The 227435-nt window shown below is 70.7% G+C and carries 201 protein-coding genes, 1 tRNA gene and 2 pseudogenes (1 of these 204 running past the window's edge); 112 read left to right on the forward strand and 92 right to left on the reverse strand.

Translation table 11 applies throughout. The annotated features are described in order from the left end of the window. Positions 1-232 precede the first annotated feature (232 nt). Positions 233-805 carry a dihydrofolate reductase family protein gene (locus ACFWXQ_RS28840; RefSeq protein WP_383957239.1) on the forward strand — a complete coding sequence of 191 codons (573 nt, stop codon included), beginning with the start codon at positions 233-235 and terminating at the stop codon, positions 803-805. A gap of 19 nt (positions 806-824) precedes the next feature. Here ACFWXQ_RS28840 and ACFWXQ_RS28845 read toward each other — a convergent pair whose 3' ends face one another. Both ACFWXQ_RS28845 and ACFWXQ_RS28850 read right to left on the reverse strand, forming a co-directional pair. Further along, on the reverse strand, positions 825-1229 hold the full coding sequence (locus tag ACFWXQ_RS28845; protein WP_383957242.1) for a hypothetical protein: 405 nt from the start codon (positions 1227-1229) through the stop codon (positions 825-827). A 77-nt stretch (positions 1230-1306) separates the two neighbouring features. After that, a complete protein-coding gene (locus ACFWXQ_RS28850) occupies positions 1307-1756 on the reverse strand; it encodes a helix-turn-helix domain-containing protein (protein WP_383957245.1) in 450 nt (149 codons plus the stop codon). Between the two features lie 367 nt (positions 1757-2123). Here ACFWXQ_RS28850 and ACFWXQ_RS28855 point away from each other — a divergent pair, with 367 nt between their 5' ends. The 6 genes from ACFWXQ_RS28855 to ACFWXQ_RS28880 all read left to right on the forward strand — a co-directional run bounded on the left by ACFWXQ_RS28855 (position 2124) and on the right by ACFWXQ_RS28880 (position 5170). Then, positions 2124-2636 (forward strand): hypothetical protein, encoded by a 513-nt coding sequence (locus ACFWXQ_RS28855; protein WP_383957246.1) that lies wholly within the window; start codon positions 2124-2126, stop codon positions 2634-2636. Next, a complete protein-coding gene (locus tag ACFWXQ_RS28860) occupies positions 2633-2854 on the forward strand; it encodes a helix-turn-helix domain-containing protein (protein WP_383957248.1) in 222 nt (73 codons plus the stop codon). The genes ACFWXQ_RS28855 and ACFWXQ_RS28860 overlap by 4 nt, the downstream gene beginning before the upstream one ends. Positions 2855-3117: 263 nt before the next feature. Continuing rightward, the gene (locus tag ACFWXQ_RS28865) at positions 3118-3519 is read left to right on the forward strand and encodes a hypothetical protein (protein ID WP_055618397.1); all 402 of its coding nucleotides are present in this window, start codon (positions 3118-3120) and stop codon (positions 3517-3519) included. A 70-nt stretch (positions 3520-3589) separates the two neighbouring features. Beyond that, the gene (locus ACFWXQ_RS28870) at positions 3590-4186 is read left to right on the forward strand and encodes a phage tail protein (protein ID WP_383957473.1); all 597 of its coding nucleotides are present in this window, start codon (positions 3590-3592) and stop codon (positions 4184-4186) included. A 292-nt stretch (positions 4187-4478) separates the two neighbouring features. Beyond that, entirely contained in the window at positions 4479-4769 is a 291-nt protein-coding gene (locus ACFWXQ_RS28875) for a hypothetical protein (RefSeq protein ID WP_266762190.1), read from the forward strand. A 116-nt stretch (positions 4770-4885) separates the two neighbouring features. After that, positions 4886-5170 (forward strand): hypothetical protein, encoded by a 285-nt coding sequence (locus tag ACFWXQ_RS28880; protein WP_383935461.1) that lies wholly within the window; start codon positions 4886-4888, stop codon positions 5168-5170. 26 nt (positions 5171-5196) lie between these two features. Here the strand turns inward: ACFWXQ_RS28880 and ACFWXQ_RS28885 are convergent, their stop codons facing one another. Both ACFWXQ_RS28885 and ACFWXQ_RS28890 read right to left on the reverse strand, forming a co-directional pair. Then, positions 5197-5424, reverse strand: a complete 228-nt coding sequence (locus tag ACFWXQ_RS28885; protein ID WP_383935459.1) for a hypothetical protein — start codon at positions 5422-5424, stop codon at positions 5197-5199. 76 nt (positions 5425-5500) lie between these two features. Beyond that, a complete protein-coding gene (locus ACFWXQ_RS28890) occupies positions 5501-5923 on the reverse strand; it encodes a hypothetical protein (protein ID WP_383935457.1) in 423 nt (140 codons plus the stop codon). Between the two features lie 40 nt (positions 5924-5963). On the opposite strand from ACFWXQ_RS28890, the gene ACFWXQ_RS28895 reads away from it, so the two are divergent. The 7 genes from ACFWXQ_RS28895 to ACFWXQ_RS28925 all read left to right on the forward strand — a co-directional run bounded on the left by ACFWXQ_RS28895 (position 5964) and on the right by ACFWXQ_RS28925 (position 12932). Beyond that, entirely contained in the window at positions 5964-6614 is a 651-nt protein-coding gene (locus tag ACFWXQ_RS28895) for a hypothetical protein (protein WP_383935455.1), read from the forward strand. 108 nt (positions 6615-6722) lie between these two features. After that, positions 6723-7616, forward strand: a complete 894-nt coding sequence (locus ACFWXQ_RS28900; RefSeq protein ID WP_383935453.1) for a hypothetical protein — start codon at positions 6723-6725, stop codon at positions 7614-7616. A gap of 9 nt (positions 7617-7625) precedes the next feature. After that, positions 7626-8453, forward strand: a complete 828-nt coding sequence (locus ACFWXQ_RS28905; RefSeq protein ID WP_383935451.1) for a hypothetical protein — start codon at positions 7626-7628, stop codon at positions 8451-8453. A gap of 3 nt (positions 8454-8456) precedes the next feature. Further along, entirely contained in the window at positions 8457-10997 is a 2541-nt protein-coding gene (locus tag ACFWXQ_RS28910; RefSeq protein WP_383935449.1) for a hypothetical protein, read from the forward strand. Positions 10998-11062: 65 nt separating this feature from the next. Then, complete coding sequence (locus ACFWXQ_RS28915; RefSeq protein WP_383935447.1) at positions 11063-11704, forward strand: hypothetical protein; 642 nt, start codon at positions 11063-11065, stop codon at positions 11702-11704. A gap of 7 nt (positions 11705-11711) precedes the next feature. Then, positions 11712-12569 carry a peptidoglycan-binding protein gene (locus ACFWXQ_RS28920; RefSeq protein WP_383935445.1) on the forward strand — a complete coding sequence of 286 codons (858 nt, stop codon included), beginning with the start codon at positions 11712-11714 and terminating at the stop codon, positions 12567-12569. A gap of 108 nt (positions 12570-12677) precedes the next feature. Then, positions 12678-12932, forward strand: coding sequence for a hypothetical protein (locus ACFWXQ_RS28925; RefSeq protein ID WP_055618386.1), 255 nt, complete (start codon positions 12678-12680; stop codon positions 12930-12932). Positions 12933-12937: 5 nt separating this feature from the next. On the opposite strand, the gene ACFWXQ_RS28930 is transcribed toward ACFWXQ_RS28925, so the two are convergent. Together ACFWXQ_RS28930 and ACFWXQ_RS28935 are read right to left on the reverse strand one after the other, a co-directional pair. Further along, positions 12938-13603: a Uma2 family endonuclease gene (locus ACFWXQ_RS28930; RefSeq protein WP_383935442.1), complete on the reverse strand. Its 666-nt coding sequence runs from the start codon at positions 13601-13603 to the stop codon at positions 12938-12940. A gap of 130 nt (positions 13604-13733) precedes the next feature. Then, complete coding sequence (locus ACFWXQ_RS28935) at positions 13734-14165, reverse strand: ATP-binding protein (RefSeq protein ID WP_383935440.1); 432 nt, start codon at positions 14163-14165, stop codon at positions 13734-13736. Between the two features lie 251 nt (positions 14166-14416). On the opposite strand from ACFWXQ_RS28935, the pseudogene ACFWXQ_RS28940 reads away from it, so the two are divergent. The 7 genes and pseudogenes from ACFWXQ_RS28940 to ACFWXQ_RS28970 all read left to right on the forward strand — a co-directional run. Further along, positions 14417-14563 (forward strand): annotated as a pseudogene (locus ACFWXQ_RS28940) (helix-turn-helix domain-containing protein); the annotation flags it as partial. A 69-nt stretch (positions 14564-14632) separates the two neighbouring features. Next, on the forward strand, positions 14633-15298 hold the full coding sequence (locus tag ACFWXQ_RS28945) for a DUF5753 domain-containing protein (protein WP_383935487.1): 666 nt from the start codon (positions 14633-14635) through the stop codon (positions 15296-15298). A gap of 9 nt (positions 15299-15307) precedes the next feature. After that, the gene (locus tag ACFWXQ_RS28950; protein WP_360772574.1) at positions 15308-15499 is read left to right on the forward strand and encodes a DUF397 domain-containing protein; all 192 of its coding nucleotides are present in this window, start codon (positions 15308-15310) and stop codon (positions 15497-15499) included. Beyond that, positions 15499-16239 carry a class I SAM-dependent methyltransferase gene (locus ACFWXQ_RS28955; protein WP_383935438.1) on the forward strand — a complete coding sequence of 247 codons (741 nt, stop codon included), beginning with the start codon at positions 15499-15501 and terminating at the stop codon, positions 16237-16239. Before ACFWXQ_RS28950 ends, ACFWXQ_RS28955 begins: the two co-directional genes overlap by 1 nt. 180 nt (positions 16240-16419) lie before the next feature. After that, positions 16420-17406: a helix-turn-helix transcriptional regulator gene (locus tag ACFWXQ_RS28960; protein WP_383935436.1), complete on the forward strand. Its 987-nt coding sequence runs from the start codon at positions 16420-16422 to the stop codon at positions 17404-17406. Positions 17407-17477: 71 nt separating this feature from the next. Further along, entirely contained in the window at positions 17478-17945 is a 468-nt protein-coding gene (locus ACFWXQ_RS28965; RefSeq protein ID WP_383935434.1) for a hypothetical protein, read from the forward strand. Continuing rightward, positions 17942-18268, forward strand: coding sequence for a transcriptional regulator (locus ACFWXQ_RS28970; protein WP_383935432.1), 327 nt, complete (start codon positions 17942-17944; stop codon positions 18266-18268). Before ACFWXQ_RS28965 ends, ACFWXQ_RS28970 begins: the two co-directional genes overlap by 4 nt. A gap of 144 nt (positions 18269-18412) precedes the next feature. Here the strand turns inward: ACFWXQ_RS28970 and ACFWXQ_RS28975 are convergent, their stop codons facing one another. From ACFWXQ_RS28975 to dnaK, 17 genes are all read right to left on the reverse strand, one after another. Further along, complete coding sequence (locus ACFWXQ_RS28975) at positions 18413-21028, reverse strand: M16 family metallopeptidase (protein ID WP_383935430.1); 2616 nt, start codon at positions 21026-21028, stop codon at positions 18413-18415. Positions 21029-21045: 17 nt separating this feature from the next. Continuing rightward, positions 21046-21933 carry a hypothetical protein gene (locus tag ACFWXQ_RS28980; RefSeq protein WP_383935428.1) on the reverse strand — a complete coding sequence of 296 codons (888 nt, stop codon included), beginning with the start codon at positions 21931-21933 and terminating at the stop codon, positions 21046-21048. Continuing rightward, positions 21930-22613, reverse strand: coding sequence for a flavoprotein (locus ACFWXQ_RS28985; protein WP_383935426.1), 684 nt, complete (start codon positions 22611-22613; stop codon positions 21930-21932). Before ACFWXQ_RS28985 ends, ACFWXQ_RS28980 begins: the two co-directional genes overlap by 4 nt. Continuing rightward, positions 22610-23551, reverse strand: coding sequence for an LLM class flavin-dependent oxidoreductase (locus ACFWXQ_RS28990; protein ID WP_383935423.1), 942 nt, complete (start codon positions 23549-23551; stop codon positions 22610-22612). Before ACFWXQ_RS28990 ends, ACFWXQ_RS28985 begins: the two co-directional genes overlap by 4 nt. Before the next feature lie 95 nt (positions 23552-23646). Next, positions 23647-25491 carry an ABC transporter ATP-binding protein gene (locus tag ACFWXQ_RS28995; protein WP_383935421.1) on the reverse strand — a complete coding sequence of 615 codons (1845 nt, stop codon included), beginning with the start codon at positions 25489-25491 and terminating at the stop codon, positions 23647-23649. A gap of 27 nt (positions 25492-25518) precedes the next feature. Further along, complete coding sequence (locus ACFWXQ_RS29000) at positions 25519-26751, reverse strand: ABC transporter permease (RefSeq protein WP_383935419.1); 1233 nt, start codon at positions 26749-26751, stop codon at positions 25519-25521. After that, a complete protein-coding gene (locus ACFWXQ_RS29005) occupies positions 26748-27638 on the reverse strand; it encodes an ABC transporter ATP-binding protein (protein WP_383935417.1) in 891 nt (296 codons plus the stop codon). The genes ACFWXQ_RS29000 and ACFWXQ_RS29005 overlap by 4 nt, the downstream gene beginning before the upstream one ends. Continuing rightward, entirely contained in the window at positions 27632-28645 is a 1014-nt protein-coding gene (locus tag ACFWXQ_RS29010) for a methyltransferase (protein ID WP_383935415.1), read from the reverse strand. Before ACFWXQ_RS29010 ends, ACFWXQ_RS29005 begins: the two co-directional genes overlap by 7 nt. A gap of 136 nt (positions 28646-28781) precedes the next feature. Continuing rightward, positions 28782-28964 (reverse strand): LxmA leader domain family RiPP, encoded by a 183-nt coding sequence (locus ACFWXQ_RS29015; RefSeq protein ID WP_383935413.1) that lies wholly within the window; start codon positions 28962-28964, stop codon positions 28782-28784. Between the two features lie 72 nt (positions 28965-29036). After that, complete coding sequence (locus ACFWXQ_RS29020; RefSeq protein WP_383935411.1) at positions 29037-29231, reverse strand: LxmA leader domain family RiPP; 195 nt, start codon at positions 29229-29231, stop codon at positions 29037-29039. A gap of 47 nt (positions 29232-29278) precedes the next feature. Next, complete coding sequence (locus ACFWXQ_RS29025; RefSeq protein ID WP_383935409.1) at positions 29279-30304, reverse strand: T3SS effector HopA1 family protein; 1026 nt, start codon at positions 30302-30304, stop codon at positions 29279-29281. Next, entirely contained in the window at positions 30301-31419 is a 1119-nt protein-coding gene (lxmK, locus tag ACFWXQ_RS29030) for a class V lanthionine synthetase subunit LxmK (RefSeq protein ID WP_383935408.1), read from the reverse strand. Before lxmK ends, ACFWXQ_RS29025 begins: the two co-directional genes overlap by 4 nt. Before the next feature lie 116 nt (positions 31420-31535). Then, positions 31536-31787, reverse strand: coding sequence for a hypothetical protein (locus ACFWXQ_RS29035; protein ID WP_383935407.1), 252 nt, complete (start codon positions 31785-31787; stop codon positions 31536-31538). Between the two features lie 209 nt (positions 31788-31996). Beyond that, positions 31997-32464: a heat shock protein transcriptional repressor HspR gene (locus ACFWXQ_RS29040; RefSeq protein ID WP_055615521.1), complete on the reverse strand. Its 468-nt coding sequence runs from the start codon at positions 32462-32464 to the stop codon at positions 31997-31999. Positions 32465-32471: 7 nt separating this feature from the next. Beyond that, positions 32472-33668: a molecular chaperone DnaJ gene (dnaJ, locus tag ACFWXQ_RS29045; protein WP_055615522.1), complete on the reverse strand. Its 1197-nt coding sequence runs from the start codon at positions 33666-33668 to the stop codon at positions 32472-32474. Positions 33669-33755: 87 nt separating this feature from the next. Continuing rightward, positions 33756-34424, reverse strand: coding sequence for a nucleotide exchange factor GrpE (gene grpE / locus ACFWXQ_RS29050; protein ID WP_383935406.1), 669 nt, complete (start codon positions 34422-34424; stop codon positions 33756-33758). After that, positions 34421-36286, reverse strand: coding sequence for a molecular chaperone DnaK (dnaK, locus tag ACFWXQ_RS29055; protein ID WP_383935405.1), 1866 nt, complete (start codon positions 36284-36286; stop codon positions 34421-34423). Before dnaK ends, grpE begins: the two co-directional genes overlap by 4 nt. Positions 36287-36656: 370 nt before the next feature. Between dnaK and ACFWXQ_RS29060 the strand changes: the two genes are divergently transcribed. Continuing rightward, positions 36657-38948: a heterodisulfide reductase-related iron-sulfur binding cluster gene (locus ACFWXQ_RS29060; protein WP_383935403.1), complete on the forward strand. Its 2292-nt coding sequence runs from the start codon at positions 36657-36659 to the stop codon at positions 38946-38948. Between the two features lie 109 nt (positions 38949-39057). On the opposite strand, the gene ACFWXQ_RS29065 is transcribed toward ACFWXQ_RS29060, so the two are convergent. Beyond that, positions 39058-39492 carry an SgcJ/EcaC family oxidoreductase gene (locus tag ACFWXQ_RS29065; RefSeq protein WP_383935401.1) on the reverse strand — a complete coding sequence of 145 codons (435 nt, stop codon included), beginning with the start codon at positions 39490-39492 and terminating at the stop codon, positions 39058-39060. Between the two features lie 175 nt (positions 39493-39667). Between ACFWXQ_RS29065 and ACFWXQ_RS29070 the strand changes: the two genes are divergently transcribed. The 4 genes from ACFWXQ_RS29070 to ACFWXQ_RS29085 all read left to right on the forward strand — a co-directional run bounded on the left by ACFWXQ_RS29070 (position 39668) and on the right by ACFWXQ_RS29085 (position 45530). Continuing rightward, positions 39668-40081 (forward strand): GntR family transcriptional regulator, encoded by a 414-nt coding sequence (locus ACFWXQ_RS29070; protein ID WP_383935399.1) that lies wholly within the window; start codon positions 39668-39670, stop codon positions 40079-40081. Further along, on the forward strand, positions 40081-41055 hold the full coding sequence (locus tag ACFWXQ_RS29075) for an ABC transporter ATP-binding protein (protein WP_383935397.1): 975 nt from the start codon (positions 40081-40083) through the stop codon (positions 41053-41055). The genes ACFWXQ_RS29070 and ACFWXQ_RS29075 overlap by 1 nt, the downstream gene beginning before the upstream one ends. Continuing rightward, on the forward strand, positions 41052-42074 hold the full coding sequence (locus tag ACFWXQ_RS29080) for an ABC transporter (RefSeq protein ID WP_383935395.1): 1023 nt from the start codon (positions 41052-41054) through the stop codon (positions 42072-42074). Before ACFWXQ_RS29075 ends, ACFWXQ_RS29080 begins: the two co-directional genes overlap by 4 nt. A 162-nt stretch (positions 42075-42236) precedes the next feature. Next, entirely contained in the window at positions 42237-45530 is a 3294-nt protein-coding gene (locus ACFWXQ_RS29085) for a S8 family serine peptidase (protein ID WP_383935393.1), read from the forward strand. Positions 45531-45546: 16 nt separating this feature from the next. Here ACFWXQ_RS29085 and ACFWXQ_RS29090 read toward each other — a convergent pair whose 3' ends face one another. Continuing rightward, complete coding sequence (locus tag ACFWXQ_RS29090; RefSeq protein WP_383935391.1) at positions 45547-48549, reverse strand: AAA family ATPase; 3003 nt, start codon at positions 48547-48549, stop codon at positions 45547-45549. Between the two features lie 264 nt (positions 48550-48813). Here ACFWXQ_RS29090 and ACFWXQ_RS29095 point away from each other — a divergent pair, with 264 nt between their 5' ends. The 3 genes from ACFWXQ_RS29095 to ACFWXQ_RS29105 all read left to right on the forward strand — a co-directional run bounded on the left by ACFWXQ_RS29095 (position 48814) and on the right by ACFWXQ_RS29105 (position 52442). Then, a complete protein-coding gene (locus tag ACFWXQ_RS29095) occupies positions 48814-49482 on the forward strand; it encodes a LuxR C-terminal-related transcriptional regulator (RefSeq protein ID WP_383935389.1) in 669 nt (222 codons plus the stop codon). Between the two features lie 186 nt (positions 49483-49668). Further along, positions 49669-50337 carry a DUF4255 domain-containing protein gene (locus ACFWXQ_RS29100; protein WP_383935387.1) on the forward strand — a complete coding sequence of 223 codons (669 nt, stop codon included), beginning with the start codon at positions 49669-49671 and terminating at the stop codon, positions 50335-50337. Further along, positions 50334-52442 (forward strand): ATP-binding protein, encoded by a 2109-nt coding sequence (locus ACFWXQ_RS29105; RefSeq protein WP_383935385.1) that lies wholly within the window; start codon positions 50334-50336, stop codon positions 52440-52442. Before ACFWXQ_RS29100 ends, ACFWXQ_RS29105 begins: the two co-directional genes overlap by 4 nt. Positions 52443-52571: 129 nt before the next feature. On the opposite strand, the gene ACFWXQ_RS29110 is transcribed toward ACFWXQ_RS29105, so the two are convergent. From ACFWXQ_RS29110 to ACFWXQ_RS29120, 3 genes are all read right to left on the reverse strand, one after another. After that, a complete protein-coding gene (locus ACFWXQ_RS29110) occupies positions 52572-54002 on the reverse strand; it encodes a hydrolase (RefSeq protein WP_383935383.1) in 1431 nt (476 codons plus the stop codon). A gap of 2 nt (positions 54003-54004) precedes the next feature. Beyond that, positions 54005-55414, reverse strand: coding sequence for an RICIN domain-containing protein (locus ACFWXQ_RS29115; protein WP_383935381.1), 1410 nt, complete (start codon positions 55412-55414; stop codon positions 54005-54007). A gap of 94 nt (positions 55415-55508) precedes the next feature. Next, positions 55509-56855: a DUF4157 domain-containing protein gene (locus ACFWXQ_RS29120; RefSeq protein ID WP_383935379.1), complete on the reverse strand. Its 1347-nt coding sequence runs from the start codon at positions 56853-56855 to the stop codon at positions 55509-55511. A gap of 235 nt (positions 56856-57090) precedes the next feature. On the opposite strand from ACFWXQ_RS29120, the gene ACFWXQ_RS29125 reads away from it, so the two are divergent. The 4 genes from ACFWXQ_RS29125 (at position 57091) to ACFWXQ_RS29140 (ending at position 59882) form a co-directional block, all read left to right on the forward strand. After that, complete coding sequence (locus ACFWXQ_RS29125) at positions 57091-58668, forward strand: phage tail sheath subtilisin-like domain-containing protein (RefSeq protein WP_383935378.1); 1578 nt, start codon at positions 57091-57093, stop codon at positions 58666-58668. Between the two features lie 106 nt (positions 58669-58774). Then, positions 58775-59218 (forward strand): phage tail protein, encoded by a 444-nt coding sequence (locus tag ACFWXQ_RS29130; protein WP_143640089.1) that lies wholly within the window; start codon positions 58775-58777, stop codon positions 59216-59218. After that, on the forward strand, positions 59218-59727 hold the full coding sequence (locus tag ACFWXQ_RS29135) for a hypothetical protein (RefSeq protein WP_383935376.1): 510 nt from the start codon (positions 59218-59220) through the stop codon (positions 59725-59727). The genes ACFWXQ_RS29130 and ACFWXQ_RS29135 overlap by 1 nt, the downstream gene beginning before the upstream one ends. Beyond that, positions 59724-59882 (forward strand): DUF6760 family protein, encoded by a 159-nt coding sequence (locus ACFWXQ_RS29140; protein WP_186001281.1) that lies wholly within the window; start codon positions 59724-59726, stop codon positions 59880-59882. Before ACFWXQ_RS29135 ends, ACFWXQ_RS29140 begins: the two co-directional genes overlap by 4 nt. 1313 nt (positions 59883-61195) lie before the next feature. On the opposite strand, the gene ACFWXQ_RS29145 is transcribed toward ACFWXQ_RS29140, so the two are convergent. Continuing rightward, the gene (locus tag ACFWXQ_RS29145; protein WP_383935372.1) at positions 61196-62212 is read right to left on the reverse strand and encodes a hypothetical protein; all 1017 of its coding nucleotides are present in this window, start codon (positions 62210-62212) and stop codon (positions 61196-61198) included. A gap of 766 nt (positions 62213-62978) precedes the next feature. On the opposite strand from ACFWXQ_RS29145, the gene ACFWXQ_RS29150 reads away from it, so the two are divergent. The 8 genes from ACFWXQ_RS29150 to ACFWXQ_RS29185 all read left to right on the forward strand — a co-directional run bounded on the left by ACFWXQ_RS29150 (position 62979) and on the right by ACFWXQ_RS29185 (position 71884). After that, a complete protein-coding gene (locus ACFWXQ_RS29150; protein ID WP_383935370.1) occupies positions 62979-63683 on the forward strand; it encodes an extensin in 705 nt (234 codons plus the stop codon). Between the two features lie 117 nt (positions 63684-63800). Further along, positions 63801-64226, forward strand: coding sequence for a phage tail protein (locus ACFWXQ_RS29155; protein ID WP_383935368.1), 426 nt, complete (start codon positions 63801-63803; stop codon positions 64224-64226). 14 nt (positions 64227-64240) lie between these two features. Continuing rightward, a complete protein-coding gene (locus ACFWXQ_RS29160; protein ID WP_383935366.1) occupies positions 64241-64963 on the forward strand; it encodes a LysM peptidoglycan-binding domain-containing protein in 723 nt (240 codons plus the stop codon). Next, positions 64963-66840, forward strand: a complete 1878-nt coding sequence (locus tag ACFWXQ_RS29165) for a VgrG-related protein (protein ID WP_383935365.1) — start codon at positions 64963-64965, stop codon at positions 66838-66840. The genes ACFWXQ_RS29160 and ACFWXQ_RS29165 overlap by 1 nt, the downstream gene beginning before the upstream one ends. Before the next feature lie 79 nt (positions 66841-66919). After that, a complete protein-coding gene (locus ACFWXQ_RS29170) occupies positions 66920-67351 on the forward strand; it encodes a GPW/gp25 family protein (RefSeq protein WP_200397270.1) in 432 nt (143 codons plus the stop codon). Further along, on the forward strand, positions 67351-69309 hold the full coding sequence (locus ACFWXQ_RS29175) for a putative baseplate assembly protein (RefSeq protein WP_383935362.1): 1959 nt from the start codon (positions 67351-67353) through the stop codon (positions 69307-69309). Before ACFWXQ_RS29170 ends, ACFWXQ_RS29175 begins: the two co-directional genes overlap by 1 nt. After that, positions 69306-69863, forward strand: coding sequence for a phage tail protein (locus ACFWXQ_RS29180; RefSeq protein ID WP_055618562.1), 558 nt, complete (start codon positions 69306-69308; stop codon positions 69861-69863). Before ACFWXQ_RS29175 ends, ACFWXQ_RS29180 begins: the two co-directional genes overlap by 4 nt. Continuing rightward, complete coding sequence (locus ACFWXQ_RS29185; protein WP_383935360.1) at positions 69860-71884, forward strand: NADase-type glycan-binding domain-containing protein; 2025 nt, start codon at positions 69860-69862, stop codon at positions 71882-71884. Before ACFWXQ_RS29180 ends, ACFWXQ_RS29185 begins: the two co-directional genes overlap by 4 nt. Before the next feature lie 116 nt (positions 71885-72000). Here ACFWXQ_RS29185 and ACFWXQ_RS29190 read toward each other — a convergent pair whose 3' ends face one another. Then, positions 72001-72321, reverse strand: a complete 321-nt coding sequence (locus ACFWXQ_RS29190; RefSeq protein WP_383935358.1) for a hypothetical protein — start codon at positions 72319-72321, stop codon at positions 72001-72003. Positions 72322-72490: 169 nt separating this feature from the next. Between ACFWXQ_RS29190 and ACFWXQ_RS29195 the strand changes: the two genes are divergently transcribed. From ACFWXQ_RS29195 to ACFWXQ_RS29205, 3 genes are all read left to right on the forward strand, one after another. Beyond that, positions 72491-73795: an FG-GAP repeat domain-containing protein gene (locus ACFWXQ_RS29195; RefSeq protein WP_383935485.1), complete on the forward strand. Its 1305-nt coding sequence runs from the start codon at positions 72491-72493 to the stop codon at positions 73793-73795. Then, positions 73795-75273, forward strand: coding sequence for an FG-GAP and VCBS repeat-containing protein (locus tag ACFWXQ_RS29200; protein ID WP_383935356.1), 1479 nt, complete (start codon positions 73795-73797; stop codon positions 75271-75273). Before ACFWXQ_RS29195 ends, ACFWXQ_RS29200 begins: the two co-directional genes overlap by 1 nt. 289 nt (positions 75274-75562) lie before the next feature. Continuing rightward, the gene (locus ACFWXQ_RS29205) at positions 75563-77023 is read left to right on the forward strand and encodes an FG-GAP repeat protein (RefSeq protein WP_383935355.1); all 1461 of its coding nucleotides are present in this window, start codon (positions 75563-75565) and stop codon (positions 77021-77023) included. A gap of 256 nt (positions 77024-77279) precedes the next feature. On the opposite strand, the gene ACFWXQ_RS29210 is transcribed toward ACFWXQ_RS29205, so the two are convergent. Together ACFWXQ_RS29210 and ACFWXQ_RS29215 are read right to left on the reverse strand one after the other, a co-directional pair. Then, positions 77280-77717 carry a hypothetical protein gene (locus ACFWXQ_RS29210; RefSeq protein ID WP_383935353.1) on the reverse strand — a complete coding sequence of 146 codons (438 nt, stop codon included), beginning with the start codon at positions 77715-77717 and terminating at the stop codon, positions 77280-77282. Positions 77718-77741: 24 nt separating this feature from the next. After that, positions 77742-78683, reverse strand: a complete 942-nt coding sequence (locus ACFWXQ_RS29215; RefSeq protein ID WP_383935351.1) for a hypothetical protein — start codon at positions 78681-78683, stop codon at positions 77742-77744. Between the two features lie 891 nt (positions 78684-79574). Between ACFWXQ_RS29215 and ACFWXQ_RS29220 the strand changes: the two genes are divergently transcribed. The 4 genes from ACFWXQ_RS29220 to ACFWXQ_RS29235 all read left to right on the forward strand — a co-directional run bounded on the left by ACFWXQ_RS29220 (position 79575) and on the right by ACFWXQ_RS29235 (position 81979). After that, entirely contained in the window at positions 79575-79943 is a 369-nt protein-coding gene (locus ACFWXQ_RS29220) for a hypothetical protein (protein WP_383935349.1), read from the forward strand. Then, positions 79940-80233 carry an FG-GAP repeat protein gene (locus ACFWXQ_RS29225; protein WP_383935347.1) on the forward strand — a complete coding sequence of 98 codons (294 nt, stop codon included), beginning with the start codon at positions 79940-79942 and terminating at the stop codon, positions 80231-80233. The genes ACFWXQ_RS29220 and ACFWXQ_RS29225 overlap by 4 nt, the downstream gene beginning before the upstream one ends. Before the next feature lie 277 nt (positions 80234-80510). Beyond that, the gene (locus ACFWXQ_RS29230; RefSeq protein ID WP_383935346.1) at positions 80511-80924 is read left to right on the forward strand and encodes a DUF6281 family protein; all 414 of its coding nucleotides are present in this window, start codon (positions 80511-80513) and stop codon (positions 80922-80924) included. Positions 80925-81226: 302 nt separating this feature from the next. Next, positions 81227-81979 (forward strand): VOC family protein, encoded by a 753-nt coding sequence (locus ACFWXQ_RS29235; protein WP_383935344.1) that lies wholly within the window; start codon positions 81227-81229, stop codon positions 81977-81979. Here ACFWXQ_RS29235 and ACFWXQ_RS29240 read toward each other — a convergent pair. Further along, the gene (locus ACFWXQ_RS29240; RefSeq protein ID WP_383935343.1) at positions 81957-82142 is read right to left on the reverse strand and encodes a DUF397 domain-containing protein; all 186 of its coding nucleotides are present in this window, start codon (positions 82140-82142) and stop codon (positions 81957-81959) included. The genes ACFWXQ_RS29235 and ACFWXQ_RS29240 overlap by 23 nt on opposite strands. Before the next feature lie 11 nt (positions 82143-82153). Then, on the reverse strand, positions 82154-82996 hold the full coding sequence (locus tag ACFWXQ_RS29245; RefSeq protein WP_383935342.1) for a helix-turn-helix domain-containing protein: 843 nt from the start codon (positions 82994-82996) through the stop codon (positions 82154-82156). 206 nt (positions 82997-83202) lie between these two features. On the opposite strand from ACFWXQ_RS29245, the gene ACFWXQ_RS29250 reads away from it, so the two are divergent. The 4 genes from ACFWXQ_RS29250 (at position 83203) to ACFWXQ_RS29265 (ending at position 86655) form a co-directional block, all read left to right on the forward strand. Next, positions 83203-83595 carry an ATP-binding protein gene (locus tag ACFWXQ_RS29250; protein WP_383935483.1) on the forward strand — a complete coding sequence of 131 codons (393 nt, stop codon included), beginning with the start codon at positions 83203-83205 and terminating at the stop codon, positions 83593-83595. Between the two features lie 59 nt (positions 83596-83654). Continuing rightward, positions 83655-84050 (forward strand): nuclear transport factor 2 family protein, encoded by a 396-nt coding sequence (locus tag ACFWXQ_RS29255; RefSeq protein WP_383935340.1) that lies wholly within the window; start codon positions 83655-83657, stop codon positions 84048-84050. Between the two features lie 124 nt (positions 84051-84174). Beyond that, positions 84175-85629: an integrin-like protein gene (locus ACFWXQ_RS29260; RefSeq protein WP_383935338.1), complete on the forward strand. Its 1455-nt coding sequence runs from the start codon at positions 84175-84177 to the stop codon at positions 85627-85629. A 15-nt stretch (positions 85630-85644) separates the two neighbouring features. Then, positions 85645-86655, forward strand: a complete 1011-nt coding sequence (locus ACFWXQ_RS29265; RefSeq protein ID WP_383935336.1) for a Yip1 family protein — start codon at positions 85645-85647, stop codon at positions 86653-86655. A 71-nt stretch (positions 86656-86726) separates the two neighbouring features. Here ACFWXQ_RS29265 and ACFWXQ_RS29270 read toward each other — a convergent pair whose 3' ends face one another. Then, positions 86727-88124, reverse strand: coding sequence for an FAD-binding oxidoreductase (locus ACFWXQ_RS29270; protein ID WP_383935481.1), 1398 nt, complete (start codon positions 88122-88124; stop codon positions 86727-86729). A 223-nt stretch (positions 88125-88347) separates the two neighbouring features. Between ACFWXQ_RS29270 and ACFWXQ_RS29275 the strand changes: the two genes are divergently transcribed. Next, positions 88348-89649: a sulfite oxidase gene (locus tag ACFWXQ_RS29275; protein ID WP_383935334.1), complete on the forward strand. Its 1302-nt coding sequence runs from the start codon at positions 88348-88350 to the stop codon at positions 89647-89649. Here ACFWXQ_RS29275 and ACFWXQ_RS29280 read toward each other — a convergent pair. The 4 genes from ACFWXQ_RS29280 to dcd all read right to left on the reverse strand — a co-directional run bounded on the left by ACFWXQ_RS29280 (position 89540) and on the right by dcd (position 92638). Beyond that, complete coding sequence (locus ACFWXQ_RS29280) at positions 89540-90337, reverse strand: hypothetical protein (protein WP_383935332.1); 798 nt, start codon at positions 90335-90337, stop codon at positions 89540-89542. The genes ACFWXQ_RS29275 and ACFWXQ_RS29280 overlap by 110 nt on opposite strands. A 23-nt stretch (positions 90338-90360) precedes the next feature. Next, complete coding sequence (locus ACFWXQ_RS29285) at positions 90361-91362, reverse strand: hypothetical protein (RefSeq protein ID WP_383935330.1); 1002 nt, start codon at positions 91360-91362, stop codon at positions 90361-90363. 179 nt (positions 91363-91541) lie between these two features. After that, positions 91542-92039 (reverse strand): phosphoribosyltransferase, encoded by a 498-nt coding sequence (locus ACFWXQ_RS29290; protein WP_383935479.1) that lies wholly within the window; start codon positions 92037-92039, stop codon positions 91542-91544. Between the two features lie 23 nt (positions 92040-92062). After that, positions 92063-92638, reverse strand: coding sequence for a dCTP deaminase (gene dcd / locus ACFWXQ_RS29295; RefSeq protein ID WP_143640041.1), 576 nt, complete (start codon positions 92636-92638; stop codon positions 92063-92065). A gap of 571 nt (positions 92639-93209) precedes the next feature. Here dcd and ACFWXQ_RS29300 point away from each other — a divergent pair. Further along, positions 93210-93283, forward strand: a tRNA-Gly gene (locus ACFWXQ_RS29300). A 102-nt stretch (positions 93284-93385) separates the two neighbouring features. Here the strand turns inward: ACFWXQ_RS29300 and ACFWXQ_RS29305 are convergent. The 5 genes and pseudogenes from ACFWXQ_RS29305 to ACFWXQ_RS29325 all read right to left on the reverse strand — a co-directional run bounded on the left by ACFWXQ_RS29305 (position 93386) and on the right by ACFWXQ_RS29325 (position 97492). After that, positions 93386-94108: a DUF5677 domain-containing protein gene (locus ACFWXQ_RS29305; RefSeq protein WP_383935329.1), complete on the reverse strand. Its 723-nt coding sequence runs from the start codon at positions 94106-94108 to the stop codon at positions 93386-93388. A gap of 55 nt (positions 94109-94163) precedes the next feature. Next, positions 94164-95033, reverse strand: a pseudogene (locus tag ACFWXQ_RS29310) (tyrosine-type recombinase/integrase); the annotation flags it as partial. Positions 95034-95217: 184 nt separating this feature from the next. Continuing rightward, positions 95218-95946 (reverse strand): GntR family transcriptional regulator, encoded by a 729-nt coding sequence (locus ACFWXQ_RS29315; protein ID WP_383935327.1) that lies wholly within the window; start codon positions 95944-95946, stop codon positions 95218-95220. Positions 95947-96008: 62 nt separating this feature from the next. Next, positions 96009-96473 carry an ATP-binding protein gene (locus tag ACFWXQ_RS29320; protein ID WP_383935325.1) on the reverse strand — a complete coding sequence of 155 codons (465 nt, stop codon included), beginning with the start codon at positions 96471-96473 and terminating at the stop codon, positions 96009-96011. Between the two features lie 278 nt (positions 96474-96751). Beyond that, positions 96752-97492 (reverse strand): GntR family transcriptional regulator, encoded by a 741-nt coding sequence (locus tag ACFWXQ_RS29325; RefSeq protein WP_383935323.1) that lies wholly within the window; start codon positions 97490-97492, stop codon positions 96752-96754. A gap of 80 nt (positions 97493-97572) precedes the next feature. Here ACFWXQ_RS29325 and ACFWXQ_RS29330 point away from each other — a divergent pair, with 80 nt between their 5' ends. Continuing rightward, on the forward strand, positions 97573-98658 hold the full coding sequence (locus ACFWXQ_RS29330; protein WP_383935321.1) for a DUF1152 domain-containing protein: 1086 nt from the start codon (positions 97573-97575) through the stop codon (positions 98656-98658). A gap of 658 nt (positions 98659-99316) precedes the next feature. Here the strand turns inward: ACFWXQ_RS29330 and ACFWXQ_RS29335 are convergent. Both ACFWXQ_RS29335 and ACFWXQ_RS29340 read right to left on the reverse strand, forming a co-directional pair. Continuing rightward, positions 99317-101281 (reverse strand): ATP-dependent endonuclease, encoded by a 1965-nt coding sequence (locus tag ACFWXQ_RS29335; protein WP_383935319.1) that lies wholly within the window; start codon positions 101279-101281, stop codon positions 99317-99319. 560 nt (positions 101282-101841) lie between these two features. After that, entirely contained in the window at positions 101842-102696 is an 855-nt protein-coding gene (locus ACFWXQ_RS29340; protein WP_383935317.1) for a hypothetical protein, read from the reverse strand. A 503-nt stretch (positions 102697-103199) separates the two neighbouring features. Here ACFWXQ_RS29340 and ACFWXQ_RS29345 point away from each other — a divergent pair. After that, the gene (locus tag ACFWXQ_RS29345; protein WP_383935315.1) at positions 103200-103460 is read left to right on the forward strand and encodes a hypothetical protein; all 261 of its coding nucleotides are present in this window, start codon (positions 103200-103202) and stop codon (positions 103458-103460) included. A 323-nt stretch (positions 103461-103783) separates the two neighbouring features. On the opposite strand, the gene ACFWXQ_RS29350 is transcribed toward ACFWXQ_RS29345, so the two are convergent. Together ACFWXQ_RS29350 and ACFWXQ_RS29355 are read right to left on the reverse strand one after the other, a co-directional pair. Next, on the reverse strand, positions 103784-104182 hold the full coding sequence (locus ACFWXQ_RS29350; RefSeq protein ID WP_383935313.1) for a PIN domain-containing protein: 399 nt from the start codon (positions 104180-104182) through the stop codon (positions 103784-103786). Further along, entirely contained in the window at positions 104179-104457 is a 279-nt protein-coding gene (locus tag ACFWXQ_RS29355; protein ID WP_383935311.1) for a hypothetical protein, read from the reverse strand. Before ACFWXQ_RS29355 ends, ACFWXQ_RS29350 begins: the two co-directional genes overlap by 4 nt. A 386-nt stretch (positions 104458-104843) precedes the next feature. On the opposite strand from ACFWXQ_RS29355, the gene ACFWXQ_RS29360 reads away from it, so the two are divergent. Continuing rightward, positions 104844-107027, forward strand: a complete 2184-nt coding sequence (locus ACFWXQ_RS29360; protein WP_383935309.1) for a protein kinase — start codon at positions 104844-104846, stop codon at positions 107025-107027. A gap of 758 nt (positions 107028-107785) precedes the next feature. Further along, positions 107786-108619, forward strand: coding sequence for a PIG-L family deacetylase (locus ACFWXQ_RS29365; RefSeq protein ID WP_383935307.1), 834 nt, complete (start codon positions 107786-107788; stop codon positions 108617-108619). Positions 108620-109063: 444 nt separating this feature from the next. Here ACFWXQ_RS29365 and ACFWXQ_RS29370 read toward each other — a convergent pair whose 3' ends face one another. From ACFWXQ_RS29370 to ACFWXQ_RS29380, 3 genes are all read right to left on the reverse strand, one after another. Beyond that, entirely contained in the window at positions 109064-111598 is a 2535-nt protein-coding gene (locus tag ACFWXQ_RS29370) for a hypothetical protein (RefSeq protein WP_383935305.1), read from the reverse strand. A gap of 252 nt (positions 111599-111850) precedes the next feature. Beyond that, on the reverse strand, positions 111851-112249 hold the full coding sequence (locus ACFWXQ_RS29375) for a hypothetical protein (RefSeq protein ID WP_383935303.1): 399 nt from the start codon (positions 112247-112249) through the stop codon (positions 111851-111853). Between the two features lie 50 nt (positions 112250-112299). Continuing rightward, positions 112300-112566, reverse strand: a complete 267-nt coding sequence (locus tag ACFWXQ_RS29380; RefSeq protein WP_386269517.1) for a helix-turn-helix domain-containing protein — start codon at positions 112564-112566, stop codon at positions 112300-112302. Positions 112567-112998: 432 nt separating this feature from the next. Between ACFWXQ_RS29380 and ACFWXQ_RS29385 the strand changes: the two genes are divergently transcribed. Next, positions 112999-114543 (forward strand): fused MFS/spermidine synthase, encoded by a 1545-nt coding sequence (locus ACFWXQ_RS29385; RefSeq protein WP_383935301.1) that lies wholly within the window; start codon positions 112999-113001, stop codon positions 114541-114543. A gap of 30 nt (positions 114544-114573) precedes the next feature. On the opposite strand, the gene ACFWXQ_RS29390 is transcribed toward ACFWXQ_RS29385, so the two are convergent. Then, a complete protein-coding gene (locus ACFWXQ_RS29390; RefSeq protein WP_383935299.1) occupies positions 114574-115281 on the reverse strand; it encodes an SDR family NAD(P)-dependent oxidoreductase in 708 nt (235 codons plus the stop codon). Positions 115282-115447: 166 nt separating this feature from the next. Here ACFWXQ_RS29390 and ACFWXQ_RS29395 point away from each other — a divergent pair, with 166 nt between their 5' ends. Further along, the gene (locus ACFWXQ_RS29395) at positions 115448-116146 is read left to right on the forward strand and encodes a TetR/AcrR family transcriptional regulator (RefSeq protein ID WP_383935297.1); all 699 of its coding nucleotides are present in this window, start codon (positions 115448-115450) and stop codon (positions 116144-116146) included. Between the two features lie 236 nt (positions 116147-116382). On the opposite strand, the gene ACFWXQ_RS29400 is transcribed toward ACFWXQ_RS29395, so the two are convergent. Both ACFWXQ_RS29400 and ACFWXQ_RS29405 read right to left on the reverse strand, forming a co-directional pair. Next, on the reverse strand, positions 116383-117537 hold the full coding sequence (locus ACFWXQ_RS29400; protein ID WP_383935295.1) for an aromatic acid exporter family protein: 1155 nt from the start codon (positions 117535-117537) through the stop codon (positions 116383-116385). 121 nt (positions 117538-117658) lie between these two features. Then, positions 117659-118420: a DeoR/GlpR family DNA-binding transcription regulator gene (locus ACFWXQ_RS29405; protein WP_383935293.1), complete on the reverse strand. Its 762-nt coding sequence runs from the start codon at positions 118418-118420 to the stop codon at positions 117659-117661. Between the two features lie 89 nt (positions 118421-118509). On the opposite strand from ACFWXQ_RS29405, the gene ACFWXQ_RS29410 reads away from it, so the two are divergent. Together ACFWXQ_RS29410 and ACFWXQ_RS29415 are read left to right on the forward strand one after the other, a co-directional pair. Beyond that, complete coding sequence (locus ACFWXQ_RS29410) at positions 118510-119736, forward strand: MFS transporter (RefSeq protein WP_383935291.1); 1227 nt, start codon at positions 118510-118512, stop codon at positions 119734-119736. Positions 119737-119830: 94 nt separating this feature from the next. After that, positions 119831-120499, forward strand: a complete 669-nt coding sequence (locus ACFWXQ_RS29415; RefSeq protein WP_383935475.1) for an HAD-IA family hydrolase — start codon at positions 119831-119833, stop codon at positions 120497-120499. 30 nt (positions 120500-120529) lie between these two features. On the opposite strand, the gene ACFWXQ_RS29420 is transcribed toward ACFWXQ_RS29415, so the two are convergent. Then, positions 120530-121387 (reverse strand): FHA domain-containing protein, encoded by an 858-nt coding sequence (locus ACFWXQ_RS29420; protein WP_383935289.1) that lies wholly within the window; start codon positions 121385-121387, stop codon positions 120530-120532. Between the two features lies 1 nt (position 121388). After that, the gene (locus ACFWXQ_RS29425) at positions 121389-123365 is read right to left on the reverse strand and encodes a serine/threonine-protein kinase (RefSeq protein ID WP_383935287.1); all 1977 of its coding nucleotides are present in this window, start codon (positions 123363-123365) and stop codon (positions 121389-121391) included. Between the two features lie 308 nt (positions 123366-123673). Between ACFWXQ_RS29425 and ACFWXQ_RS29430 the strand changes: the two genes are divergently transcribed. Both ACFWXQ_RS29430 and ACFWXQ_RS29435 read left to right on the forward strand, forming a co-directional pair. Continuing rightward, positions 123674-124504, forward strand: a complete 831-nt coding sequence (locus tag ACFWXQ_RS29430) for a hypothetical protein (RefSeq protein ID WP_383935473.1) — start codon at positions 123674-123676, stop codon at positions 124502-124504. A 149-nt stretch (positions 124505-124653) separates the two neighbouring features. Then, a complete protein-coding gene (locus tag ACFWXQ_RS29435) occupies positions 124654-124914 on the forward strand; it encodes a hypothetical protein (protein WP_383935285.1) in 261 nt (86 codons plus the stop codon). 17 nt (positions 124915-124931) lie between these two features. On the opposite strand, the gene ACFWXQ_RS29440 is transcribed toward ACFWXQ_RS29435, so the two are convergent. Genes ACFWXQ_RS29440 through ACFWXQ_RS29460 form a run of 5 tightly spaced genes read right to left on the reverse strand, consistent with a single transcriptional unit; the run spans position 124932 to position 130644 of the window. Then, the gene (locus ACFWXQ_RS29440) at positions 124932-125561 is read right to left on the reverse strand and encodes a hypothetical protein (protein ID WP_383935283.1); all 630 of its coding nucleotides are present in this window, start codon (positions 125559-125561) and stop codon (positions 124932-124934) included. Between the two features lie 23 nt (positions 125562-125584). Continuing rightward, positions 125585-127072: an ATP-binding protein gene (locus tag ACFWXQ_RS29445; protein ID WP_383935281.1), complete on the reverse strand. Its 1488-nt coding sequence runs from the start codon at positions 127070-127072 to the stop codon at positions 125585-125587. Continuing rightward, a complete protein-coding gene (locus ACFWXQ_RS29450) occupies positions 127069-127752 on the reverse strand; it encodes a response regulator (protein ID WP_383935279.1) in 684 nt (227 codons plus the stop codon). The genes ACFWXQ_RS29445 and ACFWXQ_RS29450 overlap by 4 nt, the downstream gene beginning before the upstream one ends. Before the next feature lie 55 nt (positions 127753-127807). After that, entirely contained in the window at positions 127808-129436 is a 1629-nt protein-coding gene (murJ, locus tag ACFWXQ_RS29455; protein ID WP_383935277.1) for a murein biosynthesis integral membrane protein MurJ, read from the reverse strand. Beyond that, positions 129433-130644, reverse strand: coding sequence for a lipid II:glycine glycyltransferase FemX (locus ACFWXQ_RS29460; RefSeq protein ID WP_383935275.1), 1212 nt, complete (start codon positions 130642-130644; stop codon positions 129433-129435). Before ACFWXQ_RS29460 ends, murJ begins: the two co-directional genes overlap by 4 nt. 255 nt (positions 130645-130899) lie before the next feature. Here ACFWXQ_RS29460 and ACFWXQ_RS29465 point away from each other — a divergent pair, with 255 nt between their 5' ends. Next, positions 130900-132135, forward strand: a complete 1236-nt coding sequence (locus ACFWXQ_RS29465; protein WP_386269524.1) for an Ig-like domain-containing protein — start codon at positions 130900-130902, stop codon at positions 132133-132135. On the opposite strand, the gene ACFWXQ_RS29470 is transcribed toward ACFWXQ_RS29465, so the two are convergent. Together ACFWXQ_RS29470 and ACFWXQ_RS29475 are read right to left on the reverse strand one after the other, a co-directional pair. After that, complete coding sequence (locus tag ACFWXQ_RS29470) at positions 132125-132682, reverse strand: hypothetical protein (RefSeq protein ID WP_383935271.1); 558 nt, start codon at positions 132680-132682, stop codon at positions 132125-132127. The two genes, ACFWXQ_RS29465 and ACFWXQ_RS29470, sit on opposite strands and share 11 nt — an antisense overlap. Before the next feature lie 35 nt (positions 132683-132717). After that, positions 132718-133173, reverse strand: a complete 456-nt coding sequence (locus ACFWXQ_RS29475; protein ID WP_383935270.1) for a hypothetical protein — start codon at positions 133171-133173, stop codon at positions 132718-132720. Positions 133174-133453: 280 nt separating this feature from the next. Between ACFWXQ_RS29475 and ACFWXQ_RS29480 the strand changes: the two genes are divergently transcribed. Further along, positions 133454-134227 (forward strand): polysaccharide deacetylase family protein, encoded by a 774-nt coding sequence (locus tag ACFWXQ_RS29480; protein ID WP_383935268.1) that lies wholly within the window; start codon positions 133454-133456, stop codon positions 134225-134227. Positions 134228-134324: 97 nt separating this feature from the next. Here the strand turns inward: ACFWXQ_RS29480 and ACFWXQ_RS29485 are convergent, their stop codons facing one another. Next, positions 134325-135095, reverse strand: coding sequence for an SDR family NAD(P)-dependent oxidoreductase (locus tag ACFWXQ_RS29485; RefSeq protein WP_383935266.1), 771 nt, complete (start codon positions 135093-135095; stop codon positions 134325-134327). Positions 135096-135222: 127 nt separating this feature from the next. Here ACFWXQ_RS29485 and ACFWXQ_RS29490 point away from each other — a divergent pair, with 127 nt between their 5' ends. The 9 genes from ACFWXQ_RS29490 (at position 135223) to ACFWXQ_RS29530 (ending at position 149259) form a co-directional block, all read left to right on the forward strand. Continuing rightward, positions 135223-135822 (forward strand): TetR/AcrR family transcriptional regulator, encoded by a 600-nt coding sequence (locus ACFWXQ_RS29490; protein ID WP_383935264.1) that lies wholly within the window; start codon positions 135223-135225, stop codon positions 135820-135822. A gap of 248 nt (positions 135823-136070) precedes the next feature. Then, positions 136071-141617 carry a glutamate synthase-related protein gene (locus tag ACFWXQ_RS29495; protein WP_383935262.1) on the forward strand — a complete coding sequence of 1849 codons (5547 nt, stop codon included), beginning with the start codon at positions 136071-136073 and terminating at the stop codon, positions 141615-141617. 5 nt (positions 141618-141622) lie between these two features. After that, the gene (locus ACFWXQ_RS29500; protein ID WP_383935471.1) at positions 141623-143350 is read left to right on the forward strand and encodes a sulfite reductase flavoprotein subunit alpha; all 1728 of its coding nucleotides are present in this window, start codon (positions 141623-141625) and stop codon (positions 143348-143350) included. Between the two features lie 2 nt (positions 143351-143352). After that, entirely contained in the window at positions 143353-144261 is a 909-nt protein-coding gene (locus ACFWXQ_RS29505) for a hypothetical protein (protein ID WP_383935260.1), read from the forward strand. 148 nt (positions 144262-144409) lie between these two features. Further along, on the forward strand, positions 144410-145330 hold the full coding sequence (locus ACFWXQ_RS29510; RefSeq protein ID WP_383935258.1) for a helix-turn-helix domain-containing protein: 921 nt from the start codon (positions 144410-144412) through the stop codon (positions 145328-145330). Between the two features lie 134 nt (positions 145331-145464). Then, positions 145465-145929: a hypothetical protein gene (locus ACFWXQ_RS29515; protein WP_383935256.1), complete on the forward strand. Its 465-nt coding sequence runs from the start codon at positions 145465-145467 to the stop codon at positions 145927-145929. Positions 145930-147271: 1342 nt separating this feature from the next. Then, positions 147272-147664, forward strand: a complete 393-nt coding sequence (locus tag ACFWXQ_RS29520; protein WP_383935254.1) for a DUF3883 domain-containing protein — start codon at positions 147272-147274, stop codon at positions 147662-147664. 223 nt (positions 147665-147887) lie between these two features. Further along, entirely contained in the window at positions 147888-148154 is a 267-nt protein-coding gene (locus tag ACFWXQ_RS29525; RefSeq protein ID WP_383935252.1) for a hypothetical protein, read from the forward strand. A gap of 124 nt (positions 148155-148278) precedes the next feature. After that, a complete protein-coding gene (locus ACFWXQ_RS29530) occupies positions 148279-149259 on the forward strand; it encodes a helix-turn-helix transcriptional regulator (protein ID WP_383935250.1) in 981 nt (326 codons plus the stop codon). A gap of 22 nt (positions 149260-149281) precedes the next feature. Here ACFWXQ_RS29530 and ACFWXQ_RS29535 read toward each other — a convergent pair whose 3' ends face one another. Next, positions 149282-150316: a zinc-dependent alcohol dehydrogenase family protein gene (locus tag ACFWXQ_RS29535; RefSeq protein WP_383935248.1), complete on the reverse strand. Its 1035-nt coding sequence runs from the start codon at positions 150314-150316 to the stop codon at positions 149282-149284. A 279-nt stretch (positions 150317-150595) separates the two neighbouring features. On the opposite strand from ACFWXQ_RS29535, the gene ACFWXQ_RS29540 reads away from it, so the two are divergent. The 3 genes from ACFWXQ_RS29540 to ACFWXQ_RS29550 are packed head-to-tail and all read left to right on the forward strand — an operon-like array spanning position 150596 to position 153106. Beyond that, positions 150596-151264 carry a SigE family RNA polymerase sigma factor gene (locus ACFWXQ_RS29540; RefSeq protein ID WP_383935246.1) on the forward strand — a complete coding sequence of 223 codons (669 nt, stop codon included), beginning with the start codon at positions 150596-150598 and terminating at the stop codon, positions 151262-151264. A gap of 2 nt (positions 151265-151266) precedes the next feature. Next, on the forward strand, positions 151267-152106 hold the full coding sequence (locus ACFWXQ_RS29545) for a hypothetical protein (RefSeq protein WP_383935244.1): 840 nt from the start codon (positions 151267-151269) through the stop codon (positions 152104-152106). Positions 152107-152155: 49 nt separating this feature from the next. Next, entirely contained in the window at positions 152156-153106 is a 951-nt protein-coding gene (locus tag ACFWXQ_RS29550) for a hypothetical protein (RefSeq protein ID WP_383935243.1), read from the forward strand. 29 nt (positions 153107-153135) lie between these two features. Here the strand turns inward: ACFWXQ_RS29550 and ACFWXQ_RS29555 are convergent, their stop codons facing one another. Genes ACFWXQ_RS29555 through ACFWXQ_RS29565 form a run of 3 tightly spaced genes read right to left on the reverse strand, consistent with a single transcriptional unit; the run spans position 153136 to position 156403 of the window. Continuing rightward, positions 153136-154128 (reverse strand): TAXI family TRAP transporter solute-binding subunit, encoded by a 993-nt coding sequence (locus ACFWXQ_RS29555; RefSeq protein ID WP_383935242.1) that lies wholly within the window; start codon positions 154126-154128, stop codon positions 153136-153138. After that, entirely contained in the window at positions 154125-155654 is a 1530-nt protein-coding gene (locus tag ACFWXQ_RS29560; RefSeq protein WP_383935240.1) for a sensor histidine kinase, read from the reverse strand. Before ACFWXQ_RS29560 ends, ACFWXQ_RS29555 begins: the two co-directional genes overlap by 4 nt. A gap of 11 nt (positions 155655-155665) precedes the next feature. Continuing rightward, the gene (locus ACFWXQ_RS29565) at positions 155666-156403 is read right to left on the reverse strand and encodes a response regulator transcription factor (protein WP_383935238.1); all 738 of its coding nucleotides are present in this window, start codon (positions 156401-156403) and stop codon (positions 155666-155668) included. Positions 156404-156585: 182 nt separating this feature from the next. Between ACFWXQ_RS29565 and ACFWXQ_RS29570 the strand changes: the two genes are divergently transcribed. The 3 genes from ACFWXQ_RS29570 to ACFWXQ_RS29580 are packed head-to-tail and all read left to right on the forward strand — an operon-like array spanning position 156586 to position 160005. After that, positions 156586-157611 (forward strand): amidohydrolase family protein, encoded by a 1026-nt coding sequence (locus ACFWXQ_RS29570; protein WP_383935236.1) that lies wholly within the window; start codon positions 156586-156588, stop codon positions 157609-157611. A 5-nt stretch (positions 157612-157616) separates the two neighbouring features. Then, complete coding sequence (locus ACFWXQ_RS29575; protein ID WP_383935234.1) at positions 157617-158609, forward strand: amidohydrolase family protein; 993 nt, start codon at positions 157617-157619, stop codon at positions 158607-158609. 1 nt (position 158610) lies between these two features. Further along, a complete protein-coding gene (locus ACFWXQ_RS29580; RefSeq protein ID WP_383935232.1) occupies positions 158611-160005 on the forward strand; it encodes an MFS transporter in 1395 nt (464 codons plus the stop codon). 10 nt (positions 160006-160015) lie between these two features. On the opposite strand, the gene ACFWXQ_RS29585 is transcribed toward ACFWXQ_RS29580, so the two are convergent. The 3 genes from ACFWXQ_RS29585 to ACFWXQ_RS29595 form a co-directional block, all read right to left on the reverse strand. Beyond that, entirely contained in the window at positions 160016-161968 is a 1953-nt protein-coding gene (locus tag ACFWXQ_RS29585; RefSeq protein WP_383935469.1) for a glycoside hydrolase family 5 protein, read from the reverse strand. A 103-nt stretch (positions 161969-162071) separates the two neighbouring features. Further along, positions 162072-164621: a SpoIIE family protein phosphatase gene (locus ACFWXQ_RS29590; RefSeq protein ID WP_383935230.1), complete on the reverse strand. Its 2550-nt coding sequence runs from the start codon at positions 164619-164621 to the stop codon at positions 162072-162074. Positions 164622-164845: 224 nt separating this feature from the next. Then, positions 164846-168250, reverse strand: coding sequence for a S8 family serine peptidase (locus ACFWXQ_RS29595; RefSeq protein ID WP_383935228.1), 3405 nt, complete (start codon positions 168248-168250; stop codon positions 164846-164848). A 278-nt stretch (positions 168251-168528) separates the two neighbouring features. Here ACFWXQ_RS29595 and ACFWXQ_RS29600 point away from each other — a divergent pair, with 278 nt between their 5' ends. Further along, positions 168529-168858, forward strand: coding sequence for an antibiotic biosynthesis monooxygenase family protein (locus ACFWXQ_RS29600; RefSeq protein ID WP_383935226.1), 330 nt, complete (start codon positions 168529-168531; stop codon positions 168856-168858). 171 nt (positions 168859-169029) lie between these two features. On the opposite strand, the gene ACFWXQ_RS29605 is transcribed toward ACFWXQ_RS29600, so the two are convergent. Then, complete coding sequence (locus ACFWXQ_RS29605) at positions 169030-169641, reverse strand: phosphoribosylanthranilate isomerase (RefSeq protein WP_383935224.1); 612 nt, start codon at positions 169639-169641, stop codon at positions 169030-169032. A gap of 332 nt (positions 169642-169973) precedes the next feature. Between ACFWXQ_RS29605 and ACFWXQ_RS29610 the strand changes: the two genes are divergently transcribed. The 4 genes from ACFWXQ_RS29610 (at position 169974) to ACFWXQ_RS29625 (ending at position 174525) form a co-directional block, all read left to right on the forward strand. After that, on the forward strand, positions 169974-171584 hold the full coding sequence (locus ACFWXQ_RS29610; protein WP_383935467.1) for an alpha/beta hydrolase: 1611 nt from the start codon (positions 169974-169976) through the stop codon (positions 171582-171584). A 337-nt stretch (positions 171585-171921) separates the two neighbouring features. Further along, the gene (locus ACFWXQ_RS29615; RefSeq protein WP_055611897.1) at positions 171922-172125 is read left to right on the forward strand and encodes a cold-shock protein; all 204 of its coding nucleotides are present in this window, start codon (positions 171922-171924) and stop codon (positions 172123-172125) included. 319 nt (positions 172126-172444) lie between these two features. After that, positions 172445-173962 (forward strand): DEAD/DEAH box helicase, encoded by a 1518-nt coding sequence (locus tag ACFWXQ_RS29620; RefSeq protein WP_383935222.1) that lies wholly within the window; start codon positions 172445-172447, stop codon positions 173960-173962. Positions 173963-174177: 215 nt separating this feature from the next. Further along, positions 174178-174525 (forward strand): SCO5918 family protein, encoded by a 348-nt coding sequence (locus tag ACFWXQ_RS29625; RefSeq protein ID WP_383935220.1) that lies wholly within the window; start codon positions 174178-174180, stop codon positions 174523-174525. A 135-nt stretch (positions 174526-174660) separates the two neighbouring features. Here ACFWXQ_RS29625 and ACFWXQ_RS29630 read toward each other — a convergent pair whose 3' ends face one another. Further along, positions 174661-175065 (reverse strand): hypothetical protein, encoded by a 405-nt coding sequence (locus ACFWXQ_RS29630; RefSeq protein ID WP_383935218.1) that lies wholly within the window; start codon positions 175063-175065, stop codon positions 174661-174663. Positions 175066-175514: 449 nt separating this feature from the next. On the opposite strand from ACFWXQ_RS29630, the gene ACFWXQ_RS29635 reads away from it, so the two are divergent. After that, the gene (locus ACFWXQ_RS29635; RefSeq protein WP_269647773.1) at positions 175515-175853 is read left to right on the forward strand and encodes a MerR family transcriptional regulator; all 339 of its coding nucleotides are present in this window, start codon (positions 175515-175517) and stop codon (positions 175851-175853) included. Here ACFWXQ_RS29635 and ACFWXQ_RS29640 read toward each other — a convergent pair. Together ACFWXQ_RS29640 and ACFWXQ_RS29645 are read right to left on the reverse strand one after the other, a co-directional pair. Further along, the gene (locus ACFWXQ_RS29640; protein WP_383935216.1) at positions 175801-177426 is read right to left on the reverse strand and encodes a PH domain-containing protein; all 1626 of its coding nucleotides are present in this window, start codon (positions 177424-177426) and stop codon (positions 175801-175803) included. The genes ACFWXQ_RS29635 and ACFWXQ_RS29640 overlap by 53 nt on opposite strands. Positions 177427-177558: 132 nt before the next feature. Then, positions 177559-178956: an MFS transporter gene (locus ACFWXQ_RS29645; protein ID WP_383935214.1), complete on the reverse strand. Its 1398-nt coding sequence runs from the start codon at positions 178954-178956 to the stop codon at positions 177559-177561. Positions 178957-179482: 526 nt separating this feature from the next. Here ACFWXQ_RS29645 and ACFWXQ_RS29650 point away from each other — a divergent pair. From ACFWXQ_RS29650 to fabG, 14 genes are all read left to right on the forward strand, one after another. Next, positions 179483-180304 (forward strand): 2-amino-3,7-dideoxy-D-threo-hept-6-ulosonate synthase, encoded by an 822-nt coding sequence (locus ACFWXQ_RS29650; protein ID WP_383935212.1) that lies wholly within the window; start codon positions 179483-179485, stop codon positions 180302-180304. Further along, the gene (locus ACFWXQ_RS29655) at positions 180301-181584 is read left to right on the forward strand and encodes a 3-dehydroquinate synthase II family protein (protein ID WP_383935210.1); all 1284 of its coding nucleotides are present in this window, start codon (positions 180301-180303) and stop codon (positions 181582-181584) included. Before ACFWXQ_RS29650 ends, ACFWXQ_RS29655 begins: the two co-directional genes overlap by 4 nt. A 104-nt stretch (positions 181585-181688) precedes the next feature. After that, positions 181689-183074: a class I adenylate-forming enzyme family protein gene (locus tag ACFWXQ_RS29660; protein WP_383935208.1), complete on the forward strand. Its 1386-nt coding sequence runs from the start codon at positions 181689-181691 to the stop codon at positions 183072-183074. Between the two features lie 114 nt (positions 183075-183188). After that, on the forward strand, positions 183189-183464 hold the full coding sequence (locus tag ACFWXQ_RS29665) for an acyl carrier protein (protein ID WP_383935207.1): 276 nt from the start codon (positions 183189-183191) through the stop codon (positions 183462-183464). Next, positions 183461-183781 carry an acyl carrier protein gene (locus ACFWXQ_RS29670; RefSeq protein WP_383935205.1) on the forward strand — a complete coding sequence of 107 codons (321 nt, stop codon included), beginning with the start codon at positions 183461-183463 and terminating at the stop codon, positions 183779-183781. The genes ACFWXQ_RS29665 and ACFWXQ_RS29670 overlap by 4 nt, the downstream gene beginning before the upstream one ends. Further along, positions 183771-185123, forward strand: a complete 1353-nt coding sequence (locus ACFWXQ_RS29675; protein ID WP_383935203.1) for a beta-ketoacyl-[acyl-carrier-protein] synthase family protein — start codon at positions 183771-183773, stop codon at positions 185121-185123. The genes ACFWXQ_RS29670 and ACFWXQ_RS29675 overlap by 11 nt, the downstream gene beginning before the upstream one ends. Further along, a complete protein-coding gene (locus ACFWXQ_RS29680; protein WP_383935201.1) occupies positions 185120-186058 on the forward strand; it encodes a hypothetical protein in 939 nt (312 codons plus the stop codon). Before ACFWXQ_RS29675 ends, ACFWXQ_RS29680 begins: the two co-directional genes overlap by 4 nt. Then, entirely contained in the window at positions 186045-187784 is a 1740-nt protein-coding gene (locus tag ACFWXQ_RS29685; RefSeq protein WP_383935199.1) for a class I adenylate-forming enzyme family protein, read from the forward strand. Before ACFWXQ_RS29680 ends, ACFWXQ_RS29685 begins: the two co-directional genes overlap by 14 nt. Next, complete coding sequence (locus tag ACFWXQ_RS29690) at positions 187781-188356, forward strand: hypothetical protein (protein WP_383935197.1); 576 nt, start codon at positions 187781-187783, stop codon at positions 188354-188356. Before ACFWXQ_RS29685 ends, ACFWXQ_RS29690 begins: the two co-directional genes overlap by 4 nt. Positions 188357-188359: 3 nt before the next feature. After that, positions 188360-189286: an NAD-dependent epimerase/dehydratase family protein gene (locus tag ACFWXQ_RS29695; RefSeq protein WP_383935196.1), complete on the forward strand. Its 927-nt coding sequence runs from the start codon at positions 188360-188362 to the stop codon at positions 189284-189286. Further along, positions 189283-191178, forward strand: a complete 1896-nt coding sequence (locus ACFWXQ_RS29700) for an FAD/NAD(P)-binding protein (RefSeq protein WP_383935194.1) — start codon at positions 189283-189285, stop codon at positions 191176-191178. Before ACFWXQ_RS29695 ends, ACFWXQ_RS29700 begins: the two co-directional genes overlap by 4 nt. 5 nt (positions 191179-191183) lie before the next feature. Then, entirely contained in the window at positions 191184-192635 is a 1452-nt protein-coding gene (locus ACFWXQ_RS29705; protein ID WP_383935193.1) for an adenylosuccinate lyase family protein, read from the forward strand. Next, on the forward strand, positions 192632-194347 hold the full coding sequence (locus ACFWXQ_RS29710; RefSeq protein WP_383935191.1) for an MFS transporter: 1716 nt from the start codon (positions 192632-192634) through the stop codon (positions 194345-194347). Before ACFWXQ_RS29705 ends, ACFWXQ_RS29710 begins: the two co-directional genes overlap by 4 nt. Further along, complete coding sequence (fabG, locus tag ACFWXQ_RS29715) at positions 194229-194948, forward strand: 3-oxoacyl-ACP reductase FabG (protein WP_383935189.1); 720 nt, start codon at positions 194229-194231, stop codon at positions 194946-194948. Before ACFWXQ_RS29710 ends, fabG begins: the two co-directional genes overlap by 119 nt. Positions 194949-195046: 98 nt before the next feature. On the opposite strand, the gene ACFWXQ_RS29720 is transcribed toward fabG, so the two are convergent. From ACFWXQ_RS29720 to ACFWXQ_RS29730, 3 genes are all read right to left on the reverse strand, one after another. After that, a complete protein-coding gene (locus ACFWXQ_RS29720; protein WP_383935188.1) occupies positions 195047-196738 on the reverse strand; it encodes a lysyl oxidase family protein in 1692 nt (563 codons plus the stop codon). Between the two features lie 370 nt (positions 196739-197108). Continuing rightward, complete coding sequence (locus tag ACFWXQ_RS29725) at positions 197109-197894, reverse strand: polysaccharide deacetylase family protein (protein ID WP_383935186.1); 786 nt, start codon at positions 197892-197894, stop codon at positions 197109-197111. Further along, positions 197891-198142 (reverse strand): hypothetical protein, encoded by a 252-nt coding sequence (locus ACFWXQ_RS29730; RefSeq protein ID WP_383935185.1) that lies wholly within the window; start codon positions 198140-198142, stop codon positions 197891-197893. The genes ACFWXQ_RS29725 and ACFWXQ_RS29730 overlap by 4 nt, the downstream gene beginning before the upstream one ends. Positions 198143-198312: 170 nt before the next feature. On the opposite strand from ACFWXQ_RS29730, the gene ACFWXQ_RS29735 reads away from it, so the two are divergent. The 3 genes from ACFWXQ_RS29735 (at position 198313) to ACFWXQ_RS29745 (ending at position 202240) form a co-directional block, all read left to right on the forward strand. Then, on the forward strand, positions 198313-199779 hold the full coding sequence (locus ACFWXQ_RS29735) for a histidine kinase (RefSeq protein ID WP_383935183.1): 1467 nt from the start codon (positions 198313-198315) through the stop codon (positions 199777-199779). Positions 199780-200114: 335 nt separating this feature from the next. After that, positions 200115-200726 (forward strand): response regulator, encoded by a 612-nt coding sequence (locus ACFWXQ_RS29740; protein WP_383935465.1) that lies wholly within the window; start codon positions 200115-200117, stop codon positions 200724-200726. 113 nt (positions 200727-200839) lie between these two features. Next, positions 200840-202240, forward strand: coding sequence for a PP2C family protein-serine/threonine phosphatase (locus ACFWXQ_RS29745; RefSeq protein ID WP_383935181.1), 1401 nt, complete (start codon positions 200840-200842; stop codon positions 202238-202240). A gap of 15 nt (positions 202241-202255) precedes the next feature. On the opposite strand, the gene ACFWXQ_RS29750 is transcribed toward ACFWXQ_RS29745, so the two are convergent. After that, entirely contained in the window at positions 202256-202696 is a 441-nt protein-coding gene (locus tag ACFWXQ_RS29750) for a VOC family protein (protein WP_383935179.1), read from the reverse strand. A gap of 119 nt (positions 202697-202815) precedes the next feature. On the opposite strand from ACFWXQ_RS29750, the gene ACFWXQ_RS29755 reads away from it, so the two are divergent. Both ACFWXQ_RS29755 and ACFWXQ_RS29760 read left to right on the forward strand, forming a co-directional pair. Further along, positions 202816-203385: a GNAT family N-acetyltransferase gene (locus ACFWXQ_RS29755; protein WP_383935177.1), complete on the forward strand. Its 570-nt coding sequence runs from the start codon at positions 202816-202818 to the stop codon at positions 203383-203385. A 652-nt stretch (positions 203386-204037) separates the two neighbouring features. Beyond that, a complete protein-coding gene (locus tag ACFWXQ_RS29760; RefSeq protein WP_383935175.1) occupies positions 204038-204622 on the forward strand; it encodes a hypothetical protein in 585 nt (194 codons plus the stop codon). 76 nt (positions 204623-204698) lie between these two features. On the opposite strand, the gene ACFWXQ_RS29765 is transcribed toward ACFWXQ_RS29760, so the two are convergent. The 4 genes from ACFWXQ_RS29765 to ACFWXQ_RS29780 all read right to left on the reverse strand — a co-directional run bounded on the left by ACFWXQ_RS29765 (position 204699) and on the right by ACFWXQ_RS29780 (position 209804). Then, entirely contained in the window at positions 204699-205109 is a 411-nt protein-coding gene (locus tag ACFWXQ_RS29765) for a DUF5994 family protein (protein ID WP_383935174.1), read from the reverse strand. Between the two features lie 406 nt (positions 205110-205515). Then, positions 205516-207186, reverse strand: a complete 1671-nt coding sequence (locus ACFWXQ_RS29770) for a protein kinase (RefSeq protein WP_383935172.1) — start codon at positions 207184-207186, stop codon at positions 205516-205518. A gap of 192 nt (positions 207187-207378) precedes the next feature. After that, positions 207379-208401, reverse strand: a complete 1023-nt coding sequence (locus tag ACFWXQ_RS29775; protein ID WP_383935463.1) for a hemolysin family protein — start codon at positions 208399-208401, stop codon at positions 207379-207381. 5 nt (positions 208402-208406) lie between these two features. Further along, positions 208407-209804, reverse strand: a complete 1398-nt coding sequence (locus ACFWXQ_RS29780; protein ID WP_383935170.1) for a hemolysin family protein — start codon at positions 209802-209804, stop codon at positions 208407-208409. A 278-nt stretch (positions 209805-210082) separates the two neighbouring features. Between ACFWXQ_RS29780 and ACFWXQ_RS29785 the strand changes: the two genes are divergently transcribed. After that, entirely contained in the window at positions 210083-210475 is a 393-nt protein-coding gene (locus ACFWXQ_RS29785) for a hypothetical protein (protein ID WP_386269541.1), read from the forward strand. A gap of 83 nt (positions 210476-210558) precedes the next feature. Here ACFWXQ_RS29785 and ACFWXQ_RS29790 read toward each other — a convergent pair whose 3' ends face one another. Together ACFWXQ_RS29790 and ACFWXQ_RS29795 are read right to left on the reverse strand one after the other, a co-directional pair. After that, positions 210559-211977 (reverse strand): flotillin family protein, encoded by a 1419-nt coding sequence (locus ACFWXQ_RS29790; protein ID WP_383941651.1) that lies wholly within the window; start codon positions 211975-211977, stop codon positions 210559-210561. Between the two features lie 127 nt (positions 211978-212104). Next, a complete protein-coding gene (locus tag ACFWXQ_RS29795) occupies positions 212105-212620 on the reverse strand; it encodes a hypothetical protein (protein ID WP_383941654.1) in 516 nt (171 codons plus the stop codon). Positions 212621-213131: 511 nt separating this feature from the next. Between ACFWXQ_RS29795 and ACFWXQ_RS29800 the strand changes: the two genes are divergently transcribed. Continuing rightward, positions 213132-214193 (forward strand): PucR family transcriptional regulator, encoded by a 1062-nt coding sequence (locus tag ACFWXQ_RS29800; protein ID WP_383941657.1) that lies wholly within the window; start codon positions 213132-213134, stop codon positions 214191-214193. Here ACFWXQ_RS29800 and ACFWXQ_RS29805 read toward each other — a convergent pair. From ACFWXQ_RS29805 to ACFWXQ_RS29815, 3 genes are all read right to left on the reverse strand, one after another. After that, on the reverse strand, positions 214190-215701 hold the full coding sequence (locus ACFWXQ_RS29805; RefSeq protein WP_383941730.1) for a protein kinase: 1512 nt from the start codon (positions 215699-215701) through the stop codon (positions 214190-214192). The two genes, ACFWXQ_RS29800 and ACFWXQ_RS29805, sit on opposite strands and share 4 nt — an antisense overlap. 291 nt (positions 215702-215992) lie before the next feature. After that, a complete protein-coding gene (locus tag ACFWXQ_RS29810) occupies positions 215993-216988 on the reverse strand; it encodes an FkbM family methyltransferase (RefSeq protein WP_383941660.1) in 996 nt (331 codons plus the stop codon). A 41-nt stretch (positions 216989-217029) separates the two neighbouring features. Further along, entirely contained in the window at positions 217030-218865 is a 1836-nt protein-coding gene (locus ACFWXQ_RS29815) for a glycoside hydrolase family 15 protein (RefSeq protein ID WP_383941662.1), read from the reverse strand. Between the two features lie 151 nt (positions 218866-219016). On the opposite strand from ACFWXQ_RS29815, the gene ACFWXQ_RS29820 reads away from it, so the two are divergent. After that, positions 219017-219880 carry a hypothetical protein gene (locus ACFWXQ_RS29820; RefSeq protein ID WP_383941665.1) on the forward strand — a complete coding sequence of 288 codons (864 nt, stop codon included), beginning with the start codon at positions 219017-219019 and terminating at the stop codon, positions 219878-219880. Between the two features lie 28 nt (positions 219881-219908). Here ACFWXQ_RS29820 and ACFWXQ_RS29825 read toward each other — a convergent pair whose 3' ends face one another. Next, complete coding sequence (locus ACFWXQ_RS29825) at positions 219909-221978, reverse strand: BTAD domain-containing putative transcriptional regulator (RefSeq protein WP_383941668.1); 2070 nt, start codon at positions 221976-221978, stop codon at positions 219909-219911. Positions 221979-222325: 347 nt separating this feature from the next. On the opposite strand from ACFWXQ_RS29825, the gene ACFWXQ_RS29830 reads away from it, so the two are divergent. After that, positions 222326-223213, forward strand: a complete 888-nt coding sequence (locus tag ACFWXQ_RS29830; RefSeq protein WP_383941669.1) for an alpha/beta fold hydrolase — start codon at positions 222326-222328, stop codon at positions 223211-223213. Between the two features lie 118 nt (positions 223214-223331). After that, positions 223332-224165 carry a class I SAM-dependent methyltransferase gene (locus ACFWXQ_RS29835; RefSeq protein WP_383941672.1) on the forward strand — a complete coding sequence of 278 codons (834 nt, stop codon included), beginning with the start codon at positions 223332-223334 and terminating at the stop codon, positions 224163-224165. 6 nt (positions 224166-224171) lie between these two features. Here ACFWXQ_RS29835 and ACFWXQ_RS29840 read toward each other — a convergent pair whose 3' ends face one another. Next, on the reverse strand, positions 224172-225401 hold the full coding sequence (locus ACFWXQ_RS29840) for a PP2C family protein-serine/threonine phosphatase (protein WP_383941675.1): 1230 nt from the start codon (positions 225399-225401) through the stop codon (positions 224172-224174). A 157-nt stretch (positions 225402-225558) separates the two neighbouring features. Further along, the gene (locus ACFWXQ_RS29845) at positions 225559-225963 is read right to left on the reverse strand and encodes an SgcJ/EcaC family oxidoreductase (protein ID WP_326760156.1); all 405 of its coding nucleotides are present in this window, start codon (positions 225961-225963) and stop codon (positions 225559-225561) included. 246 nt (positions 225964-226209) lie between these two features. On the opposite strand from ACFWXQ_RS29845, the gene ACFWXQ_RS29850 reads away from it, so the two are divergent. Further along, positions 226210-226635: a luciferase family protein gene (locus ACFWXQ_RS29850; protein ID WP_383941677.1), complete on the forward strand. Its 426-nt coding sequence runs from the start codon at positions 226210-226212 to the stop codon at positions 226633-226635. Positions 226636-226680: 45 nt separating this feature from the next. On the opposite strand, the gene ACFWXQ_RS29855 is transcribed toward ACFWXQ_RS29850, so the two are convergent. After that, positions 226681-227435, reverse strand: the 3' portion of a protein-coding gene (locus tag ACFWXQ_RS29855) for a HoxN/HupN/NixA family nickel/cobalt transporter (protein ID WP_383941680.1). Its footprint extends 358 nt past the window's final position; the window shows 755 of its 1113 coding nt (coding positions 359-1113); the start codon falls outside the window, past its right edge; the stop codon is at positions 226681-226683.

The raw sequence follows: 227435 nt of genomic DNA on the forward strand, positions 1-227435 counted from the left end.
TTTTTTTTTATAACAAACACCCATATATGTCCGCGATGTCCCCCGCGCCCCTTTAAGGGGCGCGGGGAACTGCGCGACAAGCCCCCACCCACCCGCACCCGACAACGAACCCCACGGGGTCTGGGGCGGAGAAATCAGCCCCCATGTACCTGCAGACGCCACCCCCGTCTGACACCATCCGACAGACAAGCAACAAGGCAGACACGACCACCCCATCCCCGCGAGGTCCGTGATGCGAAAGATCGTTCTGAGTATTGGCATTTCCCTCGACGGGTTCTTCGAGGGACCCAACCGCGAGATCGACTGGCACGTGGTCGACGACGAAATGCTCCGGCACTTCAACGAATTCGTCGGCGAGCTGGGCGGCCTCCTGACCGGCCGAGTCACGCACGAGTTGATGGCGGCCTACTGGCCCACCGCCGACCAGGACCCCGAATGCTCCGAGACCAACCGCGAGTTCGCCGCCATCTGGCGGGACATCCCGAAAATCGTCTACTCACGGACGCTGGAGAAGGCCGACTGGAACGCGACCGTCGTACGGGAGGTCGCCCCCGACGTGATCAGGGCGCTCAAGGAACAGCCGGGCGGGGACCTCGTGGTCGGCGGGGCGGACCTCGCGGCGGAGTTCCGGCGGCACGACCTGATCGACGAGTACCGGATCTACGTCCACCCGGTGCTCATCGGCCACGGCAACCCCCTCTTCCGCGACACCGACGCCCTCGCCCGGCTGCGCCTCATCGAGACCCACGTCTTCGGCAACGGCGTGGTCCTGCTGCGCTACGAGCGCACAGAGACCACCTCCTGAGCCCCGCCGCACGCCCTGGTCAGCCCCGGCCCCCGTCTCCGCCCCCGCCCTCGTCCGGCGGACGTTCCGGGAAACGGAGGAGCCGGGCGGAGGGCGGGACCGGGAAGTCCTCGGTGTCGGGATGTCCGGAGACGTCAGAGGCATCGGAGACGTCGGGATGCCCTGAGACATTGGAACCGGGCCCGGCCCGCCCCTCACCATGTTCCTGCCCCTCTCGCCCCTCCCGGCCCGTCGCCCGCGCATGTTCGTTCCAGCCCGCGCGGAACCAGTTCAGCTGATGCCGTTGGAGTTCTTCCTCGGTGAGGACGCGGACGGAATCCGGTCCCGCCGCCCGGACCTTCTCGCCGAGCCCGATGAGCAGTTCGCCCACCAGGCGGGAGACGTGTTCCGCCTCGTCGTCCGGGCCGCCTTCTGGATTTCCCATGCCGCGCTCCCTCAAGGCCCCCGCAGGCCAGTGGCCCGGGTACTCCGGCCCTCCGCCGGCCCCCGGCCCCTTCGTCGTCAGCCGCCCTCCGGCAGGAACTGCTGGGCCACCTTGGCGAACAGCTCCCGCAGCTCGGGCGGGACACCCATGCGCAGAGCGGCCTCCTCGACGCTCAGCCACGGGCGGTCCTCACCACCCGCGGGGCGCTCGCCGTCCGACACCGGCAGATCGTCCTCGGTGAGCCGGCCCGAGCGGATGAGCATCTCCCGCAGCGGCACGCCGAGCACGGCCGCGATACGCCGCATCGTCTCCAGGTCGGGCATGGACTGCCGCTGGAGCAGCCGGCTCACGGCGGCCCGGTGCACCCCGGCGTCGTCGGCGAGCTTCGAACGGCCGCCGCCGCGCGGGCTGTCGATGTCGTAGCCCCGGACGCGCAGCAGTCCCTCGATCCAGCCGGCGAAGTCGTCGAGGCCTGCCGCCCGGAAGTTGTGGTCGGCGCGGGCACCGACCCGTGAGCTCGAAGCCATGAGTCCGCTCTCCCCTCGTCGCCGAGGCAGCGTACCGATCGCACACGCACCAATGTGTGTGCGCGCCCGCGCGTAACTGTGGAGATTCGGCAACTTCCCGCAGCTCAGGAGGGGTTGAGGACCCGCCGTCACATCGACCTCCACGGAACGTAATCACTTGCGTACGCGCTCGCAACATGCAACTCTGTCCGCTCGTTCGAAACTGTCGAACATATGTTCCCATAGATGGGGAGGGGTTGCACGTGCCCGACCAGCCGCCCGGAGCCGCCGCCACCACGATCACAGCCTTCGCCCGGCGTTCTGCTGCCGCACCGGTATCGCGCGGCTGCGACCGGCGCCCGGCCCATACGCAGCGCGAGGCCGGCCGATGAGCGAGGACCACGGTGGAGCCGTCTGGATCGCCTCGCTCGTCCGCCGTTTCCCGGACCTCGTCGACGAGTTGTCCCCCGCGGTCCACGGAGGCCTGCGTGAGCGCCGCGACAACGGGCCCGTCGGTGGCACGACCGCCCCGGTCCGCCTCTACGTCTCCGACGCCGTACGGGACATCACCGACGGAGTCGTCGAACTGGAGGAGGCCGTACGTGAACGGCTCGGGCTGCGGCCGGTACCCCCGGCCTCCGTGCCGGTGCGGCTGCGCCGTATCGCCGGACTGCTGGACCGCATCGCCGCCGACCCGTTGCTCGCCCCGCACGTCGAGGACGAGACCCGGCGGATGGCCGCACGCTGCGCCCGCGCGCTCGGCGACCCGGAGCAGCTCGTACGGCTGCCCGGCCGCTGCCCCGCCTGCGACTGCGTCTCCCTGCGGGCGTTACCCGAGCGGGCCGAGATCAGATGCGTCAATCCCGTGTGCGGGCGGTTACTGGAGGACGAGCACTCATGACCAGAACCACGAACACCGGCAAGGCTGTCAACATCCCCCTGATCACCGCCGAGTTGGCCGCCGACGAGGCGGGCGTCACGACCGCGACCATCCGCAAGTGGGTGCAGCGCGGCCGTCTGCGGCCCGCGGGCACACAGGGCCGGCGGCGCCTCTTCCGCCTGGAGGACGTCTTCGCGGCCGAACGGACGACACACCTCGCCCGGCACCACGACCACTGATCCACCCGGCACCACGACCACCGATCCCGCCGTACGCGCGAGGGGTCCCGCCGCACCACGCGGCGGGACCCCTCATGCGTACGCCCGAATAACCGCCAGGCATAAGCCACTTGCAAGTTTCCACGACCGGTGTCACAGTGGATGCAGCGGCAGAGCTGCGCCCGGAGGACGGGCGGCGGACCTGCCGCTTTGTGTTGCCCGGAAACTCCCGGGCCAGGCCGCCCGGAGACCCCGGAAACCCGTCTCCCGAAGGGAGCGTCCATGTGGCCATCCTGACCTTCCCCGACGCCGAGCAACTGGTCGTCGACTTCCTCAAGAACCGGGCCGAGCTGACCGGTGTCACCGTCGACAGCCGCCCGCCGGCCGGGTTCGACGGCACCCAGAAGGTGGTCCTCGTCTCCCACATGGGCGGCGCCTGGGTCGACGACCAGCATCTCGACCAGCCGCTGCTCGACCTGGAGGCGTACGGCCCGGACAAGCCCACGGCGCACACCGTGGCGCTGTCCGCCCGTGCCTGCGTCCTGGAACTGGCCGACACGGTGTACGGCTCCGCGGTCGTCGTCGATGTCTCCGAGGCCGACGGACCGCGCTGGCTCCCCGACTACACGCGGTCGGCGGCGAACCGCTACCGCTCCACGATCCGGCTGCTGCTGCGGCTCGGCTGAGCCCCGCGCCGCACCGCACCGCCCTTCACCGCAGGACCGCTCAAGTCCCTTGACTGAAAGAGGCGTTCGCATGGCAACGAACAACGGCAAGGAAATCCGTGTCGCCGGTACCGGCCGGGTCCTGGTGGCCCCCGCCGGAAACGCCGCGCCGGCCAAGTCCGACGACGTCTGGCCGGTCGGCTGGGTCGAGCTGGGATACACCTCCGTCGACGGCATCAAGCTCAACAAGAAGGACAAGATCGACCCGGTCGACACCTGGCAGTCGGCGAGCCCGGGCCGGTTCATCTACTCCGACCGCGACCTGACGGTGAAGTTCCAGCTGCTCCAGATGAACAAGAGCACGCTCTCGTTCTTCATGGGCATCCCGGCCACCGACATCACCCAGACCTCGGTGGGCGGTACCGCGGTGGCGGACACGTACGAGTTCCTGATCCCGAGTACGCCCGCCAAGGACGAGCGGGCCCTCGGCATCGAGTTCACGGACGGCACGGACGCCGTGTACCGCTTCATCCTGCCGCGCGGGCAGGTCACCGAGACCGAGGAGATGGGCTTCACGCGGACCGGTTCCGTGAAGCTCGGGGTCACCTTCACCGCGCTGGAGGCGGAGACCGCCAAGCGCGAACTGGCCAAGTGGATCATGAAGGACAAGGCGTACGCCGCCCTGTGACGGACCTTGTGATCCACCTTCGGTGACAGCCCCTCTCCGGGCTCGTCACCCGGGGCGGCGGGCTCCCCCACCCGCCGCCCCGGCCCCCACCCACAGACCCCGGTCGCATGTCGGCTGCGGGCCGGTGGGGGTTGCTCGCGCAGTTCCCCGCGCCCCTGAAAAGCGGGGCTGCGCCCCTAGCTTTTCGCCTTTAGGGGCGCGGGGAACTGCGCGCTCAGCCACAACGCACCCGCACCAGACACACAACGGCACCCCCATCCCTCATCACCCCGCTACCCACAAGGGAGTTCACATGGCCGGATTCAACGTCAACGCGGCCCGCGCACAGCGCCTGGAGGCGCTCGGCCGGGCCTGGACCTTCGAACTCGACGACGACAGCTTCGAGCTGCCGACCGAGCTGACCCGCACCACGGCCCGCACACTCCGCGACCTCGACGACAACGACGTCGACGGGCTGCTCCAACTCCTGCTGGGCGAGAAGCAGTTCGCCCGCTTCGAGCGGCACGACGTCACCATGCAGGACATCGCCGCCATCCTGGAGGCCTACGGCAAGGAGACGGGGCTGGGCCTGGGGGAAGACTGAGCCTCGGCGAGCTCGTCGAAGAGCACGCCGAGGCCCTGGAGGCGGATCTGCTCCGCCACTACGGGGTCGACCTGCTGGACTGGCACCGGGGGCAGCTGTCGTCGCGGCGGCTCTCGGTGCTGGTCCAGCACCTTCCCCGGGACAGCGCCACGGCCCGCGAACTGCACGGCGAGGCGGCTGACTGGTCGGTCACCGACCACCTGCTCGCCACGGTCGTCGACCAACTCGCAGAGGCGAACTGGATGTTCGCGACGGTCAACCGGGACGAGGACAGCGAACCGCTGGAATTCCCCGAGGCCGTACCCCGACCGGGCGACGAGCCGGACGCCGGGCCGGCACAACGGACTGCGGCGCGGACGGGGGCGCCGACGGCGGAGGAACTCACCCGCTTCTTCCTCTGATCGTCCCCCGAGACCTCTTCGCGCTCTCAGTCGCCGAAGAAAAGCACGAAGACCGCAAGAGCGAGCACCAGACCGGAAAGGACGGCCGCCGGCAGGGAAACCCTCCCGCTCATCACATTGTCCGGGGTCTCGGCATTGGACAGGTCCTCGGGGTCATAGACCACATCAATGATTCCCCCTACGAGGGCAGGCGGATTCCTGAAGGGCCCCACCCGCACCCGCAGCTTCCTGCCGTCCTCCGCCGTGAACTGCATCGTGAGAGTGCTGATGCCTTTAGTGTCTCTTTCTCTGTTCACGCATTTCGCAGCAATACGAACCTGCCTCTCGGTATCACATGAGAGCCACGACACCGAGGCCCACGGTGGCGGCCCCGGCCATGGAGGCGAGAAGGGTGATCGGCCACAGCCGGATCACGGGATACTCGCCTGCAGGGTAGAAGAATGCAGGGTATCCAGGATCGTAATCGATGGATACGGCCTCCCCCATGGAAAATTTACGGTCCCCAAATTTCCGCGGCGTGCTTGCGATCCAGTCCGTTTCCGTTACGGACCGGTCGAGCCGCGTATCGCCATTCACCGGCGAAAAGCGATAGGAGAGGCCTGTCGAGAGTTTGAGGGTATCGAGTATCTCAACCTCAATGGTGATCTTTCTTCGATACTCCCGCAGGCAGCTCAGGGTCAGAAGAACCCCCCACAGCAGGACACCGAAACCGACACTTATCACGATGCATGCACCCAGAGTCCCTAAATTCACGGGCATATTCTATCAAGATCCCACTTGATAAGAGGGAGCAATGACGGACAAGACACCAGCGCAACTGGACAAGGAGATCCGCGACCTCAGATCGGATCTGGACAAAAAGGTTGATCCTGGCACACTGGCCGGACTGGCCAGAATCGCCGACGTCAAGAAAGCGGCACTCAAGAGCAGCGGCGAGGAAATCGCCACTCAGACATGGGTCCAAAACGAGACAAAGAACAAGATATGGGAGGAGATCAAAAGTCCGGAAATTCTGGGTCTGGTCGCAGCGCTGACGATCGTCAAATTTGAACTCACTCCTTTCCTGAGCCTGGAGCCGGTCGTCGAGGAGATCTTCAAGAAGAAGGGACTTGAGCGCAACAAATTCGGCGTCATGTGGAAAGTGCAAGCAGAAGAGCTGCAGAGACGTGCGCGAGAGATCGCGGCCGTCGAATCCCGACTTGCCAAAATGGAGAAAGGTATAGGGAAACTCCAGGACTTGGCGGTCGGCGCACACAGCAAAATCCGTAACTCCAACACACGCATCCAGTCGCTGGAGCGAAAGGTTTCCCGCATCGACCGGGCGGCGAACACAGCCAGGCAGCAGGTCCGGCACATGGATTCCTCCGCTGCGCTGTCCGGCACGACCAACCAGGTCACGCTCCTCGAACGACGTGTCGGCCTGCTTGCTTCCGCGCTGTCCTGACCTCACACCTCCAGAGGGATTCCTCTCATGAATCTGAAACAAGCCCTCACAAATGCCACGGCAGGAATGGAGCGGTTTCGCAGCCGCACGTCGGTTTCCAGCTCGGCCATGTCCCAGCTCAAAGGATCCGTCAACTCCGGGGCGAGCGCTGTGGGAAGGCTGCGCGGCGGACTGACCAACGCCGAGACCACCCTGGGCAAATCCAAAGGCACCACCGACAAGTTCAGGACCTCCCTCGACAAGCTCAAGTCCTCCGCCGACAAGGCCAAGAACGCCCTCAAGGACGTAAAACAGCAGTCCGACGCCGTGGAGAAGTCCGTCGGGAAGGCCGGCAAGAACGCCGACAAGGGCGGGAAGTCCATGGGGAGCCTCGGGAAGGGGCTCAAGGGCGCGTCCACCGCGCAGAAGGGGCTCAACCTCGCCATGGCGTCCAACCCGTTCGGGCTGATCATGACCCTGGTGGCCCCGCTCATCGCCCAGTTCGTGAACATGGACAAGGTCGCCGCCCTGGTCCGCAAGGGGCTCACCGCCGCGTGGAGTCACATCAAGAGCTCCTCGCAGTCGGCCGCGAAGATCATCGGGCCGCTCTTCAAGGGCGTCGTGAACGGGTTCCTGACACCCACCAAGATGCTCGTCCGCGGGCTCAACGTCCTCATCAGCGCCCTCAACCGCGTCAAGTTCAAGGTCCCGGACTGGGTGCCCGGCATCGGCGGCCGGGGCTTCGCCTTCAACCTGTCGCCCATCCCGGTGCCGCAGCTCGCGAAGGGCGGCGTCGTACGGGCCCGGGCCGGCGGCACGCTCGCGCTCGTCGGCGAGGGCGGTGAGCACGAGGCCGTCATCCCGCTGTCCAGGCTGGAGCGGATGCTCGGCTCCGGCGGTGGCATGCGCCGGCTCGCGGCGGCCGTGGAGGCACTCGCCGAGCGGCCCGTCCAGATCGACGTGGACTCCCAGACCATCGCGCGCGCCGTCCAGCTGGGGCAGCGCAAGCTCGCCCGGAGGTGAGGCAAGGACATGGCCAGGAATCTCTGGATCGGCAAGCCCGGTCTGCTGCGGGAAATCGACCAGGCCGCCAAGAGCTGGGACCGCACTGCCGAGTTGAACGTCACCGAGTTCAAGTCCCTCGAAGGGCGGATCACCACCATCGCGCCGCCGCGTACGGTCCGTCGGCTCAAGTTCTCCTGGGACTGGCTCGAACCAGGTGACGCCCAGCACCTGACCCGGCTCGCGCGCCGGGTCAACGGGCCCGGTCTGCAAGGCAGTCCGGCGCCCTCGTACGGACCGCTCGCCGTCGTCGACCCGGCCTCCGTCAACCTGCTCGGGCCGTACCAGGCGGCGGCCCAGAGCGGTGAACCCGGCGGCACCGACCACTGGTTCACCGTGAGCGGCTCCCTGGGCGTGCTCCCGTACACCGGTGACACCGTCATCGGCGACTTCGGGGAGAACACCCGGGTCGGCTGGAGGCACGGTCTGTGGGCCGGCTGGCCGGTGGCTCCCGGTATGCGGGTGTCCTGGCGGGTGCCGCCCGACTGGAACCCGGCACTCGCCACGGCCCAGCTGGACTGGAAGCGCGCCGACGGCACGTATCTGGGCACCACGGCCGCGACCGGCGCCGCCGTCACCGGCACCGCTCCCGCCGAGGCCGCCTTCGTCACTCCGGTCGGCGGCCCCGGGGAGGCCGTACTCGCCGGACTGGCCGGCGCCTGTCTGACGATCGACGCGGACCCCGTCGCGTACGCGCTCGGCGACGGCTGCCCGGCGATGACCGTGACCGCGTACAGCGACGTCCCGGCGGCCCGGCTGCCGTACCGGAACATCAGCATCGACCTGGTGGAGGTGTAACAGGTGCAGGAATCGGACGAGTTGCTCGGCGCCGCCCTCGCCGCCCCGGACCGGACCCCGGCCCACGCCACCCGGCTCGGCGGCCGTGAGCTGGGCGCGCAGATCCAGTCCTGGAAGGTGGAACGGGCCTACAGCACCGATCTCCCCGAGGCCTTGCGCGCCTTCTCCGGAAGCGCGTCGGCCCAGCTGGAACTGCTCCTCGGCGGCAACGGCGTGCCCGCGCCGCTGCTGTACTCGGCCTGGGCGGGCCGCGGCACCGGAGACGTCGTACGCCCCGGCCAGTCCGTCGTCCACAGGGCGGGCGCGAACGGCCGTACGGTGCCCGCGTTCCGGGGCACAGTGCGGTCCCGTACGGCCGCGTTTGGCAGCGACACCGTCACCGTGCAGGCGCTGGACGGCGCGGAGCGGCTGCGCGGACCCGCGCAGCTCCCGCGGCCCTATCACGGTCTGCGCCACGGGCGTCCCGTGGCGAGCGCGACCTGGTGCGTGGACGAACTCCTGCGCCAGGGCGGCATCCACAGCTGTCCGCCGCCCCGGGGACCGGCCGTGGCCGAGGACCCCGCCAAGCCGTTCACCGTGCTCTACGCCTCACTGCACGGCGGCTTCAACGCCTCGTACGGGCAGCCCGAGACGCTGCCGGCCCCGGCGTCGTACTCCTGGATCCGGGACGGAGCCCCGTTCGACACGGCGCTGATGCCGAAGGCGGCCGGGCTCGAAGTGTCCTGGATGCCACGGTCCCGCTTCGTCGTGGCCGGGAAGGTGTTCCAGGCCGAGCTGCATGTCAACACCGCTCTCTCGGTGGGCAGCGAACTGGAACTCAAGCTGGTCTTCGACCGCAGCGCGGGAGCGTTCGGGAACTACGCGCTGAACGTCTACTTCGCGACCGGCGTCGTGAAGATCACCTCGGGCACGGTCGACGGCGGCGGCACGGTCGCGAGCTGGACCATTCCCAAGCTCGCCTCCCTCAAGGGCGTGTGGCATCTCGGGTTCACGGTGGACACCCGGGCGGGAACCACCGGCGCGAGCACCCCGGCGACCGTGTACCCACGGCTCACCGCACCCGACGGGGAGTACGTCGTCCCGCCGACCGCGCCCTACACGTTCACCGAGGCATCCGCCCTCCAACCGCCCTCCGAGCTGTTCCAGGTCAATCTGAAGACGGACGTGGCCGTCGAGTGCCTCCAGGTCACCGACCGTTCCTGGCCCGACCTGACGTCGTACACGGCCGACGAGTGGGAGCAGAGGGGCCGTTGGGCCAGGGGCGCGGTGCTCGACGACGCGACGGTGCCGCTGTTCGACCTGCCCAAGGTCTCCGGCTCCCAGTGGGACGCCATCACCGAGATCGCCCGCGCCACCCTGTCCACCGCCGAGTTCGACGAGCAGGGTGTCTTCCGCTGGCGCGGGCCGAGCCGCTTCCAGTCGGTGCCTGCCCGGCCCGATCTCACGGTGACCACCCGGCGGGACATCGCCGCGCTCACCGTCTCCGAGGAGATCGACGCCTGCCGCAACTACTGCGAACAGCCCTACCAGGACTGGACGGGCATCAGCCACACCTTCAGCGACACGGTCACCGACACCGTCGTACGGGAGATCCGGCCGGGCACCCCGGTGGAGGTCGCCTATGCGATCGCCGAGGACGAACTCGACGTCGGGCCGCTCCAGATCGAGGACGACGTGGCTCCGATCGGGGGCCACCGGGTCCGCTTCGGCAGCGCGGCGACGGGCGGCACCTCGGTCAAGGGCCGGGTGACGGTCGGCTCGCGGCGCGACGGCCCCAACTACATCGTCCGCTTCACCAACCACGGTACGGCGAGCGTCTGGACGGTCACCAAGGACGGCAAACCGTCCGTGCAGATCATCCCGCAGAAGCGCACGGGCGATCCCAGGCAGCGCTCGTACGCCTGGTACAACACCAACAGCCAGCTCCACTACGGCAAGCAGGTCTACCAGGCGCCCGCGACCGAGTGGGTGCAGCAGCGGCAGGCCGCCTCGGACCTGTCGTTCGCCATGCTCGACGCCGGCCGCTATCCGGTGCCGGTGCTCGGCGAGGTGGAGGTGCTGCACGACCCCCGCATCCAACTCGGCGATGTCGTACGGGTGGTGGACACCAGCGGCGCCACGCTCGACACGCTCGCCTGGGTCGTCGGCATCCGCACCACCTGCGCGTCCGGCGCCGCCCCGCAGCAGACCCTGACCCTGCGCGGCACCTCGTACAACGGCGCCCCGGCCGACGCCGGGCTCACCCCGGACCCGCCGGTCGATCCGGGGTACGGCACGCAGCGCACGTACTCCCTGATCGAGGCGCAGAACGCCACGCTCGACACCCTGACCAGCAGCAAGGTCTCCTACGGCGAGCTGCTCGGGGGGACCGGGAGGTGCGGCATGAGCGACCCGGTGACCGAACTGCCCGTGGAGGAGCCTCCGTTGGAGCCCTCCGGCCACGACGGCAGCGTGGCCCATCCCGTCCCGATCGACAGCCCGACGACACGCGACGGCGACGGCGGCATGCCTGCGGATTCGCTGCCACCGGTCCTGGGCGCCTGACGGCGCGCCCGGGTCTCCCCCATCCCCTCATTCCCCGTCCCCACGAGTTCCAGGAGGAGGCCGTCATGGCCCTGCTCACTCCGCTCGGCAGTCTTCCGTACCCGCAGCCAGCCGACGCCGCGAACATTCCCGTGCACATCCAGTCACTCGCCGAGGCCGTGGACGGCCGGACCGTGCTGCGGTTCGCCGACGGCGCCGCGCGGGACACCAAGGTGACCGCCCCGGTGGCGGGCATGCTCTGCTGGCTCAGCACGCCGAAGCAGTACTGGTACTACACCGGCAGCGTCTGGGCCCAACTGGCGCCCGCCCCGGTCCACAAGGCGAACGCGACGGTCGGCACCACCGCCTCGACGGCGTTCGTGGAGACGCTCACCGGTTCCACCGGCGACCCGACGGCCGCCGCCTTCACAGCTCCTGCCTCCGGCTCCGTGCTGGTGTCGGTGGGCGCGCGTATCAGCAACAGCACCACCGGTACGTGCTTCATGTCGGCGAACGTCCGGGCCGGCTCGGGCTCGACGGTCGTACTGGCCGCCGGCGACGGCCGCTCGGCCCTCTCCACCGGCACGGGCCAGGTCTCGGCGAGCACCCAGTACCTGGTCGGCGGGCTCACCCCGAACAGCGCGTACACGGCGACCGCCGCCTACCGGTGCACCGCGGGAACGGCCACGTTCGCCTTCCGGTTCCTGACCGTCACCCCCGTGAACTGAGGACGCCATGGCCACACCCCTGACCGCCGACGCCCTCGCCCGCGCGCTGCGCGGCGAGGGCGTCGCCCTGACCGAACACTCCAACTGGCGTACGCACAACCGCAATCACAAAGGTCCCTGGGGTCCGGTGCACGGCGTGATGCTGCACCACACCGCGGGCACCGACAGTCTCCGCCTGTGCCGCGAAGGCACCGCGGCACTGCCGGGCCCGCTGTGCGTCGGGCTGATCACCAAGGAGGGCACACTGCACCTGCTCGGGTACGGCCGCACCAACCACGCCGGTTCGGGTTCGACCGCGGTCCTGGAGGCCGTACGGGCCGAGAGGTCCACGCTCCCCGCCCCCGGGCCGGACGCCGTGGACGGCAACGCCCGCTTCTACGGCTTCGAGATCGAGAACCTGGGCAATGGCCGCGATCCGTATCCGGCGGCCCAACTCGCCGCCGTGGAGCGGCTGTCGGCGGCCGTCTGCCGTGCCCACGGCTGGTCGGCGGCAAGCGTGATCGCCCACAAGGAGTGGACTCGGCGGAAGATCGACCCGTCGTTCCCGATGGCGGTGATGCGCGCGCGGATCGACGCGCTGCTGGGCGACAGGCCCACTCCGCGCCCCACACCTGTGGCGCACGCACCCTTCCCCGGCGCCGCGTTCTTCGTGCCTGGCCGCCGCAGCGAACTGGTCACCGCCGTCGGCAGACGGCTGGTGGCCGAGGACTGCGGCCGGTACGCGAACGGCCCCGGCCCCGTCTGGACCCGCGCCGACGTCCTCTCGTACGCCGCCTGGCAGCGCAAGCTCGGCTACGTGGGCGCGGCGGCGGACGGCATCCCGGGCCGCACCAGCTGGGCCAGACTGCGCGTGCCGAGCCCCTGACGCGCGAGGCGCGCCGGGAAGCGCAGCCAACACCGAAAAGAACGAGGAGCAGCACGATGACCGATACCGATGCCGATGCCGATGCGGACGATCGCCGGGAGGTGTGCGATGACGGCGACTGAGACGGAGGAGGTCGTGCTGGAGCTGGAGCGGCTGCGTCGCTCGGTCGACGTCGGTTTCGCGACCACCCGCGGCGACCTCGCCCTTCTCCTCCAGCGCGCCGACCAGACCGACAAGACCCTCGACGAACACGAGACCCGCATCGAGGCCCTGGAACGCACCCGCTGGCCCCTGCCGTCCCTGGCGGCGGCCACATCGTGCCTGGCACTGGCGCTTACGGTCTGGCAGACGCTGGGCCGCTAGGCGCTCTACTTCTCGGCCCGCGCCGGCCCTGTGATCGCCTCCGTGACGACGAACCCCTTGGCGGGGCCTTCGGGGATGGTGACCTCGGTGCCGTAGGGGACCCGGTGGATGTCCTCCCAGTCGGCCCTGTCGGGGCGGGGTCCGGTGAAGAGGGTGACGGCGCCCTCACCGTCGTAGTCATCGATGATCACGTACACCGGGATACCCGCACGGGCGTACTCGCGGCGTTTGCGGACGCGGTCACGGTCCTGGTTGCGCTTGCCGGGTGAGACGACTTCGACGATGAGCTGGACGGAGTCGGCCCTGACTCCCATGTCGTCCTCGTCGCCGCACGGCTCCGTGTCCTCCGGGGCGACAAAGGCGTCCGGGATCCATGCCTTGCAGCTGTGGATCACGTTCACGTCCTGATGGCAGGCGTACTCGCCTCCGTCCAGGAACTTGTCCAGCGCCCTTCGCACGCGGTTGGTGATCAGGCCGTGCGACCGGCGAGCGGTGGGCGACACCTCGATGGCTCCCTCAATGATCTCAGCGTGGTAGCCCTCGGGAAGTTCCATGGCTTTCCATGCCTGCCACAGGACCTCGTCGAGGCCGGGCCCGTTCTCGGGCAGGCAGTGAGGCTCGGTCCTGATCTCGGTCATGGTCTCGGGCCTCTCGTGTGCAAGAGCGGTCATCGTGGCGTCACCTCCTCAAGTGTGGGCCGGGCGTGCTTGTGGCACAAGCAACGCCATCACGATAGGCAGCCACATGGGCTCACCTGCGGAAACGTTCGCTGTTCACTCGAACAGATGAAGCAGAAACGACTCACCTCGCCGGCCTCAGCTCGAACCACACACCCTTCGCATACCGCCCCGCCCTCTCGACGGCGACGCCCCATGTGTCCGCCACCTCCTCGACCAGGGCAAGCCCTCGCCCCCAGCAGGCGGCGACCCCCGCCGCCGGGTGCGTCACGACCGGTGAGTCGGGGCTCTCGTCGAAGACGCTCACATGGAGACGGGCCGGATTCAGTCGGACCCGGAGCATGGCGGCGCCCTTGGTGTGCAGATGGACGTTCGTGACGAGCTCCGAGGTGCACAGGGCGGCGGGCATGACGAGGGTTTCGCGGTCGTGCGTGAACAGGACGGCCCGCACGAAGTCCCAGCAGACGCGGGGCGCGGTCGCGTCCGCCGGGGCGAACAGGCTGTATTCGTAGGCGAGTTGCGCGGGGCGGTGGGCGGCGCGGCGGGCGGGGTGCATGCGTGGCGGCTCCAGTCGGGGTGGGGGGTGACAGGGCCCGCGCCCGGCGATGGCTTTGCCCGAGCGCTCCTGGATGGAGGGGCGGGTGCTCTGTCGGCTTGTGGGCAGGGGGAGTTGAACGGTTTCAGTGCGTGACTGAATCTACACTCCCCGTATCCGGCCAGGGATAGACATCTCAACCTATCCACCGAACCCGTTGGACCGTCCTCCCCGCACAGTGCAGACTCCGAGGGAGCCTCCAAGGAGTGACCGTGGGACTACGCACCACCATCAGTGAACGCCAGCATCGTCTGGGCTTCGAACTCAAACAACTGCGCGAACAGGCGGGGTTAAACGCAGCTGAAGCCGCTCAACGCATCGGCATGAGCCGAGCGCAGCTCAGTCATATCGAGCTGGGTCGGACATCGATCCTGACTGAGCGGCTCCTGGAGCTGTGCCACACATGCGGGTGCACAGACAAGCCCTACATGGACGCGCTGGTGTCCTTGTCCGAGGCAACCGGCAAGGGATGGTGGAGCGCGCACAAGAAGCATCTGGGGTCTGGTGCACTCAACCTCGCTGAACTGGAGGCCCAGGCCGCATCACTGCGGGTACACGAGTCGCTGTTCGTTCCGGGGCTCTTCCAGACCGCCGACTACGCGCGGGCCATCTTCAACAGCCCCGAGCTGGGCTTCGAGAACATCAACGAGGCCCTGAAGTTCCGTATGGAACGGCAGCACATCCTCACCGGCAAGAACCCGCCTTCCGTCCATGCCGTGATCCACGAAGCCGCTCTGCACATGCGGTTCGGCAGCGCCCAAGTCGTACGCGAGCAGCTGGTACGGCTCATCGAGCTGGCCCGACTGCCGAACGTGACGATCCAGGTCTATCCGTTCAGCGCACAGGCGTACGCGGCCCTCAGCGGGAACTTCGTCCATGTCATCCCCCACACCCCACGGCTGGGCACCGTGGTCCTCGACCGCGCGACGGCCACCGACTACCTGCGCGAGCCGGCACAACTCGATCAGTACGGCACGTTGTTCGACCGGCTCGCCGAGAACGCCCTCGGCCCTGTCGACGTATCGTTGGCCCCCGATGCACACTCGGTGAAGAACTCGCTGTCCCTCATCCAGCACCTGCTCTACACCCTCTAGGAGGCCCTGATGTCCGAACTGCACTGGCAGAAGTCTTCGTTCAGCGGAGCCCCCGACCAGAACTGCCTCTACATAGCCACCGCCCCCGACGGAACCCTCCGCCTCCGCGAGAGCGACACCCCCGGTGTCATCCTCGCCACCGCCCCCCAGGGGCTCGCGGGACTTCTGCACCACCTCCGTACCCGTACTCACAACTCCTGATGGCGGGCGAAGCCTTCAGGCATCCGCGGCTCGCCGCTCTCTACGACCCGCTCGATCCTGATCGGAGCGACCTCGACGCGTACGTGCGCATCGCGGAGGAGTTCGGGGCGCGGCAGGTCCTCGACATCGGCTGCGGGACAGGTGTGTTCGCGCTGCTGCTCGCCGATCGCGGGATCGAGGTCGTCGGTGTCGACCCGGCGCAGGCGTCTCTCGACGTGGCCCGGGCAAAGCCGGGCAGCGAGCGGATCCGCTGGGTCCAAGGGGACGGCACCACCCTCCCGCCGCTCCAGGTCGACCTCGCGACCATGACGGCGAACGCCGCCCAGGAGTTGGCCGATCCGGAGATGTGGCGGAAGACCCTGCGGGGTGCTTACGAAGCCCTGCGGCCCGGTGGGCGTTTCGTCTTCGAGACGCGGGATCCGGCCCGGCGCGCCTGGGAGAAGTGGAACCGCGAGGCCTCGTACGGGGTTACGGAGCTCCCGGGTGTCGGCGCGATCGAGGGCTGGGACGACCTGGTCGAGGTCGAAGGGCAGTTGGTCACGTTCCGCCACACCTTTGTGTTCGCCGCGGACGGAGAGGTACTCACCTCGGAATCGACCCTCCGTTTCCGCGAACGGGACGAGATCGAGGCCGACTTGGCCGCGCAGGGGTACGTCGTGGAGGACGTGCGCGACGCCCCCGACCGTCCGGGCCGCGAGTTCGTCTTCGTCGCGCTACGGCCGGGAGCCGGCCACACCTGAGGCCCTGCCGCTCATGAAGCCCGACCGACCCCGGTCCGGTCCGCCTCCGGTGGAGTATTGCATTCCCTTTGCACGATCCATTCCATAGGATCACAAGGTCCATTGTGGCGGCCACCGTCCTCTGACCAAGGACGGCCAAAGAGCACAGGGCTGCCGAGAAGTGAGGCACGGGGGTGCTGAATGACTGCTGGCGCAGTGTCCGTACTTGGGCTTTCAGAACTGGAAGAGCGGCTCTACCGACACTTTCTGAGAAACCCGGAAACGACGGCGGACAACGTGCATCTACTGCTGGACGCCCCGTTCCACGAGGTCGAGAAGGCTCTGGAACGGCTCACCTCCCTCGCCGTCGTGCTGGAGGGAGCGGAGGGCGGGTACCTGCCCGGGACACCCGAACTGGTCGTGGACAGCCTGACCGACATGCGACTGAAGCAACTGCACGAGGAGATGCGGGCGGTGACCCAGGCGCGGCATCTGGTCGCGTCGCTCCGCGCCGAACAGGAACTCGCACCAACCGCGGCACCGGTCGTGGAGAAGATCGAGAACCTCGACACGATCCGCGGCAGAATCGATTCCCTCGCCTTCTTCGCCCGCGAGGAGATCCTGTCCGCCGAGCCGTACGCGGCGTTGACCCACGAGAACATCCAGCATGCCCGGCCTCTGGACCTGCGATGCATCAAGAGGGGCGTACGGATCAGGAATATCGTCCTGAGCGAGGCGGTGGAGGATGCGGTCACGTTCGGATACCTGCGTGAACTGGCCTCGCTGGGTGCGGAGATACGCGTGGTGGACGAGATCCCCGCGCGCATTCTCATCTACGACCGCCACACGGCGCTGACGCCGGTGGATCCGTCCGACAGTTCACGCGGGGCGCTGGTCGCACACGAGACAGGCCTGGTCTCCAACATGGTGGCCCTCTTCGAGCAGATCTGGTCGGGCGCCAAGGAGTTGGCGTCCTTCTACGGCGACACCGGGGAGGACCGGCTGCCCGACGTGGAGCAGAGGGTCCTGGAGGCCATGTGCCGCGGCACCAAGGACGAGATCGGAGCGCGGGACCTGGGCGTCTCGGTACGCACCTACCGCCGCTACGTCGCCAGCATCCTGCAGATCCTCGATGCCGCCAGCCGCCCTCAGGCGGTGCTTCTCGCCCGTGAACGGGGGTGGATCTGAAGAGGCGGGGGCGCTGGTCCGAGAGGGAGCGACTACTTGCCATGTTGGAAAGTCGAGGTAGACTTTCCAACATGGAAAACATCGTTCCCGAAGATCCTGCCCGTGCTCGCGCGGCTCTCGACAGCGTGGACACGGCCCGTGCCTCCATCGCGGACCTGGCCGCCGCCCCCTGGTGGTACCACGCCGGTCTCGGCCTCGGCGTGGGCCTCGTCTTCGCCTCGATCGACGTCGGCGGAAGCATGGTGCCCTCGGGCGTCATCGTCGGCGGAATCCTCGTCCCGACCGCGCTCACCGTGGGCGTCGCCCGCTCCAGGGGCGTCTCCGTCAACCGCTCACTGGCCGGCCCGGGCACCCGTCAGCTCAACGGTCTGTACCTGATCGCACTCATCGCCCTCGGCGGACTCGGGCTGGTCCTGAAGCTGGCCGCGGACCTGCCGGGTGCCATGTCGGTGGCCGGTCTCCTGGCGCTGGCCCTCACCGTCTACGTCAGCAGGCGCAACGACGAGGCCCTGCGCCGCGACCTCCGCCGCCGGGCATGACCACGACCGGCCTCGACGAGGTGATCCATCCCGCACACCGGCTACAGATCTGCGCCATGCTCGCGGCGGTGGAGTCCATGGAGTTCTCCGTGGTCCGCGACGCCCTCGGGGTGAGCGACTCCGTCCTGAGCAAGCAGATGAAGGTGCTGCAGACGGCCGGCTATGCGACCGTCAAGAAGGCACCCGTGAACTCCCGCACCCACACCTGGCTCGCTCTCACCGACGCGGGCCGCAAGGCTCTGGCCGGACATCTGACGGAGCTCCGCCGCATCGCCGCACTGGCCGACCCCGCGAGACCTCTGCCCGACCCCGCGAAGCCGTAGCCACCCCTCGGGCCGGCGACGCCGCAAGTCGAACTCCCCGGTGTCGTAACCTGATTCGGCCGTACGGCCCCGCGTAATCCTCGGCGGTACGCCGGGGCCGTACGGTGAAGCGCTCGGGACGTGACATGCCTGCTCAACAGCGCATCACGCAGGTCGTGCCGAAGCCGCGGCGAGCTCAGCGGCCCGGTCCGGGGTGATGGCGCCGAGCAGCACGGTGTCCATCGGGACGGAAGCGAAGAGTTCACGGCCGGCCCGGGCCACTTCGTGGGCGGGTACCTCACGGAGCAGTCGCGGAAGACGCGGCAGCCGGGCGGCATCCCACCCCGCGGCGGTCAGCTGGCGGAGCAGGTCGGCCTGGGTGGCCGGCGAGTCGAAGGCGCCGAGTGCCTGCGCCGCGCAGAACTCACGGGCGGCCTCCACCTCCACGCTGCCGAACGGCTCCTCGCCCGCCCGACGCAGTTCCTCTCGGATGCCGGTGAGCGTCTCCTCGGCGAGGTGCGGTGCCACCCGTGCCCGTACGAACACCCTGCGGGCGTCCAGCACGACGTCCCGTCCGGAGTACGCCTCGTAGCCCTCGGCCGTCACTTTGCGCAGGCGTGCGGCCAACCGGGAGCCGAAGTAGCCGCCGAAAACGGCCGTGGCCAGATAGCGGGCCGCCTCGGCCGTCCCGGCCGGCTCCCCCGACGTCGCCGGCTCCGGTGCACAGAGGGTCAGATGCAGTTCGGGCTCCGTCTCGGAGCACAGCACCAGCAGGCGGCCGCCCGCGTTCCGCCGGTCGTCGCGCTCCCCGTGAGGTGGGCCGACGGGCGCCCATCCGGAGAGCGCCGTCTCCGCTGCCACGGCGGCACGTTCCGGATCGATGTCTCCGAGCAGCACGAGGGTGCCGCCCCGCGGGTCCCAGGCCGTCGTCCGGCTCTCGCGAGGCCCGGGGCCACCGGTGTCCGTCGCCGACCAGTGACGGCGTACCGCGTCGTCCATGAGGCGCTGTGCCGTCGGGCGGACGGTCCGGCGTCCGGCCCGGTGCCCGGTGAACGCCCCGTGCGGGAAGACGAGTTCGTCCAGCAGGGCAAGCCAGGCCGGCAGTTCCTCCGACGGCAGGTACCCCGTGACGTCCAGCCACTGTCCGTCCACGGATGCCTCCATGGCGCCGCCCATCGCCATCGCACGGTCCACCGCCCGGGTGTGGGCCAGGCTGCGACGCAGCACGGCTTCGGCCTCGTCGGGCTCCCGCCCGCCGAACGGCCTCAGAGGCAGCCGCAGCCTCGCCTCCAGGGACGGGGCTCGCCGATCGGCGAGTGCGACGACGCGCAGGCCATTGCGCAGCGCCGTTTCGTGGAAAGGCGCCGGGCCCGACGTGAAGGGCGGTCCGTACGGCGGGATCGGACGGGGCGCCGGCCGCGTCCGGGCAACAGGAACACCGCCGCTCGGCGCCGTCGCCGGACCGGTGACTGCCGGGGCCGACGGCCGGCCCTCGGACAGGAACGGGAGGCGAGGACGGGTACGGGCGGTGCCCGGGCGCATCACCAGTACTGTCGCCGGAACCTGGGCCAACGTGCCGGCGGCGTGGGCGACTTCGTCGGGGCCCACGGCCGCGAGGAGGTCCGGTACGCGGTCGAGGAGGTCGGCCCTGCCGAAGAGGATCTCCAGTCGGCCCAGGGCACGGCACCGGGTCTCCAGGTCGCCGTGGCGCCGGTGGTGCTCACTCCGCATCAGCCGTACGGTCCGCCGGACCGCCTCAACCGGAGGACTGTCCGCCCACTCGGCCCACCGCCGGGCGACCGCGACCACCACTTCCTTCGGTTCGGTGTCCGTCGGCAGCAACGCCGTGACCACCAGGGCGTCGGGGTCCCTCGCGTCCAGCGGGCCGAAGAAGCCGCAGCTCGTACTGAGCGCGGGCAGTCCCGCCGCGGGTGGACCCTGCTCGCTGGTGAGTCTGGCCAGTACGGCGTGCGCCAGGTAGCCCCGCACGTCCGCCCGCGGGTCGGGCAGCCGGTGCCCGGTCGCCAGCGCCGTCGCCGTGATCCCCGGTTCGGCGCACTCCACCCAGCGTTCCTCGCGGGGGCAGGGTTCGGTGAGTTCGGGAGCGGGCGTGACGGGACGGGACGGTATGCCGCCGAAATGCCGTTCCACCAACGCGCGCGTGCCCTCGGGGTCGGCCGCTCCGACGACGGTCAGCACCGCGTTGCCGGGCGCGTAATGAGCCTCGAAGAACTCCTCGCAGTCCGCCACCGTGACGGTGCGCAGCCGGTCGGCCTCGCCGTACCCGTCGTGCGCGTTGGCGAAGGTCTCGAAGAGCACCGTCGGCATCAGGGGCCAGGGAAAACCGCCGTACGGTCTGCCGTGCACCGCCTGGTGGATCTCCGACTCCACCCCGCGCAGTTGCTCTGCCAGCGCGGCCTCCGTGAACAGCGGGGCCCGCATCCGGTCCGCCTCGGCGAACAGGGCCCGCTCCAGCGCCTGGGCCGGCACCACCTGGTAGTAGTCGGTGTAGTCCTGGTGCGTGGTCCCGTTGGCCCGGCTGCCGAAGCGGTGCACATGGTCGTAGAAGCGCCCGTCGGGAAGGCTCACGCTGCCGCGGAACATCAGATGCTCGAAGAGGTGCGCGAACCCCTCGCGGCCCGGCGGTTCGGACCGGAACCCGGTGCCGTAGTGCACGGCGACCGCCACGCGCGGCTGCGGGAACCGGCTGTCCAGCACCACACGCAGCCCGTTCGGCAGGGTGAATCCGTGCAGCCCGGGGTGCGGATTGTCGGTGCTCATGACGTGCATCTCCCGCTTCACAGATCGATCAGGAACATCAGGAACGTCGCGTAGTGGTCGAACCCTGCCGTGTGCCAGCCGACGTACGCGGCGATGTCGTGGACGTGCAGCAGAATGCGCAGCGCCGCCGCGCGGTTCCACTGCGTGCCGACGGCCCGCCCGTACCCCTCGAAGAGCGCCTCCAGGAGCAGCTGCCAGCCCTGCTGGTCGCCGCCCAGCTGCCATTTCAGCTCGACCAGTTCGCCCAGCACCCAGCCCAGGTCGAAGTACCAGGGAGCCGCGGCGAGGTCCTCACCCGTCAGCAGGGCGGCAGGGCCGTCGCCCCCGGCAACCAGCGAACCGAGCCCCGGCGCGCCGTGCACCAGAGTCACGTCGGTGTCCTCGGCGACCCGCCGGCACCAGGTGGTGACACGGAACCAGCGCTCGGCCCCCAGGCGGTGCTGCAGTTCGGCACCCACGTACGCGGCGCGGGCGACCGGCGCACGTCCCGTCAGCCAGGTGTCGAGCCGGACCAGGCCCCGGGGCGGACCCAACCCCTCCCCGGCGGACGGCGGACCTTCCGCGTGCAGCTGACGCAGCGCGAGACCGAGCCCTCGCAGGGGCTCCCGCAACTGCGGCAGTGGGCCGCCGGACAGCAGCCGGTTCGCCACCGATTCCCCGCCCGCGACCGTGTAGACCCGGCCCTGGCCCTCGGCCCGGCCGAACGCCAGACGGGCGGCCCCGTCCCGGCCGGCCGCCACCGGCCGGTGGGTGGGACCGGCACCGGTGACGGGCTGAAAGGGCGCGGGCGCCAACGGGCCGGTGGTCCTCGTCCATTCATGGCCGCCGGATACGGCGCGAACCGAGGTATGCAGCAGATCGGTGCCGTACGCCGTCATCTCCGGAGCAGCCTCACGCCCGCTCACGGGCGAGCCAGGTCTGCGGCGAACTCGGCCGGGACGGTGGGTGGTTCCCTGTGCGGAGGGTCGGCCTCCAACTCGGCACGGCGCCGTTCCAGCATGTCGATGACCTCCGGCAACAGGGGTGGCACCCATGCGTCGGCGCGACCGGTGGTCAGGCTGACGCCGGGGTGCGGCGGGGCGAGAACGATGTTGGGACGGGCTGCCAGCGTGGCCCAGTGCGTCTGGAAGGCCGCGCTTTCCAGTCCGCCCGGTGGCAGGGCGGGGGCCACCGCCACAGGGGCCCGGGTGCAGTGGCAGGCGAGCAACGCGGGCGAGTCGGCCAGACCCAGCGCCAGCCGGGCGACGAAGTGGAACGTCGCGGGATAGACCACGACCGCCTGGGCCCACTCGGCCAGCTCGACGTGCCGGGCCGTTCCCTCGTGCTCGGGCCACTCGTCGAGCAGCACCTCGCCACCCCGGTGCAGGCGCCCGGCCAGCGCCTGGCGCGTGACGAAGCGCTGGGCGCTGCGGGTGAGCACCATCTTGACGGCCAGCTCCGGATAGGACAGCCGCAGCCAGTCGATCCAGTACGGCATCCCGGTCGCGAAGGCGGAACCGGCGGTCACCACGAGCAGCCGCTCGACGTTCAGATCGGGCACCTGGGCATCCGGCGCCCTGGTCCCCGGGAGGCGGGAGTCCGTCACGACGTCACCTCCGCGAGGATCGTCTCCAGCTCGCGCAACGCGACCTGGCCGCCGTACGTACCGTTCACCCCGGTCACGTTCAGCACGATCTCGTCGACCCCCGCCTCCTGGAACGCCGCGAACTCCTCGGCGAGGATCTTCGGCTCCCCGTACAGGAAGGCCCGCCCCTCCACGAGTGCGGCGGCACCCGCGGCCGGGTCGGAGCTGTCGGTGTCGATGCCCGAGCGGCGCAGCATGTCGACGTAGTGCGGCAGCCGGAGATGACCGATGTTGCTCGCCAGCGCCAGGGTGGCCGGGTCACGGTCCGGGCCGGCCAGGGCGACGGGGACGATGGACACCAGCCGCGGGACAGGACGCCCCGCGGCCTCGGCGCCCTCACGCAGGGCCGGAACGATGGTGTCGCGCAGATAGGCGGCCGGTGTGAGCCAGGTGATGGCCGTGTCGGCCACCTCGCCCGCCAGCCGGGCCATCCCCGGCCGCAGCACCCCGAGTCCCACCTCGATGGAGGGCCGTGGCACCGGAAGCAGTTTGCCGTGGCAGGTGAAGTACTCGCCGTCCTGCTCGACCAACTCGCCGTCGAGCAGGCCGCGTACGGCCGTGAGGTACTCGCGCGACGCGGTCAGAGGGCTGCGGTAGGGGGCACCGCACATGCTGCGCTGCAGCACCGCCGCGCCCGGTCCGAAGCCCGCCACCACGGTATGCCCGGTCGCCACCGCCACCGACTGGGCCTGGAGCGCGGCCTCGTAGGGGTGGGTGAACGGCATGAGCGTCACGCCGAGTCCGACCGGGACCCGGAAGCCCGCGGCGGCGGCATAGGTGAAGGCCTGGTGCGGCTGATTGAGCATGGCCTGGCCCTGCCACAGCCGGTGCGCTCCACTCCACTGCGTGAGTGCGGCATACGGCAGGATCTGCTCGGGCCGTGGCGGGGCGAACGGCATGAGAACGGAGTACCTGGTCATGGATCGGTGGCGCGTGGATCGGTCATTCACGGGGCGGCTCCCGGCCGGTGTCGTGGGGCGGTTTCCGGCCGGTGTCATGCTCGGCTCCCGACGGGCCGGGCCGGCTCGCGGGACGAGGTGCTGAGTACCTGCCCGCTCACCAGGTCGGCGTAGTCGGGGCAGCGGTCGAGGAGCCCGAGGTGGGTGCCCTGATCCACCACCCGGCCGGCGTCGAGCACTATCACGTGGTCGGCGTGCTGAACGGTGGAGATGCGGTGGGCGACGACCAGGACGGCACGGTCGGCAGCCATGTCGTCCACCACGTCCCGCAGTTTCTGTTCGTTGACGGAGTCCAGGTGCGAGGACGGCTCGTCGAGGAGCACCAGCCGGGCGTCGGCCAGCACCGCCCGGGCCAGCGCCAGACGCTGACGCTGCCCGCCGGACAGGTTGACCGCACCGCCCAGGACCGTGTCCAGGCCCTGCGGCAGCTGTCGGATCTCCTCCGCCAGGCCGACCCGGTCGAGGGCGGCCAGCAGCACGGGGTCGGACGGTGCGTCCTCGCGCCCCAGCAGCAGGTTCTCCCGGACGGTGTCCTGCAGCAGGGTGCAGGACTGGTCCACGTACGCGATCCGGGAGCGCAACTCGGCCAGCGGCCAGTGGGACAGGGCGCGCCCCAGCACCTCGATCCGGCCGGAGTCCGGCTCCATGAAGCCCTCGATCAGGCCCAGTGTCGTCGTCTTGCCCGATCCCGAGAGTCCGACCATCGCGGTCAGACCGCGCGCGGGGACAGTCAGTGCGGCCTCCCGCAGCACCGGGCGGTCGCCGTATCCGCAGACGACGTTCTCGAAACGTACGGCCACGGAGGCACGGTCGGCCTTGAGGTCCGCCCCGTGGTCCGGCCCCGTGTGCCCGGAGACCGGCAGGGCGGCACGGGCCGACGTCTCCGTCGGCAGCGCGAACAACTCGTCGAACCGCTTGCTGGCGACCAGGCCCATCTGCAGGCCGCTCACGCCCGACGCCGCCATGATCAGGGGAGCGGTGAGCTGGAGCAGATACAGCAGGAAGGCGACGAAGTCGGCCAGGGTGAGGTGGCCGTCGAGCATCCGGCTGCCGCCGCCGATCACCACACTGACCAGCGCGATCTGCTGGCCGAGGTTGATGATCGGAACCATCAGGGACTCCATGAGGGCCGCCCCGGTCGACAGTTGGGCCACCTTCGAGGCACGGTCCGCCAGCCGGTCGCCGACGATCTTCTCGGCCCGGTAGGCCTTGATGATGGTCAGTGAGTCGAGCGCGGCGACGAAGCCTTGGGCCAGTTCCGCGACCTCTCCCTGGACGGCCGTGTACTTACGGCGCAGGCCCTTGACGACCAGGGTGATGAGCCCCACGGCGACGAGGAAGGCCGCCACCGTGATGAGCAGCAGGACCCAGTCGAGCAGCCCCATGATCACCAGCGTGCCCAGCACCGTGACTCCGGCCATCGGCAACTGGATCGGGCCGATGTCGATGAGGTTCTTGACCATGGCCGCGTCGGCGGTCAGCCGGGCCACGAGATTGCCGGGGCCCTCGCTCTGTGCGTCGCCCAGCCGCAGGTCGAGGGAGTGCCTCATGGTGCGGACGCGCAGCTCGCGGATCAACTGCTGGCCCATCCGGCCCAGCAGATATGCGGCCAGCGCCCCGGCGGCGGCCGAACCGAAGCCGGCTCCGACCATCGCCAGCACCCACAGGGTGGGACTCTCGCCACGCTGGATGACGGCGAGCAGCCTGCCCACCACCATCGGCAGCGCCAGCGTCGCCCCGGTGGAGACCAGCGCCAGCAGGCCGATGACGACGACCTGGACGCTTTTGCCGTGGGCCAGTTCCCGCAGGACTCGCAACGGCGGCGGTCCCTCGGCGTCCATGGCCATGTCGGCGTCCTGTACGTCTTTCGCTTTCCTCATGCCCAACTCCCCCTCCTGGCCCCGCCGTCAGTGCGCCGCACCGTGCAGGGCCTCCCTGACCTTGACGATTCCGCCGTACCTGAGCAGGCCCCCGCGGTAGACACGGCCGCCGACGCGGACCAGGACGGCGATCGCCAGGAGCATCAGCGCGAACGCCACGGCCACCTGCCACCACGGCACCTGGGTGACCGCCATCCGCATCGGCATCGCGGCCCACGACAGTCCCGGCACCATCGACACGATCGTCAGCAGCGAGTCGTCCGGACCGCCGCGCACCGCCAGGGCCGGACCGGCCAGGCTCAGCATCTGGAGCATGTTCACCGGCCCGATGACGTGGTTGACGTCCTCCTGGCGGGAGACCAGCGCGCCGGCCACCGCGTAGAGGGTCACGAACAGGGCGTAGCCGGGGACGAACCACAGCAGAAGGTTGGCTGCGGTACCGACGGCGCCCAGCGGTGCCCTGAGCACGCCGAAGCCGATCGCCGCGATCAGGGTCGCGGTCGTCATCAGCAGGATCTGCACCAGGGCGGCCGCACCGAGGCCCACGATCTTGCCCGCCAGCAGATGCCAGGCCCGGACCTTCGCGAGCAGCACCTCGACTATGCGGCTGGACTTCTCCTCCGCGACTCCCTGGGCGACACCCAGACCGGAGATCAGCATCAGGACGAACAGCAGGAACACACCGATGCCCGCGGTCATCGTCCGCTCCTGGGTCTCGGCCGCGTCCGCGTCGAGGGCGCTGACGCGCAACAGCGGTGGCGCGAGCGCGCGCTCGGCCTCGCCCGGCGCCGCGCCGAGGGCGTTCAACCGCTCGACATGGCGGGCCGTCTGCTCGGCCTGCTGGATCACGCGTCCCAGGTCGTCCGGCAGGTTCCGCAGCACGAGTACCTCGCCGCCGGGCAGCACCGCGGCATCGAGCGTCTTGTCCCGTACGGCCGTCCGGGCACCGGCCGCGTTCGCGTACTCCTTGACCGTGGCCTGGTGCCGGAGCGCCGCGGCGACGGTGCTCCGCTCCCCGACGACGCCCACCGCCGGGGGACCTTCGGCGTCGCCCTTGATGACGCCGGTCAGCGAGAACGACAGGCACATCATCGCGACGGTCACGATCACCGACGCCCAGAAGGCCTTGTTGCGCAGTTGCCCGGTGACCTCGCGGGCGGCGACGATCCTGATCAGCTCCAGGTCCGTGCGCCTGCCCCCGGTGCGCTCCGGCAGGGCCCGCGGGTCCGTACGTCCCTGCGTGTGCGCGTCCCTGCTCATGCGGCCACCGCCTCGCGGAAGATGTCGGCCAGCGCGGCCTCGTGCCGGCCGAAGTACTCCACTCGCCCCACGGCCTGTGCCACGGCGAGGGCTTCCCGTGCCGCCCGGTCGGAGTCCAGCTCCAGCGTGGTGACGCCGTCCTCCTCGGCCAGCACCCGCGCCCCGGAGAGACCCTGCGCCCACGCCGGCGGTACGTCCGTCACCGACAGACGCAGCCTCCCGGGACCGGCGTCGCGGCGCAGCTCGCTCACGGTTCCCTCGGCCACCAGGCGGCCGCCGCGCAGGATCCCGACTCGGTCGCACAGCCGCTCCACCAGCTCCAGTTGGTGGCTGGAGAAGACGACCGGCGCTCCTTCACGGGCACGCTGGAGGAGTACCTCGGCCATCGCGTCCACCGCCACCGGGTCGAGCCCCGAGAACGGCTCGTCGAGAACCAGGACGGCCGGATCGTGGATGAGCGCGGCGATCAGCTGGACCTTCTGCTGGTTGCCGAGGGACAGCTTCTCCAGGGCGTCCTTGGGGCCTGCCACCACACCCAGGCGCTCGATCCACTCCGCGGCACGCCGCCGGGCCTCTCGTGGCCGGACGCCGCTCAGCCGCCCGAAGTAGACCAGTTGGTCGAGGGGCGTCATCCTGGCGTAGAGGCCTCGCTCCTCCGGCATGTATCCGAAGCATCGGCGGGAGTGCGCGTTCACCTCGGCGCCGTTCCAGCTCACCGTGCCCGAGTCCGCCTCGGCCACGCCGAGGGCGATCCGCATCGCGGTGGTCTTGCCCGCGCCGTTGGCCCCGCAGAACCCGAAGAGTTCGCCGGGTCGTACGGCGAACGTCAGCCCGTCCAGGACACGGCGGTCACCGAAGCTCTTGCTGACGGTGTCGAAGCTCAGCACGGCGAGAACTCCAGAATCGACCGTACGGGAGTCGCCGGGCCCTCCCACGTCACACGCAGGCCCGCGGCCGCGGCCAGGGTCTTCAACTGGTCGACGGTGCGCACGGGGGCGGGCATCGTGGCCCGCAGCCACAGCTCCAGGGCCGCCGACTCCGGCTCCTCCCGCGGTACCTGGAGGTTCACCTCGGCGAGCAGGACCTTCCCCGAGGAACCCGCGGCCTCGGCGCAGCGGCGCAGGATCGCCGTGGCCCGCTCGTCGGACCAGTCGGCGAGGATCGCGGACAGCAGGTAGACGTCACCGCCCGCGGGCAAGGGATCGAAGAAGCTGCTCACCATGACCTCGGCCCGGTCACCGAGACCGGCGGCGGCGAATCTGCGGCGGGCGACGTCGGCCACGTTCCGCAGGTCGACCAATGTGCCGCGCAGGTGGGGTTGTTGACGCAGCAGCTCCCTGAGGATGGCGCCGGTGTGGCCTCCCACGTCAACGACTCGTTCGGACCGGGTCCAGTCGTAACTCTCGAGGATCAGTTCGGCGCCCCAGCCGAGTTGCGGGCCGCTGTCGCCCTGTTCCAGCGCCTCGACGAAGGCGGGGTCCTCGTTGACGCTCTCCCAGTAGCCGCGCCCGAAGACGGTGGCATGCGCGGGCTCACCCGTGCGCACCGTGTGCAGGATGTTCACGAGGGCCAGGTGGGACCGACCGTGGAGGCCGTCCATCGTCAAGTGGCTTCGCAGGCTTGCCGGATGGTCCGCGCGCAGCCGCTCACCGGACTCGGTGACGGCGTACACGCCGCCGTCGTCCCGCCGCAGCACTCCCCTCGCCACGAGGTGGCGCAGGAGCAGGTCCAGCAGGTCCGGGCGGGTTCCGGTGAGTTCTGCCAGCTTCACCACATCGGTGCCCCCGGCACCGAGATGGTCCGCTATGCGGAGGGTGGCCGCGGCACGGATCGCGGCGGGCGTCAGGAGGTCCGCCATCTCCAGCAGATCTCCGCGGTCCGGTTGGTGCGCCATCGGTCGGTTCCCATCTGGTGTGCGGATGAACGAGGTTGATCGGGCGGAAGGTGAAGAGGGGGAGAGGGGAAGACCGCCGGGCGGCCGACCGCGGGTACGGGGGATGGTCCGCGGCCGGCCGACCGGCGAGCCACGATCAGCAGCCGCCGCTGATCGTCCTGGCCGAGAACTGGCTGGCGACGAAGCTGGCGGTGGCGCTGGCGATGCAGGCGGGCGAAGTGGCGGGCGCCTCGGCGACGGCCGTCACATTCAGCTCACGGACATCGCTGTAGGCCTCATAACCGGCCATCAGCTCCATGATCGCGGTGGTCTTCTCCATGAGATCTCCCTCTCTTCGTGCGCTCCTCGCGGAGCACCACCGGCACTCACCGGCAGACTTGAGAGCCGACGATCAGCAGGTCAGCTCGTACGTGGCACCACTGACCGCACTCGCCGACGCGGCACACCAGGTGGAACTGGCAACACTGGCCGCACAGACCGGAGTCGTCGCCGGAGCATCGGCCGCCGCCGAAATGTTCAACTCGTCGACATCCGCGTAGGCGTCGTAATGCGAGACGAGCTCCATAATGGCCATGGACTTGTCCATCGATTTCTCCTTTTCTCGATATTCGATTCCCGTGCCGTGCCGTCGACTCAGGCAGACGCGAGGTTTGATTCCGGCGAGCCCTCGGGCGCCGCCGGAAGTTCAGGGGAGGCGCTGTTCCGCGCCGGATCGGCGGGATCGATTCCCGCCTCGGCGAACCGGGCTCCGACCGTCTGCTCCACGGGCGTTCCGTCCGCCGCGCTGTCGAGCAGGGCACGGGCCAGGGCAGTGGCCCGGTGCTGTCCGAAGCTCAGGCCGGACATGCCGGGGCGGTCGTCCTCGGGTTCCCGGGCCACGGCGATACCGCGGGCCACCGGCTCGGCGAAGACCGAGGTCTCCCGCCCGATGCCGGGCACCCCTCGCAGTGCTTCGGCCAGCTCGGGCACCCGCTGCCACGACTCCTGCCCCAGGTAGACCACCAGGGCGTCCCGCCGGGGATACAGAGCCTTGGCCGAGAGGATCTTCGAGCGATACGCGATCCCACGCTCCTCAAGATGACCGAGGGTCCTCGCCCAGACCGGAGCGGCGTCCTCCCAGCGCGCTATGTGGACGTAGACGCGCAGAAGTTCACGGTGCGGGTTGCGCGGCAGCGAGCCGTCCACCACGAAGAACCCGGGTGACAGAGCGGGCCGACGCGCGGGCACGTCGAGTGTCACCACCTGGCCCGCGGTGAGCGGGCCGTCTTCCCCGATGCTCTCTGCCGGCACCCACACCCGCACCCCGTCCCACTCGACCAGGGCGCGCGCCGCCGTGCCCCCGCTCTCGGCCGGAGGAACATGCACCCGCGCACGGGCGGTGCTCCGCTCGTGCGGCACCGCCGCGCCGAGGACACGTTCGAACGCCTCGTCGCGCAGGCGGAAGGACAGCGCCCCCTTCGCCACGAACTGGCCCGCGTGCAGGATGTCGTACAACGCCTCGGCCAGCAGCCGGCGCATCTCCCGTGGGCTGTCCGCCTCGATCTCCCGGTCGTCGACCCACGCGCGGGAGCGGTCGGGGGCGACACTCACCCGGCCGAGGGCGTCCCGCAGCCTTGGCGGCAGTGGGCCGGGCGCGGCTTCGACGAGACCCTCACTCATGCGGCTTCCTCACGTTCCTCGAATCCGAGCGTGGTCACGAACCTCTCTGGGCTGACCAGTGCCGCCCTGCCGATGCCGGCGGCTGCCCGCTCGATGCCGGAGAGCCTGGACGTCCTCGACGCGCCGGCCATCAAACGGTCCAGCAGATGCCAGCCGGCGTAGGCGGTGGCCCGGGTGGCAAGCGCGGCGTCCATCCCCGGCCGCACCTGCCGGTAGCCGTGCCAGAAGCCGCGCACGAGCGGCAGCAGGCGCTGCATCTTCTGCACGCCGCGGCTGAGCACCGCCTCGTGTGTCAACTCAACGTCCAGGAACACCGAGTCGCCCCGCGTGGTGACGATGTCGAGAACCGAACGGTGCAACCACTCCCCGGCGAACGCGCCGACGTCACGGGCTGGGTCCGCCAGTCGGAACTCCTCCCAGTCCGTCACCAGGAAGTCGTCGCCCGTGACCAGGAACTGGTCGACGCGCACATCGCAGTGGGACGGCACCCGGGGTGCTTCCCGCTCCCGGGCCCGCAGCTCCCCGATGGCCTTGACCAGCACCTCGTCGGTCTGCATCAGCCGCCACCCCTGCAGTTCCGCGAAGCTCAGGGACTCGAACACCGGTAGCGGAAGCCCCTGCAGAAAGCTCAGCGGAGGATGCGGCGGCGGGGACTGGTCGAGTTCCTCGAAGTCGGGGACCGGCGCCTCGTGCAGCAGCCCGATCGCCCTGCCGACGTTCTCGGCGAGTTCCGGGCCGAAGCTCTCGTCGATCATCAACTCCGCGCCGCTGCGCGCGCCTTCGACATAGTCGTACGCCACCAGCCCCGCCGACTCGTCACCGCCGAGGAACGCCGGACCGCGCAGCGCGGCCGTCGGCAGCCCTTCGGCGAAGCGTTCGAAGGAGAGCAACCGGCGCATCCGGGCCCTGACGTCCGCTTCGGGCCCGATCAGGTGCTTGACGAAGACCTTCCGCCCACCGGTGGTGGCGCCGGCCCAGGAGTCGTTACGGCCGACCGGCGCCGTCAGGGAGTCCCTGACGAAGGCCCCGGTCCCCAGCTCGACGAGGAGCGCGTCCACCGACGGGACCTCGTCCAGATCTCGCGGCTTGAACGTCGCCGCACTGCTCTTCCCCACAAGCCCTCACAGAATTCGGAGAGTTGACTCGACAGACCACTGGCTCGAAAGAGCTACTGGCATCAAATAGCGAGTCGCTGCCGGCAAATGGCATCCCGCTGCCGATGAATGGATTTCTACTGCCAGCCATTGACCTGCACGGGGAGCAGCGGAAGAACGTTCTCCTGGATCGCGGAGAGCAGATGTGCGACTGCGTCGGAAGGACGCTCACCAACAGCTGCGGCGGAATGGACGCCAGGCGTGTTCCGCTCTTCCGCAAAGGCACTTCCGGACATCATCGGCGAACCGGCGATCAACAGCGCTGCTCCGGCTGCGAATACAACGCGGACACCGGTCTTGGAAACGACTGAATGGAAATTCCTGTTCACTGCTCCCCCTAAAATTCCCTCTGCCCAAGACTTTGTCAGCGTCCAGGCACGCACTCCACAGAAAACGCTGTCATTTTCATGCAGGCGGTGGTCAGCTTGATGCAGCCGCCCGGTCGGTGGGAGCCGGAAAACGTGGAGGGGCCCGGAGGTTCGGGTGAACCTCCGGGCCCCTTCTACGGGCTGCGCGTGCGGGCGTCAGTCGGGCGGTGTCAGTCCGACTGCTGTCGCTTCGGGCGCCACACCACCAGCGCGCTCGTCTGCTGGACCTCCTGGTACGGGACCAGGTCGCGGCGGTACGAGGCGTGGACGGCGGCCTCGCGCTGCTGCATCGCGGCCGCCGCGCCGTCCAGGGCCGCTTCCATCTCCGCGACGCGGGACTGGAGCGCGGCGACCTGGTTCTCCAGTTCGATGATGCGCTTGATGCCGGCGAGGTTGATGCCCTCGTCCTGCGACAACTGCTGGACGGTGCGCAGCAGTTCGATGTCACGGGCCGAGTAGCGGCGGCCGCGCCCGGCCGTGCGGTCGGGGGAGACCAGGCCGAGGCGGTCGTACTGGCGCAGGGTCTGCGGGTGCAGGCCGGAGAGCTGGGCGGCCACCGAGATGACGTACACCGGTGTTTCTTCCGTCAGCTCATATGCGGAATAAGAACTCTGTCGACGGCGTCCGGTTGCGTCCATGGTGTCCTCATGCTCCCTTCGCGGCCTGGAACAGCTCCGCCCGCGGGTCCTCGTCCGCGGTGGCCTCGCGATACGCCTCAAGCGCGTCACGAGCCTTCCCCGTCACGTCCGTGGGGACACTCACCTCGACGGTGACCAACAGGTCCCCGCGGGTGCCGTCCTTGCGGACCGCGCCCTTGCCACGGGCGCGCATCGTACGGCCGTTGGGTGTGCCCGGGGGCAGCTTCAGGGTGACCGGGGGTCCCCCGAGCGTGGGCACGCGGACCTCGCCGCCGAGCGCCGCCTCCGTGAAGGTGACGGGGACGGTGACGGTGAGGTTGTCGCCCTTGCGGCCGAAGACCGGATGGGCGTCCACATGCACGGTGACGTACAGATCGCCCGCCGGCCCGCCCCGCTCGCCCGGTGCGCCCTTGCCGCGGAGCCGGATGCGCTGGCTGTCCGACACCCCGGCCGGGATACGGACCTGCATGGTGCGGGACGACTTGGCGCGCCCCGAGCCGTTGCAGACCAGGCACGCGTGCTCCGCGATCAGGCCGCGGCCCTTGCAGTCGGGGCACGGGTCGGTCAGCGAGAAGCCGCCGCCCGAGCCCCGCGCGACCTGGCCGGTGCCGACGCAGGTCGGGCACACGCGCGGTGTGCCGTTCTTGTCGCCGGTGCCCGAACAGGCCTTGCAGGGGGACTGCGAGGTCATGCGGAGGGGAACGGTCGCCCCGTCCACGGCCTCGGTGAAGCTGAGCGTGACCTCGGTGTCGATGTCCTGGCCGCGCCGCGGCTGCGTACGCGTGCCGGTGGTGGCGCCACCGCGGTTGAACAGCCCGCCGAACACGTCACCGATACCGCCGCCGAAGCCGCCGGCGCCGCCCTGGCCGCCCGCTCCGCCCTGACCGGGGCCGCCTCCGAAGAGGTCGCCCAGGTCGAAGTTGAAGTTGCCGCCTCCGGCGCCGGGCCCCGGCCTGAACCCGCCGTTGCCGAAGAGGGCGCGGGCCTCGTCGTACTCCTTGCGCTTCTTGGGGTCCCCGAGGATGTCGTTCGCCTCGGAGATCTCCTTGAAGCGGTCCTCGGCCTTCGCGTTCCCCTTGTTGGCGTCCGGGTGGTACTCGCGGGCGAGTTTCCGGTACGCCTTCTTGATCTCGGCCTCGGTGGCGTCCTTGGGGACGCCGAGGACCTTGTAGTAGTCCTTCTCGATGAAGTCCTTGGTGCTCATCCTCGACGCCCCTCCTTCCGCACGCCACTGTCACGTACGCGCCTGGTGTTCGTGCTGCATACGGGCGCGCGTACGCCCTGTTTCACGTCAGCCCTCGTCCGGGCCACCGCTCTCCTTGTCGTCGGCCGCCTGGGTCGCGTCCGTCTCGTCGCCCTTGACCGTCTGCGCGCCCGGCTGCGGCTCGGCGACGGCCACCCGCGCGGGGCGGATGGTGCGCTCGCCGAAGCGATACCCCGGCTGCAGAATCGCCACGCACGTCGTCTCGGTGACGTCCGGTGCGTAACTGTGCATCAGGGCCTCGTGGATCGTCGGGTCGAAGGGCTCGCCCTCCTTGCCGAACTGCTGCAGACCCATCTTCGCCGCGACGGTCTCCAGCGACTCGGCCACCGACTTGAAGCCGCCGACCAGTTCGCTGTGGTCCCGCGCGCGGCCGATGTCGTCGAGCACGGGCAGGAGCTCGGTCAGGAGGTTCGCGATGGCGATCTCCTTGACCGCGATCCGGTCGCGCTCGACCCGGCGGCGGTAGTTCTGGTACTCGGCCTGGAGCCGCTGGACGTCCGCCGTGCGCTCGCCGAGCGCCGTACGCACCTGGTCCAGCTGGGCGGTGAGGCCCGCGATCTGTGCTGCTGCTGCCGCGTCCCCGGCCTGGGCCGCCCCCTCCTCCACGGAGGGGGCCGGCTTCGGCTCGGCGTCTTCAGGGGTGGCGCCGGAGGGGACGTCGGGCTGCTCGTCGAAGCCCGGGGTCTCCTCTGTCACGCGGCACCGTCCTTGCGGTCACGGTCCTCGTCGACGATCTCGGCGTCCACGACGTCGTCGTCGGCGGCCTTGGCACCGGCGCCGGCGTCGGCACCCGGGGCCTCGGCGCCCGCGGCACCCTGCGACGCCTGCGCGTCCGCGTACATCGCCTGGCCGAGCTTCTGGGAGACGGCGGCGACCTTCTCGGTGGCCGTACGGATCTCGGTGGTGTCCTCGCCCTTGAGAGCGGTCTTCAGCTCCTCGATGCTCGACTCGACCTCGGTCTTGACGTCACCGGGGACCTTGTCCTCGTTGTCCTTGAGGAACTTCTCCGTCTGGTAGACGAGCTGCTCGCCCTGGTTGCGGGACTCGGCGGCCTCGCGGCGACGGTGGTCCTCGTCCGCGTACTGCTCGGCCTCCTGGCGCATCCGGTCGACCTCGTCCTTCGGCAGCGAGGAGCCGCCGGTGACGGTCATCTTCTGCTCCTTGCCCGTGCCGAGGTCCTTCGCGGTCACGTGCATGATGCCGTTGGCGTCGATGTCGAAGGCGACCTCGATCTGCGGGACCCCGCGCGGGGCCGGCGGCAGACCGGTCAGCTCGAACATCCCGAGCTTCTTGTTGTACGCCGCGATCTCGCGCTCGCCCTGGTAGACCTGGATCTGCACGGACGGCTGGTTGTCCTCGGCCGTCGTGAAGATCTCGGACCGCTTGGTCGGGATCGTGGTGTTGCGCTCGATGAGCTTGGTCATGATCCCTCCCTTGGTCTCGATGCCGAGGGACAGCGGGGTCACGTCGAGGAGCAGGACGTCCTTGACCTCGCCCTTGAGGACACCGGCCTGGAGGGCGGCGCCGATGGCGACGACCTCGTCCGGGTTCACACCCTTGTTGGCGTCCTGGCCGCCGGTCAGCTCCTTGACGAGCTCGGCGACGGCGGGCATACGGGTGGAGCCGCCGACGAGAACGACGTGGTCGATCTCGCTGAGCTGGATGCCCGCGTCCTTGATGACGTTGTGGAACGGCGTCTTGCAGCGCTCCAGGAGGTCGGCCGTCAGCTGCTGGAACTGGGCGCGCGTGAGCTTCTCGTCCAGGTGCAGCGGGCCCTCGGCGGACGCCGTGATGTAGGGCAGGTTGATCGAGGTCTCGGTGGAGCTGGACAGCTCGATCTTGGCCTTCTCGGCGGCCTCGCGGAGGCGCTGGAGGGCCATCTTGTCCTTGCCCAGGTCCACGCCGTGGCCCGCGGAGAACTGCTTGACCAGGTAGTCCATGACGCGCTGGTCCCAGTCGTCACCACCGAGGTGGTTGTCGCCGTTCGTGGCCTTCACCTCGACGACGCCGTCACCGATCTCCAGGAGGGACACGTCGAACGTGCCGCCACCGAGGTCGAAGACGAGGATCGTCTGGTCGTCCTTGTCGAGGCCGTACGCGAGAGCCGCCGCGGTGGGCTCGTTCACGATGCGCAGGACGTTCAGGCCCGCGATCTCACCGGCCTCCTTCGTCGCCTGACGCTCGGAGTCGTTGAAGTACGCCGGGACGGTGATGACCGCGTCCGCGACCTTCTCGCCCAGGTACGCCTCGGCGTCGCGCTTCAGCTTCTGCAGGATGAACGCGCTCATCTGCTGCGGGTTGAAGTTCTTACCGTCGAGCTCGATGGACCAGTCCGTGCCCATGTGACGCTTCACCGAGCGGATGGTCCGGTCCACGTTCGTGACCGCCTGGCGCTTGGCGACCTCTCCGACGAGCACCTCACCGTTCTTGGCGAAGGCGACGACGGACGGCGTGGTCCTGGCGCCCTCGGCGTTGGTGATGACGGTGGGCTCACCGCCCTCCAGAACGCTGACGACGGAGTTAGTCGTGCCCAGGTCGATGCCGACCGCACGTGCCATTTCAATTCCTCCAGCAATGACTTGAGTGGAACAGGCTCAAGTGTGCACGACGCTCACCGCTGGGTCAACAGAGGTGAGTCGTGGGGGCTCAACTCTTATCTCATCCTTACGCGCAATTAGGCCCTGACCTGCGGGGTCGGATGTCGGCTGCGGGCCGGTGGGGGCTGGTCGCGCAGTTCCCCGCGCCCCTAAAGGGGCACGACTCACTCAGGCAAGCCTCAGCGACGCAGATCACCGCACCCCTGACTACAGTGCGGACACAGGAGTGGGTAGTCTCAGAGGACTGCATAAGTTACCGCTTAGTAATCAATCTTCGGGGAACCGGGAGACCCACCCCGAAGAGAACCTCGCAGGCCCGAGGAGTCCCGAAATGCAACTCGCCGCGATCATCGTGTCGCTGGTCCTGACCGTGGTCGGCGTTGCGCTCATCGCCCGAGCCGTCGCGCAGATCTACCGGTTCGTGAAGCTGGGCCAGCCGGTGCCGGCGGGCAGCCGCACCGACAACCCCAAGGCTCGCACGATCACCCTGGTGAAGGAATTCCTGGGTCACACCCGGATGAACCGCTGGGGCATCGTCGGCTTCGCCCACTGGTTCGTCGCGATCGGCTTCCTGACGCTGCCGCCGACCCTCGCACAGGCGTACGGCCAGCTCTTCGAGGCGGACTGGACGCTGCCCGTCATCGGCGGCTTCCTGCCGTTCGAGATGTACATCGAGTTCATCGGCGTGATGACGATCCTCGGCATCGCCGTGCTCATCGCGATCCGGCTGCTGAACCTGCCCTCCCGGGCCGGCCGCAAGTCCCGTTTCGCGGGCTCCAAGGCCTGGCAGGCGTACTTCGTCGAGTACGTCATCCTCACCATCGGCCTCGCGATCTACGCCCTGCGCGGTCTTGAGGGCGCGATCCACCACGTCGAGCACTACGAGGCCGCGTACTTCGCCTCGTACCCCCTGGTCCTCGCCTTCAAGGGGCTCTCCCTCGGCGTGCTCCAGAACCTCGTCTACCTCGTTGCGATGATCAAGATCGGCACCTCGCTGATCTGGATGATCACCGTGGCGCTGAACACCAACATGGGTGTCGCCTGGCACCGCTTCCTCGGCTTCCCGAACATCTGGCTCAAGCGGAACGCCGAGGGCGGCACCGCGCTGGGCGCCCTGCTGCCGATGACCTCGGGCGGCGAGCCGATCGACTTCACCGACCCGGGCGACGACGACGTCTTCGGCGTCTCCCAGGTCGAGCAGTTCTCCTGGAAGGGCATCCTCGACTTCTCCACGTGCACCGAGTGCGGGCGCTGTCAGTCGCAGTGCCCCGCCTGGAACACCGGGAAGCCGCTCTCCCCGAAGCTGCTGATCATGTCGCTGCGGGACCACGCCCACGCCAAGGCCCCCTACCTGCTCGCCGGTGGCGGCAAGGACATGGAGGGCAACGAGAAGGCGACCGCGGAGCAGCTCAAGGACGTGCCCGCCGCCGCCCTCGCCGAGGCCGAGCGGCCCCTCATCGGGACGCTCGAAGAGAACGGCGTCATCAACCCCGACGTGCTGTGGTCCTGCACCACCTGCGGCGCCTGTGTCGAGCAGTGCCCCGTGGACATCGAGCACGTCGACCACATCGTCGACATGCGCCGCTACCAGGTGATGATCGAGAGCGCGTTCCCCTCCGAGGCCGGGACGATGCTCAAGAACCTGGAGAAGAAGGGCAACCCCTGGGGGCTGGCGAAGAAGCAGCGCCTGGAGTGGACCAAGGAGGTCGACTTCGAGATCCCGGTCGTCGGCCGCGACATCGAGGATCTCTCCGAGGTCGACTACCTCTACTGGGTCGGCTGCGCCGGTGCGCTCGAAGACCGCGCCAAGAAGACCACCAAGGCCTTCGCCGAGCTGCTGCACATCGCGGGCGTCAAGTTCGCGATCATGGGCGGCGACGAGAAGTGCACCGGTGACTCCGCCCGCCGCCTGGGCAACGAGCCCCTCTTCCAGGAGCTCGGCATGGAGAACGTCTCCGCGCTGAACATGGCGTTCGGCGAGGAGATGGACGACGAGGGCAACTTCACCGCCGAGTCGAAGAAGCCCAAGTCCGCGAAGAAGATCGTCGCGACCTGCCCGCACTGCCTCAACACCCTCGGCAACGAGTACCCGCAGCTCGGCGGCGACTACGAGGTCATCCACCACACCCAGCTGCTCCAGCACCTGATCGACGAGGGCAAGCTGATCCCGGTGACCCCGGTCGAGGGCCTCATCACCTACCACGACCCCTGCTACCTGGGCCGTCACAACAAGATCTACACGCCTCCGCGCGAGATCATGTCGGCCGTCCCGGGCCTGCGCCAGCAGGAGATGCACCGCCACAAGGAGCGCGGCTTCTGCTGCGGTGCCGGTGGTGCGCGGATGTGGATGGAGGAGCGGATCGGCAAGCGCATCAACAACGAGCGCGTCGACGAGGCCCTCAGCCTCAACCCGGACATCGTCTCCACCGCCTGCCCGTTCTGCCTCGTCATGCTGACCGACTCGGTCAACGGCAAGAAGAACGACGGCAAGGCGAAGGAGTCCATCACGGTCGTCGACGTGGCCCAGCTGCTGCTCGACTCCGTGAAGACCCCGCTCGACGACGAGCCCCCGGCGGGCGAGGCCGAGTCGGAGAACGCACCGGAGCCGCAGCCCGTGAAGTGACCGGAGCACCGGCCGGTGAACCGGCCGGTGGCCGGAGAGCCTCACCCCCGTAACGAAGCACCCCATGTCCTGGTTCAGCCCCGGGACATGGGGTGTTGTCGTGCCGGGCTCAGGCGATCGGGGTCGTCTGGGCCAGGGCTATGTGCCAGGCGGCGTCCTCGTCGCGGGTCAGGACGTAGGTCATCGCGCCGCGCGCGGGGAAGTCGGACGGGCCCTGCGCGTCCGGCCGTTCGTCGTGGACCGTCTTGGTCAGGCTCACGATGGCCACGTCGGGCCGTACGAACCGGATGTCGTCGACCTCCAGCGTGGTCCTGACGTCCCTGAGCGGGGAGGCGAGCGCCGCGGTCATGGCCGCCGCGAAGTCCTCCCGTCCGAAGACACGCCGGCCCGCGAGGTTGATGAGCACCAGGTCGGAGGTGTGCAGGGCCGGCAGCACGTCCGGATCGGTCTGGGCCTCCTGGCTGCGCGCGACGAGTTCGCGGATCCGTCGCTCCTCGGTGTCCTGGGCGGAGAGGGCGGGGTTCGTGGCGTTCGTGGTGTCCATACGGAGAACGTAGAACCTCAACTTTGGTTCAGGTCAAGGCATTCAAGTCAAGGCGCTCAGGCCGGAGCGCCCCCGGCGTGGCGTCGACCTGGGGTCTTTGACAGGTACGCGATCCGTGCTCCATCATCGCCATCATCAATCCACTAGTTCATTAGCTAAAGGGTGGTGATGGAGGTTGGAGTTCCGGATCGACAGGCGGAGCGGGGTGGCCGCCTATCAGCAGATCGTCCAGCAGACCAAGCAGGCCCTGCGCCTCGGCGTACTCGTGCCCGGGGACCAGTTGCCGACGGCCAAGGACGTCGCGGCGACCTCCGCGGTCAACCCGAACACCACGCTCAAGGCCTACCGCGAGCTGGACCGGGAGGGCCTGGTGGAACTGCGGCCGGGTCTGGGCACCTTCGTCCGCCAGTCGCTGGCCCGTCCCCAGGCGGGGGCGGACTCGCCGCTGCGGGGTGAGTTGGAGGCGTGGATGGACCGGGCCCACGAAGCGGGTCTGGAACAGGAGGACGTGACCGCGCTGGTCACGTCCGTGATGGAGGAGCGGTACGCCGAGACCAGGGCGGCCGCCGGGAACGGGGGACACGGATGATGAGCAACGGGACGGGCCATGAGGGCTACTCGGGCTATGGGGGCGGCTACGGGGGCCTCGCGGACGACTCCGCGATAGAGGCCCACGCGGTCGGCAGGAGGTACCGCCGGGGCTGGGCCCTGCGCGACTGCTCCTTCCGGCTGCCGGCCGGGCGGATCTGCGGTCTGGTGGGCCCCAACGGCGCCGGCAAGACCACGCTGATGTCCATCGCCGCCAACCTGCTGGAGCCGACCTCCGGCACCCTGCGGGTGTTCGGCGCGGCCCCGCAGTCCGCGGAGGCCGGCCGGCGTACGGCGTTCCTCGCCCAGGAGAAGCCGCTGTTCAAGCGCTTCACCGTCGCCGAGACCCTGCGGCTCGGCCGCGAGCTGAACCCCGGCTGGGACCAGCGGGCGGCCGAGAACATCGTCCGCGCGGGCAACGTGCCCTTCGAGGCGAGGATCGGCACCCTCTCCGGCGGCCAGCGCACCCGGGTGGCCTTCGCCGTCGCCTTCGGCAAGCGCCCGGACCTGCTGCTCCTCGACGAGCCGATGTCCGACCTCGACCCGCTGGTGCGCCACGAGTTGATGAGCACCCTGCTGGCCGAGGCCGCCGAGCGCGGCACCACCGTGCTGATGTCCACCCACATGATCGCCGAGCTGGAGAACACCTGCGACTACCTGCTGGTCATCGCCGAAGGGGGGCTGCGGCTCGCCGGTGAGGTCGACGAACTCCGCACCGCCCACGCCGTGTTGACAGGGGTCCACTCGGACGGGCGGACACCCCCGGAGGTGGCGTACCACACCGTCGTCGAAACCCGTACCAGCGGACGGCAGTTCACCGCGCTGGTCCGCCCCGACGGGCCGGTCAGCGGCGGCCCCTGGCAGGCGAGCACCCCGAACCTGGAGGAACTCCTGCTCGCCTATCTGCGCTCCCCCGAGGCACCGCCCCTGATCAGCCCCAGCTCCTACGTCGCCCCGCAGGCGGTGGCGGCATGAGCACGATGACCAGCACGGGCAGCACCGGCAGCCCCGCCCCCGCCGAATCCGCCCACACCCAGGCAGGCCGTGGCCGTGGCCCCCGGCTCAGCGGCATGAACTGGCTCGTCTGGCGTCAGCACCGGGCCGCGTACTGGACCCTGCTGGCCGCCGCCGCGATCACCGTCGCGGTGATGCTCTACGGGCGCCAGCAGATGATGATGTACCTCGACGAATACGGCTCCATCGACGGCCTGAAGTCCGGCTGGGAGGAGAAGTTCGACCAGGGGCCGCTCCGAATGGCCGGCCAGCTGCTCGGCTACGCGCCCGTCCTGATCGGTGTCTTCCTGGGCGCGCCGCTGCTCGCCGGGGACATGGAGAGCGGCACCGCCAAGCTGGTCAACGCGCAGTCCGCCGGCCGGGTCCGCTGGCTCGCCACCAAGCTCGGGGTGACCGCGGTCGTGGTCGCGGTGTCCACCGCGGCGGCCTCCGCCGTGTTCACCTGGTGGTGGTCACCGGTCAAGTCGTCGTCGTACGTGCTGGACTGGTCCGACGGACTCGCCTTCGACAGCAGTGGGCCCGTGCCCGTGGCGCTCACCCTGCTCACCGTCGTCGGCGGCATCGCGATCGGCGTGCTGCTGCGCCGGACCCTGCTGTCCATGGTCGTCACCCTCGGCTTCGCAGTCGCCGTGCAGATGGTGTGGTCGCACTTCCGGATGGCCCTCGGGGACGTCGTCACCGTCACGACCAACGGTGTCGGGGGAGACAACTTCCCGAAGTTGCCCGACGGCACCCATGTCGTGGACCAGTCCTACCTCACCGCGTCCGGTGACCTCATCGGCTACGGCAGCTGCAACGAGCCGACGGAGAAGGCCGCCAACGCCTGCCTGGAGAAGGCACAGGTCGTCGGCTGGAACATCGAGTACATCCCGATCTCCCAGATGTCCTCCATGCAGTGGCTCGGCGCCTCGATCCTGCTGGCCCTGACCGCCGGCATCGCCGCGTTCGTCATTCTCTGGGGTCGTAAGCGCCTCGTCTGAGCCGGCGTCTTCGTCCCACCCGATCTCCCTCTCCTTACACGGCCGAGCGGCCGCACCGCCGCTCCGCCGTGCCCTGATGCTGCCCCGAACCGGCGATCACATCGCCATGAACCATGTGAAAGGCCCGAGTTGAAGTCGCACAAGCACAGAAGACGAGCGGTCGTGACGGTCCCGTCGGCTGCCGCTCTCGCGGCGGCGCTCGGCGCCGGACTGCTGGTGAGCACGTCCGGCGGCGCCCAGGCCGCCCTCGCCGATGCCCCCCTCCCCGCCTCCGCCAGGACGGTCACGCTCGTGACCGGCGACAAGGTGGCCCTGGACGCCAAGGGCCAGGTCACCGGTGTGCTGGCCGCCGAGGGCCGCAAGGGGATCGGCTTCCGCATCCAGCAGGCCGCCGGCCGCGCGTATGTCGTGCCGCGCGACGCCGAGCCGCTGATCGCGAACGGCACGGTGGACCGGCGGCTGTTCGACGTGAAGCGGCTGGTCGGCGGGCGCTACGACGACGCCCGCCGCTCCGACCTACCGCTGATCGTCACGTACGACAAGGGCACGTCCGTGTCGGCGGGTACGTTCCGGAGTTCGGGCGCCACGGTCCGCCGGGACCTGCCGAGCATCAACGGCGACGCCGTACGGGCCCGTAAGTCCGAGGGATCCGCCCTGTGGGAGACCCTCACCAGCGGCACCGGCGCCTCGAAGGTCAGGAAGATCTGGCTGGACGGCAAGGTGAAGGCGAGCCTGGACAGGAGCGTGCCGCAGATCGGCGCGCCCGCGGCCCACACGGCGGGGTACGACGGCAAGGGTGTCAAGGTCGCCGTCCTCGACAGCGGCGTCGACGCCACGCACCCGGACCTGAAGGACCGTATCGACGCGGAGAAGAACTTCTCCGCCGCCGCGGACACCGTCGACCGCGCGGGCCACGGCACGCACGTGGCCTCGACGATCGCGGGCTCGGGGGCCGCGTCCCCCGCGGGCACCAAGTACGCGGGCGTCGCGCCCGGTGCCCGGCTCCTGGTCGGCAAGGTGCTCGACGACGAGGGCTCGGGCGAAGAATCCGGTGTCATCGCCGGTATGCAGTGGGCCGTCGCGCAGGGCGCCAAGGTGGTCAACATGAGCCTGGGCGGCACCGACGCCCCCGGCATCGACCCCGTCGAGCAGGCCGTGGGCGACCTGTCGGCTTCCGGCGCCCTGTTCGTGATAGCCGCCGGCAACGAGGGCCCGGACGAAGGCACCGTCGGCACCCCCGGCAGCGCCGCCGCCGCACTCACCGTCGGCGCGGTCGACCGGCAGGACGCCATCGCCGAGTTCTCCAGCCGCGGTCCCACGGCCGACGGAGCCCTCAAGCCCGACCTCACCGCGCCGGGCGTGGACATCGTCGCCGCCAAGGCCGCCGAAGGGAACATGGGCGACCCCGCCGCCGACGGCTATGTCTCCATGAGCGGTACGTCGATGGCGACCCCGCATGTGGCGGGCGCCGCCGCGATCCTGGCCCAGCGGCACCCGGACTGGACCGGCCCGCGGATCAAGGCCGCCCTCACCGCCTCCGCGAAGCCGGCCGGCGCGACCTCCGCGTACACACAGGGCACCGGCCGGGTGGATGTCGGAAGGGCGATCAGCCAGCAACTCACCAGCAGCCCGACCTCGCTGGGCTTCGGGACACAGAAGTACCCCCACACCGACGACCAGCCGGTCACCAAGGACGTCACCTACCGCAACGCGGGCACCGAGCCGGTCACCCTCGACCTGGCCATCGAGGCCTACGGCAACGACAGAAAGCCCGCGGACCAGGGCCTGTTCACCGTCTCGCCGCAACGGCTCACCGTCCCGGCGGGCGGCGAGGCGACCGCCACCGTGACCAGCGACACCCGGGGAGGAACGGCCGACGGCAGCTTCGGCGGCTCGCTGACCGCCACCGGCGCCGACGGCGCCACCACCGCGCGCACCTCCCTCGGCGTGGTCCGCGAGATCGAGTCGTACGACCTGACCATCAAGCACCTCGACCTCAAGGGCAAGGCCGCTGCCGACGCCGCGACGAACATCTACGGACTGGACAACGACGTCTGGACGGATACCGTCGCCGAACGGGACGGCGTGGTCACCATCCGTCTGCCGAAGGGCCGTTACGCCCTGCAAGGGATGTTCTTCACCAGCGGCGACGGCCGGTCCGTGCTGCTGAACCCGAAGTTCGCGCTGACCAAGGACACGACCCTGGTCATGGACGCCCGGAAGACGAAACCCGTCAGGATCACCGTGCCGGACGGCGCGGCCAAGCCCGCGGGCGCGATGTTCTTCCTCCGTGTCAACGTCAACAACGAGCCTTACACCACCGTGTACGACACCCGGTCCCTCGGCAACATCCGCGTCGGCCAGTTCGGTGCCCCGGTGCCCGCCGCCGAGGCGACCGCGATGTACCACGGCATCTGGAACCACAAGTCCGTCAACTACCGGCTGGCCTGGAACCGTACGGGCGACCTGTCCGGTTTCACCAGGACCGTGAAGCGTGCCGAGCTGACCAGGATCAAGGTCGTCGTCGGGGCGCCCGCCCAGGGCAGGACCGCGTCCATCGTCGCCTCGCCGCTGCTGCCCGACGGCTTCTTCAACTTCTACAACACCCAGGGCCGTCTGCCGCTGACCGGCACCGACTACGTACTGCCCAACGGCATCAGGTGGTTCTACCAGGCCAGCCAGCAGGGCGCCCCCGACTCCGAGGGCGAGCCGACCTGGGAGGGCTCACAGGTCAGCGCCCCCAGGGCGTACGCAGCGGGCAAGGAGTACACCCAGCGCTTCAACATCGGCGTCTTCGGCCCGTCCCTCCCGCAGGGCGCCCTCCCGCCCGGCGAGAAGCGACCCGGAGCGGTCCGCGTCGGCGACACGTTCACGGCGTCCGTACCCTTGTTCTCCGACGGCGTCGGCAACATGGGCTTCTCCATCCACACCAAGGCCAGGAGCTCGCTCCACGCCGACGGAAAGAAGATCTTCGCCGTGAACACCCCGCTGGACGGCGAGTCGTACACGCTTCCCGCGGGCAAGCACACCTACAAGCTCGACGTGGACGCCTCCCGCGCTCCGGCGCAGTCCCCGGTCGGCAGCCGTACGACCGCCACCTGGACCTTCACCTCGGCCCATGTCCCCGGTGACAGTCCCGAGCGGCTCCCGCTGACCGTCGTCCGCTACACGCCCCGTCTGTCGACGGCCAGTACCGCCAAGGCCGGTACGACCCTCAGCGTGCCCTTCGCCCTCCAGGGCGCGGCCACCAAGGTCGGCACCCTGCGCAAGCTGGCCTTCGCCGTCTCCTACGACGACGGCAGGACCTGGAAGAGCACCACCGCCGTGAACGGCAAGCTGCTCAAGCTGCGCAGCCCCGCCAGGCCCGGCACGGTCTCCCTGCGGGCCACCCTCACCGACGCCGACGGCAACACCCTGAAGCAGACCGTCTACGGCGCCTACCGCACGACCAAGTAGGGCCCGCACGCACGCCCTACGGCTGAGCGCCTCGCTGGTTCCGGCTCCGGTCCCGATCGGGGCCGGAGCCCGAGCGGGACCCGGCGTCCGTGAGCGCGGCGCCGAGTTCCGCTCTGCGGCGGATGCCCAACTTGCGGTAGGCACTGGTCAGATGGGTCTCGACGGTACGCCGGGCCAGGTGCAGCAGCTCCGCTATCTCCATGTTCGTACGGCTCTGCGCGGCGAGTTCCGCGATCCGGCGCTCGCTGGCGGTGAGCGACCCGGACCCCGTCCGTGCCGTCGCCGCGCGGCGGGCGCCGCCCTCGCGCAGGGCCGCTTCCGCCGCCGCCCGCATCCGGACCGCGCCCAGCCGTTCGGCGCGTTCGGCCGCCTCACGGAGCGCCTCGCGGGCCCGCGCCCGCTCCCCGGCTGCGGTGAGCCCGCGCCCCTGGGCGATCAGCGCCGGAATCAGCTCCGTGTCGACCGGCTCTCCGCCCGGGGCCACGGTCCCGTCACCGTCGGACGCCGCCTCGGCGGTCCCGCGCGGCGCCCCGTCGGATCCCTGCCGCAGGAGCCGTACCGCTCGGTCCGTCAGTTCGAGGCCGCGGCGGCCGCCCGTCGCCGTGCCGAGGACGCGCAGGGCCCGGCCCAGCACACGGGGCGTGTTCCACACCGTGGCGAGGCGGAGTTCCTCCTCGGCCAGGGCCAGCGCCTGGCGGGGCCGGCCGAGCGCCAGGTGGCACTCCGCCGACGCGGTCCGCCAGGGGGTGACGACCGGGCTCACCACGTCCCGTGCCGACTGGTGGCGCCCGCACTCCAGGAAGTCGCCGAGCGCGCCCGCCGGATCGCCGGTGGCCGCGCGCAGCACACCGCGCGCGTACAGGAAGCGGTTCAACTCCCAGGAGTCGTACGGGTTCTGGAGGTCGAAGCCGTCCGCGAGAGCCGCGGCCTCCTCCGTACGGTCCGTCTCGACGAGCGCAATCAGCGCGTGGGCCTGCGCGTTGACCGGGTCCGGCCGGCCCGCGACGGGGCTCAACGCCCCTGGATCCGCGAGCAGTTCGGCGTACGCTCCGCGAGCCGCGGCGATGTCGACCCGTACGTTCAGCAGCGCCAGATGCATCGGGTGCAGCAGGGACGGGCGCTGCCCGGCCAGGCCGCGCCGTACGAGCCGTTCGGCCTCGTCGAGCTGATCGGCCCACTGGGCGACCGCGGCGGCCGTGCCCAGCAGGAAGCCCTCCGCGAGCGGGTCGGCCGGCCGCGCGAGCAGGGCGCGGATCCGGCGCATCGCCGATGCCGCCGAGGTCAGACCGGCCGTCGCTTCGTAGCGCACCAGCAGCGCCTGTCCTGCCGTGCCGACCAGCCCCGGCGAGCGCTCGGCGGTCTCGCGCAGCCAGCGGTACACCTCCCGCCGGGTCCCCGGGTCGTGGTCGGACAGCAGCGCCGAGGCGGTCTGCACCGTGCGGACCAGGTCCGGATGGCCCGTCAGATGCTGGTCCTCCAGGCCGCGCAGCACGTCGATCGCGGTGCGCGCCTCGCCCTGCCGGGCCAGGGCCGTGCCCAGCGCCACCGCCGCGCGCACCCGGTCGCGCGGCAGCCCCGGCAGTCGCATCGCCTCGGCGAGCCGCGGTATCCCGGCCGTCGACCGTACGGTGGCGTACTCCAGCGAGCCCAGTTCGGTGAGGACCACGCTCCGGCGGGCGTCCGGCATCGGCTCGTCGAGGGCGCGGCGCAGGAACGCCACGGCGTCGTCGCTGCGGTCGTCCCGGACGGCCAGGTCCGCGGCGTCCAGCAGGACACCCGTCGCCCACTCCTGGCCGACCGGGGCCGACCGCAGCAACTGCCCGGCCACCGCCTGTGCGCGGTCACCGCGGCGCAGCATCGCCTCGGCCGCCCGGTGGTGTGCCGCCTGCCGCAGGGCACCCGACCAGCTGCTCAGCACCGCGTCCCGCAGCAGCGGATGGGCATAGCGGGGCCGTCCACCGGGGCCGGGGCGCAGCAGACCCAGGCCGGTCATCGCGGTGAGCCAGCCCGGTACGCGGGCGGGGTCGGCGCCCGCCATCCTGGCGAGCAGCTCGGCGTCGGCCCCCATGGGACCGCCCCGGCCGCCCTCGCCGTTCCCGTTCCCTTTCCTGTCCCCGTTCCTGTCCCCGTTCCCGTCTCCTTTCGGGTACTTCTCGTTCTCGTCGTCCTCCTCGTCGTCGTCCAGAGCGGCGAGCGCGCGGGCGACCTCGGTGGTCGTGGGCCCGGCGCTGTCCAGCCACCAGGACACGGCGGCCGCGTACGAACCGGGGTAGAGCGCCGCGCAGTTGTCGGGCAGGGCCGCCGGGGCGTCCTCCGGGGCACTGCCCCCGAGGTCGTCCAGCAGGGCACGCAACAGCAGCGGACTGCCCGCGCCCGCCCGTACACAGTCGTCCACCCACTCGGCCGGGACGGGACGGCCGAGGGCCGAACGGACCAGCTCCGCCGCCGAGCCCGCGCTCAGCGGGGCCAGCGTGCGGGTACGTACGAGGGCGGGGGAGAGCGTGTGCACCAGCCCGTCGGCCGGCGGATCGATGTCGTACTGGCTGCGCTCGGTCACCACCAGCAGCACGGGTAATCGGTCGATCCGCCGCACCGCCTCGACGAACCAGCGGCGCGAGGACTCGTCGGCAAGGTGCACGTCGTCCACGGCCACGAGGAGCGGCGCCTCGTCCGCGTAACCGCGCAGCAGACGCCACAGCCGCGCGGGCCTGCCCCGGTGGGGCGGGGTGCCGGGCGGGTCGGGGTCCTCCCCCGCGGCCGAGTCGAACCCGGGTCCGTGTGCGAGGAGTTGGAAGACCGCACCGAACGGTACGGAGGTCTGGTCCGGCGAGCAGCGGGCCCGCAGGACGCGCATGCCGGCCGCCTCCGCCTGCTCGGCGGCGGCCTCCAGGAGTGCGGTACGGCCGGTGCCGGTGGCGCCGCGCAGCAGGACGAGACGGCCGGACCCGGCACGGGCCCGCTCGGCCTCGGCGGCCACCAGCTCCAGTTCCTCCCGGCGTTCGCGTAGCGCTACGGACATCCCTGCCTCCCTCGTGGCCGTGGTGGTGCGTTCCGCTGTGTGGGACGGCGTGGAGCGGGGGCCTCGTTGCGTGACAAGACCCACGGCCGCAGACGCCGCGCCGCGCTCGACACGGCCCACGGGTGCGGACCGTGCCGCCGATCTCGTGGTGTGTCTCGTGGTGATCCACGATTGCGCCGACCACACGCGTCACAGAAGGGTGGTGAGTGCACGCCTGTCACGGACCCCACGGAGGTGATGGGTACGTGAACATTGGGGATACGGTTGCGCAATTCATTCGGAACCACAGCTTCCGGCACTGACGGGCCCGAGTCCCGCATACCGGTGGCGGTGCACGCATGGGACCCGATCTCCCGCGAGGGAGTGCTCGGCCAGCTGCGGCAGCACCCGGTGATCGACCTCCGTGAGGAGACCGAGACCGGGCCGGACACCGTCGCGCTGCTGGTCAACGACACCTTGGACGAGGCCACGCTCGCCCGGCTGCGCAGACTCGTGCGCAGCGAGGGTGCCCGTGCCGTCCTCGTGGTGAGTGCGATCCGGGAGAGCGAACTCCTCGATGCCATCGAGTCCGGCGCCGGGGCCATCGTGTGGCGCCACGAGGCCACCGCGCACCGGCTGGTGCAGGCCGTCCTCGCGGCCTCGCGCGGCGACGGCGACCTGCCCGCCGATCTGCTCGGCCGGCTGATAGGCCAGGTCAGGTCGCTGCACCGCACCGCGACCGGCCATCCCGGCGCTCCCCCCTCGGGACTCGCACCTCGTGAGGTGGACGTGCTGAGGCTGGTCGCCGAGGGGCTCGACACCGGGGAGATCGCCAGCAAGCTGTCCTACTCCGAACGGACCGTCAAGAACGTGATGCATGGGCTCACCACCCGGCTGCATCTGCGCAACCGGGCGCACGCCGTGGCCCATGCCCTTCGGGAAGGCTACATCTGACCGAACGGGCAATCGAACACGGACTGTTGGGCAAGCCGGTCTGCCCGGCGGCCGTCCCCGGCGTGCCTGCGGAGCCGGTGGCCCGCGGGAGACGATCGGTCAGGACAGCGGCACCGGTGCCGGCAAGGGGCCGGCCGGGCTTCCGGCGGCGACACGGCACAGGCACAGCAGGGCAGGAGCACGACGGTGATCCACGAGGTGGACGAGGTCCTCAAGCGGCTGCTCGGGGGTGGCGCGCTCGCCGGTTCCGGCATCGAGATCTCCTTCGATGCCCCGACCCGCGACTGGGCGGCCCGGCGCAACGCGCCCGCCGTCAACGCCTACTTGTACGACATCCGGGAGGACGTCTCCCGGCGCCAGCGCGGCCAGGTCTCCGTCCGCGACGAACGCGACGTGATCGTGCGCCGCCGCCAGCCGCCCCGCTGGTTCCGGCTGTCGTACCTGGTCACCGCCTGGACCAAACAGCCCCAGGACGAACACCGACTGCTCTCCGCGGTACTGACCACGATGCTGCCGCACGAACTCCTGGCCGCCGACGAACTCCCGGGCGCGCTCGGCGCGCTGGGCCTGTCCGTCCCGCTCACGGTGGCGGGGCTGCACACCGAGTCCCGTTCCCTGGCGGAGATCTGGTCGGCCCTCGGCGGCGAACTCAAGCCGTCCCTCGACCTCGTGGTCACCGCGCCCTTCCCGGCCTTCCCCGAGTACGACGTCGGTCCCCCGGTCACGGAGGGCGTGGTCCGCGTACGCGGCATGGACGGCACGCTGGACGGCTCGCAGGAGCGCAGCCACCGGCAACGGCAGCCGGCGCCCGAGCAGGACACCCCCGCGCAGGACACCGGAGAACGGCAGCAGTGACCACGTACGCCTCCCCCGCCTCTCCGACGGCCGACGCGCTCCTCGTCCGGCTCGCCCGACTGCGCGACCGGGTCGCCGAGTTGGTCGCGAGCCGTGGCGCCGTCGACCCCACGGCGGACGATCCGCTGCGGGGGCTGTACCTCTCCGACGAGGCCGTACGGCATCTGCTGGGGCCCACGGCGGTGCCGTACGCCGATGTGTTCGAGAACGCGGCCGGATTCGAGGACACGGCCGGCTCAGGGCAGGCGGCCGGCTCCGAGGGCACGTATGGGTCCGAAGGGACCGAGCCCGCCCCGGCCACCCGGCTGGAGCGGCTCGCGGTGCGGCTCGGGCTGACCGAGCTGGACACCCGGATCCTGCTCATCGCCCTCGCGCCGGACCTGGACCGCTCCTTCGAGCCGCTGTACGGGTACCTCAACGACGACGTCAGCAGGCGCCGGGCCACCGCCGGGCTGGCGCTCGACCTGTGCGGGCTCCCCGCGCACCTCGCCGAGGCGCGGGCCCGGTTCCATCCGTCGGCGCCGCTGGCCGCGCTCGGGCTGCTGACCGTCGAGGAACCCGAACGCCCCTTCCTCAGCCGTTCGTTGCGCGTACCGGACCGGCTCGTCGCCCATCTGCTCGGCGACGACACCCCGGACGCCGCGCTCGCCGGCAGCCTCCACCCGCTCGACTCGCCCTCCCGCCTGCCCCTTCCCCTCCCCTCGGCCTCGCACGACGAGTTCACCGCCAGGCTGGCCGCCCGGCTGGCCGCCGGCCCCCGTACCGTCTATCTCCGGGAGCACCGCGAGGGCGACGGGCTGGTGTGCGCCGCGGCCGCACTGCGCGCGGCGGGTGTCGGGGCCCTGCACTTCACGCCCGCGGCAGCCGGGGAGCCCGTCCCCGAACTCCTCTCCGACCTCCTCCCCGGTGTGCTCCGCGAGGCCCGGCTGCGCGACCGTGCCATTGTCGTGTCACCGCTGCCGGAGAAGCCGGGCCCGCTGCTGCGGGCCCTGACGGAGGCCGGTGTGACCGTGGTGCTCGTCGGGGCCAGGCCGTACGACCCCCAGTGGTGCGACCGGGACCCGCTGGTCCTCGACGCGCCCCGGCCTCACGCGGGTGCCGTGGACGCCTGGTCGGCCGCGCTCGGCGCCGGGGCGGACGGTCCGGGTTTCGACCTGGCCGCCACCGTCGCCCCGTACCGGCTGGGCGGGGACCGTATCGAGCGGGCGGCCCGCGCTGCCCGGGACCTCGCGATGTTCGACGGCACCGCGGTGACCGCCGCCCATCTGCGGCTGGCCGCGCGGCAGCAGTCCGCGTCCGGTCTTGAGCGGCATGCCCGCCGGATCCGGCCGGACGTCGGCTGGGACGACCTCGTCCTGCCGGACAGGCCCCTGGCCCAGCTGCACGAACTCGCCCTGCGCGCCCGCCACCGCGACCAGGTCCTCGGCGACTGGCGGCTCAGCGCCGGAGGCGGCCGGGGCCACGGTGTCCTCGGGCTCTTCGCGGGCGAGTCCGGCACCGGCAAGACGCTGTCCGCCGAGGTCGTCGCCGCCGAACTCGGCCTGGACCTCTATGTCGTCCAGCTCTCCTCGATCGTCGACAAGTACGTGGGCGAGACCGAGAAGAACCTCGAACGGATCTTCACCGAGGCCGACCGCACGGACGCCGTGCTGCTCTTCGACGAGGCGGACGCCGTGTTCGGCAAGCGCTCGGAGGTCAGGGACTCCCACGACAAGCACGCCAACATGGAGAGCGCCTACCTGCTCCAGCGCCTGGAGTCCTTCGACGGCATCGCCCTGCTCACCACCAACCTGCGGGCCAACATCGACGAGGCGTTCACCCGGCGCCTCGACCTGGTGGTCGACTTCCCGTTCCCGGACGCCGAACAGCGCCGGGCCCTGTGGCGGCACAGCCTCGCCCATGTCCCGTGCGCCGAGGACATCGAACCGGCGGCGGTCGCCCGCGCCTTCGAGATGGCCGGAGGATCGATCCGCAGCGCGGTCGTCACGGCGGCCTACGCGGCCGCGGGGCGCGGTGCGCCCGTCACCACCGCCGACCTGCGGGAGGGTGCCGCGCGGGAGTACCGCAAGGCGGGGCGGCTGGTGCCCGGAGAGGGCAACTGGTAGCTGCCGTCCCATCACGGTCCGGCTCCGCCGGGTGGGTTCGTCGGGTGCGGGCCGGTGGGGGCCGGTCGCGCAGTTCCCCGCGCCCCTGAGGGGCGCGGGTCCGTGTCATCCCGCGCCCCTTGCTTGGGCTCACACCGTGAACTTGACCGCTTCGAGCCACAGATCGTTGCTGAGGGTGCCGCCGAAGATGAAGCCCTCGCCTTCGCCGGGCTTGTCGCAGCCCATGCCGTGCCAACCCTCGTTGTGGACGTGGGTGGTCTGGCAGACGGCGCCGCCGCCGTTGTCGACGTTGACGGTGAAGCCCAGCATGTCCGGGGCGTCCTGCTTGGTGCTCCCGAAGTAGTTGTCGATGCCGTCGGGCGCGAACGACCACGGCTTCCCGTTGTAGTGGCCCTTGCCGTCGGTCGACCCCGGGTTGTGGACGAAGGCGGCACTGCCCGTGCCCTTGGTGCCGGACACCGCGACGTTGAGGGCCTTGATCGCCTTGTTCTCGCCCACCACGCCGGCCGTCTCGCCGTCGCACACCGCGTCCGTCCAGCCCTTGCCCGTCACGAAGACCCGGTAGCAGATGTGCCGCCCGCCCGGGTCGTCCGCCGCGAGCGCCTGGACGGCGGTGGCCGCGGTCTTCTCCGGAGCCTTCTTCTCCTCCTCGGAACCGCCTCCGGCCCCGGCACCGCCGCCCCCGGCGGCCGGCGACTGCGCCGCGGGCGGGGGTGTCGTGGCCGGAGCGGTGGGAGTGGGCGGCGGAGGCGGCGTCGCCGAGGCGCTGGGCGCCAGCGTGCTGACGCCGGCCTCGTCGAGCCTCTCCTTGGCCTCGCTGCGGACCTGGGGCTTGTAGGCGATCCACAGCATCACGAAGGTGATCGCCAACGCCATGAAGACACCCAGAAAGGTGGCCAGCCAACGCGGCAGGAACCCGCGCTGCACATAGGTCCCCTCGACATCCAGCGGCGCAACTCCCGACCGCTGCACGGCGAACTTGTACGGCCGCTCCTCCTTCGACCCGAACCAGATGACCTGCCGCGGCTTCAACGTCGCCTTCACGAACGCCGCACGACCCGGCTCGATCTGCACATTGCTCGGGTGGATGTCGTACGACAACTGATCACCGTTGTCGCTCCCACTGACCGACGCCGTGAGCTTCGTGTTCCCGAGATTGTCGACGGCCAGCTTCGGCCGCCCCCGGAACCGGCCCTTGACGGTGGGCGGAACGAGTTCCGCCCGCACCTCCGTAAAGGGGGTGATGGTGAGGTTGCCCTCGGGGACGGTGACCGCCTCCGGGTGCTCGGTCGGGGTGATCCGTACCGCGTACGGATTCGGCCCCGCCGTCGCGTCCGGCGTACGCGGCGGCGCGAACGTCAGCTCCACCGTGCCCGTCGTCCCCGGATACAGCCGAAGCGTCTGCGGCTCCACCCTCGTCCAGGGGGCGATGTCACCGACGGGCTCGAAGCGGTACTCGTCGACCACGTCACCGGTGTTGCGCAGGCGCAGCCGCACGGTCGTACTGCCACCCGGGTCCACGGTCGTGGAGGCGGGCTCCAGGGAGGTCCAAAGGCTCACGTTCAGTCCTCGTCGGGTTGGATGATCTGCCACTCCTGGTCGTCGGTGACGGTGCAGTTGAAGATCATCAGGGTTACTTCGTCGCGCACGTCGTCGCTGCCCGCGACTTCGAGGCACTTGTTGTCGCTCTTGACGTTGCGGATCCAGTAGGCGCCGCTCTCCTGCTTCGCAAGCCACCACAACTGGTTGTCGCTGGTCGTGCCGTCACAGGTGAACTCCGTGACCTTCGTGTGGATGGGAGCCGCCCCGTAGTTCGGCAGGTCCATGCACAACTTGTCCTTGACGTTGCGGATCTGGAAGAGGTCCGTGCCGCCGGGGCCGCCCTTCTGGACCTTCACCTCCAGGTCCCAGAGCTGGTTGTCGGCGGCGGTCGGATCGCAGGAGTACTGCTGGACCCGGCCGTCCCTCTTGCCCACGCCCTCGCCGGGGACGTCGGCACACAGCTTGGTGGACAGGTTCTTCAGGACGATGTTCTTCGCGGGCAGCAGGCTCTTGGGCTTCTCCTTGGTCGGCGCCGGTGCGGGCTCGTCGTCGCCGCCCCCGCCGTCGGCCGCCGGGGCGGACGCGACCGGTGCGGAGGCCGACGGCGGCGCCGAGGGGGCGACCGGTTCCGGCGAGGCCGAGGGCGCCAGCGTGCTGACGCCGGCTTCCTGGAGTTCCTTGGCCTCGCTGCGGACCTGGGGCTTGTAGGCGATCCAGAGCATCACGAAGGTGATCGCCAGCGCCATGAAGACACCCAGGAAGGTGGCCAGCCAGCGCGGCAGGAACCCGCGCTGCACATACGTCCCCTCGACATCCAGCGGCGCAACCCCCGACCGCTGCACGGCGAACTTGTACGGCCGCTCCTCCTTCGACCCGAACCAGATGACCTGCCGCGGCTTCAACGTCGCCTTCACAAAGGCGGCACGACCCGGCTCGATCTGCACATTGCTCGGGTGGATGTCGTACGACAACTGATCACCGTTGTCGCTCCCACTGACCGACGCCGTGAGCTTCGTGTTCCCGAGATTGTCGACGGCCAGCTTCGGCCGCCCCCGGAACCGGCCCTTGACCGTCGGCGGCACCAACTCCGCCCGCACCTCCGTGAAGGGCGTGATCGTCAGGTTCCCCTCGGGGACCGTGACCGCCTCCGGATGCTCGGTCGGCGTGATCCGCACACCGTACGGATTCGGTCCCGCCGTCGCGTCCGGCGTACGCGGCGGCGCGAACGTCAGCTCCACCGTCCCGGTCGTCCCGGGATACAGCCGCAACGTCTGCGGCTCCACGACGGTCCAGGGCGCGACATCGCCGACCGGCTCAAAACGGTACTCGTCGACCACGTCACCGGTATTGCGCAGACGCAGACGCACGCGGGTGCTGCCACCCGGGTCCACGGTCGCGGACGCGGGTTCCAGGGAAGTCCACAGGCTCACGCCACCACGCTAGGAGTACGTCAGGCGGGGGTCATGAGGCGCAGGGGCACACCTCGTGACCGGCAGGGCGCCGGACGGTGCCCCACCGGCCCGGTCACGGCTCGTTGTCGATGAGGTCGGAGTTGTTGGCCCGGGCCACGAACGCCGTGATGTTGCTCATCAGGCCGAGCACGTAGTCCCACGTCGCGTCGTTGCCGTCGTGCGGGTCACGGGCGTTGTAGTACGCCATCACGTCGCTCTCCTTGTACACGCTGGCATTGCAGTGGATGTACGCGGAGATGCAGTTGCCCGGGTACTTGGTGTCCCACACGTGGTCGGGCCCGGAGACACTGATCCGCACCGAGATCCCGTAACGCAGCCGGTCGATGGGCACATAGAGGCCGGCCAGGCTCTCGTAGATCTGATGGAGATAGCCGACGGCACTCTTGATGGGGTCGTCGAAGCCCTGCATACGGTTGTTGGCACTGGGCGTCAGGATGGTCAGGTTCTGCGCGATACGGCCGTTGCCGCCGAAGTCGGCGTTCAGCAGGTGGCCCGCCTTGAAGCCGATGTTGTACGTACTCCTGGCGTCGTCGATCGCGCGGGGCAGCCTCGCGTCGGCGTCGGTGCCCATGCCGAAGTAGCTTCTCGGCCCCAGGATCGCCTTCGCCCGCTTTCCGCCCGCCTTGGACGGGGACGCAGAGGAGTACTCCGGTTCGGAGATGTACAGCGGCAGGTTCTTGACCTTCTGCGCCTTCTGCCGCACCGGCCTGTCGACGGCGGCCGACCCGCCGTGGTGCACGCGCTGGACGGGGTCGAGGCGGCCCCCGGCGGCGCGCTGAACGGGGTGGGCCAGGTCGGGGGCGCCACCACTGGCCAGCTTCTTGCCGTTGGCGGCGGACCGGCGCTCGAACGGGTCGTCGGGATGGGAGACCTTCGCGCCCGAGCCGTTGTCGGTTCCCGCCACGGGCCCCATGCTCTGCTGGTGGACGTGGTCGATCTCGTGGAACAACATCTCGTCGGTCGCGCCCTGCGGTCCCACGACGATGTCCGAGCCGGTCGTGTAGGCGAGGGCGCCGAGTGCCGCCGCCGACCGCTGCGCCACCGCGTCGGTGTGCACCCGCACATGGCCGAAGTCCATGCCGTACGCCTGCTCCGCCTTCTCGCGGATGCGTGAGTCGAGCGAACTGCCGGGGGAATTGAGGGCATCGGAGACGGACGCCTCCCGCTGGACGGTCTCCGAGGCGTCGCGCTGGACGGACTGCTGCCCGGCGGCGGGCCGTTCATGGGCGCAGCCGGGGCCGTGCTCGTGCCGCTCCTCCTCGACGGCCCGCGACACGGCCGCGTTGCCCGCCAGGCGCTGGAGTGTCAGAAGCCGGTTCGCGGACGCGCTCGGCCCGGCCGGCCGGCGGGCGTCCTTCCGGTCGTCTGCCTTGTCGGCCCGTGCTGCGTGTGCGCGCACCCTGATCCCTTCGACGGTTGGCACTCCAGCGATACCCGACCGTGCCGGACCCCGGAAGGACCTCAGGGGCAGCCCTGCGGGCAGAGCGGACGGATGTGCGGGCGCGAAGGGTCGGTGGACTGCCCCTGGGGGCAAGAAGGTTGCCCCCGGTCGGGCCCCGCAGGACGTTTCGGGGGACGCGCTTCGCGCGTGAGGGTAAGAGGCGTCCTGTCTCGTACCCCGAGGAGAGCAGAGCATGCCGTCCTACCTGTCGCCCGGCGTATACGTCGAGGAGGTGGCCAGCGGCTCGCGTCCCATCGAGGGAGTGGGCACATCGGTCGCGGCCTTCGTCGGACTCGCGCCGACCGGGCCGCTGAACGAGCCGACCCTGGTGACCAACTGGTCCCAGTACGTCGCGGCCTTTGGTGACTTCACCGACGGTTACTACCTCGCGCACTCGGTGTACGGGTTCTTCAACAACGGCGGCAGCGCCGCGTACGTCGTCCGCGTCGGCGGCACCGCCGAGGGCGCGGCGGGAAGCGGCGCCCCGGCCTCCGTCGCCGGCTCCGCCGCCCCGGCAGCGCTCCCCGCGGGCGAGCCGAAGCAACTCGGCACCTTCAGCGTGACCGCCGTCGCGGGCGGCTCGCTCAGCGTCGAGGTCGCGGACGCCGAGGGCGAGGGCCCCGCCGAGCGCTTCAGGCTGATCGTCAAGGAGGGCGACAAGCCCGTCGAGACGTTCGACGTGACCGCCAAGAAGGGCGGCCGCAACTACGTCGTCACGCAGGTGAAGGAGCGCTCCAAGCTCATCACCGTGCAGGAGTCGGCGCCCGCCGCGCAGCTCGCGCGCCCCGACAACCAGACCGTGGCCCTGGCGGCCCCCGCCGCCCCCGCGCCCGTCACCCCCGCCAAGGCGAGCGACTCCCACCCCGGCCCGGCGCACTACCTCGGCGACTCCGCCGACCGCACCGGCTTCGGCGGTCTGGAGGCCGTGGACGAGATCTCCATGGTCGCCGTCCCCGACCTGATGGCCGCCTACCAGCGCGGCGCGATCGACCTGGAGGCCGTGAAGGCCGTCCAGCTCGGCCTCATCGCGCACTGCGAGCTGATGGGCGACCGGGTCGCCGTCATCGACCCGCCGCCGGGCCTGAACGCCCGTCAGATCCGGGTCTGGCGCCAGGAGACCGCCGGCTACGACTCCAAGTACGCGGCCCTGTACTACCCCTGGGTCAAGGTCTTCGACCCGGCGACCGGCCAGTCCAGGGTGATCCCGCCGAGCGGCCATGTCTCCGGCATCTGGGCCCGCAACGACTTCGAGCGCGGTGTGCACAAGGCGCCCGCCAACGAGGTCGTACGGGGAGCGGTGGACCTGGAGCTCCAGATCACCCGCGGCGAGCAGGACCTGCTCAACCCCATCGGCGTCAACTGCATCCGCGCCTTCCCGGGCCGCGGCATCCGCGTCTGGGGCGCCCGCACCATGTCCTCCGACCCGGCCTGGCGCTACCTCAACATCCGCCGGTACTTCAACTACCTGGAGGAGTCGATCCTCCTCGGCACCCAGTGGGTGGTGTTCGAGCCGAACGACCACAACCTGTGGGCGCGGATCCGGCGCAACGTCTCGGCGTTCCTCGTCAACGAGTGGCGCAGCGGCGCCCTCTTCGGCCAGCGGCCGGAGGAGGCGTTCTACGTCAAGTGCGACGAGGAGACCAACCCGCCGGAGTCGGTCGACGTCGGCCGCGTGATCTGCGAGATCGGCATCGCGCCCGTCAAGCCCGCCGAGTTCGTGATCTTCCGGCTGGCCCAGTTCTCCAGCGGCAGCGGTGAGTTGGAGGAGTAGGCCCACCCGCCTGCGCCCGTAACCCTCGCAAGTCTCCTCGTACACCGGCCCGTACGTCTTCTCCTCGTACGCCATTGCCAAGAACCCCCAGAAGGACAGAGAACAGATGAGTCTCAGCCCGGGTGACGCCCTTACCTCACATAATTTCGGTCTGCAGATCGACGGCGTGATGGTCGAGTACCTCGCGGAGGTCAACGGCCTCAGCATCGAGCAGGACGTCATCAAACACCTGTCGAACTCGGCGCAGGGCAGGCCCGAGGTCAGTCTGATGCCGGGTGTGCAGAAGGACGGGCAGTGCACCGTGGTGCGCGGAATGACCCAGTCCCCGGCGTTCACGACGTGGATCAACGACTCGATCGCCGGCCAGATGAGCACGGCCCGCAAGAACGCGTCGATCATCATGATGGATTACCAGAACAATCCGGTGAAGCGGTACAACATGCGCAACGCCTGGTGTTCCAAGATCGACGCCAGTGCGCTCAAGGCCGGCGAGGCCTCCGCGCTCACCGAGACCGTGACCATCGTCTTCGAAGAACTGGTCATCGAGTAATGCGGCGTACTGCTGCCAGGGCGGGCGCGGGCCCGGGCCCGGTCGTGGACCCACCGGTGGCGGGGCCGGAGCAGACCGCTGCGTCGGCTCCGGCGCCCGCGCCTGTTCCCGCTCCCGCCCCCGTATCGGTGCCGCAGCAGCTGCGCACGGAGTTCCCCTTCGAGCTGCCGCGCGGCTACGTCGACGCGTCGGGCACCGTCCACCGCGACGGCGTGATGCGCCTCGCCACGGCCCGCGACGAGCTGATCCCGCTGCGGGACGTGCGTGTCCAGGAGAACCCGGCGTATCTGTCGGTGGTCCTGCTGGGCCGGGTCATCACCAGCCTCGGCACGCTGCCGTCGGTGCACGACGGGGTGGTGGAGAACATGTTCGCCTCCGACCTGGCGTTCCTCCAGGACTTCTACCGCCAGGTCAACGCCGAGGGCCACACCCGCGCCGCCGTGGAGTGCCCCCACTGCTCGGAACCCTTCGAGGTCGAACTCGGCGGGAGCCGCCTGGGGGAATCGTGACGTACGCGACCGACCGGCTGCACGAGGAGATCGCGTACGTCGCCTACCACTTCCACTGGAGCCTGGAGGAGATCCTGGATCTCGAACACCAGGACCGCCGGCGCTTTACGGAACAGATCGCGTCCCTGGTGACGCGGGGCGGGGCGGAGGGCTGAGGGGTGGGGTTCTTCGACCGGCTGAGGGGCGGTTCGGCGACGACGCCTGCGGCGAACTCGGGTTCCGGGGAGGGTGGTTCCTCTCCTACGGATGTGGGTGCGGGTGCGTCTCGTACGGCTGCGGGTGCGTCGCCTACTGGTGTGGGTGCGGGTACGGCCATGGAGGCCAGGTCCGCTTCTGTAGCAGGCTGGGTGGGGTTGCCGCCTATCCAGCGGGCCGCTGTCACGCGGACCGGTGTCGCGGACTCCGGGTTCGGCGGGCGGCTGAGCACCTGGCAGAACCCCTCCTTCACCGGGGCCTTGTCCCACGCCGTACTCGACGGAGCACCGGGCGGGCTGGTCAGGAACGCGCTCACCACGTCGGCGAGGCCCGTCCCCGGACTCGAACCGCCGTCGCACACCCTGCTGCCGGTGCGGTCCGACGAGCCCGAGGGCCCGGCCGACGTGCGCGAGAACGCGGCACCAGTACCGGTACAGCGCGCGCCGCGTCCGGTCACGGCGTCCCGTCCGGTGGGCCCCCGGGTGACACCCGTACCGCCCCGCGCACACCGGCCGAACCCGCTGACCAGGGCACCCGCCACGCCTGCCGTGCAGCGACGGGCGCTGCCGGTTGCCCGAGGGGAGGCCGGGGGCGCCCCCTCTGCGGGGGCGGCGGCCTATGGCGAACGGCCCTCGGCGGTCGGCCCGGCCGCCTCCGGCAACCTGGCTCCGAGCAGTCCGGGCAGCGGCCCGGCGTCCGGTGGCGGTCCGGCGGACGGCTCCAGCAGCCGGTCCGCCGGAGCCGGCGGTACGGCGAGCGGTCACGGCGGCCCGACGACCCACTCCGGCGGCGGGGCGCTCAACGTCCAACGGGCGGCGGCCGGTTCAGGCAGTAAGGCGGTCACGCCGCCCGCCGGCGTGGCGGTCAATGTCCAACGGGCGGCAACCAGTTCCAGCGGCACGGTCGCTTCCGGCTCCGCCGGTACGACGCCTCGCCCGGGTGGACCGATGGCCAACCCGGCCACCACCGGCTCGGCCGGTCCCGGCAACGCGGCGCCCGGGCCAGTCGGTCCGACGGCCGCCCGCGGCGACCAGGCGACTCGCCCAGGTAGGCCGGCGGCCAACCCAGCTGGCGGGGCGGCCGGTTCCACCGGTGCGGCACCCCACACCGGCACCCGCCCGACCGGCGTCGGCGGTGAGGCGGCGGCTTCCTCCGCCGGTACGGCGAGCAGCGCGGCGGCTGTAGTTCCTGACGCCACGCCCAGCGCCGGGCCCGGCAAGGCGGCGGTCGACGTCCAACGAGCGGCGGCGGCTCCCCTTGGCGCGGCCCCGGATCAGGCCGGAACAACGACCGGTCCGAGCCGGGCAACCACCGGTCCTGGCTCCGCATCCGCCAGGCCCGGTAACGCCGTGGTCAACGTCCAGCGAGCGACGCCCGGCCCCGGCGGCACGCCGTCCGAGCCCGCCGCGACGACCGCCGGTCCTGCCACGACGGCCGCCGGTGCCGACAGCGCGGCGGTCCGTGTACAGAGGGCGGCGACCGACCCCAGCAGCTTGCCGACCCGCCCCGCCGGGACGGCCACCGGCTCCAGCGGGACCGGGGAAGGCCCCAGCCACACAGCAACCGGCCCCAGCGGCACGGCGAACGGCCCGCGCGGCACGGCGCCCCGGCCGAGCAGCGCGGCGACACGACACGGCGACGCGGCGACCGGCGTCCAGCGGGCGCCCAGCGACTCCAGCGGCACGCCAACTTCCGCTGCCGGAACGGCAACCGGCCCCAGGGACGCGGTGTCCGACCCCAGCGGCGCGGCTGTCAACGTCCAACGGGCGGCCAACAGTTCCAGCGGTGCGCCGACCCCCTCCGCCGGAACACCAACCGGCCCCAGGAACGCGGTGTCCGACCCCAGCGGCGCGGCTGTCAACGTCCAACGGGTAGCCAACACTTCCAGCAGCACGCCAACCCCCTCCGCCGGAGCGGCAACCGGCCCCAGAAACGCAGTCACCGAACCCGGAGGCACAGCAGCCCCCTCCAGCAGCGCAGCCGCCAACACCCAGCGGGCGACGACCGGTTCCAGCGGCACACCTGCCAATGCCCAGCGGGCGACGGCCGGTTCCAGCAGCGCCGCCGCCAACACCCAACAGGCGACGACCGATTCCAGCGGCACACCCGCCAACACCCAACGGGCGACGGCCAGTTCCAGCGGCGCACCCGCCAACACCCAACGGGCGACGGCCAGTTCCAGTAGCACGCCGACCAACGCCCAGCGGGCAACGGCCAGTTCCAGTAGCACGCCGACCAACGCCCAGCGGGCAACGGCCAGTTCCAGTGGCACAGCCACCACACCCGCCACAACCGGCTCCCCCGGTACTGCCCCCCGCCCCGGCACCCCTGCTCACGGTCCCGTCCGTCCGGGGGTCGACCGCGACCACGGCGGCCCGGCAGCTCACCCGGCCGGTCCGGCAGCCGGGAACCCTGCCGACAGGGCGGCCGCCTCCGCCGCGAGCCGAACACCCGGCCCAGGCAACCCGGTCGCCCCCGCCGCGAACTCGTCTACCTCCGGCCCGAGTCGGGGTGGCCCCGCCGAGCCGGTTTCTGCCGGCACGCCGTCCGGCGCGGGCCCGCGCCCGGTGCAGCGGAGTGCCTCCGGCCCGGCCCGCCGCCTGGGACTCGGTGCGCCGACCTCGGGGAACGTGTACACCACCGGTCCGGCGACCGGACTCCCGGGGCCGACGACCCGGACTGCCGTCGCCTCGGCCACCCCTCCCTCCTCGAACCCTTCGGCTCCGCCGGCCGGCCCGGCCACGGGCACCCCGGCCGTGCAACGGGCCACCCCCGCACCCAACCCCCGCCAGCGCCCCCTGCTCGGTGCCCCCCTCTCCGCCCCGCCCCCGAACACGGAACCCCTCTCCGGGCGTACCTCTCCCGGCAGTTCGGGTGTCGTCGGCGGGCCGCCCTCCGTCCAGGGTGCGGCGACAGCGAGGCAGGGAACGGCACCGGACCGTACGCCCGGAGCACCAGCCACCCAGATCCTCGGCTCTCCAACTCCCGTACAGGCGCCACCACTCCACCACCCTCCGGCCGTACCCCTGCGGACCCCGGCCGCCAACGCCCCCGCCGTGCAACGCGCCACGGCGATCCCCTCCGGCGCAGGCAGCCCGGCACCCGCCCCGACGACCCAGCACGCGCCCGCGCCCTTGCTCGCCGCAGGCGCACCCGTCCGGAGCCTGACCCCCGCTCGTGCCCTCGCCCCCGTCCCGACACCCGCGGCACCCGCCGCAGGCCCGCGCCGGGCGACCCCCGTAGCCGTGCCGCTGCGCCGGACCTCGTCCCCGGGCAGCGGGCCGGCGGTACAGCGGGCCGTGGCCCCCAGCACTCCCGTCGGCCGTGCCGTGCCGCTCCTCTCGGCCGCCAACGCCAAGCCCGGTTCCGGGGCCGCCTTGCCAGTTGTCCAGCGCCATGCCTCCACCGCGACCCACGCGCCTGCCCCCGCCCCCATCCCCGTACAACGGGACGCAGGCGGTCCGCCCCAGCCGGCGGCCGCCAGAACCACCACGGCCGTCTCGGCGGTCTCGGCGCACGGGACCTCGTCGCGCGGGTCGTCCGGGTCCGGGTCCGCCAGTGACCCGCCGGCGGCGCACGACGACGAACTCCCGCCCGAGTACACCCCGGTCGCCAAGGGCCAGTTCGACCCCCGTTCCCTCACCGACTTCCAGCTCGACGAGCTGACGCACAGGCTGATCGGCCGGATCACCCGGCTGGTCCGCACCGAACTGCGGCTCGACCGGGAGCGGATCGGCAAGCTCCGCGACCCCCGCCACTGACCGGCGGCCACCCGGCAGCCGACACCCACGAGCACGACCCGTACCGCCCCGCACGCCCGCGCAGCACCCCGCACCCCGCACCCCGCACCACCGACGTCCGCAGAAAGGCCGCCCCCGATGTCCCGCGATCTCGACCCGGGCTCCACCATCTTCTTCACCCTGACCATCGACGGCGAGAGCCTCGGTTTCTTCAACGGGTGCGAAGGGCTCTCGTCCGCGGTGGAGATCGAGCAGCACCAGGAGGGCGGCAACAACGGGTTCGTGTGGCAGCTTCCGTCGCGTGTCACCTTCTCCAACATCCGGCTGACCCGCCCGCTGACCCCGGACACCACCAAGGTCGCGGCCTGGATCTCCTCCGTGACGACCGGGGTCAAGCGGCCGACCGCGCAGATCGCCGCGTTGCGGGCGGACGGTTCGGAGGTGGCCCGCTGGGGGCTGATCGACGTACTGCCGGTCAGCTGGCAGGGCCCCTCCCTGGACCCGGCCAACCCGGCCGTCGCCACGGAGGTCCTGGAAATCACCCACCACGGGTTCACGGACTGAGGGGGCGGCACCACATGGCAAAGGGAAGCAAGGGTGCGGGCAAGAGCCTCGTACGCGCCACGCTGGCCATCCACGAGCCGCCGGTCGGCACCAGCACCACCCCGGGCGCTCTGATCAAGACGTTCAAGCTCGACTTCAATCCGGCGCAGCTGACGCTGAGCCGCCGCGCCCAGTGGAAGACGACGCCCACCGCGGCCGTACGGGACGGCAACGTCCCGGAGTTCATGGGTCCCGAGCCCCGCGAGATGACGGTCGAGGTCTTCCTGGACTCGTCACTCGATCCGAACAGCAACTCGGTGCTGAAGAAGGTGGAGTCGCTGATGGCCTGCTGCGAGACGACGACGAAGAGCATCGCCGCCAAGCAGCCCTCGCCGCCCTGGGTGGTGTTCCAGTGGGGCTCGTTCTCCACGGCCCGCTTCACGGCGTACGTGAGTTCCGTGGAGGCGAACTACTCGCTGTTCGGCACGACCGGTGTACCGATCCGGGCCACCTGCCAGGTGACGCTGCACGAGATCCCCAGCAAGGCCAAGGGGCAGAACCCGACCTCGGGCGCGCTCACCGCGCAGCGCGTGCACCGCGTCGTCGCGGGCGACTCGCTGCAGTCGCTGGCCTGGCGCGAGTACGGCGACGCCGCCGCGTGGCGTGCCATCGCGGAGGTCAACGGCATCGACAACCCGGCCGATCTGCGGTCGGGCACGGAACTCCTGATGCCCTCGGCCGAGGAGGTGCGTTCCTGATGGTGCAGCCCGCGTACTCCACGCTCATCCAGGTGACCATCGACGGCAAACCGCTGCCGCCCGACTACGCCCCGATGCTCGTCGACGGCTGGGTCGACCAGGGCGCCGGGGTGCCGGCCGCGTTCCGGCTCACCTTCCGGGACCCGGACCGGGAGATCCTCACCAAGCTGGGCATCAGGTTCGGGTCCAAGGTCGTGCTCACCCCGATCGCCGACGGCAAGGGTGCCTCCGATCCGCTGCTGACCGGCGAGGTCACCGGCCTGGAGGCGGACTACGACGGCACCGGCACCTTCACCGTCGTGCGCGGCTACGACGCCGGGCACCGCCTGGTGCGCCGCCGCCGGGTGGCCGCGTACAAGAACCAGAGCGCCGCCGACATCGCCCGCAAGCTGGCCAAGGAGGACGGTCTCCAGCTCGGTGCGATCGGTGCGACGAAGACCGTGTACGAGTTCATCAGCCAGGCCAACGTCACCGACTGGGACTTCCTCTCCCGGCTCGCCGACGAGAACGGCGTGGTCATGTCGGTGAACGCGAAGGGCAAGTTCGAGTTCGCCAAGCCCAAGCCGGCCTCGGGGGCGCCCGGGGTCGGTACGGACGGGGACAAGAGTCCGTTCGTCCTCCAGGCCGGTCACGACATCCTGCGGCTGCGGGCCGCCGTCACCGCCGCCGACCAGGTCGGCAAGGTCCAGGCGCGCGGCTGGGACATCACCACGAAGAAGAAGCTCACCTCCATGTCGCTCGCGACGAAGAACCCCGGCGTCAGTATCGGCACCGCCCCGGGGGAGGCCGCCAAGAAGTTCAAGACCTCCACGCTCGTCGAGACCGGCACGCCCTACGACAAGCAGGCCGAGGTCAAGTTCGCCGCGGAGTCCCTCTCCGACGACGTGACCTCCTCGTTCGCCGAACTGGAGGTCGCCGTGCGCGGCAACCCCAAGCTGCGGCCCGGCGTTCCGGTCACGCTGACCGATGTCGGGGACCCTTTCCAGGGCAAGTACACCGCCACGTCCGTACGGCACGTCTTCGGCGACGGGCAGCACTACGAGAGCTGGGTGACCTTCAGCGGACGCCAGTGGCGCTCGCTGTACGGGCTCGCCTCCGGGGGCGGTTCGGCCGTCGAGCCCCGGATGCCGGGCGTGGCCAACGCGATCGTCACCAACGTCCAGGACCCGGACAAGCAGGGGCGGGTCAAGCTTCAGTTCCCGTGGCTGGACGACCAGTACGAGAGCGACTGGACCCGGGTGACGCAGTGGGGCGGCAAGGGCGGCGGCGGGATCTTCCCGCTGGACGTGGACGACGAGGTCCTCGTCGCCTTCGACCGGGGCGCACTCGACCACCCCTTCGTCATCGGCGGCCTCTACAACGGCAAGGACAAACCGACCCCGGTCACGGACGTCCCGCTGCACGACGGGCTGCGGAAGAAGGCGATCCGGCACACCCTGTCCGACCGGCAGGGCAACCGCGTCGACCTGCTCAGCCAGACCACCGGCACCCGTAAACAGGGCGTACGCGTCGCCAGCGGTGACGGCAGACTGACCATCAACCTCGACCGCACCAAGACCGAGATCACCGTGGACAGCAAGGGCACGGTCAGCATCACGGGCAGCAGATCCGTGTCGGTGGAGGCGGGCACCGACCTGACCCTGAGCGCGCGGCGCAGGCTGACCATCAAGAGCGGCGGGCTGCTCAACATCCAGGGCAGGAACGTCAACGTCAAGTCGCTCGGCGGGGCCGTTGCGGTGGACGCGGTGGGTGCCCTCAGCCTCAAGGCGGTCGGGACCGTCCAGGTCAGCTCCGTCGGCCAGGTGGGCGTCCGGGCCGTCAACGTCGACCTCATGGGCCTCGTGACGGTCAACAAGAAGCCGTATCCGATCCCGTGACGGCCGAGACGTACGCCCCACAACGCAGAAACAGACGAAGCAGGACCGAGACGACCAGGAGAAGGCGGGTGGCCCACTGATGGCCGAGCAGTTCGTCGGATCCGGCTGGGCCTTCCCGCTGCGCATCGGCCCCACCGGGGGCATCGCCCTGGTCAGCGGGGAGCGCGAGATCGAGGAGGCCATCCGGCTCGTCCTGGCCACCGCGCCGGGCGAGCGGCCGATGCGCCCGGAGTTCGGCTGCGCCATCCACGACCTGGTGTTCGCGCCGGTCAACGAGGCCACCGCGGGCCGCATCCAGCACGAGGTCTACACGAGCCTGGACCGCTGGGAGCCGCGCATCGAGGTGAGCGACGTCGAGGTGACCGCCGGCCGCGAGACCGAGCAGGGCGTGCTCTTCATCGACGTCCGCTACTCGATCCGCGGCACCAACAACCCGCGCAGCCTGGTCTTCCCGTTCTACGTCATCCCCTCCCACGACGAGCCGGACCCGGCTCCCGAAAGCGACAGCTGATGGCCCTGCCCTCCCCGAACCTCGACGACCGCCGCTTCCAGCAGTTCGTCGACGACGCCAAGCGCTACATCCAGCAGCGCGCCCCGGAGTGGACCGACCACAACGTCTCCGACCCGGGCGTCACCCTGGTGGAGACGGTCGCCCACATGGCCGACCAGATCGTCTACCGGCTCAACCGGGTGCCGGAGAAGAACCACCTGGCGTTCCTGGACCTGGTGGGCATCACCCTCTTCCCGCCCTCCGCGGCCCGTACGGACGTCACGTTCTGGCTCTCCGCGCCGCAGGAGGAGCCGATCCTCCTGCCGGTGGGCACCGAGGTCGCCACCACGCGCACCGAGAGCGAGGAGGCGGCGGTCTTCGCCACCGAGCTCGAACTGACCGTCGTGCCGAGCGAGTTGCGGCACCTCGTGGTCCAGCAGAGCGGTGAGCCCGTCGCCGACCGGACCGCCGACCTCGCCGAGGGCAAGGACGTCATGTGCTTCTCCGAGGCCCCGCGGCCCGGCGACTGCATGCTGCTCGGGCTCAGCGCCGCCGTGCCGCACTGCGCGGTCGGGATGGAGCTGGACAGCCGCGTCGACGGTGTCGGCGTGGACCCGCGGCAGCCGCCGCTGGTCTGGGAGGCGTGGACCGAGGACGGCTGGACCGAGTGCGAGGTCGACCGGGACGGCACCGGCGGCCTGAACCGGCCCGGCGAGGTGGTCCTGCACATACCCGGCGGGCACACGCTGTCCCGCACCGGCGGGCAGGAGGCGGGCTGGCTGCGCTGCCGGGTCACCGAACCGCTGCCCGACCAGCCCTTCTACACCACCTCCCCGACCGTCCGCTCCGCGGAGGCGTTCACCCTCGGCGGCACCACCACGGCCGTACACGCCGAGACGGTGTACGACGAGGCGCTCGGCGAGTCCACCGGTCTGCCCGGACAGCGGCTGCGCCTCGCCCACGCCCCCGTGGTCGGCGACACCCCTCCGGTGCTGCTGCAGACCGCCGAGCACGACGGCTGGACCGACTGGGACGTCGTCCCGTCCTTCGCCGCCTCCACCCCGCACGACCGGCACATCACCCTGGACGCCGCCACCGGCGACATCGCCTTCGGCCCGGCGGTACGGGAACCCGACGGCACCCTGCGCCAGTACGGGGCGGTGGCCCCCAAGGGCGCCGTCATCCGAGCCCTGCGCTACCGCACCGGCGGCGGCAGGACCGGGAACGTCGCCCGCGGTGCCGTCCAGGTGCTGCGCACGTCCGTCCCGTACGTCTCCGAGGTCGTCAACCGGGAGGCCGCGCGCGGCGGGGTCGACGGCGAGACGGTGGAGGAGGCGAAGACCAGGGCGCCCATCACGCTGCGCGCCCAGGAGCGGGCGGTGACCCTGCGCGACTACGAGGAGCTCGCCCGCCGGGCCGCCCCCGAGACGGCCCGGATCACCTGTCTGGAGGGCGACGAGGGCGAGCACGGGGCGTACGCGGTACGAGTGTTGGTGGTGCCCCAGGCCGTGCCCGACCCCGGTGGCCGGCTGCGCTTCGAGCAACTGGTGCCCGGCGACGCGCTGTTGCGCCGCATCACCCACTACCTGGACGAACGCCGCCTGATCGGCACCCGGTTGGCGGTGGGCCCGCCGTTCTACCAGGGCGTCACGGTGGTCGCCACGGTGCACGCGTTCCGCGGCACCGACACGGACCGGGTCCGCCGTCAGGCCCACGACGCCCTCTACCGCCACCTCGACCCGCTGACCGGCGGGGCCGACGGGCGGGGCTGGCCCTTCGGCCGTCCCGTGCAGTCCGGCGAGGTCTTCGCCGTGCTCCAGCGCGTACCCGGCGTCGAGCTGGTCGACGAGGTCCAGCTCCACCCGGCCGACCCCCTGACCGGCAAACGCGGCGACGCGACCAACCGCATCGACCTGCAGCCCCCGTCCCTGGTCTTCTCCTTCGACCACCGGGTGCGCGTGATCGGGGACCGGACGTGAGGGGCTCCGTCGACGGGCTGGGCTCGTCCGCGCCCATCGGGATGATGCTGCCCGCCGTGTTCGCCGACGACGATCTGGCACAGCGGTTCGTCGGCGGCCTCGACGACGTGCTCGCACCGATCCTGGCCGTCCTGGACTGCCTGGACTCCTACTTCACCCCGGCCCTGGCCCCGGTGGACTTCACCCGGTGGCTGGCGGGCTGGGTCGGCGCGGAGACCGACGGCACCGAGCCCGACGACCGGCTGCGCGCGGCCGTCGCCGCCGCCGCGTATCTGCACCGGGTACGGGGCACCAGCCGCGGTCTGTCCGAGGCGATACGCCTGGTCTTCGGTGTGACCCCGGAGATCACCGAGAGCGGCGGCGCCGCCTGGAACGCCCGGCCTCTCGGCCCGGTTCCCGGCGACCGCAGCCCGCGTCTGCACGTCACGCTCCGCCTGCCCGACCCGACCCGGGCCGACGAGCACCGCCTCGACAGCCTCGTGGCGGCCGCCCGCCCCGCCCACATGCCCTACACGGTCCAGGTGACCGCCGCCGAAAGGACTCCCGAGAGATGACCAGCCAGAACTCCGGCACAGGACGGGAGCCCGCCCGCAGCTGCGCCGAATGCGGCACCCGGGCGGAGCCCGGCCAGTCCTTCTGCGACTCCTGCGGTGCGGTACTCGGCTGGTCCGGCGGCCCGGACCGGGCCGACGCGGCTCGCAGGGACCCCGTACGCGCGGAGGCCGCCGCACCGGCACGGGACTCCGCCGCCGGGGCCGGCGGCTCCGGCGACCAGCCGGGATGGGACGCGTTCGCGACCCCCGGTGCCGGAACGGGTACGGCCCGTACGGGCCACGACCCGGCCGCCGCGGCAGCACCCGGCCCGGGCAGCGGCCGACGGGCAGAGGACGAGACCGGTTGGCCGGACGCCGGAGCCACCGGCCCGGGAACCGGTGCCGGCGCCGCCGGCCCGGGGACCGGTGTCCGCCTGGCCCGAAACGCCGGCCCCCGACCGGACGACGAGGGCGCGGACCACCACCCCTCGGGCCGGACCGGTGACAGCGGGGCCGCCACCGCTTGGTCCGGCGCACGGCGCACGGACACGACGGCCGACTCCGGGTCGGTGACCGGACCCCGGCAGTCGTACGGCACGGACGGCTCGGACGGCTCCTGGCGTTCCGGGACACGGCAGTCCGACGGCGGGGACGGTTCCGGGCGTACCGGGAGGGGCCACTCCGACGGCGCAGGCGGCTCCGGGCATACCGGGACACGCCAGTCCGACGGCGGGGACGGCTCCGGACGTGCCGGGACACGCCAGTCCGACGGCGGGGACGGCTCCGGACGTGCCGGGACACAGCAGGCGTACGCCGCGCCCGCGGGCTCCGGTGCGGCGCCGTCCTCCCCGCCGCGGCACGACCACCCCGCCACCGAGCCTGGCTCCGCCGGTGCGGGGCCTGCGGGACTCCGGGAGTGGGACACGAACTCCCCCGCCGCTCCGGCCTCCTACGGTGACCCCGACGTCCCCTCCGGCGCGCGGGACAACGCCCGCCCGGACACCGACACCCACCCGGGCATCCACCCCGACGACACCGCGGACACCGAGCCGGTGCCGACCACCGGGGGCCGGGGCCACCACCTGCCTCCGGACTCCGCCCACTCAACAGGCTTCTCCGGGTCCACCGACTCCTCCGACTCCACCGCCGAACGGGCCAGGTCCCTCCTCATCCCGGTGAGCGACCCCGAACCCCGCGCGCCCGCGGCCCCCGCCGTCGCGCCCGTACTGCCCGGACGCCCGGTGGCGAACCGCCCCCAAGTCCGCGCTCCGGGACCGGAGTTCGGCATGCAGGGCGGCACCCCCTGTCCCTGGTGCGCCACTCCCAACCTCCCCGACCGGCACTACTGCGGCCGCTGCGCCATGCCAATGTCCGGAGGCGGGCCGGCGGCCCCGGGCCGGCAGCCCTGGTGGCGCCGGATACCGGGCTTCGGCGTCGCGCAGACCCCGTGGGCCGGCGACCGCCCCCGGCTGCGCCGAGGCTTCGGCGCCGTCATGAACTGGGTCGTCGGCGGCCTCGTACTCGCGCTGATCGTCACCCTCGTGCTCAACATCGGCGCCGGGGTGGACGCGACCCGCGACCACTTCGCCAAGCGCGCCGCGGTGGGCCCGGACAGTGTGAAGGCGTCGCGCTCCTATCCCGGTCACCCCGCGCAGCGCGCCTTCGACAAGCTCAGCAACACCTGGTGGGGGCCGGGTGTCTCGGGGACCGGCGAGGGGCAGTGGCTGGAGGCCCGGTTCGCCCAGCCGACCCGGCTGCTGGACCTGGTCATCACCTCCGGTGTGTCGACCCAGCCGGACAAGCTCTCGCAGTCGGCCCTCCCGCACCGCATCGAGGCCTTGATCACCACAGCCGACGGCAAGAAGACCACCCGGATCATCAACCTGGACCAGAGCGCCGGCGGCCAGCGGCGCAAGTTCCGGGTCGGGGCGGTCTCCTCGGTGCGCTTCACCGTGAAGTCGGCCTACGCCACCGACGCCAAGAAGCAGGTGTCCATCGCGGAGATCGAGTTCTTCACCCGCTCGAACAGCAACAGCTCCTGACGGACGGGGACCCCGCACGGCACAACACGACACGGCACGACAAGGCACTGGGCCGCCGGGCATGCTCGGCGGCCCAGTGCCTTCGTATTCGATCCCTCTGTCATGGAACCCCTCTGTCACAGAGCGAGCACGAGCGCGAACGACGGCACCAGGGTCATCAGGACACCGAGCGGCCAGTACACCCGGGGTTCCAGGGCCGACCTGCGCCGCAGCGGGCGGTTGGCGAGCCACCAGGCCAGACCGAACAGCAGCAGGACCGGCCCGCCGACCAGCAGCCAGGGCAGCACGCCGTCGTTCTCCGTGGGCTCGCCGACGGTCCAGCCGAGCGCCTTGAGCGGCCAGTTCACCGCGAAGTACGACAGCAGCCACACCGGAACGACGCCGGGGACTCCCAGCAACAGGTTCACGCCCAGCACGGCCGGCAGGGACTTCCGCATGCGCCCAGTATTCATGCCGCGGGACCGACGGTGAGGTTCGGCCACGTTTCCCGAGCTGGTGGCGTGTTACCACCATTTACCCTCGGCTCGAACAAGTGCATGATGACCGGCGTTGTTGTTTCCGGGTCGGATGAGGTTCACGGTGCGTGGGCGAAGAGTGAGTACGCGGATGGTGGCGGCCCTGACCGTGTGCGTTCTCGGCGGCGGTCTCGCCGTCGGATGCGGCCCCACCGCCGACAGCGGCGACGGGGGCCCGGCGGGAAAGCGTGCGCCCCTCACCGTCGCCAAGGCCCCCGCCCAGCTCCCCGTGCCGCTCGGCAAGGGCAGCAAGGCGGCCGACGACTTCAACGGGGACGGGCACCAGGACCTCGTCCTCAACGATCTCGTGAAGCGCGACAGCCACGGCGACGACGCCGGAATCGGCGTCGTCTACGGATCGGCGCGCGGACTCGCCCCCGGCGCCCGGCAGTTGCTGAGCGCCGCCCGCAATGCCGCCGCCACCAAGGGGCAGTTGCCCGCCGTCTTCGACGCCGAGGCGAGCTGCGACCTCGACCGGGACGGCTACACGGACCTCGTCGTCTCGACCGACCCGCCGTTCGACGGACAGGGCCAGCCGCCCGTCCCGCTGCAGATCCTCTTCGGCTCGGCCCGGGGCCTGGCCGGCAAGGCCGTGAAGCTGGCGATTCCCCCGCAGGCACGTTTCGGCAACGACTGGCCGGACCAGCCGGTGTGCGGGGACTTCAACGACGACAAGGCCGAAGATCTCGTCGTGCACGCCTCCGACGGCCGACTCAGCTATCTGCGCGGGCCGTTCACCCGCAAGGGCGCCCCGAAGGCGGCCGGAGCGCCGCTCGCCTCGCCGGGGAACGTGCCCACAGCACCGGCCGTGGACGTAGACGGCGACGGCTACGCCGACCTGCTCGTCCGTACCGCCGAGGGTTCCGCCGCCTCCGCCTCCACCTCCTACCTCGTCCCGGGCGGACCGACCGGGCCCGCCGGTACCGAGATCGCCCTCCCGACCGGTGTCGATGTGGCGTTCGGCCGGTTCGGGAAGGGCAAGGGGCTCGACGCGGCGATCGGTTCGATGAAGGGGACCGCCCTGCGCTACGACGTTCCCGGCACCCTGCGCGGTGAACTCGGCATCGCGGGAACCGTCCTGGACTCCGGGGACTTCGACGGGGACGGACTGAGCGAACTCGTCTCCAGCGGTTCCGAGTTGCGGATCCTCAAGGGCCGTACGACGGGTCTGTCCAAGGCCGGGATGGTGACCGTGCCGCCGCCCGCCCGGGGCACCACCCGCGTGCTGAAGGTCGCCGACCTCGACGGGGACGGGCGGACCGATCTGGTCGTGCGCACGTACCGCGGGGACACCAAGGACACGATCGCCGTGTACCCGGGCACGAAGAAGGGCCTGCTCGCACGCGAGCCCGAACTCACCTTCTCCACCTCGGAGTTCCTGGGCCTGGACAGCTGATGCGACACCGTTCGAGGACCGGGCCCGCCGCGGTGGCAGTCGCCCTGGTCGCGAGCCTCGCCGCGGGCTGCGGCGGTGACGGCTCCCCGGACCGCACGGCCGGCGGACCGAAGAGGCCCGCCGCCGGAAAGCCGTCCGACGACCCGGACCCCGGGGACTTCAACGGCGACGGCCACGACGACTTCGCGACCGTGGTGTACTCGGAGTCCAAGGACAAGAAGCGGTACGCCGAGACGCTCACGGTGGTCTACGGCTCCCCCGACGGCCTCAACTCCGCCTCCGCACAACGGACTCCGGCGAGCAGGGAGGCGGGCGAGAAGGGCGCGGGCTTCGTCTCGGGCCCGCTGCGCACCGACCTCGACGGCGACGGCTTCACCGACCTGGTCGTCGGCCGCGGGAAGGCCGGCGCCCCGCTCGGGACCCTCGCCCTCTTCGGCGGCGCCCGCGGTCTGGGCAGGGCCACCGAACTGGCCCTGCCCGACGGCTTCCAGCCGCGCGCCGCCGCCGACTTCGACGGGGACGGTTCCGTCGACCTGCTCGACGGCGGACACGGCGGCACGGGCGACCCGAACCCGACCGGGCCGGGCACCGACGGGCTGCTGCTGTACGGCCCCTTCGACCGCACCGGCACCCCGAAGCGGCAGGCCGTCCTGGACCTCGACCAGCAGGGGTACGCGACACCCTCCTCGGCCACCACCGGCGACTTCGACGCCGACGGGAAGGCGGAGGTGGTGTTCACGTACGGCTTCGACGCGGAGGAGGACGAGAGCGCGCCCGAGGACCTGCACACGGTCGGCTACTACGAGGGCGGCGCGGACGGACTCGTACGCGACGCCGCGCTCGAACCTCGCATCAGCAAGGCGGTGGCGACCTTCGACGGGCCGCGTACGCCGGCCGCCGGTGACGCGGACGGTGACGGCATCGACGATCTGCTGCTGCCCACACAACTCGCCGTGGCGCCGGCGGACATGCCCGCGGAGGGTGGTGCGCTGACCATCCTGTACGGGGCCAAGTCCGGGCTCGGGAGCGGGCGTTCGGAGTCGGTCATCGAGGGCGAGGGCGGGGAGAAGCGGCGGATCGACTTCGGGTCGTCGCCGGCTGTCGGAGACGTCGACGGCGACGGGAAGCCGGATGTCGTCGTGAACACGCCGGGCTATCGGGGGCGCGACGGGAAGGTGACCTTGTTGCCGGGTGGGGCGTCGGGGGTGCCGTCCGCGGATGGGGAGCAGGCCGTTGATCCGCTGACCGAGGGGTTGCCGGGGACGCCCAATCCGCACAAGTGGAACGCGTTCAGCCATCAGCCGCCGTTGCTGGATGTGGATGGTGACGGGCATTCCGATGCGGTGGTGTTCGCGCCGTTGTGGGAGAAGCGGGCGGGGGCGTTTTTGGTGTTGCGGGGGAGTGGTGAGGGGTTTGAGGCGGGGAGGGTGCAGCTTGTTTCGCCTGGGGAGCTTGGGGTGCCGTTGCGGTTGAAGTGAACCGGGGGTTCGGTTGTCGGGAGGCTGCGGGTCCGCTGTGGCTGGTCGCGCAGTTCCCCGCGCCCCTGAAAAGCGAAGGATGCCCCCCTCCTGCACCAGGCACCCGAGCTTCCTCGCAAGTCACTCAAGAAAACTGCCGTCCCCATACAACCCTGCCCCCTCCCCAAGGGTCTTGTGATCGCCAACCGTCTGTAAAGCCCAGGAGAACTCCGGGCGAATGCGAGCGGTACGCACCCCATTGACTGCGGGCGCACGCCAGGCGTCCCCGCATGCAGCAGGAGAATCCCGCATGCACAAGCATCTGCGACTCACCCTCGCGACGGCGTCCGTTGCCGCGCTGACGGGCGGTCTGCTCACCTTCTCGGCGGTGACGGCCATGGCCGCCCCCTCCGGTCTGAAGGGCGACTTCAACGGTGACGGCTTCGGTGACGTGGCCTTCGCCGCTCCGTACGCCAAGGTCGGCGACCAGGGCATGGCCGGGTACGTGGCCGTCGTCTACGGCAGCGCGACCGGTCTGGACCCGGCCAACCACACGGTGATCGACCAGAGTTCGGCCGGTGTGCCCGGCACCCCGGAGGCCGAGGACGCCTTCGGCTCGGCGCTCGCGGTCGCGGACTTCGACGGTGACGGTTACGCGGACCTCGCGGTCGGCGCGTCCGGCGAGGACGTCGAGAGCGATGTCGACGGCGGCACGGTCGCCGTCCTGTGGGGCGGCGCGAGCGGCGTCGCCGGCGGTACGACGGTGAAGGACCCGGCGGCCGCCACGCACGACGAGTTCGGCCGCGTCCTGACGGCGGGCGACTTCGACGGCGACGGGAAGGCCGACCTGGCCGCGGGCACGACCGCCTCGCACGCGTACGTCGTCAAGGGCGGCTTCACCCGCTCGGGCACGACCGGTGCCGCGCAGCGGATCGCGCTGCCCGAGACCTCCCCGTACGGCGTCGACGCGATCAAGGCCGGTGACACGAACGGTGACGCGAAGGCCGACCTCGTGCTGACGTACCGGACCGAGCTGACCGGGGACGGTCCCAACAGCTGGTCCAAGGGGGTCGCGTATCTCGGCACGTCCGCCGGTCTTGAGACCTCCGTGCCGCGCGGCCTGGGCGGCGGCACGACCATTGCGATCGGTGACATCGACGGGGACGGCTTCGGCGAGATCGCCCTCGGCAACGTCTTCACGGCGGAGGACGACCACTCCGGCAGCCTCGGCGGCAGGGTGACGGTCGTCCGCGGTTCGGAGGGCGGCCCGGTCAACGGCGACGCGCCCATGGCCGAGCTCACCCAGGACTCCCCGGGCGTGCCCGGCGCGGACGAGGAGCGCGACGGCTTCGGCAGCGCGCTCTCCATCGGTGACGTGAACGGCGACGGCTACGGCGAACTGGCCATCGGCGTCATTTTCGAGGACATCGAGACGATCGAGGACACCGGCTCCACGGTCCTCCTCCAGGGCTCGGCGGACGGCGTCTCCGAGACCGGCGGCCGCACCCTCTCCCAGGCCTCCTCGGGCGTCCCCGGCAGCGCCGAGGCCATGGACTACTTCGGTTCCGACGCCCTGCTGACCGACGTCAACGCCGACGGCAAGGCCGACTACACGGTCTCCGCCTCCTTCGAGGGCGAGGGCGTCGGCGCGGTCACCGCCATGCTCTCCGACGGCACCGGCATCTCCCCGGACGGCGACCGCGGCTTCGGCCCCGGCGCGTTCGGCCGCCCGTACACGTACGGCGCGTTCGGCGCCGGCCTCACCAACTGACGGGACGCCACATGCGTATCCGCACCACAGTGACCCTCACCGCCGTCCTGGCGGCGGGGGTTGCCCGCTGACCCTCAGTGCCTGTGTCAGAACCGCAGATCAGTGAGGGACCACGTTATGGCCTGCGGGGTGCGCTCCCATGGGTGCCACCCGGACCGACCGGCCGGGTTCGGGCCTCGCCCTACCCAGGACGAGACGGTCACAACGGTGGGACCGTGCCGGGCCCCCGTCCCCCGGCACGGTCGACATCGGCAGGTCAGCAGCTGTCGGTCCAGGAGTGCGAGGAGATGTTGTCGTTGACCGACTCGTTCTTCCCCGCCCACCACGGCAGGCCGTTGTTGAAGATGTAGTCCCCTCTCGAAAGGTCCTGCCACGCGTCACCGTGACCGAGGCAGGCGTACACCCCGCTCTGGTCCTGGTTGTAGTAGAGGTCGACGTCGTCGTAACCGCCCGCGAATCCGCGGTTCTCCAGCGACGAGGCGAGATTGCGCATCGGCTGGCAGGTGCCCGTCACACCGTCGTCGCCGTAGTCCCAGTCACGCTTGTTGCCCGACCAGGAGCAGTGGGCGCCCTGCTGGTTGGGGTGCGCCCACGCGTGCAGCCTGCCGTCCTCGGCGGCCTGCGCGGTGGCGACCGGTCCGACTGTCACGAAGAGCATCGCGGCACCAGTGGCGAGCAGAGTCAGTTTCTTCATTTCCTCATACCTCTCAGATGGGAGTCAGCCGGCCTTGACGATGTCCCGGGCACGGCTCAGTGCCCCGGACTCCAGCGTCTTCCTGTTGATGAACTCGGTGGAATGGTCGGACTCGGTCTTCGCCCGTTCGGCGCGCGTGAGCGTGCGGGCCGTCTTCGCGAGACCCGAGGTGCCGGCACACTGGGCCTCCGCCCTCGCGGTCGCGATCTCGGTGGCGCGAGACTCGCCGGATCCGGTCGCGCCCGCCGGCCGCACGAACCGCTGACGTGCCTCCATGGGAGAGCTGTACGAGTGGCCCTTGGTCCGCATGCAGGTCGACCACCGTGAGACCGCCGCCGTGAAGCGCTCGTCCTGTGCGACCGCGGACGGTACGGACCGCTCGAGAGCGTCCGTCACCTTCCACGCGCTGTACCACTTGCGCAGGTCCGAGTAGAGGGACCGTTGCGCCTCGGACTCGCAGCCCTGATCGCTGTGCCGGACCGTGCCCATGCCCGGAACCCGCGCTTCCAGACCCGTCGGTTCCGGGCCGTTCAGCGCGTCCACGGCGGCGTCCCTGCGCTCCGCGGAGAGGCTCCGGAAGTAGAGCTGGTTCGGGTTCTTCGCGGCGAGGGTGTCCCGTTTCCGCTGAATGTCGCTGCCGTAGCCGTGCTCGGCGGCCCAGCCCTCGTCGTCGACGACGAGCGGGAAGAGGCGGTTGACCCCGTCCGGCAGGTCTTCGACGACGTGGAAGGAGAATCCCCGCTCCTGCATGCAGTTCCGCGTCAGGAGCACCTCGGCCTTGGCCAGGGTCTGCCGTTCCGCGGGCGTGAGTGCGCGGGCGGCGACGGTCGGCTCGGGGACGGGGGTCCTGGGAGACGAGGGTGGTGGTGCGGCCGTGCAGGCCGAAAGCGCCGGGGCTGCCAGACACAGCAGCAGTGCGGCCACGGCCTTGCCCCGCCCTGGACGGGACCCGGTGTGTCCGGCCATGTTCGTCCCTCTTCCCCCGAAACGCTGCGACACCTCGAACGGTAGGAGGACCGGCTCGCCCGCGGTCCTGACATCTGTCAGGGCCGCGGGCGGTCGCGGCTGTAAGCCAGAGGCGGTCTCGACCGCCGCCTTGCCCGTATTCCGGTGTGCGCGGCGGCCGTTCCTTGTGGGGCTGACGACCGGCACACTCAGCGACCGGGCCGGGCTACTGTGCCCGTCGTACGGGGCTGGCACCGGCATGGCGGTCGCGCAATGACCTCACCCGCAGGGCGATGCACGACTGACAAAGTTCCCTGCACGGACGCCAAAGTCCGAAGCCCACGATGCCCCTACGTTGCTTCGGTGATCGACCCCGGCCACCCACACCGCCTGGCACACCGGGCAGACCCGCCGCCCCACACCGTCCCGCTCGGCCGCGGCCCGGCGTCGGATCCGCCGTGCACGCCGCCACTGCCTGGCCCGACACGCTGCCGAGCAGTACACCGCCTCGGCGCGGCACTCAGCTCCAACGGCGAGTCACACTCCGGACAACGCCGCTGATACGGCAGCCCGACGACCCCGGACACGCAACCAGGCTAGACACGCCCAATGACCCATATCAGGGGATCAGACACAGGCTCTCACCGCTCGTGCGTCCGCGGCGGCCGCCAAGCACTACGACGACTTCAACGGAGACGGCCACCGGGACCTGGCCATCGGCAACCGGCGCGCCACCGTGGGCGGCACGGTCGTCTCGCAGAGCAGCGCGGGCATCCCGGGCTCGGCAGAGACGAACGACTACTTCGACACGGACATCACCACGGTGGACCTGAACTCCGACGGCTACGCGGACGTGATCGCCACCGCGCCCGGCGAGAACGACGGTTCCTACAACGGCACGTTCACCGTCCTGTGGGGCTCGAAGTCCGGGTTGAAGAAGGGGAGTTCGTACCACAACCCCAGTACAAGGACCGCGGCTTCGCGACCGACATCGCCGTCGGCGACTTCAACGCCGGCGGCAGGCAGGACGTCGTCGCGGTCGACGACGTCAACATCTGGTACCTGCGCGGCCCGTTCACCACATCCGGCTCCCGCTGCAGCGCCACCAACTTCGACCCGACCGACGGCGAGAACATCGACCCGGTCGTCGTGGCCGCCGACAAGGTCACCAAGGACGGCACGGCCGACTTCGCGGTCCTGGGCCGCGACTGGGACACCGACAGCGACCGCGTCTGGTTCTGCAAGGGCGGCTCCGGCGGCCCGAAGAGGACCAGAAGGTGAACCTGCCCGCGTCTGCCTCACTCATCGAAGCCGGCGTCACGATCGCCGACTTCGACAGGAACGGGTACGGCGACCTGGCACTCGGCAGCCGCTCGGGCACGGGCGGGGCGGTCTTCGTCCTGCCGGGCACCTCCACGGGCCCCGGCGGCTCGGCGAGGAAGATCACCCAGTCCACGTCCGGCGTCCCCGGCACGCCCGAGTCCGTCGACTACTTCGGCAGTGACGTCTCGGCCGCCGACACCAACGGCGACGGCTACCCCGACCTCGCCGTGGGCGCCCGGGCGAGGTGATCGGCGGCGACTGGTTCCGCATGGGCGGTGTCACCGTCCTGCGCGGCGGCAGGTCCGGCCTCACCGGCACGAACTCCCGCACATCCGCAGCGTCGGTACTCATGAGGCCGGACACATCTTCGGGCTGAAAGACATCTACGGGGCCCACCAGAACCTCACCATGTTCGGGAACTCGATCGAGTGCTCCACGAGGGCCAGGACGCTCGGCAAGGGTGATGTTCTCGGCCTCCGCAGCATCTACTGAACCGGAGCAGACGCTCCAAGAGGAGGCGTACCGATGAAAGCCGCACTCCCGGTCCGCAGGGCCGGATCCGTGTGGACGCTGCTGTCGGCAGTCCTGGTCACCATGTCCGCCGCATGCACCTCATCGAGCGACAGCGATGGCGGCGAGTCGGCGTCGTCCTGCGCGTACCGGGTCGAGTACCAGAACAGCACGTATTCGGGCGCGGAGGCCAAGGACTTCACCCTCGGGAACGTGCTTGGTGCCGCCACCCTTCCGCCGTGCGACGACACACCGAGCGATGACAGTGACGGCCAAAGGACGCCGACCTCGACAACCGCCTATGCGATCGAGGGAGTGGATCCCAACATCGCCATCGCGTTGGGGAAGGCGTCCGATGACGTCATCTTCGTCAACGTCGACTCCGAAAAGAAGCTGCCTGAGATCAAGAAAATGATCGGCGGTTCGTGAGATCGAGTGCGGGGCGCCGCCTCGTAGGTGGGCCCCGCACAGGTCCCGGTACACGCCGGCTGCTGCGCGCCGCCGCACTGTGCGGACATACCGAGCCGGAGTTGCGACGTCTTGCCGGGGCATTCGTCGGGCAACCGACGGCGTGTGCCCCACTGCGCCTGCCGGGTTCCCCGACGGGTGTCACCACCACGGGGGCGGCGTCCGCGGAGGAGAAGCTCATAGAGGGCACGCTCCAGTAGGACTGGCGGTTACCCTCGGGGAGTCATCAAGTTTGACTACCGCGACTACCCCGAGGGAGCCGCATGGCCAACGAGGTCACCATCCCCCTGCTGCCCTGCCGGTCGATCGACGAGATCACCGAGTTCTACGGCAAGTTGGGCTTCACCACGACCTACCGGCAGACCCGCCCCAACCCCTACGTCAGCGTCCAACGCGAGGACCTCCAGCTGCACTTCGCCGGCATCGACGGCTTCGACCCGGAGCAGTCGTACGGCTCCTGCGTGGTGATCGTCCCCGACACCGGGGCCATCCACCAGGCCTTCGCCGAGTCCATGCGGGCCGCCTTCGGCAAGGTCCTCGTGTCCGGCATCCCCCGGATGACCAGCCCCCGCCGACGCAAGAACACCGGCAAGCGGTCCGGCTTCAGCGTCGTCGACCCCGGCGGCAACTGGATCCGCTTCTTTCCGGCGACGGAGGACGAGGACGTACCGGACGAGTCCTCGTACCCCACGGGCAAGCTCACCAGGGTCCTGGAGAACGCCGTCGTACTCGGCGACTCCAAGGGCGACGCCCACCAGGCCGCCCGCATCCTCGACGCGACCCTGACCCGCGAGCGGGAGTCCGCCCACTGCGTCGAGCTGGTCGAAACCCTCGTCTACCGCGCGGAACTGGCCCTCCGCCTGGAGGACGCGCCCCGGGCCCGCGCCCTCCTGACCGAGGCCGACGGTGTCCCGCTGGGGGACGACGAGCGGGCCCGCCTCACCAACACCCTCGCGGTGGCTGGTGAGTTGAAGGAAGCGCTGCCCATCGCCCCTACGGCCGAAGGTGCCGTATGAGGGCGGCGAGCCCGGCACCGGTGGCGCTTATCACCGAGTCGGGCTCGTCGCTTTCGCGGAGGAGGAGGGCACGGGTGCCCTGGCGGGCGGCTACCTCAACACAGTTGGGCGCGTCTTCAGGGCCTGAGAAGGACGACTTCTGCCACTGTACGACCGGTGTCATTGCGGGTCCCCTCAGATGTGCTGCGCGAGCCGGTGGATGAAGTCTCTCGACTCTACGACCCCCAGCGCGGCGCTCTCCACGGAGTCGATCACCCGGCGATACAGGCGTAGTTGCACTTCCGCGTCCATGAACGTCCCGGCGTGCAGATGGTCCAGCAGGATGGTGTCCAACTGGGGGACAGGGCCGCCCGCCAGGAGCACGGGTGTGCCGATCATCGTGAACCCGTCCACATCGAACGGCACGACGCGCACGGTGACTTGGGGTCGTTCGGACTGCTGCAGGATGTGAAGCAGCTGCCGTTGAGCCGCCTTGCGGTCGGCCCACCTGACGCGCAGCGCCGCCTCATGGACGACCACCTCGTAGTCGGCTTCATCGAGCACCGCCTGGCGCCGCAGGCGGAACGCGACACGCGCCTCGATCCGTTCCTCGTCGAGCGTGGTCCCCGGAGAGGCGTACGCCGCCCGCACCTGCTCCTCGGTCTGCAACAGGCCAGGAATGTGCACGTTCTCGAATGACCTCAGGTACGTGGCGTGATGCTCCAGTTCCGCCAAGTCGAGGAAGCTGGGCGGAAGTTGCTCCCGATACCCGGCCCACCAACCATGCCCACGCTCGGCCGCCATGGCCGCCAGCGCATCGACGAGCGCGGCATCATCACACGCGTACTCACTGACCCAGTGCCGTACGCGCTCCGCGCTCACCCCGACGCGACCCGCCTCCGTACTGGACAGCTGGGTCTCCGCGATACCCAGCGCCCGAGCAGCCTCTCGTCCCGTCAGACCCGCCCGTTCACGGAGCTTGCGCAGCTCGGCGCCGAGGCGCTCCTGACGCGCGGTGATGACGCTCCTTGCGACCATATTCCTCATCTTTCCCAGGAGTTGAGGGCCTGAGTATCTCAGTTCACCTTGCGTCGGTTACACCTTTACCCCTACCGTAAGTGACGCAACGAACACTCCTCGGAGCGGAAGTGCATCCCCCCGGCATGCCGAGCCACGCCATGCCGGGCCAGACAGAGCCACCGCCCGACGCCCCCCACCCCTCCCCACCAGGAGACCGCATGCCCATGCCCACGCCCGCACCCTGGGAGTACACCCTCTACATCCCCCACGACCCCCGAGCCGTAGGCATCTGCCGACGTGCCCTCCGCGACATCCTGGCCAGCCACCACCTCCCCACCCTCGTCGAACCGGCGGAGCTACTCGCCTCGGAGCTCCTCGGGAACGCCATCCGGCACACCGAGGGCCCCGCCGCCCTGAAGCTCAGACGGTCGGGGAACTCGTTCCGGATCGGCGCGTGGGACACGGATCCCGCGCCGCCGGCCGAGAAGCCCGAGGACGACGAGGCAGGCCGCGGCCTGCGGATCGTGCGCGCGTACGCGGACGACTGGGGCTGGTTCCGGGTCAACGGCACGGCGGGCAAGTACGTCTGGTGTGAACTCGGCGCAAAAACCCAATAAAGCGGGATAATCAGAATGTCGGCCATGAGACGCCAAGCAACAGAAAGGCGGCGATCACGATGGCTGAACACCCGAACGCAATGCTCGTCCGCAAGGGCTACGAGGCCTTCACCGCGGGTGACATGGACACCCTGCGCGGCATGATGGCATCGGACTGTACGCACCATGTACCCGGTAGTCACATGCTCTCCGGCGACTACAAGGGACAGGACTCGATCATCGAGCTGTACGGCCGACTCTTCGAGGAGACCAACGGGACCTTCAAGGTCGAGATGAGCCACATACTCGTCGACGGCCGGGGCCACGCCGTCTCCATGCACCGCTACACGGCCGAGCGCAACGGCAAGCGGATCGAGCAGAACGGCTGCCTCATCTTCCGGATCGTCGGGGACAAGATGACGGACATCGACGAATGCCAGGAGGACATGGAGAAGGAGGCCGAGTTCTGGGCCTGACGCCCCACCGGACGCGCACGCCCCGGCGAACGCGGCAACGAACCCGTACGCGGCCACAACCCCTGGCAGCCTCCAGGTGTCACACAGGTGAACCGCAGTCCCCGGTCACCACCCTGGAGCCCCCGTGCACATACGGACGTACGCAATCGCCGCCACCGTCGCCGCGGCGGTCACCGCGGGCCTGACACTCGCGCCCACCGCGGCCGCGGCCCAACCGTCCCCCACCACGAGCGACTTCAACGGCGACGGCTACGCGGACCTCGCCGTCGGCGTCCCCGACGGAGGCGTCGGCGGCAAGGCGAAGGCCGGTTACGTCAACGTCGTGTGGGGCGGTCCGAAGGGGCTGGGCTCCCGCGGCAGCGTCCGGGTCAGCCAGGCCACGGCTGAAGTGCCCGGCTCTCCGGAGGCAGGCGACCGGTTCGGCGCCTCCGTCGTCCTGGAGGACCTCAACGGCGACGGCATCGCGGAGTTGCTCGCCGGCGCCCCCGGCGAGGACGTCACCGACCGTGGCGCGGACGCGGGCATGGTCACCGTCGTGGGCGGGGCGAGAGGCGGCCCGGGCCACGGGTCCACGGCCCTGACCGGCCCCGCGGCCTCGGCGGCGTACGGCGGATCGGTCGCGGCGGCCGACCTGACCGGGGACGGCAGCAGGGACATCGTGATCGGCGGCCGGGACAAGGTCGTGCTGCGCACGGCCGACGGCATCCTCACCACCGTCCTTGACGCCCCCATGGGCGGCCGCGCGCCCGTCCTCGCCACGGGTGACTTCACCGCCGACGGCACGACGGACCTGGCCCTGGCGTACTGGACGGTCGACGCCCCCTTCACCCAGTCACACGTACGGCTGTGGGCCTGGGACGCGGCGGAGGAGGGCATGGCCAACACCTGGAACACCGACAACGCCGGTGTCTCGGCCCTCGCCGCCGGTGACTTCGACGGCGACGGCAACGACGACCTGGCCCTCGGCGAGTGCCGCGAGATCGCCGACGAGAACATCGACGACCCGTGCGGCCCCGAGGAGTCCGCGGAGGGCGGCGGCATCCACGTCCACTACGGCAGCGGCCCGGACGGCTCCTTCGGGCGCCGCGCGCAGACCCTCGACCAGAACACGGTCGGTGTGCCGGGCGTCGCCGAGACCGGTGACCGCTTCGGCGCCTCCCTGGCCGTCACGGACGTGAACGGCGACGGCCGCGACGACCTGGTCGCGGGCGCCCCCGGCGAGGCGATCGGCACCCGGGCGGGCGCGGGCGCCGCGACCCTCCTGTTCGGCGGGGAGACCGGCCTGGTCGACGCGTACGGGGAGGGCCACTCCGTCGCGTACCAGCAGGATACCCCGCGCCTGCCGGGCGTCGCGGAGGCGGGCGACGCCTTCGGTGCCGCCGTCGCGGCCGGTGACTACGATCACGACGGCAGGGCGGACATCGCGGTCGGCTCGCCGGGCGAGAACGCGAGGTCGGGCGGTGTGTGGGTGCTCCCCCGCGCGAGCGCCGACGGCTCCTACACGGTCACGCCGGCCAAGCTCGGCCTCCCGGCCGTGGCCGGCGGACTCGCGTACGGCCAAACCCTGAGCAGCCACTGAAAAGTCCCTTAGGGGATGTCACAGCTCGGCAGCAAAGCCGGGCCCGTTGCCCCGGGCCCGGCACGCCACTGTGCGGGACCAGGTACGTTCGATTACGTGGCTGGATTCAGGATCGGACGCGGCCGGGACAACCGCACGCAGCAGGCGCAACCGCAACAGCAGACGCGGCAGCAGCCTTACGGACAGCAGGCCCCCCAGGGCGGCCCGTCGTACGGCTATCCCCCCGCGCCCCAGCCGTACCCGCAGCAGCATCAGCAGCGGTACGGCAATGGCGGCGGTGGCGGTGGCAACGGGCCGCAGCAGTGGCCCCAGGCGAACGGGCACGGTGAGCCGGAGTACTTCGGCGACCACGACCATCACGGTCAGGGCCCGGACCCGTACGCGGCGAACCAGCCGGGGCACACCACGGCGTTCTCCGTCGGCGAGGACCCGTACGGCCCGGGCGGCACGTACCGCGCGGGCCAGACGACCGCGCCCCCGGTGGGCCCGCGGCTGCACTGGAAGGAACTGCTGACGGGCGTCATCATGCGCCCGAATCAGACCTTCCTGCAGATGCGCGACTACACGATGTGGGCCCCGGCCCTCATCGTGACGTTCCTCTACGGCCTGCTGGCGGTCTTCGGCTTCGACGGCGCCCGCGCGGACGTCATAAACGCCACCCTGTCGAACGCGGTGCCCATCGTCCTGACGACGGCCATCGCGATCGTCCTCAGCGCGTTCATCCTGGGTGTCGTCACGCACACCCTCGCCCGCCAGCTCGGCGGCGACGGCGCCTGGCAGCCCACGGTCGGCCTCTCCATGCTGATCATGTCGCTCACGGACGCGCCGCGACTGGTCGTCGCGATGTTCGCGGGCGGCGACGCGCCGTTCGTGCAGCTGCTGGGCTGGGCGACCTGGGTCGGGGCCGGCGTGCTCTTCACGCTGATGGTCAAGAAGTCGCACGACCTGCCGTGGCCCAAGGCCCTGGGAGCGTCGGCGATCCAGCTGATCGCCCTGCTGTCGATCATCAAGCTCGGTACGTTCTAGACGTCTCGTTACGTTCCAGGCACCCTCCGGGCGGCTTCCCGGGCGGCTCCCCGGGCGTTCGTACTGGGCGTCTAGGCGTCGCCCCGGGGCCAGTGCGCCGGCTCGATGTTCTGGTTGGCGTGGAAGAGGTTGTGCGGGTCGTACGTCCGCTTCACCTCGGCGAGCCGGTCGTAGTGGTCCCGGTAGGTGGCCCTGACCCGCTCCTGGCCCTCACCGGGCCCGATGAAGTTCACGTACGCGCCGCCCATCGAGTACGGGTGCAGCTCCTCCCGGTAGTCCGTGCACCACTGCTTGATGAGGCCCGCGTTTTCCGGGTCCGGGTCGATGCCGGCGAACACCCCGGACCAGACGGCGTCGCGGTAGGCCCACGCCGTGTCGAAGGAGCCGACCCGGGAGGCGGCCCCGTCGACCGGGTAGAGGTGCATGGTCGACAGGTCGGTGGGGAGGTTCTCGCCGTACTTGAGGTGGATGTCGACGGCCTCGTCGGTGATCCGGTCGAAGAAGTCACCGCTCCAGTACCACTGCAGGCCCTTGGGGATCAGCTCGTCGAACATGCTCTGCAGCGCCGGGTAGGGCATCGGGCTGGTGAAGTGGAAGGCAGGCCGCCCGGCGTCGTTCACCACCGCGAGCGTCTCGTCCAGCAGGGCCAGGTCACCGGTCCAGCACCACACGACGGCGCACATCCGGTGCCCGTGCAGTTCCTCGGGGAACGGCGGCCCGGGCGGCACGGCGAGCACCGCGTAGAAACCGTTCAGGTCCTCGGGCGCCTGCGGCAGGAACTCCCGGTACCAGCGCAGCACTTCACGCGTGTGGTCCACCGGCCAGACCGTGATGCCGACGCCCACCGAGTGCACCGGGTGCAGCTGGTAGGTGAAGGACGTGACGATCCCGAAGTTCCCGCCTCCGCCGCGCAGCGCCCAGAAGAGATCCGGGTACGAGGTCGCGCTCGCCGTGACGAAGCTGCCGTCGGCGAGAACGACGTCCGCGGAGATCAGGTTGTCCACCGTCAGCCCGTACTTGCGGGTCAGGTGACCGTGTCCGCCGCCGAGGGTCAGTCCGCCGACGCCCGTCGTCGACATGATCCCGGCGGGTGTGGCGAGGCCGAAGGCGTGCGCGGCGTGGTCCAGGTCGCCGAGCAGGCTGCCGCCGCCGGCCTGCGCGGTCTTCGCGACCGGGTCGACCCGTACCCAGCGCATCGGCGACAGGTCGAGGGTGACACCGCCGTCCACCAGGCACAGCCCCGGGCCGCTGTGTCCGCCACCGTGCACGGCGAGTTCGAGCCCGTGGTCGCGGACGAAGTCGACGGCGTTCATCACGTCCCCGGCGTCCGCGCACCGCACGAAGGCGGCCGGCCGCCGGTCGATCATCGCGTTGTAGATCGACCGGGACTCGTCGTACGCCGCGTCCTCGGGAGCGATGACCGGGCCGCGCAGTCCGGTCCGCATCGCCTCCAGGGTCGTACCGTCCATCCCGCCGCTGCTGTTGCCGATGGTGGTGCCTGTGCCGGTGCCTGTGGTGCCGGTGGTGCCTCCCATGACGATCGCTCTCCTCGCGAGGCCCGGTAGGTACGGTCCGTCCGCGATCGCACGTTTCATCCGCCCCAGGGCCGATATGTCAAGGGTCTCGCCGCTCGCCGGGCCTGGCAATCGCGAGCGGGGTGCCCGGGCGCGGCGAGGGGAGCACCATGGAGCCATGGACAGCCGCAGCGGACGGCAGGGGCCGGGGCAGGGTCACGACGGCGACGGTCGCAGTGACGGGGGCGAGCGCGGCCGCAGTGGCGAGGGCGGGGGCGAGGGTGGCCGCAGTTGTGGGGGTGGCCGCGCCGGTTCGGCCCGCTCGCTGGAGGACGTCAGCGTGCCCGGGCGCGTGGCCGGACCCGACGAGGGCATCAGCCACGAGGAGCTGGCCCTGGCGGCCCGCAACCACGGCCTCCTCCTGGAGGCCCTGCGCCACGACGTGACCCCGCCCGGCCTGCACTACGTACTGGTCCACTACGACATCCCGTACATCCCGCCCGTCGAGGCCGGGAGGTGGACCCTGACGGTTGGCGGAAGGGTCCGTACGCCCCTGGTCCTGGACCTGTCCGCGCTGTACTCCCTCCCGCCCGTCACCCACCGCGTGACCATGGAGTGCGCGGGCAACGGCCGGGCCCGCCTCACCCCGCGCCCCGTGAGCCAGCCCTGGCTGGTCGAGGCGGTCGGCACGGCGGACTGGACCGGCGTACCCCTGCGGACGCTGCTCGCCGAGGCGGGAGTCGAGCCGGACGCGGTCGAGGCGGTCTTCACAGGCGCCGACCACGGCGTGGAACGCGGCGTCGAGCAGGACTACCGCCGCAGCCTGACGCTCACGGACGCCACGGCCGCCGACCGGGAGGCCCTGGTGGCGTACGAGATGAACGGCGCCCCGCTGCCACCGCAGCACGGCCACCCGCTGCGTCTGGTGGTCCCCGGCTGGTACGGCATGGCGCATGTGAAGTGGCTGCGGGACATCACGCTCACCGACACCCCGTTCACGGGCTTCCAGCAGTCGGTGGCGTACCGCTACCGCCAGGCGGCGGACGAGCCCGGCGACCCGGTGACCCGTATCGCCCCGCGCGCGCTGATGGTCCCGCCCGGCTTCCCGGACTTCATGTCCCGCACGAGGGTCGTACGCCCCGGTCCACTGCGGCTGGAGGGCCGCGCCTGGTCGGGCCACGCCCCGGTGACGAAGGTCGAGGTCAGCACGGACGACGGCGGCTCCTGGCTGGAGGCGGAGCTCGACCCGCCGGACGGCCGCCCGGGCCACGCCTGGTCCTGGCGCCACTGGGAGGCACCCTGGACGGCCACCCCTGGCACGCACGTCCTGACGGCCCGGGCCACGGACGCCGCGGGCAACACCCAGCCGGTCACGCAGCCCTGGAACCGGGGAGGCTTCGGAAACAACCTGGTGCAGCGGATTCCCGTGCTGTGCCCGCAGGTTGACGGGTCGTCATCCACACACTCCCGCCCGGCGTGAGGCAGACCGCGCGCGGCCGGCGGAAGCCGAGCGGCCGCAGCTGGTCCCCGTGCCGGGCGGAGAGCGTGACCGCGACGGCGGCGCCGCCCTCCTCGTCGACGGCACGCAGCCCAGGTGCCAGCAGGTCGTCGGCGACGGTGTGGTCCCAGGCGCTGGTGTCGTCCAGGGCGCCGACGACGGCCACCTTCCAGTGCGACTCGTCGGGCTTCCAGTGGTTCGCCTCGGGCCCGGCCGACAGGAACAGGCGCTCCGGGCGCTCCTGCGGGCCGAGGGCGAGCTCACGCGAGAGCAGGCCGCTGAAGCGCTGGTCGGGCGGCTCGGCACCGGAACTGGGCGGCAGCCAGACGGCGGCCGCGAGCAGCGTGCCGTCCTCACGCTCGGCCACCCACACCTGACCGTCCTCCAGAGCGTGATGGGCCAGCATCAGCCGCATGGCACGGCGGGCCCGGTCCCAGTCCACGGGGACGACTCCGGTGCCGGTGTCGGCGTCGGTCGGGGCGATCAGGCGGGCCACGGCCGGTACGTCGACGAGTCCTGCGGCGCGCACGGTCGTGCGGGGCCGCAGGGTCGGAAGGGGCTTCGCCATGGCCGAGGCGGAGGCGGCGGTCGCTGCGGCTGCGGCGCTAGCGGTCGCGGTGGCGGTGGCGGTGGCGGTGGCGGTGGCGGTCATGATCATGGTCATGGTCATCTCTGGTGTTCCCCTTCTCCTTCTCAGACGGTCCGGCTCGTGCCGGTGAGTTCGACGCCGAGTTCGACGCCGAGTTCGACGGTGACGGGGCGTACCCGCGCGGCGGCCGGGAGCCGGGCGCGGAGGAGCCGGGCGGGGCGAGGCGGGAGCGAACGGTCGCGGGCGGGGGCAGCGGCAGGCTGACCGGGAAGGTCCTGGTCGGACTGGTCGGGCTGAGGGCGGCTGAGCAGAATCACGCCCCGGGCGGCCGCCACGGCACCGGCGAGGGCGATCAGCGTGCCGGTCGTGCCGTACTGGAAGCCCTCGCCGAGCAGACCGATGCCGATGACGGACGCGGTGACCGGGTTGACGAGGGTCAACAGGGCCAGCGGACCGCCGAGGCCACTGCGGTACGCCTTCTGGGAGAGCAGCAGCCCACCCGAGGCGAACACGACGGTGAGAACCACGACTACCGCCACACTCCAGGACACGGCCGGCCCGACGGCGAGCTTCTGCGCCAGCGTGGACCCGACCCCAGAGGCGATACCGGAGGCAGCGGCGAAGGCGAGCCCGCCGAGGCCGGAACTGCCGGACCCGGCGCGAACGAGCACAGCGATGACGACGAAGGCGACGAGCGCGACCCCAAGCACCTCACCGGTCCCCAGGGTGTCGTCGGGCGCGTGCCCCGCCGCGGTGGCGACGAGCAACGCCGTCAGCCCGACGAGGGTCAGACCCATGCCGCGCCACTGGACGCCCGAGGTCCGCCGCCGGGCGACCAGCGACCCCAGCGGCACCGCCACCACAAGGGTCAGCGCCCCGAGCGGCTGCACGAGGGTCAGCGGCCCGTACCGCAGCGCGACCACATGCAGCAGCGCGCCCGAGGCGTTGAGCCCGACGGCCCACCACCACGACCCGCGGGCGAGCGCGCCCCGCAGATCGGCCGTACCGGCCGCGGTCCGCTCCTGAACCACAGCGGCCGCCGCGTAGGAGAACGCGGACACCAGGGAGAGCACGAGGGCAAGAACCACCGGACTGCTCACGGTCATGACCTGGCCCCTCCCCGCGATCGATACGAAACGGTTTCGTACACAAACGCTACGGGGCCCGTTAGCGAAACGCAAGCGTTTTTTTAACGGCAAGAAAAACGCGCCCCATAAGGGGCGCGGGGAACTGCGCGACCAGCCACAACGGCGCCGCAGCCAAAGAGCGGGCACCCAGCGGAGCGCTACGCGTCGAGAACCTGCCCGGCCCTCCTCACCACAGGCGGCTCGACACTCCACGGAAAGTTGATCCACTCATCCGTGCGCTTCCACACGTACTCGCACTTCACGAGCGACTGGGACTTCTCGTAGATGACGGCGGACCGCACCTCAGCAACGGCGTCGACGCAGAAGTCGTACACGAGCTTCAGCGTCTTGCCGGTGTCGGCGACGTCGTCCGTGATCAGCACCTTCTTGTCGGAGAAGTCGATGGCGTTGGGGACGGGCGCCAGCATGACCGGCATGTCCAGAGTGGTCCCGACACCGGTATAGAACTCGACATTCACGAGGTGGATGTTCTTGCAGTCGAGGGCGTAGGCGAGGCCGCCGGCGACGAAGACGCCGCCGCGGGCGATGCAGAGGACGATGTCGGGCTCGTACCCGTCGTCGGCGATGGTCTGGGCAAGCTCGCGGACGGCGAGCCCGAAGCGCTCGTAGCTGAGATTCTCGCGCACGTCACTCACGTCATCACTCATGTCGCCGCCACTCACACCTGGGTCCGATGGAAGTTGAGGAAGGAGCGTGAGGCGGTCGGCCCGCGCTGCCCCTGATAGCGGGACCCGTACCGGTCGCTGCCGTACGGGAACTCGGCCGACGAGCTGAGCTGGAACAAGCACAGCTGCCCGATCTTCATGCCCGGCCAGAGCTTGATGGGGAGGGTCGCGAGGTTGGACAGCTCAAGGGTCACGTGCCCGGAGAAGCCGGGGTCGATGAACCCGGCGGTGGAGTGCGTGACGAGCCCGAGCCGCCCGAGCGAACTCTTGCCCTCGAGCCGGGACGCCAGATCATCGGGAAGCGTGATGACCTCGTACGTCGACGCGAGCACGAACTCCCCGGGGTGGAGGATGAACGGCTCGTCCCCCTCGGGCTCGACGAGCCGCGTGAGATCCGCCTGCTCGATGGACGGATCGATGTGGGGGTACCGGTGGTTCTCGAACACCCGGAAGTACCGATCAAGACGTACGTCGACGCTCGACGGCTGCACCATGGATTCGTCGTAGGGATCGATCCGTACGCGCCCGGCATCGATCTCGGCCCGGATGTCCTTGTCAGAGAGAAGCACGCCCCGAGGATACGCAGAGCGCCCGGGCCCGCCACAATCCTGTGATCGTGGCGGACCCGGGCGACCGAGAACGCGGCGAACGCGCGGTACCCGGCACTGCGTACCACGCGCTGCGCGCTGCGCGCTTTGGTGTGCTCAGCGCTTCTCGAACTCCACAGGTACGACATTGCGGAGCCGGGCACAGCGTGGGCAACGGATGAGCCGGCCGGGGCCGAGCCGATCGGCCTGCTGCATCGGAAGCGAGGCGGTGCTGAACACGTGCCCTTCGGCACAACGGACGACGGTGCTGCGTTCCATCAAGTCCTCAGAGTCCCTTCCCCAGGAGCGGCGTCTGACTGACGAGGAAGCGCCACATTACGGGACGAAGAGGACGGCCCTCCAGGCGGCACTCCGATCCCGCGCAGCCCCTCTTCAACCCCTCCACCGTACGCCCCAACTCCCGCGCCCCGCAGCCCCGTCCACCCCCCGAAACAGCACCGGGCCCCACGGCTTCAGCGCCGGGGGCCTGGCATGAGGTATGGTGATTCCGCGTTTCCGACACCGGTCCAAACCGTCCGAACCGGCGTCTTACGCGGGTGTAGTTTAGTGGTAGAACATCAGCTTCCCAAGCTGAGAGTGCGAGTTCGATTCTCGTCACCCGCTCCACGCAAAACCCCCAGGTCATTGACCCGGGGGTTCTTTGTTGTCTGGACCAGCAGGTGGGGCGCGCACCATAACCGCACCACTACGGCCAACCGCACCTCTCCGCTAGTTGATCAGGGGCAACGCGGGGGGCAGCTCAAGCTCCCTGGCCATCGCGCGCAGGAACTGCTTACGCGGCTTGCCGTTGATCATCTCGTCCAAGGCTCGCCCTGCCCAGATCAGACACATGGCCAGCGTCGCCTCCACCACGGATGCGGCACCCTCCTTGGGCGTGCCACGAAGGCTGGGGGGCTCGGTCGTCCACTCGATGAAGGCCGAGGCACTGGTCGCGCTCGGATGCGCGTAACCGCAGAGATAGCGATATACGGAGTAGAGCTCCTTCTTGGGATCGATCTCGTCACACTGCTTCTGGAACCTGCGGAAGATCTCGCTCTCATCGGTCTTCTCGACCGGCTCACCCTTGATCGTGTCGATCAGGTCCTGCGGCACATTGAACGCCTTCTGCATGTCCTCGGCAGCGGCCCGGTTCACGCGTCCCCATTCGGCGAACACACCACGTGCACCAGCGTCACCCTTCTGCGAGAGCCAGTGAAGGCTGACGGTGGTCTCGACCATGGTGCGGAGCGGAATGAGTGCCTCGTGACGGTATCCGCCATCAACGAGGTAGAGGGCAGCCTCAGCGAGACGGTGAACCTCAGTGCACCAGCCATGCCCAAGGAGCACTGATCGGTACTTGCGCTGCTTCGTCTCGATCGGCCCGGCTACCCGGTAGTCAGCAATCATCCTCTCGGCGGCCTGACGGTACTGCTGCGGCGTGACGTTACTCATGCACCTTCCCGTCTCGAATGGGATGGTAAGGCTACTTGAGGAATAACAGACTGGTTCACGAATTTCGTCCGTTCGAATCTGGCTGCGCCAATTCGCCAACTGGCCTGTGCGAGGGGGAATTCGAGGTCTCCTCTTGCTTCGCACGCTGGTTGCGCACCATCTCATCGAGCCCGGCGGCTACTTCGCGCTGCCGCTCCTCGTCGGAGTGCTGATAGATCAACGCGGCCTTCTCAGAGGACTGCCCGGCGCGCACCATAGGGTCCTTCAGGGTGGCCCCCGAGCGCGTCGACAAGGTGTGGCCTGTGTGACGTAGGTCGTAGAAGCGGAAGCCGTCCGGGAGGCCGACGGCTACCCGAGCCCGTCTCCACTTCCGGCCGAAAGAAGTCCGCCGGAAGGGCGCTCCTTTCTCACCGACGAAGACCAGCCCATCGGGTCCCTTCTCCGCGAACCAGGCGAGGTGCTGTTTCACTTCCTTGTGGAGGAAGGTGGGGAGGACGACGGCACGGACGCCCGCGTCGGACTTGGTCTCACCAGGAGCGCGCTTGCCGTTGGTCCACTCGGGCTCAGCAACTCGGACGCTGATCACGAGGTTGTCGAGGTCGACATCCCGGCGGCGTAGGCCCGCCAGCTCTTCGGGGCGCATCGGACCGTACGCGCCGAGGTAGACCATGAGCCGCCAGCGGATGCCGATCGCTTCGGCGAGGGCGTCGACCTGGGCGACGGAGGCGATACGACGTTCAGCGGCTGATTCCTTACTCGCGCCCTTGATGCGGCAGGGGTTACGGCTGATCAGATCGTCATCGACGGCAGTCTCCAAGATGCCCTTGAGGAGACGGTACGCCTTGGCAATCGTCGTCTTCGCCTTGGTGGTGCGGAGGCGTTCAGCCCGCCACTCACGGACGCGGGGAGCCGTAATCTCGTCCAGGCGACGGCGCTTCGGTGAGCAGGATCGTGGCGGACGAGGCGTCAATACGGATCACACGCACAGAGATTTCTCCTTCTGAGTGGATCAACTCGCAACATGACAAGTTGACTTAGTAAGTTCGAAGTTAAGGATGCCAGGTTGACTTGTCAAGTGGCTACCAAGTGGAACTCGCCCCGCAGGAGGCTCAGTTCAGCCGGTAGGTGTCTTCCAGCTCTTGCCGGTCCGCAGGCAGCAGCACGTCGACGACCTGCAAGGCTTGCCCCGAGGTGTCGCAGGCGATGACCAACACGCTGAGGACGGGAACACCCTCAGGGAGCTCCAGAAGTTCAGCCTCGCCACTGTCGGGCAGTCTTGCCGAGACCCGTTCCGTGACGTGGTCGAAGCGCACTTTCTTCCGCGTCTCAAGATGCTCGCGGACGCTGCCGCTCAGAGCTTCGGACGTCTCCAGCTCGGTTCCCTCGACCAGGCCGGCGGGGAAGTACGACGAGACCAACTCGACCGCGTCGCCGTCCTCCTCGACCAGGAACCGGCGCACGAGAACCTTCGCCCGCTTGGGCAGTCCGAGCGCCGAGGCAACACGAGCAGGAACGGGTACATGACCGACCTCGACCAGGCGGCCCGGCGCTTGCGATTCGTCGCGCTCCAACGCCGTACGACCGCGGCGGTCCTTTCGCTCGCCAGCCTCGGGGCGACCCCGCACAATCGTGCCGAACCCCTGCCGGGACTCCAGCCAGCCGTCACGCTTCAGCAGCTCCAGCGCTCGCACGACGGTCGGGCGGGACATCGCGAAGGCTTGCACCAGTTGGTTCTCACTGGGCACCCGCGTTCCGGGCGGGTACGTGCCGTCCTCGATGCGACCTTGAAGGGTCTGCGCGAGGCGCACGTACTTCGGTGGCTCCACTTCATACGCCATGAACGCCGCCCGTCGGGATTGGACCAGTCAACTGGTCAACCAGACTAGCGACACTTGCACACTCACAGTAGAAGGGGGCCGAATCCTTCGTTCGACGGCCAGGCGTCAGCCACCACGGCGGAGACCACGGTCCCGCCGAATCGGCTGGGTCCCGAGTGCCATGAGTCGGCGATGGCGTCGACCAGGAACAGGCCGCGCCCGTGTGCCTCGTTGGCTTCTGGGCGCCGCAGTCGCACGTTCGCCGGGAATCCCGGGTTGTGCACCTCGATCCGCAGCGACGTCTCCACGCGGTACCACTCAACGCGCACCAGCCAGGGTTCATCCGCCCGTCCGTAAAGAATCGCGTTGGTGACCAGCTCGGAGACCATCAGTGTGCAGTCGTCGATCGAGCAGGCCGGGTTGTATGCGGCGATGAACTTCCGGAACCAGCTCCGGGCCCGGGGTACGGACTCCGGCGCCGGGTGCAGGATCATCGCCCCGAGTCGTGCGGTACCGAAACCGTCGCGGCCATCGGTGGTGTCATCCATCCGCGCTCACTCCTTGCCGCTGCCATCGCAGTCGAGACAGCGCCGCTTCGATGTGGCACGAGCGCGATCGTTGGCCGTGGAGAGCGCCAGAGCGGTACGGGAGCCGACGCGTTTCCAACCGCGCCCACGGCATCCCCGGCAAACTAACCGCGCGCCCTTGTCCGGCCACTGACTCGTCACGCCGTGCCCCCTTCCAGTCCAAGTGGCCTTAGCCGCTTTGTGGATAGTGGCATTAGCCACTTGGAGAGTGCAAGTGGTTCGGCGTAACTGCCGGGCCGTCAGGTGAGCGGGTAGCCCTGTTCGAAGGCCCAGCGATGCGGGGGATAGGTGGCTTCGGCGAACTCCAACGGCCGGTCCTGGAGGTCGAAGACAACGTGATGAACAATCAGAACAGCTGAACCAGCGTCGAGTTGAAGGTCCGAGGCCTCCTCGTCGGTGCCGCTCCGAGCGCACATGCGGTCCTCGGCATAGCTGCCCTGGCGCCCCGTCATGTTCTCGACGTACATCAGCGTCCCCTCTTGAATCCGCTCAGGGTCCAGGAGCTTGGGCGCACGCTGGGCAACGTCCGGAGCGAACCAGGAGGTAGACAGCGTGATCGGCCCGTCCTGGTTGCTGGTCACCCGCCGCCGGTGCACGGCTCGACGATCCTTGACCAGCCCCAAGGCTTCGGCCACGTGATCCGGCGCATCCAGCCAACCGGCCGACGTGATCACCGCGTACTCACCGGGCGTGTAGATCTTCCCGGTCTGCCGTGCCCGGCCGTACAGCTCACGCGCCCGCCGGTTGACCGCCAGGCTGCGCACGTACGTGCCCGACCCCTGGCGCTTCTCGACGAGCCCCTGATGGCTCAGCGCTTCCAACGACCGTGCAGCCGTGGGCCGGGACACCTTCCAGTCCGCCGCCAACTGCCGCTCCGAGGGCACCTCGTCCCCCGGCCGCAGGTCTCCCCGAAGGATCTGATCGCGGATGAAGTGCGCGATCTGGAGATACTTCGGCTGAGCCTCCTCGATCTGAGGCATTCACCCTCCTTGTCCAAGTGGCTATGGCCTCTAGCCACTATAGGGTGAGTGGTCAACCCTCGACCCCGTACGCTGGCCGTATGAAGCGGTTGATCGTCGCAGCAGGAGGAGGGGGCGACGCAGTCGCCGCCGCCATGCTTCACTCCGCCCTCTACGGCGCCGAGGACCAGGCGGTGATCCTCACGTACGCGTGGGACCGCCTCCTCATCGACCCGGTACCGGGCCCCCGAGGACCGGACAACTTCACCGGCCTCGAACAGCTCACCCCCGCAGTCTGGACAGTGCCGGCCGACGCCCGGCCGATTGCTCCAGCAGGCTCCACACTCCCCCGACTCGCGGCAGAGCTCCCACACACCTTCGCCCTGATCGACCCGCACCACGGCGCCGAAGGCATCACACGCCAACTCGAAGAGCTCATCGCCCACTTGTCACCGGAGACGATCGATCTGCTCGACGTGGGCGGCGACATCCTCGCCCGGGGCGACGAGCCGACCCTGAAGAGCCCGCTCGCGGACGCCCTCACGCTTGCCGCGTGTTGCCAGGTGAACGCTTCGATCCGGCTGCTGGTCGCAGGCCCCGGCCTGGACGGCGAACTACCGCTCGACGACCTGCGCGGCATGCTCGGCGCCCTCGTCCACACCTTCACGGCGAAGGACGTCGAACCGTTCAGCTCGGTCCTGGAATGGCACCCGTCCGAGGCCACCGGCATGCTCGCCGCCACCGCCCTAGGCGTACGCGGCACCTGCGAGGTACGAGACGCCGGACTCCCCGTTCCCCTCACGGACGAAGGCCCCAGTGTCCACGAGGTCGATCTGGACGAGGCGGTCAGCCGTAATCAGCTGGCCCGCGCCATCATGGCGACGGAGGCCCTGGACGAGGTCGAGGCGTACAGCCGGGAAGTCTGCGGCTACTCGGAAATCGACTACGAGCGCAACAAGGCCGCATGGCTCAAAGACCAGCCGCACACGGACCTGGTCCCGCAGACCGTGCTGGCCCAACTCGACCAGTTCGAAGGCGAGGCCCGGCGCCGCGGAGTCACCCACACAACATTTCGGCACCTCACCGAGGCCCTGAACCTCAACGGATCCCAGCGCGAGGACCTGCGCCAGCTCCTCATCAGCAGCCGTCCCGAGCAGTACACGGCACCCCTGTGGCGTCTCCGATAGTCAGCGAGCGGAGTACGTACTGCTCCGACTGCGGCTCTTCATCCAAGAGGCCATTGCTGCTGCCGACGACGAGCCGCGGGCTTGAGACTCTCGTGCCACGCAACCATGAGCACTGCGCTATCAGCACGACTGACACCCTGCGGCAAGGTGAAGTGCAACTCCGCACCAGGAGGCACCTCGTTCCAACGCGCAACAGGATGAGTGACCCGGTAACGCCCATGCTGTGAGACCCAACCCGCGGTCACTCCAACCTTGTGGGCGCTGGCATAGCCAAGGTTGTTCAACACATACGCCCCATCGTTGCCATCGGCGCGAACCGTGAGGCGTATTGCCGGGTTCTCGATACGCGCCCGCCGCGCGTGAACAACCTCTGTTGCCGCAACACCGACCAGGACCCCTACGACAGCCGTGATCAGCTCTCCCCACCCCATGGGAGCACGCTACTCAGCCAGAGCTCGCAAGCCGCCGTCTGAGTTACAACTTTCTTCACGGGTTCAAGGCGGCTCGCTCCGCTCCCCGCGCGCGGCCCGGCCCCCGGCCGGGCCTGCGCTCCTGTCTACGCCCCGCTCCAGCCCGGCCGACGCCCGCGCCGCGCGCACAGCAATCAGCCGCCTGCATCAAGGTCTTCAACCGCAATGAGCGAGCTGCCTATACAACTTCACTCTGCCATGAAAGCTCGCAGAACTGTACTCAGCTCAGCGGGCGGCTCACCGATCTCGCGGGCCAGCGCCTCGCCGTCTATCCGCTTATTGAAGCCACGCCCGAGAAAATTAAGATAGACAGCGTTTAGAACCTCCTCGCCTGGAGCCCACTTAACGAGCTGATCAGTGGACATCTCGAAGACTTCACGCGTGGCCAGGTCCCAATACTCTTCAATTTTTTTCCGCAATTCCCCGGAATCCGGCAAGCGTGAATTTACAGATTCCCAGATCTCTTTGGAGGTAGTCGCATTCTTTGCCAGCTTTCCCCGCATCCTATGATCCATTAGCCGCAAGGATGGAATCTTTCGCGCAACTCGATTCACGATCATTGATTGCCGAAGATCCTGCGCCGCCTGGATGATCTTCTCCTGTACGATTCGCGAATCGATCCGCACCTTCAAAAGGGAGTCTCTCAAAAGAACTGAGGAAATCGCTTCTGCGTCGAGAAGGTGATTTTCAATTTCGCGACAACCAAGTACGTAGACACTTCCCGATCGCGTGAGGGAGCTTACTACCTCGTAAGGAAGTTCATCCCTGTCACGCAGGTACAGGACACGACGGAGCCCGAGTCGATCTGCGTGTGTCAGCCACTCAGAAAATAGATCTGCAAGTCGGGCATTATCGCCACCCCCGCCGGGGATGAGTGAAACTCGAGGATTCCTCATCGCCTCTGGAAACCAAACGCTCAGAATCCCTTCGTCAGACGGACCTTCCACGAACAATAGCCGATCAGACGACAAAACATCAGAAATACGAACCCCTAGGGACTGGAATAGTTCAACCGGCGCCTCTTCCACCGCCGCCAACCGTGAAGCACCCTCAGACCTCGTGACATGCCAAAGAGATTTATCGCCAGGAGCCCAGTCCAACATTACAGGACTGTGCGTTGCGGCAATAATCAGTCGATCTGTCGCCCAGGAATTTAGCAAACCTAGCAGGCCGCGCTGGGCTGCTGGGTGCAGATTGGTTTCTGGCTCCTCCACGACAAGGGTGGAGGGAGACTTTTCGGTGAGCCCGACAATCAAGGTGAGGAGGAGTTGTTCCACTCCTGTACCTAGATCCTTGAGATTATGACGGAAGCCGGGCGTGAAAGGATCTGAGAACGCAACCTCCAGTACATTACTGAGTGTCGGGGTCTCCAATCGACCGACATCCGGAACCAACTGAGAGATTAAGCTGCGCAGCTCTTCCATAATCTGTGATCGATTAGTCTGCAAATCGAGAAGGACTGCAGGAAGATTACTTCCCGTGGGATCTAATCGAGGCTCACTTGAGAGGCTACTTGAACGCGGGGAACCGCCCCTTAGGGCCTTGAAATGATAATAACTGGAACGCCATTTGTCCAATTCGCCCAAAATGGCACTGACCTCTCCAAGCTGCCACCGAAGCGACTCGACTGACTCGGCCTGATGCCCACTCCAACGCTGCGCAAGAGCGACTTCCCCACGAGCCGCACGAGATTGATCAGGAGCCACAGAGAATAGGGTGTGCTCCCCAGATTCCTTCCGGGCAACTCTCGCGACACTCCGCTTCTTAGAATTGCCCCAGGAAGCCTTAATCTCCGCAATGGAGAACCCTGCATCTGGACTCTTCTGGAAAATGAAGTCGACCTCTCGAAAGGCCCATCCAGATTCCAATACGGTCGACGGCACGCTGCGAAGCGCGTCAAGCATCCTGCTTCTTTCCATATCAGACATGGTGAATGTTGCCGTCACAGTGGGTTCCGAGACTGAACGAAAATTTCGATAGCCAAGGCCCGGCTCATGCCCCATTGTGCCAGCAATAACATCAAGAGATGAAAGAAGGGACGATTTTCCAGAGTTATTGGAACCAGCTACCAGAATTAGCCCTGTCGCTGGAATGTCCCATTCGGCGTTAGGGAAAGCGCGAAAGCTTTCGAGTGAGACGTGGCGCAGATCCATAGGAATATAGTGCCACCCAAGCACCAGGTGCGGGTCCCGATTGGCCTAGCTGCCGTGGGGACCTCTGAGAACCACTCAGCTCTCAACTGCGTGACAACGCCAGCGAACAACGGCGTACGAGCGCGGACGTCAGCGGACCATCAGGGCAGGTGGGAGGTGCACCAGCCCGAGGCCGGACGCCCACCCAAGTTGCTTCGGGACGAAGAGGTCATCGCCCAAGGTCTCACCGCCGCGCTTCCGCCGGCGCGGCTTGCTCTGGACGACGGCATGGCAGCGTGGCTGAGGCCGGTGGGGGTATGCGAGGCACACACGTACGTGGTCGGTCGGCGCGCCCATCGTCGTGGCTGACTGTCGTCGGCTGAGGTTCGTGCCACAAGAGTGCCAGATCCCCGGCCCATGGCGTTCAGGTCATTCGTACAGTGACGCGCTCCACTTGAACGCCATGAACCACGCCCGCACCACGGTATGTGGGTCGACGGCGGACGGGATAAAAGCTGGGGGCGGCTGGTGGACTGAGGTGATCAGGCGACCACCCGCAGCCAACGGAGAGCGAGCCGTACTCAGCGGATCACTAGAACTCTAGTCGCCGGGTTACCTTGATCTTGGGTCAAGTCAGATTCGAGTCCGGCAGGGTTAATCAGGTGCCTACCGGGGTCGTAAACCACGGCAAGGATTCCCCGACAGTCCGGATGCTTGGCGTATCTGCTCCAGTCAATTGTGAGTTCCTCGCCCACCTTCCTGTCGGTCAGAGACTCACGCGTCATCTTGGTCTCAACAACGATGCCCACTGCGGGCAGAAGAAAGTCAACACGAGACCGCCCGCCTGCATGCTGTGGTACGTAGTCCTCAGGGCGAACATCGTCGTACATCAGACGAAGGCAAGCACCCACCAAGACCTGCAGATCCTCCTCCTTTTCGACCTTCGGCGCTGGAACGTTCGGCTTTGTGGAGTTCTGCAGAGTCTGCAAAAAGCTCGGGAATCTGGTAAACGCTTCAGCGATTTCCGCTAGAAGAGGGAAAACCTCGGCGACTGCGTAGATTTCCGCCTGAAGTAGAGTGCGCTGAGTATGGAAGGACTCAAGAAACGTCGACGAGTAGGGGTGAGACCATTTCGGGAACGGAGAATCTGTCGACGTAGGATCGTAAAATTGATTAACCTCCAGCGGCTTCGCCAGAAAGGACTTGATTCGCTTAATGACCATGCCCCCTTCGTACATGTCTTTAAATTGCTCGCGTGAAGCCTCTGAGATGAGAGGGGTGGCCCGGGCATACCAAGACTGATACTTCTCCTGTCCCGCTCTTAGCTCTTCTCGCGTTACGATTCCTCGGGTTTGCCACTCGGAGAGCATCGACTCGATCTCGTAAGTCTCATCGATCAGCCGCTCGGTTTCCGCCCGCTTGTTCGTTGACATCATGGCTGCGCAGCACCTCCTGCCAGGGGATCAGTAGCATCGCAGACTGCACTGACATGGAGGGATCGATGGGAAATCCCAGCAAGGTCGAACTTTGAGACTTGTTCTGGTTGACGGCCAGACAGCGTGGCTCAGCCGACGGGATACAGCGAGACACGCGCGCCTGCACGGTCAGCTGACTCGCCGGCGTGGCTTACTGCTGTCGGCTGAAGCTCAGACACTCCGGGGCCCGCATGAGCGGAGGCACTCAGAGGTCCGTGACCAGGGAACGCGTGATGGCCCGCCCGTCTCAGTTTCCGTCTCATTCAGCGTCGTTCACGACCGTTCAGGCGAGACCGAGGCGGGCAGCCGCTCCCATGACGGGCCGTACATGAACGCAGGTGAACGCCCTCGCACGCAGCCCAACACCCCACCACCACAGTTGGAAAGCGTGCGCCCCCGGTGCATGACGGTCCCTGATTACGCGATCCTTGAGCATGGCCTCTGAACCCAGCGCTGTTCCGTCGATGACCACTCACGTAAGTGCGGTGACCGATGGGGTCACCAGAGTCTTCACGTGGGAGGAAGGCGCGCGCATCGAGGTCCGCAACCTGGGCGGAGAGATCGTCATCGAGGCCAACGCTGCCGGGCTCAAGACACTGGCCGGCCACTTCCTTACACTCGCCGAGGAGGGCACACCGGACGGTGCCCATCTCCACCTGGAGGAGCACAACGGACTCGAAGCGGGCTCCGTGGGCCTGGTGCTGGAAAGATGCGACGACGAATGACTCGTGCCAGACACGTGCCAGATCGTGCGGGGAACCACGGAGAACAGCGGGGAACCAGCCGACCGTCCACCAGGCGTCTGCGCCCCTCCATCGCAGGTCAGGCGCAGAGCAAGCCCTAGATGCTCTTAGCTTCCCAAGCTGAGAGTGCGAGTTCGATTCTCGTCACCCGCTCCATAAAGCAGGCCCAGGTCAGCGACCTGGGCCTTGTTGTTGTGCGCAGTGACCGCACGCCACGCCAGAAGTCAGATCCGCACCATCACGACCAGGAAGCCCGCGCGGCGCGAACGCACGAAATCCCGAAGTACCGGGCCCGCTCAACGAGATCAGACCTTCTCAGCCCTTACTCGCGGATGCTCAGCGGCAAGCAGGCCGATGTCCTCGACATCGGAGGTCAGGATCGTCACCCGACCCGAATGCTGCAGGGCGGTCGCACACAGCATGGCGTCGATGGCGTACTTGTGGCCATGCAATCCGGCTCCGCGCAACAGAGCGGCGGCGGACTGGGCGAGCGCCTGGGTCACCGGCTCCACGCGCAGAAGCGAGAGCGTCCACCGCAAAGCGGCATCGTCGATCCTGGGATGGACCACCTCGACCAGCACTGCGGCCGAAGTGACGACCGGGAGGTCCGCGTCGCGGGCCGCCGTCAGCCACTCATGAATCTCCCGATCCCGCCGCACAGCCTTCGCCAGCCCCTCGCTGTCCAGGACCAGAGCACCACTCATGCAGCAGTTCCCGCTCCGGGGGCGTCCCCGGTGAGCCGGGCCCGCTTCGCTGCCACGGCCTCCGGGTCGGCAGGCCCATGAACCTCCTCGAAGCCCGCGATCAGCTCGTCAAGGTTCTCCCGCTCGATCTGCCGTTGGGCCGCCTTCTCCAGATACGCCGACACACCTCGTTTGCCGACCCGCTCACGGATCGCCTGCAGAGTCCCGGCAGTCAACGTGACGGAGATGCCACTGCTGGGACCGTCGCCGGGCGGGAAGTCGTTGTCCTCATCCATGAACCCCACTATGGCATTGCACATGCCATAACGCGACCGTCCTGCGATCGTGCCTGGTGGCGGCGTCGCCAGTCGGACCGGCCGAGCCGACGGTGACGTCCTCGGACACGGCCCGGGCGAGGGTGTCCGCCAGACACGGGTGAACGCGACGGGCCGACCGGCAGCGAACGCGAGGAGCTGACCGCGCCGCGGCGGGAGAACTGCCGGCTGCGGGAGGACGTGGAGATCCTCAAGCCGGCCACGCCCACCAGGCCGGCCGGATGCCCCATCGCACGGCTCAGGGGCACAGGGACACCGATCTGCGGTAGGCGGGGCTCCGATTCCGGGGCGGCAGGCCCTACGCTGACCCCCGTGAGGCAGACAGGCGCTGGGAAGGATGGTCGGCGATGACGTCCCTGAGCACCGGGGACCCGGAGTCCATAGGCGGGTACACCCTTCTCGGTCGGCTCGGGGCAGGCGGCATGGGAGTCGTCTATCTGGGAGTCTCGTCTTCGGGACGGCAGGTCGCGGTCAAGCTCGTGCACGGGGCGTACGCCCAGGATGAGGAGTTCCGAACGCGCTTCCGGCAGGAGATCGCGGCAGCGCGCAGGGTGAGCGGCGCCTTCACCGCACCTGTCGTGGACGCCGACCCGGACGCCGACCAACCGTGGATGGCAACGCTCTACGTGCCGGGGCTCAACCTCGCCGAAGCCGTGAGGAAGGACGGCCGGCTGAGTCAGCGGGAACTGCGCGCGCTGGGACTGGGGCTCACCGAGGCGCTGCGCGACATCCACCGGGTGGGCCTGGTGCACCGGGACCTCAAACCGGCCAACGTTCTGATGACCGCGGACGGGCCGCGCGTCATCGACTTCGGTATATCGCGCGCTGCCGACAACCAGAGCCTCACCATGACGGGGCGGGTGATCGGCACTCCGCCCTTCATGTCGCCGGAACAGCTCGCCTCCCCCCGAGACGTCACCCCGGCCTCGGACGTGTTCTCGCTGGGGTCACTGATGGTGTTCGCGGCCGTCGGCACCGGACCGTTCGACGCCGACAGCCCATACATGACCGGCTATCAGGTGATGTACCAGCCCCCGGACCTCGACGGGGTACCCGAAGCGCTCCTGCGCATTGTCGAGCGCTGCCTCGACAAGGACCCGGCCGCACGGCCGGAACCGGCGGATCTGCATCGCTTGCTCCAGGCGCTGCCGGAATCCGACGCCACCGGGCCCCCGAAGGCCAGGGAGTCCGCGAACCCCGGGCCCCGACCTGCTTCCCAGGGCGCGGCCACCATCTCTCCGGGCGCCGCGACCGGCACGAGCACCAGCAGCAGCACCGGCACCGGCAAGGGACGCCGAGCCCGGATGCCGCTCACCGTCCTCGGCGCGGCGCTGGCCATCACGGGGCTGAGTATCGGTGTGGGTGTCTTCGTATCGGGCTGGGACACGACCACCGCCTCCAACGGCAACGGCAACGCCACCGCCACGACCACCGCCCGTGCCGCGGCCCTGCCCGACAGCTGGCGGCCGTGGCGCACGGACCTGCGGTACGAGGTGAAAGGTGTCCCTCTCGACTATGGGACCCCCGGGTGCGTGGCGGACAAAAGCGCGCTGTTCTGCGGCGGTACGGGCTTCACGGCCGCCAGGATCGACCCGGCCTCCGGCCGCACCCTGTGGCGGACCGGCACCCGTCCTCAGGGCGTGCAGCCGATCGGCGTTCGCGACGGGCTGGTCTACGTGTTCGAGGATCCGGACGATACGACCAGGCGCGTGGTGGCCCTCGACGCCGGTACCGGGCACCGGCGGTGGCAACGCGACATCGACAAGGCCGCGGACCCGGTCCTCTACGACGGCGGACTGCTGACCCTGTCTCCCGATTCCTCGTCGTTCGTCGCATACGGGCCGTCCGGCAAGGAACTGTGGCGGGCGCCCTCGCTGGACGAGGTCTGCACTCCGTCGGCGCTGGGAGGCGTCCCTTACGCCCTGTGCTCGGCCGGCACCGAGCCCGGCCAGGCCCCGGTCGACCTGATGAAGATCGAAGCCGGCAGCCTGACCGAAACCGCCACCCTGCCCCGGAAGGCGGAAGCGCTCGGTGCTGTTGGCGGGCAACCCTTGTTCCTCGCCCCCCAGACCGCGAAGGACGTGTACGAAGCCGGGTACGAACGGCCGTACAACGCGCTGCTGCGAGTGGTCCCGGAAACCGGGCAGGTCAGACGGACACCGCTGGCACGTCCGCTGACCGGCGCGGCCACCCTTGTGGACGGCGTCGTCTACTTCGTCCGGTCCAACGGGTCGGTCACCGCGGTGTCGGCGGACAGCGGCAAACAACTCTGGCAGAAGACGACGGACGTGGAGAGTCTGTCCGCGCCCGTGGTGTCAGCGACGTACAAGCGGGTCTATTTCTCCAACCGCTTCGGCCGCCTGCTGGCACTGGACAGCCGCACCGGAGCGGAGGTGTGGCGCACCTCCGCACTGGACGACCCCGGGGACAAGGCGCAGGAAACCCCTCCGCGTGTACTGCTCGTCAAGGACGCGATCGTGGCGACGGCCGGCGACACGGCCTTCTCCTGGAGCCCGGACGGACCCAACTGACCGGCCGACAGATCTGCAACCACCACAACCACCACCATCGGCAAGCAACTGTGCCGACGGGACCGGGCCAACCGGCTCAGTCCTGGCCGCTGTTCGCCCAGTTGTCCGCGAACTCCCCCAGGACTGCCCGTGATCGGCAACGGACGCATCCCGTGGCCGCCGTCCCTCGTCCTGCAAGGTGGTCGGGGCAGCGCCCAGGGTGACGGTGGTCGCTGCCGGTGCCGCGATGTGGACCGCGCTGATCCAGCGCTATGCGTCCTTCGGCAGTTGCGCGCTGTACGGCCCGGCTGCTGGTCACGCCCGTGCCCACAGCGTGCCCGTAAGAGCGGACAACCACGGTCGACAGCGGTGCCGCCAAGTACTCACACCTGTCGCGACAGGATGAATCCGTGCAGCTCAGAAGCCATGTATCGGCCCAAGCGCCGCAGCTTCCCAAGCTGAGAGTGCGAGTTCGATTCTCGTCACCCGCTCCAGAATTTGCCCCCAGGTCAGCGGCCTGGGGGTAGTTTATTGTCTAGACCAATTCGAGGGGCCCGTGCGGGGCCCATGCCCTCCACGTGCCCTGGACCGAGGTCGAACGGCCGCGCCGGGAACAGCCGACACGGTTGGCCGGGTTGCATCGAGCGAGGGGCCGGATCCGCACGGGCGGGGAGCGCGGAGACCACGAAGGTCATCCGCCCACTCGGGTCGGCCCCCGGGATCGCGGCACACCCGCCGCGCACCCGGACCGTGACGTACTTCTGCAGGAGGACCGCTTCATGTCTGACCGACCCCTGACGCTCATGGCCGTGCACGCCCACCCCGACGACGAGGCCACGGGAACCGGAGGGGTCCTGGCGCGGTACGCGGCGGAAGGCATCCGCACGGTTCTCGTGACATGTACCGACGGCGGTTGCGGTGACGGACCGGGGGGTGTCAAGCCGGGCGATCCCGGCCACGATCCGGCGGCCGTCGCCCTGATGCGCCGTCAGGAACTTCAGGAGAGCTGTGACGTCCTGAAGATCAGCGATCTGGAGACGCTGGACTACGCCGACTCCGGGATGATGGGCTGGCCGAGCAACGACGCCCCCGGATCCTTCTGGCAGACCCCCGTCGAGGAGGGCGCCGCCCGGCTCGCGGAACTCATGCGGCACTACCGGCCCGATGTGGTCGTCACCTACGACGAGAACGGCTTCTACGGCCACCCCGACCACATCCAGGCCCACCGCATCACGATGGCGGCGCTGGAGATGAGCGGGCTGACACCGAAGGTGTACTGGACGACAATGCCCCGCTCCGGCATGCAGCGGTTCGGCGAGATCATGCGCGAGCTTCATCCGGACATGCCGGAGCCGGACCCCGCCGAGGCCGCCGCGATGGCCGAGATCGGCCTCCCCGACGACGAGATCACCACCTGGGTGGACACCCTCGCCTTCAGCGGCCAGAAGTTCGACGCCCTGGCCGCACACGCCAGCCAGGGCGAGAACATCTTTTTCCTCAAGATGGGCAAGGAGAGCTTCGGCGAGCTGATGGGCATGGAGACCTTCGTACGCGTCCAGGACACCACCGGCGCGACCGTCCCCGAGAACGACCTCTTCGCCGGGCTGCGCTGATCCCCTCCGCCATTCCGGCCGGGGCCCGGGAAAGCGCATCGACCACACGGCACGATCGGGTGGGTCACACACCGGGCGGCTTGTCCAAGCGAGTTCCGCTCCGGCAGCCCACAACCAGGTCCCCGCCGACGGCGTCCACGCGTGCCCGCACTGCCGACCCGACACCGCGGTCACCCCCGCAGGTCTCCCACCTGGCAACCGCACGGGTGGGAGACCTGCGGGCTATCACAGCCAGCCTGGGACAACGCCCTATCCCGGGTTCGAGGAAGGGCATATAGCCGCAGCTTCCCAAGCCGAGAGTGCGAGTTCGATTCTCGTCACGCGCTCCATGCGCGAAGTGCCCTGTGGTAGTCACCGCGCGTGTCGGTGGGCGCTCTCGCGCCCGAGTGAGTGCTGTCACCGGGTCCCGGCCCGTGAGGCCGGGACCCAGCAGGGTCGGGGAGGTCAGCGGACGTCGACGTGGTCGTCCGAGGCGTTGGCGAGTGCGGTGGTGGACGAGCCGGCGAAGCTGTAGCGCCAGTAGCCGTCCACGGACGCCTTGACCGTGGTCTTCAGGTTTCCGGAGCTGTCGGTGGTGACCGTCTTCACGGTCGTGTACGTGGAGGTCCCGTTCTTGCGGAACTGCAGCTTGACCTTCTGAGCGGCGTAGCCGTGGTAGCCGCCGCGCGTCTCCCAGTCCACGGCGGAAAGCTTGCCGGTGATGGTGAGGGTCTTGCCCTTGGCGACCGGCTCGGGAGCCGCGTTGGCCGTCAGCCTCGTGTCACGCAGGACGGGCGCCACCTTGGCGGCGTGCAGGTCGACGTGGCCCGTACCGTCCGCGGACTCGGCCCAGGCAGCCAACTTCCACGTGCCGGCCAGGGAGTTCCGCCCCAGGGTCCAGCGCGGCTCGATGTAGGCGAAGTGCGCCTCGCAGGTGGAGGTGGTCGCGTTGACCTTGGTGCAGGCCGCCGGCCAGGTGCCGTGGATCACGGCGTCGGGGGTGCCGTACGAACCCTTGTAGAGGTACATGTCTCCGCCCGCGATGCCCGACGGGTCGGTGGCGGTGAACTTCGCCTTGAATTCCTGCAGCGGATGGTCGGTCAGCTCCACTGCCTTGCCCCCGCCCACCACGACGTTCGAGATGCGGGTCGCCCCCACCATTTCGTCACCCTGCGGGGCCGGGCCCGCGAACGCCCGGGTGATGGTGCGCCGGAGGCTGCCGCCCAGGTCGTCGGCGGCGGTGACACGCAGAGATACGAAAGAGGCGGCTGCGGGAACGTCGACAGTCGCCGAGCCGTCCGCCGCGACGGCCAGGTCCGTCCAGGTCTTGCCGTCGTCCGTGGAAGAGGCGAGCCCGGTGATCTTTGTGTTCGCCGCCTCTTCCGTGTCGCGGGTGGTCGCGCTCGCCTCGACCCGGACCGGGCCGGCGGCCGCGCGACCGAAGCCGTCAAGCCCGGGAACGCTCAACCGGGTGTCGATCAGCGGGAGTTCACGGCCTCCCGCGTACTGCGAGCGGAACGTCCACTCGTTGTGTACGTCCGTGGACAGCCGGGAGTACGGGACACGGCGGTGGACGGTCTGGTCGAGGGTGTACGTCCCCTGCGCCGACGGCAGGGTGGACGACGACAGCGTGTCGTAGGCATCGAGACCGTCGGCCTGCGCGTAGGTGACGCCGTCGGAGGAGGTGAGCTTGTACGAGTACCTCGCACGGCCGTCGGTTCCCGAGTGACCGGCCGGGTCACCGAAGGTGTTCGGCTCGTACAGCCAGATCTTGTCGCGGTTCCACTGCGAACCGCCCCACTCCCGGCGGAGCGGCTGCAGTGGCGCCGCACCCAGAGTCTCGCCCGGGCCGGTCCCAGCGGGCAGCCTGCGGTCCGGGAGGTTCAGGCTCAGCTCGCCCGTGCCGTAGGACAGCAGTCGGCTGTAGGTGATGCCCGGGGTGGCGTACTCGGTGACCGAACCGGCGGCGGGCACCGCGGAGCCGATGAAGACGCCCGCCTGCTCGCCGAAGGACGGGACGCTCTCCAGAAAGGCGGTCGTCCGCGTGCCCGGGGCGGCCACCTTCGTGACGGCCTTCGCCAGGGAGGACGTACGGACCGTCTTGATGGGCGAGGCCGGCACGGTGGTGGTGAAGCTGTGCGTGAGGTCGTAGCGGTAAGGGCTCGGCACACTCGCGGAGGCGCCCTTCTTGCCGAGCACCTCGTGCAGGCGCAGCGAGACTCCGCTCACCGAGAACGGAGTGACATACACCTTGTCGGCCCCCGCGCCGGCGAAGCCCGCCAGGTCGCCGCCCGGGACGCTGATCCACGCGGCGGACGCATGCCGGGTGGCGGTGGTGTCGTCGGTGCGGATCGCGGCCTCCTTGGCCGCGCGCTGGTCGAACGTGACCGTCTTGGCCGCCGAACCGACCGAGAAGGCACGGGTGAGCAGGTAGCTCGGCTCCTGCCAGTCGTTGTGCAGCGCGACCGAGAAGTAGTCACCCGGCGGTAGCTTCACGGTCGACGAGGCGCCGGCGGTGTTGTTGTTGACGGCGTACGACGTCCAGGTATTGCGGTTCCAGACGTGGAACTGCTTGGACCGGACGTCGGCGTGCGTGATGCTCAGCTTGACCGAGTACGACGCCGCGGCGGCGTTCGCCGTCCTGGGAGCACTCCGCGTGTCTTTGGTCCGTGTCGGCAACGGAAGCTCCGCGGCAGTGCCGTCGGCCGCGGACTTCCCGGTCGGCCGTACGGACACCGTGCCGTTCTGCGACGCCACGGAGTAGCGGGTCGCGTGGGCCGGGCCTTCCGCGTCCGCCGTCACCCGGACGTCACGTCCGTCGATGAGTTCGACGCGCCCGTCGTCTCCCATCTCGACACTCCGCCCGGCGCGGAGTGCCACGTTCTCCGCCCGCGAGACCACCCCTACCGTGGCGCGTCCGCTGTCCGACGCCGTCGCCGCAGGCGCGGGCGCGGGCGCGAGCAGCATCGAGGCGGTCAGCGCCGCTCCGCCCAGCCCCACCGCGGCGTGTCTTCGAACCCGCCTCACGTGTAAAACAGACATCGATTGCCCCCTGGCTCTCCCCTGAGATCGCCCGGCACATCTGTCACGGGCGACGATCACCTCACTTTAAGGGGCGGCACTGACATCGCCGACACGCTGAGGACACGAGGACACAGGTCTCCTTCTGCGTATTCGTCCGCCACCTACCCGCTCCTCAACTGCGCGGGCCCGCACGCTCCTTGGTGAGCGCGGGAGTTCGCCGGGAAGCGCTCAGCGCGGTAGTGGCCAGGTGTGGACGTGTTTGTCGTGCGAGACCAGCGACAGGTGCGCCCGGAAGGTGTCCCTGTCGAAACGGTGCTCGGCGTGGCTCGGTGCCGGGGTCTGCAGAGGTGCGACGGCCTTGTCGACGCGGGCGGCGAGGTCCACGAAGTCGGGGTTCGGGGTGATGCCGTCGGCGAGGTGGTGGACGTCGTAGACCAGGCCCACTCCCTGGCGTCGGACGCCCGCGTTGTGGACGGTGAAAGCGGAGGCATCGGCCAGTCCCCAGGTCACCGCGGCGACGATCTCCTCGACGGGGTTCGTGATGTGGCGGCTGCCGACCAGGGTCGCGTGGGGCGGGAACGCACCGGCCGAGACGATCCCGTACTGCGCCCGCAGTTGCGCTAGCACAGTGCCGTCCCGAAGCCTTTGCAGCCGGCTACGCTGCCGCGCTGTCCTGATCACCACTCGCAGGCAAACGCACCGTGTGATCCCCGAAATCGGCAACCAAGTCCAGTCGGCCGCCGAGTGCCTCGACATAGCGCGACGACATCGAGAGTGGCGACCTCGCCGTGCTCAATCTGAGAGACACGGGCAATGCTCACCCCCATGCGGGCCGCGATGTCCCTCTGAGCCAGCCCGTACTGCTTGCGCACCTCAGCCAGTTGATGCCCACGGGCTTCCGCCAGCAGGCGGTGCAATCCGGCTTCCACCTCGGCAGAGTCCACACCGGTCGAGTACAGCTCCTGCTCCGGGGTCTCCCAGTCCTGCGGGGGCCTTCCTGGGCATACCCACTCCTCAATCTTCCGTGTCGCCGGTGTAGTCGCGGTAGAGCTGTTCAGCCAGAGGAATGTTGTCGCGGTACCAGCGCTCCCAGTCCAGCCTGAGGGTGCCCCAGAGTGGGACCCGTCTCACGCAGGGCGGCAACAGCCTGGGCGACCCGAGTGGCTGAGCCGAGATCTTCCTTGATCGAAGCGGCAGCGGCCGGAGATCCGCGCAGGCAGCCCTTCTGCAGCCGCCCGAGCGCCGTCGCTTCCCAAGGTGGGACTGCGAGTTCTGTTCTCGTCACCCGCTCCCTGAAGAAGGCCCAAGTCACGGACCGGGGCCTTCTGTTGTCCGCCGTTCCACCACGCCGTTCGGGCGATGTGCCGCGTGCGAGGATGGCGTTCGTGACCGGATCGTCGTCCTCGGCTGTTGGTGCGGGGCCGCCTCGTGGGAAGGGGCTGGGGCCCCGGGGCGCTGCCGCGCTTGTGTTTGGGGCCTCGGCTGCGGTTCTGGTGGTGGAGATCGTCGCTCTGCGGCTGTTGGCTCCCTATCTTGGGCTCACGCTTGAGACCAGCACGATGGTGATCGGTATCGCTCTCACGGCGATCGCCCTCGGGTCGTGGCTGGGTGGGGTCATCGCCGACCAGGTCGATCCGCGTCGGCTCATAGGGCCCTCGCTCGGGGTGTCGGGAGCGGTGGTGGCGCTCACTCCCGCTGTGCTGCGTACCACCGCGGAGTGGGCACCGGCGGTACTCCTGCTGATCGCGGCGCTGACCATACTCGTGCCGGGCGCGCTGCTCTCCGCGGTGACGCCGATCGTGACGAAGCTGCGGCTGACCAGCCTCGCCGAGACCGGGACGGTGGTCGGCCGGCTGTCCGGCGTCGGTACCGTCGGCGCCATCTTCGGCACCGTCCTCACCGGCTTCGTACTCGTGTCGCGGTTGTCGGTCAGCGGCATTCTGATCGGCCTCGGCACCCTGCTGGTGGTCGGTGCCGCGCTGGTCGAGTTTCGGACGCGCGGGTGGAGCGGCACCCCCGCCCTCACCCTCGTGGTCGTGGCCGGCGGTCTCGCCACCACGGTCGCGCCCGGTGCCTGCGACACGGAGACCAAGTATCACTGCGCCCGGGTCGTCGCGGACCCTGATCGCAGCAGCGGGCGCACACTTGTTCTGGACGGCCTGCGGCACTCCTACGTCGACGTCGACGACCCGACCTTCCTGGAGTTCGCGTACGTGCGCGCCATCGCGTCGGTGGTCGATGCCGCCTTTCCCAAAGGCGAGCCGCTGGTCGCCCACCACCTGGGCGGCGGCGGGCTCACCTTTCCCCGCTACCTCGCGGCCACCCGGCCCGGGACGCGCAGCCTGGTGTCCGAGATCGACAACGGGGTCGTACGCATCAACCGCGAGCAGCTCGGTCTGGGACCGGGCGCCGGTATCGACGTACGTGCCGAGGACGGCAGGCTCGGTCTGCGGCGGCTGGACGCCGGCAGTCGTGACCTCGTCGTCGGCGACGCCTTCGGGGGCGTCAGCGTGCCGTGGCACCTCACCACGGCTGAGGCGATGAGGGACGTACGGCGTGTGCTCGACGAGGACGGTCTGTACGTCGCCAACCTCATCGATCACGGCAGCATGGACTTCGCGCGTGCCGAAGTGGCCACCCTCGGCGAGGTCTTCGGGCATGTGGCCGTCGTCGGCGAGGCCGCCGATATCGGCCTCGCCCCGGCCGCCGACGCCGAGGGCGGCAATCTGGTGGTCCTCGCCTCCGACCGGCCGGTCGACCTTCGCGCGGCCCAGGAAGCGCTCGACTCCCGGCGGACCGGCTGGAAGACCTCCACCGGCGACGACCTCGCCTCCTGGATCGGCGATGCCCAACTGCTCACCGACGACTACGCACCCGTCGACCAGCTCCTCCAGCCCACCAGCACACGGAGCAGCCGGTGAACAGGGTTCGACGCGGGAGCCGATGCGGTGTCAGCCGCGGGGGAAGCCCTCGGCTGCGAGCTTGAAGACGAGCTCGGCCTCGTCGCGCCTGGTGGTGTGCAACTCCCAGTAGAGCGGGGCGATCTGCTCGGGCCGGGCCGCCTCCACGCCGGGGATGACAGAGACGCCGATCGACGCGTCGATGCCCACGTGGGCGGCCTGGACACCGGTGCCGGCGTCGGCCAGCTCCTTGTGCAGGTTCATCGCCCAGTTGCGCAGCGCCGCCGCGGCGGCGTTGACGTTGGCGACCCGCGGGTCGGGCCAGATCGAGCCGGCGCCGGTGGTGTAGAGCAGGGTGCCCGCGCCGGCCTCCCGCATCGCCGGCAGCACCACCTTCGTGGCGGCAATGGCCCCGTACAGCTGGAAGTTCATCTCGAACTCCACGTGGGACGGTTCGGTCCCGGCCGGTGCGGTCAGCGCGGTGATCCCGAACGTTCCCACCGGCGAGTACTCCAGGACGTCGATCCCGCCGAACTGGACGGCAGCGTCCTTCAGCGCCTGGGTGAGCGCGTTCCGGTCGAGTACGTCCGCGGGGAACGCGCCCGCGTTGATGCCTTCGGCGGTGAGCTCGCCGACGAGACCGTCGAGCTTGGTGCGGTTGCGGGAGATCAGGGCGACGTCGAAGCCCTGGGAGCCGAAGGTACGGGCGATGGTCAGGCCCAGCTGGGGGCCGGCTCCGACGATGGCGATGCTGGTCACAGCGATCCTTTCGCAGGGACGCCGCCGAGGAGACGGACAGCGTCAAAGAAGCGGGAAGATTCGGAAAGGCCTATCCATATCGAGATCCGGATAGGCCTTTCCGGTTCACTGGGACCACCGTAGCACGAGAAATGGATAGGCCTTTCCGATAGCTAGACTGGCCGCCATGAACCCTGGCGCCCAGCACCCCGACGCCCCCGCCGCCCAGCCTGTGCGCAGTGACGTCGAGCGCAACCGCGGCAGGATCATCGCCGCCGCGCGCACCGTGTTCGGACGCGACGGCCTCAGCGCCTCCATGGCCTCCGTGGCCCGCGAGACAGGCGTCGGCATCGCCACCGTCTTCCGGCACTTCCCCACGAAGGAGGCGCTGGTCGCAGCCGTCTTCGCCGACCGGATGGACGCCTACGCCGATGCGGTCGCCACCGCCCTCGACGACCCGGACCCCTGGCACGGTTTCACCGGCTACATCGAGGCCGCCTGCGCGATGCAGGCCGCCGACAACGGCTTCGCCGACGTCCTGACCATGACCTTCCCCACCGCCAAGGCCATGGAGGAGCGCCGGAACGAGGCGTACGAGGGCATGGTGCGGCTCATCGGCCGCGCCAAGGGCACGGGACGGCTGCGCGAGGACTTCGACCCCTCGGACCTGGTGCTGCTGCACATGGCCAACCTCGGCGTCGTCAACGCCTGCGGCGATGCCGCCCCCGACGCCTGGCGACGTGTCGTCGCCCTCATGATCCAGTCCTTCGAGGCCCCGGCCCGGGCCCCCCTTCCCGCCTCGCCCGAGCACGACGCCCTCTACAGGGCCATGCTCCGTGCCGTCCCGGCGGGCGAAACCGCACAGAAGCCGGAGCGGAACAGCTGACCCGCCGGGCCCCCGCCAGCCCCCGCCAGCACCCGCCGCCTGACGGCCCGTAGGCCCGCGCCCTCGGTGTGGGCAGCATGATGGGCTTCCCGCTGTTCACCGAGGACGAGGTCCTTGGCGCGCGGGGCGACGCGTGAGCCGCGCCCCGGTCGTGGAGCGCGTGCCCCGGTCGGCCACGTGCACAGTGGCTCCGCCCGGAAGGCCGACGATTCACGCCAAGGACAGCCGAAGCGCAGTCAGTCCTGGACGAGTTGACCGGCCAGGCGATGCGCCTGAGCCAGCAGGGTTCCGTAGGTCACCAGCGCGTCCGGGTCGTCGGACACGGCTCCCGGGAGCAGCCGGCGGAAGGCGTCGAGCCTGCGGTGCAGCTCCCCGACGGCCTCACGCAGTTCCTCCGCGGCGAGATCGTCACGGCCGCCCGGCGCGAACCGGGCCAGGCCGTACAACCGGACGGCACGCGCCGTCTGCCGTAGGAAGTCCGCGTAGGCGCAGGTGATGCCCGCGGCGGGGCGGAACTCCTTCCCGCTGCCGGAGATCTCCCCCACCGCCCGGGTCACCCCCGCGGTGTGGACGGCGACATGGTCCAGCACGGCCAGCGCGTCGGCGTACGCCTTGCCGGCCGGGGCAAGAGCCCGCTCACGGCTCCCCCACGGATTGCCGCGCAGGCTTTCCCGGCTCCAGCCGATCGCCGACCGGGCCTGGTCGACCAGGCGGCCCAGGCGCAGGGCGCGCTCGTGCCAGTTCGCGGCCGCCTGCCCGTCCCATTCGCCGACGGCCAGCCCTTCGGCCACCGCGTCCAGGATCTCCTGCGCCTCACCGGCCGCGTCCTGAAGCGCGCAGCGGGCGTCGCGCAGATAGACCGGAGGCCGGATCAGCACGTTCACCGTCACGCCGACCAGTGCGCCGAAGACCGCCTCCCCGAGACGGGCGGCCGACGAAACGACAGTCACCGGGCCGCCGGTCAGCACGAAGAGCGCGCCGGTGGCCGCGTAGACGCCCTGGTTTCCCAGGCGTTGCCACTGTTCCAGCAGCAGCACCGCCGGAAGGACCAGGGCCATGGCGACCATCGTGCTGTCCAGCAGCAGCGCCACCGCAGTCGCCGCCACCGTACCCACCGCGATCGCCGCGAGCTGCTGGAGCCCGTGCGCGAGGGACCGGTACACCGTCGACTCCACCAGTACGACCGCGGCCCACGGTGCCACGAAGGCCATAGGAGCCGCGAGCCACCAGCCCATCACCGCCCATGCCACCCATGCGGCCAGGGCCGCCTTGGCGGCCTGAGCCGCCAGATCCCGCTCCCGGCCCGGGCCCGCCCACGCATGCCGTACCGCCGCCACGGCGGATCCGGCCCAGCGCCGGACGGCCCAAGTCGCCCTGCGCGTCCACTCCATGCCATTGCAAGTGCCACGCCAGGGGCAAGTTGCACCCGCTGACCCCGACTTCACGCAGGTATCGGCCGGGTGGGGGAGGTCCGGGGCGCGGTGGCCGCGCGTGGAATCGGCTGCCGTTCCGTCAGACGGACTTCACGACGATGCCGGTGGCTTCGAGCGCGGTGATCTCGTCGGCGGGTGCCGTGGTGTCGGTGACGAGGGTGTGCAGGAGGGTGGCGGGGCCGACGTGGGCGTAGGCGGTGTGGCCGAGCTTGGTGCCGTCCGCGGCGACGATGATGCGGCGGGCGGAGGCGATGGCGGCCTTCTTCACGGCCGCGTCGTCGAGGTCGTAGGCGGTCAGGCCCTCGGCCGCGCTCAGACCGCAGCAGCCCATGACGGCGGTGTCGAAGCGCAGTGCCGACAGGGAGGCGAGGGTGAGGGGACCCGTGAGGGCTCCCTCGGCTGCGCGCGGCTGACCGCCGGGGACCATCAGCGTGGCCGGGCCCGTGGCCTCGCCCAGTACGTGGATGGCCTGCAAGGACAGGGGCATCACCGTGACCGGGCGCCGGCGCAGCAGGTGGGCGATCTCCAGGCAGGTGGTGCCGCTGTCGAGGAGGACGGTCTCGCCGTCGGCGATGAGCGAGGACACCTCGGCCGCGATGCGGCGCTTGGCATCGACGCCCTCGTGGGAACGCAGCGCGAAAGGCGGCTCCTGGCCCCTGAGCAGCAGGGTGCGCGCGCCGCCACGGACGCGCTCCAAGACGCCCTGCGCGGCCAGTACGTCGAGGTCGCGCCGGATGGTCATCTCGGAGGCGCCGGTCAGGTCGGCGAGTTCCTGGACCGTGATCCTTCCCGACTCCCTCACGGCCTGCGCGATCGTCCCGTGCCGGTCTGTGCTGCTCATGACGCGATTGAACACCACCCGAAACGAACATTCAATGTGTGCGAAGTGACAGTTCTCAATCGCGCTGCATGTTCGTTACGGTGGTTTTCATGAATGAACCGCTCCGAGCCGCCCGCGTAGCGACCTTTGTCTACTTCAGTCTCTGCGGCACCCTGATGGGCACCTGGGTGGTGAACATCCCCGCCATCGAGGAGCGCGTCGGCATCAGTCACGCGACGCTCGGGGGACTGCTGGTGCTGCTGGGGCTGGGAGCCTTCGTCGGTATGCAGGTGGCCGGGCGTCTGACCGACTCGCTCGGGGCGCGCGTGGTCGTCCCCGCGACCGGCGTGCTGTCCAGCGCGACCCTGGTACTGCCCGGCATTCCCCAGGAACCGTGGACGCTGGCGGGTGCCCTGCTGGTCTTCGGGTTCTGCAATGGCTGCCTGGACGTGAGCATGAACGCCCACGCCGTGCACGTGGAGAAGGCGTACGGGCGGCCCGTCATGTCGGCCTTCCACGCCACGTTCTCGGTCGGCGGCGTCCTCGCCGCGCTCGTCGGAGCGGGCACCGCGAGCGCCGGCCTGAGCCCTGCCGCGGGCATGGCCGCCATGGGAGCCCTGGGCATCGTGATCGCCCTGGTGACGGCACGCGCCCTGCTGCCGGCCGCGCCCGCCGTTGTCGACCCCAGCCCTTCGCCGGCGGCCGACTCCAAGGAGGAGTCCGGGCCGGCGCCGGCCGCCCGGCAGCGGACCAGCGGGCGCATCTGGATGCTCGCCGCCCTGGCCCTGATGGTCATGCTGTGCGAGGGAGCCGCCAACGACTGGAGCGCGCTGCACCTGAAGGACGTCCTCGGTGCGCCCGCGAGCACCGCCGCCTTCGCGTACGGCACCTTCGCGGCGACCATGACCATCGGCCGGCTGCTCGCCGACCGCCTCGCCGCCCGGTTCGGGTCCATGGCGATCCTGCGCTACGGCGCCGCGACCGCTGCCGTCGGCATCACGATCGTGACCGTCTCCCCGTGGATCTGGGCCGCGTTCGCGGGGTGGGCGCTGTTCGGTCTGGGGCTGTCCGGCTGTGTCCCGCAGCTGTTCAGCGCGGCCGGGCACGCCGACCCCGCCGCCGCGGGGGCCAATGTCTCCCGCGTCGCCGGGCTCGGCTACGTCGGCATGCTCGCCGGCCCCGCCGTCATCGGCTGGCTGACCCACTTCTTCGACCTGAACCACACCTTCGTACTGCTGATCCTGCTGTGTGCGATCACCGCTGGGGCCGCCGGGATCCTGCGCACCGGTTCCGAGCGCACGCCCCGCCCGCGCGAGCCGGCACTCGGCAGCCACTGACCGCCTGTGCGGCACGGCTCACTCCGTGCCGCACAGGCTTCTCCTCCCGCCCCGGCCGTCAGAACCCGGAGGAACCCCCGCCATGTCCACCGCCATGTCCACCGACCGACACATCGTGCTGTTCGACCTCTTCGGGGTCATCGCGCGCCACCAACGCCCGGGCGCCCTGGCGAAGATGGCCGCCCGCTGCCAGGCACCCACCGAAGCGTTCACCACCGCCTACTGGGCCTGCCGCCCGCCGTACGACGCCGGTCAGCAGTCCGCGCCCGAGTACTGGACCGCCGTACTGCGATCGCTGTCCCCGCCACCCTCCCCGTCCCCGTCCCTGTCCGTCGACGCCGGCACGATCGAGGAACTGCGCCTCTGCGACATCGACAGCTGGTCACGCGTGGACAACCGGATGGTCGCCTACGTCCAGTCGCTCCGTGCCGTCACCGAGGTCGCCCTGCTGTCCAACATCCCCTCGGACCACGCGGACGCCTTCCTGGCGGCGCAGCCCTGGCTGCACACCCTGGACCACGTCGCCTTCTCCGGGAAGATCAGGGCGGCCAAGCCCGCCCCGGCGGCCTTCCAGCACTGCGTGATCGCCATGCGGGCCGCCCCGGCCGACTTCCTCTTCGTCGACGACCGCGAGGAGAACGTACGCGCCGCGCGGGCCGTGGGGATGAACGGACACCTCTTCACCGGCCGCGACGAACTGGCGGCCGTCATCGACACCTGGCTGCCCAGCCGACGGCCCACGCGACGGCCCACGCGGAGATGACACCTGACACGAAGAGACCGGGAGCAGGCGTCAGGCGGCGTCGATCAACGCCAGATCCATCGGTACAAGCGTGGTCGACGTCAGCAGGGCCCGGATCAGGTTGTCGTTGAGGGCGTTGCCCACCGGCTCGCCTAGTTCCTCGCGGGTCAGCCAGGGGACTCCGTCGCGGGACAGGCGGGTGCGGACGCCGTTGACCAGGTGCTCGACGCGCTTGTCCGTCCAGCCCGCGTGCGGCTGCGACTCGGCGAGCTCGGCCGCGGTCTGCCTCCAGGTCAGGGGCTGCGGCCGGGGCTCGTGCAGCAGGTACCGCCGGCCCAGCACGACGAGGGCGAGCTTCTCCTGCTCGGTCAGGATCCACACCCGGGGCGGGCGGGTGACGTCACCGTGGCGAGGTGCCGGGCGCTCGCCCTCGGGGCCGGTGACGAAGACCTCCAGCAGGTGCTCGCGGCCCCGTGAACCGCCCACGAACAGCGGGGTGTAGCCGGTGTCGAGCGGCAGTGGCTCCTCGCCCCGGAACAGCAGACGGGCCCCGGCGCACCGGATCGGCAGCCGCCCGGCGTTGCTCACCCACCAGCTGCCGTCCCGGTGCGTGAGCGTGCCCTGGTGGCGGCTGAGCTGGGGGTCGTCCTCGCCGAGGCAGACATGTACCTCGGGCCGGTTGCGGCCGAACAGGACCTCCCGCCCGTCCCCGGGCCCCAGCGTCATGCCGCCGGTCAGCGCGAGGGCGAACAGGGTGCCGGGCAGCGGCGCGGACGCGCCCCGGGCGAGGCTCCCGTGGGTGGCGGGCAGGAACCGGCCGCCCGAGGCGGGCATTCCCCGCCCACCCGGGTGCCGCTCCGCCGGACGTCGGTCCCCCGGCCGTCTCCGTGCCATTCCCGGCTCGGTCATGTCACGCTCCCGGCAGTCGCTTCGCGATGTTCCGTACGACGACGGCTGCGAACTCCGTTGCCGTGTCGCACAGTTGACTGTCCGGCTGGGGGGCGTACACGGTCAACTGGAAGAGTTCGGTGGTGGGGTCGCCGGCCGGGTTCCGGTAGACGCGGTGCGGAGTCCGTACGGTGCAGCTGTCGTCCTCGGCCTCGTCCGCGACGAAGTAGCTCTTCGTGCCGGCGACGTCCACCGGCGTTCCGTCGTCGGCGTCCAGGGAGTTGTCCCGGCTGAACTGGATCTCCACCGCGCGGTTGCCGTCGTCGCTCGACCAGTCGCAGTCCCAGGAACCGAAGCCGCGGTCCCGGTTGTCCGTCTCGACGCCGGGAAGCCGCTCCAGCTCGGTGGCGTCGAGGAGCGTGCAAGTATCGAGCCGGGCCAGGGAGTTCGCGGCCGGCGGCGACGAACGCCGGGGGACCGGGCCCTCGGCCAGCACGCCGACCACGCGGTCGGAGGCGGCGTCGGCCAGCCCGCACGGGTCGGGCGCCCCCTTGCCGAACTGCTTCCCGACGACGCGGATCTGCTTGCCGTCGGTGGTCAGGAAGGCCCGTTCGCAGGCATCCCCGTCGCGTTTCAGCGTCACGACCGTGAGGCTGCCGACCAGGCGCGTGGACACGACGCCGTCGAAGTCGTCCCGGTCCGAGTCGAGGTTCACCTCGACGTCCGCGATGTCGTCACCGCTGTTGTTGCGCACCAGGACGTCACACCGGTCGATCTCCCCGTAGTCGGGGTCGAGCGCGGTGTCGCCGAAACGGCTCAGCGAGGCCGCGCCGAGCAGCCCGCAGGGGTCCGCGGTGCGCTCGTCGCCCATGGCACCTGCCTGAGCCGTGGCCGACGGTTTCGCGTCGGCCGCGCCGGTACGGCCGCCCTTGTCGCCCTCGTCCTTCGAGGCCCACGGGCCGAAGAGGACGAGCCCGGCCGTGATCGCGCCCGCCGCGACCAGGGCCACCGCCGTGACCGCCAACGGGTGGTGGCGTCTTCGGCGTACGGGCCGTGGCAGTTGAAGCATGAAGGGCGTGAAGTCGCCCCCGCGGCGCAGGAGTCGGGGCAGCCGGAGCGTGCGGGAGGCGGAGTCCCCGCGACCGTCCCGCATACGGCTGTCGTGCAACTGCTCCTGTATGTGCGGGGGCGGGGGTGCCGCGCGCGTCAGGAGCTGCTGTGCCCTGGCCGCGTCGGGCCGGCGTCGGGGCTCCACCTCCAGCAGGGCGGTGAGCGGGCCGTCCAGCGGTCCGGCCCGGTGCGCGGGCTCGATGTGTCCCTCGACGGCCCGGGCCAGGTACGCCATGGGGTGTTCGGCCTCCCCGTACGGCGACCGGCCCTCGACCGCCGAGAACAGGGAGGCGCCCAGGGAGAACACGTCGGACTTCTCGCCCGCGGGGTGCCCCTTGGCCAACTCCGGTGCCAGATAACGGGGTTTGCCGTGCACACCGCCCGTCGTGCTGTGGGTGGCGTCGCTCCACAGGGCCCGCGAGATCCCGAAGTCGGTCAGTCTCGCGATGCCCTCGTCGGTGACGAGGATGTTCTCCGGCGTCACATCGCCGTGCACCACGCCCTCGTTGTGGGACTTCGCCAGCGCGGCCGCGATCTGGCAGCCGATCGAGCCGGCCTCCTCGGGCGGTATCGGGCCACGCTCCGTCACGAGCTGGGCGAGGCTGCGCGAGGGGACGTACTCCATGATGATCCAGCAGGTGGCGCCCTCGTCGACGAAGTCGAAGACGCCCACGATGTTCGGGTGGTGCAGCCGCCCGGCGTTGCGGGCCTCGCCCATGAGCCGGCGCGCGGCCCGGTCGTCGTCCAGGCGTGCGCACTTGACCGCGACCCGCCGCTCCAGCCGCTCGTCCCAGGCCAGCCAGACGACGCCCATCCCGCCTCTGCCGATGGGCTCCCGCAAGAGATACCGGTCGGCGATCCTGTCCCCGGCCTCCGGCGTCACCAGCACCGCGCCACCCCTCGCCCCACAACCGCCCGCCATGCCAGGTCACGGAGTGTACTCAGCCCGAACTCGGCAGTGATCCGCTTCACCGGACTTCGCGCGGACCCGCTCAGAATCCCCACAGCGAGCCGGGCGGTTCAACTGGCTTGCTCGGCAGCCGTGTTGCTGTGTCACGACTGTGTGACCGCGCTGTTCTGAAGCGAGGACAGGCGTGACCTGTGGGACCCGCGGGGCCTCATAGTGATCACAGAGCGGGAAACGGCGGACACGCCACCGGCTCTCCGCCATCCCGCCCCCGGAAGGAATCCCCCGTGATGAACCGCCGCCTGCGCCAGGCCATCGTCGCCACCGCCGCCCTCACCGCCGGACTGCTCATGACGGCATGTCAGAGCGGCACGGACGACAACTCGTCCGGCAAGAGCTCCGCGGGCTCCGCGACCCCGGTGGCGGCCGCGGACAAGGCGTCCGGCGCCAAGAACTCCAAGGGCGTCAGCGGCTCGTTCAAGAACGGCAAGGTCACCTATCTCGCCCCGGGCAAGTACATCGTGTCCGTGTCGGGCAAGGAGGACCAGCAGTTCTGGGTCGCCGACGACACCGAGGTCTACGGCGTCGGCACCATATGCGGCGAGGCCGGCTCCAAGGTGGACGCGCCGTGCACGCTGGACCAGTTGGAGGCGGCCCTCAAGAAGGGCGCCGTGAACGCCGACGTGGAGATGAAGAACGGCGCCGCGACCCTGGTGACCGAGCGCCGCGCCGCCCAGCAGGACACCGGCTCCGGTTCGGACTCCGGCTCCGACTCCTCCGGGTCGGACTCCGACTCGGGCTCCGGCCGCGACGAGTCGGTCATCGAGGGCGTCGACAAGGGCAAGGGCGTCAACGGAACCTGGTTCGGCAACGTCTCCTACCTGGCGCCGGGCAAGTACACGGTCTCCGACATGAAGGACACCGAGCAGCAGTTCCTCGTCGCCGACGACACCAAGATCATGGGCTACGACGACATCTGCGACGCCGTGAACACCGGGCCGGGCGGCGAGGGCGGCGTCGAGTGCACCGAGGCCCAGCTGGAGGCGGCGGCCAAGAAGGGCTTCTCCGCCGAGGTCGTGATCAGCAACGGCATCGCGACCACCATCACCGACGACCACTGAGCCGCGGGCGCCGACCGGAACGCGCCGACGCCGGATGACGAGGTCGGCCGGTCCCGAACCCACCACGGTTCGGGACCGGCCGACCTCATCCGCGAAGAGCCGTCCGTGGCAGACTGACCGGCCCAGCAGAACTCAGCGACCGGGGGGCCATGTCGACATCGTTCGCGGGCCTCCTTCTGCCGCTGGTGATTCTGGTCGGGACCCTCTGGCTCGCGTGTGTCGTCCTCGGTGTGCATGGCCTGCTCCTCGGACGTATGCCGGGCCGATGGCTGCAGCGCCACGTTCGGCAGCCGAGACTCTGGGGAGCGGGTGCCCTGCTCGTCGCGTACGGCGGGTTCCAGCGTCCGTCGCTGACAGCGGTCGGGATCGGCCTTGTCGCCTTGGGCCACGTGGTGAAGCCGAGTTCGTGACCGGATGTGCCGCGTTCTCAGCCGGCTGCGGCGGGCGGCGTGGGCCGCGCCCGGGTTTCCGTCCCCGTGGGTACGTTGCCGGTGTCGCCGGTACTGCCGGGGGCGAGTCCGCAGGTGCCGGATCTCGATGCACCGTCCTGGCCCGTCAGTTCCACGACGACCTGGCCGTCGGCGTCCTGGCTGTAGGCGATCGTGCAGGTCAGCTGGCGTAGAGCAGTGCTGTCCAGGTCGTTCAGGGCGAGGGGCACGCGGGCCGTGACCCGGCCGGCCGAGGAGGGTCCGATCTTCACGGTTCCGCCGGGGCGGGCCTTGGGGAGGGCGGTGTCCAGGCCCGAGGCCCGGTCCGCCTTCCGCGGACCGGCGAGCAGCGTCAGGACGACCTTCTCCGTCGTCACGGGTTCCGGCGTTTCATCGGAGCCCGGCAGGTCGTATCCGAAGAATTCGCCGCTGGACCCGGCCGGGGACCCGGTGCTCCGGATCACGGGGTTCAGCCCTCCGTCCGGGGCACGGAAGAAGAGCAGCATCTCGTACTCACGGTCGAAGAAGGCCTGGAAGCTGGCCGGACCGCCCGCCTCGATGACATCGGTCTCCTGGATACCGCAGCCGCCGAGCAGCGGTACGACGGCCGCGACGGCGAAGGCCGACACGCGCCGGCGCCTCCGCGCACCCCTCATCCCCCGGTCCCCTCCACGTGAAGCGGTATCTCGACGGCGAAGACGGCACCGCCCCCCGGCCGGTTCCCGGCGTGGATCGTTCCGCCGTGCAGCTTCACGTTCTCCAGGGTGATCGCCAGTCCCAGGCCGCTGCCCGCCGAGCGGGTGCGGGCCGCGTCGGCCTTGTAGAAGCGGTCGAAGATGTGCGGGAGCGCCTCGGGCCGGATACCGGGTCCGCTGTCCGCGACCTCGGTGATCAGCACGGGCGGGCCCGGAGAACGTGCCTCGGTGCGCAGGCATACCGTGACGGGAGCGCCGCCGTGCCGCAGGGCGTTGCCGACGAGGTTGGCGATCACGACGTCGAAGCGGCGCGGGTCGAGCCGGGCCCGGATGCCGTCGGGCAGTTCGGTGCGGATCCGGTCGTCCGTCCAGTGCCGGTTGCCGAGGGTCTTGCGGATGGCCTCGGCCACGTCGACCTCGTCGGCGTTCAGCTCGGCCGCGCGGGCGTCGAAGCGGGAGATCTCCATCAGGTCCTCGACGAGCACGGCGAGCTTTCCGGTCTCCGCGCTGACCAGCCGGACCGCCCGGGCGGTGTCGGCGTCCAGGTCCTCCGCGTCCTCGTCGAGGACCTCGGTGACGGCGAGCATTCCGGCGAGGGGGGTGCGCAGTTCGTGCGAGACGTCGGAGGCGAAGCGGCGGGCGCGTTCCTCGGCCTCGCGCAACTCGCGTACGGAACGCTCCAGTTGACCGGCCGACTCGTTGAAGGTGCGTGCCAGGTCCGCCAGTTCGTCGCTGCCGCGCTCAGGAATCCTGGTGTCGAGTCGGCCGCTGCCCATGTTGAGGGCCGCCTCGCGCAGTTTGCGCACCGGGCGCAGCACGCTGTGCGCGGCGATCAGGCCGGGTATCAGCGAGACGGCGAGGCCGGGCAGGGCGCCGTCCCGGCCCGCGATGAGGAGGGCGTCGACGTTGACCTGCTCGTCGGTCATCCGCATGACGGCGTACAGGACGAGTCCGCTGGGCAGTTCGCTGTACGGGCTCGCCTTGAAGACCATGGGCATGGCGATGGTCAGATAGGGGACGCCGTCCTTGACGACCCGCTCGAAGCTGCCGTTTGGGTTCCGTGCGGCGCGGCGCAGTTCGGGTGTGATGACGGTGGAGACGGGGTTCTCGCCCGAGGAGGCGCGGACCGACCCGTACTCGGCGAACACCACCCAGGGGCGGGGCTTGCCCTTGCGGGCGATGATGCGAAGGAGTTCGTTCAGGCTCTCCCTCTCCTGTACGGGCAGCTCGATGGCCGTCTGCTGGACGTCGTCGCGGAACGAGGTGACCGCCGTGTCCTGGGCGGTCTTGAGCACCGCGTTGCGGGCCTCGCGGTAGGTCAGCGCGGCCGTCGTGCCGGCGCTGACGGCGGCGACCAGCAGGAAGGCGAGCAGCAGCCTCGTACGCAGCCCGAACGCCCTGACCCGCGCCCGCTCGCCGCCTCCGCCGCCTCCGCCGCTGCTCACAGCGGCCCGAAGCGGTAGCCGAAGCCCCGCAGTGTCTGGACGTAACGAGGGCTGCCGACCTCGTCCTCGATCTTGCCGCGCAGCCGGGCGACGCAGGCGTCGACCAGTCGGGCGTCGGCGTGGAAGCTGTGCCCCCAGACGTGCTCCAGGAGTTGCTGCCTGCTGAACACCTGCTCGGGGGCGGCGGAGAGGTGCAGCAGGAGCTTGAGCTCCGAGGGAGCGAGCGCGAGCGGCCGGCCGGCCTTGGTGACGGTCAGCCCGACCCGGTCGACGGTGAGTTCTCCGTAGACCACGATGGCCGGGCGGCCGGGACCGCCGTCGTCGAGGCGGCGCAGTACGGCACGGATCCGGGCCTCGATCACCTCGGGACGGGCGGGCTTGACGATGTAGTCGTCGGCACCGGCCTCCAGGCCGATGACCACGTCGAAGTCGTCGCCGCGCGCGGTGAGCATGATGATCGGCAGCTGGCTGTGGTCGCGGACCTGCCGGCAGACCTGTACGCCGTTCATGCCGGGCAGCATCAGGTCGAGCAGCAGCAGATCGGGGCGGAACTCGGCCATGGCGGCGAGACCGGCCTCGCCGGTCGCGGCCGCCCGTACCTCGTGGCCGCGGCGGCGCAGACCGAGTTCGACCCCCTCGCGTACGGAAGGGTCGTCCTCGATGAGGAGCACGCGGGGCATCGGCGGTTCTCCCTAGGTGCCTGGGTGGTGGTCGGGTCCGGATCCGTCCGCGGGTTCAGGTCCGGGTCCGGGTCAGTCTGCGGCGTACGCCGGAGAGCAGGGCTTCGAGTTCGGCGAGCCGCAGCGGACGGGCGAGCACAGCGAAGGTGAGGACGACAACAGCCGCCCCGGCAGTTGCGGCGACCAGGGCACCGGCTCGTACCGCGCCCAGCACCGCGAGGTGGCCGAGGGCGGTGGCGGGGACGGCGGCGAGCAGCAGCCGCGCGTGGGCGCCGACGGCGGACGAGCGCAGGGGGCGGGCGACGGCGAGCCGGCGGCTCAGCACCAGCCCTGTCACCGCCCAACCAGCGCACAGCGCAAGGGAGTACCCCGCCGCCATGCCCGTCACGGCCCAGCGGGCCGGCAGCAGGTCGGCGGCCAGGGAAAGGCCCGCGTTGAGGGCGACAATCACGAGGTTGAGCAGGAACGGCGTACGGGTGTCGGAGAGCGCGTAGAAGGCGCGGGACAGGACGTACTGGCCGGACAGGGCGATGAGTCCCGGCGCGAAGGCCATCAGGATCCCGGCCATGGCGGCCGTGTCGTCGGCGCCCGTCCTGCCGTATCCGAAGACGAGGGACATCACCGGCTGGGCGAGGGCGAACAGCGCGCAGGCGGCGGGGACGACGGCGGAGGCGCAGACGCGCAGGGCGTGTGAGACGTCTCGGCGTACGGAGTCGGTGTCCCCGTCGGCGGCGGCCGCGCTCATCCGGGGCATCAGCGCGGTCACGACGGAGACCGTGATGATGCCGTGCGGTACGACCCACAGGGCATAGGCGTTGTTGTACGCGCCGTAGCCGGGACCGCCGTCGAGGCCCGCGGTGGTGGCGAGGCGGGTGGTGACCCAGTACGCGGCCTGGTTGGCGAGGACGAGCAGCACCAGCCAGCCGGCCGCGCGCATCGGGCGGGTCAGTCCGCTGCCGCGCCAGTCGAAACGGGGCCGCCAGCGGAAACGGGCCGCACGGAGGGCGGGGACGAGGGCGAGTGCCTGGACGGCGATACCGGCGGTGGTGCCCCAGCCGAGCACGGCGGTCTCGGTCGCGGTGAGCGTGTCGCCGCCGCCCATGGCCAGCGCCAGGTACAGCCCGAACACGGTCATGACGACAAGGTTGTTGAGGACCGGCGCCCACATCATCGCGCCGAACCGGCCCCGGGCGTTGAGTACTTGGCCGAGCAGCGTGAACAGGCCGAGGAAGAAGATCTGTGGCAGGCAGTAGCGGGCGAGAGCGGTGGTCATGGCCGCCTGCGGGCCGGTGTAGTCGGTGTACGCGTCGACAATCGCGGGAGCCGCCCACACCGCCGTCGCGGTGATCGCCAGCAGCGCGACGACGCACACGGTGACAAGCCGGTCGGTGTACGCGGCGCCCCCGTCGGCGTGCTCCTTGGCGGCCTTGACCAGCTCGGGCACGAAGACGGCGTTCAGGGCGCCGCCGAGGAGCAGCATGTAGACGATGGTGGGCAGGGCGTTGCCGACCGCGTAGCCGTCGGCGACCGGCCCGATGGTGCCGAGCGCCGCCGCGACGACGGCGGAGCGGGCGAAGCCGGTGGCCCGGGAGACGATGGATCCGGCGGCCATGACGGCACTGCCGCGGGCCGCCGTCTTCGTCGGTGCGGTGGTGGTCGGGGCCGCCGGTGTCGTATGGGTCATCGGCGGTTCAGGTACGCCTGGAAGGCGCGGTGGAGCGCGTGGTTGGCGCTGCCGGCCAATGCCCTCTCCCATTCCCCCAACGTCTCGACGACCTGCCCCCCGGTGCCGAGCTTCCACCGCAGCAGTCCGTACGTACGTTCCTCAGGATCGAGAGTGGAGGGTACCCCGCGCATGTCGTAGACGTCGGCGCCCTGGGCGTGGGCGTCCAGCAGCATCCGCCACTGCAGGGCGTTGGAGGGGCGGACCTCGCGGCGGTGGTCGGCCGAGGCGCCGGTCTGGTACCAGGCCCGGCGGCCCACCGTGATCATCGTGTGGGCGGCCAGGATCTCGCCCCGGTGACGGGCGAGGTACAGCTTCATCCGGCCCGGTTCCTCGGCGTTGAGTGCCGCGTACTGACGCTCGTAGTAGGCGAGCGAGCGGCCGAGGCGGAAGCCGTCGCGTCGCTCGGTGATGCCCAACAGCCGGTGGAACTCGGGGAGTTCGGCCGCGCTGCCCACGACCACCTCCACGCCCTCCTTCCGGGCCCGGCGAACATTGCGTCGCCACTCCTGGTTGAGCCCGGACCACAGGTCCTCCGGGGTGCGTCCGGCGAGCGGCACCTGGAAGACGTGCCGGGGCTGCGCGTCCCCGTCCCCGCCGGTCCCGTTCCCGCCGGTCCCGTCGCCCCCGCAGCGGCGCCAGCCCCGGGCCCGCAGCCGCTCGGCGACGGCGGTGCCGAGCGGGTCGACCTCACTGGCGAGCACGTCACCGAGGCGCCGGCCCGGTCCGGCGAGCGGCTTGAGCAGGGCCGCCTCCCAGCGCCGGTAGGCGGGCGACGGGCCGATGCGTACGGCGAAGGCGCCCACGCGCCGCAGGTGTTCGAGGAGCGGGCCGAGCCAGCTGTCGACGTCGGGGTCGCTCCAGTCGGCGACGGGCCCCTCGGGCAGGTAGGCGAAGTACTTGCGGGTGCCGGGGAACTGCCGCAGCAGCACCAGGGCCACGCCGGTCAGCCGGCCCGCCTCCGGATCCGGCCCCCAGCCAAGGAGTTGGGCACGCCAGCCCTCCTTGACGTCGGCCCAGGACGGGCACTGGAGGAAACCCGCGCCGAGGGCGGCGCCGGCGGGGGACGCGAGGAAGTCGCGGTAGGTCTCCGCGGTGATGGTCCGCAGGGCCACGCCCGGGTTCCGTGGCCGGGGCACGCGGCTGGGCGGCACGAGCAGCGCTGACACAGTCCGATCCTCTCCTTCTCCCCCGGCCTCTTCGCGGGCCTCTTGGCGGGCCTTTTCGTGAGCCTTTTCGTGGGGTCGCAAAGGATGCTCACAGCGCTCCATGACCGATCCGTCCGGCGAATGTGACCGGACCATGACCGTTCCTCACCAGTCGCCGTCACATAGCTCCACAACGGCTGACCTCGGGTTTTCCGGCTCTACAGTCACGACATCGCCGATTCACCCACCTCGCTTTCGTCCTTCCCGGAGGTCCCGTTGTCCCGGTCGTCCCGCACCCGCGTACTCGCCCATGCCCGCGTCCGGGCCACCGTCGTGGCCGCCGCCACGGCCGCCCTGCTGGCGCCGCTCGCCGCCTGCACCTCGAACGCCGGCGCCCCGGGCACCGAGGCGGACGCCAAGCCGGGCGCCGACGACCGCCCTGTCACGGTCACCGTCACGCCCAAGGGAGAACGGGTCCCGGCGGGCGAGCCCGTGCGGGTCACGGCCGCGGGCGGCCGGCTCACCTCGGTGACCGTCACCGACGCCGAGGGCCACAAGCTCGCCGGGAAGGCCGCCGCCGACGGCGGGTCATGGGTCTCCGACCGCAAGGCCGCACCCGGCGCGAGGTACACGGTGACGACGGCGACGCGAACCGAGGGCGGAACGGCGGGAAGCACCAAGTCCGCCTTCAGCACGGCTCCGGCGGACAAGGTCAACAAGGTCGACTGGCGACCGGGCGACGACGCCACCGTCGGTGTCGCCCAGCCGATCTCCCTGGTCTTCGACAACCCGGTGAAGAACCGGGCCGAGGTCGAGAAGCAGCTCAGGATCACCACCTCGAACAGGACCGAGGGCTCCTGGGGCTGGCTGACCGACTGGTCGGGCCGGGACCGGGTGGACTGGCGGCCCAAGGAGTACTGGAAGCCCGGCACCAAGGTCACGCTGAACGCCGAGCTGAACGGCACCGACTCGGGCACGGCCGGCGGCTGGTTCGTACGCGACTACTCGACCACCTTCACCATCGGCGCCCGGCAGATCGCCAAGGTCGACCTCGACCGCCACCAACTCACCCTTGTACGCGACGGCAAGACGGTCCGTCAGATACCGGTCTCCGGCGGAACGCCTGGCGGTGACAAGCGTTCCTGGCGCGGAACCGCCGTGCTCATGGCCAAGGAGGGCACGATCAACATGAACTCCGAGACGGTGGGCCTGGGCGACGCCTACGACAAGATGGTCGAGCACTCGATGCGGCTGACCTGGTCGGGCATGTACGCGCACGCCGCCCCGTGGAACGCCCGCTACTTCGGCAACTCCAACCAGAGTTCCGGATGCATAGGCATGAGCGACGCGAACGCGGCCTGGTTCTACGGGCAGGTGCGGGCCGGCGACCCGTTCGAGATCACCGGCAAGGACACCAAGGGCGTGGTCGCGCCCGGAAACGGCTTCGGCGCGTGGAACCTCTCGTGGAGCGAGTGGCAGCAGAAGAGCGCGCTGCGCCGAGTTACTTCTTGACGTCCTTCACCGAGGTCGGCCCCAGCTGCTTGGCGCTGGCGTACTCCGGCATCGTCATGGGCTTGTCGAACAGGAAGAACGACTGGTTCGTGCCGACCGTGAACTCCATGTACGCGCCCGTCGTGGCGTCGAAGCCGTAGTACGCGTTGCAGGTGGACCCCGTCGTGTACGTACCGTCCATGCCGGGCTGCGCGAGGACCGCGACGCCGCCGTCGGAGTGCTCCACCTTCTCCGTCGGGGTGAGCATCTTGCAGCGCGGCACCGGCAGGCCCTTCATGATGAAGTACCCGTACTCGCCCTTGGCGTTCTGGATGTAGACGTACGAGAGCTTGCCCCGCTTCCCCCACGTCCTGACCCACTGGTTGATCGCCTCACGGGTCGGCGAGTACTCCATGCGGCCCGCCGGCTGCTGGGCCACCAGGTGGTCGTAGCCCTTCTGCTTGGCCTTGTTCTCCTTGTCCTGGCTGGAGTCGGTGCAGGACGTCAGGGCGAGGCCCACGACGAGCGCGACGACGGGGGCCAGGGCCGTGCGTACGAACTTCCTCATGCGGTGCTGCCCTCTTCCCTTGGACGAGACGGGGATCAGTTGGTGCACGTCGTGCGCTCGGTTTCGGCGTTCAGTTGGTACGGCAGGTCCTTGTCACGGAAGGATGCGCGGTGCTCCCGGGCGGCCTTCGCGTTGTAGGCGTCGATCGACTCGATCCGCGTGGCCTTCAGCGCGGTGACCGACTGGTCGATCCGCGTCGTGCGGGTCTCCGAGGCGGCCTTGCGCTCCTCCTGGAGCACCTGGATCGTCCCCTCGGCGTTCCGCACGGCCTCGCACAGACCGAAGAACTCCTCGTACGTGGTCTGCCGGAACTCGACCGAGCCGGCCGTGTTGTCGCGGTTGTCCCGCTCGTCCGCCTCATCGCGGAACGGGGCGGTGATCCATCCCGCGCCGCCGAAGGCGAACACCCCGATCACGTACACCACCGCCAGGCCGACGACCCCTGCGACGGCCCGAGCGCCCCACCGTGCCCCGTCGCCTACCTGCCCCATGGCCGGCCCCCTTCGCAGGTGGCTCCGCGGCGTGGAACCACCTTCCGCGGAGGAGGACACGGACACCCGCCGAAACGGTTCCGCCGGCGGAACCGGTCCGGACAGGCAGGCCTCAGCGGCTCAATTCCGCCCGCCGGCAGCTCAGTTGTCCGGGAACCACTCCGGGATTGTCCTTGATCGGTAACGGGCGGATCCGGTGGCCGCCGCTCCTCGTCCTTCTTCCTGTTGGTCGCGCGTCGGCCAGGGAATCGGCGAGGAACTGCGGGAAAGCGGGGCGGACATGGCACGGCACGGCGGCGGGCGAGGGTGGTACGGCAAGGTGCTCGGCGCGGCACTGGGGGTGGCGTTGGCCGCCGGGGGTGCGTCGGCGTGGTCCGCGCAGGCCGGTGCGGTGGGCGCCTCGTCGCCGAAGGGGTCCGCGTCGGCCGAGCCGGCCGGTGACGTCAAGCCGGTCGCGATGACCATCGCGCACGCCTCGGACAAGGGGGCGCGCGGCGTCAACATCACCATCGACGACGGCCCCGACCCCGTGTGGACGCCCCAAGTCCTCGACGTACTGCGGGAGTACGGGGTGAAGGCCACGTTCTGCATGGTGGGGACGCAGGCGCAGGCCCACCCGGACCTCGTGAAGAAGGTGGTCGCCGCCGGGCACCGGCTGTGCGACCACTCGGTGTCGCACGACACCACCATGGACAAGAACTCCCAGGCCTACCAGTCGAAGCAGATCCTCGACGCCGAACGCATGATCACCAAGGCGTCCGGGGGCGTACGTCCGATGTACTACCGGGCGCCCGGCGGGGCCTTCACCCCCTACAGCCGCGAACTCGCCGCCTCCCGCGGGATGCGCCCGCTGGGCTGGAACGTGGACAGCAAGGACTTCGAGCGGCCGGGCACGGACGCCATCGTCGCCACCGTCGAGCAGGAGGTGCCGAACGGGCCGACGCTCCTCTTCCACGACGCGGGAGGCGACCGCTCCCAGACCGTCGAGGCCCTGAACCGGATCCTGCCCCGGCTCAAGGCGCAGGGTTACTCCTTCGGCTTCCCGGTGCGCTGACGTCTCACGGTGTTCAGCCGGCGGCCCTGACGGACTCGGGCCGCCGGGTGCCGTGGGGGTTGCGGCGGGCCGCCCGGGGAAGTTCCGGCCGCGCGCTCTACGCCGCGATGACGGCGACGCCCGTCCTGCCCCCGTCGACGTCGACCACGGTTCCGTGCACGAAGGCCGCTTCGTCGCCGGCCAGCCAGACCACGGCATGGGCGATGGCGTCCGGCGTGCCGACGCCGCCGGCCGGGGTGCCCTTCATCATGATCTCGCCCGGATGGGGCTCGCCGCCCTCCGGGGCCGGGGGCAAAATCACCCCCGGTGAGACGGCGTTCACGCGCACGCCCATGGGGCCGAACTCCGCCGCCCATGCCCTCGTGAGGGTCTCCATCGCGCCCTTGGTCGAGCTGTAGAGCGCGCCGACGGGAATGCCCAGGCGCGCGATCCACGAGCCGAGGTTGATGATCGCCCCGCCACCGGACTCCGCCATGGCCGGGACGACGGCGGCGGTGAGGAAGAACGGCGCCTTCACGTTCACTCCGAAGACCTGGTCGAACGTCTTCTCGTCGGTGTCGACGGTTCCGGAGGCCGGGTAGATGCCGGCGTTGTTCACCAGGATGTCGATCCGCCCGCCCAAGGTCTCACGGGCGCGGTCCGCCAGGTCCCTGGAGGCCTCCTTGCTGCCGTCGAGGTCCGCCGCCAGGAAGTCCGCCCGGCCGCCGGACGCGCGAATACCGTCGACGACCCGTGCCCCCCGTTCCCGGTTCCGCCCGGACACGATGACGTGGGCCCCCTCGGCGGCGAACGCCTCGGCGATCGCCTGCCCGATATTGCTGGTCGACCCCGTGACCAGCGCCTTCTTGTTCCGCAGCCGTTCACCCATGACGTGATCTCCCTTGCCTCGCGGTGTGCGGACCACTGTGCGTCCCAGAAAATGGACCAGCAAGTCCAGAATGGATGTACCTTGAGACGCCGGACGAGGAGACGGGGAGACGAGGAGAGGACGCCGGATGCCGCACGCGCCGACCGCGAAGGGCCGCGCCACACGGGCCCGCATCGTCGAGGGGGCCGCCGAGGTGCTGCGCGAGCAGGGTGTCGCCGTCACGACGCTCGACGACATCCGCGGCCGCACCGGCACGAGCAAGAGCCAGCTCTTCCACTACTTCCCCGACGGCAAGGACGAACTGCTGCTGGCCGTGGCCCGGTTCGAGGCCGACCGCGTCCTGGAGGACCAGCAGCCGCACCTGGGCCGTCTCGACTCGTGGGAGTCCTGGCAGCAGTGGCGGGAGCTGGTGGTGGAACGCTATGAACTCCAGGGCGACCACTGCCCCTTGGGTGCACTGTTCCTGCAGGTCGGGCGGTCCCGCCCCGGCGCGCGGGCGATCGTGACCGAGCTGATGCGCCAGTGGCAGCAGCAGCTCGCCCGCGGCATCCGCGCCCTCCAGGCGAAGGGCCTGGTGTCACCGGACCTCGACGTGGACCGGACGGCCGCGGCACTGCTGGCGGGCATCCAGGGAGGCGTGACCATCATGATGTCCACGGGCGACTCGACCCACCTCAGGGCGGCGCTCGACACCGGCATCGCCCACCTGCGCGCGACCACCGGGTGAGACGCGCTCCGCGGCCGAGCGGGCCGTACGGCCGGGAACACGCACGTCCGGGCAGGGCGGAAGCAAGGCACACACTTGCGGTGGAAGTTAGGTAAGCCTTACCGTACCCATTCGCACCACTCAGGGTCTCGGCCGGTACGCCGGTCCGCCCGCGGCGAGCGCTTCAGCGACGCAGCCTGGCCGTCCTCCCCCAGTGCATCAAGGGCCTGGGAGGCACCCCCAGCCGCAATCGCTCAGAGGACCCGCACTTGAAGCGCCCCACCTTCGGTCTGTACGACCCTGCCCGCGAGCACAGCGCCTGTGGCGTCGGCTTCATCACCCGCCTCGACGGGGCACCGAGCCACGACGTCATCCGCAGGGGCGACGAGGCGCTCCGCGCCATCCCGCACCGTGGCGGCACATCCGCCGAGGGTGTCGGCGACGGCGGAGGCGTGAGCGTCGACCTGTCGGTGGAGTTCTTCCGCGCGATCACCGGCGAGGAGCTGCGCGCCGGCCACTTCGGCGTCGCCAACTGCTTCGTGCCGACCGGTGCCGACGCGCCCGACGGTGCCGGGCGCCGCGACGCCGCCGTCGAACTCGTCGGCCGCAGCATCGCCGAGCAGGGCTTCGACGTACTGCTCGTACGGGACGTGCCGGTGGATCACGGCGTTGCCCCGCCCGCCGCCGAGACGTACCAACTGCCCATCGTGCAGTGGGTGTTCCGGGCGCCCGAGCACTGGGCACGTGCCGACGTCGACACCGCCGCCAACCGCGCCCTGCTCGCCGTCGAGGCCGTCGCCTACGCCGACGACACGGACCGGTACGCCGGGCTGTACGCGCTGTCGCTGAGCGCGCGCACGCAGGTGCTCAAGGGGCGGCTCAACTCCGGTGAGGTTATTCGCCACTTCCGGGATCTCGTCGATCCCCGGCACTCCGTGCGGTCGCTGTATTTCCACACCCGGTTCTCCACCAACACCGAGCCGCATCCGACCATGGCGCAGCCGTTCCGGCTCATGGCGCACAACGGGGAGCTGAACACCGACCGCAAGAACCGGCTGAGCGATGAGGCGCTGGCGCGTGCCCGGACCCGGAGCATCGTGCGGCCGCCCGGGCAGTCCGACTCCAGCCGGCTCGACCAGACCCTGCAGAGCCGGGTGTTCGACGACGGGCTCGACCTCGTCGAGGCCGTCGTGTCGCTCATGCCGCCCGCCTGGGAGAACGACCGCTCCCTGCCCGTCGCCGTGCGGGACATGCTCGAATACTTCTCCCTGTACGAGGAGAAGAACGACGGGCCCGCCGCCGTCATCTTCAGCGACGGGGACGTCATCGGTGCCCGCCTCGACCGGCTCGGGCTGCGGCCCCTGCGTACCGTCGAGACCGCCGAGTATCTGATGGTGGCGTCTGAGGCGGGGCAGGTCGCCTTCCCCGATGAGGAGGTCGTGCACCGGGGGCGTATCGAGGCCGGCGGCATGCTCGTCGTCGATCATCGCAGCGGGCGGCGGATGCGTACGCGCGAGGTGCTCGACGCCCTCGCCGCGCGTCGGCCGTACTCCGAACTGCTCGACACAGCACGGGTGAACCTCGACGACCTGCCCGCCCCCGACTACTACCGCGGCACGACCACCCTCGGCTACGACGGTGACCTCACGCTCGCCGGCCGCTACGTGGCGTACGCGCTGAACCAGGAGAGCTTCCGGTTCATGCTCGACCCGATGCTCGCCAACGGGTCGGAGCGGATCTCCGCGATGGGGTACGGCAACGCCATCAACGCGCTCAGCGACACCGAGGGCGGCATGGCGAAGTACTTCTCGCAGCGGTTCGCCCAGGTCACGAACCCGCCGCTGGACAGCATCCGCGAGGCCGACGGCATGAGCATGCGGGTCGCGCTCGGACCCAAGCCCGACGGCACGGGGAGCGCCGGGAGTGCCGGCGGGCGGCAGCTCGTCGTCTCCTCGCCCGTGCTGGGGCATCTGGACATGGTGCGGCTGCGGGATCAGCGGATCGTGCCTTTGGAGCGGTTCGACATGCTCTACGAGCCGGTGGGCGGGGACGAGACCGCGAACGCCGACGCGCTCCGGACCGCGCTTGAGCAACTCTGCGACGGTGTCGAGCAGTTCGCCGCGGACGGGGGTGGCATCGCCGTCCTCTCCGACCGGGCGATCTCGTCCACACGGGCGCCGCTGCCCGTCGTCCTCGCCGTCGCGGCCGTGAACCAGCGGCTCATCGAGACCGGGCTGCGGCTGCGCGTCTCGATCGTCGCGGAGAGCGGGCAGCTGCCGTCGTCGCACCACGTCGCCACCGCGCTCGGCTTCGGCGCCGCGGCCGTCTACAGCCTCAGCGCGCGGCTGCGGGCGGAGGAGAAGCACCCGAGCGCTCCCGCCCCCGCGGGCGAAGTCACCGAGACCGACCGGGCGTTGGCGAGGTTCCGCAAGGCGGCCGAGAAGGCGCTCGCCAAGACCATGGGCCGCGTCGGGCTGTGCACCGCCGAGAGCTACATCGGCGGCGCCTTCTTCGAGCCGAACTACCTCGACACCCGCGACGACGTGTTCGCGCGGGCCTTCCCGCACATGGAGGCGCCGGTCGGCGGGGTCGGGTTCGCCCGCATCGCCCAGGCCGCGACGGAGTGGCACGAGCGGGCCCGTTCCGTGGAGACCGAGCAGCAGATTCCGCTGCTCGGACTGTTCAAGGAGCGGTCGGACGGTGCCGGGCACTCCTTCGGCGTCACGGCCGTACGCGGATTCGGCGACATGACCGAGGAGCGGCCGGAGTTCGGGCGCGCGAGCGATTCGGAGGGGCTCCGCCTGCTCACCCTCGGCCAGCTCGACGACGCGTTCGGCATCACCGACGCCGCGTACCGCGACACCGGGTACGACGCCCTCAGCGAGGCCGAGATCGACGCGTTCCGGATCACGCCCGGGTACCGCGCCTTTCTGCGGACCACCCACGAGGAGCGGTCGCGCCGGCCGGCGGCACTGCGTGATGTGCTCGCGCTGCCCGCCGATGTCACCGGGCTGCGCACCCCGGAGGACTTCGCCCGTGAGCTGGGCCGGTTCTCCACCAGCGGCAACGCGAGCGTCACGGTCCGGGGCGTGGTCGCGACCGTCGTGGACCGGACCCCGGGAACGGTGACCGTCCGGCTGAGCCTCGACGGTGACGCCGAGCGCCACATCGCCCTCGCCGACGGTCTCGCCCTCGCGCACCCGGGCGAGGCCGAGACGCTCCGGGCGGATGCCGACGGCGTCCTGGTCACCGCCACCGGCACCGCCGCCCGTCTCCTCGCGCTCCTCGACAGCGCACCCGACAGCGTCCCGCTCTCCGACGTGCAGCCCGCGCACGAGATCACCCGCGCGCTCGCCTCCGGCGCGATGAGCCACGGCGCGCTCGTGGCGACCGCGCACGAGGCCGTCGCGCACGGCACGAACATGGTCGGCGCGATGTCCAACAGCGGCGAGGGCGGCGAGCACCACACCCGGTACGGCACCATCCGCGGCTCCCGGATCAAGCAGTTCGCGTCCGGCCGTTTCGGTATCTGGGCGGGCTATCTCGCCGACCCGATGCTCCAGGAGCTGGAGATCAAGATCGGGCAGGGCGCCAAGCCGGGCGAGGGCGGCCAGTTGCCCGCGCCGAAGGTCACCGTCGACATCGCGGCGGCCCGTGGCGGCACGCCCGGCATCGAGCTGATCTCGCCTCCGCCCCACCACGACACGTACTCCATCGAGGACCTGGCCCAGCTCATCCACGACTGCAAGGCCGCGCGGGTACGGGTGATCGTGAAGCTCGTGTCCTCCGAGGGCATCGGCACCATCGCGGTCGGTGTCGCCAAGGCCGGCGCGGACGTCATCAACGTCGCCGGGAACACGGGCGGTACGGGCGCGGCGGCCGTCACCAGCCTCAAGTACGCGGGGCGTTCGGCGGAGATCGGTGTGGCCGAGGTCCATCAGGCCCTCGTGGCCAACGGGTTGCGGCAGAAGGTCGTCCTGCGCTGCTCCGGCGCGCACCAGACCGGCGGCGACGTCGTGACCTCGGCGCTGCTCGGGGGCGACAGCTTCGAGTTCGGGACGACCGCGCTCATGATGCTCGGCTGCGTCATGGCGAAGAACTGCAACGTGAAGTGCCCCGCCGGACTCACCACCAACTCCGAGGCCTTCGAGGGCGATCCGCGCGCGCTCGCCCAGTACCTGCTCAACATCGCGCACGACGTCCGGCAGATCCTCGCCCGGCTCGGGCTGCGCTCGCTGCGCGAGGCCCGGGGGCGTACGGATCTGCTGCAGCTCCTCGACCACCCGGCGAGCGTGGGCCGCCTCGACGTCCGCCGCCTGCTCGCGCACGTGCCCGAGAAGGTCGTCGAGGACCCGGAGTACCTGAAGAAGGACTTCACCACCGACGACGCCCTCATCGAGCGGGTGCGTGCCGCGCTCGTCGACCGGCGCGAGCCGGCCGTGCTCGTGGACGGCATCCGCCTCGGCAACAGCGACAAGTCGGTGGGCGGGCAGCTCGGCATCGACGTGGAACGGCTGCTCAACCACGAGTTCAACGGCGTCGTTCCCGCGGTCACGACCGACGACCGCGGGCGCCGCCGCCTCGTCGACGACGCCGTACGGATCCGTACCACCGGGTCCGCCGGCCAGTCGTACGGCGTGTTCTGCAACGACGGCATCACCCTCGAACACACCGGCACCGCGAACGACGGCGTCGGCAAGAGCCAGAGCGGCGGCCGGATCGTCGTGCGCGCCCCGGGCGGCGGCAGCGCCGAGCGCGGCGGGAACGTACTCGTCGGGAACTTCGCGCTGTTCGGCGCCACCGGCGGGCGGACGTTCGTGCAGGGGGAGGCCGGTGACCGGTTCGCCGTGCGCAACTCGGGCGCGACCGCTGTCGTCGAGGGGCTCGGCGACTTCGGCTGCGAGTACATGACCGGCGGTACGGTCCTGAACCTCGGCGGCTTCGGCAAGGGCCTCGGGAACGGCATGAGCGGCGGGTTCCTCTATCAGTACGACCCGTCGGGCGAACTCCGCGACCGGGTCAGCGCCGACTCGCTGCTCGTGTTCCCGGTGACCGACACCGCGCACGGCGACTTCCACGAGGCGGCCGTACGGCTGTTGCTGGCCTGGCATGTGGAGGCGACCGACTCGCCGCTCGCGGCACGGCTGTTGGAGGACTGGGAGTCCGAACGGCAGTACGTGTACTGCGGGATGCCCCGCGCGCTGCTCCTGTACCAGGACGCCGGGGAGATCCTCGCGGCGGCGACCCGGGGCGAGTTGCTCGACGAACTCGCCACCTCGATCGCCACCGACAAGCTCCGCGCGTTCAAGGTCGACTACCGTGACCGCCGTGCCGTGCTCGGCGGCCGCGCCCCGGCCTTCGGTGACCAGGGCAGCGACGACATGTTCTCGCTGCTGTCGTCGTACACCGTGCTCGGTGTCGCACAGGATCTCGCGCTGCAACGGGTGCCGGGGGCCACCGGCCCGGACGACCCCCGGGTCGCCGGGGCCGTCCGCAACCTCGTCCTCACCGAGGACTTCTTCGTCAAGCAGCGGGTGGTGAAGTACCTGCGCGGCACGCTGGAGCGGTTCGACGACGACGAGCTGGCCACGCTCATCGCGAGCAAGCGCCTCGACGACTACAAGCGCGCGCTGAAGCAGCGCAACAACCTCAGCGTGGACGCCCCCGGCACCTACGGCTGGATCGTCCACCAGACCACGAAGAACGCGGGCCGGGTGCGTGCCGCCCGCTTCGACGAGCTGCTCGCGACGGCGGCCCTGGAGGACATCGCCACGCGCCGCGCCCCGCAGGCCCCGACCGAGACGGTGACCACGTGACGCTCATGCCCCCGACCGGGTCGCTGATCCCGGCCGACGCGCCGTTCTCCGCCCAACAGGAGGCCTGGCTGGCCGGGTTCATCGCCGGGATCGCGGCCGCAGGACACCGGGACAGCGCCGGCGCCGACGCGCCCGCGGCCACGATCGACGTGCTGATCGGCACGCAGACCGGCAACGCCGAGCTGGTGGCCGACGACGTGGTCGCCGGTGCCCGTGCGCGCGGCCTGGGCGGGCGGGCCACCGCGCTCGACGACGTCACGCCCGAGGCGCTCGCCGCGATGTCCCACGTCATCGTCGTCACCTCGACGTACGGCGAGGGCGAGATGCCGGACAACGCCGTGCTGTTCTGGGAGGCGTTGCAGTCCGACACGGTCCCGCGCCTCGAAGGCGTGCGCTACTCGGTACTCGGGCTCGGCGACCGGGGCTACGACGACTTCTGCCAGGCCGCGAAGCTCATCGACACCCGGCTGGAGCAGCTCGGGGCGACCCGGCTGCACGAACGCGTCGACTGCGACGTGGACTTCGAGGAGCCCGCGGCGGAGTGGACGGCGGCGGTGCTCGACCTGGTCGCCGCCGAGACCGGCGCGAAGGGCACGGGGGGCGGCGCCGCGGAGGCACCGAAGAAGCCCCGCTCCCAGTGGAACAAGCGCACCCCCTACCAGTCCCGGCTCGCCATCAACCGGCTCCTGTCCGCGCCGCACAGCGCGAAGGAGATCCGCCACTACGAGTTCGACCTCGGCGACAGCGGCATCACGTACGAGGCCGGGGACGCGCTGGCCGTCGTACCGGTGAACGACCCTTCGCTGGTAGGGGAGTTGCTGGCACACCTCGGTACGGCCGGCGACGAGGCGGCCACCGAACTCCTGCGCACCGAACGGGAGATCCGCACCCCGTCGAAGGAGCTGATCGCCGATCTTGTCGAGCGTGCCCCGTCGAGCGAGCTGGCCGCGGTCGTCGCGCACGGCGACCGGTCCGACCTCGACTCCTGGCTCTGGGGCCGGGATGTGCTCGACCTGCTCCGCGACGCGGGACCCGCCGCCGCACCGGCACTGCCCGAACTCCTGCCGCTGCTGCGGCCGTTGCAGGCACGGCAGTACTCGATCTCGTCGAGCCCGCTCGCGCACCCGGGCCGCGTCCACCTCACGGTCGCGTCCGTCCGGTACGGCACCGGGAACCGGGCGTACGAGGGCGTCGCCTCGACGTACCTCGCGGACCGGGTCGGCGAGGACGCGGCCGTCGGGGTTTTCGTGCAGCCGAACGCCTCCTTCGGCGTCCCGGCGGACGACGACGCCCCGATGGTCATGATCGGCCCCGGCACGGGCGTCGCACCGTTCCGCGGCTTCCTGCACGAGCGCGCCGCGCGGGGGGCCGCCGGCCGCAACTGGCTGTTCTTCGGCGACAGGCACCGCGAGACGGACTTCGTGTACGAGGACGAGCTGACCCGGCTGCGGAAGGACGGCGTGCTCACCGAACTGGACCTCGCGTTCTCGCGCGACCGGGCCGAGAAGGTGTACGTGCAGACGCGGATGCGGGAGCGGTCGCGCGAGCTGTACGGGTGGCTGGAGGAGGGCGCGCACGTCTACGTCTGCGGCGACGCCTCCCGTATGGCGAAGGACGTCGAGGCGGCCCTGCTGGGCGTCATCGCCGAGCAGCGCGGACGCGGGGACGACGACGCGGCGGAGTACCTGGCGGAGCTGCGCCGGGCGAAGCGCTACGTACGGGACGTGTACTGAGCATGGCGAACCACGACAGTGGGTGCTCGTTCGAGGGCTGCTGCGGCAGGCGGAACGGCACCGCACGGCTGATCGACCCGCGGATGCCGGAGCTGGCGCGGTGCCTGACGCTCTTCCAGTACGTGCAGGCGGTCACCGGCGGGCCGGTCGCCCGGATCGACCAGGCCGGCAGCTACGCGGTCCCGAGCCTGCGCGGTGAGGCGTTCGCCGTCCGCCCTGGCTCGATCGCGCTGCGCATCGACGCCGACGGGGTCGATGCGGCGGTGGTCGCCCGGGACGAGGGCACGGGTGCGGTCGCCCTGCGTCTGCTCGACGCGGCGGGCCGGACCGTGCACCAGGGGCGGCTGCTGTCCGAGGGGGACCGCGTGCTGGTCGGACTCGCGCGCACGGTCGACGCGGGGGCGCCGGCCATCGGGCCGTCCGTGGTTCCCGACGTACCGGCGTGGGAGAACGGCGACCAACTGGCCCAACTCGACGCGGTGTTGACGGACGGCGGGGCGAACCGGCGCGCGGGGTTCCACCGCTATCGCGGAGAGCACCGGCCGATCGAGGTCGATGTCGTCCCCGCCGTCCTCGACCACGTCTGCTCCGTCGGACTGCCGATCGGCGTCGCGGTGTTCGCCCCGGCGGCCATGCAGGCGTGCGGGGGCCGTGTGCACGTGACCGACCGGACCGTCGGCGGGCGGGTGTTCGCGGCGGTCGCGGAGAGCTCGGTGGAGATCGACCTCGCGGGGGTACGGGCCTGCCACCTCGTCCGCTCCACGGCGGCCCACGGTCCGACCTCGGCGCTCGAAGTCGACGACGAGGACGGGCGGTGCGTCGCGGTCATCACGCAGTTCGGAATGGTCGGGGAGGACGTTCACGCGGCGTGGGAACATCTCGCGGAGTCGCTGCCAGGAATCTCAACTTGACCTAGTAGCGCGTGAGTTCGGTGCGGCGACATGGGTACTGTGGAACACGCGGAACGATCGGCTGCTACACCGGACAGCGGACCGAGGGTACTGCGGAGCTGCCAGGCGGTCTGCTCAGGGCGGTCCCTCGGGGTGAGGGGAGCCTTCGGTGCTTCAAGGTGCACGGGGCGGCACGTTGCGTACGGGCGCGGTCGACGTCGCGCGGATCGGTGGTCTGTGGCGCGTCACGCGGCCCTGGCATCCGGGGTTGCGGCCGTTCCTGCGCAGCTATGTCGGCTACTGGGAAGCGATGACCTCGCCGTACGAGGCGCGGTTGGTGCCGTCCGGTCGTGCGACCCTGTTGATCAGCCTGGCGGAGCCGTTTTCCCAGGTCCGGCGGTTGGGCGTACCGGGCGGGGACAGCGGGAGCATCGGGTCGCTGGTGGTGGGTCTTGAGGACCGGCCCGCCATCTGTGTGCATCCCGGCGGCCAGGAGGCGATCCGGGTCGAGTTCACACCGCTGGGCGCCTACCGGCTGTTCGGCATGCCGATGAGCGAGTTGACGAACCTGGCCATCGAGGTCCGGGACGTCCTGGGGCCCGAGGCCCGGGTGCTGGTGGAGCGGCTGGCGTCCACCCCGGACTGGGCGGCCAGGTTCGACCTGCTGGACGAGGCGTTGCTGGCCCGGCTCGGGGACGGCCCGGAGCCCTCCCCCGAGGTCGGCCATGCCTGGCAGCTCCTCGCCGACAGCGCGGGGGCGATCCCGATCGCCCGTATCGCCGCGGAAGTGGGCTGGAGTCAGGGGTACTTGGTCCGGCGGTTCACCCGGCAGATCGGGCTGGCACCGAAGGCGTCCGCCCGGGTGCTGCGCTTCCGCCACGCCGTCGCGATGCTCAACCGCGGGGCCGCGAGCCTCACCGAGATCTCGACGGCCTGCGGTTTCTACGACCAGGCCCACCTCAACCGCGAGTTCCGCGCCATCGCCGGCACCACCCCCGGACAGATGGTGGCCGCCCGCCGGGTGGAAGGAGCCCTCGCCCTCTCCAAGAGGTCAAATTCGTCCAAGACCCGCCCGACCACCGCCAGATAGCGTCCCGCTCGTACAACCGATGGCCGGTCGGATGGCACGGGGGACTGTCCGGCCGGCCGCGTCGCCGTCGTGATCGCTCAGGGATAAAGTGCCACGATGATGACGCAGGCCTTCTCGCGGGCCCAGGAGACCAAGTGGTGACTCGGCAGGTCGGCTTGGTGGATCTTCCGGTGGCTTTCGCGCGGCCCGTCCGGTTGTTCACGTACATCATCGGACACAGTCAGCTGTTGCTCAGAGGACAGCAGGACAGCGAACGAGGCCACTCGACAACGCTGGAAGTACTTTTCAAGGACGTAAGTGCCCTGTCGGTCCGGGACCACTACCCCTCGCTGACCATCCGCGCGGCGTCCGGCGACGAAGAAGAGGAACTGCGCGGAGCGGTACCCGGCCCCTGGTACGACGCGCGGGCCTTCGTCCTGGGCGAGCGGTTGCTCGGCGGCTTCGTAGTCGCCGGCACCGTGCTCTGGGGCGAGTCCTCTGCTCCGGAGACGTACAGCAGCTTCCTCGTCCCTGAGTACGACCTGCCGCGATTCAACCCGGACCAGACGTTCCCGCCCGAACCTCGGACGATCTATACCCCCTACCCTCAACGCCGTTAGCGAGGCCGCAGTCCGAGCTGGGCACCGGCGGACCAAGAGCCAAGGCTCACCATGGATTGATCAGCGTCCCCGCCGAATGGCCAGGACGATCCCGAACACAGCCAGCACCGCGACCACGACGACAAACCAGGTCGGCATGAACTCAAGCCCTTTGTAGGCGAAAGGGGCTGTCATGGGCATCGGGCCTCCATGGGTGGGAGCAATCCTCGAATACCCGTCATCAAGATCGAGACGCACTGCCTGCGAAACACATCGCTACGAAGCGACATGAGCTTGGTCTTGGCGAGGCCGGTTTGACCGTGCGCGAACGATCCACACAGAGCTGCGGATCAGAAGGTTGTGAGGGGGGTGGGTGCGGAGCCATTCGGTGTCCCGGGACACGCTGGTCCGGAGACGCCTGTCCGGCCACCCCCCTTGGCCGCCGTGTTCTTCGGTGAGAACAGCGAACCGGCTCATTTCTGCCACGGAAGCTAGCAGCCGCCACTGACAACGCTCGGGCTTCCCAGGCTGAGGTCCCACTCGGGCACCAGAGTTGGTGGCTCCGCCCCCGACATCGACAGCCGGCGCCAACAGATGCGTACGTCGGTGTGGCCGCTAGCATCGGTCCATGACGTCACAGCAGGCGGATGCCGCGTAGGTCCCCGCGCGAGGTGAGGGCCGCCGTGCCCGACGGGCGAAGCGATGGTGCGGTGAGCACGCTGTTCATCAGTGCGTGTCCTGGGCCGCCGGCGTGTACTGCCGTTCACACGTATCTCTTCGTCGACGGCCTCGACTTGATCACGCGCAGCGACAGCGGAATGGCCGGCCTCGATCCGAGGCGGCTGCTCCGCCCGGGCGGACCGCTCTGGCCGACGGATATGCCGTGCACAGTGGACGTGGCAGCCCAGGAGCAGCCCGAGCCAGGGCCGGACAGGCTCACCATCCGGGTCCGGCTCCGGGGTGAGACGGTCATCTGGTCTGACCTGATGTACCCGGGGCCCGACGGCAGGCCCGTCGAGGAGGTTCGCTTCCGGCTGGAGCAGTACCTGGGCGAAGTCGAGCGGGCATACGCGGGTGTGGAGAGTGCGCGGTCGGCGCTGACAGGGCATCGCTTGGCCATCGGCGAAGCCCGGCCGTCGGTTGGGCCCGGACAAGTTCCCGGGCCTCCCCCGGACAGGCCGGGGATGCAACCATTCCCTACAGAGCTGGAACCCCCGGAAGCCGACCGCGCGTTGGAGACCATAGCCACAGGCACTGACAACGGACCCACCAGTGATCAACCGCCTAAGTCGGCCCGCCAAGCCCGCAGCTTCCCAAGCCGACGTTTCCCACGACACGATGGGGCCACCGACCAGGGGGTGCCATGGGAAACCGGGAGACGGAGCAGGCCGCGATCGCGCATGTGATGGCCGTGGAGCGGGCCGCCGGACGTGACCCGAAGGATGTGCACACCTCGGGGCTCCCGTACGACGTCGACAGTCCGCCTCGCATGATCGAGGTCAAGGCGTTCAGCCGCTCGGCGCGCAGTGAAGCGCTGCCGCTGGAGCATCGGCAGGCGACGGCCGCCGAGGCGAACCCCGAGCACTATTACGTCTACGTGGTCGACAACCTCGCGGGCCTCGACGGGGCAGAGGTCGGAGTGCGCGTCCTCCACGGAGAGACGCTGCTGGCGATGATCGAGCGAAGCCGGCCCCACCTCACGTACTGGCCCACCTTCAAGGCCGCCGAGTACGACCAGGCCGAGCGCCTGAGCTGAGGCCTGCGGTACGGCGACCACCGGGACCAGGACCGGGACCAGCACCGGGGCCGGGGCCGGGACCAGGATCGCGACCGCTGGAGCCGTCTCCACCGCAAGCGGACCTGACACGTATCGCATCCGGCACCACACGAAGAGTTGCCCCCGCACAGCCCCCTCAGTGGCGGGGCGCGTCGTGGGAGAGGACGCTGGATGCAGGGGTGCGTGACGGAGAGGCGGCCCCATGAGTGAGACCAGTACTGACCACAAGGCGCATACGCCGTTCCTTTCGCGGCCCGGTGTCCGGCGGCTCGCGCCGTTCGTTCTGATCAGCGCGATCGCTCTGGTGTTCATCTTCCAGAACCGCGAGGACGTCGAGATCCGACTTCTCGTCCCGCAGGTGACCATGCCCCTGTGGGGTGCCCTTCTGATCGCCTGGGGCCTCGGGATGCTTGCCTGCGCCTTCACTCTGCGTCGACGGACGAACCGGCACTCACGACGGACGCGGTGAGGGCCGCGTCGGCGGATCCCCCGTCCTGGTAGGCCGGGCTGCGCGGAAAGCCCCGTTTCAGGGGGTGTGACAGGGCCCCCCACTCAGCTGTCCCGCTGGTAACCCGGCTGCGAGACTGGAACGCATGGCACGCGAGCAGCACAGCGGCAGCGGCAGCGGTCGCAGCGACGGTGGCAGCGGTGGCGGTGGCAGCGAGCTGGGGCGGTTTCTCAAAGCCCGGCGGGCGCGGGTCACGCCCGCCGATGTCGGGCTCCCGGCCGGACCCGGGCTGCGTCGCACGCCCGGGCTGCGCCGCGAGGAGCTGGCGACTCTCGCCGGGGTCAGCATCGACTACTACACGCGCATGGAACGCGGCAGGGAGACCAACCCCAGCCCGTCCGTCGTCGACGCCCTCGCCAACGCCCTGCTGCTGGAGGAACCCGAACGCCGGCATCTGCGCGACCTCGCCGCCCACGCCGCCCGCCGCGGTGCGACCCCGCTCCGGGCGGCCGGGGAACCCACCACGAGCGTGGATCCCGGCATGGAACTGCTCCTGGAGAGCCTGCGCCCCAACCCCGCGCACATCGTCAGCCGCACCATGGACGTTCTGGCCGTCAATCCGGGCGGGCTGCGGCTGATGGCCGGGCTCGCGGACTGGCCGGAGGGGCAGCGCAACATCGTGCGGTACGTCTTCCTGCACCCGACCGCCCGCGTCCTGTTCGAGGACTGGGAGATCCAGATCCGCGGCTGTGTCGCCCGCCTCCGCACCCTGGCCGGCGTCGAACCGGACGCCCCCGACCTCATCGGCCTGGTCGACGAACTGCTCGCGAAGAGCCCGGACTTCGCCACCCTCTGGGAGCACTACGACGTCACGGGCCACAGCCAGGGCCGCAAGACCTTCCACCACCCCGACGCCGGCACCTTCACCCTCGGCTACCACTCCCTCCAGCTGGACGGCGGCTCGGGCCGGCGTCTGGTCGCGTACCACGCCGTTCCCGGCACTCCGGAGTACGACGTGATGGTCCGCCTCGACCGGGACGGGGGCGAGGACGGCGACGGGGACCGGGAGTCGGCCGAGGCGGAGGCCCCGGGCCCGGCCTCCGGGCCGGCGCCCCGGCGTCGCTGACACACCCGCCTCGGCCGTCGGCTCACGGCTTGACCAGGACCTTCAGCGCCTCGCGGTCCGCCATCGCGCGATAGCCGTCCGGAACGCCGTCCATGTCGACCGTACGGTCGAAGACGCGGCCCGGCTCGATGCGGCCCTCCAGTACGTCGGGCAGCAGCTCCTCGATGTAGGCGCGGGCCGGGGCCATCCCACCGGTGAGGGTGAGGTTGCTCGCGAACTCCGGGAAGCCGAAGGGGACTTCGGGGTACTGCGGTGCCCCTACGCGGCTGATCGTGCCGCCCGCGCGGACCGCGCCGACCGACATGTGCAGGGCGGGCAGCGTGCCGACGCACTCCAGGACGGTGTGGGTGCCGTCGCCACCGGTCAGTTCCCGTACGCGCTCGATGCCTTCCTCGCCCCGCTCGGCGACGACGTCGGTGGCGCCGAAGTCGCGGCCCAGGTCGGTGCGGCCCTTGTGCCGGCCCATCAGGACGATCCGCTCCGCACCGAGCCGCTTGGCTGCCAGCACGGCACAGAGGCCGACCGCTCCGTCGCCGACGACCGTGACCGTCGTACGGGGGCCGACCCCGGCGGTGACCGCGCAGTGGTGGCCGGTGCAGAACACGTCGGACAGGGTGAGCAGGGACGGCAGCAGGGCCGAGTCCTCGGCCACGGGCAGCTTGACCAGCGTGCCCTGCGCCTGCGGGACGCGTACCGCCTCGCCCTGGCCGCCGTCCACGTCCGGCGAGGCCCAGAAGCCGCCGTGCCGGCAGGAGGTCTGCAGTCCCTCGGCGCAGAAGTCGCAGGTGTTGTCCGCCCAGACGAACGGGGCGACGACCAGGTCGCCCCGCTTCAGGCCGGACACGTCGGAGCCGAGTTCCTCGACGGTGCCGAGGAACTCGTGGCCGATGCGGTCCCCGTGCTCGGTGGCCTCCCGCGACCCGTACGGCCACAGGTCGCTGCCGCAGATGCAGGAGCGCAGCACCCGGACGATCGCGTCGGTGGGCCGCTGGATCCTCGGGTCGGGGACGTTCTCGACGCGGATGTCGCCGGCGCCGTAGATCAGTGTTGCTCGCATGAGTGCTTTCCGATCGGGTGTCGTGGCTTGAGGATTTCCATGGGGTGCCGCTCCTCCGTGCCCGGGTACTGGTCCGTGCCCGGGCCTCGTTCCGACGATGTCCTTCAGGCAGGTGATCGCGCTCATCGCACTGGGCCGACCGGCGTAGCAGCGGGACGTCGGCCATGGGTTCGCGGAGATTTCTCGGATCCGTGACAACCTTCCGGGCCGCCCGGTCCGTACGTACGGCATGAAGCACTTCTCACCGCGCACCGCTGCGGTGCCGGGCGGAGGGGGCCTGTGATCCGGACGCCGGACGAACAGGACGTCTCCGACACCGACACCGACACCGGTGGCGCGGTCGAGGTCGAGGCCGAGGTCGAAGCCGGGCTCGACTTCGACGAGTTCGCGCGCAGCCGCCAGGCGCAGCTGCGCCGTACGGCATATCTGCTGTGCGGTGACTGGCACCTCGCCGAGGACCTGACACAGACGGCGCTCGCGAAGCTCTACGCGGCGTGGCGTCGGGTGCGGCTGGACAGTCCCGACGGCTACGCCCGCAAGGTGCTGTTCCGGACCTTCGTGGACGAGACCCGGCGGCGGCGCTGGTGGGAGCGGCCCAGAGCGTACGAGTTCGACGTCGCGGCCCCGGCACGGGACCCGGAGCTCCGGCTGACGCTGCTGGCCGCGCTGCGGCAGGTGCCCGCGCGCAGCCGGGCGGTGCTGGTGCTGCGGTTCTGGGAGGACCAGAGCGTGGAGGCGACCGCGGCGGCGCTGGGGTGCAGCGTCGGCACGGTGAAGAGCCAGACCTCCCGGGGGCTGACCGCGCTGCGCCGGATCCTGGGCGATACACCGCTCGCGCCGACGCCGCCCGGCAGCGGCGGGGGCGGACACAGCGGACACAGCGGACACAGCGATGGCGGTCGTGCAGGTATGGACTCGGGAAGCGGACATCTGAGGGCGGGGTGGTGAGCATGGCTGGGGAGTCCGGCGCCGACGGACACGGGAGCAGGCACGGCAGCGGCAGCGGCAGCGGCGACGGGGACGCGTACGAGTTCGCCCTCGTCGACGCGTTGGGCAGGCTGAGTCCCGGTGCCGAGCCGCCGATGCCGGATCTGGTGCCGGGCGCGGCCGCGCGGGGCAGGCGGATCCGCCGTCGGCGCCGGATCGGGGTGGCGCTGAGCGCCGTGGCGACGGTCGCGGCCATGGTCGTCGGGGGGTACGCGGTGCTCCCGTCGACGGTGGAGGAGCGCGCGCCCGCGCCGCCGGCCGCGGAGCCGTCGGTCTGGTACCCCTCGCTGGGGCTGCTGCGGTCGGTCGTCACGGCGAAGTCCGGCACGGTCGAGCCCGCGGATCCGAAGCGTCAGGACGGGGCGCAGCGCTACTTCCGATGGCTCGACGCGTCCGGCCGTCCGAGCTATCTGTACGTGTCGGTCGCACGGTCCACGGCCGCGCAGCCCCTGCTCCCGCCGGGCCCCGTGGAGTGCCGGAACGGTTTCGGCCGCGTACTCACCACGCCGTGGGGCGGCCGACTGACCAAGTGCTCGGTCGTCCCGAGGAAAGAGGGGGACAACCTGCTGGAGTACTACGTGCTCCAGCAGGAGCTGCCCGAACCGGGGAGCGACAAGAGCAACGACTACGCGATGGGCGTCGCCTACGTGACCTCCGGCGGATGGACCGTGCAGGTGATCGCGAGCGAGGCCGGCGAGAACCGCAAGGGCGGCCTGGAGTACACGGATTCGGTCCGCCAGACGCTGTACCGGCTGGCCACCGACCCCCGGCTCTTCGACGCCGTCAAGGAGACCGACGGCTGACAGGTCCGTAACCGACCAGCAAGAACACAACCCTGAATGGAGATATGGCATGTCCATGCTAAAAATACCCAGTTCCCTGATCGCGGCCCTCGCCGTCGGCATGCTCCCGGTGCTGGCCGCCTGCGGTGCCGGTTCGGGCGACAAGGGCGGCCAGAACAGCGGGAGTTCAGCGGTGGACGGCGGCACGGAGAGCGTCGCCGGTGCCGAGCGGCTCAGCATCCCGGAGGGCGTGAGCGCCGAGGCCAGGAAGGAGTACATCCGGGAGAACGCCATCGCGGCCTGCATGAAGGAGCAGGGTTTCACCTACACACCGCACGCGTGGGCGAAGCCGCCGGTCGACACCAACACCGATGGTGACGGCGAGGACTACGCGTCGGCGAAGAAGTACCGTCAGAAGTACGGCTTCGGGACCTATGCGGCGGCCGCCCACCCCGACGACCCGAACGTCCCCTTCAGCAACGCGGGCGGCAAGGTCGGCGGAAAGGTCCTCGACCCGGTGGACGACGACACCAAGGGGCTGACCCCGGCGCAGATGAAGGCGTACGAGGCCGCGCTGTACGGTCCCCCGGCCAGGACCAAGGCGGAGGAGAAGGACGCCGGATGCACCCTGGAGGGGAACACCGCGGCGTACGGACCTCCGTTGAGCGCCGAGGAGGAGAAGCGGAAGCAGAACGCCAGGACCGAGGCGAACCTGCAGAACGGGCTGGTGCTCAACGGCGACGCCCAACTGGTGCGGCTCGCCAAGGAGTACGCCGCCTGTCTGAAGGCCGAGGGCATCGCCGTCTCCACCACCCGGCCGACCCGCATGGCCAACATGGTGCGGATCGACCTCACCAAGGAACGCCCGGAGCACGCCCGCGAGCTGACCGAGAAGCAGGCGATTCCGCTCCTCACCGCGGACATCGACATCGCGCTGAAGGACCTGGAGTGCGGCAGGAAGTTCCGCGCCGCGTACTTCCCCAAGGAGGAGGCCAACCCGTACTGGGGAGACGGCGCGTGAACGCGGCTCCCGCCTGCGTTCGAAGTGGCTCAGCCGTGCAGTGAGCGGTACGCGGCGACCGCCCCGGGGTGCAGGGCGATGCCGCCCGTGCCGATCAGGCTGCCGACGTCGAGGAACTGGGTGCCGACGGCGTTGTCGGGGACGAGGGCGGTCGCGCGGAGGACCAGCAGACGGGTCAGTGCGTCCGCGACAGCACGGGGGAGATCGGGGCGGCACACCAGCAGGTTGGACACGCCGATGGTGGCGACTCCGCCCGCTGTCCGGTAGGCGCTCTGCGGCAGGGACACCTCCTCCAGGCCCGACCCCGCCAGACCGGCGCGGCCGCCGAGCTTCGGCAGCAGCCCTGCCAGCGGCAGGAACCGCAGGCCGGGACGGTCGTCGAGGCCGGACAGGACGGGCAGGGGTACGCCGCCAGCGACGAGCAGGGCGTCGACCGAGCCCGCCCGCATCGCGTCGGCCGCGTCGGCCAGCGGGAGGTGGCGTACGGGGACGTCGGTGCCGGGGGAGAGGCCCGCGGCGTGCAGGATCCGTTCGCCGAGTTCGGCCGCGCCCGATCCGGTCGCCCCGAGCGAGACGGTGTGTCCGGCCAGGTCGGACACCGCGCGCACGGGTGAGTCCGCGCGGACGACGAACTGGAGGTAGGTCTCGTAGACCCTGCCGATCGCGCGCAGGGGCACCGGCTGCGGGAAGAGGGCGGTGTCCTGGGCCGCCTGCGCGGTGTCGGTGAGGACTAGTGCGAGGTCGGCCTGGCGGTCGCGGAGCAGTTCGATGTTGGTGACACTGCCCGCGGTGGTACGGACGCGGCAGCTCAGGCGGGGGTACGCCGTCTCGAGTTCCGCCGCGACGAGGCGGCCGAAGGCCTCGTAGAACGCCGTGGGCTCACCGGTCGCGAACCGCAGGACACCGCTCGGCCCGGGACGCTGCCGCGAGGTGTCGCCCGTGAGCGCGCCCCCGAGAACGGCGACGGCCGCCGTGCCCAGGGCGGCGTGGAGCAGCGTGCGGCGGTCGGCTGGGCGGTTCACCGCGCACCCCCGTCGCCGTCGCCATCCCTGCCGACGCCATCCCCGGCGCCATCCCTGCCGAAGCCGTCGCCATCGAGACCGCCATCGGCTATGTAAATTCCGTCCGCTCCGTCCATTCCGTCCGCTCCGTCGGTCACGGCACGCGGCACGAGCGCCCTGGCCCGCAGTCCTCGCGGGTGGGCCGGCCCCAGCTCCAGTCGGCCGCCCCGTCCCGCCAGCAGCTGTTCGGCGATGGCCAGCCCCAGACCCGTACCCACCGTCCCGTCCTGTCGTTGCCGGCCCGAACGCCAGAATCTCGTGGTGGCCAGGGCGAGTTCCTCCGTGCCGAGGCCCGGGCCGTCGTCGGTCACAGTGAGGACCGCGTGCGGGCCTTGGATGGTGCAGCGGAGCGAGATCTCGGCGCCCGGGCCCGCGTACTTGATGGCGTTGTCCAGGAGGATGTCCGTGATCTGGGCGAGTTCGCGGTCCGTGCAGGCGGCCGGGACGGGGGCCGGAGAGGCCCGGAAGCCCAGGCGGGCTCCGGCGCGGTGGGCGACCGGCTCCCACAGGCCGTGCTGGGCGGCCGCCACCGCCGCCGCGTCGCAGCGGGCGTCCGAGCCGTCGGTCACCGTCAGTTCCCCGGCCCGGTGTTCCGCGGTGGCGAGGGCCAGCAGGTCGTCGAGGAGGCTCTCCAGACGGTCTAGCTCGGTGGTGACCCCGGAGTACGTACGGTCGGCTCGCGCGGGCAGGTGGATGTGCAGGGCGTCGACACGGAGCCTGAGGGCCGCCATGGGGTTGCGCATCTGGTGGGACGTGTCGGCGACGAGCCTGCGCTGCTGCTCCAGGGCCGCCGTGACCGTACGCGCCATACGGTTGAAGCCCGTCGCGAGCTGGCGCAGTTCGGGCGGGCCGCCCGCTCGGGTCTGTTCGGGCGGGAGTCCCGCGGCGAGCTGGCCGACGGCCCGGTCGAGCCGGCGCAGCGGGCTGACCACCCACCCCGTCGCGGCCCGGGCGAGGACCGTGCACGCGATCGCGACCAGAGCCGCTCCGGCGAGGACGGCGGCCCAGCGCCGGGTGATGTCGTCCGCCGCGGTCTGCACCGAGGCCCGCAGCACGACGGCCCCGGAGACCCGGGTCCCGGTGCCCGCGGGCTCGGCGAACATCCGGTGCCCCCGTGACCAGGGCCGCAGCGCGCCCCCGGGATGCGCGGTCTGGTTGCGCAGCGCCGCGTCGAGCAGCCGGGCGACGGCGGGGTCGGCCGCCCGCATGCCGCCGGTCTGGACGACGGGGTTGCGGCGCGTGTCGGTGACGACGAGTGCTTCGCCGTACAGCTGTGTGTAGCGTCGCACCTCGGCGGCGACGGCCGAGGTGTCGCCGGTCGCCGCGGCCTGGTCCATGAGGGACGCGAAGCGGTCCAGGTCGGCGCTGCGGGCGAGGACCAGCTGCTGGGTGCGGTCGGACGCGGTGAACAGCAGCAGCGGAACGGCGAACGCGGCCACCGCGATCACGACGAACAGCAGCAGTGCGGCCTGGACCCGGGTACGCACGCGCCGGCTCCTCAGGCCCCGGAATCGCGGAGGTTCCCGGAGTCCCCGAAGCCGGAGTTCCCGAAGCCGAGGTCCCCGAAGCGGTAGCCGAAGCCCCGGATCGTGGTGAGCAGCTCGGGGCGGCACAGCTTGGCGCGCAGCTGGGTGAGGTGGACGTCCAGGGAGCGGGACACGGCGTGCCGGGCGTCGCCCCACACCTCGTCCAGGAGCTGCTCGCGGCTGACCGCCGTGCCCGCCCGCCCGGCCAGCACCGCGAGGATGTCGAACTCCTTGGTGGTCAGCTCGACCTCCGCCCCGCCGACCCGGACCCGGCGCGCGTCGAGGTCCACCTCGACGTCACCGGCACGGACCGTCCGTACGGCGGAAGCGCCCGTTCGTACGGCGGAAGTGCCCCTCGCCGCGTTCCGCCGGGTGACGGCGTCGATCCGCGCGAGCAGCTCGGCGAGACGCACCGGCTTGACGAGGTAGTCGTCGGCCCCGAGCCGCAGACCGCGCACGACCGAGCGCTCGTCGCCGCGGGCGGTCAGCACCACCACCGACATGTCGCTCACCGCCCGCAGGGCGCGCAGCACGTCCAGACCGTCGGTGTCGGGCAGGCCCAGATCGAGAAGCAGCAGGTCGGAGCTGCGGTGGTAGGTCAGCACATCCCTGCCGTACCGGACCCGTCTGGTGACGTGACCGTGGTCGTACAGGACCTCCACGAGCGCCGCGGCCACGCCGTCGTCGTCCTCGGCCAGCAGTATCTGCACCCTGCCCACACCTCCTTCCGGCCACTTCCGGCCACTCCCGTCCGCCGAATGTAGACCACACCGAGCACGCGCCCGCCGGAGTGTTAAGGGGAGGTTAGTTCTGCGTCCGGGCCTCTCGTCGGCGCGTGCGGGGCGGCGCCAGGCTGCACGGCACCCAGCAGCCCGCTGAGAAGGACGCCGCAATGATCATCGACTGTCACGGTCACTACACGACCGCCCCGCCTGCCCTGGAGGCGTGGCGCAACCGGCAGATCGCCTCCCTCACCGACCCGTCGGCCGCTCCCGCCCGCGCGGATCTGCGGATCGGCGACGACGAGCTGCGCGAGACCATCGAGCCGAACCAGTTGCGGCTGATGGACGAACGAGGCATCGACCTGACGGTCTTCTCGCCCCGCGCCTCGTTCATGGCCCACCACATCGGGGACTTCGGGACCTCCGCCGCCTGGGCGGCCATCTGCAACGAACTCTGCTTCCGCGTCAGCGAGTTGTACCCGGAGCGCTTCGTGCCCGCCGCGATGCTTCCGCAGTCGCCGGGCGTCGACCCCGCCACCTGCGTCCCCGAACTCACCCGCTGTGTCGAGGAGTTCGGCGCCGTGGCCGTGAACCTGAACCCCGATCCCTCGGGCGGCCACTGGACCGCGCCGCCGCTGACCGACCGCTCCTGGTACCCCCTCTACGAGAAAATGGTGGAGTACGACGCCCCGGCGATGGTCCACGTCAGCACGAGCGTCAACCCCGCCTTCCACACCACCGGCGCGCACTATCTGAACGCCGACACCACGGCGTTCATGCAGCTGGTCCAGGGCGACCTGTTCGCCGACTTCCCGACCCTGCGCTTCGTCATCCCGCACGGCGGCGGCGCCGTCCCCTACCACTGGGGCCGCTTCCGGGGCCTGGCGATGGCACTCGGGAAGCCGCCGCTGGAGGAACACGTCCTGGGCAACGTCTACTTCGACACCTGCGTGTACCACCAGCCCGGTTCGGACCTCCTGTACGAGGTCATTCCGGCCCGCAACATCCTCTTCGCCTCGGAGATGATCGGCGCCGTCCGTGACATCGACCCGTGCACCGGCCATCACTTCGACGACACACGCAGGTACGCGGAGGCGGCCGGCCTCCCCGCGGACGACCTGGCGGCGGTCCAGGAGCACAACGCCCGCGCGGTGTATCCCCGGCTGGACGCCCTGCTGAAGCGCCAGGGCCGGTGAGACACATGAACGCTCCCTCCTCCGGGACCTCCAGGACTTCCGGGACTTCCGGGACCTCCGGGACCTCCGAAACCCCCCGGGCCCCCCTCTCCCCCAAGACCCCCGGCTGGCTGGACTGGTACCGGAACCCGTCCAGGCCGGCGTTCCGGCTGCCGCCGGGAACCGTCGACACCCACTGCCATGTCTTCGGCCCCCAGGCGGAGTTCCCCTTCGCGCCGGAGCGGAAGTACACCCCCTGTGACGGCGGCCGCGCCGAACTGTTCGCGCTCCGGGACCACTTGGGCATCGCGCGGAACGTCATCGTGCAGGCCACCTGCCACGGCGCGGACAACTCCGCGATGGTCGACGCCGTCCGGGCGGCCGACGGCAGGGCGCGCGGCATAGCGACCGTCCGCCCGGACGTCTCCGAGAGCGAGCTGCTGGACCTCCACACAGCGGGCGTACGCGGAGTGCGCTTCAACTTCGTACGGCGACTGGTGGACACCTCACCCGCGGACGACCTGCACACGATCGCGAGGAAGGTCGCCCCGCTGGGCTGGCACGTCGTCCTCTACTTCGAGAGCGCCGATCTGTCCGAACTGGAGGGATTCTTCGGCTCGTTGCCGACCCCGCTGGTCGTCGACCACATGGGACGACCGGACGTGACACAGCCCGTGGACGGGCCCGAGTTCACCCGGTTCCTGCGCTTCGTGGACGCCAACGACGTGTGGGTGAAGGTGAGTTGTCCCGAGCGCCTCAGCGTGACCGGCCCCCCGGCCCTCGACGGCGAACGGCACGCCTACACCGACGTCGTCCCCTTCGCCCGCCGCGTCGTGGGGGAGTTCCCCGACCGGGTGCTGTGGGGCACCGACTGGCCGCACCCCAACCTCACCGACCACATGCCCGACGACGGGCTCCTCGTCGACCACCTGCCGCAGGTGGCGGTCACCGACGAGCAGCGGCACAAGCTCCTGGTCGCCAACCCGATGGGCCTGTACTGGCCCGGCGAGGACTTCTGACATGCAGCACTCCACCGCACACTCCAACACATCCTCCAACGCGCACTCCAACGCACTGAACCGGCTGGACAGGCTCCCGGTCTCCCGGTTCCACAAGGTGACCCTCCTCGCCATCGCCTTCGCCTACTTCTTCGAGTTCGCGGACATCAACAGCTTCGCCACCACCGCCCCGAAGCTCATCAAGCTGTGGGGCCTGACGGTCGACCAGGTCGCCTATGTCACCTCGCTCTCGTTCGTCGGCATGTTCATCGGGGCGATCGTCGCCGGATCCATCTCCGACCGGTGGGGCCGCAAGCGGGCCCTGCTGTGGACGACGATGTTCTTCGGTGTCTTCTCGTTCGCGGCGGCGTTCTCCTGGGACCTCGTGTCCCTCGGTGTGTTCCGTGTCCTGACCTCGGCGGGCCTGTCGGCGATGACCGTCGTGGGAGTCGTCTACATCAACGAGATGTATCCGTCGGCGATCCGCGGCAAGTACCAGGCGTACGCCATCGTCATCGGCATCTGCGGCACGCCCGTCACCAACCTCATCGCCAGCGCGGTCGTGCCGCTCACCGACTGGTCGTGGCGGCTGGTCTACATCTGGGGCTCCCTCGGCATCCTGCTCGTCCTGTTCACCCGGCACCTCAAGGAGTCACCGCGCTGGCTGGAGAGCAGGGGCCGACACGCCGAGGCGGACGCGGTGTTGAGGGAGATCGAGGAGAGCGTGGCCGCGGAGAAGGGGCCCCTCCCCGAGCCCGCGCCCCCGGTCGCCGAGACGCCGTCGACGAAGGCACCACTCCGCCTGCTCCTCCAGAAGAAGTACCTGTACCCGACGCTGCTGCTCACCGTGCTGTGGATGACGCAGACCATCGGCTTCTTCGGCTACTCCAGCTGGGCGCCCACCCTGCTGGCCAAGGAGGGTTTCAGCGTCGAGAAGTCCGTCTTCTACGTGGCCCTGACCACGGTCGGCGCACCGCTCGGCTGCTACCTCGCCTCGCTGGTCACCGACCGGTTCGAGCGCAAGTGGTGCCTGGTCGCCTTCGGCACGGTGATCGCGGCCTGCGGTCTGCTGTACGGGCTCACGTTCAACCCGGTCCTCATCATCGTGTTCGGCTTCCTGGTGAACCTCTTCGAGCGCGGCTACACGGCCCTCGCGTACGCCTACTCACCCGAGCTCTTCGACACCCGGGCCCGCTCGCTGGGGACGAGCGTCTCCTACGGCTTCGGCCGGCTGTCGAACGCCGCCGGTCCGCTGATCGTCGCGGCGCTCTACAACGGCCACGGCTATCAGAGCGTCTTCTACTTCATCGCCGGCACCTGGCTGGTGGGCGCGATCGTGCTTGCCGTCTTCGGCCCGCTGACCCGCTCGGCGCGCCTCGCGGAAGCGGAACGGCAACGTGCGGGCGTCCCTGCCTGAGCCCCGGCGGTCAGGCGAGTTTCCGGCAGTACAGCGCGTCCGGGGTCCGTGCCGAGCCGACGCGGCCGGTGTACGCGATCCCGGCCGCGTACTCGTCGGTCGCGCACTGGCCCTTGTAGTGGCCGCTCGCGAAGTCGCCGCCCTTGGGGTCCTGGCCCCTGTTGTCGCCGCGGTCGAACCAGACCGTACGGCCGGCCGTGCCGAGCCTCCCCGCCGGGGCCGCCGCGCACAGGGCGGCCGAGACGGCGGAGCCGCGGACGCTGTAGCCGGTGAGGAACTGGCCGGCAGGGCACTGGAGTTTGGTGTATCCGGAGGCCCAGTCCGGGGTGACGTGCCGTTCGTCCCTGACCACCTCGTGTCCGCCCGCCGGGGCCCACAGGGCGCCGGCGGTCACGTCGGAGCACAGGCCCCGGTTGCCCGTGTGGCCGAGGCCGAGGAGGCGCTGTCCGTCGGGGCAGGCGGCCTTGCGGGCGCCGGAGTCCCAGTCGGGGAGCGCGCGCATCCGGCGTGAGGCGACGAAGTCGCCGTGGTCGGGGCTGAGCATCGACCACTCCGTCACGGGGGCGACCTGGCCCGTACGGCCGGAGGCCCGGACGAGCCGGTTCCAGGCCGCGGCCCGCCAGTCGTCGCCGTCGTTCACGCCCATGCGGTGGCCCGCCGAGTCCCAGTGCAGCAGGGCCCAGCCGTTGCCCCGGCGGTTCTCGTGCCACCCGACGAGCGGCCAGTACGCGAAGTCGGCGTCGGTGCGGATCAGTTGGTCGACGAAGTTCTCGAACCAGGCACGCGGCTTGGCGCCCGTCTCCTCACGGCCGCCGACGCCGAACTCGCTGATCCAGACGGGGGCCGTGAAGTGCTGGTCCTGTTCCCCGGTGACGAAGAACGCCTGGCGGTTCAGCACGGCGATCAGTTCGGCCGGGCTGAAGTCGCGGTAGCGGGGGTCGGTCGTCTCGCCCGTCCCCGTGGCGCCGCTGTGGTTCGGGCCCGTGTAGTCGTAGAAGTGGGCGGAGTACACGAGCTTGCCGGAGTCGACGAGGGTGTGCGAGAGACGGCGTACGGGCTCCAGGGTGGGGCGTTCGTGTGCGAAGCCGTCGATGGGGATGCCGGTCCAGTTGATGCCCTCGACGATGATGAGGAGGTCCTGGCTGGCCTCCGTCAGGATGCGGTCGCCCACGCGCTGGGAGGCGGCGAACCAGTCGTGGTCGTTGCCGAGGCCCCAGTTGGGGTCGTCCCAGATGTTGCGGCGGACCTCGTTGTAGAGGTCGGCGCCGACGACACGTTTGTTGTCCTTGTAGCGGCGGGCCATGAAGAGCCAGTCGTTCTCCCAGGCCGCGGCCGACTGGCTCGCGTTCCAGCGTTCGTTGCCGTCGACTCCGCAGCACCAACGGGTCGTGTTGGTGTGGTTGTTGAGGATCACGGCGAGGCCCGCGGCGGTGAGTTCGCGTACCACCGCGTCGTAGACCTGGAGCGGGGTCAGGCCGCGCAGGGACGGGTTCGCGGCGACCGCGTCGTCCGTGACGGGCACGCCGTCGTGGATCATCTCGTTGGAGAACGGCAGCCGGATGCTGTTGATCCCGATCTCCTGGAAACCGGCGATGATCTCGGCCATGGGGGCCCGGTCCAGGCCGAGCGGTGTTCGGCCGGAGTTCTCCCCCGCGTGGTGGTTGGCGTCCTCGTCCACGCTTCCGGAGCCGTTCCAAGTGCCGCTGGCGCCATGCCAGTTGCCGGAGCGCAGCTTGAAGCGGTCGCCGTCCGCGTCGACGATCCAGCGGCCGCGCGTGCTGAGCGGCGCCGTCCAGTCCTCGGCGGCCTTGACGGCTGTGGGAGTCGTCGCGGTATCGGAGGCGGGCGCGCTCCTGAGCGCGGAGTCCTGCGGCGCCGCGGCCGCCGGAACGGCGGTCAGGGGTGCCAGCAGGAGTACGGCGGCCAGAGCCGCCCCGACGAAGGATCCGCGCACGGTCACCATCCCGAATCCCGAGGACGACGCTGTCATTGTCATGGCAGCGTCATCATGGAGGATGGCACGGGATTGGTCCAGGCCTACGGCTGCGACGGTCGGGCGTCGTGGGTCACAGGTCCGGCTCCACGCTCTGTTCCGCCCAGATCGTCTTGCCCGTGGGCGTGGGACGTGTGCCCCAGCGCTGGGTCAGCTGGGCCACCAGGAGAAGACCTCGGCCGCCCTCGTCGTACGTACGGGCGCGGCGCATGTGGGGTGCCGTGCTGCTGGCGTCAGAGACCTCGCAGATGAGGGTCCGGTCGTGGATGAGGCGCAGCTGGATGGGGGGTGTGGCGTGCCGGATGGCGTTGGTGACCAGTTCGCTGACGACGAGTTCGGTGACGAAGGCGGCGTCGGACAGGCCCCAGTCCGCCAGCCGGCGCAGGGCGTTCTTGCGGACCTCGGAGACGGCGGACGGTTCCGGGGGCACGTCCCAGGCCGCGACCCGGTCGGTGTCGAGCGCCCGGGTGCGGGCGATGAGCAGGGCCACGTCGTCGGTGGGCCGCCGGGGGAGCACGGCCGCCAGGACCGAGTCGCACAGCGCGTCGAGGGAGGCCGCGGGGGCGGCGAGGGCGTGGCGCAGCCGTGCGGTCCCCTCGTCGGGGTCTCTGTCGCGGGACTCGATCAGGCCGTCGGTGTAGAGGGCGAGCAGGCTTCCTTCCGGCAGTTCGATGTCGAGGGACTCGAAAGGCAGACCGCCCAGGCCCAGCGGAGGCCCCGCGGGAAGGTCGAGCAGTTCCACCGTGCCGTCCGGGCTCACCACGGCCGGCGGGGGATGCCCGGCCCTGGCGAGGGTGCACCGGCGGGAGACGGGGTCGTACACGGCGTACAGACAGGTCGCTCCGACGTCCCCCTGGCTCTCCCCCTCGGCGGCGGATCTCCCCCGGGCTCCCGGTTTCGCCCGGTCGGGGGATGCCTCCACCGCCCCCTCCGCCTCGGTGGCCAGGCGGCCGACCAGGTCGTCGAGGTGGGTGAGCAGCTCGTCGGGAGGCAGATCGATGTCCGCGAGCGTACGTACGGCGGTACGCAGCCTGCCCATGGTCGCCGAGGCGTGGATGCCGTGGCCCACGACGTCGCCCACGACCAGCGCCACCCTGGTGCCGGACAGCGGGATCACGTCGAACCAGTCCCCGCCCACGCCGGCCCGGGCACCGGCCGGGAGGTAGCGGGAGGCGACCTCCACCGCGGCCTGCTCGGGCAGGCCCTGTGGCAGGAGGCTGCGCTGCAGGGTGACGGCCGTGGCCCGTTCGCGGGTGTAGCGCAGGGCGTTGTCGATGCAGACCGCCGCCCGGGCCGCCAGTTCCTCGGCCAGTACCAGGTCGTCCTGCTCGAACGGGTCGGGGTGCCGGTGCCGGGCGAGGGCGACCACGCCCAGGGTGGTGCCGCGTGCCGACAGGGGCACGGTCATCGCCGAGTGGAAGCCGAACTCGCGGACCCGGGCGGACCGGAGGGGGTCCGCGGCCACCCAGCCCGCGATCGCCGCCTCGTTCACCCGGTGCAGCACGGCACGTCCCGTCCGCAGACTCTCCGCCGGCGGGGAGCCCTCCGGGTACGTGTCCACCTCGCCCAGGGCGACGACCGCCTCCGGGACGTCCGGGTACACGGACTCGTGGGCGATGCGCCGCAGCTCCAGGGAGGCGCCCTCCCGCAGCGGTCCCGGGGGCCGCTCGGGCAGGTCGTCGAGGGACGCCAGGAGGTCGACGCTGACGAAGTCGGCGAGGTCCGGGACCGCCACGCTCGCCAGCTCCTGCGCCGTCCGGGTCACGTCGAGCGTGCTGCCGATCCGGGTGCCGGCCTCCGCGATCAGCTGGAGACGCTTGCGGGCCCAGTACTGCTCCGTCATGTCGTGCCCGGTGGACGCCACGCCCAGGACGCGGCCGTCCGGGTCCTCCAGGCGGTAGAGGTGGACCGACCACGCGTGGTCGCGGGCCTCGCCCGGGGCGAGCGCGTGGTTCTCCAGGTACTGCGTCTCACCGGTCTCCAGGACCTGCCGCATCGCCCGCTCGACCTTCTCCGCCACCGGATCGTCGAGCACGTCCGTCAGCCTGAGCCCGCGCAGGTCGTCGTCGCTCATGCCCAGCACGCCCCGCCCCGACTGCGTGGACCGGCGAAACCGCAGATCCGTGTCGTACACCGAGGTCGAGCAGCACGGAGAGTCCAGAAAACCCCGCCTCACGAGAGCGTCGTCGTCGGTCCGGACCCGCACCGCCGCCCCGGGCACAGCGGAAACGAGAAGCCACCCACGCATCCCACCGTCCGCCACTCCGTCCGACGCTCCGTCCGCCACCCCGTCCGGCGTCCTGTGGTGGGCGAGGACCCTGGCCTCCACCCGGTGGCCGTCACGGTGACGCAGGGCCAGCGTGCCGTGCCATCTCGGCAGCTCCGTGAGGGGCGGGAGGGACGAGAGGGGCGGGAGACCGCCCGCCGCGGGCTCCTCGGCGAGCAGTGAGGCCGCCGGCCGGCCCAGGATCTGCGCCGCCGAGTACCCGAGCAGCCGCTGGGCACCGGCGTTCCATCCGGTCACGACCCCGTGTTCGTCGACGGTGGCACGCGCCGTGAGGGCCCCGCCCGCGCCGCCTGGGCCCGGACCCGATTCCTGGTCGTCGACGGCACGCCGCTCCATGACCACTCATCTCGCTCTCGTTGCGCTCTCCCCCTCGCGCGGCTCTCGACGCGTGGGCACGCTTCGCCTCGACACCCGAGACTCCACACCCCTGGGTCTGCCCTGTATTTTCACATTTCACCTTATTTACGCCAGTCGACGTACGCCTCACGAACAGCCGCGCCCGGGGCGGTGGCGGCACCGCCCCGGGCGTGGCCGGGTGTGTGAATCAGTGGGTTACGGGGTTACAGGGTGGTGTTGTAGGCCCGTTCGATCGTCTGGAGCAGGGTGTTGCCGGCCTGGTCCGTCAGCTTGGCTCGGAGGGAGACCGAGCCCGCCTGTGCCGGGTGCTTCAGGGAGAGGTGGGTGCCGCCGACGGCCTTGGTGGGCTGCCAGGTGGTGCCCCCGTCGTACGAGACCTCGAAGGCGAGCTTGGCGGGACGCTGCCCGGTGGCCGCGCCCTCGACGGTGAAGGGGACCTCGAACCGTTTGCCCGCCTTCGCCGTGCTGGACAGGCTCAGGTCGGGGGAGAAGCGGACCACCGACAGCGGGAGCGCGGTCGTGCCGTCCTCGGGGGTGGTGGCGGAGCGGAAGGTCCACTCCGTCCGGACCCGGGTGCTGACCGGGAACACCGCGGGATCGCGTGAGGCGTCCACGGTCAGTTTGTACGCGCTGTCCTGGGCCGGAACGGTGTACTCGGTGAGGTCGATCGGCGAGTAGCCGTAGTCGTCGGGGATCTCCTTGCCGTCCGCCTGGAGCGAGCTCGTCACCGAGGTGTAGTCACTGAGGCCCCAGTGGCCGGAGCCGTCGCCGAACAGCGGTGTGAAGGCCCTGATGACATTGCCGTACCGCACGACTCCGGGAAGTCCCCGCTCCGGTCCGAGATCACCCTCGGCGGGCGCGGTCGGGCCGAAGACGCCGACGTTGAACCGCTCCGTGTAGCTCCGTCCGGCCTGCCAGGTCCTCGGCATCCGCATCAGGAAGTTCTCCGAGACCCTGTCGCGGCCCTCGCCGAACATCTGCCATGCGCGGAAGGACCACTTCACGTCGTTGTCGAGGACGTACTCCGTGGTGCTCAGCGGCAGGTCGGCCCGCAGGGCGTCGTAGCTGAAGATCAGGTCCCCGTCGGGCGTGTGCGCGGACGCCTCGACCTGGACGCCCCGGCCCTCGACGGGCACGCCCACCTGGAGGCCGACCTTGGCGAGCTGGTCCTGCCGGACGTCGGCGGTGAAGCCGTCCAGCCGGCCGGCGCGGTTCCAGGCCAGGTGGTAGGTGACCGGTCGGCCCGCGTCGTCCGTGCGGGTCCAGTCGCCGGCGAACACGGCGGACATGTCGCCCGCGGACTCGTCGGGTCCGAGTTGCCCGAACCGCGTGCCCTGGAAGGTCGGCACCAGGAACTGGAGGTTGCCCGGGCTCAGTTCACCGCCCCGGTCGTAGGTGTAGACGACCGTGGCCTCGGTGTTCTTCGCCGCCGCGTCGGGCACGGTGATGTCCACCGGCCGCGCCTGCCGGGCGTCGACGGCGACGGTGGTGTCCTTGTCCAGGTTCAGCATCGGCTGCACCAGCACGGCGTGCGTGGCGGCGTCGTACGAGGGATGGATCACGCCGCTCAGGGTGTAGACACCCTTGGGCACCCGCACAGTCAGCTCGCCGTCCTGCTCGTCGGCGAGGTCGGCGTAGAAGTCGCTGTGGATGCCGCCGAGCTGGGTGGCGGCGTCGCCGATCGGATCGCCGTTCTCGTCGAGGTGCTTGACCGTCAGGTCGTACGACTCGACCTCGCGCTCCACGCCGACGGCGGAACGCACCTGGATCTTGCCGTCCGCCGAGGTGGCCTGCACCGAGCCGCCGAAGGTGCCGTCGGCACTGCCGGCGCGGGTGTCCGCCGTCACGTCGGCGCTCGCCTCGCCGCCCGCCGGGACGGTGAGCTGCCGCGGCGACACGGCGAACATGCCCTCGGCCGCGGGCTTGCCGTCCACCGAGAACGCGTCGACGGACAGGTCCAGGGTGACCGGCTCCGTACCGAGGTTGCGGTACGTCAGCTTCTTGGTCGCCGGATCGTCGTCGTTGTGCGGCCACTGCTGCTTGCCGAAGTCGATCGGCCCCTGCTCGGTGACGACGCCCTGCCCCATCGCCCGGACCACGTCGGTACGGCCGGTGCCCTGCTGGAACGAGCTGTACGAGCCCGGCTTCGCGGAGCCCGTGAGGACCGCCTTGAGGCGCTCACCGGTCCAGTCGGGGTGCTGCTGGGCGAGGATGGCGGCGGCGCCCGCGACGTGCGGGGACGCCATGGAGGTGCCGTCGATCGTGAGGTAGCCGGGTATGCCGGAGGGGTACGCGCCCTCCAGGACGCTCCCGGCGGCCGCGGCGGCCGTGATGGCCGCACCGGGTGCGGTCAGGTCGGGCTTGACCCCGCCGTCGCCGACGCGCGGGCCACGGCTGGAGAAGTTGGCGAGCTGGTCGGCCTTGTCGACCGCGCCGACGGTGAGCGCGGCGTCGGCGCTGCCGGGCGAGCCGACGGTGCCCTCGCCGAACTCGCCCTCGTTGCCCGCGGCGATGACGAAGAGCGCGTCCGACTCGGCGGAGAGCCGGTTGACCGTCTCCTCCATCGGGTCGATACCGGGCGTGTCCGTGCCGCCGAGGCTGAGGTTGACGACATCGGCGCCCTGCGCCACCGCCCACTCCATGCCCGCGATGATCCCGGAGTCCGAGCCGTAGCCGTTGTCGTCCAGGACCTTGCCGTTCAGGAGCTTCGCACCCGGGGCGACGCCCTTGAACTTGCCGTCGGACCTGGCTCCCGTACCGGCGGTGATGGACGCCACGTGGGTGCCGTGGCCGAACTTGTCACCCGGGCCGGAGGAGCCGGAGAAGTCTTGCTCCTCGATCACCTGGCTCGCCAGGTCGGCGTGGGTGGTGTCGATCCCGGTGTCCAGGACGGCGACCTTGGTGCCGGTGCCGTCGAACCCGGCGGCCCAGGCCGTGGGCGCGCCGATCTGCGGGACGCTCTTGTCGAGGCTGGCCTTGCGCCTGCCGTCCAGCCACAGTTTCTCGACGGCGGTCGATTCGGTGAACTCCGTCGTTCCGTCGCCCTGGCCTGCGGCTCCGGTGGCGGTCACGGCCTCCCAGAACTCGGCGCCGCGCTGCTTCACGGGGCGTATCGCCTTGCCGTTGACGACCGGAAGCGCCCGGCCGATCCGCGCACCGGCCCCGGTGAACGGGCTCATCGAGGGCGCCTTCTTGCCGCGGAACGTGACGATCAGCGGCAGGTCGGACCGGCCTGTGTCGTCGTAGCCGTCCGCCAGCAGCTGGGTCACGTCGAACAGCCGGGTGTCCAGCTTGCCCTGCGCGAGCAGCAACTGCGCGTCGCCCGGCACCACTTGAGTGTGTCCGTCGACCACCCGGACCGAGAAGGGAACCCGCTCCCGGCCCTTCGCCCGCTCCACCCCCATGACCTTGCCGGCGCCGTCCAGCCGGACACGGTCGCCGGTGACCAGCGTCACCGTCCTCACCTTCTGGGCCTTGCCGAAGCCGCTCGCGTCCTCGGCCGTCCTCCCGGAACGCCCGTCGGCCGACTCCCCCGCGGGCGCGGCCTGGGCCGTCCCGGCCGGGACACCGGCCAGCAGAAGGACGGTCGAAACCGCCCCTGCCGCCACGACGGAACGTAAGGGTCTCGCACGTAACTCCACCTGAACTCCTGACACTTGGACCATCGGACAGGAGCCGTCCCGCGACGCCGGAACCCCCGACGCCTCACCCGTACGCCCAACGACTCGCCATAGAGACGGGGCGGGTTGTCATCAGGTTGTCAAGACATCCGATTAATTTCTGACGGGACGTCAGGAGACGTGTTGGGGTTGGGTGCCGGGGTTGGGCGCCGGGGTTGGGCGCGGCCCGCCATCGGCCACCGCGATGGCTGCTGGACAATGAAGGCATGAGCATCGTCAAGATCAACGTACTCACGGTTCCCGAAGAGCAGCGCGAGACGCTGGAGAAGCGGTTCGCCTCCCGCGCCGGGACGGTGGACAGCTCGGACGGGTTCGAGTGGTTCGAGCTGCTGCGCCCGGTCGAGGGCACCGACTCCTACCTCGTCTACACGCGCTGGCGCGCCGAGGAGGACTTCCAGAACTGGATGTCCGGCCGCGGCCAGGCCGCACACCGCGACAACGCCACCACCGGCACCGAGCGCCCCAAGCCCGCCGCAACGGATTCAACCCTGTGGACTTTCGAGGTCGTCCAGCAGGCAGCCCCCAAGCAGGACTGACGCGGACGGGGTCCTGGTTCGGGGCCGCTTGCGGGGGGGCGAGTCGGGACGGGGGGCAGGCCGCAGGGTTCAGGACCGGGGGCGCGCGCGGCGGTTCAGGACCGGTCGCGGGCCGCAAGTCAGGACCGGCCGCAGACGGCCCGGCTCAGGACCGGTCGCAAGCCGCGCGCCTCAGGACAGGCCGCGGGCAGCCCTGATGAACGCCGTAATGAGGGCGGGGTCCTTGACTCCGCGGGTTTGTTCCACGCCGCTGGAGACGTCTACGCCCCAGGGGGAGGTCGTGTCGACGGCTGTGCGGACGTTGGCCGGGGTGAGGCCGCCGGCGAGGAGCCATTTCTCCCCGGGTCCGGCCAGGGGTTTGGTCGACCAGTCCCAGGCGGTGCCGGAGCCGGGTACGGGGGCGTCGAGGAGGAGGATGTCCTCGCCCATGTCGCCGTGGCGCGGGGCGGGGTCGCCGAACGCCGCGGCGCGGATCAGCGTCCAGCCGCCCGCCGCGAGGTCGTCGTAGTAGTCGCGGTTCTCGGGCCCGTGGAGTTGCACGGCCCGGATGCCCGCGTCCGTGGCCAGGGAACGGACGTCACTCAACGGCTCGTCTCGGAAGACGCCTACCGTCAGGACGTTCTCCGGCACGCGGGCGCACAGCCGCGCCGCCGTGGCCGCGTCGATGCGGCGCGGGCTGGCCGAGAAGACGAAGCCGATGGCGTCGGCGCCCGCCTCGACGGCCGTGTCGACGTCCCGATCGGTCTTCAGGCCACAGATCTTGATGAAGAGGGAGCTGGTCACCCCTTCAGCCTGCCGTATCCGGGGCCGGTCGCGCGGCGCCGGGTGCCCCTCCAGTACCGGGGCGGGCACCGCCGGTTGTGGAGATCACAGCCGAACGGCGGCGACATGATCCGCTTTTCTGGCCATTACCCGTCGGGTTGAGCTAGAAATTCTCCGAACTCACATTGACCAGTGGGTTCTTGGTGTCACACCAGCCCGAGGGGAACCACGCAGTGACAACGCACGATCATGTCTTGCCAGGCCGGGACGGCCGCTCGACGCGTCGGCCGAGACGCGAGTCCGGCACCGGGGCGCGCAAGGGGCTCACGCGCCTGAGAATCGCCGCGGCCGCGGTGACCGCACTCGTCGTCGCCGGGTCGGGGGCCCAGGCGACCGCCGCCCAGGCGGACCCGACGGCGACGACGACGAAAGCGACCGCCTCGACGGTCCCGCTGCCGACCCCGCCGGTGCCGACGCTCTCCTGGACCGACTGCCAGGGCGGCTTCGAATGCGCGAACGCCGATGTGCCCCTGGACTACCGGGCGCCCGAGGGCCGCAAGATCACCCTGGCGGTGATCCGCAAGAAGGCCGCCGACCAGACGAAGCGCAAGGGCACGCTGTTCATGCAGCCCGGCGGACCGGGCAACTCCGGCGTGGACTTCGTCCGCGGCAACTACGACGACCTGCCGGCCGCCCTGCGCGACTCGTTCGACGTCTTCGGATACGACGTACGAGGCGTCGCGCGCAGCTCGGCCCTCGAATGCTGGGACGACGCGCGGTACACCAAGGCCGTCACCGACGCGAAGGGCGCCCCGGGCCCCGACGCCTTCGGCCCGGCCCTGCGCGAGGCCGCCGAGTTCAACCAGGCCTGCACGGACAAGTCGGCCGGCCTGCTGCCGTTCGTCGGCACCGAGTACGTCGCCCGTGACATCGACCTGCTGCGCCAGGCCCTGGGCGAGGACCAACTCACCTACTACGGCCGCTCGTTCGGCACGTACATCGGTACGGTCTATGCCGCCCTGTTCCCCAAGCGGGTGCGCGCCCTGGCGCTCGACGGGGCGTACGACCCGGTGCACTACGCCAACCAGCCGTACTCCTACGACAAGCCCCAGTACCTGGCCCTGGACGGCGCGATGAGCCGCTTCCTCGACTGGTGCAAGGCCGACCAGGCCACCTGCGGCTTCGGTGACGGCGACCCCCGGGCGGCGTTCGAGAAGCTCAAGAGCGACCTGGACGCCAACCCGGTCACGACCGCCAACGGCGGCAAGGCCAACGGCTACACCCTGGTCTACCGGCTGATGTTCAACATCAACGAGGGCAAGGTCATCTGGCCCGCGTTCGGCGAGGCCCTGCGCAAGGCCCAGCAGCGCGACAACACCTCGTTCCTGCTGCGTCCGCCGTCCCCGGGCAGCTTCGACTTCCTCGTGCCGAACGTGGTCGTCGAGTGCGTCGACCGGGACTACCCGCGTGACCAGGCCCTGCTGCAGCGGAACGTCACGGCCTACGCCAAGGCGGCACCGCTGCTCGGCCCGGCCATGGCCTTCGGCCCGCCGACCTACGACCACCAGCACGCCACGGCCTGCACCCAGTGGCCCGGCGAGCGCGTCAGCCGCTACGACGGCTCCTACCGTGCCAAGGGCTCCAAGCCGATCCTCGTCCTCGGCACCACCGGCGACCCGGACACCCCCTACCAGGACGCGGTCGCGCTGTCCCGGCAGCTCGACAACGCCTCGCTGCTCACGTTCAAGGCGGAGGGACACACCGCCTTCGGGCGCAGCGCCTGCGCGACGGACGCGGTCACGGCCTACCTCGTGGACCTGAAGGTCCCGGCCAAGGGCGCGACCTGCGCGGACGAGACCCAGCCGCCGACCGTCACGCCCAAGGTGGCCCCGCCCGGCACGACGCTGGGCGAGCTCCGCAACGGCGTCAACGAGCGCCTCGACCGGCTCGGCTCGCTGCGCTGAGCCACCCGGCGGACCGCCGCTGACCGACGACGCGGTTCTCCGTCCGCCGACATCGGCCGACACCGATCGACGCCCGGGGCGTCGGGCCCTTCCCGGCCCGGCGCCCCTCGCGCGTCAATATCTGTGCCCGCGAAGTAAGAAATGAACACGACGCGCGATGAACATTCCTTCCTCGACAGGCAGAGCAGAATTATCCTCCGCACATGCCCGACCGCAGCGTGCTACTCTCGATCTCAGTTGCAGTTGTGGTTCCCGAAATCTTTAAGACGGGGCGATCATCACGCGACTCGGAGTTCACAAGTCGTGGATTCCGACGCACCCCCGAAGGAGATTCAACATGGCTGCAGGCACCGTGAAGTGGTTCAACGCGGAAAAGGGCTTCGGCTTCATCGAGCAGGACGGCGGCGGCGCCGACGTCTTCGCGCACTACTCGAACATCGCCGCCCAGGGCTTCCGCGAGCTGCAGGAGGGCCAGAAGGTCACCTTCGACATCGCCCAGGGCCAGAAGGGCCCGACGGCCGAGAACATCGTTCCCGCCTGACGCTGACGCGTACTTCGCAGCTGGGGCCCGCACCTTGGGGTGCGGGCCCCAGCTCGCTGCTTTCCGGAAGAACCGCTCCCACCCGCTCCTCGGGAATGCTCGGACCGACGCTCCGGTTGACATACTGCCGGACCCTCCCACACGGAATACCCGGCCCCAGCGCCGGAATATCGCCCGGCACTTCAGCGACGTATCCCGCGAGCATTCCCCGCCGATCCTATTCGGCCCCCCATTCTCCTCGGCTCGTTCTTGCAATTCTCTGCGCTGCTCATTTGCTGCGGGAATTCCTTGATACGTGCCTCATCAAGGAAGGTTCCGCATGAACCGCACACGCACGAACGACCGCTTCTCCCGCACCCGTTCGGGAGGATCCACCCGCACGGGCGGCTCGGGCTCCGGAAGGGGCGGCTACTCCGGTGGCTCGCGCCGCTCCGAGGGCGGCTACAGCAGCCGTCAACGGTCCGCGCCGCAGGGCGAGTTCGCACTGCCGGTGACGACCACCCCCGCGCTGCCCGCCGTCGAGGCGTTCGCCGATCTCGACATGCCGGCGCAGCTGCTGGCCGCGCTCGGCCGGGAGGGCGTGACCGTGCCGTTCCCGATCCAGGGGGCGACCCTGCCGAACTCCCTCGCGGGCCGTGACGTACTCGGCCGCGGCCGCACCGGCTCGGGCAAGACCCTCGCGTTCGGACTCGCGCTCCTCGCCCGTACGGCGGGCCTGCGCGCCGAGCCTAGGCAGCCGCTGGCGCTCGTCCTCGTACCCACCCGCGAGCTGGCGCAGCAGGTCACCGACGCGCTCACCCCGTACGCCCGTTCCGTGTCGCTGCGGCTCGCCACCGTGGTCGGCGGGATGCCGATCGGCCGGCAGGCGGGCGCGCTGCGTGCCGGTGCCGAGGTCGTCGTCGCGACGCCGGGCCGGCTCAAGGACCTCATCGAGCGCGGCGACTGCCGCCTCGGCCAGGTCGCCATCACCGTCCTCGACGAGGCCGACCAGATGGCCGACATGGGCTTCATGCCCCAGGTCACCGAACTGCTCAACCAGGTACGGCCCGAGGGCCAGCGGATGCTGTTCTCGGCCACGCTCGACCGCAACGTCGACCTGCTGGTCCGCCGCTACCTCTCCGACCCGGTCGTCCACTCCGTCGACCCGTCCCAGGGCGCGGTGACCACGATGGAGCACCACGTCCTCCACGTGCACGGCGCGGACAAGCACCGGACGACCACCGAGATCGCGGCGCGCGACGGCCGGGTCCTCATGTTCCTGGACACCAAGCACGCGGTGGACCGGCTGACCGAGCACCTGCTGAACAGCGGCGTCCGGGCCGCGGCCCTGCACGGCGGCAAGTCCCAGCCGCAGCGCACACGGACCCTGACCCAGTTCAAGACCGGCCATGTCACGGTGCTGGTGGCGACCAACGTCGCGGCCCGCGGCATCCACGTCGACAACCTCGACCTGGTCGTGAACGTCGATCCGCCCAGCGACCACAAGGACTACCTGCACCGCGGCGGCCGTACGGCCCGCGCGGGCGAGTCCGGCAGCGTCGTCACGCTGGTGACCCCCAACCAGCGCCGCGACATGAGCCGGCTGATGGCCGCCGCAGGCATCACCCCGCAGACCACTCAAGTGCGTTCGGGTGAGGCGGAGTTGAACCGCATCACGGGCGCCCAGGCCCCCTCGGGCGTGCCGGTCGTCATCACCGCCCCGGTCTCGGACCGCCCGCGGCGCGGCGCCTCCACCTCGTCCCGGGGCCGCCGCGGCCGTACGGGCGGCAAGGGCCGCTCCAACGGCGAGGCCCGCCGCACACCGCAGCGACCGTCCGCCGCCGGTGCGGCGGCCTAGGTCCTGACACCCCCCACACCCCCGCGTTCCCGTCGCTCGCCGGAAGAGCGGTCCGGGCGTCGCCCGGTACGCACTCCCGGCGGGCAGTGGGAGAGTGTGCGGGGCGCTGCCCGGCGCTCCCGCCCTCTCCCGCCCGCCGATCCACCCCGGTCGGCCCGGGTCCCCCTCGTCTTTCTCCTCCCCGTTCCCCACCCCTCCCTTCCCTGTGAGGCATCATGCGCTGCGTCATCGCCCGGTTCCCGTTCGACCTCGACAAGAGCGGGGTCCTGGACTCGATGAAGGGCGTCAAGCCCGAGGCCATCACGGGCGAGTCCGTGATCATCGGCCGCCGCCACTACCCCGTCAAGCAGGTGGGCGAGGTCATCACCCGGCAGGACCGCCGTGACTTCACCAGCGGAGAGGTCGTACGGGCCATGACCCGGCTCGGCTTCACCTGCCAGGCCGGCCCCGCGCCCGAGCCCGCCCCGGTCGCCGCCACCCCGCTCCAGACCGCGTCGGCGCTGCTCGGCAGCCCGGCGCCGGCTCCGGAGCCGGCCGCGGCCCCGGCCCCCCTGGGCCTGTGACGGCCGACGGGAACCGACACCAGGACGTACTGGACGCACTCCCCGGCTGACACCGGGACCAAGCGATGAGGGCCCTGCCGACGCGCGTCGGCAGGGCCCTCATCGCTGTTTGCGAAGCGTGTCGGGTACGGCGTATCAGTGGTCGGAGTAGCTGACGTCGCCCACGGTCCAGGCGCTGACGTCCTCGATCGCGACGCGGTACATCCCGCCCGTCTCGGGAATCCCGATGTTGCCCTGCAGGATCCGGGCGAGGTGGAAGTGCAGATACGCGGGTGGCTCGCCGTGGGCGCCGCGGTCGCCGCCTTCGGTGCTCTCGGGGCCGCCGTCCGCTGCCGGCTCGGCGCCGAAGACCGCGGAGAACGGGCCCAGGCGGTCCGAATCGTTCAGGACCTCCGACACCCGCTCCCTCCACACGGCTTCCGGAGCGAGCCGGCCGGTGATGACGGCACCGCCGACCACCACGGTCAGCGACATCTGATTGCTCTGCCCGGACTCCACGAGGGCGGAGATGTCCACGAGGAGCCGGTCGGGGTTCGTCATGGAAGCCGAGTCTATTCAGCGGCTCGCCCGGCCTCCCCCGCCCGGCCCCGCCCGTCTGCCTCCCGACGTCACCGGGTGTTACCGGTCGTCACCATGGACCGCAGAATACCTACGCCTTGAGCGAACCAAAATCTACTTTCGCCAGAGTAGACATTGACCTACGCCGTGATTAAGGTTTCTCTCATAGACAAGGTCGAGAGCGAAGGAGCGCACGCCATCAGGATCGCCCGGCCAGGGCACTGTCCGGCCGGGTGCCGCAAGACCCCGGATTGGAAGGTGGTCCACGGTCACGCATTCGCGATCCCCGCACACCCGCCCGTCTCCCGGGCCGGACTGCGGAAACAGAAGGTCGGCGCAGCAGTAGAGCCGACAGATGGTGTTCAATTTCCTTCGGGGCCCTGGTGCCGTACGGCGCCAGGGCCCCTCGACGCGTTCGTCAACGAGGTGACATGACAGCAGATACTCCGCTCAGCGGTCGTCTGGACGACGACGACTACCCCGCGTACACGATGGGCCGGGCAGCCGAGATGCTCGGCACCACCCCGGGTTTCCTCCGGGCCATCGGCGAGGCACGGCTGATCACTCCGCTCCGCTCCGAAGGCGGACACCGGCGGTACTCCCGCTACCAGCTACGGATCGCCGCGCGCGCCCGCGAACTCGTCGACCAGGGAACCCCTGTCGAGGCCGCCTGCCGCATCGTCATCCTTGAGGACCAGCTGGAGGAGGCGCAGCGGATCAACGCCGAGTACCGCCGCGCCGCGAAGGAGACACCCGAGACTCCCGCCTGAGTGGGTCGGCGGCCAGTTCGCGGACTATGCGGGCCAGGTCGGCCGGGGCCGCCGCGAGACGTACGGGGCTGCCCGCGTCGTCGAGTTCGGCGATGTGCCAGCCGCCGGGGACGGTGTCGCCGTCGCTGCCCCGGACGCGCCGCACCTCCTTGACCGCGAGCCGCTCCACCGGGACCGGCTTCGCCGCGAACCTGCCCGGACCGGGGTGGGGCGTCACCGCGAGCGGCCCGCCCCCGAGGACGACATGGGTGCCGAAGCCGTACGGGTTGTAGTCGGTGTGCTCCAGAAACCGGGCTGCCAGGAACACGTCGTCCTCCGCGCTCCCCGTCCCGGCGGACCCCCCGGTCGCTCCCGTAACTTCTCCCGCAACTCCTCCCGTCGCTCCCGTGGTGTCGTTCTCCCCGGGCGTACGGACCCGGGTTGCGCGCCACGCCCATACGAGGAAGACCACCGTGGCCGCCGAGCCCGCGGCAGCCCAGGTGATCGCCACCGGATCGGTGAGCAGGGTCGTGGGGTGGAGGTAGCAGAGCGGCAGCAGCCACAGGGCCGTACCGACGAGCGCGCCCGCGAACGGCAGGGCCGACGGAAGGACCTCGTCGTCGGGCAGCCGGCGCCCGCGCAGCCGGAGCAGCACCCGGGCGGCGGGGTAGCCCGCGGCCAGCAGGCACCCGGCCGCGACGACGGCCAGTTCTCCGGAGGCGGCGACGTGCAGACGGTAGACGTGACCCTCGCCGACCACCTCCCTCACCTCACCGCGCCAGACGGTCAGTTCGACGCCGTCGCCGGGCCGGAATATCTTCGCGCCGTCCGACGAGACCCCGAGCCGGTCCATCGGCCGGCCGTCGACGAAGTACAGCCAACTGCTCTTGTTCCTGGACCAGGTGGCATCGGTCCGCGCGATCACGGCGGTCAGGGTGGTCAGGCACTCCTCGCGCTCCGCGGCGGGCGTCGCGGCCGTGCACGGAGTCGCCGACCGCCACGCCCGCTCCCCCGACGCGGCGCCCGGCACGAACCAGGCGGCCAGCCCCGCGCCCCCGAGCAGCAGCAGGCACAGGGCGAGCGACCCGGCCCACCCGCGCCCGGCGGTGCGGTACGAGACGACGGGGACGTGGTCCGACTCCGGTGTCCCGTGGAGCCGGTGCAGCGCACGGAACGCGTCCAGCTTCGCGTCGAAGTCCGGGTCGTCGTGGGACCAGCTCCGCGGCAGCGGAAGGAGCAGCCTGCCTCCGTCGCGCAGCAACAGGCTGATGGCACGGGTGTCCTGGACCCGGGGAGTGTTCGCGTACTTCAGGCGTACGCGCAGATCGGCGATGTCGCCCCAGCGCACGCTCCGGCGCCGCAGCAGGGTCCAGGAGTGCACGCCGTACGTGTCGGCGCGCACCCGGGCGGTCGCCTTGTGGAGCGCGCCGGCACCCAGCAGCCCGAGAAGCAGACCGCCGCCCAGCCATCCGTCCGGACCCGAGTACGCCCACCGCACCAGAACGGCGGCCGCCCCGGCCGCCGAGAGCGCGGCGAAGAACAACAGGACGCGCTTTCCCGGCGGACGGCAGCTCACTTCCCGGACATCGGTCATGCTCCGAACCCTGTCATCACCCGGTCCGCCCGCACTTGTCCCGGGTTCGGCAGTGTCCACACCACCGACACTGCCGAACCACCGACACCACCGACACTGCGACCGGTTACGGGAGACGCCGTGCGGTCCCCGTCAGATGTCGAACTCCTGGTCGCGGGTCTCCGGGAGGGCCAGCAGGCACAGGAGGCTCAGCAGGCAGAGGGTGCCGGTGTAGAAGCCGAGGACCAGTGGTGATTCCCAGTTGCTGTTCAGCCAGGTGGCGACCAGTGGGGCGAAGCCGCCGCCGAGGGTGTTGGCGAGGATGAAGGCCGCGGAGGCGCCGGTGTAGCGCAGCCGGGCGGGGAACAGCTCCGGGAGGAAGGCCGCCACCGGGGAGAACATCAGCGCCAGGAACATCAGGCCGACCGTGTAGGCGCCGGTGATCACCAGCCCGTTGCGCGAACTCAGCGAGGCGTACATGGGCACCGCCCACACCACGCAGCCGACGGCTCCGGCCAGCATCACCGGGCGCCGGCCGATCCGGTCGGACAGCCTGGCGACCGGGAGGGTGATGGCGATTCCGGCCGCCGCGCCCACGCTCGCCGCCGTCAGCATCGTGTTCTGGGGGATGCCGAGTTCCTTCGGCCCGTACGAGATGCTGTAGACGATCGTCAGGTAGTAGACGGCCGAGCCGCCGATCGCCGCGCCCGTGCCGAGCAGCAGTCGGCGGGGGTACCGCTTGAGGAGCACGCCCAGCGGAAAGCGGGACCCCGACTCCGGCGTCGGTTCCGGTGCCTTTGACCGCGGCCGCGTCGCACGGTCCGCCGTCGCGTCGAACACCGGCGACTCCGAGACCGTCGTACGTACCCACAGGCCGATCACGACGAGCACGGTGCTGAGCAGGAACGGGATGCGCCAGGCCCAGTCGGCGAAACCGTCGCGGCCCACGATGTTGAGGGTGGGCAGGATGACGGCGGTGGACAGCAGGAAGCCGAGCGAGGGGCCTGCCTGCGGGATGGACGCGTACAGCGCACGGCGGCCGGGCGGCGCGTGTTCCGCGGCGAGCAGCACCGCCCCGCCCCACTCGCCTCCCATGCTGACGCCCTGCAGCAGACGGAGCGTCACCAGTAGTACGGGGGCGAGGAGTCCGGCGGTCTCGTACGTGGGCAGCAGGCCCACGCCGACCGTGGCCACGCCCATCAGCAGGAGCGAGGCGACCAGGGCTTTTCGGCGGCCCAGCCGGTCACCGATCGTGCCGAACAGGACGACGCCCAGGGGGCGGGAGAGGAAGGCCGCGGCGAACGTGAGGAACGCGGCGAGGGAGGAGACGGTGGCGTTGCCCGAGGGGAAGAAGGCGGGGCCGAGGACGAGTGCGCTCGCGGTGCCGTACACCGCGAAGTCGTAGTACTCGATCGTGGTGCCGACCAGGCTGGCGACGGCGACCCGCGGGGCCTCGGTCTTCGCCGTTGACGGTGGTGCCGATGGTGGTGGGGACGCGGCCGGTCTTGGGCCGGCGGTCGCGGGAGCGGTCTTGGACGGTAAATCAGGCATGGGGAAGTCACTTCCGGTACGCCCGGTCCGTACGGTCCGGGTGCAGATGGGGGGACGGCCTCGCATGAACACGTTCCGGAGCGCGACTGACACCTTAGGCCCGGAAATTCAATTTCGACAAGGAAGCCCGAAGGAAAAGCCGCCCGCGGGAATTGTCTGCCATTTACACGTGACATCCGTAGGAAAGCGTCCGATGCGGCCATGCCCGGGGGCAGACCTCCCCAATACGCATAGAGCACATCACACCCACCACCTCGTCATTTGCCGCCCAACACCCCACGAACAGCACTCTCCAGCGGCGTCAACCCCGCCATACCTGTCAAATCACTGTCAATATTCATTCCTGAACTCGCATAAAAATTTGCGGGTGATCACGCCTTGCCAACGGTCGATTACGCGTGAATGCTGATGGCCGACTGAACTTGAAAGTTCTACGACCATCGTTTTTCGGACATGGAGACCGCAACAGGATGTCGCGGTTCGGCTTTCTTAAATGCGGCCTCCGGGCTGGGAAGGCGCATTACCCATGCTGAAAACTGGCAAGCTATTACGCTTGAGAAGACTTTCGCTCGCGGGTGACGACCGGCACCTGCTCGTACCGCTCGACCACAGCGTTTCGGACGGCCCGATCGTCCCCGCCGACAAGTGGGACGACCTGCTGCGCGCACTGGTGGCGGGCGGGGCCGACGGGATCATCGTCCACAAGGGACGGGCCCGCGCCTTCGCCCCGGACATCCTCAGGAGCTGCGCCCTGGTGGTGCACCTGAGCGCCAGCACCGCCCGCTCCGCCGACGTCCACGCCAAGGTGCTGGTCGCCGATGTCGAGGAGGCGCTGCGGCTCGGCGCCGACGCGGTCAGCGTCCACGTGAACATCGGCTCGGACACCGAGGCCCAGCAGCTCGCCGACCTGGGGGCGGTGGCCCGTTCCTGCGACGCGTGGGGCATGCCGCTGATCGCGATGGTCTACCCCCGCGGCCCCCGCATCGAGGACCCGCGCGACCCCGGCCTCCTCGCCCATCTGGCCAACGTCGCCGCCGACCTGGGCGCGGACATGGTGAAGACCTCCGTCGCCCTGCCGATCGACCGGATGGCCGAGGTGGTGGCCAACAGCCCGATCCCCGTGCTCGCGGCCGGCGGTCCGCCGGACGGCTCCGACCTGGTCGAGTACGGGGCCGCCGTGATGGCCACCGGCTGCCAGGGGCTTGCCATCGGCCGCCGGATCTTCTCGGCCCCCTCGCCCGCCGCGCTGGTGTCCCGGCTCTCCGCGGTCGTGCACGGCGGCGGCAACACCATCTCGGATGACATGAGCATGTCCAACTACTCGACGATCGTGGCAGGAGTCGCATGAGGTTCGCATGGATCGATCTCCGTGAGGTCCCCCGTCCGCAGCTCCAGGCGGTGGTGGACGCGGCCGTCCACAGCCGGATGGCCGGAGTCGTGGCCACCGACGCCGAGTTGCTCGGGACGCTGCCGCCGACGGTCACGCGGGTGCTGGTGACCGGGGGTGCGGGCGTGGCCGCCGTGAAGCAGCCCGGGGACAGGCCCGGAGCCAAGCCGGGCGAGAAGGAGGCGAAGGGTTCCGGGGGCGCCAAGGATGCCAACCTCCCTTCGGGGAAGGGCAGTTCACCGGCCGGCACGGGAACCGCGACCGGAGTCGTCACGGGAACCGCGACCGGAGCCATCGCGGGACCCGCCACCGGAATCGACCTCCTGCTGCGGAAGTTCGGCACGCAGGAGGAGCTGGACGCCCTCGCCGCGGACAACCGTGCCGCCGGTGGCACGCCCGCCGCCGGGTTCGTCGACGTACGGGACGACCGCACCCTGACGCTGTCCTGCGCGGGCGCCATGGCGTTGCCGTACACCGTCATCCACTTCGCCGATCCGACCAAGATCCCGCTGGAGATCGTGCTCGCCGCGGCCGAGTCCGCCGAGGGCAAGCTGGTGACGGTCGTCGACGGGCTGGAGGAGGCGGCCATCGTCTTCGACGTGCTGGAGCGCGGCTCGGACGGCATCCTGTTCACGCCCCGCAGCGCCGACGAAGTGTTCGCGCTGGCCCGGCTGTTGGAGGCCACCACGCCCCAACTGGAGCTGTCCACGCTGACCGTGGAGAGCATCCGGCACGTCGGGCTCGGCGACCGGGTCTGCGTGGACACCTGCTCGCACTTCGAGGAGGACGAGGGCATCCTCGTCGGCTCGTACTCCTCCGGGTTCGTGCTCTGCTGCAGCGAGACCCACCCGCTGCCGTACATGCCGACCAGGCCGTTCCGGGTCAACGCCGGTGCCCTGCACTCCTACACGCTCGGGCCCGACAACCGCACCAGCTACCTCAGCGAGGTCGGCTCGGGCAGCGTCCTGCTGGGGGTCGGCGCCGACGGCCGCACCCGGCGGGTGGTGGTCGGCCGCGCCAAGCTGGAGTCCCGGCCGCTCCTGGAGATCCGTACCCACGCCGAGGACGGCCGGCTGGTCAGTCTGACCGTGCAGGACGACTGGCACGTACGGGTGCTCGGCCCGGGCGGGAAGGTCCTCAACGTCACCGAGCTGCGGGCCGGTGACGAACTGCTCGGCTATCTGGCCACGGACAAGCGCCATGTGGGCCTGCCCATCGGCGAGTTCTGCAAGGAGGTCTGATGGGCGGCGGCCTGAGAGACCCGCTGAAGGACCCGTTGAAAGGCCCGCTGAGACACCCGCTCAGAGACAGCGGCCTTTCCGGTGGTCCCGTGGACGTCGACGGGATGGGTTCTCTCGTCCGGCGGCTGTTCGACGCGCGGGACGACGACCTTCCGTATCTGACGCATCAACAGGAGACAGTCACCCGAGGCGAGTTACGAGAGCGGGTGGCCAAGCAGGCCTCGGTGTTCGCCGGGTTCGGCATCGGTCCCGGCAGCGCCGTCGGGCTGCGGACTCCGCCCAGCTTCACCCAGGTCGAGGTGCTGCTCGCGCTGTGGCGGCTGGGCGCCCAGGTGATGCTCTTCGACTTCCGGCTCAAACCGGCCGAGGTGGCGGCGCTCTGCGCGTCCTGCCGGCCGCAGTTCATGGTCCGGGCGGGCTCCAACGTCCAGGCGACGTTCGGCTTCCGGCCCGAGTACGAGGTCGTCACCGAGTGCCGCGGAACGGGGCGGCCGGCTGCCGCCGGGCATCGGCTGGTCCAGTTCAGCTCCGGCTCCACCGGGCGGCCCAAGGTGATCGGCAGGACCGCCGTGTCGCTCGCCGCCGAGGTGGACCGCTTTGCCGGGATCGGCGGAATGCCGGGCGAGGGCGACCGCGTGCTGCTGCTCAGTTCGACGGCGCACAGTTTCGGCCTCGTCGCCGGGCTGCTGCACTCCCTGGCGGCCGGCGTCTCCGTCGTCTTCGCGCCCCGCATCTCGGCCCGTGACCTCCTGCGGACCGCGGTGGACCACCGGGTCACCGCCCTGTTCGGGGTGCCGATGCACTACGAACTGCTCGCCGCCGCCGTCGATCCCCCCGGACTGCCCGACCTGCGGGTCGCGGTGTCGGGCGGCGAACTGATGCCGCCGGACGTCGCCGCGCGGTTCGCCGAGCGGTACGGGGTGCCGGTCGGCGAGTCCTACGGCACCACCGAGAGCGGTGTCGTCGCCATGGACGTCGGCGGCACGCTGCGGCCGTCGGTCGGCCCGGCCGCACCGGGCATGGTCGTACGCGTGCGGCGGGGCGAACTGGACGTCGCCCTCGACGAGTCGCCGTACCTCTTCGACTCCGGCGGTACGCAGTACGCGGACGGCTGGCTGCGTACGCGGGACCGGGCCACCGTGGACGACAGCGGGGCCGTGCGGGTGCATGGCCGTGCCGACTCCCTTGTCGTGATCGGTGGCCTCAAGGTGGATCTCACCGAGGTCGAGAACGTGCTGCGGGGGCATCCCGCGGTTGAGCAGGCGGTTGTGGTGCACGGGGACGTGACCGAGGCGTATGTCGTGACGCGTGCCGGGGCTTCCGCCGAGGGCGGGGTTCCTTCCGCGGAGGAGTTGCTGCGGTGGTGTCGGGAGCGGCTCGCCGACTACAAGTTGCCGCGGGTGGTTCGGCTGTTGGACGCGTTGCCCCGTACGTCCAACGGGAAGTTGGTGCGTCAGCCCGCGTTGCTTCGTGAACGCGCCGTTGGGTGACGTGGGGTACCTCCTGTTGTTCGTCGGGTGCCGGTCCGTTGTGGCTTGTCGCGCAGTTCCCCGCGCCCCTGATGGGGCGCGCCCCCCGATTCCCTTTACTGGAGTTTGGTGATCATGAGTACGTCAACGTTGGAAGACGAGATCCGTGAGTTCGTGCTGGGCACCGTCATCGACGAGATGAACATCCTGATGAGCCGTGACGGCATCACGGACGAGAGTCCGGTGACCGTGGGTGGGCTGGATCTGGACTCGTTGAGTCTGATCGAGCTCACGTTGCGGCTGGAGACGCGGTTCGGTGTGGATATACCGGACACCGACATCGAACCCCTGGCCTCCCTGACCCTCGGCTCCCTCGTCGCCGAGATCGTCCGACGCGGTGCGAAGGCATGAGCACGGGGGCCACGGCGAGCGACGCGCGCGAGGGGGAGCCCGCGCTCTCCCCCCTCACCACCGACACAGTCCGCGAGCTGCTGGCGGACCGCAAGATCTTCCCCGGCGTGCCCGACGAACTCGGCGATGACACCGAACTGATCCTGGATTCCCTGGGGTTGGTCTGGCTGCTGCACGTCGTGGAGGAGCGGTTCGGGCTCGTCGTGGAGCCCACCTACGAGGACATCGCCGGGTTCACCTCGCTGCGGCGGCTCACCGACTATCTGCGTGCCGCCCAGGTGGACCGGCTGGAAGGGGGCGGCGCCGATGAGCGGTGAGGTGACCGTCACCGGGTTCGGTGTTCGTACCGCGTTCGGCACGGGGGCCGGCGCCTTGCGGCGGGGGGTGTTCGCGGGGGTTCCTTCGTTTGCGGCCACGACTCGGTTCGATACCGGGCCTTACCGTACGGCGATGGCGGGGGCCGCGGTCGATGGGCCCGACTCGGTCGAGGACTGGGCCCTGCGGTATGCGCTTGCCGAGTGTGGTGGCGATGCCCTTGCCATGGCGGGGCTCGGACCGGGGGCGGAGGCCGCCGTGTTGCTCGGTGTGGCTGGGGATCACACGAGTGTGACTCGGTATTGGCGAGGTGATGGGTCGTCTGAAAGCTGCGGGTCCGTCGTGGCTGGTCGCGCAGTTCCCCGCGCCCCTGAAAAGCAGCCGGTGCGCGGGACCTCCACGGACGTGAAGCGAGTTGCCGCAGCCATGCACGCCACCGACTCCCAGCGAATTGCCGGCACCCTGCCCCCCACCGGCTCCGAGCGAGTTGCCGACACCGTCACCCCCGCCGGCTCCGCGCGAGTTGGCGATGCCGTGCCCGCTCGGCTTGTCGAACTGCTTGCCGGGGAGTTCGGGTTGGTCGGGGCTCGGCTCGCGTTCACCAATGCCTGTGTTGCCTCTGCCGCCGCCCTTATTCACGCCTGCCGGCTGATCTCCTCGGGGCGGATCGACGTGGCCGTCTGTGGGGGCGGGTATCTGGTGGAGGAGGAGACGTTCGGGAAGTTCGACTCCGGGCGGGCGCTGTCGTGCGACGGGATGGTGCGGCCGTTCAGTGCCGACCGCAGTGGGCTGCTGCTCGGCGACGGTGTGGCGGTCGTCGTGCTGGAGTCCGCCGAGCATGCCCGGCGCCGCGGTGCCCGGCCGCTGGCGGGCGTGGTGGGCTGGGGCGCGGCCTCGGACGCCCACCACATCGCCCAGCCGCACCCGGAAGGCGTCGGGCTCGCCCGCGCGGCCCGGCAGGCGATGCGCCTCGCCGGTGACCCGGACGGGACCGCCCTCGACTACGTCAACGCCCATGGCACCGGCACCAAGTACAACGACGGCGCCGAGACCCGCGGGCTGCGCGCCGCCTTCCCGGAGCGGGCCGAGTCGATACCGGTCAGCTCCACCAAGAGCACCACCGGCCATCTCCTGGAGGCAGCCGGCGTCGTGGAGTTCGTGATCACGATGCTGGCCCTGACGGACGGCGTACTGCCGCCGACCTCCGGATTCACCCGGCCCGACCCGGAGTGCGACCTCGACTACGTGCCGAACGAGCCGCGCCCGGCCGACCTCCGCCGGGCCCTCACCGTCAACGCCGCCTTCGGAGGCGCCAACACCGCACTCGTCCTGGAGCGGCCGTGACCCCGACCACGAAGACCGAGAACAGCCACAAAGCCGTGCTGCGCTCGTCCCTCGGCATCCTCGCCACCGCAACCGCCACCCACGGCACCGGGCTGGACGGCGACATCCCGCTGCCGAGACTCCCCGGCTTCGTGGAGTCGGCCTTCAGCCCGCTCGCGTACGAGGCCGCCCGGCTGTGCCTCGCCGAGCGGCCCGGAGACGGCTCGCGTACCGCCGTGGCATTGGCCAGTACGGCCGGTGACACCACCACCGCGGATCTCGCCAGCCGGCGCATGGTCTCCGGGCGCGTCCACAACCCGCTGCTGTTCATGCAGGCCACCCCGAACTCCGTACTCGGCTATCTGAGCCGGGAGTTCGCGATCACCGGGCAGATGTTCAGCCTCTCCACCCTCGACGACCCGGTGACCGAACTGCTCTCCATGGCGGATCTCCTCCTGGAGGACCCGGAGGTGGACTGCGTCCTGGTGATCGGCGTGGAACTGGGCGGCAGCGAGCGGCTGGCCGCCGTGAACGAGGAACTGGCCGCCGCGTACGGGGAATTGGCCGGTGGCGATCGTCGCCCGGCCCCGACCTCGGCCCCCGCCCTTCCCGCGTCCGCCGGACTCGCGGCGGCTGTCCTGCTTGGCCGTCCCGGCACCGAGACACCGGTGTCGGTCCGGTCCACCGACGCGTACGACACCGACACCCCCACCCCCATCGGCGCCGACGCAGCCGACGCAACCGGAGCGACCCGACGGCCCGGCGACGTCCAGAGCCTCTTCGACCTGGCCGCCGCCCACCGGTGGCTGCTGCGGGAAGGCGGGAGCCGGCTCCTGGTGACCGGCTCGCGCGTGCCCGCCTTCCTCCTCACCACCGACACCGAAGCAAAGACCGAAGCGAAGACCGACGCAGAGACCGACGCAAGGAACGAGACGGAGACCCATGCTCATCAGTAGGCAGGAGCGGGCGCGGATCTGCTCCGACAGCGAACTCGGCGCCGGCAACATACTGGAGCGCCTGACCGCGTACGGCCGGCCGCTCGACGAACCCGTGCTGTGGACGGACGGCGGCTGGCGGGCACCGGACGGCGGCCGGCCCGACGTACTGACCCTCGGGCAGCTGAACGAGGCGGTCGAGACGTACGCGGGCTGGTACGCCTCCCAGGGCGTGCGGCCGCGCGACCCGGTCGCCGTCCACTCCTACTCCAGCACCGAGTTCGCGGTGAACTTCCTGGCGCTGACGGCTCTCGGCGCCGTTCCGTCGTTCGTCAACGGCAATCTGCCACCGGAGACCGCCCGGGAGTACATACGGAGGCAGGGCGCGGTCGGCGCCTTCACGGACCGCGAGCACCACGACGTGCTGTCGACGGAGGCTGCGGAGGGGCCGGAGGCTGCGGAGGGGCCGGAGGCTGCGGAGGGGTCGGAGGCGGCGGAAGGGCTCCGCTTCTGTGTCACCGCCGCCGACATCCGCCCGGAGCACCGGGAGTTACTGCCGCCCTCCTACCCGTACCGGCACGATCCCACCGACCCGGTGCTCATCTCGCACTCCTCCGGAACCACCGGTATGCCCAAGGGAGTTCCGCACACCCACCGGACGCTGATGTACGCGCAGGTGCACCGGCTGCGCTACTCCACCGGTACCGACATGGCGCGCACGCTGGTGGGGCTGCCGGGCGCGCACAACGCCATGGTGGCGACGCTGCTGTACTGCCTGCTCCTGCGCACGGACATCAAGCTGCTCTCCAGCCAGCGGGGCGCCCAAGTGCTGGACGCCATCGAGGAGTTCGGGCCCACCACCGTGCTGGCCTTCGCCGGGACCTTCGGCGAGATGGCCGCCGAGACGCTCGCGGACCGTGACCTGTCGAGCGTGCAGGTGTGGTTCAACACCGGGGACGCGGCCCACGAGTCGCACATCCGGGCCCTCGTCCAGCACGGCAGCCACCGGACGATGGGCAAGGACCTGCGGCGGGTACGGGTCGAGGGGTCCGTCTTCGTGGACGGGCTCGGCTCCTCGGAGGCGGGCTACTCCGTCTTCCACAACCGGCACACCAAGGACACCTCCGCCTACTCGCGCTGTGTCGGCAAGCCCATCAGCTTCGCCGAGGCCGCCGTGCTCGCCGAGGACGGCACCCCGCTGCCGCCCGGGCACATCGGCCGCCTCGGCCTCAAGTCCCCTACTCTCACACCCGGTTACTGGAACGACTCGCTGACCTGGAACCGGATGCGGCTGGGCGGCTACTGGCTCACCGGGGACCTCGCCCAGCAGGACGAGGAGGGCAACTTCTACCACCTCGACCGGGCCCCGGACGCCGTCCGGACCCGCGACGGCATCCTCTTCAGCACCCGCACCGAGGAACTCCTGCTGCGGGAACTGCCAGAGCTGGCCGACTGCACGGTCGTCGGGGTCGCCCCCGAGGGCGTACGGGCCGACTGGGACGGCGACGGCGAGGCCGAGGCGTACGCGCTGCTCCAACTCGCAGACGAGACCCCAGAGAACGAGACCGCCGAGGACGACGGTGACGAGGTGTGGACCACGCGGGTCAACGCCGTTCTCGTACGCGCCGGATTCCCCCCGGTCACCCGCGCCCTGCGGATGAAGCCCGACGACGTGGCCAAGGGTGCCACCGGCAAGGTCCTGAAACGCGTCATGCGCGACCGGTTCGCCGCCAGGGGGCAGGTGTGAGTGCCGACGAGGTCAACCAGCGCGCGCAGACGGTGGAGGCGTACCGGCTGTGGTGGCAGCACGACGCCCACTGGTACCAGGGGGTGGCGAGCCGGTTCGGGCAGCAGGCCGCGAACGAGCTGAACGCCGAGGCGCTGCGCAAGGTCGCCCTGCACGTCGGTCAGCGCGTCGGCCGCCGGTCCGGGCCGCTCCCCGACAGCGGTGACAACGGCAAGGACCTGGAGGAGCTGCGCCGCCGCTACGACGAGTGCGGCGACCGGATGTTCCCCCGGGAGCTGCGCAACGCCTCCACCGAGGTCGAGGACGTGACCGGGGACGGCGGTCTGATCGTGCTCACGCTGCGGCGGAACTTCGCCATCACCATGGTCCGGATGGCCGGTTCGCTGGAGGGCTACCGGTGCCCGTGCACCGACATCCACGCGGGCTGGTCCGAAGGGCTCGGCGTGACCCTGACGGAGAACCGGGCCGAGAGCTGTCTGCGCGACGGCGACAAGGCGTGCCGTCTGCTGATGCGGGTCGCCACTCCGCTCGCACCCCCCGCTCCTGTCCCCTCCCCCGCCACGGAGGGCTGAGCCGTGCGCGTACTGGTCGCCGGGGCCACCGGAGTGGTCGGACATCCGCTGGTGGGCGCGTTGCGGGCGCGGGGTCATGAAGTGAGCGCGCTGGTACGGGAGGAGTCCCGGGCCCGGGCTCCGGAGGCCGACGCGGTCGTGGTCGCCGACGCCCTGGACCGGGAGGGCCTGCTGGCCGCCGTGTCGGCCGCCCGGCCCGAGGTGGTCGTCCACCAGATGACGGCCTTGCGACTGCTGCCCGACGACCCCGCGGAGGCCTTCGCGCTGACCGCGCGGCTGCGGACCGAGGGGACCGCCAATCTCTTCGCGGCGGCCCGTGCGGCCGGTGCGCGGCGGCTGGTCGCGCAGTCCGTCGCCTTCGCCGCCGCCCCGGCCGGGGATCCCGTCCTCGACGAGGACGCGCCGCTGTACGTGGACGCCCCGGACGCCGGCTGGGCCGCCACCGTACGGGCCGTCGCCGAGCTGGAGCGGCAGGTCCTGGGCGGGGGACCGGACCTCGCGGGCGTGGTGCTGCGGTACGGCACCCTGTACGGGCCCGGGACCGCGTACGCCCGTATCGGCGGGACCGGCCAACGGGTGCTGGCAGGGAAGCTCCCGCTGCCCGGGGGCGGGGCCGGGATCACCTCGTTCGTGCATGTCGGGGACGCCGTGGGGGCGGCCGTGGCGGCGGTCGAGTCGGCGGCCACCGGCGTCTTCCACGTGACCGACGACGATCCTGCCCCGGCCGCGCAGTGGCTGCCGCACTTCGCCCGCACGCTCGGCGGCCCGCCCCCGCGGACGATTCCGGCGGCACTCGCGCCCCGGCTCCTGGGCTGGTTCATGACCCATCAGCTCACGGCGGCGCGGGGCGCGGCGAACGACCGCGCCCGTACGGAACTGGGCTGGAAGCCGCTGCGGCCGAGCTGGCGCGACGGGCTGGGCCGGGAATGACCGGGCCCGGTGACGCCATCAGCCTGTGTGTGATCGGCGCCGGTCCGCGCGGGCTCTCGGTCCTGGAGCGGGTCTGCGCCAACGCGGGCCGGGCCGCCGGGCCGGTCGTGGTCCACCTCGTCGACCCGTATCCGCCCGGCGCGGGCGCGGTGTGGCGTACCGACCAGCCGCCCGAGCTGCTGATGAACACGGTCGCCTCCCAGGTGACCCTGTTCACCGACGACAGCGTGGACTGCGCGGGGCCGTCGGTGCCGGGCCCGAGCCTGTACGAGTGGGCGCGCGCCCTGGGTCCGGAGGCGTACCCGGACCGGGTCCTGGAGGAGGCGCGGCGGCTCGGCCCTGACACCTATCCGACCCGGGCCTTCCACGGCCACTACCTGGAGTGGGTGTTCCGGCATCTCTTACGCACCGCCCCTCCCGGGGTGACGGTCCACACCCACCGGGCGACCGCGGTCGCGCTGGCGGACACCCCGGACGGGCGGCAGACGGTGACCCTGGCGGGTGGTGGTCAACTGGCCGGGCTGGACTCGGTGGTGCTGGCGCTCGGCCACGGTGACCTGACCCCGGGCCCGGAGGAGCGTGCGCTGAGTTCGTTCGCCGACCGGCACGGCTCGCTCCACGTGCGGCCCGCCAACCCGGCCGACGCCGACCTGAGCGGGATCGCGCCGGGCACACCGGTCGCCCTGCGCGGCCTGGGGCTGAACTTCTTCGACTGCGTGGCACTGCTCACCGAGGGCCGCGGCGGCACCTTCAAGGAGAGCCAGTCCGGCCTGGTGTACCTGCCGAGCGGCAACGAGCCCGTGCTGTACGCCGGTTCGCGGCGCGGGGTGCCGTACCACGCACGCGGCGAGAACGAGAAGGGCGCGCTCGGCCGCCACCACCCCCGCTTTCTGACGCCCGAGGTCATCGCCGGGCTGCGGCGGCGCGCCGACGACGGGCACCCCGTCTCCTTCCGCGGCGAGATCTGGCCGCTGATCGACCGTGAGGTGCGGACCGTCTACGACGAGGCGTGGACCGAGCGGTACGGGGTGCCGCCCGCCGAGCCGTGGGACTGGCGGCGGATCGAACGCCCTTACGGGGAGCGGGACTTCACCGGCCGGGACGACTTCCGCCACTGGCTGCTGGAGTACCTGCGCCGGGATGTCGCCGAGGCCCGGCTGGGCAATGTGAGCGGGCCGGTGAAGGCCGCCCTTGACGCCCTGCGGGACCTGCGCAACGAGATACGGCTCGTGGTCGACCACGGCGGGGTGTCCGGCGCGTCGTACCGGGCCGAACTGGACGGCTGGTACACGCCGTTGAACGCCTACACGTCGATCGGCCCGCCGGCCTTCCGCATCGAGCAGCTGATCGCGCTGGTCGAGGCCGAGGTGGTGCATGTGCTCGGCCCGGGGATGCGCGTACGGACCTCCGCCCGCGACGGCGGCTTTCTCGTGGACGCGGAGCGGGTGCCCGAACCCCCGGTACCGGTCCGCGCGCTCGTCGAGGCACGGCTGCCCGTCGTCGACCTGCGGCGGAGCACCGATCCCCTGCTGCGGGGGCTGCTGGCGGCCGGTGACTGCGTCCCGTACCGGCTGGACGGCCGGGAGACGGGCGGGCTCGCGGTGACAAGGAACCCGCCCCGGCTGGTGGACGCCACCGGCCGGGCGCACCCGCGCCGGTTCGCCTTCGGGGTGCCGACGGAGGGGGTCCGCTGGGTGACGGCGGTCGGCATCCGGCCGGGCGTCGGCTCGGTGACGCTGGAGGACTCGGACGCGATCGCGCGGGCTGCGCTGATGCTGCCGGAGGCGGCCGAAGTTCCGCCGCCCGAAATCCCTTCGCGGGACACGGCTTTGACGGTTCATCAGACATATCAGGCACATCAGCCATCGGGTGAAGAAGGTCGAGAAGCGTGAACGTGATGTCCGTGGGTACCGACGCGGGTCTGCTCGCCCCCACCTGGGCGGGTACGCCCGCCGCCGCCGAGGTGACCGACGAGGCGTGGCTGCAGGCCATGCTGGACGCCGAAGTGGCTCTGGCCCGGGCCCAGTACGCGGTCGGGCTGACACCCGCCGCCGCGGTGCGGGCGATCGCCTCGGTGGCCCGCGCGGACCGGCTGGACCTGGTCGCCCTGGCCCACGCGGCCCGGGCCGCGGCCAACCCGGTGGTCGCGCTGGTGACGGCGTTCACCGAGGTGGTCGCCGCGAAGGACGCGGCAGCCGCCGAGTACGTACACCGGGGGTCGACCAGCCAGGACATCCTCGACTCGGCGGCCATGCTGGTCGCCCGCCGGGTGCTCGGCCTGATCGCCGCCGACCTGGAACGCACCGGCGCCGCACTGGCCGCGCTGGCCGACACCCACCGCCACACCGTCCTCGCCGGCCGCACCCTGGCCCAGCACGCGGTGCCCACCACCTTCGGTCTCAAGGCGGCGGGCTGGCTCCAGCTGGTGGGCGACGCCCTGGTCCGGGTGCGGGCGGTCGCGTCGGCGCTCCCGGCCCAGCTGGGGGGAGCGGCCGGGACGCTCGCCGCGTACCGCGAGTACGCCCTGCTGGACCGCGGGGAGGGCGAGGACAGGGAGAGCGGGGACGAGGGCCGGAGCCCCGGCGGTGACGAGGGCGGGGTCGAGTTGCTCCGCCCTTTCGCCGAGGCGCTGGGGCTGGCCGAGCCCGTGCTGCCGTGGCACACCGTGCGCACGCCCGTCGCCGAGGTGGGGGCGGTGCTCCAGCTGGTCACCGGCGCGCTCGGCAAGTTCGCGCTCGACGTGCAGACGCTGTCCCGTACCGAGATCGGTGAGGTGTCCGAGCCCGCGGCAGCCGGACGCGGGGCCTCCTCGGCGATGCCGCAGAAGCGCAATCCCGCGCTGGCCACGCTGATCGTGTCGGCCGCCCGTCAGGTGCCCGCGCATGCCCTCGTACTGGCCCAGTGTCTGCTGGCCGAGGACGAGCGGCCCGCCGGGGCGTGGCACGCCGAATGGCAGCCGCTGCGGGAGGCGTTGCGGCTGGCGGGCGGGGCCGCGCACACCGCTGTCGAGCTCGCCGAGGGGCTGGTCGTCCACCCGGAGCGGATGCTGGCCAACCTCGGACTGACCGGGGGCGCCCTCGTCACCGAGCGGCTGACGGTGGTGCTGGCCCCGGCGTTCGGCAAGGTGCGCGCGAAGAAGCTGCTGACCGCCGCGTCGGCCGAGGCGGCCGGCACCGGGCGCCCGCTGTCCGAGGTACTGGCCCAACACCCCGAACTTTCGGCCCTGTTCACCCCCGCCCGGCTGTCGGAACTGCTCGACCCGGCCCACTACACGGGCGCGGCCGACGCACTGGTCGACCGGGCACTGGGCAGATTCGCGGAACTCGACGACAAGGGAGGCAGCCGATGACCGCCGTGAGCCGGGCACAGGGGGCCGAGGAGGCGGAGGAGCAGGCCGGCCCGTCCCGGTCCTGGCCCGTTCTTCTGGTCGTGGTCTGCGCCCAGATGCTGATCTGGCTGGACACGTCGGTCCTCAACGTCGCCGTCACCACGCTCGCCGACCCGGTCGACGGCCTGGGCGCGACCCCCGCCGAACTGGAGTGGGTGGCCAGCAGCTACACCCTCGTCTTCGCCGGAACGCTCTTCGCGGGCGGCGCGCTGGCCGACCGTTTCGGCCCCCGGAACACCCTCCTCGCGGGGCTCGCACTGTTCGGCGCGGCCTCCGGCGCGGGTGCCTTCGCCACCTCTCCCGCCTGGCTGATCGTGGCGCGGGCCTTCATGGGCGCGGGCAGCGCACTGCTGATGCCCGCGACCCTGTCGGTCATCGTGCAGAGCACCCCGGAGGAGAAACGCACCCGGGCGATCGCGATCTGGAGCTCGTCCAGCGGTCTCGGGGTGGCCGTCGGCCCGGTCGTCGGCGGGGCGCTGCTCAGCCACTTCTGGTGGGGCTCGGTGTTCCTGGTCAACGTGCCGATCGTGGCCCTGTGTCTGGCCGGAGTCATGGCCGTCGTACCGGAGTTGAAGGGTCCCCGGCGCAGGGTGCTCGATCTGCCCGGCCTCGCCCTTTCGGTGCTCGGTCTCGGCGGAGTGGTCTACGGAATCATCGAACTCGGCAACGGACAGACCTGGTACGGCCCACACGTGCTCCTTCCTCTCCTCCTGGGCGGCGCGCTGCTCGCCCTCTTCGTCGCCGGTCAGCGCAGGTCGCCCGCGCCCAGCCTGGATCTGCGGCTCTTCCGGCAGCCCGGGTTCACGGCCGGGAGCGTGGTGCTGCTGATCGCGTTCATGGCACTGGCCGGGCACCTCTTCTACGCGGCCTTCTATCTGCAGGGGCCGCGCGGGCTCTCCCCGGCCGACGCCGGCACGGTCATGATCGCCGCGGCGATCGGCATCGTCCTGGGCAGTCAGGCGTCCCCCGCGCTGAGCCGGCTGCTCTCGGCTCGGTGGACGGTCGCGGCCGGGGTCCTGGCCACGGCTGCCACGTACGTCGGTTATCTGTGGTTCGACGGACGGACCCCGATACTGACCGTCGCCGCGCTGCTGTGGGTGCAGGGCTTCGGGATGGGCCTGGTCGGTACGCCGGTCACGGCCGTGATGATGAGCGGGGTGCCGCCGCATCTCGCGGGCGCCGGGTCGGCCGTCAACAGCGTCACCCGGCAGGTGGGCGGAACGCTCGGAGTGGCGATGACCGGTTCGATCCTCTCCGGGGTGTACCGCGAGCGGATGGCGGACGCCGAACTGCCGGTCGGGGCAGGGGGGTTGAGCGCGGACGCCGCGGAACAGGCCCGCACCTCCGCCGAGGCGGCCCGCTCGCTTGCCGGTTCGCTGCGGCTGCCGGAACTGGCGGCCACCGCCGACCGCGCCTTCCTCGACGCCATGTACGCGGCCACGTTCTGGACCGCCGTACTGGCCCTAGTCGGATTCGCCGTGGGCGTCGTGGGGCTACGGACACGGAACGCCACCGACGGAAGTGGCGGAAGCAGGAAGGGAAGGGGGGACGACGATGGAACAGGCGACGGCCAGGTCGGTCTTCGTGACCGGGGGGAACCGGGGGATCGGGCTGGCCACGGCCCGCCGCTTCGCGGCAGCGGGGGACCGGGTCACGGTGACGTACCGCGGTGAGGCGCCGCCGCCCGACGCCACGGAACTGCTCGCCGTACGCTGCGATGTGACGGACAGTCAACAAGTGGACCGGGCCTTCAAGGAGGCCGAGGCGGCCCACGGTCCGGTCACCGTCCTGGTCGCGAACGCGGGCACCACCCAGGACCGGCTGCTGGTGCGGATGACCGAGGAGGACTTCACCTCCGTGGTCGACACCAACCTCACCGGGGCCTTCCGGGTCGCCCGGCGGGCGGTGCGCGGAATGCTGGGCGCGGGCCACGGACGTATCGTGCTGATCTCCTCGACGGCGGCACTGCACGGCGCCGCAGGGCAGACCAACTACGCGGCGTCGAAGGCGGGTCTGGTCGGTTTCGCCCGGTCGCTGACCCACGAACTCGGGCCCCGGGACATCACCTGCAACGTGGTGGCACCCGGTCTGACCGAGACGGACATGAGCCGGGCGCTCACCGAGGAGCAGCGCGCGAACCTGCTGCGGCAGACCCCGGCCGGCCGGCTCGCCCGCCCCGAGGAGGTCGCCGACGCGGTGGCGTTCCTGGTCGGCGCCGGGTATGTGCGCGGCGCGGTGCTCCCGGTGGACGGGGGTGCGGGGCTGGGGCACTGAGACCACCACCGCGGAGTCGACGCACGGAAAGGGCGCGGCTCCTGGCCCGGCGCCGGAGTGCCGGAGCGCCGGACCAGGAGCCGCTCGGGGACGGGCTGTTACGGGGCGTTGATCAGGTCGTGCGGCGGGACCGTCACGGTGCGGGCGCCCGGCTCACCGGCCAGGACGACCTTGCGCAGCGCGACGTTGTTCTTGGTGTTCGTCTCCTGGAGGCGGTTCTCCGGGTTGGCGATCACCTGGATGTAGTACGTGCCGTTCGGCAGGTCGGTGATGTCGAAGGACTGGCCGGGACGGTACTGGGTGTACGTGTCGCCGGAGCCGACGTCGAGGACCTCACGGACGGAGATCGAGTTCTGCTGGCCGCAGGCGGTCGACAGGTCGGTGTTCTCCGGGTGCCAGTTGGCGTTCTTCACCGTGTAGTCGACGGCGTCGGTGTTGGCCAGGCAGAACGCCTCCTTGCCGCTGCGCACCTCCTTGGTCTGGTCCTCGCTCAGCAGCCGGTAGCTGGCGAAGTCCGTGAAGTGCCAGTGCTCGTGACCCACCCGCGGGTCCCACTCCATGGTGCCGCTGGGCGTGTACCCGACCTGCTTGCCCGCGGCGTCGTAGAAGTACTGGTAGGAGTCCATCAGGTCCTTGCCCGGAGCGCGGAATCCGTCCACGACGAGCGGCGCGGGACCCGCGTTCCAGACGTTGGCGCTGAAGGCGAGGTACTCCTTGCCCGGGGCGTCGCCGTCCTCGCCGTCGGTGACGGCGATGTCCCAGGCGGGCAGCGAACGCAGGTCGGGCTTGGGCACATTGGCCGGGACACCGGCACGGCCGCTGGGCCGCTTGGTGGCCGGCTTCAGCGCGGGCGCGATGCGCGAGCCGTCGGTGTGGCCGGGCCCGTCGCCCAGGTGGTGCGCCAGGCCGCGGTCTTCGAGCGCGTGGGAGAGCGCGGGCGGGGTGGGTGCGTCGGCGCCGCGGGGGCCGTAGTGGTGGGCGGCGGCAGCGGCTGCCGCGGCGGGATCCTCGGCGGCCGGTGTGCCGTGGCCTGATCCGTGCCCGGCTCCGTGGTGGGCGGAGGACCGCGAGGCGGCAACTCCGGCTCCCTCGCCGCCTTCGCCCTCCGACCGGACCGTCAGCTTGATGGTGTGCTGGTCGTCGGGGATGCCGAACAGGTCGCGGTACTGCTTGGACACCCCGACCTTGGCGGTGTACTCACCCACCGGCAGGTCCACCGGCTTGTCGTAGTCGATGCTGCTGGTGTTGGACGCCCAGCCCTTCTCGACACCCCACACCGAGCCCAGCGTGAAGGGATTGGTCGGGCAGCTCTGCGGATACTTCGAGGTCGCCGGGGCGTCCGGACGGATCCGGCCCGAGGCGTTGTTCGGACAGTAGGTCCCCTGGGTGTTCGACACCTCCTCGCCCGCCGCGTTCTTGATCGACACGTCGATGAAGCCGGGCAGACCGGAGAAGTCCTTCACCAGCCCGGCGGGCAGCGCCTTCGTCTTCGTGCTCGTTCCGTCGCGGAGTATCTGCTGGGCGACGACCGGGTCCTTGTACGACTTCCGGGTCACCTTGAATTCCAGGGGCGCGTCGTCGACAGAGACGTACGTGCCGAGGTCCAGGAAGACACCGGAGGCGCCGTCCCACTCGTAGCGGTCCAGCGTCACGGAGTTCGTCGCGGCGATCAGCTTGAGCTTCGGCTTGCCCGCCGTGTTCTCCTGCGCGGCCCCGGCGCCGGGAGCGGCCCCGGCGCCCGCGACGACGACGGTGAGCGCGGCTCCCGCCGCGAACGTCGCACGCTGCATACGGGTCCGGCTCCCCCGGCTCCCTTGACTGCCCTGGTTCCCCTGGCTGCTCTGACTGCCCTGACTGTTCTGGCTTCTCTTGCTGGTCATCGATTCCTCGTCTGCGAGTGCCATGGTCTGTGGCATCGGACTGGACTGCCCACAGCCGACCGGGCCGGTGCCGCGGCATGAAACCGCGCAGACACGGGCCGTACGGTCCGGACGCACCCCCGCGCGCCCGGCGCCGATCTGTGATCGAGCCGCTGTGAGCAACCTGTGAGAGAGGCAAATGCGGTGCGTGGGTTGCCTGTTGAGAGCAAGCGCGGGAAATGGCCGCCCGGGTAGGTGGTGCCGTCGGGTCGGTGTGTGCCGTCAAAGCCGGCGTGTGCCGTCAGGGCCGGTATACGGTCCCGGGCTCCGGTGACGCGGGCGCCAGGAGCTGGGAGACCGTCACGATGGTGTAGCCGCGCCGGCGCAGGGAGTCGATGATGCCCGGCACGGCCGGCACGGTCCCCTTGTAGCGGTCGTGCAGCAGGATGATCCCGTCGCGCCGCGTCCCGTCCAGCACCCGCCGGGTGATCAGGGCGGTGTCCGTCGTTTCATAGTCCTTGGCCGTGACGCTCCACAGGACCTGGGCCAGGCCCAGCTTCCTCATCACCGCCGAGACGTCGTCGCCGGTCCGCCCCTGCGGCGGCCGCATCAGGACCGGGGCGCGGCCCGTGATGCGCCGCACATCGTCCTGTACGGGCTTCATTTCCGCCTCGATCTCCTCGGCACTCAATTCCGTGAGCACTTTGTGGGACCAGGTGTGGTTCGCTGTCTCGTGCCCTTCCTCCGCCATCCGCAGAACAGTGCCGGGATAGGTGTCCGTGTGCCCCTTTCCCTGGAGGAAGAAAGTCGCGTGTACTTTCTTCTCCTTCAGGATGTCGAGGAGTTTCGGCGTGGGTCTGCTCGGGCCGCCGTCAAAGGTGAGCGCGACACACTTCGCGACCGTGCAGTCGGGTCCTTCGCCTCTGTCGCCGCCGCTCTGCCGTGCTCCGGATTCCACGGCGGCCTCCCGGGCGTCATGCGGGGCCCGCACTCCGTGCAGGGTGGCGCACCCGCCGGTCAGGAGGAGCGAGACGCCGGTCGCGAGCGTGACGGCGGCCCGGGAGGCCGGCTTTCGAAGCCGCGTCACCGCACATCAGCAGCTCGTGCGCCCTGCCGCCCTCGCCGGTGGGCAGAGACGGCGACGGTCACGAGTACCGCACCGACTACCACCGAGAGCAGGTCACGCGCGCCGGGAAAGGCCCAGAGCACGGCGCCCAGCAGGGCCCACACCCGGTCCAGCAGCGGCAGTCCGCCGAGCGCCAGGAGCAGCAGTCCCGCGACGCCGCACAGCAGCGTCGTCGAATTGACGGTCCCGGTCGAGTTCTTTGTTTCCATGCCGTCGACCGTAGAAATCGACAGGGAAAAGGTAATCGGCAAAAAGAATGCAGCATGCCTGGCCGAATGAACAGAGCGCACCGATACCAATGAACAGGGCGCACCTATACTTTGGTATAGGAAATCGCCGCCAGTTCCCGTTCACGCGGATCCATGGGTACGGTCTCTCCGTGATCGATGTGAGACAGACCTGGCGGAGCCGTCCCGGGCTCGCGGAACTGGCCGTGGCCACGGCGGCCACGGCCCTGACCGTGCTCGTGGCCAGGGCGCAGCAGTCGGGTCTGACCGTCTATCCGCAGATCGGCGGAGACGCCCCGGCAAGCCTTCTCGAAGAGGTGCTGCCGTTTCACTGGGCGCTCACGGGACTCAGCGGCATACAGCCCTTCGCCTGGGCGCACACGGGATCCGGCAGCCTCGTACCCCTGCTCGCCTGCGCCGCGCTGGGGCTGCGGCGGCGCCACCCCGCCGGGCTGGCGGTGGCCCTGATCGTCCTCAGCACCGGCTGGCCTGTGGTGGTGCCCCTGCTGATCGCCCTGTTCACCGTCGCCACGACGTGCCCGGCCCGTACGACCTGGGCGGTCACCGCGGCCGCGCTCGTCCCGGTACCCGTGGCCCTGCTGCTCGCCCCGTATCCGCCCGGGCCGCTCAACCTGGCGACCGCGGTGTCGGCCGTCACCCTGGTCGCGGGCGCCGTCGGCTGGGGCCTGGTCGTCGTGGGCCTGCGGGAACGGGCGGTCCGCGCGGAGACGGAGGCGACACTGCGGACCGAGCAGGCGCGGCAGCACGCCCGGGAGGAGATCGCCCGGGAGATGCACGACGTGCTCGCGCACCGGCTGTCCCTGCTGTCCATGCACGCGGGCGCGCTGGAGTACGCCCCGGGGGCGCCGCCGGAACAGCTCGCCGAGGCCGTTGGCGTGATCCGGCACAGCGCCACCCGGGCCCTGGAGGACCTGCAGGACGTACTGAAGGTCCTGCGGGCCCCCGTCGTGGGCGACCACACCGAACCGCCCCAGCCCACGCACGCGGATGTGGCCCAGCTGATCGAGGAGTCCCGCGCCGCGGGCGTCGAGCTCCACCTGCGGCAACGGCTCGACGACCCGGCCACCATGTCGCCTGCGCTAGCCCGCACGGCCTACCGGCTGCTGCAGGAGGCCCTGACCAACCACCGCAAGCACGCACCCGGTGCCCCGGTGACCCTCACCCTTGAGGGCGGCCCGGAGACAGGATTGACCATCCGGGTGACGAACCCACTGGAACCGGCGGCGGCTGCCGGCCTGGTGCGGGACTCGGCGCGGGGGTTGGTACGGGATCCGGCGCGGGACTCGGTGCGAGACTCAGCGCCGGACTCGGTGCGGGGCCCGGTACGGGACTCGGCGCGAAGCCCGGTACGGGACTCGACGCCGGATCCCGGGCAGGGTCCGGCACAGGGCTCCGTACCGAACCCCGGACCCGGACCCGGCCCCGCACCGAACTCCGTACCGAAGTCCATCCCGAGCCCCGCACCAACCCCCGTACCAGGCTCCGGGCAGGGGCTCATCGGCATGCGGGAACGGGTCGACCTCGCGGGCGGCCGCCTGCGACACAGCACCACACCCACCGACTTCCACCTCGACGTCTGGCTGCCATGGACGGCCTGACTCCCCGCACGGACGGCGTGGCGCAGCAGCCGGACGACCCACCCCTCGGGACGGGCAGCCCTCGCCTTGGATCGGGCGGCCCAACCCCCGGGACCGACGGCCCACTCCCCGGAACCGACGGCGCAACCCCCGGGACCGACAGCCCACTCCCCGGAACCGACGGCGCAACCCCCGGGACCGACAGCCCACTCCCCAGGACGGGCGGCGCAACCCCCGGGACCGACAGCCCACTCCCCAGGACGGGCGGCGCAACCCCCGGGACGGGCGGCCCGATCCCCCGGATCCGGCTGCTCGTCGTCGACGACGACCCCCTCGTACGTGCCGGGCTGCGCCTCATGCTGTCGGCGGCCGACGACATCGACGTCGTCGCGGAGGCGGCCGACGGAGCCGACGTGCGCGCGCTCGTGGACGAGTACCGACCGGATCTCGTCCTCATGGACATCCGCATGCCGAGGATGGACGGTCTCGCGGCCACGGCGGCGCTCCGGCAGCGGCCCCGGCCTCCGCAGGTGCTGATCCTGACCACCTTCACCACCGACAGCTACGTGCTGCAGGCCCTGCGCGCCGGAGCGGCGGGATACGTCCTCAAGCACACGCCCCCGGCCCAGATCGTGGCGGCCGTGCGCAACGTCATGGCGGGAGAACCCGTACTGTCCTCGGCCGCGGTGAGGCAGCTGATCGACACCGTGACCGACCCCGCGGGCGTCCCCGGCCCCTCCCGCCACGAGGACCGGGAGAAGGCCCGGGCGATGCTGGACCGGCTCGGCGCCCGGGAACGGGAGGTCGCCCTCGCCGTCGCCGAGGGACGAACGAACGCGGAGATCGCCACGGCCTGCCACATGAGCCTGCCCACGGTGAAGGCCCACGTCTCGCACATCCTGACCAGACTCGACCTCAACAACCGTGTACAGATCGCGCTGTTGGTCTACCGGGCGGGCCTCGTCTGAGCGTTCCGCTTCGCGGGGGCGTGATGGAAGGCCGGAAGGCCGGGCGATCGAGCGCGGGGGCCGGTTCCGGGACCGGGTCGCACGGAGCTGGGGGAGGGAGTAGACATGGTGGCATGAGCGACAGTGATGCGCCTGGTGGGAGAGAGAGCCCGGGCATCAGGACGGACCCCGAGGCCGCTGCGGACACCGAAGCAGAAACCGCCGCGGCCCCCGATCCGAAAATCGCCCACGCGACTGCGACCGAAGCCGCCATCAACATCGACATCGACTTCGCGAAGGTCTTCCAGGCCCTGCCCAGCCCGGTCATGCTGCTCGCGCCCGACCTGACGATCATCGCCGCGAACCGGGCCTACGTGCAGGTCTCGGGCCGTGGGCTCGACGAGCTGATCGGCCGGTTCATCTTCGACGTGTTCCCCGACAGCCCCTCCGCAGAGGCCACCGGCGCCCGGACGCTGCGTACCTCGCTCGAACGGCTGCTGGCCACCGGCGAGCGGGACACCATGGCCCTGCAGAAGTACGACGTCGAGGTGCCCGACCGGCCGGGCGTGTTCGAGGAGCGCTACTGGAGCACGGTCAACATCCCGGTCCTCGACGCGGACGGGCGGGTGTCGCTCATCGCCCACCGCGTCGAGGAGGTCACGGCCCTGGTCCACGCCCGCCAGGCCGCCACCCGGACACCCGGCGCCCGGCACACCGCCCTCACCAGGCTCAGCCGCGAGGACGCGATGACCGCGGACCTCCTGACCCGCTCCCAGGAACTGCAGGAACTCAACGAGGAGCTGCGCAAGGCCCACGCCCGCACGCACGAGGTCGCCGTCACCCTGCAGCGCGCCATGCTGCCCGGCACCGCGCTGCCGCGGCACGACTTCGCCGCCGTCCGCTACCAGCCCGCGGCCAGCTTCCTCAACGTATGCGGGGACTGGTACGACCTGATCGACCTGGACGAGGACCGGCTGGCCGCGGCGGTCGGCGACGTCGTCGGGCACGGCCTTGAGGCGGCCGGGGTCATGGGCCAGCTGCGCAGCGCCCTGAGCGCCGCGATCCGCGCGACCGGGCGGCCGGCCGACGCGCTCGCGACCCTCGCCCAGCACGCGCACACCGTCGAGGGCGCGCTCGCCACGACAGTCGTCCAGGCCGTGATCGACCGGGCCGCCCACACGGTCACGTACAGCTGCGCGGGCCACCCGCCCCCGCTGCTGTCCCACCCCGACGGAACGGTCGAACTGCTCGACACGGCCACCGACCCGCCCCTGGCAGCCGGCGACGACACCGTCCCGCGCACCCAGGCGACGGTGTCCTACACCCCCGGCGCCACCCTCGTCCTCTACACCGACGGCCTGATCGAACGCCGGGGCGAAGACATCGACCGCGGCCTCCACCGCCTCACCCACAGCCTCAGACACCACCACGCCCTGCCCCCCGACCCCCTCGCGGACGCCATCCTCACCGACCTGGTCCCCGCCCCGCGCCGGGGCCCGGACGACGACACGGCACTGGTGGTGATCCGGCTGTGACGGGTCACTTCCCTCTCAGCCCAGTTGCTCGGCCAGTCCGACGATGACTCCCTCCGGGCCGCGGAGGTAGCAGAGCAGATAGCTGTCCTCGAACCGGGCGATCTCGCCGACGAGTTCGGCGCCGTGAGGGCGCAGGCGCGCGATGGTGTCCTCCAGGCCGTCGACGGCGAACATGACGCGGTGCGTGCCCAGAATGTTGTGCGGCTGGTTGCGCGGCCCGACGCCGATCGCCGCGGGGCTGCGGTACTTCGACAGTTCGAGCCGACTGTGACCGTCCGGGGTCCGGAGCATCGCGATGTCGCAGTGGACGCCGTCGAGCCCGGTGCACTGGTCGGCGACGAGGCCCTCGACCTCCCCCCTGCCCTCCAGCTCCATACCCAGTTCCACGAAGAACGCGACGGCGGCATCCATGTCCTCGACGACGATGCCGACATTGTCCATCCGCTGAATCGCCATGCTGCTCTCTCCTTCTTCCACGTGCGGCCGCTGCCGACCGCTGACGCCCCTGGGACGAAGCCGCCAACACATTCTCGACACCCGTGGACCGGCGGTGGCTTCGCTTGATCCAATGGTGGATGACATCGTTCTGGACAGGCACGCGGATACGGCTGCGCGGGATCGAGCCCGACGACTGGACCGCGTTCATGCGGTTCGGCGTGGACGAGGAGCGGTTGGGGGACGCGGTGTCTCCGCCCCGTTCCGTCGAGGGGCATCGGGCCTGGGCCAAGGAGCAGGCCGTGGCCGAGCCCGACGGGGACTGTTTTCGGCTGGCGATCGAGGCGCTCGACACCGGGGAGATGGTCGGCGCCGTCTCCTCCAACCAGGCCGATCCGCAGGCGGGGCGCTTCGAGTACGGCGTCACGGTCGGTGCGGATCATCGGCGCAAGGGCTACGCGGCGGAAGCCGTGGTGATGCTGCTGCGGTTCATGTTCGCCGAGCGGCGCTACCACAAGTGCGAAGCGCGGGTCTTCGCATACAACCAGGGGTCGTTGGCCCTCCATCACCGGCTCGGTTTCGTGGAGGAGGGGCGCCTCCGCGATCACGTGTTCCTCGCCGGCCGGCACCACGATCTCGTCCTCCTGGGCATACTCGCCGACGAGTTCACCCAACTGCACCCGTCGACCGAACCACCCCTCGGCACCTGAGCCACGCGGTCTTGCCCCCCGTGACGTCGGCGGTACGGTCGGCACCGCCCTCGGGACGGGCGCGTATCCGCCGGCCGCGGTGGTGACCCCGGTGCCGGTCGGCCAGTCCTCGTACGCCCGTCCTCCGTGGTGTGGTGGTCGCCGCCGGTGGTGCGCCCGGCGGCGACCACACCGCCCTGGCTCGCCACCCCCCGGTCGGCGGGCGCAGGGCACGGGGTCCCTCATGGGTCGCTGCGGCACGCGGGAGTGCGCCGTGGCGGGGTCCGCGAGGGACGCGTGGTCGGGGGACCGCCGCGAAAGGGCGGCGGGGATACGGAAGTTGTCGCGGCGGTGGAGAGCGCCTCGTCCTGACGCCCGGGGGACTTGGGGCGGATGCGCCCGGGGGACAAAAGGCGCGCGAGAAGCCGGCGAACGCGGCCTCGATGCTGTGACGGCTCCCGAAGAGCCTCACTCGTCACTGGGCTCCGAGCCTAGGCCCGGCCGCCTGTTCTGGATAGCCCCGCGTCCGTACGTCCCGTATGCCCGTACGGGCGCCGCGACCTGCGGGCCGGGCGGCACGCCATTGATCCCGACGCCCCGTTTACCCCGGCGGCTCCTGCTGTGATGATGCCGAGTCGGGGGATGACCGTCCCGCGGCCGGGGGAGGACCCGTATGACCGAGGTGTACTTGCGCAGACTGTCCCGGTGGCAGGCCGAGCAGCAGCGGGCCGCCGTCGCGGACGTGTACGTCACGGCGTACCGGGGCGCCGCGGGGGCCGAATACCGCGACCGCCAGGGCTTCCTGGACCGGTTCGAGCAGCATGTGCAGCGCACCGGCTTCGACATGATGGTCGCCGACGCGGGCGGGCTGGCCGGCTGCGCGTACGGGTTCCGGGTGGAGAGGACCGGCGAGTGGTGGTCCGACTTCCGCGGGGAACTGCCCACGGACATCGAGGAACTCACCGCCTCGGGCCGTACGTTCCTGATCGCCGAACTGATGGTGCTGCCGGCCCACCGCAGGAACGGCGTCGCGACCCTCCTGGGCGAACGGCTGCTGGCCCGGCTCGAAGCCGATCTGGTCGTCGCGGCCGTGGACCTGGAGCGACCCGGCAGCGGAGAGGCCGGTGACGGCGGCAGCCGCCCGGCGAACGCCGCCCAGGAGACCGTGCGCGCCTGGGGCTGGTCGAAGCTGGGTCTCCTCGCCCCCCACTCCCCGACGGCCGTCCGCGAGGTATGGATCCGCAGACCACTGCGGTGATCCGCGGCGGTCCGCGACGGTCCGCGGTGGACGGCAACGGTCCGGGGTGGACCACGACGGTTCGCTGCGGGCGCCGTCAGTGAGACGGGCGCGCGCCCGCCGCCGCGGCCTCCATCAGTGGCTCCGCGTCCGCCGCGTCGACCTCCGGGGGCACGACCAGCAGGTCCCAGCGGCCCCGGCCCGGACTGACCAGGCAGACGGTGTGCCGGCCGTGCGCCCCGGAGGCCCGGCTCAGCCGTACGACGTGGTTGGCGATGAGCATCCGGCCGGGCGACGCCGCCCACATCGCCGTGTTCACGGTGACGCCGGTGATCTGTCCCCACGTACGGGGCAAGGCGCCGATCAGCAGCGGGAGTTCGGCCAGCAGATCGCGCGAGTGGGGCCACCACGCCCCGTCGATACGGCGCGGCAGGGTGCTGTGCGGGGCCAGGCGGAGGCGGGCGAGGGGCTGCGAAGGCAGGGGTTCGAGGACGGGGACGGTGGTCATGGAGCGCTCCTGTCTGGGGCACGACTGCGGCGTACCGGCGGTTCGTTCGCGGCGGACGCGACGGACACGGCGGACCGCGCGACGGAACGGGCTCTCTTCTCCTGCGACTCGGTCGAGCCGGGTGACAGGTGGCTCCTTGGCCTCGATGCCGACGCGGAACGTGCGGTCAGGGTCGTGTGCCGCCCCGGCACTGGGGCTCGACCGGCGGACGTGAACGACTTCAACCGGCCATGGGGCGCGGACCCTGCCCCGGGCGCTGATCGGCCCGGCGTCGTCGTGCGCCGAGGACGAGACCGGTTCGATCACCGGTGTACGACATGCCCTCGGTTCCCCCACCGTACCTTGACCCCGGGCGAACGAGGCCGCCGAGACCGTACGGTTTGCGAGGTCCCGGCACGTCGAGTCGTCAGTCGACGCGGAAGCCCGCCTTGACCGTGTCGAACACCGGGCGGTACGTGTCCCATTGGGCTTCGGGTGCCGAGAGGTAGATGTCGTACTCCGTGCCGCCCTCCTCGCCGAAGCCGAAGTCGATGGCGCGGAAGCCGCGGACCTGGCCCTGGAAGGTGAACTCCCACACCGCCGCGGGCTTTCCCTGGAACGTGGTGCGCTGCATGCGCAGTTTCCGGTACGTCGAGTAGTTGAGCTTGGTGTTGGCCTCGATGTTCTGGAAGTGCGACTCGGGGTTCGCGCCCGCGGGGTTCACGGTGCCGATGGTCAGCTCGACCAGGCGCGACGGGTCGGTGTAGGTGACCTGTTCGGCGCTCGCCTTGTCGCCGCGCTTCCAGCCGTCCGGGACGGGGAAGGTGGCTCCCAGCACCTTCTCCCTGACCAGACGGAACCCCGCGGGGACGGGCGGCGGCTCGGACGCGGTGGGTGAGGTCGCCGCCGCCGAGCCCCCCTTGCTGCCGTGACCGCCGTCGTCGGACGTCATCGCGTAGAGCCCGCCCGCCACGGCCGCGGCGGCGAGCGTCACGGCCGCCGCGCTCCAGAGGAGGGGGCGGCGCTTGCGGCCCCCGCGGCCGACCCCGGCGTCATTGCCCCTGTCCCTGCCGCCGCTGGGAGCCGGCGTCACCCCCGAGCCCGGCACCGGTCCCGATCCGGATCCCGAGTCGGTGAGCGTGGCCCCGCCCGAAGTCACCGGTCCCGTCGGCCTCGTCGGTCCCGTCGCCGCCACAGTCGCCGTCGCCCTCCCTGGCGCGGCCGGCGCCCACGCGGCCTCCGTCGTGGCACTCGTGGTCGCGCCCGTCATCGCGCCCGGTGCCTCCGACGCCACGACCCGCAGCGCCCGTTCCGTCTCCTCCGCCGTCGGACGGTCGTCCGGGTCCTTGGCGAGCAGCATCTCGATGAGGGGTTCGAGCGGTCCGGCCTGCTTCATGGGGGCGAGCGGGTCGACGGCGATGGCGTACGCGGTCTCCATCGCGGTGGCCCTGCGGAACGGGGGCCGGCCCTCGACGGACTGGAAGAGGCTGGCGCCGAGCGCCCAGAGGTCGGCGGTGGGGCCGGGCTTGTGGCCCCTCATGCGCTCGGGCGCGATGTAGTCGATCGACCCGATGATCTCGCCGGTCTTGGTCAGCGTCGAGGTGCCGGTCGCCATGGCGATGCCGAAGTCGGTGAGGACGACACGGCCGTTCCCGCCCAGCAGCACGTTGCCGGGCTTCACATCGCGGTGCAGTACTCCGGCGGCGTGGGCGGCCCGCAGCGCGGCGATCATGCCGAGGCCGATCCGGGCGGCCTCGGCGGGCGGCAGGGCACCGCCGCCCTTGAGGAGCGCGCCGAGGGTGGTGCCGTGCACGTACTCCATGACGATGCACGGCAACCCCTCGTCGTCCAGGACGTCATGGACGACGACCACGTTCGGGTGAGCGATCCGGGCGGCGCTGCGGGCTTCCCTGCGGGTGCGTTCGTAGACGGTGGCGAGTTCGTCCTCGGAGAGGTGCTGCTGGGCGTGGAGCCGCTTGAGCGCGATCTCGCGGCTGAGGACCTCGTCCTCGGCACGCCACACGGTGCCCATGCCGCCGCGGCCGATCCGCTCGATCAACCGGTACCGCCCGGCGATCAACCGCCCCTCGTCCGACACAGCGCGCCTTTCGCCGACCCGACCCGATCCGAACCCGAACTCGAATCCGAGCCCGATCCCTGCGAACCGCTCCACGTTCGATTCGGATCGCCACGATAGTCGCCGCGGCAGCGGGGCACTGTGGCGCATGCCATGCCACCGTGCCCCGCGACCGGCCGGACCCCGGTCGGGACCCGGCCGGGACCCGTCGGATCAGACCCCCGCCGGAGCCGGCCCCACCAGTTCCGACAGCACGTCCTCCATCGTGACGAAGCCGAGGACCTTGCCCGACTCGCCGGTGACGGCGGCCAGGTGGCTGTCGTTGGCGCGCAGGGCGGTGAGGGTGTCGTCGAGCGGGGTGTCGATACGGACGCGCGTGACCGCGTGCAGCGCGGTACGCGGGAAGGGCCGGTCCCGGTCGGTGACGCCGAGGGTGTCCTTGATGTGGAGGTAGCCGAGGACCGTGCCGTCCTCGCCGGTCACCGGGAAGCGCGAGAAGCCGGCCTCGGCGGCGGCGCGCTCCAGCCGTGCCGGGGTGACGGTGTGTTCGACCGTACGCATCCGCTGGGCCGGCACGAGGATCTCGCCGACCGGGCGGGTGCCCAGCTCCAGGGCGTCGCGCAGCCGTTCGCCGTCCGCGGACGACAGCAGCCCGGCCTGGCTGGAGTCGACGACCATGCGGGCGAGCTGGTCGTCGGTGAAGACCGACTCCACCTCGTCCCTGGCCTCGACCCGCAGCAGCTTCAGCAGGACGTTGGCGAAGGCGTTGATACCGAAGATGACCGGCTTGACCGCGCGAGTGAGGGCCACCAGGGGCGGTCCGAGCAGCAGCGCGGCGGGAACGGGCGCGGCGAGCGCGATGTTCTTCGGGATCATCTCGCCGATCAGCATGTGCAGATACGTCGCCACGGTCAGCGCGATCACGAAGGCGATCGGGTGGACGAAGGCGTCCGGGACGCCTGCCGCGTCGAAGGCCGGCTCCAGCAGATGCGCGATGGCCGGCTCGGCGACCGCGCCCAGCACCAACGACGAGACGGTGATGCCGAGTTGGGCCGTCGCCATCATCGCGGAGATGTGCCTGAGGCCCCACAGGGTCATCCGGGCCCGCTTGTTGCCCTCCTGGGCGCGCGGTTCGATCTGGCTCCGGCGTACGGAGATCAGGGCGAACTCGGCGCCGACGAAGAACGCGTTGGTCACCAGCGTGAGGGCACCGATGGCCAGTTGGACGGTGGTCATCGTGCTCATCGGGACTCCTCCACGGTCTGACGGGCCGAGTCGCGGGCCGAGTCGGGATCGGCCCCGTGGACCGAGCCGGCAGCGGACCCGTGGGCCGAGTGGCGGGCCGGTTCGGTGATGCGGACGCGGTCGGCGCGGTGGTGCTCCACGTCGAGGACGTCGAGGCGCCACCCGTCGAGGTCCAGCGCGTCGCCCTCGGCCGGGATCCGGGCGAGCCGCGTGGCGACCAGCCCGGCGACGGTCTCGTACGGACCCTCCGGCGCCCGCAGGCCTATCCCGGCGAGCTCGTCGATCCGCACACTCCCGTCCGCCTCCCAGACCGCGCGGCCGTCGGGCGAGGCGGGGGCGGGCAGCAGGTCGGGCACCTCGACGGGGTCGTGCTCGTCGCGGACCTCGCCGACGACCTCCTCGACGATGTCCTCGACCGTCGCCACACCGGCCGTGCCGCCGTACTCGTCGATGACGACGGCCATGGTGCGGCTCGCCCGCATCCGCTCCAGGAGGCGGTCGGCGGGCAGGCTGTCGGGCACCAGGAGCGGGGCCGTGGCCAGCTCGGTGACGGGCGTGACGGCCCGCTTGTCCGGCTCCAGGGCCAGTACGTCACGGATGTGGACCGAGCCGACGACCTCGTCCAGGCTGTCGCGGTAGACCGGGAAGCGGGACAGTCCGGTCGCGTGGGTGAGGTTGGCGGCGTCGGCGGCCGTGGCGCGCGACTCCAGCGCCCGTACGTCGACGCGTGGGGTCATCACGTTCTCCGCGGTCAGCTCGCTCAGGTGCAGCGTGCGGACGAAGAGCTCCGCCGAGTCCGGTTCGAGGGCGCCCTGGGCGGCCGAGTGCTGGGCCAGCGCGACGAGCTCCTCGGGGCCGCGCGCGGAGGCCAGCTCCTCGGCGGGCTCCAGGCCCATGCGGCGCACGAAACGGTTCGCGGTGTTGTTGAGGTGGTGGATGAACGGGCCGAACGCGGCCGTGAACCCGCGCTGCGGGCCCGCGACCACCTTGGCGACGGCCAGCGGGCGGGAGATCGCCCAGTTCTTCGGCACCAGCTCGCCGATCACCATCAGGACGACGGTGGAGACGACCACACCGAGCACGGTCGCCACGGTCGAGGCGGCGCCGCCCAGGCCGGCCGATTCCAGGGGCCCCTTCAGCAGCACGGCGAGCGACGGCTCGGCGAGCATGCCGATCACCAGCGAGGTGACGGTGATGCCCAGCTGGGCGCCGGACAGCTGGAGGGTCAGCCGGCGTACGGCCTTCAGCGCGCCTTCGGCGCCCCGCTCGCCCGCCTCGGCGGCCCGCTCCAGGTCACCGCGCTCGACGGTGGTCAGCGAGAACTCGGCCGCCACGAACACGGCACAGGCGAGCGTGAGCAGCAGGGCGAGCAGGAGCAGCAGGATCTCGGTCACCGTGCCACCCCCGCCCCGTCACGCACATGTCTCGGGCCGGGAATGGCACGGCTGGTACTGGGAGGTTCACCCATCGCGGAACCTTCGCTCCTTCTCGCACTAAAGGTCGTATGACGCGCCCTGGCCGGACACGTCCCACCCAGTGTAAAGGAATCGCAAAGTAACGCGTCGGGGCGGCGAGGAGCGACACGGGCGGGTGGCCGAGAAGCCCCCGCGGAACCTTCCCGCGCCCGGAAAACACGTGTCGCCCCTGGACCACGGATGCCTACGGTGAGGCCGTGCACCAGCACCGAAGGCGCGACCGCAGACCGTCCGCCCGCCGGCGTTCCCGGCCGGCCGGCACCTCGGCGAGCCCTCCCTGCCCGGACCTCTCGGGAACCGCTGTCCTGCTCGTGGGGTACTTCTCCGCCAAGCAGAAGGACTTCGCCGTACGCATGGACACGGCGGCCGCCGACCTGTCGGCACGCGGCGCCCGGGTCGTGGGCCGTGTCGTTCAGCGCCGCGGCGTCTCGGACGGCGGGGTGAGGAGGATGACCCTCCCATACTCCTCCCGGACCCTGCTCGGTGTGTGTCGGGTGCGGGTCCGGTGGGGGCTGGTCGCGCAGTTCCCCGCGCCCCTGAAGGCGAAAGGCCGGGGCTGCGCCCGGCCTTTCGCCTTCAGGGGGCGGTAGCCCTTGCTTTTAAGGGGCGCGGGGAACTGCGCGCTCAGCCCCCACCCACCCGCAGCCAGAACTCAACCCGAACCGTCAGTCATTCACTCCCCCACCTCGATCTTCCCGTTGGCCTCCACCGCGACAGCACCCCGCTTCGGCGCAGTGATGCTCTTGAGCAACTCCGCAAGGTCAACCCCCGTAGTGGAGCTGAGGAGTTCGACCCCCTGGGCGACGTTGTCGGCGACAGTGCGGGACAACTGACTGGCACCATCCGTCGAGATCACCGTCATCTTGTCGATGGCACTGAGCGGCTCGGACGCCTTGGCGACAACCTGCGGCAGCACCTCGACAAGCATCTGCAGCACGGCCGCGTCGCCGTACTGGGCGAACGCGTCGGCCTTCTTGCGCATGGCCTCGGCCTCGGCCGCACCCTTCGCCCCGATCGCCGCGGCCTCCGCCTCACCCTCGATGCGTACGGCGTCGGCGAGCGCCGCGCGGTGCGCCTTCTCGCCCTCACCGGTCAGCCGGGAGCGCTGGGCGTCCGCCTCGGCCTCCTTGACCTGGGCGATACGCCGGGCCTCGGCCTCCTGCTCGGCCTGGTAGCGGGCGGCGTCGGCGGGCTTGCGGACCTTGGTGTCCAGCTCGCGGTCGGTCAGCGCGGCCTGCCGCTGGGCGACCTTCTCCTGCTCGGCGAGGACCTCCTGCGAGCGGGCGGCCTCGGCCAGCGGACCGGCCGCCGCGGCACGGGCCGCCGCCTCGTCCGTCTCGGCCTTGATCTCCGCCGTCTTGAGGGCGAACGTCCGCTGGGCGATCGCGATCTCCTCCTCGGCCTTCAGCCGGGCCTGCTCGGCGGCGCGCCGGGCCACCGCCTCGGCGATGTCCGCCTCCTGCTTGGCGCGGGCGGCCTCGGGCCGGCCGAGGTCCTCCAGGTAGGAGCCCTCGGTGGTGATGTCCTGGATCTGGAAGGCGTCGAGCACCAGGCCCTGCCCGGAGAGGCTCGCCTCGGCCTCCTCCGCGACCTGCCCGGCGAACGCGGCACGGTCCCGGATGATGTCCTCCACCGACATCCGGCCCACGATGGAACGCAGCGCGCCGGAGAGCACCTCCTGGGTGAAGCCGACGATGCCGTCCTGCTGCATCAGGAACCGCTGGGCCGCGGCGCGGATGGAGTCCTCGGTGCCGCCGACCTTGACGATGGCGACGCCTTCGAGGTTCGCCTTGACGCCGCGCAGCGTGACCGCGCCGCGCACCGAGATCGGGATGTGCCGCGAGGACAGGTCCAGGGTGAACTTCTGCTGAACGAACGGCACGACGAAGACACCGCCGCCGACCACGACCTTCTGGCCGCTGTTGTCGGTGAACACCCGGCCGGTGTCCGGGTCGGTGGACTTCTTGCCGCGCCGGCCGGTGACGATGAACGCCTGGCTGGGCCCGGCCACCTTGTAACGGGTGACGACGACGAGCGCGAGCAGCACGAGGAGTACGACGACTCCCACGACCGCGACGAGAACTGGACTCATGGTGCATTCCCCCCTGCCAGCCCCCGGGCGGCAGATCAGTACGAGTGGTACACGCGATACGGGTGTTACGAGCGATATAGGTGCTACAGGCGGTATGGGCGATACGGGCTACGGAACGGACAGGACCTCAGCGCTGCACCTGGCGGACCGCCACCGACGTCGGTGACAGCGACTCCTCGACCCAGATCTCGGCGCCCCGGGCCACCGGCTCGGGGCTCTTCGCCGCCAGCTTCACGGGCTGGCCCGCGAGATACACGAGCACCTCGCCGTAGCCCTCGGCCGGGATCGGTGTGACGACCGAGCCCGAACTGCCCACGAGATCGGTGCCGCGCGGAGTGGCGGACGGCTCGTCCCGCATCAGGGCCCGGCTGAACCGCCAGGTCAGCCAGCCCGCCCCGGCTCCCGCGCCGATGCCCACCGCGGTGGCGGGTCCGGCGCCGAGCCCGGTCGTGCCGAGCACCAGCGCCCCGCCGAAGCCGAGCATCGAGACGAACCCGGCGATGACCGGCAGCGAGAGCAGGCCGTCGAAGAGCCCGTCCAGGAAACCGGTCCCGCCGAAAAGCCCCTCCAGTACGCCGTCGAAGAGCAGCGTCAGGACCAGCAGGACGAGCCCCGCGATGCCGAGACCCAGAAACAGAGTCACCGGTCCACCTCCCCCACCTGCGCCGGTCACCTCGATCAACGGGCATTGTGCCAGCTTCGTACACGTGTGCACATTGCCGTGACCTGGCAGTCTTTATGCGCTCTTGACGCAGTGCCGACACCGTACGTGGCACTCGTGTTCGAGCGCTGCGCCGCCCTCCGGCATCAAGAACGCGTAAAGATTGCCGGAAACCGGCAATGCGCCGGACTCCCGTCCCGGGTCACGATGGTCCGGCAGAAACGGGGAGCACGGGGGACGGACATGGGGCCCCGGTGCCGGACACAACGTCGTGAGACGACCGGCACCGGGGCCCCATCTCTTGCCTCTCGACGATTTCCCTCCGAACGCGCTTCGGACTTCCCCCGAACCGTCCTCCGAACGCCCTCCGTGGTGAGGGGAGCCAGGATCACGCATGGACCTGCCGTGTTCCGGCAGTGAGCACATCCCCCTCGGGACCGCGCTCCGCCCGTATGCGCTAGAAAGGCGACAACGGCTCACCAGGAAAACGGGGATGCGGATGGCGGCGGGGCGGGACATACCCGAGGAGTACCTGGACGGGTATGGGCGCATCCTCGCGGACGCCTCCGCGACCGGCCGCCGGCTGACCCGCGACGAACTCGACTCCCGCCGGGTCCTGGGCGAACGGGCCGCCGAGGCGGGATACGGACTGCGCGCCCTCGTCGGCGCCCACCTGGCCGCCGCCCGCGTCCACTGGCCCGCCACGGCGGGGATGAGCACACTCGCCGCCGTCGAGCAGGCCGTCGACGCCTTCGCCGAGGGCTACGAGCGGGCCCAGCTCCTCGCCGTACGCCAGGAGGAGGCCGCACGCCGGGAGTTCATCGACGACCTGCTGCACGGCCGCAGCGACCTCGGTCTGCTGGCCGAACGCGCCGAACGCTTCGGGCTGCGCCTCTCGCACGCGCACGCCGTCGCCGTCGCCCAGGGGCAGGCCGCGTACGACGAGGGGGACGCCGTGCCCCGCGATGTGGAGCGCTCCCTGATCAGCCGGTTCGGCGACCGCAGCATCCTCGTGACCACCAAGGACGGGCGTCTGGTGTGCATCGCGCCCGGCGACCAGGACGACGTGCTCGACTTCTTCGCCAAGCAGGCGTACGCGGCCACCGACGGCGGGCGCGTCGCCATCGGCCGGTCCCAGCCGGGGCCCGGCGGGGTCGTCCAGTCGTACGAGGAGGCGCTGAACGCCCTCGACCTGGCCGACCGTCTGGAGTTCGACACACCCGTGCTGCGCGCCGCCGACCTGCTCGTCTACCCCGTGCTCACCCGGGACCGGCAGGCCATGGCAGACCTGGTCCTCAGTGCGCTCGGGCCGCTGCGCCAGGCCCGCGGCGGGGCGGAGCCGCTGCTCGACACCCTCACCGCGTACTTCGACTCCGGCTGCGTCGCCGCGGAAGCGGCCCGGCGGCTGTCGCTCAGCGTCCGCGCGCTCACCTACCGGCTGGACCGCATCCACACGCTCACCGGGGCGAATCCGGCCGATCCCGTGCACCGGTACACGCTGCAGACGGCGGTCATCGGGGCACGGCTGCTCGACTGGCCGGCGAAGGACTTCTAGTCGTCGCCGTATCCGCCGTCGTCGTCATCGTCGTCCCCATCGCCGTACTGCGGCGGCGGCTGCTCCTGTTCCTGCTGCTTCGGCGGTTCCTGCTCCTTCTCCTCCTCCGCCTTCTCCTCCTCGGTCTCGGCCGGGCTCGGTGTGACCGGCGCGGTTTCCGTGAGGGAGGGGGACGCGGGAGGCTCCGCGTTGACACCGGGTGCGGGTGTGGAGCCGGGCGTCCCGGTCCGGGCCACTGTCCCGGCGGCCGGCACCCCGGTGCTCTCGGGGCCGGCGGACGACGAACCGTCCTTCAACCCGTTCCCGGTCTCCGCCGAGGTGGTGTCCGGCGAGAACATCTTCATGCCGGCGAGCACGGCCAGCACGAACAGCACCGCACCGGCGAGGATGCCGAACACGCGCGGCCGACGACGGGCCATCGCACCGACCCCGCCGCCCGGCCTCCCCGCCGCACTCGCCCTGCCCCCGCCCGACCGCGCACGGCGCGACGGCGTGGAGGACGAGGAGTGCGAGGAGCGCGCGGAGTTGGCCGCGTGACCGGCGTGAGTGGCATGACCGGCGTGAGTGGCGCGGGCCTGGTGTGCGGAGCGGGCGGGCTGCGCCGGCTGAGGGGCGGTCGACGGAAGCCGGTACATCGTCGGAGACCCGGTCTCGGCGGAACCCGACTGCGGCGGCCGGGAGGCGTACGACGGTGACGCGGAGCGCGATGTGGACCTCGTGTCCGACGCCACGGGCAGCGGTTCGGCGAGCCCCCGCCACGCCCCGGTGCCGAACCAGTCCGCGACCTCCTGGGCCGTGGGCCGGTCCTCGGGCTGCTTGGCGAGGAGGCCGAGGAGGTAGTTCTCGAAGGCGGGCGGCAGTTGGACACCGCGCTCGCGGGGCGGCACCGGCGGCATGTCGATGTGCTGGTGCAGGGTGACCGTGGCGCTCTCGGCGTGGAACGGCGGGCGCCCGGTGAGGAGTTGATACAGCACGCAGCCCAGGGAGTAGACGTCGGAGGCGGCCGACGCCGGTCTCCCGAGGGCGCGTTCGGGAGCCAGATAGAGGCTGGTGCCGACGATCTGGCCGGCCGTGGTGAGCGCGGAGGACGGGTCGTCGACGAAGCGGGCGATGCCGAAGTCACCGATCTTCACGGTGCCCTGGGCGTCCGCGAGGAGGTTGCCGGGCTTGATGTCCCGGTGCACGATCCCTTCCCGGTGCGCGGCGGCGAGCCCGGCCGCGGCCTGGGCGGCGACGGTGGCGACCCGCTCGGTCCCCAGGCTGCCCGCCGCGGTCAGCTCCTGCGCGAGGCTCTGGCCCTCGACGAGTTCCATGACCAGGTAGAAGCGGTCGTCCCAGGCGCCGAAGTCGAACACGGCGACGACGTAGGGGTGGCTCAGCCGGGCCGCGGTCTGCGCCTCCAGCCGGAACCGCGCGGCCGCCGCGCTGTCGGCCTCGTCCCCGAGCAGCAGCTTGACCGCCACCTCACGCCCGAGAACCTCGTCGGTGGCCTGCCACACCTCCCCCATACCGCCGCGGCCAATGGATCCGTGCAACCGATACCGCTCCGCGACGAGCACCAGCGAATCATCCTCAACACAGCAGAAGGCCAACACGACGACCGCGAACGGCACTTCATGCGATGCAGAAGCGCAGATGGGGGGATCCGCAGCAGCGCTCAGCCTACCGACTCCGGCCCCCCACCAGCGCCCCGCAAGGGGCGCGGGGAACGGCGCGCTCAGCCCAAAACGACCTTCTGCCGACAACCGGCCGGACCCCCACCCTCCCAGGGGCGCGGGGAACTGCGCGACCAGCCCAACTCAACCCGCAGCAGACCCACTTGCCCCAGCCCGAACCATCACACAGTCGAACTCAACAACCCGCCCGGTGGCAGGCTCCCGAGTAACGGGATACATCCCGGTAACCCCGAACCCCGCAGCCTCATACGCGGCGATGGCCTCCCCCATCAGAGGACTCCCCTCGTACAACGCCAGCGCGGCAACCTCGGACTGCATCCCCACGAACTCGGAGATCCGCTCCCCCGCCCCGGCGAACACCTCCATGTCGAACCCCTGCGTGTCCATCTTCAAATAGGGCCGGGGATCCTCGACCCCCTCCAGCGCCTTCTGCATCACGTCGTCGAGCCGCCGGATCTCGATCTCCTCGGTACGCCCCTTGGCGAACCGCTTGTACCGCTCCTTGCCGTACTCGCTCGGCGGCAGCAGGGAGTTCATGGACTTCCAGTCGATGTGGATGGACTGCACGGCCTCCTCACGCCCGAGCGCGAAGTTGTAGACCTGCCAGTCGGGGTCGCTCTCGGCGGCCTGCCGCAGCTTCTCGAAGGTGACGGAGACCGGCTCGAAGGAGACGATGCGCCCCTTGTAGCCGAACCGCCGGAGCCCCTTCCCGTACTGCCCGATATTGGCCCCCACGTCGAACACGCAGTTCACGCGGTTCAGCTCCAGCAGCGCGGCCACATGCTGGGCACCGAGATAGTGGGCGGCCCCGAGCTGGAACTCACGCTCCGCTTCGGCCGACACGGCCTCGTCGAGGAGGAGCCGCGCCCCGGTGGCACCGAAGGGCACGCTCGTCGCCTTCCGCCCCTTGGCCCCGCGCCCCACCAGCCACGTATCGGAGCCCACGGAGGTGACGGCGTACCGCGCCTTGCCTTCGGTCACCAGATGGGCGCTCTGTCCCACAGGGACGCCGGTCCGATCACCCCGCCGGAACACGACGGCGGCGCCGGGGCCGAGATCGAGGACCTTCACACCTATGCGGGGAAGGAACGTGAGCAGTCTTCTGTAAAGCGTCTGCATCCTGCCAGCCTCGCAGAAGACGCCTTGGATTCACCGGCTCTTTACGGAACAAGTTTTCGTGCGTGCTGGGTCGCGTGCCCGTCCAGTTCGTACGCCACGCGGATCAGCGGAACGTGCGTGAACGCCTGGGGGAAATTGCCCAGCTGGCGGCGGGCGAGTGGGTCGTACTCCTCGGCCAGGAGGCCCACGTCGTTGCGCAGGAGCAGAAGGCGTTCGAAGAGCCGGCGGGCGTCGTCCTCGCGACCGGTCAGGAGCAGGGCGTCCGCGAGCCAGAAGGAGCAGGCGAGGAAGGCTCCCTCGCCGCCGGTGAGGCCGTCGGGGGACTCGGCCCCGCCGGTGCCCGTGGCTCCCCCCGCGCCCGTCGAGTAGCGGCTGACCAGGCCGTCCTCGGTCGCGAGTTCGCGTTCCACGGCGGCGACCGTGCCGATCACGCGCGGGTCGTCCGGCGGCAGGAAGCCGGTCCCCGGGATGAGCAGCAGCGCGGCGTCGAGCGCGCGGGAGCCGTAGGACTGGGTGAAGGTGGCGCGGGCCGGGTCGAAGCCCCGCTCGCAGACCTCCTGGTGGATACGGTCCCGGACCTCGCGCCAGTGCACGACGGGCCCCGGGCGCCCGTGCTCCTCGACCAGGCGGACCGCCCGGTCGAAGGCCACCCAGCACATGATCTTGGAGTGGACATGGTGGCGGGGTTCGCCGCGCGTCTCCCACAGGCCCTGGTCGGGGCGGGACCACACCTCCTCCAGATGGTCGAGCAGGGTCTGCTGGAGCGAGAGGAGATGCCGTTCGGGACGCAGCCCGCAGCGCAGGGTGAGGGCGAGGGTCTCCATCAACTCGCCCGGCACGTCCAGCTGTTGCTGGGCGGCGGCGCCGTTGCCGATCCGTACCGGGCGGGAGTTCTCGTACCCGGCGAGCCAGTCGGCCGTCCACTCGGTCAGCCGGCGTTCGCCGCCGATGCCGTACATGATCTGGATGTCCTTGGGGCGGCCCGCCACCGCCCGTTCCAGCCAGCCGCGCCAGGCCTGTGCCTCGGCGGTGAAGCCGCTGCGCAGCAGGGCCTCCAGGGTCATTCCGGCGTCGCGCAGCCAGCAGTAGCGGTAGTCCCAGTTGCGGACGCCGCCGGGCTGTTCGGGGAGGGAGGTGGTGGGGGCGGCGACGATGCCGCCGGTCGGCTCGTAGGTGAGGGCCTTGAGGGTGATGAGGGAACGGACGACCGCGTCACGGTAGGTGCCGTCGTACGAGAAGGGGCGCAGCCACTGTTTCCAGTACTCCTCGGTGCGGCGCAGCGCGTCGAAGGGGTCCACGGTGTCGGGGGCGGGCAGGTGGGAGGGCTGCCAGGTCAGGACGGAGGGGATCCGTTCGCCCGCGGTGACGGTGAAGTCGGCGGTGTGGGCCTCGCCCTGTCCGGTCAGCGCGACGGGCGTGGTCAGCCACACCGACTCCGGGCCCGCGATGCCCGTCAGCTGCCCGTCCACCCGGTGCATCCAGGGCACGACGCTGCCGTACTCGAAGCGCAGCCGCAGGTCCATGCGCAGGTCGACCGTGCCGGAGTGGCCCTCGACGATGCGTACGACGCTGGGGGCGCCGTCGCGGCGCGGCATGAAGTCGACGACGGTGGCCCGGCCGGTGGCGGTCTCCCACTCGGTCTCCAGGACGAGGGAGTCGCCGCGGTAGCGGCGGCGGACCGTCACGCCCGTGCCCGTGTCGGCGTCCACCGGGGCGATCCGCCAGCGGCCGTTGTTCTCGTCGCCCAGCAGCGCCGCGAAACAGGCGGGTGAGTCGAAGCGCGGCAGGCACAGCCAGTCGAGGCTGCCGTCACGCCCCACGAGTGCGGCGGTGAGCAGGTCTCCGACGAGGGCGTAGTCCTCGATCCTTCCCGGCATGGTGCCAGTGTCCGCGCGGCCGGGGGCGGGGGCATCTCGAACGGGCGGAATGCCTCACCCGGTCGGACCGGTGCGCTGGTGGGCCCTGACGGCGGGTGGTGCGGTGAGGTGGAGTTCCCCCGCCCGCAGGAGCCGTAGGAGGCATTCCGCGATGACCCGTCCGCCCGGCCCGACCGCCCCACCGCGCCCGCTCCGCCCCTCCCGTCGTCGTACGGTGCCCGCTCTCGTCCCGGCCCTGGCGGCGGCCGCGCTGCTGACGACGGCCGGGTGCTCGGCCGTCGGCGGCGCCGGTTCCGGGGCGGCGCCGAAGGACGACGCGGCGGCCTCCGCCTCGCCCGTGGCCGGGCAGCTCCCCTCGCCGTCCCCGTCGGTCACGGTCGCCCCCACGCTCACCGAGGCGCAGGTGAAGTCGGCGCTGATCTCCAACAAGGACCTGGGCAAGGGCTGGAAGCCGACCCAGGGCGGGGCGACCTGGCGGGACGCGCTGCTCAAGGGCAGGACGGACCTGCCCGACTGCCAGCGGCTGCTCGACGGCCTGTACGCGGAGGACCTGCTGGGCGAACCGGCCGGGGCCCGCGCGGTCAGGGGCCTGGACGACACCGACGACGGGGCGCAGGTGCGCTACCAGGTCGGGGCGTACGACCGGGCGGCGCTGGACGCGTCGCTGGAGTGGCTGAAGGCCGTGCCGGGGAAGTGCGGCGAGTTCACGGCCACGGACGTCAAGGGCGGGGAGCTGACCGTCCTGGTCACCGCCACTGCCCTGCCCGGCGTGGGCGAGGCCCGCGAGAACCTGCGGGTGAAGGTGTACGGCGAATTGGGCGGCTCGTCTTCCGTACTCACCCTGGACTTCGCCGCCGTACGGGTCGGCGACAGTGCCCTCTCCCTCACCAACGGCGGCCTCGACGGCGTCGACGCGAACTCCACCCGGCAGGCCGCCCAGCTCGGCACGCAGCGCCTCCAGGACGTACTGGCCGGAAAGAAGCCGGCGGCCCGGCCGGCGACCGAGGAGGGCTGAGAGTCCGGGGCGCGCTCGGGGCCGCCCGTCATCGCCGGCCGGCCCGGTCGGTGAGGTATCGCTCGACCGGTCCCAGGGTGAGCAGTCCGCTGCCCGCGCCCGCGAGTTCGGCGGCGGCCGGGCGCAGGCGGGTGCGGGCGCGTTCCAGTACGGCCCGGTCGTCGAGGCGGAGTGCGGCTTCGGCCTCCAGGGCGCTGTAGGCCTCGTACAGGAGGTCGTGCGGAGGCTCCGGAAGGGCGCGCAGGGCGGTACGGGCCTCGGTGTGACGGCCCTCGGCGATCAGGATGAACGGCTCGGCCCAGGGCCGGTGCGGGCCCCAGTCCGCCCGCGGGTCCGCGTCCGCGTCCGGTTCCGGTTCCGGCGGGAGCCCGTGGGCCAGGCGCAGACAGAGGAGTGCGAGCGGGAGGAGGCCGCGTTCCAGGCCGGGCATGCCGGCGCCGTGGAGGCGGGCGGCGGCGGCACGGTAGGCGGACTCGGCCCGCTCCTGCTGCCCGGTCGCGCTGAGCCGCAGGGCTCCGTACCACTCGGTGAAGACCCCCACCAGCGGCAGTTCGTGGCGTTCGGCGAGGCGGTCCGCGGCGGCCGCGTGGGTGTCCGCGGCGGCGAAGTCGGCGAGGGCTGCGCGGGACTGGAGGCGGATGAGGTGGCCGAGGACCTCGTAGGTCACCAGGCCGTGGCGCGCGGCCAGTTCGACGAGTTCCGCGCCGATCGCGTCCCGTCGTGGGGCGAGGCCCGCCCGGGTGAAGGACTGCATGAACGCGCCGTTCAGGGCGAAGGCGAGCAGCGCGGGGTCGTCGAGGCGGCGGGCGAGCGCCTCGGCCTCGCGGGCGGCCTCGGGGCCGCGCGGGCCGGTCGCTCCGCGGGTCTCCAGGGCGACGGTGGCGAGCAGACGGCAGCGGGCCGTGTCGTGCGGGCCCGTCGGCAGCGCGGTGAGCGTGCGTTCCGCCACGGCCACGATGTGCCGGGCCGCGGCCGGGTCGTCGGCGCGGGTCCAGATCGCCGGGACGTCGTACGCGCCGATGACGCGGGCCGTCAGTTCCGGGTCCGCGAACTCCTCGGCCGCGGTGACCGCGGCCGTGCGGTGCCGGCGGGCTTCCGCCAGGCCGTCGCCGCCTGTGACCGCGAGGTTCCGGATCAGACCGACGGTGGATTCGAGCCGTGCGCGGGCGCCTCCGGCGACTGCGCGGTCGTAGGCCTTGGCGGCCTGGGTCCATAACTGGGCTGTTGTGGGTTGTGTTTTGTCTGCGGGTGCGTGGGGGCTGGGTGCGCAGTTCCCCGCGCCCCTGGGTGGGTGGGGGTGGGCGGGGTCATGCTGCGGAGCCGTCCCGGGTTGTAGGTCCAGGCCCGGGGCCTGGGTGAGGATGTCCGATTCCAGGTGGCGTAGGTGGGGGCCGGGGTCCAGGCCCAGTTGGTTGATCAGGACTTCTCTGGCTCGGCGGAGTACGGCGAGGGCGTCGCCCTGGCGGTGTTGGCGGTAGAGGGACAGGGCCAGCAGGCGCCAGGCGTCCTCGCGCCAGGGGTGGTCGGTGAGGTGGGCGTCGAGGTCGGGGACCGCGTCGGCGGGGCGGCCGAGGGCGAGGTGGGCCTCGGCGCGCCGTTCCACGGCCTGGAGGCGGAGTTCGGCGAGGCGGGCCCGTTCGCCGCGGGACCAGTCCTCGTCCGCGAACTCGGCGTAGGCGGGGCCCCGCCACCAGCCGAGGGCCTCGTCCAGGGTGGCGAGGGCCTGCGGGGCGGGCAGGCCGGCCGCGGTGGCGAGTGCCGTCTCGAAGCGCCACGCGTCCACCGTGTCCGGCTCGGTCCGCAGGGCGTATCCGGGCCCGTCGGTGACGAGCAGCCGGGCCGGGGCCCGCGGCGGACGCTCCGGCTCCAGTACGCGGCGCAGCGCGGCCACAAATGTCTGGACGGCTCCCACGGCACCGGGCGGCGGATCCGCCCACAGGTCCTCGACCAGCCGGGCGACGGGTACGACCCGGCGGCGGGCCACGATCAGCCGAGCCAGCACGGCCCGGTGCCGCGGCCCCTTCAACGCGAGCGCGTCCCCGTCCACGGTGTCGCCGAAGGCGACCGTCGGCCCGAGCACCCCGAACACAACCCGCACGCCAACCTCTCCCCTCCAGCAACCCCCATCCCAAGCTACGCCGCCCCCACCCACTGACCAGCCACTGATTCACACCCACCAGGCTCAAAGAGTCCGGCACCCACCTACTCAGGGGCGCGGGGGCTGCGAGCCATGCGGCTCAGCCGCGCCCCTTCAGGGGCGCGGGGAACTGCGCGCTCAGCCCAATCGAACCCGCACCCACCCAGGGGCGCGGGGAACTGCGCGACAAGCCCCCACCGGACCCGCAGACAACACACCACGCCCAGCCCCACCCCCCAGGGGCGCGGGGAACTGCGCACCCAGCCCCCCACCCACCCGCAGACAAAGCACACACCGAAAGGCACCCCATGACCTCCACGCCCCCGGCAATCCCCGGCTTCGCCGAACACCGCATCCCCGTAACCGACAACATCACCCTCAACACCGCCACAGGCGGCACCGGCACCCCCGTAATCCTCCTGCACGGCTTCCCCCAAACCCACCTGATGTGGCGCCACGTGGCGCCCAAACTCGCCGCAGAGCACACCGTCATCTGCCCGGACCTCCGCGGCTACGGAGCCAGCGACAAACCCGCCGACCCCGACGGAACGACGTACTCGAAGCGCACGATGGCCGCCGACGTGATCGCACTCGCCGAGGCCCTGGGACACGAACGGTTCGCGCTCGTCGGCCACGACCGTGGCGCACTCGTGGCGATCCGGGCCGGTCTCGACCACCCGGACAGGGTCACCCACCTCGCCTCACTGGACGTCCTGCCGACGCTGGACATGTGGGAGGTGATGCGCGGAACGTCGGCAGCGGTCGGCTTCCACCTCTACCTCATGGCCCAACCGCCGGGCCTGCCCGAGCAGTTGATCGGCGCGAGCCCGGACGCCTTCTTCGGCCACTTCCTCGACATCTGGACGCGCGACCCGGCGGCCGTGCCGCCCGAGATCCGCGCCGCCTACCTGGCGGCGTCCCGCGCGGCCGTCCCCTCGATCGTCGCCGACTACCGCGCCTCCGCCGGCATCGACGTCACGCACGACCTGGCCGACCGCGAGGCCGGCCGCCGGCTGCGGATGCCGGTGACGGTCCTCCAGCAGGACTGGGGCACCGCCCTCGGTTTCGACGCCGCCGCGCTGTGGTCCGCGTGGGCACCCGACCTGCGTCATACGACCGTCTCCTGCGGCCACTTCATGGCGGAGGAGGCTCCCGACGAGGTGGTCGAGGCGGTACGGGACCTGCTGACCCGGTGAGCTCCGAGGCGCCCTGTCCACCAGGGCGCCCGCGGTGGGCGCGGAGGACTGCCGACAGCACGCAAGTTAGGTTAGCCTTGCCTAATGCCGAAGCGCCTGGACAAGGGAGCAGCCGGTCATGGACAAGCGCACGCCCCGACTCGGCGACGTCCAGGAGACGTTGCTCATCCCCCTCTACGCCCGTGCGGTCGAGACGCGTAAACCGCGCGGCATGCTCAGGGATCCGCGGGCCGTGGAGATGGTCGACGCCCTGGACTACGACTTCTCCCGTTTCGACGGCGCGAAGAGCCTGCTCGGGGCGAACCTGCGCACCCTGCTCTTCGACCTGTGGGTACGGGACTTCCTGGAGCGGCACCCCTCGGGCACGGTCGTGGAGATCGGCACGGGGCTCAACACCCGCTTCGAGCGGCTCGACAACGGCACGGTGCACTGGTTCGACCTCGACCTGCCCGATGTGATCGCGCTGCGGCGGGGCTTCTTCGAGGACACGGACCGCCGGCGCATGATCGCCGCCTCGGTCACCGACCCGGACTGGATGGAGGAGGTGCGGCGCAGCAGCCCCGGACCGTACTTCCTGGCCGCCGAGGCGGTGCTGATCTATCTGGAGGAGGAGCTGGTCCGTTCGGTCTTCCGGGAGATCGGCGAGTGGCTGCCCGGATCCCTGCTGGCCCTGGAGACCGCGGCGTCCCGCATGGTCGACACCCAGGACAGCCATGACGTACTCGCCAAGGTGGCCGCCCGGATGCGCTGGAGCTGCGACGACCCCGGCGCCCTCGAACACTGGCAGCCGGGCCTCAGCCTGACGGACTCCTGCACCCTGGCCCAGCTGCCGGCCCCGGTCGCGCGCCGGCTCGCCCTCCCCTACCGCGTCCTGCTCCGGGTGATGGCCACGGTCCGGCGCCGGGACATCGAGGCGTACCGCTTCAACCTGTTCCGGTTCGCGACCGAGTGACACCGCTCAGCGGTCCGGCTCGGGGCGCTGTCGGGTTCTGCGGAGGCGGATCCGCGCGGCCAGGATCGCGACGTCGTCCTGGGCGCGGTGGGCGTCGAGGCGGTCGAGGACCTGTTCCAGGAAGGATTCGATGTCGCCCTCCGGGCGCAGCCGCAGGGCGGCCAGCCTGGCCAGGGAGGCGTCGATGTCCTCCTCGCGCCGCTCGACCAGGCCGTCCGTGAACATCAGCAGGGTCTCGTCGGGGGCGAGTTCATGGGTGCCGAGCTCGTAGCCGCCGACGCCGGTGCCGAGCGGGGGTCCCACGGGCACGTCGATCAGGGTCCCGGTGCCGTCGCCCGCGAACACGGCCGGAGGCAGATGGCCCGCGCTGGCGAGCGCGACCGTCCCGCGGGCCGGGTCGATACGGGCGAGCAGACAGGTGGCCGGCCGGCGCGTGCCGTCCTCGGAGACGGCGGCGTCGAGCTGGCGCAGCACGCGGTGCGGGGGCAGATCGGCGGAGGCGACGTACCGGAGCATCGAGCGGTACGCGTTCATGTCGACGGCGGCGTCCAGGCCGTGCCCCATGACGTCGCCCATGACCAGCAGGGTGCGGCCGTAGTGCAGCCGTACGGTCTCGAACCAGTCGCCGCCGACGAGGGTGCCGCCGCCGACGGGCAGATAGCGGGTGGCGAGGTCGAGGTTCGGATGCGGGCGGCCGGGCTCGGCGAGGAGGGCGCGCTGGAGCTTCATCGCGGTGCTGTGGACGGCGGTGTGGCGGCGGGCGTGGCCGATGTGGACGGCGGCCAGGCGGGCCGCGTAGTGCATCGCGGCGGTCTCGTGGTCGGCGAAGGGACGCCCGGTGCGGACCGCGAGGAGCACCCCGTACAGGCGGCCGTGCGCGAGCATCGGCACCGAGATCGAGCGGCGGGGCACACCGTCCGACACGTCGTCCGTCGTGGTGATCGGGTGCCCCTCGTCCAGGGCCCGTACGGTCAGGGACGGCTCTCCGTCGTGGGCCGCCAGCAGCTCCGGCGGACCCTCCGACGCGGCCCGGGTCAGCGCCGGATCGCCGGCGGGCCGCGTCGCCGGCACGTCCTCGCCCAGCAGGTCCACGGCGACGGCCTCGCAGCCGTGCCGCCCCAGGAACCCGACCAGTTCGGCGCAGGTGGTCCGCTCGTCGAGGGTGGTCCCGATCGACTCGACGGCCTCCTCGACCATCCCGACCGGGGCCGGCACTCCCTCACCAGGCCACTCCACCAACCCACCTCCGCCGCGCTGTACCCGTACGCCGGTACGCCCGTCGACGCACCCAGGCAGCCATACCACCAGCTTTCTGGACGAGTCGGCCGCTGGCGCGCGGCGGCGGGGCGCACCGGGACGGTGTGCCGGTCCCCGCCCGGCGCTGCTGCCGGCGCTACTGCTCGTCCCCCAGCGGGAACGAATGGTGCTCGTGCGCCACGGTCCAGCGGCCGTTCTCCTTGCGCAGGCCGAGGGTGAGGCGCAGGCGGGTGCCGGGCGCGGCGGCCAGCTCCTCCGGGGTGCCGCAGCGCAGCAGGGCGTGGGCGAAGGCGACGTCCGCGCCCGCGGTGACGTCCAGGGAGACGATGTCGAAGCAGGCGCCCTTCGCCTGCCACTCGAAGAACGGCGGCCAGGTCGCGCGGTACGCGTCCAGGCCACGGACACCGTCCTGCGGGGGCGGTACGTCGAACATCACGATGTCCTCGGCATGGCCGGCCAGGACCGTGTCCAGGTCACCGGCGTGCACCGCGGCGGCCCAGCGCTCGATCAGTTCCCGGATCAGCTCTTGGTCGTCCTTCATGGGGGTCATGGGGGCCTCCGTCTCTGCGGACTGTTTCCCTGCGGGCTGTTTCCCTGCGGTCCGCTTCCGCGCAGTCTTCTTCTCCGCGGGACCTTCTCCGGTGTGGACCGCCCTGTGTCCAAAAACTCATCGCACCTGGCTCATTCGGCCCCATGCCCAGGTCAAGGGGTGACCGAGCGTGCGGGGGGAGTAGTCGCAAGTGGCTGGGGGTGGTCCTTAAGGTGAAGCGTGCGCGAGGATGGGGTTATGACCGCGGCCCATCGCGCCATGGCTCTTCTGGAGACCTGGCCGAACCTGGTAAGTGGCCCGCCCCGGTGCACCGTTGGGCATGCCTTCGCTTCGGCGGGACACGAGATCGTCCACTTCCACTCCGACGACTCCGCCGACCTCTACCTCACCCGCACGGCTGTCGAGCGCCTGCTGCCCCAGCTCGCGCACGCCAGCGCGATCAGGGTCCGCCCCGGCGCCTCCTGGATCACCGTGCTCCTCGACTGCGACGCCGACGTCCAGCTCCTGCTGGGCCTCGTGAGCGTCGCGCTGAAGGAGCACGGCGCGGTCCCGCCCCGCCGTCCGTCGCCACCGTGCGACTGGGAGCGGCCACCGGTGGTCCCCGGACCACGCCCGGGAGCGGCCCGCCGCATGGTGGACCGCCTCATGCCGCACGCCCACTGACCGGCACGGTCACTGAACGGCACAGTCGCCAAAACCCAAAGCCCCCTACTCGGCCGGCCGTTCCGTCGGCGTGGGCAGGCCCGCCGTCCACTTCTCCTCGATCCGGCCGACCCGCCACACCACCAGCGCGAGTGCCCAGGTGGCGACGAAGAGCCCCACGATCACGAACCCGACGACGTTCAGGTCGACGCCGGCCACCCGGTCCCAGAACGCGCCGTGCAGGGAGAACCGTTCGGCGAGCAGCCCGAGGAGTTCCACGGTCCCGATGAGGAGCGCGACGGCGACCGACAGACCCGTGACGGTGAAGTTGTAGTAGACCTTCCGTACGGGCTTGGAGAACGCCCAGCCGTACGCGAAGTTCATGAACGACCCGTCGATCGTGTCGAGCAGCGACATGCCGGCCGCGAACAGCACGGGCAGGCACAGGATCGCGTACCACGGCAGTCCGGAGGCGGCCCCGGATCCGGCGAGCACCAGCAGCGCGACCTCCGTGGCGGTGTCGAAGCCGAGCCCGAAGAGGAGCCCCAGCGGGTACATCTGCCACGGCCTGGTGATCGACTTCGTGACACGGCCCAGCAGCCTGTTCATGAAACCGCGGTTGTTCAGCCGGTCCTCCAGCGCCGCCTCGTCGAAGTGCCCGTGCCGCATCTGCCGGAAGACCTTCCAGATCCCGGCGAGGACGACGAGGTTGACGGCCGCGATGACGTACAGGAAGACCCCGGAGACCGTCGTGCCGATGAGCCCCGTGACGCTGTGCAGGGTGGAGCCGTCGTCCTGTACCGGCCCGGCGACCGCCTTCA

Origin of the sequence: Streptomyces sp. NPDC058697, assembly GCF_042715345.1 — a bacterium.
GTDB classification, from domain to species: Bacteria; Actinomycetota; Actinomycetes; order Streptomycetales; family Streptomycetaceae; genus Streptomyces; species Streptomyces liliifuscus.

What these genes read in the sequence shown, in the direction of transcription:
- ACFWXQ_RS29765 (WP_383935174.1), bottom strand. Translation starts at nt 205,109, where the DNA reads ATGACCACCGTCCCCGTCCTCGAACCCCTGCCTTCGCAGCCCCTCGCC.
- ACFWXQ_RS29315 (WP_383935327.1), bottom strand. Translation starts at nt 95,946, where the DNA reads ATGGCGTATGAAGTGGAGCCACCGAAGTACGTGCGCCTCGCGCAGACC.
- ACFWXQ_RS29700 (WP_383935194.1), top strand. Translation starts at nt 189,283, where the DNA reads ATGACCGGGCCCGGTGACGCCATCAGCCTGTGTGTGATCGGCGCCGGT.
- ACFWXQ_RS29670 (WP_383935205.1), top strand. Translation starts at nt 183,461, where the DNA reads ATGAGCACGGGGGCCACGGCGAGCGACGCGCGCGAGGGGGAGCCCGCG.
- ACFWXQ_RS29545 (WP_383935244.1), top strand. Translation starts at nt 151,267, where the DNA reads ATGGCTGGGGAGTCCGGCGCCGACGGACACGGGAGCAGGCACGGCAGC.
- ACFWXQ_RS29675 (WP_383935203.1), top strand. Translation starts at nt 183,771, where the DNA reads ATGAGCGGTGAGGTGACCGTCACCGGGTTCGGTGTTCGTACCGCGTTC.
- ACFWXQ_RS29195 (WP_383935485.1), top strand. Translation starts at nt 72,491, where the DNA reads ATGGTGGCGGCCCTGACCGTGTGCGTTCTCGGCGGCGGTCTCGCCGTC.
- ACFWXQ_RS29205 (WP_383935355.1), top strand. Translation starts at nt 75,563, where the DNA reads ATGCACAAGCATCTGCGACTCACCCTCGCGACGGCGTCCGTTGCCGCG.
- fabG (WP_383935189.1), top strand. Translation starts at nt 194,229, where the DNA reads ATGGAACAGGCGACGGCCAGGTCGGTCTTCGTGACCGGGGGGAACCGG.
- ACFWXQ_RS29405 (WP_383935293.1), bottom strand. Translation starts at nt 118,420, where the DNA reads ATGAGCAGCACAGACCGGCACGGGACGATCGCGCAGGCCGTGAGGGAG.
- ACFWXQ_RS29360 (WP_383935309.1), top strand. Translation starts at nt 104,844, where the DNA reads ATGACGTCCCTGAGCACCGGGGACCCGGAGTCCATAGGCGGGTACACC.
- ACFWXQ_RS29730 (WP_383935185.1), bottom strand. Translation starts at nt 198,142, where the DNA reads ATGGAAACAAAGAACTCGACCGGGACCGTCAATTCGACGACGCTGCTG.
- ACFWXQ_RS29040 (WP_055615521.1), bottom strand. Translation starts at nt 32,464, where the DNA reads ATGGACGCAACCGGACGCCGTCGACAGAGTTCTTATTCCGCATATGAG.
- ACFWXQ_RS29200 (WP_383935356.1), top strand. Translation starts at nt 73,795, where the DNA reads ATGCGACACCGTTCGAGGACCGGGCCCGCCGCGGTGGCAGTCGCCCTG.
- ACFWXQ_RS29250 (WP_383935483.1), top strand. Translation starts at nt 83,203, where the DNA reads ATGCCCACGCCCGCACCCTGGGAGTACACCCTCTACATCCCCCACGAC.
- ACFWXQ_RS28960 (WP_383935436.1), top strand. Translation starts at nt 16,420, where the DNA reads ATGACTGCTGGCGCAGTGTCCGTACTTGGGCTTTCAGAACTGGAAGAG.
- ACFWXQ_RS29720 (WP_383935188.1), bottom strand. Translation starts at nt 196,738, where the DNA reads ATGCAGCGTGCGACGTTCGCGGCGGGAGCCGCGCTCACCGTCGTCGTC.
- ACFWXQ_RS28870 (WP_383957473.1), top strand. Translation starts at nt 3,590, where the DNA reads ATGGCAACGAACAACGGCAAGGAAATCCGTGTCGCCGGTACCGGCCGG.
- murJ (WP_383935277.1), bottom strand. Translation starts at nt 129,436, where the DNA reads ATGACCCATACGACACCGGCGGCCCCGACCACCACCGCACCGACGAAG.
- ACFWXQ_RS29520 (WP_383935254.1), top strand. Translation starts at nt 147,272, where the DNA reads ATGGGAAACCGGGAGACGGAGCAGGCCGCGATCGCGCATGTGATGGCC.
- ACFWXQ_RS29590 (WP_383935230.1), bottom strand. Translation starts at nt 164,621, where the DNA reads ATGGAGCGGCGTGCCGTCGACGACCAGGAATCGGGTCCGGGCCCAGGC.
- ACFWXQ_RS29410 (WP_383935291.1), top strand. Translation starts at nt 118,510, where the DNA reads ATGAATGAACCGCTCCGAGCCGCCCGCGTAGCGACCTTTGTCTACTTC.
- ACFWXQ_RS29155 (WP_383935368.1), top strand. Translation starts at nt 63,801, where the DNA reads ATGTCCCGCGATCTCGACCCGGGCTCCACCATCTTCTTCACCCTGACC.
- ACFWXQ_RS28950 (WP_360772574.1), top strand. Translation starts at nt 15,308, where the DNA reads ATGTCCGAACTGCACTGGCAGAAGTCTTCGTTCAGCGGAGCCCCCGAC.
- ACFWXQ_RS28995 (WP_383935421.1), bottom strand. Translation starts at nt 25,491, where the DNA reads ATGAGGAAAGCGAAAGACGTACAGGACGCCGACATGGCCATGGACGCC.
- ACFWXQ_RS29400 (WP_383935295.1), bottom strand. Translation starts at nt 117,537, where the DNA reads ATGGAGTGGACGCGCAGGGCGACTTGGGCCGTCCGGCGCTGGGCCGGA.
- ACFWXQ_RS28930 (WP_383935442.1), bottom strand. Translation starts at nt 13,603, where the DNA reads ATGACCGCTCTTGCACACGAGAGGCCCGAGACCATGACCGAGATCAGG.
- ACFWXQ_RS28860 (WP_383957248.1), top strand. Translation starts at nt 2,633, where the DNA reads ATGACCAGAACCACGAACACCGGCAAGGCTGTCAACATCCCCCTGATC.
- ACFWXQ_RS29685 (WP_383935199.1), top strand. Translation starts at nt 186,045, where the DNA reads ATGCTCATCAGTAGGCAGGAGCGGGCGCGGATCTGCTCCGACAGCGAA.
- ACFWXQ_RS28920 (WP_383935445.1), top strand. Translation starts at nt 11,712, where the DNA reads ATGGCCACACCCCTGACCGCCGACGCCCTCGCCCGCGCGCTGCGCGGC.
- dnaJ (WP_055615522.1), bottom strand. Translation starts at nt 33,668, where the DNA reads ATGAGCACCAAGGACTTCATCGAGAAGGACTACTACAAGGTCCTCGGC.
- ACFWXQ_RS28855 (WP_383957246.1), top strand. Translation starts at nt 2,124, where the DNA reads ATGAGCGAGGACCACGGTGGAGCCGTCTGGATCGCCTCGCTCGTCCGC.
- ACFWXQ_RS28895 (WP_383935455.1), top strand. Translation starts at nt 5,964, where the DNA reads ATGACGGACAAGACACCAGCGCAACTGGACAAGGAGATCCGCGACCTC.
- ACFWXQ_RS29135 (WP_383935376.1), top strand. Translation starts at nt 59,218, where the DNA reads ATGCGGCGTACTGCTGCCAGGGCGGGCGCGGGCCCGGGCCCGGTCGTG.
- ACFWXQ_RS29830 (WP_383941669.1), top strand. Translation starts at nt 222,326, where the DNA reads ATGACCTCCACGCCCCCGGCAATCCCCGGCTTCGCCGAACACCGCATC.
- ACFWXQ_RS29385 (WP_383935301.1), top strand. Translation starts at nt 112,999, where the DNA reads ATGGCGTTCGTGACCGGATCGTCGTCCTCGGCTGTTGGTGCGGGGCCG.
- ACFWXQ_RS29755 (WP_383935177.1), top strand. Translation starts at nt 202,816, where the DNA reads ATGACATCGTTCTGGACAGGCACGCGGATACGGCTGCGCGGGATCGAG.
- ACFWXQ_RS29485 (WP_383935266.1), bottom strand. Translation starts at nt 135,095, where the DNA reads ATGGGTGAACGGCTGCGGAACAAGAAGGCGCTGGTCACGGGGTCGACC.
- ACFWXQ_RS29340 (WP_383935317.1), bottom strand. Translation starts at nt 102,696, where the DNA reads ATGATGTCAACGAACAAGCGGGCGGAAACCGAGCGGCTGATCGATGAG.
- ACFWXQ_RS29395 (WP_383935297.1), top strand. Translation starts at nt 115,448, where the DNA reads ATGAACCCTGGCGCCCAGCACCCCGACGCCCCCGCCGCCCAGCCTGTG.
- ACFWXQ_RS29760 (WP_383935175.1), top strand. Translation starts at nt 204,038, where the DNA reads ATGACCGAGGTGTACTTGCGCAGACTGTCCCGGTGGCAGGCCGAGCAG.
- ACFWXQ_RS28840 (WP_383957239.1), top strand. Translation starts at nt 233, where the DNA reads ATGCGAAAGATCGTTCTGAGTATTGGCATTTCCCTCGACGGGTTCTTC.
- ACFWXQ_RS29535 (WP_383935248.1), bottom strand. Translation starts at nt 150,316, where the DNA reads ATGCGAGCAACACTGATCTACGGCGCCGGCGACATCCGCGTCGAGAAC.
- ACFWXQ_RS28945 (WP_383935487.1), top strand. Translation starts at nt 14,633, where the DNA reads ATGGACGCGCTGGTGTCCTTGTCCGAGGCAACCGGCAAGGGATGGTGG.
- ACFWXQ_RS29665 (WP_383935207.1), top strand. Translation starts at nt 183,189, where the DNA reads ATGAGTACGTCAACGTTGGAAGACGAGATCCGTGAGTTCGTGCTGGGC.
- ACFWXQ_RS29710 (WP_383935191.1), top strand. Translation starts at nt 192,632, where the DNA reads ATGACCGCCGTGAGCCGGGCACAGGGGGCCGAGGAGGCGGAGGAGCAG.
- ACFWXQ_RS29125 (WP_383935378.1), top strand. Translation starts at nt 57,091, where the DNA reads ATGCCGTCCTACCTGTCGCCCGGCGTATACGTCGAGGAGGTGGCCAGC.
- ACFWXQ_RS29490 (WP_383935264.1), top strand. Translation starts at nt 135,223, where the DNA reads ATGCCGCACGCGCCGACCGCGAAGGGCCGCGCCACACGGGCCCGCATC.
- ACFWXQ_RS29240 (WP_383935343.1), bottom strand. Translation starts at nt 82,142, where the DNA reads ATGACACCGGTCGTACAGTGGCAGAAGTCGTCCTTCTCAGGCCCTGAA.
- ACFWXQ_RS29230 (WP_383935346.1), top strand. Translation starts at nt 80,511, where the DNA reads ATGAAAGCCGCACTCCCGGTCCGCAGGGCCGGATCCGTGTGGACGCTG.
- ACFWXQ_RS29655 (WP_383935210.1), top strand. Translation starts at nt 180,301, where the DNA reads ATGAGGTTCGCATGGATCGATCTCCGTGAGGTCCCCCGTCCGCAGCTC.
- ACFWXQ_RS28915 (WP_383935447.1), top strand. Translation starts at nt 11,063, where the DNA reads ATGGCCCTGCTCACTCCGCTCGGCAGTCTTCCGTACCCGCAGCCAGCC.
- ACFWXQ_RS29265 (WP_383935336.1), top strand. Translation starts at nt 85,645, where the DNA reads ATGTCACAGCTCGGCAGCAAAGCCGGGCCCGTTGCCCCGGGCCCGGCA.
- ACFWXQ_RS29650 (WP_383935212.1), top strand. Translation starts at nt 179,483, where the DNA reads ATGCTGAAAACTGGCAAGCTATTACGCTTGAGAAGACTTTCGCTCGCG.
- ACFWXQ_RS29705 (WP_383935193.1), top strand. Translation starts at nt 191,184, where the DNA reads ATGTCCGTGGGTACCGACGCGGGTCTGCTCGCCCCCACCTGGGCGGGT.
- ACFWXQ_RS29805 (WP_383941730.1), bottom strand. Translation starts at nt 215,701, where the DNA reads ATGGGGGAGGTGTGGCAGGCCACCGACGAGGTTCTCGGGCGTGAGGTG.
- ACFWXQ_RS29355 (WP_383935311.1), bottom strand. Translation starts at nt 104,457, where the DNA reads ATGGATGAGGACAACGACTTCCCGCCCGGCGACGGTCCCAGCAGTGGC.
- ACFWXQ_RS28990 (WP_383935423.1), bottom strand. Translation starts at nt 23,551, where the DNA reads ATGCCGTTCGCCCCGCCACGGCCCGAGCAGATCCTGCCGTATGCCGCA.
- ACFWXQ_RS29820 (WP_383941665.1), top strand. Translation starts at nt 219,017, where the DNA reads ATGACCCGTCCGCCCGGCCCGACCGCCCCACCGCGCCCGCTCCGCCCC.
- ACFWXQ_RS29335 (WP_383935319.1), bottom strand. Translation starts at nt 101,281, where the DNA reads ATGGATCTGCGCCACGTCTCACTCGAAAGCTTTCGCGCTTTCCCTAAC.
- ACFWXQ_RS29060 (WP_383935403.1), top strand. Translation starts at nt 36,657, where the DNA reads ATGCAACTCGCCGCGATCATCGTGTCGCTGGTCCTGACCGTGGTCGGC.
- ACFWXQ_RS29505 (WP_383935260.1), top strand. Translation starts at nt 143,353, where the DNA reads ATGGCGAACCACGACAGTGGGTGCTCGTTCGAGGGCTGCTGCGGCAGG.
- ACFWXQ_RS29275 (WP_383935334.1), top strand. Translation starts at nt 88,348, where the DNA reads ATGGACAGCCGCAGCGGACGGCAGGGGCCGGGGCAGGGTCACGACGGC.
- ACFWXQ_RS29235 (WP_383935344.1), top strand. Translation starts at nt 81,227, where the DNA reads ATGGCCAACGAGGTCACCATCCCCCTGCTGCCCTGCCGGTCGATCGAC.
- ACFWXQ_RS29345 (WP_383935315.1), top strand. Translation starts at nt 103,200, where the DNA reads ATGACCACTCACGTAAGTGCGGTGACCGATGGGGTCACCAGAGTCTTC.
- ACFWXQ_RS29350 (WP_383935313.1), bottom strand. Translation starts at nt 104,182, where the DNA reads ATGAGTGGTGCTCTGGTCCTGGACAGCGAGGGGCTGGCGAAGGCTGTG.
- ACFWXQ_RS29790 (WP_383941651.1), bottom strand. Translation starts at nt 211,977, where the DNA reads ATGAGTCCAGTTCTCGTCGCGGTCGTGGGAGTCGTCGTACTCCTCGTG.
- ACFWXQ_RS29600 (WP_383935226.1), top strand. Translation starts at nt 168,529, where the DNA reads ATGAGCATCGTCAAGATCAACGTACTCACGGTTCCCGAAGAGCAGCGC.
- ACFWXQ_RS29255 (WP_383935340.1), top strand. Translation starts at nt 83,655, where the DNA reads ATGGCTGAACACCCGAACGCAATGCTCGTCCGCAAGGGCTACGAGGCC.
- ACFWXQ_RS28935 (WP_383935440.1), bottom strand. Translation starts at nt 14,165, where the DNA reads ATGCACCCCGCCCGCCGCGCCGCCCACCGCCCCGCGCAACTCGCCTAC.
- ACFWXQ_RS29450 (WP_383935279.1), bottom strand. Translation starts at nt 127,752, where the DNA reads ATGCCCCGCGTGCTCCTCATCGAGGACGACCCTTCCGTACGCGAGGGG.
- ACFWXQ_RS29210 (WP_383935353.1), bottom strand. Translation starts at nt 77,717, where the DNA reads ATGAAGAAACTGACTCTGCTCGCCACTGGTGCCGCGATGCTCTTCGTG.
- ACFWXQ_RS29280 (WP_383935332.1), bottom strand. Translation starts at nt 90,337, where the DNA reads ATGACCATGACCATGATCATGACCGCCACCGCCACCGCCACCGCCACC.
- ACFWXQ_RS28975 (WP_383935430.1), bottom strand. Translation starts at nt 21,028, where the DNA reads ATGAGCACCGACAATCCGCACCCCGGGCTGCACGGATTCACCCTGCCG.
- ACFWXQ_RS29025 (WP_383935409.1), bottom strand. Translation starts at nt 30,304, where the DNA reads ATGAGTGAGGGTCTCGTCGAAGCCGCGCCCGGCCCACTGCCGCCAAGG.
- ACFWXQ_RS29185 (WP_383935360.1), top strand. Translation starts at nt 69,860, where the DNA reads ATGACCAGCCAGAACTCCGGCACAGGACGGGAGCCCGCCCGCAGCTGC.
- ACFWXQ_RS29530 (WP_383935250.1), top strand. Translation starts at nt 148,279, where the DNA reads ATGGCACGCGAGCAGCACAGCGGCAGCGGCAGCGGTCGCAGCGACGGT.
- ACFWXQ_RS29850 (WP_383941677.1), top strand. Translation starts at nt 226,210, where the DNA reads ATGACCGCGGCCCATCGCGCCATGGCTCTTCTGGAGACCTGGCCGAAC.
- ACFWXQ_RS29415 (WP_383935475.1), top strand. Translation starts at nt 119,831, where the DNA reads ATGTCCACCGACCGACACATCGTGCTGTTCGACCTCTTCGGGGTCATC.
- ACFWXQ_RS29475 (WP_383935270.1), bottom strand. Translation starts at nt 133,173, where the DNA reads ATGGGGCAGGTAGGCGACGGGGCACGGTGGGGCGCTCGGGCCGTCGCA.
- ACFWXQ_RS29570 (WP_383935236.1), top strand. Translation starts at nt 156,586, where the DNA reads ATGATCATCGACTGTCACGGTCACTACACGACCGCCCCGCCTGCCCTG.
- ACFWXQ_RS29775 (WP_383935463.1), bottom strand. Translation starts at nt 208,401, where the DNA reads ATGACCACCGTCCAACTGGCCATCGGTGCCCTCACGCTGGTGACCAAC.
- ACFWXQ_RS29815 (WP_383941662.1), bottom strand. Translation starts at nt 218,865, where the DNA reads ATGCCGGGAAGGATCGAGGACTACGCCCTCGTCGGAGACCTGCTCACC.
- ACFWXQ_RS29615 (WP_055611897.1), top strand. Translation starts at nt 171,922, where the DNA reads ATGGCTGCAGGCACCGTGAAGTGGTTCAACGCGGAAAAGGGCTTCGGC.
- ACFWXQ_RS29435 (WP_383935285.1), top strand. Translation starts at nt 124,654, where the DNA reads ATGTCGACATCGTTCGCGGGCCTCCTTCTGCCGCTGGTGATTCTGGTC.
- ACFWXQ_RS29640 (WP_383935216.1), bottom strand. Translation starts at nt 177,426, where the DNA reads ATGACCGATGTCCGGGAAGTGAGCTGCCGTCCGCCGGGAAAGCGCGTC.
- ACFWXQ_RS29130 (WP_143640089.1), top strand. Translation starts at nt 58,775, where the DNA reads ATGAGTCTCAGCCCGGGTGACGCCCTTACCTCACATAATTTCGGTCTG.
- ACFWXQ_RS29585 (WP_383935469.1), bottom strand. Translation starts at nt 161,968, where the DNA reads ATGGTGACCGTGCGCGGATCCTTCGTCGGGGCGGCTCTGGCCGCCGTA.
- ACFWXQ_RS29630 (WP_383935218.1), bottom strand. Translation starts at nt 175,065, where the DNA reads ATGACGAACCCCGACCGGCTCCTCGTGGACATCTCCGCCCTCGTGGAG.
- ACFWXQ_RS29660 (WP_383935208.1), top strand. Translation starts at nt 181,689, where the DNA reads ATGGGTTCTCTCGTCCGGCGGCTGTTCGACGCGCGGGACGACGACCTT.
- ACFWXQ_RS29320 (WP_383935325.1), bottom strand. Translation starts at nt 96,473, where the DNA reads ATGGATGACACCACCGATGGCCGCGACGGTTTCGGTACCGCACGACTC.
- ACFWXQ_RS29740 (WP_383935465.1), top strand. Translation starts at nt 200,115, where the DNA reads ATGCTGTCGGCGGCCGACGACATCGACGTCGTCGCGGAGGCGGCCGAC.
- ACFWXQ_RS29270 (WP_383935481.1), bottom strand. Translation starts at nt 88,124, where the DNA reads ATGGACGGTACGACCCTGGAGGCGATGCGGACCGGACTGCGCGGCCCG.
- ACFWXQ_RS29480 (WP_383935268.1), top strand. Translation starts at nt 133,454, where the DNA reads ATGGCACGGCACGGCGGCGGGCGAGGGTGGTACGGCAAGGTGCTCGGC.
- ACFWXQ_RS28965 (WP_383935434.1), top strand. Translation starts at nt 17,478, where the DNA reads ATGGAAAACATCGTTCCCGAAGATCCTGCCCGTGCTCGCGCGGCTCTC.
- ACFWXQ_RS29285 (WP_383935330.1), bottom strand. Translation starts at nt 91,362, where the DNA reads ATGACCGTGAGCAGTCCGGTGGTTCTTGCCCTCGTGCTCTCCCTGGTG.
- ACFWXQ_RS29645 (WP_383935214.1), bottom strand. Translation starts at nt 178,956, where the DNA reads ATGCCTGATTTACCGTCCAAGACCGCTCCCGCGACCGCCGGCCCAAGA.
- ACFWXQ_RS29190 (WP_383935358.1), bottom strand. Translation starts at nt 72,321, where the DNA reads ATGCGGAAGTCCCTGCCGGCCGTGCTGGGCGTGAACCTGTTGCTGGGA.
- ACFWXQ_RS29075 (WP_383935397.1), top strand. Translation starts at nt 40,081, where the DNA reads ATGAGCAACGGGACGGGCCATGAGGGCTACTCGGGCTATGGGGGCGGC.
- dnaK (WP_383935405.1), bottom strand. Translation starts at nt 36,286, where the DNA reads ATGGCACGTGCGGTCGGCATCGACCTGGGCACGACTAACTCCGTCGTC.
- ACFWXQ_RS29745 (WP_383935181.1), top strand. Translation starts at nt 200,840, where the DNA reads ATGAGCGACAGTGATGCGCCTGGTGGGAGAGAGAGCCCGGGCATCAGG.
- ACFWXQ_RS29080 (WP_383935395.1), top strand. Translation starts at nt 41,052, where the DNA reads ATGAGCACGATGACCAGCACGGGCAGCACCGGCAGCCCCGCCCCCGCC.
- ACFWXQ_RS28875 (WP_266762190.1), top strand. Translation starts at nt 4,479, where the DNA reads ATGGCCGGATTCAACGTCAACGCGGCCCGCGCACAGCGCCTGGAGGCG.
- ACFWXQ_RS29430 (WP_383935473.1), top strand. Translation starts at nt 123,674, where the DNA reads ATGAACCGCCGCCTGCGCCAGGCCATCGTCGCCACCGCCGCCCTCACC.
- ACFWXQ_RS29575 (WP_383935234.1), top strand. Translation starts at nt 157,617, where the DNA reads ATGAACGCTCCCTCCTCCGGGACCTCCAGGACTTCCGGGACTTCCGGG.
- ACFWXQ_RS29620 (WP_383935222.1), top strand. Translation starts at nt 172,445, where the DNA reads ATGAACCGCACACGCACGAACGACCGCTTCTCCCGCACCCGTTCGGGA.
- ACFWXQ_RS29165 (WP_383935365.1), top strand. Translation starts at nt 64,963, where the DNA reads ATGGTGCAGCCCGCGTACTCCACGCTCATCCAGGTGACCATCGACGGC.
- ACFWXQ_RS28970 (WP_383935432.1), top strand. Translation starts at nt 17,942, where the DNA reads ATGACCACGACCGGCCTCGACGAGGTGATCCATCCCGCACACCGGCTA.
- ACFWXQ_RS29160 (WP_383935366.1), top strand. Translation starts at nt 64,241, where the DNA reads ATGGCAAAGGGAAGCAAGGGTGCGGGCAAGAGCCTCGTACGCGCCACG.
- ACFWXQ_RS29090 (WP_383935391.1), bottom strand. Translation starts at nt 48,549, where the DNA reads ATGTCCGTAGCGCTACGCGAACGCCGGGAGGAACTGGAGCTGGTGGCC.
- ACFWXQ_RS29750 (WP_383935179.1), bottom strand. Translation starts at nt 202,696, where the DNA reads ATGGCGATTCAGCGGATGGACAATGTCGGCATCGTCGTCGAGGACATG.
- ACFWXQ_RS28905 (WP_383935451.1), top strand. Translation starts at nt 7,626, where the DNA reads ATGGCCAGGAATCTCTGGATCGGCAAGCCCGGTCTGCTGCGGGAAATC.
- ACFWXQ_RS29625 (WP_383935220.1), top strand. Translation starts at nt 174,178, where the DNA reads ATGCGCTGCGTCATCGCCCGGTTCCCGTTCGACCTCGACAAGAGCGGG.
- ACFWXQ_RS28850 (WP_383957245.1), bottom strand. Translation starts at nt 1,756, where the DNA reads ATGGCTTCGAGCTCACGGGTCGGTGCCCGCGCCGACCACAACTTCCGG.
- ACFWXQ_RS29170 (WP_200397270.1), top strand. Translation starts at nt 66,920, where the DNA reads ATGGCCGAGCAGTTCGTCGGATCCGGCTGGGCCTTCCCGCTGCGCATC.
- ACFWXQ_RS28845 (WP_383957242.1), bottom strand. Translation starts at nt 1,229, where the DNA reads ATGGGAAATCCAGAAGGCGGCCCGGACGACGAGGCGGAACACGTCTCC.
- ACFWXQ_RS29215 (WP_383935351.1), bottom strand. Translation starts at nt 78,683, where the DNA reads ATGGCCGGACACACCGGGTCCCGTCCAGGGCGGGGCAAGGCCGTGGCC.
- ACFWXQ_RS29835 (WP_383941672.1), top strand. Translation starts at nt 223,332, where the DNA reads ATGGACAAGCGCACGCCCCGACTCGGCGACGTCCAGGAGACGTTGCTC.
- ACFWXQ_RS29245 (WP_383935342.1), bottom strand. Translation starts at nt 82,996, where the DNA reads ATGGTCGCAAGGAGCGTCATCACCGCGCGTCAGGAGCGCCTCGGCGCC.
- ACFWXQ_RS29015 (WP_383935413.1), bottom strand. Translation starts at nt 28,964, where the DNA reads ATGGAGAAGACCACCGCGATCATGGAGCTGATGGCCGGTTATGAGGCC.
- ACFWXQ_RS29550 (WP_383935243.1), top strand. Translation starts at nt 152,156, where the DNA reads ATGTCCATGCTAAAAATACCCAGTTCCCTGATCGCGGCCCTCGCCGTC.
- ACFWXQ_RS28955 (WP_383935438.1), top strand. Translation starts at nt 15,499, where the DNA reads ATGGCGGGCGAAGCCTTCAGGCATCCGCGGCTCGCCGCTCTCTACGAC.
- ACFWXQ_RS28925 (WP_055618386.1), top strand. Translation starts at nt 12,678, where the DNA reads ATGACGGCGACTGAGACGGAGGAGGTCGTGCTGGAGCTGGAGCGGCTG.
- ACFWXQ_RS29635 (WP_269647773.1), top strand. Translation starts at nt 175,515, where the DNA reads ATGACAGCAGATACTCCGCTCAGCGGTCGTCTGGACGACGACGACTAC.
- ACFWXQ_RS29810 (WP_383941660.1), bottom strand. Translation starts at nt 216,988, where the DNA reads ATGCAGACGCTTTACAGAAGACTGCTCACGTTCCTTCCCCGCATAGGT.
- ACFWXQ_RS29470 (WP_383935271.1), bottom strand. Translation starts at nt 132,682, where the DNA reads ATGAGGAAGTTCGTACGCACGGCCCTGGCCCCCGTCGTCGCGCTCGTC.
- ACFWXQ_RS29175 (WP_383935362.1), top strand. Translation starts at nt 67,351, where the DNA reads ATGGCCCTGCCCTCCCCGAACCTCGACGACCGCCGCTTCCAGCAGTTC.
- ACFWXQ_RS29020 (WP_383935411.1), bottom strand. Translation starts at nt 29,231, where the DNA reads ATGGACAAGTCCATGGCCATTATGGAGCTCGTCTCGCATTACGACGCC.
- ACFWXQ_RS29305 (WP_383935329.1), bottom strand. Translation starts at nt 94,108, where the DNA reads ATGAGTAACGTCACGCCGCAGCAGTACCGTCAGGCCGCCGAGAGGATG.
- ACFWXQ_RS29420 (WP_383935289.1), bottom strand. Translation starts at nt 121,387, where the DNA reads ATGACCGAGCCGGGAATGGCACGGAGACGGCCGGGGGACCGACGTCCG.
- ACFWXQ_RS29065 (WP_383935401.1), bottom strand. Translation starts at nt 39,492, where the DNA reads ATGGACACCACGAACGCCACGAACCCCGCCCTCTCCGCCCAGGACACC.
- ACFWXQ_RS29325 (WP_383935323.1), bottom strand. Translation starts at nt 97,492, where the DNA reads ATGCCTCAGATCGAGGAGGCTCAGCCGAAGTATCTCCAGATCGCGCAC.
- ACFWXQ_RS29845 (WP_326760156.1), bottom strand. Translation starts at nt 225,963, where the DNA reads ATGAAGGACGACCAAGAGCTGATCCGGGAACTGATCGAGCGCTGGGCC.
- ACFWXQ_RS29580 (WP_383935232.1), top strand. Translation starts at nt 158,611, where the DNA reads ATGCAGCACTCCACCGCACACTCCAACACATCCTCCAACGCGCACTCC.
- ACFWXQ_RS28900 (WP_383935453.1), top strand. Translation starts at nt 6,723, where the DNA reads ATGTCCCAGCTCAAAGGATCCGTCAACTCCGGGGCGAGCGCTGTGGGA.
- ACFWXQ_RS29500 (WP_383935471.1), top strand. Translation starts at nt 141,623, where the DNA reads ATGCCCCCGACCGGGTCGCTGATCCCGGCCGACGCGCCGTTCTCCGCC.
- ACFWXQ_RS28885 (WP_383935459.1), bottom strand. Translation starts at nt 5,424, where the DNA reads ATGCAGTTCACGGCGGAGGACGGCAGGAAGCTGCGGGTGCGGGTGGGG.
- ACFWXQ_RS29525 (WP_383935252.1), top strand. Translation starts at nt 147,888, where the DNA reads ATGAGTGAGACCAGTACTGACCACAAGGCGCATACGCCGTTCCTTTCG.
- ACFWXQ_RS29010 (WP_383935415.1), bottom strand. Translation starts at nt 28,645, where the DNA reads ATGGCGCACCAACCGGACCGCGGAGATCTGCTGGAGATGGCGGACCTC.
- ACFWXQ_RS29365 (WP_383935307.1), top strand. Translation starts at nt 107,786, where the DNA reads ATGTCTGACCGACCCCTGACGCTCATGGCCGTGCACGCCCACCCCGAC.
- ACFWXQ_RS29330 (WP_383935321.1), top strand. Translation starts at nt 97,573, where the DNA reads ATGAAGCGGTTGATCGTCGCAGCAGGAGGAGGGGGCGACGCAGTCGCC.
- ACFWXQ_RS29000 (WP_383935419.1), bottom strand. Translation starts at nt 26,751, where the DNA reads ATGAGCAGGGACGCGCACACGCAGGGACGTACGGACCCGCGGGCCCTG.
- ACFWXQ_RS29800 (WP_383941657.1), top strand. Translation starts at nt 213,132, where the DNA reads ATGCGGATGGCGGCGGGGCGGGACATACCCGAGGAGTACCTGGACGGG.